Origin of the sequence: Kocuria sp. CPCC 205258 (genome assembly GCF_040981005.1) — a bacterium.
Classification (GTDB): domain Bacteria; phylum Actinomycetota; class Actinomycetes; order Actinomycetales; family Micrococcaceae; genus Kocuria; species Kocuria rosea.
In genome coordinates this window covers 1-228,598 of sequence record NZ_JAVKPS010000007.1, presented here as the reverse complement: position 1 = coordinate 228,598, position 228,598 = coordinate 1, and the positions used below count along the sequence as shown (strand labels likewise).

At 74.0% G+C, this 228,598-nt stretch carries 207 protein-coding genes, 6 tRNA genes, 1 other RNA gene and 1 pseudogene (1 of these 215 cut by a window edge); 157 read left to right on the top strand and 58 right to left on the bottom strand.

All coding sequences use genetic code 11. The features are described from left to right. The 10 genes from RF644_RS13565 to secA all read left to right on the top strand — a co-directional run. A protein-coding gene (locus RF644_RS13565) for a cysteine desulfurase family protein (protein WP_368796867.1) crosses the window boundary here: on the top strand, positions 1-968 show its 3' portion. It extends 238 nt beyond the left edge of the window; the window shows 968 of its 1,206 coding nt (coding positions 239-1,206); its start codon lies beyond the left edge, outside the window; the stop codon is at positions 966-968. 161 nt (positions 969-1,129) lie between these two features. Beyond that, positions 1,130-2,332 (top strand): tRNA 2-thiouridine(34) synthase MnmA, encoded by a 1,203-nt coding sequence (gene mnmA / locus RF644_RS13560; RefSeq protein WP_368796866.1) that lies wholly within the window; start codon positions 1,130-1,132, stop codon positions 2,330-2,332. 10 nt (positions 2,333-2,342) lie between these two features. Further along, positions 2,343-2,744 carry a chorismate mutase gene (locus RF644_RS13555; protein WP_017833621.1) on the top strand — a complete coding sequence of 134 codons (402 nt, stop codon included), beginning with the start codon at positions 2,343-2,345 and terminating at the stop codon, positions 2,742-2,744. Continuing rightward, entirely contained in the window at positions 2,741-3,793 is a 1,053-nt protein-coding gene (locus tag RF644_RS13550; protein ID WP_368796865.1) for a hypothetical protein, read from the top strand. Before RF644_RS13555 ends, RF644_RS13550 begins: the two co-directional genes overlap by 4 nt. 184 nt (positions 3,794-3,977) lie before the next feature. Beyond that, positions 3,978-4,661, top strand: coding sequence for an MtrAB system response regulator MtrA (gene mtrA / locus RF644_RS13545; protein ID WP_017833623.1), 684 nt, complete (start codon positions 3,978-3,980; stop codon positions 4,659-4,661). Further along, positions 4,658-6,412 carry an MtrAB system histidine kinase MtrB gene (mtrB, locus tag RF644_RS13540; RefSeq protein WP_368796864.1) on the top strand — a complete coding sequence of 585 codons (1,755 nt, stop codon included), beginning with the start codon at positions 4,658-4,660 and terminating at the stop codon, positions 6,410-6,412. The genes mtrA and mtrB overlap by 4 nt, the downstream gene beginning before the upstream one ends. Further along, on the top strand, positions 6,409-8,103 hold the full coding sequence (locus RF644_RS13535; RefSeq protein ID WP_368796862.1) for an LpqB family beta-propeller domain-containing protein: 1,695 nt from the start codon (positions 6,409-6,411) through the stop codon (positions 8,101-8,103). The genes mtrB and RF644_RS13535 overlap by 4 nt, the downstream gene beginning before the upstream one ends. 95 nt (positions 8,104-8,198) lie before the next feature. Beyond that, positions 8,199-8,993, top strand: a complete 795-nt coding sequence (locus RF644_RS13530; RefSeq protein WP_368796861.1) for a ComF family protein — start codon at positions 8,199-8,201, stop codon at positions 8,991-8,993. Between the two features lie 89 nt (positions 8,994-9,082). Further along, positions 9,083-9,769 (top strand): ribosome-associated translation inhibitor RaiA, encoded by a 687-nt coding sequence (gene raiA, locus RF644_RS13525; protein ID WP_017833627.1) that lies wholly within the window; start codon positions 9,083-9,085, stop codon positions 9,767-9,769. Between the two features lie 190 nt (positions 9,770-9,959). Continuing rightward, positions 9,960-12,674, top strand: coding sequence for a preprotein translocase subunit SecA (secA, locus tag RF644_RS13520; protein ID WP_133411292.1), 2,715 nt, complete (start codon positions 9,960-9,962; stop codon positions 12,672-12,674). Positions 12,675-12,760: 86 nt separating this feature from the next. Here the strand turns inward: secA and RF644_RS13515 are convergent, their stop codons facing one another. After that, the gene (locus RF644_RS13515; RefSeq protein ID WP_368796860.1) at positions 12,761-13,282 is read right to left on the bottom strand and encodes an Rv3235 family protein; all 522 of its coding nucleotides are present in this window, start codon (positions 13,280-13,282) and stop codon (positions 12,761-12,763) included. Positions 13,283-13,346: 64 nt separating this feature from the next. Then, complete coding sequence (locus RF644_RS13510) at positions 13,347-14,165, bottom strand: LysM peptidoglycan-binding domain-containing protein (protein ID WP_368796859.1); 819 nt, start codon at positions 14,163-14,165, stop codon at positions 13,347-13,349. Positions 14,166-14,375: 210 nt separating this feature from the next. Here RF644_RS13510 and RF644_RS13505 point away from each other — a divergent pair, with 210 nt between their 5' ends. After that, positions 14,376-14,939: a hypothetical protein gene (locus RF644_RS13505; RefSeq protein WP_368796858.1), complete on the top strand. Its 564-nt coding sequence runs from the start codon at positions 14,376-14,378 to the stop codon at positions 14,937-14,939. A gap of 27 nt (positions 14,940-14,966) precedes the next feature. Here the strand turns inward: RF644_RS13505 and RF644_RS13500 are convergent, their stop codons facing one another. Next, a complete protein-coding gene (locus RF644_RS13500) occupies positions 14,967-15,182 on the bottom strand; it encodes a helix-turn-helix domain-containing protein (protein WP_017833632.1) in 216 nt (71 codons plus the stop codon). A 240-nt stretch (positions 15,183-15,422) separates the two neighbouring features. Between RF644_RS13500 and RF644_RS13495 the strand changes: the two genes are divergently transcribed. Genes RF644_RS13495 through RF644_RS13485 form a run of 3 tightly spaced genes read left to right on the top strand, consistent with a single transcriptional unit; the run spans position 15,423 to position 19,062 of the window. Then, complete coding sequence (locus RF644_RS13495; RefSeq protein ID WP_368796857.1) at positions 15,423-16,076, top strand: SAF domain-containing protein; 654 nt, start codon at positions 15,423-15,425, stop codon at positions 16,074-16,076. After that, positions 16,076-17,458 carry a CpaE family protein gene (locus RF644_RS13490; RefSeq protein WP_368796873.1) on the top strand — a complete coding sequence of 461 codons (1,383 nt, stop codon included), beginning with the start codon at positions 16,076-16,078 and terminating at the stop codon, positions 17,456-17,458. Before RF644_RS13495 ends, RF644_RS13490 begins: the two co-directional genes overlap by 1 nt. Before the next feature lie 50 nt (positions 17,459-17,508). Then, positions 17,509-19,062 carry a sensor histidine kinase gene (locus tag RF644_RS13485; RefSeq protein ID WP_017833635.1) on the top strand — a complete coding sequence of 518 codons (1,554 nt, stop codon included), beginning with the start codon at positions 17,509-17,511 and terminating at the stop codon, positions 19,060-19,062. Positions 19,063-19,135: 73 nt separating this feature from the next. Here the strand turns inward: RF644_RS13485 and RF644_RS13480 are convergent, their stop codons facing one another. Next, positions 19,136-19,384: a WhiB family transcriptional regulator gene (locus RF644_RS13480; RefSeq protein ID WP_017833636.1), complete on the bottom strand. Its 249-nt coding sequence runs from the start codon at positions 19,382-19,384 to the stop codon at positions 19,136-19,138. A gap of 313 nt (positions 19,385-19,697) precedes the next feature. Here RF644_RS13480 and RF644_RS13475 point away from each other — a divergent pair, with 313 nt between their 5' ends. From RF644_RS13475 to RF644_RS13450, 6 genes are all read left to right on the top strand, one after another. After that, positions 19,698-20,096 carry a hypothetical protein gene (locus tag RF644_RS13475; protein WP_368796856.1) on the top strand — a complete coding sequence of 133 codons (399 nt, stop codon included), beginning with the start codon at positions 19,698-19,700 and terminating at the stop codon, positions 20,094-20,096. 157 nt (positions 20,097-20,253) lie between these two features. Beyond that, positions 20,254-21,432, top strand: coding sequence for a glycosyltransferase family 4 protein (locus tag RF644_RS13470; RefSeq protein WP_368796855.1), 1,179 nt, complete (start codon positions 20,254-20,256; stop codon positions 21,430-21,432). A gap of 104 nt (positions 21,433-21,536) precedes the next feature. After that, positions 21,537-22,724, top strand: a complete 1,188-nt coding sequence (gene glf / locus RF644_RS13465; RefSeq protein WP_133411283.1) for a UDP-galactopyranose mutase — start codon at positions 21,537-21,539, stop codon at positions 22,722-22,724. Continuing rightward, positions 22,721-24,724, top strand: a complete 2,004-nt coding sequence (locus tag RF644_RS13460; RefSeq protein WP_368796854.1) for a glycosyltransferase — start codon at positions 22,721-22,723, stop codon at positions 24,722-24,724. The genes glf and RF644_RS13460 overlap by 4 nt, the downstream gene beginning before the upstream one ends. Beyond that, the gene (locus RF644_RS13455) at positions 24,724-25,584 is read left to right on the top strand and encodes an ABC transporter permease (protein WP_368796853.1); all 861 of its coding nucleotides are present in this window, start codon (positions 24,724-24,726) and stop codon (positions 25,582-25,584) included. The genes RF644_RS13460 and RF644_RS13455 overlap by 1 nt, the downstream gene beginning before the upstream one ends. 2 nt (positions 25,585-25,586) lie before the next feature. After that, positions 25,587-26,354 carry an ABC transporter ATP-binding protein gene (locus tag RF644_RS13450; RefSeq protein ID WP_368796852.1) on the top strand — a complete coding sequence of 256 codons (768 nt, stop codon included), beginning with the start codon at positions 25,587-25,589 and terminating at the stop codon, positions 26,352-26,354. A gap of 106 nt (positions 26,355-26,460) precedes the next feature. Here RF644_RS13450 and RF644_RS13445 read toward each other — a convergent pair whose 3' ends face one another. After that, complete coding sequence (locus tag RF644_RS13445) at positions 26,461-28,512, bottom strand: DUF6541 family protein (RefSeq protein ID WP_368796851.1); 2,052 nt, start codon at positions 28,510-28,512, stop codon at positions 26,461-26,463. A gap of 143 nt (positions 28,513-28,655) precedes the next feature. Here RF644_RS13445 and RF644_RS13440 point away from each other — a divergent pair, with 143 nt between their 5' ends. Together RF644_RS13440 and RF644_RS13435 are read left to right on the top strand one after the other, a co-directional pair. Next, positions 28,656-29,321, top strand: a complete 666-nt coding sequence (locus RF644_RS13440; RefSeq protein WP_368796850.1) for a glycosyltransferase family 2 protein — start codon at positions 28,656-28,658, stop codon at positions 29,319-29,321. Between the two features lie 40 nt (positions 29,322-29,361). Then, a complete protein-coding gene (locus RF644_RS13435; protein ID WP_368796849.1) occupies positions 29,362-29,778 on the top strand; it encodes a DUF2304 domain-containing protein in 417 nt (138 codons plus the stop codon). Between the two features lie 16 nt (positions 29,779-29,794). Here the strand turns inward: RF644_RS13435 and RF644_RS13430 are convergent, their stop codons facing one another. Continuing rightward, positions 29,795-30,742: a glycerophosphodiester phosphodiesterase gene (locus RF644_RS13430; RefSeq protein WP_368796847.1), complete on the bottom strand. Its 948-nt coding sequence runs from the start codon at positions 30,740-30,742 to the stop codon at positions 29,795-29,797. Between the two features lie 340 nt (positions 30,743-31,082). On the opposite strand from RF644_RS13430, the gene RF644_RS13425 reads away from it, so the two are divergent. From RF644_RS13425 to RF644_RS13395, 7 genes are all read left to right on the top strand, one after another. Next, positions 31,083-32,345, top strand: coding sequence for a CpaF family protein (locus RF644_RS13425; protein ID WP_017833648.1), 1,263 nt, complete (start codon positions 31,083-31,085; stop codon positions 32,343-32,345). After that, positions 32,342-33,199 (top strand): type II secretion system F family protein, encoded by an 858-nt coding sequence (locus tag RF644_RS13420; protein WP_368796846.1) that lies wholly within the window; start codon positions 32,342-32,344, stop codon positions 33,197-33,199. The genes RF644_RS13425 and RF644_RS13420 overlap by 4 nt, the downstream gene beginning before the upstream one ends. Next, complete coding sequence (locus RF644_RS13415; RefSeq protein ID WP_133411275.1) at positions 33,196-34,140, top strand: type II secretion system F family protein; 945 nt, start codon at positions 33,196-33,198, stop codon at positions 34,138-34,140. The genes RF644_RS13420 and RF644_RS13415 overlap by 4 nt, the downstream gene beginning before the upstream one ends. 53 nt (positions 34,141-34,193) lie before the next feature. Further along, complete coding sequence (locus tag RF644_RS13410; RefSeq protein WP_368796845.1) at positions 34,194-34,418, top strand: hypothetical protein; 225 nt, start codon at positions 34,194-34,196, stop codon at positions 34,416-34,418. Between the two features lie 2 nt (positions 34,419-34,420). Continuing rightward, on the top strand, positions 34,421-34,828 hold the full coding sequence (locus tag RF644_RS13405) for a TadE family protein (protein WP_368796844.1): 408 nt from the start codon (positions 34,421-34,423) through the stop codon (positions 34,826-34,828). Between the two features lie 142 nt (positions 34,829-34,970). After that, on the top strand, positions 34,971-35,354 hold the full coding sequence (locus RF644_RS13400; RefSeq protein ID WP_368796842.1) for a hypothetical protein: 384 nt from the start codon (positions 34,971-34,973) through the stop codon (positions 35,352-35,354). Then, positions 35,351-35,896 carry a pilus assembly protein TadG-related protein gene (locus tag RF644_RS13395; protein ID WP_368796841.1) on the top strand — a complete coding sequence of 182 codons (546 nt, stop codon included), beginning with the start codon at positions 35,351-35,353 and terminating at the stop codon, positions 35,894-35,896. Before RF644_RS13400 ends, RF644_RS13395 begins: the two co-directional genes overlap by 4 nt. 19 nt (positions 35,897-35,915) lie before the next feature. On the opposite strand, the gene RF644_RS13390 is transcribed toward RF644_RS13395, so the two are convergent. From RF644_RS13390 to RF644_RS13380, 3 genes are all read right to left on the bottom strand, one after another. Continuing rightward, on the bottom strand, positions 35,916-38,195 hold the full coding sequence (locus RF644_RS13390; protein WP_368796839.1) for a DUF3376 domain-containing protein: 2,280 nt from the start codon (positions 38,193-38,195) through the stop codon (positions 35,916-35,918). A 104-nt stretch (positions 38,196-38,299) separates the two neighbouring features. Further along, positions 38,300-39,205 carry a glycerophosphodiester phosphodiesterase gene (locus RF644_RS13385; RefSeq protein ID WP_368796838.1) on the bottom strand — a complete coding sequence of 302 codons (906 nt, stop codon included), beginning with the start codon at positions 39,203-39,205 and terminating at the stop codon, positions 38,300-38,302. A gap of 159 nt (positions 39,206-39,364) precedes the next feature. Continuing rightward, the gene (locus tag RF644_RS13380) at positions 39,365-40,528 is read right to left on the bottom strand and encodes a glucose-1-phosphate adenylyltransferase family protein (RefSeq protein ID WP_368796837.1); all 1,164 of its coding nucleotides are present in this window, start codon (positions 40,526-40,528) and stop codon (positions 39,365-39,367) included. Between the two features lie 88 nt (positions 40,529-40,616). Between RF644_RS13380 and prfB the strand changes: the two genes are divergently transcribed. After that, positions 40,617-41,738 carry a peptide chain release factor 2 gene (gene prfB, locus RF644_RS13375; protein ID WP_017833658.1) on the top strand — a complete coding sequence of 374 codons (1,122 nt, stop codon included), beginning with the start codon at positions 40,617-40,619 and terminating at the stop codon, positions 41,736-41,738. Between the two features lie 77 nt (positions 41,739-41,815). Here the strand turns inward: prfB and RF644_RS13370 are convergent, their stop codons facing one another. Then, positions 41,816-43,051: a polysaccharide pyruvyl transferase family protein gene (locus RF644_RS13370; protein WP_290467888.1), complete on the bottom strand. Its 1,236-nt coding sequence runs from the start codon at positions 43,049-43,051 to the stop codon at positions 41,816-41,818. A 178-nt stretch (positions 43,052-43,229) separates the two neighbouring features. Between RF644_RS13370 and smpB the strand changes: the two genes are divergently transcribed. The 3 genes from smpB to RF644_RS13355 all read left to right on the top strand — a co-directional run bounded on the left by smpB (position 43,230) and on the right by RF644_RS13355 (position 45,164). Beyond that, the gene (gene smpB / locus RF644_RS13365; protein WP_017833660.1) at positions 43,230-43,706 is read left to right on the top strand and encodes an SsrA-binding protein SmpB; all 477 of its coding nucleotides are present in this window, start codon (positions 43,230-43,232) and stop codon (positions 43,704-43,706) included. 88 nt (positions 43,707-43,794) lie between these two features. After that, positions 43,795-44,189, top strand: a transfer-messenger RNA (tmRNA) gene (ssrA, locus tag RF644_RS13360). A gap of 162 nt (positions 44,190-44,351) precedes the next feature. After that, positions 44,352-45,164: a DUF4190 domain-containing protein gene (locus tag RF644_RS13355; RefSeq protein ID WP_368796836.1), complete on the top strand. Its 813-nt coding sequence runs from the start codon at positions 44,352-44,354 to the stop codon at positions 45,162-45,164. 81 nt (positions 45,165-45,245) lie between these two features. On the opposite strand, the gene hisN is transcribed toward RF644_RS13355, so the two are convergent. From hisN to RF644_RS13335, 4 genes are all read right to left on the bottom strand, one after another. Then, entirely contained in the window at positions 45,246-46,043 is a 798-nt protein-coding gene (hisN, locus tag RF644_RS13350; protein ID WP_017833662.1) for a histidinol-phosphatase, read from the bottom strand. 71 nt (positions 46,044-46,114) lie between these two features. Continuing rightward, positions 46,115-47,224, bottom strand: coding sequence for a ribosome small subunit-dependent GTPase A (locus tag RF644_RS13345; RefSeq protein ID WP_368796835.1), 1,110 nt, complete (start codon positions 47,222-47,224; stop codon positions 46,115-46,117). Next, positions 47,214-48,596, bottom strand: a complete 1,383-nt coding sequence (aroA, locus tag RF644_RS13340; protein WP_368796834.1) for a 3-phosphoshikimate 1-carboxyvinyltransferase — start codon at positions 48,594-48,596, stop codon at positions 47,214-47,216. Before aroA ends, RF644_RS13345 begins: the two co-directional genes overlap by 11 nt. Before the next feature lie 17 nt (positions 48,597-48,613). Beyond that, positions 48,614-49,153, bottom strand: a complete 540-nt coding sequence (locus RF644_RS13335; RefSeq protein WP_368796833.1) for a DoxX family membrane protein — start codon at positions 49,151-49,153, stop codon at positions 48,614-48,616. Positions 49,154-49,462: 309 nt separating this feature from the next. Here RF644_RS13335 and RF644_RS13330 point away from each other — a divergent pair, with 309 nt between their 5' ends. Both RF644_RS13330 and rsrA read left to right on the top strand, forming a co-directional pair. Continuing rightward, a complete protein-coding gene (locus RF644_RS13330; protein ID WP_035927301.1) occupies positions 49,463-50,131 on the top strand; it encodes a sigma-70 family RNA polymerase sigma factor in 669 nt (222 codons plus the stop codon). Positions 50,132-50,133: 2 nt separating this feature from the next. Then, on the top strand, positions 50,134-50,400 hold the full coding sequence (gene rsrA, locus RF644_RS13325) for a mycothiol system anti-sigma-R factor (protein ID WP_017833667.1): 267 nt from the start codon (positions 50,134-50,136) through the stop codon (positions 50,398-50,400). Positions 50,401-50,724: 324 nt separating this feature from the next. On the opposite strand, the gene RF644_RS13320 is transcribed toward rsrA, so the two are convergent. Together RF644_RS13320 and RF644_RS13315 are read right to left on the bottom strand one after the other, a co-directional pair. Next, on the bottom strand, positions 50,725-51,324 hold the full coding sequence (locus tag RF644_RS13320) for a GDSL-type esterase/lipase family protein (RefSeq protein ID WP_031283102.1): 600 nt from the start codon (positions 51,322-51,324) through the stop codon (positions 50,725-50,727). 134 nt (positions 51,325-51,458) lie between these two features. Further along, the gene (locus tag RF644_RS13315; RefSeq protein WP_368796832.1) at positions 51,459-55,304 is read right to left on the bottom strand and encodes a multifunctional oxoglutarate decarboxylase/oxoglutarate dehydrogenase thiamine pyrophosphate-binding subunit/dihydrolipoyllysine-residue succinyltransferase subunit; all 3,846 of its coding nucleotides are present in this window, start codon (positions 55,302-55,304) and stop codon (positions 51,459-51,461) included. 270 nt (positions 55,305-55,574) lie between these two features. Between RF644_RS13315 and RF644_RS13310 the strand changes: the two genes are divergently transcribed. From RF644_RS13310 to RF644_RS13300, 3 genes are all read left to right on the top strand, one after another. Then, positions 55,575-57,032: a GuaB1 family IMP dehydrogenase-related protein gene (locus RF644_RS13310; protein ID WP_017833670.1), complete on the top strand. Its 1,458-nt coding sequence runs from the start codon at positions 55,575-55,577 to the stop codon at positions 57,030-57,032. Positions 57,033-57,226: 194 nt separating this feature from the next. Further along, complete coding sequence (locus tag RF644_RS13305; RefSeq protein ID WP_133411262.1) at positions 57,227-58,588, top strand: hemolysin family protein; 1,362 nt, start codon at positions 57,227-57,229, stop codon at positions 58,586-58,588. Further along, the gene (locus RF644_RS13300) at positions 58,585-59,667 is read left to right on the top strand and encodes a hemolysin family protein (protein ID WP_133411261.1); all 1,083 of its coding nucleotides are present in this window, start codon (positions 58,585-58,587) and stop codon (positions 59,665-59,667) included. The genes RF644_RS13305 and RF644_RS13300 overlap by 4 nt, the downstream gene beginning before the upstream one ends. Before the next feature lie 73 nt (positions 59,668-59,740). Here RF644_RS13300 and RF644_RS13295 read toward each other — a convergent pair whose 3' ends face one another. Then, complete coding sequence (locus RF644_RS13295) at positions 59,741-60,697, bottom strand: diacylglycerol kinase family protein (protein WP_368796831.1); 957 nt, start codon at positions 60,695-60,697, stop codon at positions 59,741-59,743. Continuing rightward, entirely contained in the window at positions 60,690-61,121 is a 432-nt protein-coding gene (locus RF644_RS13290; RefSeq protein ID WP_017834399.1) for a Fur family transcriptional regulator, read from the bottom strand. Before RF644_RS13290 ends, RF644_RS13295 begins: the two co-directional genes overlap by 8 nt. 113 nt (positions 61,122-61,234) lie before the next feature. Here RF644_RS13290 and RF644_RS13285 point away from each other — a divergent pair, with 113 nt between their 5' ends. Beyond that, a complete protein-coding gene (locus RF644_RS13285) occupies positions 61,235-61,897 on the top strand; it encodes an MBL fold metallo-hydrolase (protein WP_017834400.1) in 663 nt (220 codons plus the stop codon). A gap of 57 nt (positions 61,898-61,954) precedes the next feature. Next, a complete protein-coding gene (locus RF644_RS13280; RefSeq protein WP_017834401.1) occupies positions 61,955-62,383 on the top strand; it encodes an HIT family protein in 429 nt (142 codons plus the stop codon). Positions 62,384-62,395: 12 nt separating this feature from the next. Here the strand turns inward: RF644_RS13280 and hrpA are convergent, their stop codons facing one another. Beyond that, positions 62,396-66,433 carry an ATP-dependent RNA helicase HrpA gene (gene hrpA, locus RF644_RS13275; protein WP_368796830.1) on the bottom strand — a complete coding sequence of 1,346 codons (4,038 nt, stop codon included), beginning with the start codon at positions 66,431-66,433 and terminating at the stop codon, positions 62,396-62,398. Positions 66,434-66,607: 174 nt separating this feature from the next. Here hrpA and RF644_RS13270 point away from each other — a divergent pair, with 174 nt between their 5' ends. The 5 genes from RF644_RS13270 (at position 66,608) to RF644_RS13250 (ending at position 71,480) form a co-directional block, all read left to right on the top strand. After that, the gene (locus RF644_RS13270; RefSeq protein ID WP_290467894.1) at positions 66,608-67,612 is read left to right on the top strand and encodes an ABC transporter substrate-binding protein; all 1,005 of its coding nucleotides are present in this window, start codon (positions 66,608-66,610) and stop codon (positions 67,610-67,612) included. Positions 67,613-67,763: 151 nt separating this feature from the next. Next, a complete protein-coding gene (locus tag RF644_RS13265) occupies positions 67,764-68,702 on the top strand; it encodes an ABC transporter permease (RefSeq protein WP_031283500.1) in 939 nt (312 codons plus the stop codon). 3 nt (positions 68,703-68,705) lie between these two features. Next, the gene (locus tag RF644_RS13260) at positions 68,706-69,533 is read left to right on the top strand and encodes an ABC transporter ATP-binding protein (protein ID WP_017834405.1); all 828 of its coding nucleotides are present in this window, start codon (positions 68,706-68,708) and stop codon (positions 69,531-69,533) included. Positions 69,534-69,673: 140 nt separating this feature from the next. Continuing rightward, entirely contained in the window at positions 69,674-70,045 is a 372-nt protein-coding gene (locus tag RF644_RS13255) for a hypothetical protein (RefSeq protein WP_017834406.1), read from the top strand. Positions 70,046-70,103: 58 nt separating this feature from the next. After that, positions 70,104-71,480 (top strand): APC family permease, encoded by a 1,377-nt coding sequence (locus RF644_RS13250; RefSeq protein WP_368796829.1) that lies wholly within the window; start codon positions 70,104-70,106, stop codon positions 71,478-71,480. Between the two features lie 61 nt (positions 71,481-71,541). Here the strand turns inward: RF644_RS13250 and RF644_RS13245 are convergent. Further along, a tRNA-Arg gene (locus RF644_RS13245) sits at positions 71,542-71,617 on the bottom strand. 105 nt (positions 71,618-71,722) lie between these two features. On the opposite strand from RF644_RS13245, the gene argS reads away from it, so the two are divergent. From argS to RF644_RS13200, 9 genes are all read left to right on the top strand, one after another. Further along, a complete protein-coding gene (gene argS / locus RF644_RS13240) occupies positions 71,723-73,393 on the top strand; it encodes an arginine--tRNA ligase (RefSeq protein WP_368796828.1) in 1,671 nt (556 codons plus the stop codon). Positions 73,394-73,397: 4 nt separating this feature from the next. Next, positions 73,398-74,846 (top strand): diaminopimelate decarboxylase, encoded by a 1,449-nt coding sequence (gene lysA / locus RF644_RS13235; protein WP_017834409.1) that lies wholly within the window; start codon positions 73,398-73,400, stop codon positions 74,844-74,846. Beyond that, on the top strand, positions 74,847-76,169 hold the full coding sequence (locus RF644_RS13230; protein ID WP_193365114.1) for a homoserine dehydrogenase: 1,323 nt from the start codon (positions 74,847-74,849) through the stop codon (positions 76,167-76,169). 124 nt (positions 76,170-76,293) lie between these two features. Beyond that, positions 76,294-77,403 (top strand): threonine synthase, encoded by a 1,110-nt coding sequence (gene thrC / locus RF644_RS13225; RefSeq protein WP_109243484.1) that lies wholly within the window; start codon positions 76,294-76,296, stop codon positions 77,401-77,403. A gap of 6 nt (positions 77,404-77,409) precedes the next feature. Continuing rightward, on the top strand, positions 77,410-78,360 hold the full coding sequence (thrB, locus tag RF644_RS13220; protein ID WP_368796827.1) for a homoserine kinase: 951 nt from the start codon (positions 77,410-77,412) through the stop codon (positions 78,358-78,360). Positions 78,361-78,685: 325 nt separating this feature from the next. Further along, a complete protein-coding gene (rho, locus tag RF644_RS13215) occupies positions 78,686-80,923 on the top strand; it encodes a transcription termination factor Rho (RefSeq protein WP_368796826.1) in 2,238 nt (745 codons plus the stop codon). A gap of 108 nt (positions 80,924-81,031) precedes the next feature. Further along, positions 81,032-82,114, top strand: a complete 1,083-nt coding sequence (gene prfA / locus RF644_RS13210) for a peptide chain release factor 1 (protein ID WP_095651910.1) — start codon at positions 81,032-81,034, stop codon at positions 82,112-82,114. 13 nt (positions 82,115-82,127) lie between these two features. Beyond that, positions 82,128-83,027 (top strand): peptide chain release factor N(5)-glutamine methyltransferase, encoded by a 900-nt coding sequence (prmC, locus tag RF644_RS13205; protein ID WP_095651911.1) that lies wholly within the window; start codon positions 82,128-82,130, stop codon positions 83,025-83,027. Further along, positions 83,024-84,067, top strand: a complete 1,044-nt coding sequence (locus RF644_RS13200; RefSeq protein ID WP_338418592.1) for an L-threonylcarbamoyladenylate synthase — start codon at positions 83,024-83,026, stop codon at positions 84,065-84,067. Before prmC ends, RF644_RS13200 begins: the two co-directional genes overlap by 4 nt. 49 nt (positions 84,068-84,116) lie before the next feature. On the opposite strand, the gene RF644_RS13195 is transcribed toward RF644_RS13200, so the two are convergent. Then, complete coding sequence (locus RF644_RS13195; protein ID WP_031283606.1) at positions 84,117-85,088, bottom strand: NAD(P)-dependent oxidoreductase; 972 nt, start codon at positions 85,086-85,088, stop codon at positions 84,117-84,119. A gap of 238 nt (positions 85,089-85,326) precedes the next feature. Between RF644_RS13195 and RF644_RS13190 the strand changes: the two genes are divergently transcribed. The 15 genes from RF644_RS13190 (at position 85,327) to murA (RF644_RS13120) (ending at position 99,530) form a co-directional block, all read left to right on the top strand. Next, positions 85,327-86,244 (top strand): glycosyltransferase, encoded by a 918-nt coding sequence (locus RF644_RS13190; RefSeq protein ID WP_095651708.1) that lies wholly within the window; start codon positions 85,327-85,329, stop codon positions 86,242-86,244. A gap of 4 nt (positions 86,245-86,248) precedes the next feature. Then, entirely contained in the window at positions 86,249-87,088 is an 840-nt protein-coding gene (locus RF644_RS13185) for a glycosyltransferase (protein ID WP_368796825.1), read from the top strand. 70 nt (positions 87,089-87,158) lie between these two features. Then, positions 87,159-89,087, top strand: coding sequence for a polysaccharide biosynthesis protein (locus tag RF644_RS13180; protein WP_368796824.1), 1,929 nt, complete (start codon positions 87,159-87,161; stop codon positions 89,085-89,087). After that, on the top strand, positions 89,084-90,196 hold the full coding sequence (locus tag RF644_RS13175) for a glycosyltransferase family 4 protein (RefSeq protein ID WP_368796823.1): 1,113 nt from the start codon (positions 89,084-89,086) through the stop codon (positions 90,194-90,196). Before RF644_RS13180 ends, RF644_RS13175 begins: the two co-directional genes overlap by 4 nt. Continuing rightward, positions 90,193-90,627, top strand: a complete 435-nt coding sequence (locus RF644_RS13170) for a hypothetical protein (protein WP_368796822.1) — start codon at positions 90,193-90,195, stop codon at positions 90,625-90,627. The genes RF644_RS13175 and RF644_RS13170 overlap by 4 nt, the downstream gene beginning before the upstream one ends. Beyond that, positions 90,624-91,013, top strand: coding sequence for a hypothetical protein (locus RF644_RS13165; protein WP_368796821.1), 390 nt, complete (start codon positions 90,624-90,626; stop codon positions 91,011-91,013). The genes RF644_RS13170 and RF644_RS13165 overlap by 4 nt, the downstream gene beginning before the upstream one ends. A gap of 33 nt (positions 91,014-91,046) precedes the next feature. Continuing rightward, entirely contained in the window at positions 91,047-91,841 is a 795-nt protein-coding gene (gene atpB / locus RF644_RS13160; protein WP_309057384.1) for a F0F1 ATP synthase subunit A, read from the top strand. A gap of 118 nt (positions 91,842-91,959) precedes the next feature. Beyond that, on the top strand, positions 91,960-92,163 hold the full coding sequence (gene atpE, locus RF644_RS13155) for an ATP synthase F0 subunit C (RefSeq protein WP_017833261.1): 204 nt from the start codon (positions 91,960-91,962) through the stop codon (positions 92,161-92,163). 47 nt (positions 92,164-92,210) lie between these two features. Continuing rightward, positions 92,211-92,762: a F0F1 ATP synthase subunit B gene (locus RF644_RS13150; RefSeq protein WP_133410898.1), complete on the top strand. Its 552-nt coding sequence runs from the start codon at positions 92,211-92,213 to the stop codon at positions 92,760-92,762. After that, a complete protein-coding gene (locus tag RF644_RS13145) occupies positions 92,762-93,574 on the top strand; it encodes a F0F1 ATP synthase subunit delta (protein WP_368796820.1) in 813 nt (270 codons plus the stop codon). The genes RF644_RS13150 and RF644_RS13145 overlap by 1 nt, the downstream gene beginning before the upstream one ends. 151 nt (positions 93,575-93,725) lie before the next feature. Continuing rightward, a complete protein-coding gene (gene atpA, locus RF644_RS13140; RefSeq protein ID WP_017833258.1) occupies positions 93,726-95,351 on the top strand; it encodes a F0F1 ATP synthase subunit alpha in 1,626 nt (541 codons plus the stop codon). A 60-nt stretch (positions 95,352-95,411) separates the two neighbouring features. Beyond that, positions 95,412-96,323 (top strand): F0F1 ATP synthase subunit gamma, encoded by a 912-nt coding sequence (locus RF644_RS13135; RefSeq protein WP_368796819.1) that lies wholly within the window; start codon positions 95,412-95,414, stop codon positions 96,321-96,323. 55 nt (positions 96,324-96,378) lie between these two features. Continuing rightward, a complete protein-coding gene (atpD, locus tag RF644_RS13130) occupies positions 96,379-97,845 on the top strand; it encodes a F0F1 ATP synthase subunit beta (protein ID WP_017833256.1) in 1,467 nt (488 codons plus the stop codon). A 2-nt stretch (positions 97,846-97,847) separates the two neighbouring features. Further along, complete coding sequence (locus RF644_RS13125) at positions 97,848-98,123, top strand: F0F1 ATP synthase subunit epsilon (RefSeq protein WP_031282932.1); 276 nt, start codon at positions 97,848-97,850, stop codon at positions 98,121-98,123. Between the two features lie 129 nt (positions 98,124-98,252). Next, a complete protein-coding gene (gene murA, locus RF644_RS13120; RefSeq protein WP_017833254.1) occupies positions 98,253-99,530 on the top strand; it encodes a UDP-N-acetylglucosamine 1-carboxyvinyltransferase in 1,278 nt (425 codons plus the stop codon). Between the two features lie 75 nt (positions 99,531-99,605). Here the strand turns inward: murA (RF644_RS13120) and RF644_RS13115 are convergent, their stop codons facing one another. Both RF644_RS13115 and nucS read right to left on the bottom strand, forming a co-directional pair. Next, complete coding sequence (locus tag RF644_RS13115) at positions 99,606-99,809, bottom strand: cold-shock protein (protein ID WP_017833253.1); 204 nt, start codon at positions 99,807-99,809, stop codon at positions 99,606-99,608. Between the two features lie 324 nt (positions 99,810-100,133). Next, on the bottom strand, positions 100,134-100,829 hold the full coding sequence (gene nucS / locus RF644_RS13110; RefSeq protein ID WP_031282930.1) for an endonuclease NucS: 696 nt from the start codon (positions 100,827-100,829) through the stop codon (positions 100,134-100,136). Positions 100,830-100,898: 69 nt separating this feature from the next. Here nucS and RF644_RS13105 point away from each other — a divergent pair, with 69 nt between their 5' ends. The 6 genes from RF644_RS13105 to RF644_RS13080 all read left to right on the top strand — a co-directional run bounded on the left by RF644_RS13105 (position 100,899) and on the right by RF644_RS13080 (position 107,419). Continuing rightward, on the top strand, positions 100,899-101,240 hold the full coding sequence (locus RF644_RS13105; RefSeq protein ID WP_017833251.1) for a hypothetical protein: 342 nt from the start codon (positions 100,899-100,901) through the stop codon (positions 101,238-101,240). A 239-nt stretch (positions 101,241-101,479) separates the two neighbouring features. Continuing rightward, entirely contained in the window at positions 101,480-102,442 is a 963-nt protein-coding gene (locus RF644_RS13100) for a tetratricopeptide repeat protein (protein ID WP_368796818.1), read from the top strand. Between the two features lie 165 nt (positions 102,443-102,607). Next, complete coding sequence (locus tag RF644_RS13095) at positions 102,608-103,465, top strand: ABC transporter ATP-binding protein (protein ID WP_035928856.1); 858 nt, start codon at positions 102,608-102,610, stop codon at positions 103,463-103,465. Beyond that, on the top strand, positions 103,447-105,102 hold the full coding sequence (locus tag RF644_RS13090; protein ID WP_368796817.1) for a hypothetical protein: 1,656 nt from the start codon (positions 103,447-103,449) through the stop codon (positions 105,100-105,102). Before RF644_RS13095 ends, RF644_RS13090 begins: the two co-directional genes overlap by 19 nt. 57 nt (positions 105,103-105,159) lie before the next feature. Then, positions 105,160-105,495: a DUF3039 domain-containing protein gene (locus RF644_RS13085; protein ID WP_035928859.1), complete on the top strand. Its 336-nt coding sequence runs from the start codon at positions 105,160-105,162 to the stop codon at positions 105,493-105,495. A gap of 121 nt (positions 105,496-105,616) precedes the next feature. Beyond that, a complete protein-coding gene (locus tag RF644_RS13080) occupies positions 105,617-107,419 on the top strand; it encodes a DEAD/DEAH box helicase (protein WP_368796816.1) in 1,803 nt (600 codons plus the stop codon). A gap of 55 nt (positions 107,420-107,474) precedes the next feature. On the opposite strand, the gene RF644_RS13075 is transcribed toward RF644_RS13080, so the two are convergent. Together RF644_RS13075 and RF644_RS13070 are read right to left on the bottom strand one after the other, a co-directional pair. Continuing rightward, the gene (locus RF644_RS13075) at positions 107,475-108,086 is read right to left on the bottom strand and encodes an isochorismatase family protein (RefSeq protein WP_176337596.1); all 612 of its coding nucleotides are present in this window, start codon (positions 108,084-108,086) and stop codon (positions 107,475-107,477) included. A 126-nt stretch (positions 108,087-108,212) separates the two neighbouring features. After that, positions 108,213-109,553 (bottom strand): nicotinate phosphoribosyltransferase, encoded by a 1,341-nt coding sequence (locus RF644_RS13070; protein WP_260987102.1) that lies wholly within the window; start codon positions 109,551-109,553, stop codon positions 108,213-108,215. 64 nt (positions 109,554-109,617) lie between these two features. Here RF644_RS13070 and clpS point away from each other — a divergent pair, with 64 nt between their 5' ends. From clpS to RF644_RS13030, 8 genes are all read left to right on the top strand, one after another. Beyond that, complete coding sequence (gene clpS / locus RF644_RS13065) at positions 109,618-109,956, top strand: ATP-dependent Clp protease adapter ClpS (RefSeq protein WP_017833243.1); 339 nt, start codon at positions 109,618-109,620, stop codon at positions 109,954-109,956. Further along, positions 109,956-110,516, top strand: coding sequence for a DUF2017 domain-containing protein (locus tag RF644_RS13060; RefSeq protein WP_017833242.1), 561 nt, complete (start codon positions 109,956-109,958; stop codon positions 110,514-110,516). The genes clpS and RF644_RS13060 overlap by 1 nt, the downstream gene beginning before the upstream one ends. A gap of 115 nt (positions 110,517-110,631) precedes the next feature. Beyond that, positions 110,632-111,576: a glutamate racemase gene (gene murI, locus RF644_RS13055; RefSeq protein ID WP_368796815.1), complete on the top strand. Its 945-nt coding sequence runs from the start codon at positions 110,632-110,634 to the stop codon at positions 111,574-111,576. A 60-nt stretch (positions 111,577-111,636) separates the two neighbouring features. Then, on the top strand, positions 111,637-112,464 hold the full coding sequence (locus RF644_RS13050) for an MBL fold metallo-hydrolase (RefSeq protein WP_017833240.1): 828 nt from the start codon (positions 111,637-111,639) through the stop codon (positions 112,462-112,464). Positions 112,465-112,520: 56 nt separating this feature from the next. Next, complete coding sequence (gene rph / locus RF644_RS13045; protein ID WP_035928869.1) at positions 112,521-113,306, top strand: ribonuclease PH; 786 nt, start codon at positions 112,521-112,523, stop codon at positions 113,304-113,306. Next, entirely contained in the window at positions 113,299-113,943 is a 645-nt protein-coding gene (gene rdgB / locus RF644_RS13040; protein ID WP_017833238.1) for an RdgB/HAM1 family non-canonical purine NTP pyrophosphatase, read from the top strand. The genes rph and rdgB overlap by 8 nt, the downstream gene beginning before the upstream one ends. A gap of 27 nt (positions 113,944-113,970) precedes the next feature. Next, the gene (locus tag RF644_RS13035; protein ID WP_017833237.1) at positions 113,971-114,843 is read left to right on the top strand and encodes a phosphotransferase family protein; all 873 of its coding nucleotides are present in this window, start codon (positions 113,971-113,973) and stop codon (positions 114,841-114,843) included. Positions 114,844-114,865: 22 nt separating this feature from the next. Then, positions 114,866-115,513 carry a 3'-5' exonuclease gene (locus RF644_RS13030; RefSeq protein ID WP_020380579.1) on the top strand — a complete coding sequence of 216 codons (648 nt, stop codon included), beginning with the start codon at positions 114,866-114,868 and terminating at the stop codon, positions 115,511-115,513. On the opposite strand, the gene RF644_RS13025 is transcribed toward RF644_RS13030, so the two are convergent. After that, the gene (locus RF644_RS13025) at positions 115,482-116,609 is read right to left on the bottom strand and encodes an ADP-ribosylglycohydrolase family protein (RefSeq protein ID WP_368796814.1); all 1,128 of its coding nucleotides are present in this window, start codon (positions 116,607-116,609) and stop codon (positions 115,482-115,484) included. The two genes, RF644_RS13030 and RF644_RS13025, sit on opposite strands and share 32 nt — an antisense overlap. A gap of 142 nt (positions 116,610-116,751) precedes the next feature. Between RF644_RS13025 and RF644_RS13020 the strand changes: the two genes are divergently transcribed. Beyond that, positions 116,752-117,684 (top strand): aquaporin, encoded by a 933-nt coding sequence (locus RF644_RS13020; protein ID WP_368796813.1) that lies wholly within the window; start codon positions 116,752-116,754, stop codon positions 117,682-117,684. A gap of 139 nt (positions 117,685-117,823) precedes the next feature. Continuing rightward, positions 117,824-119,131 carry a hypothetical protein gene (locus RF644_RS13015; RefSeq protein WP_368796812.1) on the top strand — a complete coding sequence of 436 codons (1,308 nt, stop codon included), beginning with the start codon at positions 117,824-117,826 and terminating at the stop codon, positions 119,129-119,131. Positions 119,132-119,225: 94 nt separating this feature from the next. On the opposite strand, the gene RF644_RS13010 is transcribed toward RF644_RS13015, so the two are convergent. From RF644_RS13010 to RF644_RS13000, 3 genes are all read right to left on the bottom strand, one after another. Beyond that, a complete protein-coding gene (locus RF644_RS13010) occupies positions 119,226-119,966 on the bottom strand; it encodes an MBL fold metallo-hydrolase (RefSeq protein WP_241482894.1) in 741 nt (246 codons plus the stop codon). Further along, positions 119,963-121,060 (bottom strand): S-(hydroxymethyl)mycothiol dehydrogenase, encoded by a 1,098-nt coding sequence (locus tag RF644_RS13005; protein WP_368796811.1) that lies wholly within the window; start codon positions 121,058-121,060, stop codon positions 119,963-119,965. Before RF644_RS13005 ends, RF644_RS13010 begins: the two co-directional genes overlap by 4 nt. A 176-nt stretch (positions 121,061-121,236) precedes the next feature. Beyond that, positions 121,237-122,364: a YihY/virulence factor BrkB family protein gene (locus tag RF644_RS13000; RefSeq protein ID WP_368796810.1), complete on the bottom strand. Its 1,128-nt coding sequence runs from the start codon at positions 122,362-122,364 to the stop codon at positions 121,237-121,239. Positions 122,365-122,536: 172 nt separating this feature from the next. Here RF644_RS13000 and RF644_RS12995 point away from each other — a divergent pair, with 172 nt between their 5' ends. After that, positions 122,537-123,361 carry a transglutaminase family protein gene (locus RF644_RS12995; RefSeq protein WP_368796809.1) on the top strand — a complete coding sequence of 275 codons (825 nt, stop codon included), beginning with the start codon at positions 122,537-122,539 and terminating at the stop codon, positions 123,359-123,361. Between the two features lie 18 nt (positions 123,362-123,379). On the opposite strand, the gene RF644_RS12990 is transcribed toward RF644_RS12995, so the two are convergent. The 6 genes from RF644_RS12990 to bcp form a co-directional block, all read right to left on the bottom strand. Next, complete coding sequence (locus RF644_RS12990; protein WP_017833225.1) at positions 123,380-123,814, bottom strand: MarR family winged helix-turn-helix transcriptional regulator; 435 nt, start codon at positions 123,812-123,814, stop codon at positions 123,380-123,382. 256 nt (positions 123,815-124,070) lie between these two features. Next, entirely contained in the window at positions 124,071-127,268 is a 3,198-nt protein-coding gene (locus RF644_RS12985; protein ID WP_368796808.1) for an efflux RND transporter permease subunit, read from the bottom strand. 210 nt (positions 127,269-127,478) lie between these two features. After that, positions 127,479-128,963 carry a malate:quinone oxidoreductase gene (locus tag RF644_RS12980; protein ID WP_368796807.1) on the bottom strand — a complete coding sequence of 495 codons (1,485 nt, stop codon included), beginning with the start codon at positions 128,961-128,963 and terminating at the stop codon, positions 127,479-127,481. A gap of 112 nt (positions 128,964-129,075) precedes the next feature. Next, complete coding sequence (locus tag RF644_RS12975) at positions 129,076-130,683, bottom strand: ABC transporter substrate-binding protein (protein WP_368796806.1); 1,608 nt, start codon at positions 130,681-130,683, stop codon at positions 129,076-129,078. Between the two features lie 78 nt (positions 130,684-130,761). Next, positions 130,762-130,845 (bottom strand) — tRNA-Leu (locus RF644_RS12970). 35 nt (positions 130,846-130,880) lie between these two features. Beyond that, positions 130,881-131,354, bottom strand: a complete 474-nt coding sequence (gene bcp / locus RF644_RS12965) for a thioredoxin-dependent thiol peroxidase (RefSeq protein WP_017833222.1) — start codon at positions 131,352-131,354, stop codon at positions 130,881-130,883. Between the two features lie 228 nt (positions 131,355-131,582). Between bcp and RF644_RS12960 the strand changes: the two genes are divergently transcribed. After that, entirely contained in the window at positions 131,583-132,119 is a 537-nt protein-coding gene (locus RF644_RS12960) for a MarR family winged helix-turn-helix transcriptional regulator (RefSeq protein WP_017833221.1), read from the top strand. A 210-nt stretch (positions 132,120-132,329) separates the two neighbouring features. Here RF644_RS12960 and RF644_RS12955 read toward each other — a convergent pair. After that, a tRNA-Lys gene (locus tag RF644_RS12955) sits at positions 132,330-132,405 on the bottom strand. 167 nt (positions 132,406-132,572) lie between these two features. On the opposite strand from RF644_RS12955, the gene RF644_RS12950 reads away from it, so the two are divergent. From RF644_RS12950 to RF644_RS12875, 16 genes are all read left to right on the top strand, one after another. Beyond that, positions 132,573-133,580, top strand: coding sequence for an NAD(P)-dependent oxidoreductase (locus tag RF644_RS12950; protein WP_368796805.1), 1,008 nt, complete (start codon positions 132,573-132,575; stop codon positions 133,578-133,580). Positions 133,581-133,867: 287 nt separating this feature from the next. Then, on the top strand, positions 133,868-135,760 hold the full coding sequence (locus RF644_RS12945; RefSeq protein ID WP_368796804.1) for an acetolactate synthase large subunit: 1,893 nt from the start codon (positions 133,868-133,870) through the stop codon (positions 135,758-135,760). Between the two features lie 3 nt (positions 135,761-135,763). Beyond that, a complete protein-coding gene (ilvN, locus tag RF644_RS12940; protein ID WP_017833218.1) occupies positions 135,764-136,273 on the top strand; it encodes an acetolactate synthase small subunit in 510 nt (169 codons plus the stop codon). A 103-nt stretch (positions 136,274-136,376) separates the two neighbouring features. Further along, positions 136,377-137,402: a ketol-acid reductoisomerase gene (gene ilvC, locus RF644_RS12935; protein ID WP_368796803.1), complete on the top strand. Its 1,026-nt coding sequence runs from the start codon at positions 136,377-136,379 to the stop codon at positions 137,400-137,402. A 163-nt stretch (positions 137,403-137,565) separates the two neighbouring features. Continuing rightward, on the top strand, positions 137,566-138,372 hold the full coding sequence (locus RF644_RS12930) for a CPBP family intramembrane glutamic endopeptidase (protein ID WP_368796802.1): 807 nt from the start codon (positions 137,566-137,568) through the stop codon (positions 138,370-138,372). A 73-nt stretch (positions 138,373-138,445) separates the two neighbouring features. After that, the gene (gene metG, locus RF644_RS12925) at positions 138,446-140,008 is read left to right on the top strand and encodes a methionine--tRNA ligase (RefSeq protein ID WP_368796800.1); all 1,563 of its coding nucleotides are present in this window, start codon (positions 138,446-138,448) and stop codon (positions 140,006-140,008) included. Positions 140,009-140,087: 79 nt separating this feature from the next. Next, positions 140,088-141,164, top strand: coding sequence for a 3-isopropylmalate dehydrogenase (locus tag RF644_RS12920; RefSeq protein ID WP_368796799.1), 1,077 nt, complete (start codon positions 140,088-140,090; stop codon positions 141,162-141,164). 98 nt (positions 141,165-141,262) lie between these two features. Further along, positions 141,263-142,372 (top strand): branched-chain amino acid aminotransferase, encoded by a 1,110-nt coding sequence (locus tag RF644_RS12915; RefSeq protein WP_368796798.1) that lies wholly within the window; start codon positions 141,263-141,265, stop codon positions 142,370-142,372. 70 nt (positions 142,373-142,442) lie between these two features. Continuing rightward, entirely contained in the window at positions 142,443-143,216 is a 774-nt protein-coding gene (locus tag RF644_RS12910; RefSeq protein WP_035928896.1) for a fumarylacetoacetate hydrolase family protein, read from the top strand. A gap of 109 nt (positions 143,217-143,325) precedes the next feature. Then, positions 143,326-144,840, top strand: coding sequence for a glutamate--tRNA ligase (gene gltX / locus RF644_RS12905; RefSeq protein ID WP_095651664.1), 1,515 nt, complete (start codon positions 143,326-143,328; stop codon positions 144,838-144,840). A gap of 130 nt (positions 144,841-144,970) precedes the next feature. Continuing rightward, positions 144,971-145,549, top strand: coding sequence for a cupin domain-containing protein (locus tag RF644_RS12900; protein ID WP_368796797.1), 579 nt, complete (start codon positions 144,971-144,973; stop codon positions 145,547-145,549). A gap of 88 nt (positions 145,550-145,637) precedes the next feature. Further along, positions 145,638-145,709: transfer RNA gene (locus tag RF644_RS12895), tRNA-Gln, on the top strand. A gap of 22 nt (positions 145,710-145,731) precedes the next feature. Continuing rightward, positions 145,732-145,807 (top strand) — tRNA-Glu (locus RF644_RS12890). Between the two features lie 151 nt (positions 145,808-145,958). Further along, positions 145,959-146,034, top strand: a tRNA-Glu gene (locus tag RF644_RS12885). Between the two features lie 198 nt (positions 146,035-146,232). Then, entirely contained in the window at positions 146,233-146,571 is a 339-nt protein-coding gene (locus RF644_RS12880; RefSeq protein ID WP_368796795.1) for a hypothetical protein, read from the top strand. 53 nt (positions 146,572-146,624) lie between these two features. Continuing rightward, entirely contained in the window at positions 146,625-147,593 is a 969-nt protein-coding gene (locus tag RF644_RS12875) for an NAD(P)/FAD-dependent oxidoreductase (protein WP_368796794.1), read from the top strand. A 171-nt stretch (positions 147,594-147,764) separates the two neighbouring features. On the opposite strand, the gene RF644_RS12870 is transcribed toward RF644_RS12875, so the two are convergent. The 3 genes from RF644_RS12870 to RF644_RS12860 all read right to left on the bottom strand — a co-directional run bounded on the left by RF644_RS12870 (position 147,765) and on the right by RF644_RS12860 (position 150,967). Then, positions 147,765-148,196 (bottom strand): OsmC family peroxiredoxin, encoded by a 432-nt coding sequence (locus RF644_RS12870; RefSeq protein ID WP_017833207.1) that lies wholly within the window; start codon positions 148,194-148,196, stop codon positions 147,765-147,767. A gap of 146 nt (positions 148,197-148,342) precedes the next feature. Then, positions 148,343-149,599, bottom strand: a complete 1,257-nt coding sequence (locus RF644_RS12865; protein WP_368796793.1) for a heparan-alpha-glucosaminide N-acetyltransferase domain-containing protein — start codon at positions 149,597-149,599, stop codon at positions 148,343-148,345. Positions 149,600-149,917: 318 nt separating this feature from the next. Further along, positions 149,918-150,967, bottom strand: coding sequence for a TerC family protein (locus RF644_RS12860; RefSeq protein WP_368796871.1), 1,050 nt, complete (start codon positions 150,965-150,967; stop codon positions 149,918-149,920). Between the two features lie 297 nt (positions 150,968-151,264). Here RF644_RS12860 and RF644_RS12855 point away from each other — a divergent pair, with 297 nt between their 5' ends. The 5 genes from RF644_RS12855 (at position 151,265) to RF644_RS12835 (ending at position 154,650) form a co-directional block, all read left to right on the top strand. Then, positions 151,265-152,419 (top strand): glutamate--cysteine ligase, encoded by a 1,155-nt coding sequence (locus RF644_RS12855; protein WP_368796792.1) that lies wholly within the window; start codon positions 151,265-151,267, stop codon positions 152,417-152,419. Beyond that, positions 152,416-153,195: an alpha/beta fold hydrolase gene (locus tag RF644_RS12850; protein WP_368796791.1), complete on the top strand. Its 780-nt coding sequence runs from the start codon at positions 152,416-152,418 to the stop codon at positions 153,193-153,195. Before RF644_RS12855 ends, RF644_RS12850 begins: the two co-directional genes overlap by 4 nt. Beyond that, complete coding sequence (locus RF644_RS12845) at positions 153,192-153,893, top strand: esterase/lipase family protein (RefSeq protein WP_368796790.1); 702 nt, start codon at positions 153,192-153,194, stop codon at positions 153,891-153,893. The genes RF644_RS12850 and RF644_RS12845 overlap by 4 nt, the downstream gene beginning before the upstream one ends. Before the next feature lie 158 nt (positions 153,894-154,051). Further along, the gene (locus tag RF644_RS12840) at positions 154,052-154,327 is read left to right on the top strand and encodes a hypothetical protein (protein WP_017833203.1); all 276 of its coding nucleotides are present in this window, start codon (positions 154,052-154,054) and stop codon (positions 154,325-154,327) included. A 128-nt stretch (positions 154,328-154,455) separates the two neighbouring features. Next, the gene (locus RF644_RS12835) at positions 154,456-154,650 is read left to right on the top strand and encodes a DUF2795 domain-containing protein (protein WP_368796789.1); all 195 of its coding nucleotides are present in this window, start codon (positions 154,456-154,458) and stop codon (positions 154,648-154,650) included. 55 nt (positions 154,651-154,705) lie between these two features. Here RF644_RS12835 and RF644_RS12830 read toward each other — a convergent pair whose 3' ends face one another. Together RF644_RS12830 and RF644_RS12825 are read right to left on the bottom strand one after the other, a co-directional pair. Further along, positions 154,706-155,257: a DUF421 domain-containing protein gene (locus RF644_RS12830; protein ID WP_368796788.1), complete on the bottom strand. Its 552-nt coding sequence runs from the start codon at positions 155,255-155,257 to the stop codon at positions 154,706-154,708. Between the two features lie 51 nt (positions 155,258-155,308). Continuing rightward, positions 155,309-156,556: a cation:proton antiporter gene (locus tag RF644_RS12825; RefSeq protein ID WP_368796787.1), complete on the bottom strand. Its 1,248-nt coding sequence runs from the start codon at positions 156,554-156,556 to the stop codon at positions 155,309-155,311. Positions 156,557-156,717: 161 nt separating this feature from the next. On the opposite strand from RF644_RS12825, the gene RF644_RS12820 reads away from it, so the two are divergent. The 4 genes from RF644_RS12820 (at position 156,718) to RF644_RS12805 (ending at position 162,084) form a co-directional block, all read left to right on the top strand. Beyond that, positions 156,718-157,593 (top strand): potassium channel family protein, encoded by an 876-nt coding sequence (locus RF644_RS12820; protein WP_368796786.1) that lies wholly within the window; start codon positions 156,718-156,720, stop codon positions 157,591-157,593. Positions 157,594-157,657: 64 nt separating this feature from the next. Next, positions 157,658-158,578 carry an NADP-dependent oxidoreductase gene (locus tag RF644_RS12815; RefSeq protein ID WP_368796785.1) on the top strand — a complete coding sequence of 307 codons (921 nt, stop codon included), beginning with the start codon at positions 157,658-157,660 and terminating at the stop codon, positions 158,576-158,578. 57 nt (positions 158,579-158,635) lie between these two features. Next, positions 158,636-160,399, top strand: a complete 1,764-nt coding sequence (locus tag RF644_RS12810) for a dynamin family protein (RefSeq protein WP_368796784.1) — start codon at positions 158,636-158,638, stop codon at positions 160,397-160,399. Beyond that, positions 160,396-162,084 carry a dynamin family protein gene (locus tag RF644_RS12805; protein ID WP_368796783.1) on the top strand — a complete coding sequence of 563 codons (1,689 nt, stop codon included), beginning with the start codon at positions 160,396-160,398 and terminating at the stop codon, positions 162,082-162,084. Before RF644_RS12810 ends, RF644_RS12805 begins: the two co-directional genes overlap by 4 nt. Before the next feature lie 69 nt (positions 162,085-162,153). On the opposite strand, the gene RF644_RS12800 is transcribed toward RF644_RS12805, so the two are convergent. After that, positions 162,154-162,966, bottom strand: a complete 813-nt coding sequence (locus RF644_RS12800) for an IclR family transcriptional regulator (RefSeq protein WP_255219483.1) — start codon at positions 162,964-162,966, stop codon at positions 162,154-162,156. A gap of 114 nt (positions 162,967-163,080) precedes the next feature. On the opposite strand from RF644_RS12800, the gene leuC reads away from it, so the two are divergent. From leuC to RF644_RS12770, 6 genes are all read left to right on the top strand, one after another. Continuing rightward, entirely contained in the window at positions 163,081-164,583 is a 1,503-nt protein-coding gene (leuC, locus tag RF644_RS12795) for a 3-isopropylmalate dehydratase large subunit (RefSeq protein ID WP_368796782.1), read from the top strand. Positions 164,584-164,615: 32 nt separating this feature from the next. Further along, positions 164,616-165,215 carry a 3-isopropylmalate dehydratase small subunit gene (leuD, locus tag RF644_RS12790; protein ID WP_368796781.1) on the top strand — a complete coding sequence of 200 codons (600 nt, stop codon included), beginning with the start codon at positions 164,616-164,618 and terminating at the stop codon, positions 165,213-165,215. Between the two features lie 172 nt (positions 165,216-165,387). Further along, positions 165,388-166,704: a UDP-N-acetylglucosamine 1-carboxyvinyltransferase gene (gene murA, locus RF644_RS12785; protein ID WP_095651676.1), complete on the top strand. Its 1,317-nt coding sequence runs from the start codon at positions 165,388-165,390 to the stop codon at positions 166,702-166,704. Positions 166,705-166,717: 13 nt separating this feature from the next. After that, complete coding sequence (locus tag RF644_RS12780; protein ID WP_368796779.1) at positions 166,718-167,455, top strand: lysophospholipid acyltransferase family protein; 738 nt, start codon at positions 166,718-166,720, stop codon at positions 167,453-167,455. Positions 167,456-167,463: 8 nt separating this feature from the next. After that, positions 167,464-168,585, top strand: a complete 1,122-nt coding sequence (locus RF644_RS12775; protein ID WP_095651678.1) for an NAD(P)H-dependent glycerol-3-phosphate dehydrogenase — start codon at positions 167,464-167,466, stop codon at positions 168,583-168,585. Further along, positions 168,582-169,700, top strand: a complete 1,119-nt coding sequence (locus RF644_RS12770; RefSeq protein WP_017833190.1) for a D-alanine--D-alanine ligase family protein — start codon at positions 168,582-168,584, stop codon at positions 169,698-169,700. The genes RF644_RS12775 and RF644_RS12770 overlap by 4 nt, the downstream gene beginning before the upstream one ends. Before the next feature lie 34 nt (positions 169,701-169,734). Here the strand turns inward: RF644_RS12770 and RF644_RS12765 are convergent, their stop codons facing one another. Together RF644_RS12765 and RF644_RS12760 are read right to left on the bottom strand one after the other, a co-directional pair. Beyond that, positions 169,735-170,337 (bottom strand): class F sortase, encoded by a 603-nt coding sequence (locus tag RF644_RS12765; RefSeq protein ID WP_368796778.1) that lies wholly within the window; start codon positions 170,335-170,337, stop codon positions 169,735-169,737. Positions 170,338-170,445: 108 nt separating this feature from the next. Next, positions 170,446-171,153 carry a hypothetical protein gene (locus RF644_RS12760; protein WP_368796777.1) on the bottom strand — a complete coding sequence of 236 codons (708 nt, stop codon included), beginning with the start codon at positions 171,151-171,153 and terminating at the stop codon, positions 170,446-170,448. 478 nt (positions 171,154-171,631) lie between these two features. On the opposite strand from RF644_RS12760, the gene RF644_RS12755 reads away from it, so the two are divergent. Then, the gene (locus tag RF644_RS12755; RefSeq protein ID WP_368796776.1) at positions 171,632-172,429 is read left to right on the top strand and encodes an ABC transporter ATP-binding protein; all 798 of its coding nucleotides are present in this window, start codon (positions 171,632-171,634) and stop codon (positions 172,427-172,429) included. Further along, positions 172,426-173,706, top strand: coding sequence for an ABC transporter permease (locus RF644_RS12750; RefSeq protein ID WP_368796775.1), 1,281 nt, complete (start codon positions 172,426-172,428; stop codon positions 173,704-173,706). Before RF644_RS12755 ends, RF644_RS12750 begins: the two co-directional genes overlap by 4 nt. A 31-nt stretch (positions 173,707-173,737) precedes the next feature. On the opposite strand, the gene RF644_RS12745 is transcribed toward RF644_RS12750, so the two are convergent. After that, entirely contained in the window at positions 173,738-174,043 is a 306-nt protein-coding gene (locus RF644_RS12745) for a DUF4193 domain-containing protein (RefSeq protein ID WP_368796774.1), read from the bottom strand. A 142-nt stretch (positions 174,044-174,185) separates the two neighbouring features. Beyond that, the gene (locus tag RF644_RS12740; protein ID WP_095651683.1) at positions 174,186-174,677 is read right to left on the bottom strand and encodes a DUF3515 family protein; all 492 of its coding nucleotides are present in this window, start codon (positions 174,675-174,677) and stop codon (positions 174,186-174,188) included. Between the two features lie 64 nt (positions 174,678-174,741). Between RF644_RS12740 and thiL the strand changes: the two genes are divergently transcribed. The 5 genes from thiL (at position 174,742) to RF644_RS12715 (ending at position 181,156) form a co-directional block, all read left to right on the top strand. After that, entirely contained in the window at positions 174,742-175,848 is a 1,107-nt protein-coding gene (thiL, locus tag RF644_RS12735) for a thiamine-phosphate kinase (protein WP_368796773.1), read from the top strand. Continuing rightward, positions 175,838-176,797 carry a DAK2 domain-containing protein gene (locus tag RF644_RS12730; RefSeq protein WP_306460801.1) on the top strand — a complete coding sequence of 320 codons (960 nt, stop codon included), beginning with the start codon at positions 175,838-175,840 and terminating at the stop codon, positions 176,795-176,797. The genes thiL and RF644_RS12730 overlap by 11 nt, the downstream gene beginning before the upstream one ends. 12 nt (positions 176,798-176,809) lie before the next feature. Continuing rightward, positions 176,810-179,107, top strand: a complete 2,298-nt coding sequence (locus RF644_RS12725; RefSeq protein WP_368796772.1) for an ATP-dependent DNA helicase RecG — start codon at positions 176,810-176,812, stop codon at positions 179,105-179,107. Between the two features lie 34 nt (positions 179,108-179,141). Next, positions 179,142-179,741, top strand: coding sequence for a 16S rRNA (guanine(966)-N(2))-methyltransferase RsmD (gene rsmD, locus RF644_RS12720; protein WP_368796771.1), 600 nt, complete (start codon positions 179,142-179,144; stop codon positions 179,739-179,741). Positions 179,742-179,830: 89 nt separating this feature from the next. Then, on the top strand, positions 179,831-181,156 hold the full coding sequence (locus RF644_RS12715) for a UDP-glucose/GDP-mannose dehydrogenase family protein (RefSeq protein WP_109243452.1): 1,326 nt from the start codon (positions 179,831-179,833) through the stop codon (positions 181,154-181,156). A gap of 96 nt (positions 181,157-181,252) precedes the next feature. Here RF644_RS12715 and RF644_RS12710 read toward each other — a convergent pair whose 3' ends face one another. Together RF644_RS12710 and RF644_RS12705 are read right to left on the bottom strand one after the other, a co-directional pair. Next, the gene (locus RF644_RS12710; protein ID WP_368796770.1) at positions 181,253-182,485 is read right to left on the bottom strand and encodes an aminotransferase class I/II-fold pyridoxal phosphate-dependent enzyme; all 1,233 of its coding nucleotides are present in this window, start codon (positions 182,483-182,485) and stop codon (positions 181,253-181,255) included. A gap of 10 nt (positions 182,486-182,495) precedes the next feature. After that, positions 182,496-183,842, bottom strand: a complete 1,347-nt coding sequence (locus RF644_RS12705; RefSeq protein WP_368796769.1) for a wax ester/triacylglycerol synthase domain-containing protein — start codon at positions 183,840-183,842, stop codon at positions 182,496-182,498. Positions 183,843-183,925: 83 nt separating this feature from the next. Between RF644_RS12705 and coaD the strand changes: the two genes are divergently transcribed. From coaD to RF644_RS12675, 6 genes are all read left to right on the top strand, one after another. Continuing rightward, on the top strand, positions 183,926-184,393 hold the full coding sequence (gene coaD / locus RF644_RS12700; RefSeq protein ID WP_368796768.1) for a pantetheine-phosphate adenylyltransferase: 468 nt from the start codon (positions 183,926-183,928) through the stop codon (positions 184,391-184,393). Positions 184,394-184,461: 68 nt separating this feature from the next. After that, positions 184,462-185,076: a DUF177 domain-containing protein gene (locus RF644_RS12695; protein ID WP_217905562.1), complete on the top strand. Its 615-nt coding sequence runs from the start codon at positions 184,462-184,464 to the stop codon at positions 185,074-185,076. Between the two features lie 2 nt (positions 185,077-185,078). Continuing rightward, positions 185,079-185,282 carry a 50S ribosomal protein L32 gene (gene rpmF / locus RF644_RS12690; protein ID WP_031282896.1) on the top strand — a complete coding sequence of 68 codons (204 nt, stop codon included), beginning with the start codon at positions 185,079-185,081 and terminating at the stop codon, positions 185,280-185,282. A 5-nt stretch (positions 185,283-185,287) separates the two neighbouring features. Further along, the gene (rnc, locus tag RF644_RS12685; protein WP_368796767.1) at positions 185,288-185,986 is read left to right on the top strand and encodes a ribonuclease III; all 699 of its coding nucleotides are present in this window, start codon (positions 185,288-185,290) and stop codon (positions 185,984-185,986) included. Next, positions 185,979-186,920, top strand: a complete 942-nt coding sequence (gene mutM / locus RF644_RS12680; protein ID WP_368796766.1) for a bifunctional DNA-formamidopyrimidine glycosylase/DNA-(apurinic or apyrimidinic site) lyase — start codon at positions 185,979-185,981, stop codon at positions 186,918-186,920. The genes rnc and mutM overlap by 8 nt, the downstream gene beginning before the upstream one ends. Positions 186,921-187,003: 83 nt before the next feature. After that, a complete protein-coding gene (locus RF644_RS12675) occupies positions 187,004-188,047 on the top strand; it encodes an NAD(P)-dependent alcohol dehydrogenase (RefSeq protein ID WP_368796765.1) in 1,044 nt (347 codons plus the stop codon). Positions 188,048-188,154: 107 nt separating this feature from the next. On the opposite strand, the gene RF644_RS12670 is transcribed toward RF644_RS12675, so the two are convergent. The 3 genes from RF644_RS12670 to RF644_RS12660 all read right to left on the bottom strand — a co-directional run bounded on the left by RF644_RS12670 (position 188,155) and on the right by RF644_RS12660 (position 193,174). Next, the gene (locus tag RF644_RS12670; protein WP_368796764.1) at positions 188,155-189,330 is read right to left on the bottom strand and encodes an NAD-dependent epimerase/dehydratase family protein; all 1,176 of its coding nucleotides are present in this window, start codon (positions 189,328-189,330) and stop codon (positions 188,155-188,157) included. Further along, positions 189,327-192,014, bottom strand: coding sequence for an alpha/beta fold hydrolase (locus RF644_RS12665; RefSeq protein ID WP_368796870.1), 2,688 nt, complete (start codon positions 192,012-192,014; stop codon positions 189,327-189,329). Before RF644_RS12665 ends, RF644_RS12670 begins: the two co-directional genes overlap by 4 nt. 134 nt (positions 192,015-192,148) lie before the next feature. Beyond that, positions 192,149-193,174, bottom strand: coding sequence for a 3-oxoacyl-ACP synthase III (locus tag RF644_RS12660; RefSeq protein ID WP_368796763.1), 1,026 nt, complete (start codon positions 193,172-193,174; stop codon positions 192,149-192,151). Positions 193,175-193,498: 324 nt separating this feature from the next. Between RF644_RS12660 and smc the strand changes: the two genes are divergently transcribed. After that, positions 193,499-197,188, top strand: coding sequence for a chromosome segregation protein SMC (gene smc, locus RF644_RS12655; protein ID WP_368796762.1), 3,690 nt, complete (start codon positions 193,499-193,501; stop codon positions 197,186-197,188). Between the two features lie 26 nt (positions 197,189-197,214). On the opposite strand, the gene RF644_RS12650 is transcribed toward smc, so the two are convergent. Beyond that, entirely contained in the window at positions 197,215-198,450 is a 1,236-nt protein-coding gene (locus RF644_RS12650; RefSeq protein WP_368796761.1) for an MFS transporter, read from the bottom strand. An 81-nt stretch (positions 198,451-198,531) separates the two neighbouring features. On the opposite strand from RF644_RS12650, the gene ftsY reads away from it, so the two are divergent. The 25 genes from ftsY (at position 198,532) to RF644_RS12525 (ending at position 222,237) form a co-directional block, all read left to right on the top strand. Then, entirely contained in the window at positions 198,532-199,677 is a 1,146-nt protein-coding gene (gene ftsY, locus RF644_RS12645; RefSeq protein WP_368796760.1) for a signal recognition particle-docking protein FtsY, read from the top strand. A 208-nt stretch (positions 199,678-199,885) separates the two neighbouring features. Further along, on the top strand, positions 199,886-201,199 hold the full coding sequence (locus RF644_RS12640; protein WP_368796759.1) for an ammonium transporter: 1,314 nt from the start codon (positions 199,886-199,888) through the stop codon (positions 201,197-201,199). Between the two features lie 51 nt (positions 201,200-201,250). Next, entirely contained in the window at positions 201,251-201,589 is a 339-nt protein-coding gene (locus RF644_RS12635; protein WP_017833766.1) for a P-II family nitrogen regulator, read from the top strand. A gap of 199 nt (positions 201,590-201,788) precedes the next feature. Beyond that, the gene (gene ffh, locus RF644_RS12630; RefSeq protein ID WP_144836312.1) at positions 201,789-203,372 is read left to right on the top strand and encodes a signal recognition particle protein; all 1,584 of its coding nucleotides are present in this window, start codon (positions 201,789-201,791) and stop codon (positions 203,370-203,372) included. A gap of 7 nt (positions 203,373-203,379) precedes the next feature. Next, the gene (locus RF644_RS12625) at positions 203,380-203,865 is read left to right on the top strand and encodes an NUDIX hydrolase (RefSeq protein ID WP_017833764.1); all 486 of its coding nucleotides are present in this window, start codon (positions 203,380-203,382) and stop codon (positions 203,863-203,865) included. A gap of 71 nt (positions 203,866-203,936) precedes the next feature. Continuing rightward, the gene (locus tag RF644_RS12620) at positions 203,937-205,244 is read left to right on the top strand and encodes a hypothetical protein (protein ID WP_368796758.1); all 1,308 of its coding nucleotides are present in this window, start codon (positions 203,937-203,939) and stop codon (positions 205,242-205,244) included. 65 nt (positions 205,245-205,309) lie between these two features. Then, positions 205,310-206,818: a sensor histidine kinase gene (locus RF644_RS12615; protein WP_368796757.1), complete on the top strand. Its 1,509-nt coding sequence runs from the start codon at positions 205,310-205,312 to the stop codon at positions 206,816-206,818. Beyond that, the gene (locus RF644_RS12610) at positions 206,815-207,504 is read left to right on the top strand and encodes a response regulator (RefSeq protein WP_368796756.1); all 690 of its coding nucleotides are present in this window, start codon (positions 206,815-206,817) and stop codon (positions 207,502-207,504) included. The genes RF644_RS12615 and RF644_RS12610 overlap by 4 nt, the downstream gene beginning before the upstream one ends. 160 nt (positions 207,505-207,664) lie before the next feature. Beyond that, positions 207,665-208,606 (top strand): ABC transporter ATP-binding protein, encoded by a 942-nt coding sequence (locus RF644_RS12605; protein ID WP_109222458.1) that lies wholly within the window; start codon positions 207,665-207,667, stop codon positions 208,604-208,606. Beyond that, on the top strand, positions 208,603-209,784 hold the full coding sequence (locus RF644_RS12600) for an ABC transporter permease (RefSeq protein WP_109222457.1): 1,182 nt from the start codon (positions 208,603-208,605) through the stop codon (positions 209,782-209,784). Before RF644_RS12605 ends, RF644_RS12600 begins: the two co-directional genes overlap by 4 nt. Before the next feature lie 181 nt (positions 209,785-209,965). Next, a complete protein-coding gene (gene rpsP / locus RF644_RS12595) occupies positions 209,966-210,400 on the top strand; it encodes a 30S ribosomal protein S16 (RefSeq protein WP_031283142.1) in 435 nt (144 codons plus the stop codon). A 2-nt stretch (positions 210,401-210,402) separates the two neighbouring features. Next, positions 210,403-210,645 carry an RNA-binding protein gene (locus RF644_RS12590; protein WP_017833757.1) on the top strand — a complete coding sequence of 81 codons (243 nt, stop codon included), beginning with the start codon at positions 210,403-210,405 and terminating at the stop codon, positions 210,643-210,645. Between the two features lie 139 nt (positions 210,646-210,784). Further along, complete coding sequence (gene rimM / locus RF644_RS12585) at positions 210,785-211,438, top strand: ribosome maturation factor RimM (RefSeq protein ID WP_368796755.1); 654 nt, start codon at positions 210,785-210,787, stop codon at positions 211,436-211,438. After that, positions 211,438-212,256, top strand: coding sequence for a tRNA (guanosine(37)-N1)-methyltransferase TrmD (gene trmD, locus RF644_RS12580; RefSeq protein WP_368796754.1), 819 nt, complete (start codon positions 211,438-211,440; stop codon positions 212,254-212,256). Before rimM ends, trmD begins: the two co-directional genes overlap by 1 nt. A 195-nt stretch (positions 212,257-212,451) precedes the next feature. Next, on the top strand, positions 212,452-212,856 hold the full coding sequence (gene rplS / locus RF644_RS12575) for a 50S ribosomal protein L19 (RefSeq protein ID WP_017833754.1): 405 nt from the start codon (positions 212,452-212,454) through the stop codon (positions 212,854-212,856). Between the two features lie 16 nt (positions 212,857-212,872). Beyond that, positions 212,873-213,553: a signal peptidase I gene (gene lepB / locus RF644_RS12570; protein ID WP_368796753.1), complete on the top strand. Its 681-nt coding sequence runs from the start codon at positions 212,873-212,875 to the stop codon at positions 213,551-213,553. 62 nt (positions 213,554-213,615) lie between these two features. Further along, the gene (gene lepB, locus RF644_RS12565) at positions 213,616-214,521 is read left to right on the top strand and encodes a signal peptidase I (RefSeq protein WP_368796752.1); all 906 of its coding nucleotides are present in this window, start codon (positions 213,616-213,618) and stop codon (positions 214,519-214,521) included. Next, positions 214,511-215,284 carry a ribonuclease HII gene (locus RF644_RS12560; protein ID WP_368796751.1) on the top strand — a complete coding sequence of 258 codons (774 nt, stop codon included), beginning with the start codon at positions 214,511-214,513 and terminating at the stop codon, positions 215,282-215,284. Before lepB (RF644_RS12565) ends, RF644_RS12560 begins: the two co-directional genes overlap by 11 nt. Next, positions 215,281-215,625, top strand: a complete 345-nt coding sequence (locus RF644_RS12555; RefSeq protein WP_144836305.1) for a DUF2469 domain-containing protein — start codon at positions 215,281-215,283, stop codon at positions 215,623-215,625. Before RF644_RS12560 ends, RF644_RS12555 begins: the two co-directional genes overlap by 4 nt. Positions 215,626-215,737: 112 nt before the next feature. Further along, complete coding sequence (locus RF644_RS12550) at positions 215,738-216,106, top strand: YraN family protein (protein ID WP_368796750.1); 369 nt, start codon at positions 215,738-215,740, stop codon at positions 216,104-216,106. A gap of 174 nt (positions 216,107-216,280) precedes the next feature. Beyond that, the gene (locus RF644_RS12545) at positions 216,281-217,453 is read left to right on the top strand and encodes a hypothetical protein (protein WP_368796748.1); all 1,173 of its coding nucleotides are present in this window, start codon (positions 216,281-216,283) and stop codon (positions 217,451-217,453) included. Positions 217,454-217,618: 165 nt separating this feature from the next. Beyond that, positions 217,619-219,190 carry a YifB family Mg chelatase-like AAA ATPase gene (locus RF644_RS12540; RefSeq protein ID WP_368796747.1) on the top strand — a complete coding sequence of 524 codons (1,572 nt, stop codon included), beginning with the start codon at positions 217,619-217,621 and terminating at the stop codon, positions 219,188-219,190. Between the two features lie 65 nt (positions 219,191-219,255). Further along, the gene (gene dprA, locus RF644_RS12535; protein ID WP_368796746.1) at positions 219,256-220,464 is read left to right on the top strand and encodes a DNA-processing protein DprA; all 1,209 of its coding nucleotides are present in this window, start codon (positions 219,256-219,258) and stop codon (positions 220,462-220,464) included. Positions 220,465-220,473: 9 nt separating this feature from the next. Beyond that, on the top strand, positions 220,474-221,424 hold the full coding sequence (locus tag RF644_RS12530) for a tyrosine recombinase XerC (RefSeq protein WP_368796745.1): 951 nt from the start codon (positions 220,474-220,476) through the stop codon (positions 221,422-221,424). 309 nt (positions 221,425-221,733) lie between these two features. Then, positions 221,734-222,237, top strand: coding sequence for a DUF3145 domain-containing protein (locus tag RF644_RS12525; protein WP_031283140.1), 504 nt, complete (start codon positions 221,734-221,736; stop codon positions 222,235-222,237). Between the two features lie 153 nt (positions 222,238-222,390). Here the strand turns inward: RF644_RS12525 and RF644_RS12520 are convergent, their stop codons facing one another. The 6 genes and pseudogenes from RF644_RS12520 to RF644_RS12495 all read right to left on the bottom strand — a co-directional run. Beyond that, positions 222,391-223,650: a beta-ketoacyl synthase gene (locus tag RF644_RS12520; RefSeq protein ID WP_017833743.1), complete on the bottom strand. Its 1,260-nt coding sequence runs from the start codon at positions 223,648-223,650 to the stop codon at positions 222,391-222,393. Positions 223,651-223,761: 111 nt separating this feature from the next. Further along, positions 223,762-224,007 carry an acyl carrier protein gene (locus RF644_RS12515; RefSeq protein ID WP_017833742.1) on the bottom strand — a complete coding sequence of 82 codons (246 nt, stop codon included), beginning with the start codon at positions 224,005-224,007 and terminating at the stop codon, positions 223,762-223,764. A gap of 208 nt (positions 224,008-224,215) precedes the next feature. Next, a complete protein-coding gene (locus tag RF644_RS12510; RefSeq protein ID WP_035929841.1) occupies positions 224,216-225,283 on the bottom strand; it encodes a beta-ketoacyl-ACP synthase III in 1,068 nt (355 codons plus the stop codon). A 111-nt stretch (positions 225,284-225,394) separates the two neighbouring features. Beyond that, positions 225,395-226,309, bottom strand: coding sequence for an ACP S-malonyltransferase (locus RF644_RS12505; protein ID WP_095650538.1), 915 nt, complete (start codon positions 226,307-226,309; stop codon positions 225,395-225,397). 78 nt (positions 226,310-226,387) lie between these two features. After that, on the bottom strand, positions 226,388-227,662 hold the full coding sequence (locus RF644_RS12500) for a PucR family transcriptional regulator (RefSeq protein ID WP_368796744.1): 1,275 nt from the start codon (positions 227,660-227,662) through the stop codon (positions 226,388-226,390). Between the two features lie 111 nt (positions 227,663-227,773). Beyond that, a pseudogene (locus tag RF644_RS12495) lies at positions 227,774-228,598 on the bottom strand (pyruvate dehydrogenase (acetyl-transferring), homodimeric type); the annotation flags it as partial.

Below are 228,598 nucleotides of genomic sequence, written 5' to 3'. Positions count from 1 at the left end.
TCCAGGGCCTGTACCGGCACCGGCGGGAGCAGGACCCCCGCCGCCGCCGCGTCCTCGTTTCCGCGGTGGAGCACGCCGCGGTGTCCGACACCGTCGAGTGGCTGGCCGCCCACGAGGGCGCCGAGGCCGTCTGGCTGCCCGTCGACGCGGCCGGCCGCGTGGACCCGGCCGCCGTGCGGGAGGAACTGGCCCGCAACCCGGGCGCCACCGCGCTGCTGGCGGTCATGTGGGCCAACAACGAGGTGGGCACCGTCCAGCCCGTCGCGGAGATCGCCGCCCTCGCGGAGGAGTTCGGGGTCCCCTTCCACTGCGACGCCGTGCAGGCCTTCGGCGCGCTGCCCGTCGACGCGCACCTGCCCGGGCTCACCACGCTGGCCGTCTCGGCCCACAAGGTGGGCGGACCGGTGGGCGCCGGGGCCCTCGTGGCCGGGCGCACGGTGGGGCTGGCGCCCGTCCAGCACGGGGGCGGGCAGGAGCGCACGGTGCGCTCCGGCACCCTCGACGCCGCCGCGCTCGCCGGCTTCGGGGTGGCGGCCCGCGAGGCCGCCGCGGAGCGGGAGACCGAGCAGGAGCGGCTCGCGGGCCTGCGCGACCGGCTGGTGGAGGGCGTGCGCCGGATCGTGCCGGACGCCGTGCTGCGCGGACCGGAGGACCGGGAGCACACGGGCGCCCGGCTGCCCGGCAACGCCCACTTCACCTTCCCCGGGTGCGAGGGCGACTCCCTCCTGTTCCTGCTGGACGGCGCCGGGATCGCCTCCTCCACCGGCTCGGCCTGCCACGCCGGGGTGCCGCGGGCGTCCTCCGTGCTGCTGGCCATGGGCCTGGACGAGGCCACCGCGCGCGGTGCGCAGCGCTTCAGCCTGGGCCGCACGAGCACGGGCGCCGACGTCGACGCCCTGCTCGCCGCGCTGCCCGAGGTCCACCGGCGGGCGCTGCGCGCCGGGCTCTCCGGCGCGGCGCCCGTCTGAGCCCGCGCCCGTCTGAGCCCGCGCCGGTCCGATCCCGCACCGGCGGGGACCCGGACCAGCGGGGCCCCAGGGACCCGCCCCGCCGCGGCCGGGGAATACCGGCCGGCCGCGCCCCGTTGACGACACGGACCACGACCCCGACCCCTGGAGACGATCTCACCGTGCGAGTACTGGCAGCCATGAGCGGCGGCGTCGACTCGGCCGTGGCGGCGGCCCGCGCCGTCGACGCCGGCCACGACGTGACGGGCGTGCACCTGGCCCTCTCGCGCACGCCCGGCACCCTGCGCACCGGCTCCCGGGGCTGCTGCACGATCGAGGACTCCCGGGACGCCTGGCGCGCCGCCGACGTCCTGGGCATCCCGTACTACGTGTGGGACTTCTCCGAGCGCTTCCAGGCCGACGTCGTCGACGACTTCGTCGCGGAGTACGCGGCCGGACGCACGCCCAACCCGTGCCTGCGGTGCAACGAGAAGATCAAGTTCGCAGCCCTGCTCGAGAAGGCCCTCGCCCTGGGCTTCGACGCCGTGTGCACCGGGCACTACGCCAAGGTGGTCGAGGACCCCGCCGGCGGCCGGGAGCTGCACCGCGCGGCGGACTGGGCGAAGGACCAGTCCTACGTCCTCGGCGTCCTCACGGCCGAGCAGCTGGAGCACGTGCTGCTCCCGCTGGCCGACACCCCGTCCAAGGCCGAGGTGCGGGCCGAGGCCGCCCGCCGCGGGCTGTCCGTGGCGAGCAAGCCCGACTCCCACGACATCTGCTTCATCCCCGACGGCGACACCCGCGGCTGGCTCGCGGAGCGCATCGAGATGACCGAGGGCGAGATCAAGGACGTCGAGGGCAACGTGGTCGGCACCCACCCCGGCGCCAACGCGTTCACGGTGGGCCAGCGCAAGGGCCTGCGCATCGGCACCCCGGCCCCCGACGGCAAGCCGCGCTTCGTCCTGGAGATCCGGCCGCGGACCAACGAGGTCGTCGTGGGCCCGCAGGCGATGCTGGCGGTTGACGAGCTGCGCGGGATCCGCCCCTCCTGGGCCGGGGCGCCCGTGCCCGAGGCGGCGCCACTCCTGCGGCCCGGGGCCGCGGCCGGGGCGGCGTCGGCCCCGTTCCCCGTCCTCGCCCAGGTCAGGGCGCACGGGGACCCCGTCCCCGCCCGGGCCCACCTCGAGCTCGTCGAGGGGGACGACGGCCCGCTGCCCGAGCTCGTGGTCCGGCTCGAGGAGCCGATGCGCGGCGTGGCCCCCGGACAGTCGGTCGTGCTCTACCAGGGCACCCGGGTCCTCGGCCAGGCCACGGTCGACCGCGCCCACTCGCTGGCCCGCCCCGACGTCCCGGGCGGTGCGGGCCGGCCCGATCCCGCCCGATAGACTGGCGGCCATGACCGCACCGCACCCCCACGCCTCCGCCGACGTCCGGGCTCACCAGGACTTCGACGCCACCGCGTCCTCGCTCCAGGAGCAGGCCGACCCCCGCGTGCTCGCCGAGCTGCAGTCCATCCGCGGCACCATCGACAACATCGACGCGGCCCTGGTGCACCTGCTCGCCGAGCGGTTCAAGGCGACCCAGCGCGTCGGCGTCCTCAAGGCGACCCACGGCCTGCCCGCCGGCGACCCGGACCGCGAGGCCGCCCAGATCGGCCGCCTCCGGGCGCTCGCGGCCTCCGCACAGCTCGACCCCGAGTTCGCGGAGAAGTTCCTGAACTTCATCATCAGCGAGGTCATCCGCCACCACGTGGCCCTCTCCGAGGACCACCGGCGGCAGGACGACGACCGCCCGTGACCCGCAGCGCCCCGCCCGGCCCCCGGCGCACCGACCCCGACGTCCCCGGCGTCGTGGGCACGGCCCTCGGCGCGATGCCGGGCACGGACGTCGTCGAGTCCGTCACGCTGCTGCGCGGCGAGCTCGGGGCCCCGCACATCTCGTTCCTGCCCATCCTGCCCGCCCGCGGTGCGGCCGCCGACCCCGTGGCCCGCACCGCCGCGGTGCTCGACGACCTGTACGCGGACCGGCAGCCCCACGGGCTGCGCGTCTCCGGGGTGCCCGGCAAGGACTCCCGGTCCGCCCGGGCGCTGCTGGCCGGTGACGTCAACGTGCTCGCCGACGTGATCGGCACCGAGAGCGGCCCCGACGACGCCCCGGTCAAGACCCAGCTCGTCGGCCCGCTCAGCCTCGCCGCCCGGCTCCACCTGCACGCGGGGGAGCGGGCGCTCAAGGACCACGGCGCCCGCCGCGACATCGCGGACTCCCTGGCCTCCGGCGTCCTGGAACACGTCCGGGCGGTGCGCGCCGCGGCCCCCGGCCGGGACGTCCTCGTCCAGCTGGACGAGCCCGAGCTCGCCCGGGTGCTCGCGGGCGGCCTGCCCACGATGAGCGGCTACCGGACCCTGCGGGCGGTCCCCGCCGCGGAGGCACGGCGCTCGCTCACCGCCGTCGTCGAGGCCTGCCGGTCGGCCGGCGCCGCCGGCGTCGCCCTGCGGTTGCCGCCCGGGGTCGACCCCCGGCTCGCCCGGGAGACCGGCGCGGAAGCCGTGCAGGTCCCGGCCCCCGCCGGCACCGTCCACGACTGGGAGCCGCTCGCCGCGCTCGTCGAGGACGGCATGCAGCTGTGGCTGGGCCTCGTCCCCGCGGCCGGCGGCACGGCCCGCGCCCTCGCCGCGGACGTGTGGTCCGTGTGGCGGGACCTCGGGCTGCCCGCCGCCGCCCTCGACCGGGTCCGGATCACACCGCGCGAGGAGCTCGACACCTTGGGCCCCGCCGAGCTGCGCGAGGTCCTCGCGCGGGTCACCGGAACCGCCTCCGCGCTGGCCCGGACCGCCGCCGACGCGTGAGCCCGTCCCACCCGGTGGACCGACACACTCCGCGCCGAGGTGCGGGGCGGGCCGCAATCGGCCACAATGCAGGTGGACCCCGGTCCACCACGACGCCCAGGACACCCTGGCCACGACGCCCCGGACGCCCCGGGCCACGGCGGCCCCCGCCCCGGCGGGCCCGCCCCACACCACCGGAGAGGCGATGAACGCGCGAATACTGGTCGTCGACGACGACGCCGCCCTGTCGGAGATGATCGGGATCGTCCTGACCGCGGAGGGCTTCGAGCCCGTCTTCTGCTACGACGGTGCCACCGCCGTGGACACCTTCCGGGCCGTGCGCCCGGACCTGCTGCTGCTCGACCTCATGCTTCCGGGCAAGGACGGCATCCAGGTCTGCCGCGAGATCCGCACGATCTCCGACGTCCCGGTCGTCATGCTCACCGCCAAGTCGGACACCGTCGACGTGGTCCGCGGCCTGGAGGCCGGGGCCGACGACTACGTGCCCAAGCCCTTCAAGCCCGCCGAGCTCGTGGCCCGGGTCAAGGCCCGGCTGCGCCCCGTGGAGCGCGCCAACTCGCAGGAGCTGCGGATCGGTGACCTGACCATCGACGTGAGCGGGCACAGCGTGCACCGCGGGGACCACGAGATCGGCCTCACCCCGCTCGAGTTCGACCTGCTCACCGCCCTGGCGCGCGCACCGCACCAGGTGTTCTCGCGCGAGATGCTGCTCCGCGACGTCTGGGGCTACCAGCACGCCGCCGACACGCGGCTCGTCAACGTCCACGTGCAGCGGCTGCGCTCCAAGATCGAGCGGGACCCGGAGAGCCCCGAGATCGTGGTCACCGTGCGCGGAGTCGGCTACAAGGCGGGCACGTCCGCCCGATGACCCCGCCGGACGCCGCCGCCTCCTCCCGGCGCCGCGGGCCGGCCGGCGCCGCGACCCGGCGGCTGCGGCTGGGGCGGCTCCTGCTGGCCCGCCGGTGGCGGCAGTCCCTGCAGTTCCGGGCCATCGCCGTGTCCCTCTCCCTGACCGCGCTGGCCTTCTTCGTCACGGGCAGCTTCCTCTCCCACCAGATCGCGGACCGGCTGTTCAACGAACGGCTGGACCAGGTCCTCGCCTCGGCCACCGCGGACTTCGAGCAGGTGCAGGCCAGCTTCGACGCCTCGGACGCCTCCGACCGGGACGAGCTGCAGGCGCTCGTGGCCTCGACCCTCGGCTCGCTCTCGGTCGACGGCGCGGAGACGGAGCGCTGGATCCTGCTCCCGATGGACTTCACGAGCGGACAGACCCTCATCCCGGCGCAGAGCCAGAGCCCCTGGATGACCTCGAGCACCGTGCCGCCGGAGCTGCAGGAGCGGCTCGCGGAGCAGGACGGGGTGTTCTGGCAGCCCGCCTCGGTCCGGGTCACGGAGAACGGGGAGGAGGCCCCCGTCATCGTCGTCGGCACGGTGGTGGACCTCTACCAGAACAGCCGCTACGGGCTCTACCTCGTCTACGACTTCTCCGAGCCGCAGCGCACCCTCGACGCGATGCACGCGGTGCTGCTGCTGTCGGTGGTCGTCCTGCTGCTGCTCGTGGGCGCGATCGTCTGGTACGTCACCCGGGAAGTGGTCCGCCCCGTGTCCAGCACCGCCCGCGTGGCCGAGCAGCTCGCGGACGGCGACCTGGGCGTGCGGATGCCCGTCAGCGGCTCGCACGAGGTCGCCCGTCTCGCCCGGTCCTTCAACCGCATGGCGGACAGCCTGCAGGACCAGATCACCCAGCTCGAGCAGCTCTCCTCGATGCAGCAGACCTTCGTCTCGGACGTCTCCCACGAGCTGCGCACCCCGCTGACCACGGTGCGGATGGCGGCCGAGGTGCTCTTCAACGCCCGCGAGGACTTCGACCCCGTCAACCGGCGCTCCGCCGAGCTGCTCTACCACCAGGTGGACCGCTTCGACGCCCTGCTGGCCGACCTGCTGGAGATCTCCCGCTTCGACGCCGGGGCGGCGCGGCTCGAGGTGGCCAGCGTCGAGCTGTTCTCGGTGGTGCACGACGTCGTGGAGGCCGCCGCCCCGCTCGCCGTCTCGTCCGGCTCCACGGTGCGGGTGCGCTCGGAGCTGTCCCGCTGCACCGTCCAGGGGGACCAGCGGCGGATCGAGCGGATCCTGCGCAACCTCGTGGTCAACGCCCTCGAGCACGGGGAGGGCCGGCCCATCGACATCGTCGTGGGGGCCTCCGAGGTGGCCGCGGCGGTGGCGGTGCGCGACCACGGCATCGGGATGACCGAGGAGGAGGCCGCCAAGGCGTTCAACCGCTTCTGGCGCGCCGACCCGGCCCGGGCCCGCACGACCGGCGGGACGGGGCTGGGCCTGGCGATCGCCACCGAGGACACGCGGCTGCACGGCGGGCGGCTCGACGTCTGGGGCGCCCCGGGGGAGGGCGCGTGCTTCCGGCTCACCCTGCCCCGGACCCGCGGGCGGCGGCTCGTGCCCGACGACGAGAGCCCGCTCGGGCTGCCGCCCGACGCCGACGCGTACCCGGAGACCGCGGTGGTGACGAGGACGGGGACCCTGGCCCTGGCCTCCGCCGCCGCGGCGGAGCCGGCGCCCCCCGCCGCGGCCCAGCCGACCGACGTCGAGGAGGACCGGTCATGAGCAGGACCCGGCGGCCGACCCGCACGGCAGCACTGGCCCTGGCCGCGGCCGTGGCGCTCGGCGGCTGCGGAGCCATTCCCCGGACGGGACCCGTGCACCGGCACGCGGAGCCCACCCGGTCCGCGGTCCAGCCGAGCTACGACGTCGAGCCGGCCGGCCCCCGCGAGGGCGCGACGCCGGAGCAGATCGTGCGGGGCTTCCTCGCGGCCGGGACCGGCGTGGCCGACGACTACTCCGTGGCCCGCGAGTACCTCACCCCCGAGCTCGCGGGCACCTGGCACCCCGACGCGCGCACCCTCGTGCACCGCGGCGACGCCGCGCCCGTGCCCCGGCTCGAGGACAACGAGTACCGGGTGAACCTCGAGGTGGACAGCGTGGTGGACGGCAGCGGCGTGATCGAGCGCAAGCCGGCGGGCGCCACCGAGGTGCTCGACTTCGACGTGGTCCAGGTGGACGGCCAGTGGCGGATCTCCGACGCCCCCGACGCCACGGCGCTCACCCCGGCCGACTTCGAGGACATCTTCGAGCCCCACCACCTCTACTTCGCGGACGAGGACCTGTCCAACGTGGTGGTCGACCCCCGCTGGTTCCCGGATCGGGTGCCCGTCTCGACGTCGATCGTGCGGGCCCTGCTCGGCGGCCCCGCGCCCTACCTCCGGGGGGCCGTGACCTCGGCGTTCCCGCCGGGCACCACGCTCGCCCGCTCGGCAGTGCCGGTGCGGGACGGCACCGCCACGGTGGAGCTCAGCGTGCCCGAGTTCGACCCGGCGAACATCGAGATCAACCGCCGGATGCACGACCAGCTCGCGCTGAGCCTCCGGTCGCTCACCGCGGTGAACGACGTGGAGCTGCTCGTCGAGGGGGCGCCCGTGGAGCTGGGCGCGGGGTGGACGGACGCCGCGCCCGTCCAGGACGTCACCGTCCCGTCCCGTCAGGTGGGGCTGCGCGAGGGCGACCTCGTGTTCTACCAGGGTGGCCAGACCGAGAACGTGGACGGGATCCCGCCGCTGGACGGCCACCACCCGTCCAGCCCCGCGATGGACGCCGCCGCGGAGCACTTCGCGTTCGTGGACACGGGCACCGGCTCGCTCGTGACCGTGGCCCGGGAGGAGGAGCCCGTGGAGCAGTTCAGCGGGACCGGCCTGACCCGCCCCAGCTTCGACGAGCACGGGTGGGTGTGGACCGGGGACTCCGCCGGGACCGTCCGGGCCGTGCGCGCCGCCCCGGGCGCCGGGGACCCGGTCCGCGTCGAGGCCTCGTGGCTCGCCGCTCGGACCGTGACCTCCCTGCGGGTCTCGCGCGGGGGCACCCGGGCGCTCGTCGTCACCGAGGACGAAGGGGTCTCCCAGATCTGGCTCACCGGTGTGGTGCGCGAGCCCGACGGCACGCCCCGCCGGCTCAACGAGCCGTTCCGGGTGGCCGCGGACGTGGAAGCGGACGCGGCCCTGTGGCTCAGCGACCGCGAGTTCGTCGCGGCCCCGCTCGGCGGCACCGGCTCCGTCCGGCCCCGCATCTACGACGTGTCCGGGCGCTTCCGCGAGCTGCCCGGCATCGAGGGCCTCACCGGCCTCAGCGGGGGCAACGGCACGTCCTCCGTCTACGCCGTGGCCGGCGGCACGCTGCACATGCTCACCGGCAACGCCTGGGCGCCGCAGAGCGAGGACGTCCTGGACACGGCGTTCGCCGGCTGACCACCCGCCGGGCCCGATCGCGGTCCACAGCCCCGGCCGTCCGGATCCTCGGCCGCACCCCGCCCGGGCCGGCCGGCGCGGGCCAGGATGGGCGCATGCCCGCGACACCGCCCACCGCCCGCGCCCTCGACCGGGCGGCCGCACGCGCCCTCGACCGGCTGGCCGAGGCCGCCGAGGTGCTCCTGCCCGTGGAGTGCGCCGTGTGCCGCGCCCCGGGCACCGCGCTGTGCCGCGCCTGCCGCCTGCTGCTGCGCCGGTCCTGCGCCCGCCCCTTCGAGGCGTCCTCGGCCGCGCCGCTGCTCGACCCGCCGCTGTCCGTCGTCGCCGCCGGCCGCTACGCCCACGGACTCGCCACCTGTCTGCTCGCGCTCAAGAGCACCGGGCGCACCGACCTGGTCCCCGTGCTCGCCGCCTGCCTGGCCACGGCCCTGCACGCGGCCGCCCCCGGCTGGCCGGCGGGGCCCGTGCTGCTCGTCCCGGTGCCCACCAGCCCCGCGGCCCTGCGGCGGCGCTGGTTCGACCCCGTGCGGCTGCTGCTCGAGGACTGCGCGCGCCGCGGCGCGCTCCCCGCCGGCGCGGTCGTCAGCCGCGGGCTGCGGCACCGGGCGGCCGGAGCCTCGCTGACCGGGCCGGCCCAGAAGCGGCTGGGCACCGCGGGCCGGCGGGCCCGCCCCGCGGGGTCCATGCGGGCCGCCGCGGCCCCCGGCGCCCGGTGCGTCGTCGTCGACGACGTGCTCACCACGGGGGCGACCCTCGGGGAGGCGGCCCGCGCGCTGCGGGCCGGCGGGGCCGAGGTGCCCGGGGCGGTGGTGCTCGCCGCCGTGCGGCCGCCGGCAGTTCCGCTCACCGCTGATCCGGGTCCGGCCCGGCCGGGTGAATATCCCGTGTGATTCAACTAACGTTGAGTCACGGGACGCAACAATCCTCCCGGGTGGGCGGCCCCATCCGCCCACGTCACCCCCGAGATTTGGAGGGCATCATGGAACTGAACGTCATGGGGCGCAACGTCGCCGTACCGGAGCGGTTCAAGGAGTACGCCGCCGAGAAGGTCGTCAAGTTCGAGGAGCTGGGCGAGAAGGTCCAGCGCATTGATGTCAAGGTCACCAAGGACCACGCGCTGCCCGGCCACCAGGGCATGGGCGTGGAGATCACGGTCTCCGGGCGCGGCCCCGTCCTGCGGGCCGAGGCGCGCGGCGACGACAAGTTCGCCGCCTTCGACGAGGCCTACAGCAAGCTCCTCGAGCGCCTTCGCCGGGCCCGCGACCGCCGCAAGGTGCACCGCGGCGCCCACCGTCCCACGGCCGTTCACGAGGCCACCGGCGCCCTGCCCGTGGTCCCCAGTTCCGGGCCCATCTACACCACCGCCGCGGAGCTCGCGACCGCCGAGCAGGAGGCGTTCGACCAGAGTGTGAGCCTCACCGACGCGGTCACCCCCGTCGAGATCCGGCGCAAGCGGTTCCCGGCCTCCGAGCTGAGCGTCGACGAGGCCGTCGACCACATGGAGCTCGTCGGCCACGACTTCTACCTCTTCGTCGACAAGGAGACCGGCGAGCCCTCCGCGGTCTACCGCCGCAAGGGCTGGAGCTACGGCGTCATCAGCCTCAGCGAGAACGGCGAGGAGTCCGAGGAGAGCGTCCGGGCCTATCAGCCCGAGCCCGCCGGCTGACCCCGCCCCCGTGACGGCGGGACCGTCCGGCTGGGTGCCGGCCGGGTCCCGCCCCGGAAGAGCCCGGTGGTCGCGGCCACCGGGCTCGTCCGCGCCCGGAAACCGGCACCGGCTCCCGTAGACTGGAGCGGGTGCCGGACACCCCCCCATCAGTCCCAGCACGGCAGTCGAACACGAGGAGCGTGTGCACGTGGCGTCATTCCTGGAGAAAGTCCTCAGGACCGGAGACAAGAAGGTCCTGACGAGGCTGCGGTCCTACACGACCGCCATCAACAGCCTCGAGGACGGCTTCCGGGAGCTCAGCGACGCGGAGCTGCGCGCCGAGACGGACGCGTTCCGCGCCCGGGTCGCCGACGGCGAGTCCCTGGACCGGCTGCTGCCCGAGGCCTTCGCCGTGGTCCGGGAGGCCGCGTCCCGCACCCTGGGCCAGCGCCACTACGACGTCCAGCTCATGGGCGGCGCCGCCCTGCACCTCGGGAACATCGCCGAGATGAAGACCGGCGAGGGCAAGACCCTCGTGGCGACGGCCCCCGCCTACCTCAACGCCCTCTCCGGCAAGGGTGTCCACGTCGTCACCGTGAACGACTACCTGGCCGAGTACCAGGCCAACCTCATGGGGCGCGTCTACCGGTTCCTGGGCATGGAGACCGGCGTGGTGCTGGCCAACCAGGACCCGGCGACCCGCCGCCAGCAGTATGTCGCCGACATCACGTACGGGACGAACAACGAGTTCGGCTTCGACTACCTCCGCGACAACATGGCGTGGAGCCCCGACGAACTCGTGCAGCGCGGCCACAGCTTCGCGATCGTCGACGAGGTGGACTCCATCCTCATCGACGAGGCCCGCACCCCGCTGATCATCTCCGGGCCCGCCTCCGGCGAGGCCAACCGGTGGTACACCGAGTTCGGCCGCCTCGTGCAGCGGCTCGACGCGGGCACCGACTACGAGGTGGACGAGAAGAAGCGCACCGTCGGCGTGCTCGAGTCCGGGATCGAGAAGGTCGAGGACTGGCTCGGCATCGACAATCTCTACGAGGCCCAGAACACCCCGCTCATCGGCTTCCTCAACAACGCCATCAAGGCCAAGGAGCTCTTCCGCGCCAACAAGGACTACGTGGTGCTCAAGGGCGAGGTCATGATCGTCGACGAGCACACCGGGCGCATCCTCGCCGGCCGACGCTACAACGAGGGCATGCACCAGGCCATCGAGGCGAAGGAGGGGGTCGAGATCAAGGCGGAGAACCAGACCCTCGCCACGGTCACCCTGCAGAACTACTTCCGCCTCTACGAGAAGCTCGCGGGCATGACCGGCACGGCCGAGACAGAGGCCGCGGAGTTCATGAACACCTACGGGCTGGGCGTCGTGTCCATCGAGACGCACCGCCCCCTCGTCCGCATCGACCGCCCCGACCTCGTCTACAAGAACGAGGTCGCGAAGTTCGCCGCGGTGGTCAAGGACATCGAGGAGCGGCACGCGAAGGGCCAGCCGGTCCTCGTGGGCACCGTGTCGGTCGAGAAGAGCGAGTACCTCTCCAAGCTGCTCGCCCAGCGCGGCGTCCGCCACGAGGTCCTCAACGCGAAGAACCACGCCCGGGAGGCCGCGATCGTCGCGCAGGCCGGCCGCAAGGGCGCGGTGACCGTGGCCACCAACATGGCCGGCCGCGGCACCGACATCATGCTCGGCGGCAACGCCGAGTTCAACGCCGTGGACCGGATGCGGGAGAAGGGCCTGGACCCGCAGCGGGACGCGGAGGAGTACGAGCGCGTGTGGCCGGACGTGGTGGCCGGCTGCGAGGAGGAGACCCGCGCCGAGCACCAGGAGGTGGTCGACGTCGGCGGTCTCTACGTCCTGGGCACGGAGCGCCACGAGTCGCGGCGCATCGACAACCAGCTGCGCGGGCGCTCCGGGCGGCAGGGGGACCCGGGCGAGTCCCGCTTCTACCTCTCCCTCGCGGACGACCTCATGCGGCTGTTCAACGCCGGTGCCGCCCAGCGGCTCATGGCGGGGGCGCCGGACGACACCGCGCTCGAGCACAAGATCGTCTCCCGCGCCATCGCCTCCGCGCAGAGCCAGGTCGAGGGGCGCAACGCCGAGCAGCGCAAGAACGTCCTCAAGTACGACGACGTCCTCAACCGCCAGCGCGAGGCGGTCTACCGCGACCGCCGCCGGGTCCTCGAAGGCGACGACCTCCAGGAGCAGATCGTCCAGTTCGTCGACGAGGTGGTCACCTCCACGGTCCAGGACCGCACGGCGGTCGGCCACCCCGAGGACTGGGACCTCGACGGCCTGTGGGAGTCCCTGCGCACCATCTACCCCGTGACCCTGTCGGTCGACGAGGTCGTGGAGGAGGCCGGGGGCCGCACGCGGCTCACGGCGGAGTTCCTGCGCGAACAGATCCTCTCGGACGCCCGCCTCGTCTACGACCAGCGGGAGGAGGAGGTGGGCGCGGAGGCCATGCGCAACCTGGAGCGGCGCGTGCTGCTGTCGGTCATCGGGCGCAAGTGGCCCGAGCACCTCTACGAGATGGACTACCTCAAGGAGGGCATCGGCCTGCGGGCGATGGCCCAGCGCGACCCGCTCGTGGAGTACCAGCGCGAGGGCTACGCGATGTTCCAGGAGATGATGGGCGCGATCCGCGAGGAGACGGTCTCGACCCTGTACCGGATGGAGATCCGCCGCCAGCGCGTGGGCGCCGACGGCGGACCCGTCGACCTGCAGATCCCGCGCCAACCCAGCTTCCTGCAGTACACCGCGCCCGCCGAGACCGGCGGCACGCAGACCCGCACGGAGCCCACCGCGGCGGGCCGCGACGAGGACGACGCGGACGCCGCCGCGGCCTCCGCCAACCGGGCCGGACGCCGGGCCCGCGCCCGGGCCGCCAGCGCAGAGTCCGCGGAGGGCTGAGCCCGCCGAGGACCGGGTCCGCCGGGGGTGAGCCCGTCGGGGGCTCAGCCTGCCGGGGTCGAATGCGCCGGGGCGGGGAGGCGGGGTCAGCCGACCTCGAGCTGCGTCACGCTCCAGCCCCGCCCCAGCCGCTCCACCCGCATGGCCACGGCCCGGCTGCGCCTCGGCTCGACCACCACCAGGGCCACCTCGTAGACCCCGCGCTCCACCCGGCAGACCCGGCACCTGCGCACGTGTGGGTTCCGGTGCAGCTCCTGCAGCGCGGCCTTGCCCTCGAACTGCTCCTGGAGCAGCCGGAGCATGTCGGCGCGCTGCTGGAAGCGCTCCACGATCTCCGGGGTGGTCCAGCGGCCCAGCTGTGCCGCCGGCCGGCTCCCGCCCAGCACCTCCACGGCCGCCTGGCCGATGGAACGGGCCAGGGCCGTCACCCGGCCCAGCTCGTCCTCGGCGTCGTGGCCCAGCACACGCGTGGCGCCCCACGTGTAGCCGCCGGGGGCCGTGGGCGGCGCCGGGCGCCCCCGGCGGGCGGGGGGCCCGGCCGCCGGCCGTCCGCGCTCGGGCGCGAGCGGACGGGCAACGGGGTCGGAACCGGCGGTTGGTGCGTTCATGACGGGCCTCCTGGGAACGGTGCTGCGGTGGGTCGATGGTGGGGTGCCGCGGAGCCGGGGCGGGTCAGGGCCCCCCGGCGCCGGGGACGACGAGCCGCTGACCCGGCAGGAGCCGGTGCGGCCCGTCCGGGAGCACCGGCCGGTTCAGCTCGTACCAGCGGGGCCATGCACGGGCGACCTGCTCGTCGGAGGCCTCCGGGCCCAGGTGGGCGGCTGCCAGGGACCACAGGGTGTCCCCGCGCACGACCGTGACGGCGCCGTCCACCGTGCGCTCCGCCACCGAGGGGCCGGTCCGCGGGAAGCAGGGATCCGGATCTGTCGACGGCGCGGGAGCTGACTCCCCGCCCGGGGCGGGCTCGCGGTCGGGGCCGGGCCGGGGTCCGGCACCGGGGGCGGGCGCCGGGCCCGGCGCCTCCGGGGCGGGGTTCGTCTCCTCCGGGGCGGACGTCGTCCCCTCCGCGGCGGGGGCCGGCTCCTGCGCGGACGCCCCGGCGCCCCAGAACGGGGAGGGAGCATCGACGGCGACCGCCGCCGGGGCCGCGAGCAGCTGCAGGCCCAGTGCCGTGGCCGCCGCGCGGCGCAGCAGGGCGGGGGAGCACCGCCCGCAGATTCCGGCCAGGCGCTCCCAGCGGTGGTGACCTGCCAGCACCGCGAGCACCGCCAGGGCGGTGGCCAGGATCCAGGCCGCCACCACGGCGCAGCCGAGCACGGCCGCCGCGAGCCCGATCAGCGTCCCGGTGTCCGGGCCCCCGCCGGTGCGGACGCCGCCCGCACCGGCCAGGGCGGCGCCGCAGGCCGCGGTGGCCGCACCCAGGGCGGGCACCAGGAGCACCGACCACAGCGGAGCGGACGCGGTGCTCGCGGATCCTGGGGTGCCGATCATCTAATCTCCCGGAAAGTGAGGTTTCATGTCATTTGACAGCATTTGTTGCTGTTTGACGTCGTGAAGCATTGCTAGCACTCCCTGGGTGCCGGTGTAAAGGTCTCAGCGGCCCGCGGTGGACATGACGTTCCTTGACGAGGGCAGGGCGGACGCCTACGTTGAGGCCCTGCGCGACCGGACGGCCCGGGAGCCGGAAGGGGAGGCCCTGCAGTGCGCTGGAAGCAGCTGTTCGCGGACCTGGAGGCGCAGCTGGCCTCCGCGCACCAGCAGGGCGTGGAGGAGGAGGCGGCGGAGCAGGCCCGCGCGGAGTACTCCCGGGTGCGCCTGACCGACCGGCTGCGCCTCCGGCAGGGCGAACCCGTTCGGGCCCTGCTCACCGGGGCCGTCCCGCTCGAGGGCCGGGTGCGCACGGTGGGCGCCGGCTGGGTCGTCCTCGAGGACCGGGGCACCGAGCACCTGGTGCCGCTGGGGGCTGTCCTGTGGTGGGAGTCCCTCGGCCGGGGGTGGGCGCCCGGTGACGACCCGCTGGCCCTGCGGCTCGGCCTGGGGCACGCGCTGCGCGCCCTGGCCCGGGCCAGGGCCGGGGTGCGGATCCGGCTCGCCGGCGGGGGACCGCTGGGCGAGCTCGAGGGGACGGTCGACCAGGTGGGCGCGGACTTCTTCGACCTGGCCCTGCACCCCGACGACGACTACCGCAGACGGGGCAGCGTGACCGCGCTGCGCGCCGTGCCGTTCCCCGCGCTGGTCTGCGTCTCCTCGCTCACGGCGGGGTGAGACGGTCGGCGGCGGCGTCCCGGTGGATCAGTCGAGCGCGCCCGAGCGCACCGCCTCCGCCGTCCGCTCGTAGCCGCGGGCGATGTACTCCTCCAGCTTGGCGGTCTCGACGCGCCACTGGCCGCGGCCGCCCACCTGGATGGCGGGCAGCTCCCCGCTGCGCACGAGAGCCCTCGCCTGCGTCGCCGAGATGTTGAGGATCTCGGCGACGTCCGCCAAGGTCAGGAAGCGCTGCTGCGCCATCCTCCGCCTCCTTGCTCGTGATTGCTCTCCCGTTCCAGTCTGCCACCGAAGAGACGCAACGGCTCCCCGTCCACATGCGGCGTCGCCACCGCCCGCCCCTGGCGGGCACGGGGGGCCGGGGCGCGCATCCTGTCCCCAGTTGTGCACCGACCGGTTCCCGGGGCACCACGGCCGCGGGCAGAATGTGGGCCACGAGCACGGTCCCCACGGCCGTGCGGGCAACGAGAGAGGCGGTCGCCGATGAGCGGCACGGTCAGGGGCACGGACACCCCGTCGGCCCGGTTCCGGAGACCGACCTGGCGGGACCCGAGGCTGCTCGCCGGGTTGCTGCTCGTGCTGCTCTCCGTCGCCGGGGTGACCGCCGTGGTCACCGCCACGAACCGCACGGACCCCTACCTGGCGGCCGCCCGGGACATCGAGGTCGGCCAGGACGTGACCGGGGAGGACCTGGTGGCCGTCGACGTCCGGCTGCAGGACGCGGCGGACCTCTACGTCCCGGCGGACGCGGCACCGGGGCCGGGCACGGTCGCGACGCAGCGGATCCCGGCGGGCCAGCTGCTGCCAGGGTCCGCGCTGGGCACCGCGGACCGGCTGGACCGCAAGCCGGTCGCCGTCCCGGTGGACCATCCGCTGCCCCAGGACGCCGGGGCGGGAACGCGCGTGGACGTCTGGGTCGCCGCCCAGAAGCCCTCCGGCCGCGGCCACGAGCCGGCCCGCCTGCTGCTCCCGGCGGCCGAGATCGCCGGCGTGCAGACGGAGCAGACCGCCCTCGGCGCGGGCCGCGGCACCGTGGTGCACGTCCTGGTCGAGGAGGACCCGATGGAGGAGCTCGTGGACGCGCTCGGCAACGACGCCCGCGTCACGCTCGTGTGGAATCCCGCGGGCGGCCGGTGATGGTCCTCCCGGTCATGGCCCTCGGGGTCTCCACCTGGCCCCTCGTCGACGGCATCGAACGGCTGCACGGACCGGTCACGGTGGTCCGCCGCTGCCTCGACCTCACGGAGCTGCTGGCCGCGGCGCGCGCCGGACTCGGCCGGGCCGCCCTCGTGGCGGAGGGTGCAGAGGACCTCACGGCGAGCCTGCTCGAGCAGATCCGGCTCGGCGGCGCGGCGCTGCTGGTGCTGGAGGGCCACGACCACCGCCGCCTCGCCGGTCTCGGTGCCGTGGTCGTCCCGGAGCGAGCGGCCCCCGAGGACGCCGCCCGCCTCGTCGAGGAGGCCGTCGCCGCCGCGTCGGGCGCACCGAGCGGGGTGGGCTACGCCGACGTCGTCGCGGCGGGCCGCGCCGACGGAACCGCCGCCGTGCCCGGCGCGCCCGCCCCCGCGGCCGGCGGGCACCCGCAGGAGGGGGAGGACGGCGACGGCGCCGAGTCCCCGGCTCCCCGGGGCGCCGGGCGGATCGTGGCGGTGTGGGGGCCCACCGGGGCACCGGGCCGGACCACGGTGGCCGTCAACCTCGCCGCGGAGCTCGCGCTCCTGGGGCAGGACACGGCACTCGTCGACGCGGACACCTACGGACCCTCGGTGGCCGCGGCCCTCGGGATGCTGGACGAGGCGGCGGGTCTCGCCCAGGCGTGCCGGCTCGCCGACCAGGGGCGGCTGGACGGGACGAACCTGCGGCGGACGGCCGCCGACGTGGCCGTCGCCGGGCGCACCGTCCGGGTGCTCACGGGGCTGACCCGTCAGGACCGCTGGCCGGAGCTGCGCTCGAGCGCCGTGGCGGCGGTGCTGGAGCGCTCGGTGCAGGAGTTCGGCACCACGGTGGTGGACTGCGGCTTCGCGCTGGAGGCCGACGAGGAGCTCACCGTCGACACCATGGCTCCCCGCCGGCACGCGGCGGCCCTCACGGTCCTGGAGCGCGCCGACGTGGTGGTGGCCGTGGGCGCCGCGGACACCATCGGCGTGCCGAGGCTGCTGAAGGCGTTGCCGGACGTCGCCGCGGCCGCGCCCGGGGCCCGGCTCGTCGTCGCCGTCAACAAGCTGCGCCGCTCGGCGGCGGGACGCTCACCCGAGCTGGGGGTCCAGGAGGCGTGGGCGCGGTTCGGCTCCGGCCCGGCGGTCGAGCTGTTCGTGCCGTGGGACCCGGAGACCTGCGACGAGGCGCTGCTGGCCGGGGCCGTCCTCGCGGAGACCGCGGCGGGATCCTCCGTGCGGGCCGCGCTCCGGGAGCTGGCCGGCCGGGTGCTCGCCGAGCCAGGGGAGGCGGGGGCGGACGAGGACCCGCTCGTGCGCGGTACTAGGCTGGGCGGCAGGATCGGGGCCTGGCTGCGGCGCTGATCGCGGGGGCGCCGTCCGGCCCCTCCCCACCTGCGACCACCGGAGGCGACGTGGCGTTCACGGAACCGCTCAGGGACACCAAGGACTTCGGGCCCGGGGACTACGAGTGGCTCCACCTGCTCGTGGGGGACTGGCAGCTCATCTCCGACCTCGCCTTCGGCGACCTGATCCTCAGCTTCCCGGCCGACTACATCCCGGCCGCGGGCAGCGGCAACGGGCGAGGCATGCCGGCCCCCGGTAGCTCGTTCCGGGTGCTCGCCCACGTGCGGCCGGCGACGGGTCCCACGGTCTTCCACAAGGACATGGTGGGCGAGCTGCTGCCCGACGAGCTGAGCGGGCCCCTGCGGGCCGCCTGGGTCGGCCGGCGGATCGAGCGGGTGCGCCCGTCGGGGGAGGGGGCCGGTGCCTCCGGCCCGGTCAAGGTGGTCCCGCTCGTGCGCAAGGGGCGGACGCTCGCCCTGCTGACCCTGCACGCCGGACGGGCACCGGGTCAGGTGGTCTCCCGGCAGGAGATCGTCTACCGCGAGACCGCCGACGCGCTGCTGCGGATGGCCAACGAGGGCCTGTGGCCGGACTTCTCCGCCCCGACGGGCTCGCGCCGCGGCGCGCCGCGCGTCGGGGACGGCGCGATCCGGCTCGACGCCGAGGACCGCGTGACCTACGTCTCGCCCAACGCGGAGTCGGCGCTGCGCCGACTGGGGATCGACGGGGAGCTGCTCGGGGAGCGACTCATGGACCTCGTGCCTCCCGTGCTGGTGCCGGGGGCGGACTCGGACGAGACCCTCGCCCCCGTGCTCAGCGGCCGGACGGCGTGGCGCAGCGAGGTGGAGGGCGCACGCGTGAGCGTGAACTTCCGCTCCGTCCCGCTGCGGGACCGGTCCGGACGGCTCGGCGCGGTGCTGCTCTGCCGGGACGTCACCGAGCTGCGCCGCCGGGACCTGGAGCTCGTCTCGAAGGACGCGACCGTGCGGGAGATCCACCACCGCGTCAAGAACAACCTGCAGACGGTCTCCGCGCTGCTGCGCCTGCAGGCCCGGCGGATGACCACGGACGAGGCGCGGCACGGGCTGGAGCAGGCCATGCGCCGGGTCGCGACCATCGCGATGGTGCACGAGACGCTCTCCCAGGGGTTCACGCAGAACGTGGACTTCGACGAGCTCATCGCCCGGCAGTTCCGGCTCGCGGCGGAGGTGGCCGCGCCCGAGCAGACGGTGCACACGCGGATCATCGGGGAGTTCGGGGAGCTGCCGACCCGCCTGGCCACCCCGCTGGCGCTCGTGATCAACGAGCTCGTCACGAACGCGGTCGAGCACGGCCTCGCCGGGCGGACCGGAACGGTCACCCTGGAGGCGTCCAGGGTGCAGGACGAGGACGGCGCCGGTCAGCTGCTCGAGGTGGTGGTGAGCGACGACGGCGCCGGGATGGGCGACGTGGTCATCGAGGAATCCGGGGTCGGCGCCTTCCGCAGGGCGGGCGGCGGCGAGGGGCTCGGGATGCAGATCGTGCGCACCCTCGTGGCGGGCGAGCTCGGGGGCTGGATCCGCTGGGAACCGCGGCAGGGCGGGGGCACCGAGGTGACGGTGTGCGCCCGCCTCGACGACTGATCCGGCGAGGGCCCGGGAAGCGGCGAGGACCGGGACCCCGCAGGGTTCCCGGTCCTCGGTGCGAGCGGAGCGCTCAGGAGGCGCGGCGGGCGCGGGCGGCGCGGCGCTTGAGGGCGCGGCGCTCGTCCTCGCTCATCCCGCCCCAGACGCCCGCGTCCTGGCCGGACTCGAGGGCCCACTGCAGACAGGTGTCCATCACCGGGCAGCTGCGGCACACGGCCTTCGCCTCCTCGATCTGCAGGAGAGCAGGTCCGGTGTTGCCCACGGGGAAGAACAGCTCGGGATCCTTCTCCAGGCATGCTGCGCGACTACGCCAATCCATGGTCAGCGATCGCTCCTTTCAAGGGTGGGTCCCGTCGGGGCAGGGCAGAAGGATCCTGCGGCGGCCGCGTCCGGGACAAGAGAAAAGGCCCATTCGCACGGGCCTTGTGAAGAACTGACGTCCACCTTCCCACGCCGGAGGGGTGCGGACAAGGGCTTTGGGTGGCGCGTCACAGCCCGGTCGGTGAGGCGTTGCTCACAGGACGCCCGGCCCCGGGCCGCCGCACGATCCGCACGGCGGGCCGCGCCGGCGGCGGGCGGACTAGGGTGGCGGGGAGCGCCGGGGCCCGCCGCCCGGCCGGAAGGAGAACCCCATGCCCACCCCCTCCCGGGACGCCCGGCCCCGCGCGGTCGCGGTCCTGACCGGCGTGGTGCTGCTCGAGGCACTGGTCCTCGCCGGGGCCGCCCTGCGGCTGGTCTGGTCCCTCCTGTTCGAGGAGCCCCTGACCGTGGGCGGAACGGTCTTCCTCGCGGCGGTCTTCGCCGGGGGCGCCCTGTGGCTGCTGCGCGTGGGCCGGGGCCTCTGGCGCGGCTTCCGGTGGCCCCGCGCGGCCGCGCTCGTGGTCCAGCTCTTCCTCCTGGTGCTCGCCTACCCCCTGCTCCGGTCGGGGCAGTGGGGGCCCGGGCTCGCGACGGCGGTGCCGGCCCTCGTCGTGCTCGTCCTGCTCTTCCGGCCGGGCGTGCTCGCGTGGACGAGCCGCACCGTCCGGTGAGCGGGTCCGCCCGGCCGGCCCCCGCGGCCCCGGGGCGCGCCCGCCCGGGACGGCCGGGCAGGACCAGTACAGTTGGAGCGCCCGTGGCCGACGTCGTCGTGCCCGGCCCCCGTCCGTTCCGTCCCCTCCCGTCGAGCAGCTCCGAACAGGTGGTCCCGTGACTCCCCGCCGCATCGTCATCGTCAGCCGCATCTTCGCCCCCGAGCCGGCCGCCGCGTCCTTCCGGCTGCGGGCCCTGGCCCGTGGCCTGACCGAGGCGGGGGCGGAGGTCACGGTCCTCACCACGCGTCCGCCCGCCGGGTCCGTCATCGAGCCGGAGCCCTACGACGTGCGCCGGTGGCCCGTCCTGCGCGACCGGTTCGACTACGTGCGCGGGATCGTCCAGTACCTCAGCTTCGACGTCCCCGTCCTCTTCCGGCTGCTGGCCACCCGGGCCGACCTCGTGGTCAGCGAACCGCCCCCCACCACGGGGATGGCCGTGCTCGTCTCCTCGCTCCTGCGGGGCCGTCCCTACGTCTGGTACGCCCCCGACATCTGGACCACCGCCGCCGAGAAGATGGAGGTCTCCGCGCCGGTGAAGCGAGCCATGCGCGTCATGGAGACCCTCGCGGCCCGGCGGGCCGCGGGCGTGCTCACCGTGTCCGAGGCCATGGGCCGCGAGCTGCAGTCCGTCACCGGCGTGGCCTGGGAGAAGGTGCTCGTGGCGGAGAACGGCATCGACACCGACGTCTTCCGCCCCGACGGACCGGTCGCCGAGCCCGGCGCCCCCTACTTCGTCTACGCCGGGTCGATGTCCGAGTGGCAGGGCGCCGACGTCTTCGTCCGCGCCATGCCCCGCGTCCTCGAGGCCCACCCCGACGCCCGCCTGCGCTTCTTCGGCAGGGGCTCCGACATCGACCGCGTCCAGGAGATCGCCGAGCGGCTCGCCCCGGGGAGCGTGCTCTTCGAGGGGCTGCGCCCCGCCGCCGAGACCGCGGAGTGGACCCGGGGGGCCGTCGCAGCCCTGGGCGCGGTGCTCCCGGGCATCGGCTACGACTTCACCAAGCCCACCAAGATCTACGCCGCCGCCGCGTGCGGGACGCCGGTCGTCTACGCGGGGGCGGGGGTCGCGGCCGAGCTCGTGCAGGACAACGGCCTGGGCGCGGCCGTCGACCACGACGCCGACGCGGTGGCCGAGGCCATGATCGCCGCCCTCGACCGCCGGCTCGACCCGGCGCTGGCCGAGGACAACGACCGGGAGCGCCGCCGCCGGGCCGCCTGGGCGGCCGAGAACGCCTCCCTGGCGGCCTCCGGTCGCCTCGCCGCCGAGTGGGTGCTCCAGGGCTTCCCCGACTGATCAGGTACTTTGGTACGCAGCGCACGCCCGGCGCGCCCGTGCCGCCCCCTCACCGGCCGGACGCCGGCCGGGCCCACCAGGACACCAACCCCAGGAGTTAGCCCGTGAACGCAGATCTCGTCGTCGTAGGGTCCGGCCTGTTCGGCCTGACCGTGGCCGAGAGGGCCGCCAACGAGCTGGGCCTCGACGTGGCCATCATCGACCGGCGGCCCCACATCGGTGGCAACGCCTACACGGAGAACGAGCCCCAGACCGGGATCGAGGTGCACCGCTACGGCGCCCACCTGTTCCACACCTCCAACGAGCGGGTCTGGGACTACGTGAACCGGTTCACCGACTTCACGGACTACGTGCACCGGGTCTACACGCGGCACCACGACGAGGTCTTCCCCATGCCGATCAACCTCGGCACGATCAACCAGTTCTTCCGCGCGGCGTACTCGCCGGCCGAGGCCCGGGCGCTGATCCAGGAGCAGGCCGGGGAGCTCGCGGGGACGGACCCGCAGAACCTCAACGACAAGGGCATCCAGCTCATCGGCCGGCCGCTCTACGAGGCGTTCATCAAGCACTACACGGGCAAGCAGTGGCAGACGGACCCCAAGGACCTGCCCGCCTCGATCATCAACCGGCTCCCCGTGCGCTACACCTACGACAACCGGTATTTCAACGACAAGTACGAGGGCCTGCCGGTGGACGGCTACACCGCGTGGCTCGAGCGCATGGCGGACCACCCCAAGATCGACGTCCGGCTGGACACCGACTTCTTCGACGAGGGCCACGACTACTCCCGCTCCGCCGTCTCCGGGCAGGTCCCGGTCGTCTACACGGGCCCCGTGGACCGGTACTTCGACTACGCCGAGGGCGACCTCTCGTGGCGGACCATCGACCTGGAGCAGGAGGTCCTGCCGATCGAGGACTTCCAGGGCGCCCCGGTGATCAACTACCCGGACCCCGACGTCCCCTTCACCCGGATCCTGGAGTTCCGCCACTTCTACCCGCAGCGGGACTACACCACGGACGCCACGGTGATCATGCGCGAGTTCTCCCGCTTCGCGGAGAAGGGCGACGAGCCGTACTACCCGGTCAACACCTCGGTGGACCGCGAGAAGCTGCTCAAGTACCGCGACCTCGCCCGCGGCGAGGACAAGGTCCTGTTCGGCGGCCGCCTCGGCACCTACAAGTACCTGGACATGCACATGGCCATCGGGGCCGCGCTGTCCATGGTCGACAACAAGCTCAAGCCCCACTTCACCGGCGGGGCCACCATCGAGAGCGGGGGAGTGGACGCGTGACCGCGACGACCCAGGACACCGAACGGACCGGCACCGAGGGCACCTCCTACCGGGTGCTGCAGGAGCTCGTCTTCCCGGCCAAGGACCGTTTCCCGACCCAGCCCCTCTACCTGGACTCCCGGGCGGACACGGGCACCGCCGCCCAGCAGGAGGACACGAAGGAGCAGCGGCCCCAGATCGTGGTCAACGTGGCCTCCGACGCCGGGGCCGCCAGCGGCGTGGCGATCCTCGGCCGCACCTCCGTGCGCGTGCCGGCCCGCAGCACCGTGTCCTTCGCCACGTACTTCAACGCGTTCCCGGCCAGCTACTGGCGGCACAACACCCACCTGCGCGAGGTCGTGCTGCGCGTGGGCACCACGGGCCGCGGCTCGGTGAACGTGCACAGCTCCAACGCGCGCGGCGAGTCCGTGCCCGTGTCGGTGCACGAGGTCTCCGGCGCCGAGCGGCTGACCGAGGTCGTGCTGCCGCTGAAGGCCTTCGCCGACGGCGGGTGGTACTGGTTCGACGCCACCGCGGCGGACCAGGAGCTCGAGGTCCTGGGCGCCCAGTGGCTGGGCGACGGCACGGGCACCACGGAGGGGTCCGTGACCCTCCAGATCACGACCATGAACAAGCCCTCCTACTGCCTCACCAACGCCCGCCTCCTGGACGAGCAGCGGGAGCACCTGCCGCAGGTCGCGCAGGTCGTGATCGTGGACCAGGGCAACCAGAAGGTCGTCGACGAGCCGGGCTTCAGCGAGGTCCAGGAGCGCTTCGGCGACCGGCTGCGCGTCATCGACCAGGGCAACTTGGGCGGGGCCGGCGGCTTCGCCCGCGGCATGTACGAGGCCGTGCGCGCCGACAGCACCTACGTGCTGCTCATGGACGACGACGTCGAGATCGAGCCCGAGGCCGTGCGCCGGATCAGCGTGTTCGCCGACTTCTGCAAGCGGCCCACGCTGGTCGGCGGGCACATGATCGACCTGCTCAACCCGACGAAGATCCACAACTTCGGCGAGGCCATGGACCCGTACAGCTTCCAGTACGGCCCCGCGGGCGAGGGCGTGGAGATCGGCCACGACTTCCGCCGCAGCAACCTGCGCAGCACCGCGTGGATGCACCGCCGCATCGAGGTGGACTACAACGCGTGGTGGATGTGCCTGATCCCCACGCAGGTCGTCCGCGAGATCGGCCTGGCGCTGCCCGTGTTCATCAAGTGGGACGACGTCGAGTACGGCATCCGCGCCAAGGCGGCCGGCTACCGCACCGTGTCCCTGCCCGGCGTGGCCGTGTGGCACCTGGCCTGGGCGGACAAGGACGACACCATCAGCTGGCAGGCGTACTTCCACAAGCGCAACCAGCTCGTGGCCGCCCTGCTGCACTCCCCGTTCGACCGCGGCGGCGAGGTGCTCGGGCGCAACGGGATCAAGGACCTGCGGCACCTGCTGTCCATGCAGTACTTCGCGGAGGAGGCCCGGGTCCTGGCACTGCGGGACGTCCTCGCCGGGCCCGAGGCCCTGCACGAGCTGCTGCCCCAGCGGATCCGCGACGTGCGCCGGATGATGACCCAGCACTCCGACGCCGTCTACGAGGCGGACCTCGACGCCTACCCCACGGTCGCGTCGGCGAAGCCCCTGCGGACCCGGCGGCTCTCCGCCCCGCACGGGCTGAAGGTGCTCACCTCCGCGACCACCGCCGTGGTGCGCCACCTCGCCGTGCGCCCGCAGGAGCAGGCCGAGCAGCACCCGCAGGTGCACCTGCCCTACCAGGACGCCCGGTGGTGGCGGCTCGCCCGCTACGACAGCGCCCTGGTCTCCGCCTCGGACGGCACCGGCTACACCTGGTACAAGCGCTCGCCCCGGGAGGCCCGCGCCCTGATGGCGGAGTCCCTGCGGCTGCACGCCCAGCTGGCCCTGCGCTGGCCGGAGCTGTCCCGCCGCTACCGGGCCGCCCTGCCGGAGGTCACCTCCATGGCGGCCTGGGAGGCGACCTTCCGCGAGCACTCGGAGATCGGCGCCTGATGCCGGCTGCCACGGTCGTCCGGAGGCCGTCCCCCGGGACGGGGCTGCCGGCGGTGTTCCGCCAGCGCTACCTGCTGAAGCTGCTGGTCGACAAGGAGCTGCAGATCCGCTACCGGGGCACGGTCCTCGGGCTGCTGTGGTCCTACGTCAAGCCGGGGATCCAATTCGTGGTCTTCTACGTGGCCCTGGGCATCTTCCTGGGCCTGGAGCGCGGGATGGAGAACTACGCCGTGTACCTGTTCTCCGGGATCATCCTGATCAACTTCTTCTCGGAGTCATTCGGCAACGCGGCGCGCTCGATCGTGGCCAACGCGAGCCTGATCAAGAAGATCTACCTGCCCCGGCAGATGTTCCCGGTGGCCTCCGTGTGGGTCGCCGGCGTGCACCTCATGCCGCAGCTGGTGGTCATGCTCCTGGCCGCCCTCGTCGTGGGCTGGTCGCCCACGTGGATCTCGCTGCTGGCCGTGCCCGCGGCGCTGCTGATCGTGGGTCTGCTGGGGGCCGGGCTGGGCATGCTCTTCGGCGCGGCGAACGTGTTCTTCCGCGACGCCGAGAACTTCGTGGATTTGATCGTCATGGTCAGCACGTGGTCCGCCCCGGTGCTCTACTCGTGGACGATGGTCCGGGATGTCCTGGGCCCGGTGTGGTTCGCCGGGTTCATGCTCAACCCCCTGACCGTGGCCGTGGAGCTCTCGCACGCGGCGTTCTGGCTGCCGACCACCACCCCCGGCGCCCACGAGGTGCCGCCCCACCTGTTCTCCCTCTGGACTCCGGTGGCGCTGCTGGTGGTCACGGTCGTCATGTTCCTGGGCGACCTGCTGTTCCGTCGCCTCGAGGGCCGATTCGCGCAGGAGCTGTGACGATGAGCACCGACCGCACCACCCCGCCGGCCGAGCCCGCCGTGGTGGCCGAGCACCTGGCCAAGGAGTTCTCGCTCCGCCACGCCCGTTCCCTCAAGGAGACGGTGATGTGGCTCGCGCGGGGGCGGCGCCAGGACATCTCCAACCGCTTCCGCGCCCTCGAGGACCTCAGCCTCAGCATCCGGCCGGGGGAGAGCGTGGCGCTCGTGGGACTCAACGGCTCCGGGAAGTCCACGTTCCTCAAGCTGGTCTCCGGCGTGATGAGCCCCGACGGGGGCTCGCTCGTGGTCAACGGGCGCGTGGCCGGGCTGATCGAGGTCGGCGCCGGCTTCCACCCCGACCTCACCGGCCGCGACAACGTGTACCTCAACGGCGCGATCCTCGGCATGTCCAAGGAGGACATCGACCGGAAGTTCGACCAGATCGTGGCGTTCTCCGAGATCGAGCAGTTCATCGACACCGAGGTGAAGTTCTACTCGTCCGGCATGTACCTGCGCCTGGCCTTCGCCGTGGCGGTGTTCACCGACCCGGACATCTTCATCATCGACGAGATCCTCTCGGTGGGCGACGAGCCCTTCCAGCGCAAGAGCCTGGGCCGGGTCAAGGAGCTCTCCGAGGAGGGCAAGACGCTGCTCGTCGTCAGCCACGACTTCGACGTGGTCCGCAAGGTCTGCGACCGCGGGGTGTGGATCGAGCGCGGCCGGGTCCGCAGCGACGGGCCCATCGACGAGGTGATCGAGCAGTTCCGCGCCGCGGAGAACGCCGGCTGACGATCCTTCCTGCCCGCGCCCCGCGGACGACGACGGGCCGCCCGGCTCCGCGAGGAACCGGGCGGCCCGTCGTCCGTCGCTGGACGGGGGTCCCGCCGCAGCAGGATCAGGCGCCGTCGCAGCCGACGATCTCATAGAGCGCGGCCTGCCCGTTGCGCTCGACCAGCACCAGGTTCAGGTCCACGGCCGGGTCCACGGCGTTGACCCCGGTGTAGGCGAGGGCGGACGGCTCGTCCGGGATGATGAACTGGGTCCCGAAGTCCAGGACGTAGCGGACGTCGAGCTCCTCGGCGGCCTCGCAGGCGGGACTGCCGGGGACGGCGGCGTCGATGCCCGTCACGATCTCCTGCACCTCCGGGCCGGGCGTCCCCACGTGGTACTGGGTGACGGGCCGCTCACCGACCGCGAACGCCAGGGAGCCGCCGTTCCACGGGTTGACGGCGATGACGTCCTCGGGGTCCGTGAGCTCGTCGAGGTCCTCCAGGAGCTCGTACTCGTCCCGGGTCAGCACGCTCTCGGCGCCCTCCCACGCGTAGTACTGCTTGCCCCACCGCGTGGCCTGGGTCAGGGACCCGACCTGGGAGTAGGGGACCACGAGGGCGAGCACCACGACGGCCGCGACGGGAAGGGCGGCGCGGGCGGCCCGGGGCCGGCCGGCGAACGAGGCTAGCGCCGTGGCGCCGGCCGCCAGGCCCTCCACCACGTGCGCGGTGCCGAGGGCGGCGAGGGGGACCGCGGTCAGCGGGAGGGTGGCCGCCAGGCGGTAGGAGTCCACGTACCATCCCCCGGTGAGCCACTCCCGCCACGGGCCCTCCTCCCCGCCGGCGGAGACCGCGTACAGGAGCACGAGCGACAGGTGCCCCAGCACGAGCCAGCGCAGCCGGCGGCGGCTGATCGCGGCGTAGACCCCCGCCGCGGTCAGCACCACGAGCACCCACGGGACGTCGTCGCGGCCGTTCGCCGTGAACATGACGGCCTCGCCCACGCCCCGGCCGAAGGACGTGAAGGGGTCCCACGCGCGGTCCGTGGTCAGGACGTTCCACAGGAGCAGCCACGTGGTGACCACGACGACCGCGACCGCCACGAGCCCGAGGGCGGGACCTCGGCGCCGGGCGCCCGCGGCCGCCCGCAGCCCGAGCCACCACGCCGTGGCCGCCAGGGGGACGGCGACCACGAGCAGGGCGAGGAACGCGTTGGGCTGGGAGACGAACAGCGCGCCGAGGGTGACCACCAGGCTGGCGGCAAGCCGGATCCGGCCGGCGGTGTCCGGGGTGCGCGCCGTCCGGTCCGCGGTCACCCCGGGGCCGAGCAGCCGCACGAGCAGACCGAGGGACACGGGGGCGAGCGCCAGGGCGAGGAGGTTGGGGAAGAGCGGCCCCCAGGCCATCAGGCCCAGCGGGAAGACGCTGAACCCGGCGGCGGCCGTGCCGGCGACCACGGCCGCCACGGGGGACGGGCCGACGAGGCAGCGGACCAGGAAGATGCACGAGGCGGGCCAGACGAGCCCGCCCACCGCGAGCAGCGTCAGGTTGTGGGCCACGAGCACGCTGTCGCCGGCCAGGGGCACCGCGAGGGACGCCAGCTGGTGCCACGCCGCGGGGTACAGCGCGATGGTGCTCTCCGGGCTGACCATCCGGTTCAGGGTCAGGGTCGAGCCGCTGCCGGTCTCGACGACGTAGCGGATGGCGTTGAGGTGGAAGATGTTGTCCCAGCGCTGGGCCATCGCCTCCGGGTGCCCGATCACGGACGCCATCCGGCGCACCAGCAGCACCGCCCCGATCGCCAGCCCGGCGGCCGCGCCCGCCGGGAAGAGCCAGCGGCCCGCGCCGCCGGAGCGCTCCGCCGGGTCGGCCGGGTCCGCCCCGGCGTCGTGCGGGCCGGGCGCGTGGCCGCCCCGGGGGAGGAGCCGGCCGACCAGCCACGCCAGCGCCGCCAGCACCACCGCGGCGGCCACCTGGGTGAGCGCGCCGTAGGGGATGCCCGCCAGGTCCAGGACCACGCCCGTGAGCCCGACGACGGCGACGCTGAAGACCGGTGCCGTCAGCAGGATCCGGCCCCCGCGCTGACCGAAGGCCCACAGCAGCGCCAGCCCCGGCAGCCACAGGAACGCCAGCAGGACCAGGAACGCCGGCAGATGGGGTCCCCACTCCGTCAGCACGTCGGTCCTGCGGGGCTCTGCCTGGCAGCGGGCACGGTCTTGTCCTCACGGTGGGGGGAAGGGTCGGGTCGATCATAGCGGCCTGCCCGCGTCCGGCCGCCGACCTGACGGGCGGGTCCGGCGAGCTGTGCGAGAATGTCCGGGTGAGTCGTTCGTGGATCGTCATGCCCGTGTACAACGAGGCGGCCGTCGTGGGAGAGGTGCTGAAGGAGCTCCGGAAGACCTTCCCGCACGTCGTCTGCGTCGACGACGGATCCTCCGACGACTCGGCCCGGATCTGCGCCGAGGCCGGCGCCGTCGTCGTCCAGCACCCCATCAACCTGGGGCAGGGAGCGGCGCTGCAGACCGGTTTCGAGTACGCCCTGCAGGACCCCGGCATGGACTGCGTGGTCACCTTCGACTCCGACGGCCAGCACCGCGTGACTGACGCGTGGGACATGGTCGAGCGGATCCGCTCGGGCGAGGCCGAGGTCGTGCTGGGCTCCCGCTTCCTCGACGGGCGCACCCGGATCTCCCCGCTCAAGCGGGTCGTGCTGCGCACCGCCGCGTTCTTCTCGAAGCTGTCCACCGGCATGGACCTCTCCGACGCCCACAACGGGCTGCGCGCCATCGACCGGGGGAGCCTGTCCCGGATCCGGCTGACCCAGAACCGGATGGCGCACGCCTCGGAGATCGTCGACCAGCTGGCCGACATCCGGCCCCGCTGGGTCGAGCATCCGGTGGAGATCGTCTACACGGACTACTCGAAGTCCAAGGGGCAGTCGCTGCTCAACGGCGTGAACATCCTCGCCGAGCTGTTCGTCAAGTAGTCCGCACCCAGTCCGCACCGTCGAAGGGAAGAGCCGTCCGATGATCTACGCCGTCCAGATCCTGCTGGTCCTGGCCGTGGGCTACGGCGCGCTCGCCCTGATCCGCGGCGGGGCCAACGCGAAGCACCAGGCGATCCGCCGCGTGGTGGGCCTGGCCTTCTTCATCTTCGCGGCGCTGTCCATCTTCTTCCCCGACCTGCTCACGGGCGTGGCCCACTTCTTCGGGATCGGACGCGGCACCGACCTCGTCCTGTACGGCTTCGTGGTGATCTTCATGATCACCCAGGCCACCTCCGCGCTGCGCAACCGCCAGCAGGAGGTCAACGTGACCCGGCTGGCCCGGCACATCGCCGTCGCCGAGGCGGAGCGGCCCTGGGCCCCGGCCCCGGAGCACGCCCAGCGCGCCTCGGTGCGGGACTTCGCCGAGACCTCGCCGGCGCAGCGCCCCGCAGCCTGACCGGCCCCGGCGCGGATCAGGCCTCCCGGAGCACCCGGGACAGCAGGTCCGGCCGGTCCGTCATGACGCCGTCCACACCCCACCCCAGCAGGCGGCGCATGTCGTCCTCCCGGTCGATGGTCCAGACGTCCACCCGCAGACCCGCCTGCTGGGCACTGCGCACGAGTCCGGGCGTGAGCACGCGCAGGCCAAGGAGCGAGTCCGGCGGCTGCAGGCCCTGGAACGGGAGTGTGTGGCGCTGGTGCCGACCCAGCAGGCACAGCAACCGGAAGGCCGCGAACTCCGTGGGGGAGGCCGCCGTGGGGACCGCCCCGCCCGAGACCTGGCGGAACCGCCGGATCGAGGCCGTGCGGTTCGTCGCGACGAGCGTGCGCTCCTGGGCACCCGCCGCCCGGACGGCCCGCCAGACGATCTCCTCGGCGCCGGCACGGTTGCCCTTGAGCTCGATCGCCACGGGGTGCTCGGGGAACGCCTCGTAGACCTCCGCGAGCGTGGGGACGTGCACCCCGCGCCCCCGCCACGGGAAGGTCCCGCCGTCGAGGGTGAACGCGTGCCCGGCGTCCAGGCTTTGGAGCTCCGGGGTGGACATCAGCGCGACGGCGCCGGTCCCGTCCGTGGTGCGGTCCACCGTGAGGTCGTGCATCAGCACGGCCGTGCCGTCGGCGGAGGCCTGCACGTCGAGCTCCAGCACCACGTCCCCGAGGGCCGCGGCGGCTCGGAACGCCTCGAGGGTGTTCTCCGGGGCGACCTCGGCGCCGCCCCGGTGCGCGAAGACGGCCGGCCAGTCCCGGGGCACGGCTGCCCTCGGGACCGGCGACGGGGCCACCAGGTGCCGGCCGAGGGCCGCTCCGGCCGCGCTCGTGAGCAGGTTCCCGGCGAAGGGGACGCCCGCGCGGAGCAGCGCCCGGAGACGAGCGGCGACGGCGGGGCGTGTGCCGTCCTGCTCGGTGGTCACATGGGTCACGGCGGTCCTTGCGATCGGGGGCAGCGCGTGCGGCACGGGCGGTGCCGTGACGCGGACGCCCGGTGGGGAGCGTGTTCGCCCGCCACCCTACGGCCAGGCGGCCCGGCCTGCACGCCCTCTCCGGACGTCGCCCTCGCCGACCTGGTTTCATGCGCCCGCATCCTGTGACACTTCATGTGTTTCCGGACGGGAACAACGTCGCAGGTCAGCGACGGCTGTCCACAGGAGCCCGGACGGGGGTTGTGGGGACGACATCGGATCGGCCTATGTTCCTGTGCATGCGCTCCGGGGGGAGCGCCGCCGGCGCGGATCCCGCGCCGGGGAACGCGCAGGGGGACGGATGACGGCACTGCTCTCCGAGGACGCGCTCGGGCTGGTCGAGGCCGAGGTGCGGGAGCTGATCCGGCGCCGGGGGCTGGACCCGGTGCTCGAGCTGGAGCGGACCCGGGAGCTGGTGGACGCCGCGGTGCGCGACTACGACCAGCGCTCGGCGCGCGGGGTGCTGCCGGCCCTGGCAGACCTGGACGCCGCCCGGCGGGTGCTGCTGGACCTGGTCGCCGGGTTCGGGCCGCTGCAGCCGCTGCTCGACGACCCGCGGATCGAGGAGATCTGGATCAACGGCCCCGCGGAGGTCTACGCCGCCCGCGGCGGGGAGTCCGAGCTGACGAGCCTCGTGCTGACCGAGGCCCAGATCCGCAACCTGGTGGAGCGGATGCTCAAGTCCTCGGGCCGGCGCCTGGACCTGTCCTCCCCGTTCGTGGACGCGGCGCTGCCGGACGGGTCCCGGCTGCACGTGGTGATCCCGGACGTGACGCGCCGGCACTGGGCCGTGAACATCCGCAAGTTCGTGGCCCGGGCCCGGCGCCTGGACGACCTCGTGGAGCTGGGCGCGCTGCCGCCGCGCGCCGCGCGCTTCCTCGACGCGGCCGTGGCCAGCGGGCTCAACATCCTCGTCTCCGGCGCCACGCAGGCGGGCAAGACCACGCTGCTGAACTGTCTGTGCGCCTCGATCGGCCCCCGGGAGCGGGTGGTGACGGTCGAGGAGATCTTCGAGCTGCAGGTCCCGCTGCGCGACGTCGTGGGGATGCAGTGCCGTCAGCCCAATCTCGAGGGCACGGGCGAGATCCCCCTGCGCCGGCTCGTCAAGGAGGCGCTGCGGATGCGCCCGGACCGGCTCGTGGTCGGGGAGGTCCGGGAGGCGGAGAGCCTGGACATGCTCATCGCGCTCAACAGCGGACTCCCGGGGATGTGCAGCCTGCACGCGAACTCCGCCCGGGACGCCGTGACCAAGATCTGCACCCTGCCGCTGCTGGCGGGGGAGAACATCAGCTCCGGGTTCGTGGTGCCCACGGTGGCCTCGTGCTTCGACCTCGTGGTGCACTGCCACCGGGACCGGCACGGCCGCCGCCGGGTGAGCGAGATCCTCGCGATCGGCAACCGGGTCGAGAACGGCGTGATCGAGACGTACCCGGTCTTCGCCGAGACGGACGGCGCCCTGCTGGCCGTGGCCGCCGAGGCGCCGGCGGCGTGGAAGTTCGAGCGGGCCGGGCACCGGGTGAGCGAGCTGCTGGCGGACGACGGCCCGGTCGGAGCAGCGCGGTGAGCGCGGCGCTGGGCGTGCTGCTGGGGGCGGGCGTGTTCCTGCTCTGGTGGTCCTGCTGGACCGAGGAGGCGCCGCGCGCGGCCGGCCCGCGCCGGCCCGGCCGGCTGCGCGAGCTGCTGCTGCGCGCGGACCTGGCCCGGGTCGGTCCGGCGGGACTGCTGGCCGCCTGCGCCGCGGCCGGGACGCTGAGCGGACTGCTCGTCGCCGCGGTCACCGGCGCGGCGGTCCTCGGCCTGTGCGCCGCCGTCCTGGGCGGATGGGTTCCCCTGGCGGTGGTCCAGCACCGGGCCCGGCGCCGGGCGGCCGCCCTGCGCGAGGTGTGGCCCGACGTGGTCGACCACCTGCGCTCGGCGATCCGGGCCGGGATGTCCCTGCCCGAGGCGCTGATCCAGCTGCAGTACCGCGGACCCGAGCCGGTGCGCCCGGCCTTCGCCCGGTTCGCCGCCGACTACCGCGCCTCGGGGCAGCTGCAGGGCGCGCTCACCCTGCTCAAGGACCGGCTGGCCGACCCCGTGGCCGACAACATCGTGGAGGCCCTGCGGGTGACCCGGGAGGTGGGCGGGACCGACCTCGGCCGGCTGCTCGGCACGCTGTCCGAGTTCCTGCGGGAGAACACCCGCACCCGCGGAGAGCTGGAGGCCCGGCAGTCCTGGACGGTCAACGCCGCCCGGCTGGCGGTGGCCGCACCGTGGATCGTGCTGGCGCTGATGGCCACCCAGCCCGCCGCGATCCGGGCCTACGACACCCCGGCCGGCGCCCTGGTGCTGATCGGCGGGCTGCTCGTCTCCACGATCGCCTACCGCCTCATGCTGCGGATCGGGGCGCTGCCCGAGCCCGAGCGGGTGCTGCGGTGAGTGCTTCCCCCGCCCTGCTGGTGCTCCTCGGCCTGGTGCACGCCGCCGGGCTGTGGCTGGTGCTCACCGGTGCCCGGGTCACCGGCCGGCCGTCCTTCGCGACCCGGATCGCCCCGCAGCTGCGCTCGGTGGAGGTCGAGTCGGCGCTGCTCGCGCGCCCCGGGCGCCGCTCCGCCCGGACACCCGGCCGGGCCGCAGCGGGGCTGGACCCGGTCGTGCGCGGGCTGGCCCACCGCGTGTTCCGGCACGCCGCCCCGTCGGCGGCCCTGGAGGGACGCCTGGTCCGGGCGGGCGTCAGCACCACGGCGGCGGACTTCCGCGCCGAGCAGCTCCTGTGCGCGACGGGGGGCCTGCTGCTGGGCGTCCTGCTCGGCGTGGCCGCCGAGGCGCGCTGGGGCACGGGCCCCGGCGGGGTGCTGCTGGCCGTGGGCGCGGCCACGGCCGCCGGGCACCTGCTGCGCGGGCACCTGCTGAGCCGGCGGATCCGGCTCCGCGAGGCCCGGATGCTGGCCGAGTTCCCCGCCGTCGCCGAGCTGATGGCGCTGTCGGTGGGCGCAGGGGAGAGCGCGGTGGGTTCGCTCGAGCGGGTGTGCCGGGTCGCCGAGGGAGAGCTCACGGCGGAGTTCCGCGCGGTGCTCGCACAGACCCGGTCCGGCGCCGGACTCGTGCACGCCCTCCAGGACTTCTCCGCGCGCACCCCGGTGGCGCCCATCGGGCGGTTCGTGGACGGCATCGTCGTGGCCATCGAGCGCGGCACGCCCCTGGCGGACGTGCTCCGGGCCCAGGCCCAGGACGTGCGGGACAACGACAAGCGCGAGCTGATGGAGGCCGCCGGGCGCAAGGAGATCGCCATGATGGTGCCCCTCGTGTTCTGCGTGCTGCCGCTGACGGTCGTGTTCGCCGTGTTCCCCGGGATCGCCGTGCTCGAGCTCGGCTTCTGACCTCTCATCCGGGCGGCCGGGGACCGGCAGCCCTCCAGGAAAGGACACACCCCATGACACACCTCCACCGGCTCGCCGCCCTGCTCGGCGTCCTCGCCATGGCCCTCGCCGCGCTGCGCGAGCGGCTCGCCGCCGATGATCCGGACCGCGGGGACGTCCCCGGCTGGGTGATGCTGACCCTGATGTCCGCAGTGCTCGTGGCCGGGCTGCTGCTGGTGGCGCAGCCGGCCTTGGAGGGGCTCTTCCAGGACGCGATGGCGCGCGTGAGCCAGAACTGAGGATGGACGAGGAGTGCGCCCGGCCGGGCGCCGGGCCCCCGGAGACGGACCGGGGCAGTGCGGTGGTCGAGTACGTGATGGTGGCCGGCCTCGTGGCGATGATCTTCGCGGCCACGCTGCAGCTGGCCCTGGCCCTGCACGTGCGCAACACGCTGATCGACGCCGCCGCGGCCGGCGCCCGGTACGGCACCCTGGCCGACCGCTCGCCCGAGGACGGGGTCGAGCGGACCCGCCGGATCGTCACCGGCGCCCTCGGCCCCCGGTACGCCCAGGACGTCGTCGCGACCACCGCGGCGGTGGGCGAGCTGCGGACCCTGGAGATCACGGTGGTCTCGCCCCTGCCCGTGGTGGCGCTGTTCGGTCCGCCCGACTCCCTGGAGGTGCGCGGCCATGCCGTCCTCGGCGACTGAAGCTCCTGCCTCCACCGGAGCAGCGGCATCGACGGCTACGGCTGCCTCGACCGGAGCGACCGGAGCGACCGGGGCGGCCCGTGCGGCCGGGCCGCCCGATGTGCTCGGGAGGACTGCGGGCGGTGACGAGGGCAGCGCGGTCGTGGAGTTCGTGGCGCTGGGCACGCTGCTGCTCGTCCCCGTGGTCTACTTCGTGCTCGCGGTGGCCCAGGTCCAGGCCGGGGCCTTCGGGGTGGTGGCCGCCGCGCAGCAGGCGTCCCAGGTGCTGGCCCGGGCCGAGCCCGGTGCGCTCTCGGACACCGGGCTGACCGCGGCGGCGCAGCTGGCGGCCGCGGACCAGGGCTTCGCCCCCGACCGGCTGGCGCTCCGCCTCGAGTGCTCCGACGGGGCCTGCGCGGAGCCCGGTGCGGTGGCCACGGTGCACGCCACCCTGGAGGTCCCGCTGCCGCTGGTGCCCGGGTTGACCGATCTGGACGTGGCCGTGCTGACGTCCTCGGCCACGGTCGTGATCGGCCGCTACGGATGAGCGGGCGGACCGCCGGCCCCGGCCCGCGCCGGGACAGGAGCCGGGACCAGAACCGGGACCACGCCCGGGACCAGAACCGGGACCACGACCGGGGCGCTGACCGGGGCGAGGACCGGGACGACGGCCAGGTCACGATCCTCGTCATCGGCTTCGCGGTCGTGCTGCTCCTGCTGACCATCGTGGTCATGGCCGTCACCGCGGTCTACGTGGGGGAGCGCAAGCTCCAGGTGCTGGCGGACAACGCCGCGCTCGCCGCGGCCGACACGTTCGTGGCGCTGGACCCGGGGGAGGGCGGCGCCCCACCGGCCACGGTCCTCGACGACGACGCCGTGGCGGGTGCCGCGGCCGCCTACCTCGACACGGTCCGCGCCTGGACCGACACCCCGGGCCTGGCCCTGGCCGCGCCCACGGGAAGCCCGGACGGGCGGACCGCGGAGGTGACGCTGTCCGCCGTCGTGCACCCGCCCGTGGTCAACCTGCTGGTGCCCGACGGCATCCCGATCTCCGCCACGAGCGACGCCCGCGCGCAACTGGGGCGGTGAACGATCTTCGGGGCGGTTCTCAGAGGTCGAGCAGCCGTTCGACCCGGCGGCGGACCATGCCACGGACCGGCCAGCCGTAGATGCGTGCGCTGCGCGCCAGGGCCCTGGTCCGCAAGGGTGCCGCCTTCCGCAGGTCCTTCGCCTTCCAGGTGGGATCGGCGAAGGCGCGGGCCACGTGCTGGGCACGAGCCGCGCCGGGTGAGGTGTCCGCCGCGAGCGTGACGGCCTGCCGCCACAGCAGCCGCGCGGCGCTCTGCCGCTCGGGCCGGCTCATGTGGCGCAGCAGGGACGCTCCGGTCGTGCCGTCGGCCTCGGCCACGGCGGCGCGCAGCAGGTCCTCGCTGCTGTCCTCGGCGGCGAGGATCGCCCGGGCCAGCTCCTCCTTGAGCGGCCGGGCCTCGTCCGGGTCCACCGACTCCAGCAGGTAGTCGCAGAGGGCGCTCGCCCCGTCGAGGCGACCCCACAGCCAGTCGGCGCAGCGTCCCTCGTCGCTGGCGAAGGCACCGAAGTGGGCCCACCGCTGCCCGTACAGCTTGCGCTCCAGCCAGTCGTCCTTCCCGGTGACCTCGCCGACGGACAGGATGGGGCGGGCCGCCGGGGTGATCTGCCGGTAGCGGAACGTGGGTTCGTCCGCCTCGGAGTTGGTGCTCCACGCGAGGACGGCGCTGGCCACCTCGACGGCCAGCGTGAAGTCGATGAGGGAGGCCGCGTCGACGTCCTCGAGCATGGGCAGGCGGGCGATGGCCTGCGCAGCGGCATGGACGGCCCCTCTGATGTCGGCGTCCATGGCGGGGGTGTAGAAGTCGTTCAACCGGTGCGCCCGTGCCGTGGCGGTCGTCGGGACGTCCGTTCGCAGGTGCGCCTCCAGCTGTTCCTCGAGCCGGGCGATGCGCCGCTGTGCCCGGTCGACCTCGCCGAAGGCGTGCTGCATCGCGCCGCCGAGGTCGCCCCTGTCCCGTGAGTAGGCCACCAGCGCCCGTCCCCACCAGCGCAGCAGGCGTTCCGCGGTCGCCAGTCCCCAACGCCACTGGTCCTCCGTGTAAGCGAGCCGGGTCGGGACCGGATGCAGGTCGTCCGGGTGGAGCTCGGTGGGCTCGGGAAGTGCGAAGCGAACGCCGGAGTCGAAGGAGCCGAGCCAGTGTTCCACGGCCTCGGCCCGGGAGAAGCGGTACGTCCTGAACCATTGGTCTGCGGCCAGCACGGCCTGTGACGTCTCGATGTAGGCGGCGGGGTCGGGAGAGCGCAGGAGCCGGACGACGGCGTCGTGCGGAGCCGAGACCGTGTAGCCCATGCGCCGGAACGCGTCGCGCAGGCCCTCGTAGTCCAGACGCTGGTCGGGTTCGCGGGTCGCGCTCACGACCCGGCCCAGGATCCGGGCGGCGGAGGGGCGCTCCTCCAGCGCCTTGGCGGGGCCGGAGACCCCCGGCGAGGGTGTGACGTACAGCAGCACCCGGTCGAACGGCGCCCCGACCGGCCGCTGCCGGAGGACGTCCATGAGCGGGCCGAACGGGGCGTTGTCGAGGACCCCGCCGTCGATGAGGAATGGCGTCCTCTCCGCCCCGGACGGCGAGATCAGGCAGCGGTGCAGCTCCTCCGTCTCGCCCACGGGCTCGAACGCCACCGGGAACGAGGCCGAGGCGCGGGACGCCAGGGCCAGGCACTCCCGCCGGTCGGCGAAGTCGTCCTTGACACGGCGTTCGTCGTCCGTGCGGCGTTCGAACCGGAAGACGCGACGACTGTCCACCATGGCCCCGTGTGCCTCGCCCTCGAGGTGGATCGGCACCGCCGGGGCGTCGAGGGCCGTCGCCGTCACGAGGAGCGTGCAGTCCTGGGACTCCGTCACGGCACCGTCTCCGGCCAGCCGGCCGATCAGGTTCTCGAGCTGGTCGTGGAAGAACGTCCCGTCGAGCATGGAGTTCATGGGCTGGGTGCCCCTGCCCGGGCGCTTCGGCGGCTCGCGCAGGAGCTGCCCCGGCCGCAGGGCCGCGAGATCGGACCAGGTGGACCTCATGTCCGGGAGGTCCTTGCCTCCGGCGATGGCCGCGGCGATCAGGGTGCCGTTGACTCCTCCCGCGCTGGTGCCCGCAACGGTGTCGACAACGGCAGTGCGGTCTGCGGCGGCGAGGACGTCCCGCCAGGCCTTCTGCACGGCCGCCTCGGCCGGACGTTCGGGTGGAGATGCGCCGGCAGACGCCAGCCGCAGCCGATTGAGCTCGTGCGTCACCCCGCCCATCCAGACGGCCAGGCTCACCCCGCCGTTGAGGACCAGGGCGAAGCGGGTCTCCCGCTGTGCGTTCATCGTGGTGTCTCTCTGCTCGTGCGACCGCGGACGGCGGACGCCGGGATGCGTGCTGTCCGGTCAGTCGCCGCTGAGCACCCCGGCCAGGACGTCAGGGCGGTCCGTCATGAGCCGTCGACGCCCCAGTCCAACAGCCGGCGCATGTCCGCCTCGGCGTTGATCGTCCAGACGTCGACCCTGAGCCCCGCCTCGTGGGCGCGTCGGACGAGGCGTGGGGTGACCACCCGGATGCCCTTGTAGACCTCCGGCGGCTGGAGCGCCTGGAACGGCGGGTCGTAGGCGCGGTGGAGGTGCAGGAAGCTGAGCAGCCAGAAGAGGGCGAACTCGTTCACGGTGGCCGCCGTCGGGACCACCCCGCCGGAGGCCTGCCGGAAGCGCCGGAGCGGGGGCGTGCGGTTCGTGGCCACGAGCGTGCGCGCCTGGGCGCCGGCGGCGTCGACGGTCCGCCACAGGGCCTCCGCCGAGCCGGGCCGCTCGTCCTTGAGCTCGATGACGACGGGCCGGTCGGGGTGCTGCCGGTAGACCGCCTCGAGCGTGGGGACGCGCACGCCGCGCCCTCGCCAAGGGTGGTCGGCCACGTCGTCCGAGGGGAATCGGTACCCGGCGTCCAGTCGCTGCAGGTCGGCGCGGCCCTTGTGGGCCACTGTCCCGGTGCCGTCGGTCGTCCGCTCCACCGTGGCGTCGTGAATCACGACGATCTCGCCGTCGGCGCACATCCGCGCGTCCAGTTCCAGGGTGACGTCCCCGAGGCCCACTGCTTCCCGGAAGCCCTCGAGGGTGTTCTCCGGCACCAGCGCGGCACCGCCCCGGTGGGCGATGTTGACCGGCCAGCCCGTCGGCGTTCGCGTCCTGGGCTGCTCGGACCCTTTGGCCCTGCGCAGCGTCAGCACCGTTCCGGCCACGCCCGCCAGCAGGCCCACCGCGAAGGGGACAGCACCCAGCCGGAACTCCCAGAGGTTGTCCGCGACGACGGAGCCGGGCCCGTCCTGCCTGATGAGTGCGTTGCTCATGGAGATTCCTCCCGCTCGGGACAGCACTCGTGCTCCGGGCGCTGCAGCGCTGCGGGCACCTGCATACGAGCAGAATGCGGGCGCCGCGTTACTGCGGCGTTACGGCGCGTCCGCGTGACGCAGGGCAGGACCGGGCGCAGGGGCACCGACGGCTGTGCGTCAGTAGCCGTACGGGAGGGCCGCGGAGCGGTCAAAGTCCTCCGTGGTGCGCACCTTCCCGTCCTCGCCGATCAGGGTGATGCCCTGCTCCGAGCCGCGGCGGCCGCCGCCGGTGATGTCGGCGCCCATGTCCGCCACGACGTTCACGAGGGTCACCCCCGGCCCCACCCGGACGCCGTCCAGCAGCACCGAGCTGCGCACCGCGGCGCCCTCCTCGACGACGACGCCGGGCCCGAGCACCGAGTGCTCCACCCCACCGCGCACGGTCGCGCCCGCGGCGACCATCGAGGCGCGCAGATCCGCGCTGCCGGCGATCCGGGCGGGCACGCGCTGCGGCTGGGCCGAGAGGATCGGCCAGCCGGGGTCGTCCAGGGCCACGCCGTCGCCGTCGAGCATTTGCAGGTGCGCGGTCCAGTAGGACTGCAGGGTGCCCAGGTCCATCCAGTACCCGTCCAGGCGGTGCTCCACCACCGTGCGGTGCGCCACGAACCACGGGACCAGGTCGTTGCCGTAGTCCTCGAGCCCGCCCTCCTGCTCGTGCACGAGGTCCAGGGCCTCCAGCAGCTTCTGCGCGTCGTAGAGGAACATCTCGGCCGCGACCAGCCGCCCCCGGGGCTCGTCCGGCTTGTAGTCGAAGCCGGTGACGCGGCCGCCGTCGTCGGTCTGCACCACGCCGTAGCGGGAGGGGTCCTCGTCGACCAGCGTGGTGACCACCGTCAGGTCGGCGCCCCGCTCGAGGTGGGTGTCGATCACGTCGAGGAAGTTCAGCGTGTAGAGGTGGTCGGCGCTGAGCACCAGGACCAGGTCCGGGGCGAAGTCGCGGATCAGGTCCTTCTGCCGGTAGAGCGAGTCCGCGTTGCCCTCGGCGAAGCCCTCGCCCTCGGTGCCCTGGTACGGGGGCAGGACCTGGAGCCCGCCGTGGGTGCGGTCGAGGTCCCAGGGGCGCCCGTTGGCCAGGTGCTGGTTGAGGCTGTGCGGGAGGAACTGCTCGACGACCCACACGTCCGAGAGGTGGGAGTGCACGAGGTTGGACAGGGCGACGTCGATGAGCCGGTAGGTGCCCGCCACGGGCAGGGCGGGCTTGACCTTCTTCTCGGTCAGGGCGCCGAGCCGGGAGCCCTTCCCGCCGGCGAGGACCAGGGCCAGCGTGCGAGGGATGCGCATCGTGCTTCCTTCCTCTCGGCACCATCCTGCCAGAGGGGCGCCGGGCCGGGCCGGGATGATTTGCCCCCATGGGATAATCTTGGCTTCCATGGCCTCCCTTGACTTCCCGGCAGAGATCTCCGCCCTCCGTTCCACGTTCGCGTCCATCGAGGCCGTGAGCGACGTCGACGCCATCAAGCGGGACATCGCCGAGCTCTCGCAGCAGGCGACCGCCCCGGACCTGTGGGACGACCAGGCCGCGGCGCAGAAGATCACCTCCAAGCTCTCCCACAAGCAGTCCGACCTCGAGCGGCTCGAGAAGCTGGGCGGCCGCATCGACGACATCGAGGTCATGGTGCAGCTGGCCGCCGAGGAGGACGACGCGGAGACCCTGGAGCTCGCCGTGGAGGAGCTCGCCGCGGTCAAGAAGGCGCTCTCCCGGCTGGAGGTCCAGACCCTGCTCTCGGGCGAGTACGACGAGCGCGAGGCCGTGGTGACCATCCGCTCCGGCGCCGGCGGCGTGGACGCCGCCGACTTCGCCGAGATGCTCATGCGCATGTACCTGCGCTGGGCGGAGCGCCACGGCTACCCGACCACCGTCCTGGACACCTCCTACGCGGAGGAGGCGGGCCTGAAGTCCGCGACCTTCGAGGTCAAGGCCCCCTACGCCTTCGGCACCCTGTCCGTCGAGGCCGGCACCCACCGGCTCGTCCGCATCTCCCCCTTCGACAACCAGGGGCGGCGCCAGACCTCGTTCGCGGCGGTGGAGGTCATCCCGCTCATCGAGCAGGACGACTCGATCGAGATCCCCGAGTCCGAGATCAAGGTGGACGTCTTCCGCTCCTCGGGCCCCGGCGGGCAGTCCGTGAACACCACGGACTCCGCCGTGCGGATGACCCACATCCCCACGGGCATCGTCGTGTCCATGCAGAACGAGAAGTCCCAGATCCAGAACCGCGCCGCCGCGCTGCGCGTGCTCCAGTCGCGGCTGCTCCTGCAGCGCCAGGAGGAGGAGAGCGCCAAGAAGAAGGAGCTGGCCGGGGACGTCAAGGCGTCCTGGGGCGACCAGATGCGCTCCTACGTCCTGAACCCGTACCAGATGGTCAAGGACCTGCGGACCAACCACGAGGAGGGCAACCCCTCCGCGATCTTCGACGGCGCGATCGACGGCTTCGTCGACGCCGGGATCCGCTGGCGCGCCGATCAGCGCCACGCCCCGGCCGACGCCTGAACTCCCGCGGGACCCCTGCCCGGGCCCCGGCCGGTCCCGCGACCGGCCGGGGCCCGGTGCCCTGGGAGGGCGGGCGCTCAGCGGCGCAGGAAGCGCGCCACCGTCCGTCCCGGCCGGGTGCGGGGCTCCGTCCCGGCGGGGCCGTCCTCGGGGGCCGCGGCCGCCGGGTAAAGCTCCTCCGCCTCCCGGAGCTTGGTACGGTGCAGCCGCGCGGCCGTGGCCGGGAAGGCGTGCGACCGGGCGGGCGCGGACGGCTCCGTGCCGCCGGTGGGCGTGACGGACCACCCCGTGCCGGCCTCGAGCAGAGACTGGTGCTTGACGCGGTAGTAGTCGGGGCTGACCTCCAGCGCGGTGCCCTCCGCGCCGCACGCGGCGGCGAGCAGGTGGAAGTGGAACCGCGAGGTGAGCCACGTCTGACCCGGCCGGGCCGGGAAGCCCTCCTGCCAGAGCCGCGTGAACGGCACGAAGTTCTCCTCGGGGACGAGGTCGGCGAGCCGGTCGAAGGCCGCGCGGTCCGCGCCGGGGATCGCCTCGAGGTAGCGCACGGTCCGGCCCGCCAGTGCCGGACCCGTCAGCGCGGCCCGCACGGCGGCGACGGCGCCGTCGAGGATCCCGGGCTCGGTCATGTCGCTCTGCAGGCACACCCACACGTCGCCGTCGTCCGTCCCCTCGGCGGGCGCGCCGGTGAAGCCCGCGAGGCCGGGCAGGCCGAGGAAGGCGTCGTCGGGGGCGCGGTCGGCGCGGGCGAGCTGGGCGCTGGGCGCGTCACGGACCGTGGCGTGGTCGAAGGCGCCGAGCGCGGCACGCAGGCCCTCGGCGTCGGTGGCGGGGGCCAGGCCCAGGCCGGTGGCGGCCAGCCGCGCCCCGGACACCTCGCGCAGCCGCAGCGCCGCCCGGAGCAGGCGCGCGTGGTGCGGCCAGATGGAGTTCAGGTACCCGCCCCCGAGGAAGTGCACGGAGCCCGCGCGCCGGGCGCCGAGCAGGCCGAGGTCGTAGCGCGGGGACCCCAGGTGCGTCACCACCCGGTCCACGTGGGCGTCCGCCGCGGCCGGGTCCATCCCGGTCGTCTCGAAGGCGAGCCGCCACAGGGTGTCGGTGGTCCGCAGACCCGGGTGCAGGCCGTCGAACAGGTGGGACGCCAGCCCCGGGTGGGGGCAGTCGAGCCACACCTCGGCGCCGGGCCGGGCGCGGGCGAGGAAGCGCAGCCACGAGGCGGCGATGAACTCGTCGCCGAAGTTCGGGTGACCGCTCGTGCCGACGAGGTACAGGACGTCCGCGGCGGGCGGGCGCTCGGTGGGGACTGGCTCCAGCATCCGCCCAGCCTACCGGGTGCGACGGGGGTGACCTGGGACGACGCTCCTGGGCGAGGCGCCGACGGGTCCGGGTGCCGGCCGTGGTCCCGCGCGAGGGCCGTGGCGTAGGATGGAGGATCTGCCGCGTGCCCCGGTGCGCGGCACGTTCCCGTCCGCACCGTCCCCAGGGAGGAGGCCCATGGCCAAGAAGGACACCGGTCGCCAGGTCGTCGCCAACAACAAGAAGGCCCGGCACGACTACCACATCCTCGACACCTACGAGGCGGGTCTCGCGCTCATGGGCACCGAGGTGAAGTCCCTGCGCATGGGGCGCGCCTCGCTCGTGGACGGGTTCTGCCAGTTCACCGACGGCGAGCTGTGGCTGGAGGGCGTCCACATCCCCGAGTACCTGCAGGGGTCGTGGACCAACCACTCCGCCCGCCGCCGCCGCAAGCTGCTCCTGCACCGCAGCGAGATGGACAAGATCCAGCAGAAGACGCGGGAGTCCGGCTTCACGATCGTGCCGCTGTCCCTCTACTTCGTGGACGGGAAGAAGGCCAAGGTCGAGATCGCCGTGGCCAAGGGCAAGCGGGAGTACGACAAGCGCCAGACCCTGCGGGAGCAGCAGGACAACCGCGAGGCCCAGCGGGCCATGCGCTACAAGAACCTGGGCTGAGCGTCCCGGGGCGAATGCTTGCGGTCGGCGGGTACCGCGCGGTAGAGTGGTGTATCCCGTTGCGGCGGGATGCTTGACAACAAAATACGGGGATGATCGGTTTCGACGATGTGAGTTGAGACAGGGGAAGCGGGTCGAGGACGCAGAGTTATCTCGTAAACGCTCTCTGTAAAACAATAGTTGCCAATTCTCAGAGCAACGTCGCCAAGTCTCAGAACGCCTTCGCCCTCGCGGCGTAAGCGCAACCAGACTACTTAGGTGACTGTCAGCCCGGGTTCGCCTTCGACCCGGGGTCTGGCATCAATCAGGAGGCCACTGCTCTAGCCGTTCGTCGCGGGCGTCTGGAGAACACTTTCGCGACTGAGTCCGTCGGCCACGTGTCTGCACGAGGGCCGGGACTGAGAAAACGCCACGCAGACTGCACCCGGAGAAGCCCTGACAATGCTGCATCGGACGGGGGTTCAATTCCCCCCATCTCCACGAGATCCCTGACCGGGGAGCGCCGCGAGGCGCTCCCCGGTTTTTTCGTGCCCGGATCGTTCCGGGGCAGGGCGGGCGCCGTGCCGCCGCCCGGGGAAGGGGCACGTCCCGGCGGGCCGTGTGACAAGCTGGTGGCGTACCGCAGACGACCGAAAGGGCAACGCCATGAGCCACAACGACAACACGCCAGACCCGAGCGGCACCGGTGCCGGCGGGTCGTCGAGCTCCGGTCGCCACGACCCGCCCGAGTACGGTCAGCGCGTCGAGGGAGCGCCTTCGGGACCCTCCTACGAGCCGCCGCGCTCCGGCCAGGGCGGCGCCGGCGACCCGTACGCCACGCCGCAGTACGGCCAGGGGCAGCAGGGCTACCAGAGCCAGTACGACCAGGGCCAGTACGGCGGCCAGGGCCACCAGGGCCAGGACTCCTACGGCCAGGGGCACCAGGGCTACCAGGACCAGTACCGCCAGGGCCAGTACGACCAGGGTCAGTACGGCCAGGGCCAGTACGGCGGCCAGGGCTACCAGGGCCAGGGCCAGTACGGCGAGGGCCAGTACGGCGGCCCGGGCTACCAGGGGCAGCAGGGCTACCAGGGGCAGTACGACATGAACCAGTACGGCGCGAGCCCGCGGCCCGCCGGCACGGGGCTGGGCATCGCCTCCCTGGTGCTGGGCATCGTGGCGCTGCTGACGTGCTGGTTCGTGCTCGGCATCGTCCCGGGCCTCGTGGGCCTGGTGCTGGGCATCGTGGCGCTGCGCAAGCTGGGCAGGACGCCCGGCGCGTCCAAGGCCCTGCCGATCATCGGCATCGTGCTCAGCGTCCTGGCGATCCTGGCGAGCATCCTCTTCCTGGTGCTCTTCGGGGCGCTGTTCGGCGAGTTCGGGCCGGCCATGGAGGCCTGCTCGCAGTTCTCCAATGACCAGGCGGCGTTCCAGCAGTGCATCGAGCGGGAGATGGGCTTCGCCGGCCAGGACCTCTGACCCCTGCCGGCGACGGACGCCGACTGACGACGACGGGGGCCCGCACCGGCCGGTGCGGGCCCCCGTCGTCGCGCGGGCGGGTCAGGAACCGGTGGCCAGCAGCCCCAGCACCTCGTCGTGGAGCAGACCGTTGGTGGCCAGCGCGTTGCCGCCGAAGGGCCCGGGCTCGCCCTCGAGGGACGTGAACCGGCCGCCGGCCTCCTCGACCACGGGCACCAGCGCGGCCATGTCGTGCAGGCTGAGCTCGGGCTCGCAGGCGATGTCCACGGCGCCCTCGGCGAGGAGGCAGTAGGACCAGAAGTCGCCGTAGGCCCGGGTCCGCCAGACCTCGTCGGTGAGCTCCAGGAAGCGCTCGCGCACCCCGCGGTCCCGCCACCCCGTGAGCGAGGAGTAGGACAGCGAGGCGTCGGACAGCCGCCCCACCTGGGAGACGTGGATCCGCTGGGCGTTGGCCAGGGACTTGCCGGTGAACGCGCCCGTGCCGGCCGCCGCCCACCAGCGGCGGCCGAGCGCCGGCGCGGAGACCACGCCGACCACCGGCCGGCCCTCGTCGACGAGGGCGATCAGGGTGGCCCACACCGGCACGCCGCGCACGAAGTTCTTGGTGCCGTCAATGGGGTCCACGACCCACTGCCGGGCGCCGCTGCCGGTGGCGCCGTACTCCTCGCCGATCACGGCGTCCCGGTTGCGCGCGCGCCCCAGCTGGGTGCGGATGAGCTGCTCGGCCTCGCGGTCGGCGTCCGTGACGGGGGTGAGGTCGGGCTTGGTCTCCACCGTGAGGTCCTGGGCCTTGAACCGGCGCATGGTCAGGCGGTCCACGGCGTCGGCCAGGATGTGGGCGAGGCGGAGGTCGTCGGTGTAGTTGCTGGGGCTGCGCATTGGTCCAACCTACCCCGAACCACGGTCCCGGGCCTGGTCGGGCGGGGGTGCCAGGCACCCCGCCCGGCGGCTCACTGGACGCCGAGCTCCTTGTCCTCGCGGGACTCCCCGGGGCGCTCCCCGGCCCCGAGCAGCCGGCGCAGGGAGACCAGCCGGGACTCGCCCGCCTCCCCGGCGCGGCCCTGCGCCACCCAGGCGTCCAGGGCGCAGCCGGGGGACGTCCCCGTGTGCCGGCAGCCCTTGGGGCACTCGGCGATCGCCTCGGCGAGCTCGTCGAAGGACTCCACGATCCGGTCGTGGTCCACGTGCGCCAGGCCGAACGAGCGGATGCCGGGGGTGTCGATGATCCAGGACCCGGGGGAGGCGTCCTCGATCTTCAGGGCGAGGGCCGACGACGACGTGTGCCGGCCCCGTCCGGTCACCGCGTTCACCCCGCCCGTGGCCCGGTCGGCGCCCGTGAGGGCGTTGACGAGGGTGGACTTGCCCACGCCGGAGTGGCCCAGCAGCACGGAGACGTGGCCGTCGAGACGCTCGCGCAGGGCCTCGACGAGCGCCGGGTCGAGGGGCAGCGTGGTCCCGTCGTCGCCGGCCGGGACGTCGCGGGCGGGGCCGGAGACGAGCACGGGCAGCTCGAGCGCCGTGTAGTGGGAGATCAGCTCGGCGGGGTCCCGCAGGTCGGTCTTGGTGATGCACAGCAGCGGTTCGATGCCGGCGTCGTAGGCGGCCACGAGGGAGCGGTCGATGAACCCGGTGCGGGGCTCGGGGTTGGCGGCGGCCACGACGACCACGAGCTGGTCGGCGTTGGCCACCACGACCCGCTCGACCGGGTCGGTGTCGTCCGCGCTGCGGCGCAGGACGGTGGAGCGCTCCTCGATCCGCACGAGGCGGGCCAGGCTGTCCGGGGCGCCGCTGACGTCGCCGACGAGGCCCACGAGGTCGCCCGCGACCACAGGCCGGCGGCGCAGCTCCCGGGCGCGCACGGCCACGACCAGCCGCTCCCCGGGGGTGTCCTCCTCGAGGATCGCGGTATAGCGGCCGCGGTCCACGGTGACGATGCGGCCGGTGACGGCGTCCTCGTGCGCCGGGCGCTCCTTGGTGCGCGGACGGGAGCCGGTCTTGCTGGGACGGACGCGCACGTCCGACTCGTCCCAGTCACGCCGGACGGAGTCCCTACGCGTCACGGCTCGTGCCCGTGAGCTCCGCCCACAGCCGGGGGAACTCGGGGAGGGTCTTGGCGGTGGTCGCGATGTTCTCGACCCGGACGTCCGGGACCACGAGGCCGATCACGGCGCCGGCGGTGGCCATCCGGTGATCCTCGTAGCTGTGGAACGTCCCGCCGTGCAGGGGGGCCGGCCGGATCAGCAGCCCGTCCGCGGTCTCCTCGGCGTCGCCGCCGAGCCGGTTGATCTCCGTGACGAGCGCGGCGAGCCGGTCGGTCTCGTGGCCGCGCAGGTGGGCGATGCCGCGCAGCCGCGAGGGCGTGCCGGCGACCGCGCACACGGCCGCGACGGTGGGCGCGAGCTCCCCGGCCTCGCCGAGGTCGAGGTCGACCCCGGTCACCGCGTCCGGGCCCCTGACGGTGAAGGTCCCGTCCGTGAGCTCCACCGCCGCGCCGAAGGCCGGAAGGATGTGCTTCCAGTGGTCGCCGCCCTGGGTGGTGCGGTCGGGCCAGCGGGGCACCGAGACCCGTCCGCCGGTCACCACGGCCGCGGCCAGGAAGGGGCCGGCGTTGGAGAGGTCCTGCTCGATGGTCACGTCGAAGGCCCGCACCGGCCCGGGGACGACCCGCCACTCGTCGGGCACGGAGTCGTCCACGGAGACGCCGAGACCGCGCAGCACCTCGACGGTCATCTCGACGTGCGGCATGGACGGCACACCGCGCCCCGAGCCGTCGGCGCTGCGGTGGCGCAGCACGAGCCCGTCGTCGAACCGGGCGCCCGCGAGCAGCAGGGCCGAGACGAACTGGCTCGAGCCGGTGGCGTCGATCTCCAGCTCCCCGCCGCGCACGCCGCCGGTGCCGTGCACGGTGAAGGGCAGCCGGCCCCGGCCGTCGTCCTCGACCCGCAGGCCGAGCGCACGCAGGGCGTCGATCACCGGCCCCATGGGGCGCACCCGGGCGCCCGGGTCGCCGTCGAAGGTGACGGGACGCCGTGCGAGGGCGGCGACCGGCGGCACGAAGCGCATCACGGTCCCGGCCAGCCCGCACTCGACCGTGACCGGCTCGGCGGCGTCCCACGGGGCGGGCTCGACGAGCAGGTCGGGGCCGAAGCCGCCGTCCCCGGCCACCTCCTCGACGCGCGCCCCGAGGGCCCGCAGGGCCTCGACCATCAGCCGCGAGTCCCGGGAGTGCAGGGGCGAGCGCAGCCGGCACGGACCGTCCGCCAGAGCGGCGAGCAGCAGGTACCGGTTGGTGAGGGACTTCGAGCCCGGCACCGTCAGCTCGGCGACGACGGGACGGGGCCCGACGAACGGAGCCGGCCACAGCTCGTGCTGCGGGGCCGGCTCCGCGGCGTCGGGACGGGCTGCGGGGGCGGAGGACTCCGGCGGCATCACGACAGGGGGACCGGGGCCTAGCCCTGCTTGACGGCGTGCTGGAGGGCCTTCTCGGCCTTGGCCACCTGCTTCTGGGTGTCCTTGCCCAGCTTGGAGGCGTTCTTGCGGACGTCCCCGGCGAGGTGCTCGGCACGCCACAGCAGGGACGGGTTGCCCTCGGTGTCCACGGCGGCGAGCATGACGGCGCCCACCAGGGAGGAGTTCTTGAAGGCGGTGGAGCGGCGGGCGGCCTTCTGCTCCGGGGTGCCCGCCTCCGCGGCGCGGTAGTCGGCGTAGGCGTTGAGCGCGGTGGTGGTGACGAGCACGCCGGCCGAGAGGCGGGGCAGCTTGCCCAGCCCGAAGAGCACGGCGGCGCCGAGCTGCGCCGCGGCCAGGCCCTGGGCCACCACGGCGTGGTTCTGCAGCGCGGGTCCGGCCTGGGGGAAGGCCTTCGTGGCGGCGGAGATCGCCGGGGCGAGGTGCTGGGCGGCCTGGGACGAGTTGCGGAAGCTCTCCACCCCGTTGGCGACGTAACCGGTGGCCAGCAGCGGGCGGGCGATGCGACGGACGATGCTCATGGGTTCCTCCTCGGCGGCAGACGGTACCGCGGGGCTGTGTCGGGCGGGTCTGGATCGGCGGACGGCGCCGCTCGTCCCATCCTAGCCACGGGGACCGCGCCCGGGGCGAGCACGGGCCGGGCGCGGTGGGAATAGGTGCGACGGTGACACCCGTTGTGCAGGACAGCGGCCGCCCCGTCCGGGGCAGGTCACCGGCACAGGTTTTCGAAGGGACCCGCACGGCGGGGGAGAGGAGCAGTCATCACCGCCCCCACGAGCGTTCTCGAGCCTGCCCCGGCCCGCGCGCGCGTCCCCGTAGACTGGTCCGTGATGAACGAGCAGAACCAGCAGGGGGCCGCCCCCCAGCGCACCGAGCCGCCCGTCGACGTCGAGACCGAGTCCCCCGAGGACCGGAAGGCGCGCTTCGAGCAGGACGCCATGGAGTACGTGGACCAGCTCTACGCCGCCGCCCTGCGCATGGCTCGCAACCCGGCCGACGCCGAGGACCTCGTGCAGGAGGCCTACACGAAGGCGTTCTCCGCGTTCCACCAGTACAAGCCCGGCACGAACCTCAAGGCGTGGCTGTACCGCATCCTCACGAACACGTACATCAACCTCTACCGCAAGCGGCAGCGCGAGCCGCTGCAGGCGAACACCGACACCGTTGAGGACTGGCAGCTGCACCGCGCCGAGTCCCACACGTCCTCGGGGCTGCGCTCCGCGGAGGTGGAGGCGCTGGACCACCTGCCGGACAGCGACGTCAAGCGCGCCCTGCAGGAGCTGCCCGAGGAGTTCCGGCTGGCGGTGTACTTCTCCGACGTGGAGGGCTTCGCCTACAAGGAGATCTCCGAGATCATGGACACGCCGATCGGGACGGTGATGTCCCGCCTGCACCGCGGGCGGAAGCTGCTGCGCGAGAAGCTCGCCGACTACGCCGCCGAGCGCGGCTTCGACACGTCCAGGGTGACCGGCGACAAGAAGAAGGAAAAGGACAAGTAGACATGGCCGACTGCGAGAGCCTCGGATGCTGCACGGACGAGAGGATCCGCCTGATCTACGAGTACCTCGACGGGGTGCTCCCGGCGGACGACCTCGACGAGATCCACGGCCACCTCCTCGAGTGCCCTGAGTGCGCCCGCGAGTACGACCTGGAGTGCGTGATCCGCTCCGTGGTCCGGCGGTCCTGCGCGGAGACCGCGCCCGCCGACCTGCGGGTCTCGATCCTCGCCCGGCTGCACGGGGCGCGCCAGGATCCGCCCGCCGCCTGAGCGCGGCGCCCCGGCTCCCGCACGGCAGGACCCCGGGCACACGGAAGGGCCCCGGCCCGCGTCAGCGGTCCGGGGCCCTTCCGTCACGGCGTCGCCGGGGTCCGGGAAGGACCTCAGGCGTTGGGGCGCTTGCCGTGGTTGGCGCCGCCCTTGCGGCGGTCCTTGCGCTTGCGTCCGCGCTTGCTCATGCGAGCCTCCTGTCTGTCCGCGGTCGCCCGCGGCGGATCGTGGGTGTCGGCGTCCGTTCCCGCGTGGTCTGGTGATGTCAGCGGCGGCCGGACGAGGCACTGCCCGCCATTCTCTCACACGCGGGACGGGCCGGGCTCACCGGGGCTCGGGCAGGTCCAGCCAGTCGTACCAGCCGCGGTGCAGCACGAGCCACGCCATCAGCCCGTAGCCCGCCTGGCCGGGGTGTCCGTGGTTGGCCGCGAGGTCCTTGCGCCACTGCTCGTGGTGCTGCAGCGGGTTGAACGTGTCCACGTAGACGTGGTTGCGCCGGGTCGTGACGTCCGCGTAGGCGGCCGAGAGGTCCGCGATCCGGCGGTTGCGCTCGGCGTCCATCGTGGGCGGGGGGCCGACCACGAGGACCCGCACGTTGTGCTGGGAGGCGGTGTCGATGATGTTGGCCATGTTCAGCCGGGAGCGCGCGCTCGTGATGGACAGGTCGATGTCCAGGGTGGAGGGCGCGATGACCAGGCGGTTGTCGTGACCGGGGGAGAAGCGGCGGGCCGCCTCCTCGAACCAGCGCTCGTTGAGCGACTCGCTGCCCTCGCCGGGCGCCGCCAGGTTGTAGGCGGACACGGGGGCCACGTGGTGCGGGGTCCGGGCCATGACCCGCCCGAACCAGCCGAGGCCCCGGGGGTCGCCCTCGCCGGCCAGCAGCTCGTCACCGACTGCGACAATTCTGATCCTTCGTTGCTCCACGTCGTTCTTTCTGGTCGGGGGTGCGGGATGTCGGGGGGACGAGCGGCGCCGGCCCGTGGGCACGGGCCGGCGCCGGACTCGCTGGGGACGTGCGGGAGGGCAGGGGCACGGGCCCCCGCCCTCCCGGGACGGGCTCAGTCGCGCTCGAAGGCCGTCTGCACCAGGGTCTCGAGCTCGGCCGCGTGGCGCTTGGCCGAGCCGTTGGCCGGGGACGCGGACGCGGGACGGGAGGCGAGCCGGACCGGCCGGTCGAGCTGCGGCAGGAGGTTGACCGCCATGAACGGCCAGGCGCCCTGGTTGGCGGGCTCGTCCTGCGCCCACGTGAGGCGGGCCTCGGGGTACTTGCCGAGCTCCTCCCGGATCTCCGCGAGGGGCAGCGGGTACAGCTGCTCCACGCGCACGATCGCCGTCCTCCGGTCCTTGCGCTCCTCGCGGGCCGCGGCGAGGTCGTAGTAGAGCCGGCCGGAGACCAGCACCACGTCGGTGACCTCGGCGGCCTCGAGCCCCGCCTGGTCGCCGATCACCGGGCGGAACGCGCCGGAGGTGAACTCCTCGATCGGGGAGGCCGCCGCCTTGAGGCGCAGCAGCTGCTTCGGCGTGGCCACCACCAGCGGCTTGCGCGGGCGGCTGTAGGCCTGCCGGCGCAGCAGGTGGAAGTGGTTCGACGGCGTCGAGGGGTTGGCCACGACCATGTTCTTCTCGGCGCACAGCGTCAGGAAGCGCTCGATCCGGGCCGAGGAGTGGTCCGGGCCCTGCCCCTCGAAGCCGTGCGGCAGGAGCATGACCAGCGACGAGCGCTGGCCCCACTTCTGCTCCGCGGAGGAGACGAACTCGTCCAGGATGATCTGGGCGCCGTTGACGAAGTCGCCGAACTGGGCCTCCCACACGGTCAGGGCGTCCGGGCGCTCCACCGAGTAGCCGTACTCGAAGCCCAGCACGCCGTACTCGGACAGCAGCGAGTTGTAGATCGCCAGCTGCGCCTGGTTCCCGGAGAGGTGGTTGAGCGGGGTCCACTCCGCGCCGGTGCCGGAGTCGTAGAACACGGCGTGGCGCTGCGTGAACGTGCCGCGCCGGACGTCCTGGCCGCTCATCCGGACCGGGATGCCCTCCATCATGAGGGAGCCGAAGGCCATGAGCTCGCCCATGCCCCAGTCCACGCCGCCCTCGCGGGTCATCGCCTCGCGGCGCTCGAGGAGCTTGCGCAGCTTCTTGTGCACGGCGAAGTCCTCGGGGACCTCCACGTGCACCGCGCCGATCCGCTGGGCGGCCTCGGTCGAGATGGCCGTGGTGCGGGGGATCGAGACCCCGGAGTCCGCCTGCTGGGCGGAGGGCCGCTCGATGTTCGAGATCGCGGCGGAGTCCCCGGTGACCAGCGGGATCGAGGACGTCTGCGCCTCGTGCGTCTCGGCGAAGACCCGCTCCAGGCGCTCCTGGTAGTCCTTCAGCGCCCGGTCGGCCTCCTCCTGGGTGATGTCGCCGCGGCCCACGAGGTTCTCGGTGTAGATCTTGCGGGTCGAGCGCTTCTCCTCGATGAGGTTGTACATCAGCGGCTGGGTCATCGAGGGGTCGTCGCCCTCGTTGTGGCCGCGGCGCCGGTAGCACACGAGGTCGATGATGACGTCCTTGTGGAACGTCTGCCGGTACGCGAACGCCATCTGGCCCACGTGCGTGACGGCCTCGGGGTCGTCGGCGTTGACGTGGAAGATCGGCGCCTGGAGTCCCTTGGCGATGTCCGTCGCGTAGGTGGTGGACCGGGCCGCGGCAGGCGCGGTGGTGAAGCCCACCTGGTTGTTCACGACCACGTGGACGGTGCCGCCCACGGTGTAGCCGGGCAGCAGCGCCATCTGCAGGACCTCGGCCACCACGCCCTGACCCGCGAAGGCCGCGTCGCCGTGCACCTGGATCGGCAGCACCGGGAACGTGCCGTCGCCCTCGGGCCCGGCGCCCAGGACGTCGGTCTTGGCTCGGGCGATGCCCTCGATGACCGGGTCGGCGGCCTCGAGGTGGGACGGGTTCGCGGCGAGGTAGACCTGGGTCTCGTTGCCGTTGTCGGAGGTGAAGGAGCCCTCCGTGCCGAGGTGGTACTTCACGTCGCCGGAGCCCTCGGTGGTGCGCGGGTCCTGGCTGCCCTCGAACTCGCGGAAGACCTGGGCGTAGGACTTGCCGGCGATGTTGGTGAGCACGTTGAGCCGGCCGCGGTGGGCCATGGCGATGCCGACGCCCGCGAGCCCGGCGTCGGCGGCGTCGGAGATGATCTCGTCCAGCAGCGGGATCAGGGACTCGCCGCCCTCGAGGGAGAAGCGCTTCTGGCCCACGTACTTGGTCTGCAGGAACGTCTCGAACGCCTCGGCGGCGTTGAGCCGGCCCAGGATGCGGAACTGCTCCTCGCGGCTGGGCTTCTGGTAGCCGTGCTCGAGCTGGTCCTGGAACCACTCGCGCTCCTCCGGCTCCTGCAGGTGCATGTACTCCACGCCGAGGGTGCGGCAGTAGGCGTCCCGCAGCCGGCCCAGGATGGTGCGCAGGCTGAGCACGTCCGCGCCGCCGAAGCCGCCGGTGGGCCACTCGCGCTCCAGGTCCCACAGGGACAGCCCGTAGGTGCGGATGTCGAGGTCCGGGTGCTTGCGCATCACGTACTCGAGCGGGTTGGTGTCCGCCATGAGGTGGCCGCGGACCCGGTACGCGTGGATGAGCTGCTGGATCCGGGCGACCTTGTTGACCTGGATCTCGGGGTTGACCTGGTTGTCCACGGCCCAGCGCACGGGCTCGTAGGGGATCCGCAGGGCCTCGAAGATCTCGTCGTAGAAGTCGTCCCCGCCCAGCAGGTAGGACTCGATGAGGCGCAGGAACTCGCCGGAGCCCGCGCCCTGGATGACGCGGTGGTCGTAGGTCGAGGTCAGGGTGATGATCTTCGAGACCGCGTGCCGCGCGATGGTCTTGGGGGAGGAGCCCCGGTACTCGGCGGGGTGGTCGAGCGCGCCCACGCCGACGATGCACGCCTGGCCCTTGGACAGCCGCGGCACGGAGTGGACGGTGCCGATGCCGCCCGGGTTGGTCAGGGACACCGTGGTGCCCTGGTAGTCCTCCATGGTCAGCTCGTTGGCGCGCGCACGGCGGACGACGTCCTCGTACGCGTTCCAGAACTGCATGAAGGACATGGCCTCGGCGCCCTTGATGTTCGGCACCACGAGGTTGCGGGAGCCGTCCTTGTTCGGGATGTCGATGGCGATGCCGAAGTTGACGTGGGCGGGGTGCACCGCCACGGGCTTGCCGTCCTGCTCGTCGTAGACGACGTTCTGGGACGGGTAGTTGGCCAGCGCCTTGATCACGGCGTAGCCGATCAGGTGCGTGAAGGACACCTTGCCGCCGCGGTTGCGGGAGAGGTGGCTGTTGATCACGATCCGGTTGTCGATCAGCAGCTTCGCCGGGACGGCGCGGACCGTGGTGGCGGTGGGGACGGTGAGGGACGCGTCCATGTTGGCGGCCACGGCCTTCGCCGGCCCGCGCAGCTTGACGACCTTGTCCTCGGCCGGCGCGTCGTGGTTGGGCGCCGTGGCGCGGGCGCGGGCGGGCTGGGCCGGAATGGGCTTCTTGGCGTCCGAGGCCTCGGTCTCACCCTGGTCGGTCTCGGGCCGGCCCTCGGCCTTGGCACCGGACCTGGTGGGCGCGGGCGGCGTGGCGGGCTTCGCCGCCGGGGAGGGGGAGGTGCGGGCGGCGGTGCGCTGGGCCGCGGGCGGCTGGGGGGCGGCGGCGGCCTTGGGCTGCGCGGGGGCGGCCGCCGGGGCCGCCTTCGGCGCCGGGGCCTGCGCGGCGCCCGCCGGCTCCGCGGCGGTGCTGCTGTCCGCGCCCATCGACTCGAAGATCGGCCACCACTTCTCGTCCACCGAGTTCTTGTCCGTCCGGTACTTCTCGAACAGTTCGTCGACGAGCCACTCGTTACCTGCGAATTCTTCAGGGATGGGGTGCTGTGGCTGATGTGGCACGGGGAATACGCCTCTTCCATGGTTGATCGCGTGGAGGCCGTCTGCCCGGTCTCCACAGTGTCGGTCCCGGCAGCGTCCGGACCCGCCGCCGGTGTTCCTCGCCGGCCGTCTCCCGTGACAGCCGGCGGCGTCCGCCTCCGGAACCTGCCGGACGGTCGTCGACCGGGCGCGGCCGTACCTCCGGCGAGTCTAGTGATCCGCGCGGCGGCATGGCTAGTCCGCGGCCCCGCCCCGGGGCGCGTGTCGCGGGCCCCGGCTAGACTGGCGCGCGTGCGATTTCTCAACACCCCCACGTCCGACCTGACCTACAGCGACGTCTTCCTCGTCCCCTCGAGCTCCCGGGTCACCTCCCGGTTCGACGTCGACCTCACCCCGCGCGACGGCACGGGCGCCACCGTGCCGCTGGTGGCCGCGAACATGACCGCCGTGACCGGGCGCCGGATGGTCGAGACGCTGGCCCGCCGCGGCGGTCTGGGCATCCTGCCGCAGGACATCCCGCTCGACGTCATCGCGGACGTCACGTCCTGGGTCAAGGAGCGCTCGCCGCGCTTCGAGACCCCCGTGGTCCTCGGGGACGAGGACACCGTCCACGACGCCCTGGGCATCATGCACAAGCGGCCCCACGGCGCCGTGGTGGTGTGCGGTCCGGGGCGGGCCTACCGCGGGGTGGTGCTCGCGGCCGACTGCGCCGAGGTGGACCGCTTCACCCAGCTCGGCTCGATCATGCGCACCGACGCCCCGGTGTTCACCCTGGCGGAGGTCCGGGCCGGGTCCGGCGACGACGTCCTCGCCGCCGCCTACGACCGGCTCGCGCAGACCCGCGCCCACGTGGCGCCGGTGCTCGACGGCGACACGGTGGTGGGCGTGCTGACCCGCAAGGGCACGGTCCGCTCCACGATCTACACCCCCGCCCTGGACGGCGCGGGCCGGCTCCGGGTGGGCGCCGCCGTGGGCATCAACGGGGACGTCCGGGGCAAGGCCCGGGCGCTGCTCGACGCGGGCGTGGACGTGCTCGTGGTGGACACCGCCCACGGCCACCAGCGCAAGATGGTGGAGGCCCTCGAGCTGGTCCGCGCGGCGGCCCCCGACGTGCCCGTCGTGGCGGGCAACGTGGTCACCGCCGACGGCGTCCAGGACCTCGTCGACGCCGGCGCGGACATCGTGAAGGTCGGCGTGGGCCCCGGTGCGATGTGCACCACCCGGATGATGACCGCCGTGGGCCGGCCGCAGTTCTCCGCCGTGCTCGAGTGCGCCGAGGCCGCCGCCGGGCTGGGCCGGCACGTCTGGGCGGACGGCGGCGTGAAGCACCCCCGGGACGTCGCTCTTGCCCTGGCGGCCGGGGCCAGCCAGGTCATGGTGGGCTCCTGGTTCGCCGGCACCCACGAGGGCCCGGGCGAGCTGAACGTGGACGCCGACGGCCGCATGTACAAGGAGAGCTTCGGCATGGCCTCGACCCGCGCCGTGCGCGAGCGGACCCGCGGCGAGGGCGCCTTCGCCCGCGCCCGCAAGGGACTCTTCGAGGAGGGCATCTCCAGCTCCAAGATGTACCTCGACCCCGAGCGCCCCGGCGTGGAGGACCTCGTGGACCAGATCACCGCGGGCGTGCGCAGCTCCATGACCTACGCGGGCGCCACGACCCTCGAGCAGTTCGCGGCCCGGGCCGTGGTCGGCATCCAGTCCGCGTCCGGCTACGAGGAGGGCAGGGCGCGCCCCGTCAGCTGGTCCTGAACCGGCGCCGGAGGGCTCCCGCTCCGGTACTCTGGAGCTCTCATGGACTCGTTCAGTAGTTGCCGGCCCGGCCGCGGCGCCCCCCGCCGCGGCCCCCGAGCCGGCTCGCCCACCGTCCCCCGCTCCGCCCCCGGCCGCCCGGCCGCCGACCGCCCCGTCCCCGCCCGGCGGGCCGCCGCGGGAGGCCGCTCCTGATGGAATGGCTGCTCCTGGCGGCGGGCCTGCTCCTCATCCTCGGCACGGGCTTCTTCGTGGCCGTGGAGTTCTCCCTCGTGGCCCTCGACCAGACCACGGTCCGCCGGGCGATCGCCGAGGGCGACCGCGCGGCGGAACCGCTGCTGAAGTGCCTCAAGTCCCTGTCCACGCAGCTCTCCAGCTGCCAGCTGGGGATCACGCTGACCACCCTGCTCACCGGCTACACCCTGGACCTGTCGCTCCAGTCCTTCCTGCGGGAACCGATCGCCGAGCTCACCGGTCTGTCCGTGGCGGCCGCCGGGGGAGCGACCCTGGCGCTGTCGATGCTCATCTCCACGCTGCTGTCCATGCTGCTGGGCGAGCTCGTGCCCAAGAACTGGGCCATCGCGGAGGCGTTCCGGGTGGGGCGGCTGGTCGCCCGTCCCCAGCTCGTGTTCACCGCGGTGTTCAAGCCGTTCGTCGTGACCCTCAACGGCGTGGCCAACCGGGTCCTGCACCTGTTCGGGATGGAGGCCAAGGAGGAGCTCTCGGGCGCGCGCTCGCCGGAGGAGCTGTCCTCGATGGTCCGCCGCTCCGCGAAGATGGGCACCCTGGACGCCGGCACCGCCGCGTTCGTCGCGAAGACCCTCACCTTCGCCGAGCGCACGGCCGCGGACGTCATGACGCCCCGGATCCGCGTGCAGATGCTCGACTCCCACGAGTCCGTCGCGGACGTCGTGGCCGTCGCCTCCCGCACCGGGCACTCCCGGTTCCCCGTGATGGACGACTCCCCGGACGACGTCCGCGGGGTGGTCCACGTCAAGAAGGCCGTGGCCGTGCCGTCGGAGCGCCGCGCCGCCCTCGAGTGCGGGGCGATCATGGAGGACGTCCTGCGCGTGCCCGAGACCGTCCATCTCGACTCCCTGCTCGTGCAGCTGCGCTCCGGCGGGCTCCAGATGGCCGTCGTCGTCGACGAGTGGGGCGGCACCGCCGGCGTCGTGACCCTCGAGGACCTCGTGGAGGAGGTGGTCGGGGAGGTCTCCGACGAGCACGACCGGCTCAGCCTCGGCGCCCTGCAGTCCGCGGCGGGCGAGTGGTACTTCCCCGGGCTGATGCGCCCCGACGAGGTCTCCGAGCAGATCACCGAGCTCGACATCGAGGACGGTCCCGCCTACGAGACCATGGGCGGGTTCATGATGGACCGGCTCGGGCAGGTCCCGAAGCCCGGGGACGTGGTCCCCGTCCAGGGCGGCGTGCTCGAGGTCGCCCGGATGGAGGGGCGCCGCGTGGACCGCATCCGGTTCGTCCCCGCACCGGCCGAGCCCGAGGACGCCCCCGCAGGGGCCCGCGAGAGCGGCGCACGAGAGGAGGACGCACGATGAGCGACTGGGCAGGCCTCGCGTGGCTCGTGGTGCTCCTGGCGGGCAACGCCTTCTTCGTGGGCGGCGAGTTCGCCGTCATGTCCGCGCGGCGCAGCCAGATCGAGCCGCTGGCCGAGGAGGGCAACAAGCGGGCCCGGACCGCGCTGTACGCGATGGAGCACGTGTCCCTCATGCTGGCCTGCTGCCAGCTGGGCATCACCGTGTGCTCGCTGCTGATCCTCAACATCTCCGAGCCGGCGCTGCACCACATCGTCTCCGGCCCGCTGGTCCACCTGGGCGTGCCGGCCGAGGTCGCCGACGTCAGCGGGTTCCTCACGGCCCTGCTCGTGGTCACCTTCCTGCACGTGGTGTTCGGCGAGATGGTGCCGAAGAACATGTCGGTGTCCGCCGCGGACCGCGCCGTGCTGCTGCTGGCGCCCCCGCTCGTGTTCGTCTCCCGCATGGTCAAGCCGGTGATCGCCACGCTGAACTGGGCGGCGAACCACGTCCTGAAGCTCATGGGCATCGAGCCGAAGGACGAGGTCTCCTCGACCTTCACCCTGGACGAGCTCCAGTCCATCGTGGCGGAGTCCACGAAGGAGGGCACGGTGGCGGACCAGACGGGCCTGCTCTCCGGCGCGCTCGAGTTCTCGTCCAAGCGCACCGCCGACGTGATGGTGCCGCTGCACCAGCTCGTCACGCTGCCCGAGGACGCCTCCGCGGCGGACGTCGAGAAGGCGGTGGCCCGCACGGGCTTCTCCCGCTTCGCCCTCACGGAGGACGACGGCGAGCTCAACGGCTACCTGCACATCAAGGACGTGCTCTCGATCCCGGAGAGCCGCTACAACGAGCCGGTGCCGGTGACCCGGGTGCGCTCGCTGGCGAACCTGCGTCCCGGCATCGAGATCGACGACGCGCTGGCGGCGATGCAGCGCACGGGCTCGCACCTGGCGCGCGTGGTCGACGCCGGCGGGCAGACCCTGGGCGTGCTGTTCCTCGAGGACGTCATCGAGGAGCTGGTGGGCGAGATCCGGGACACCACCCAGGACCGGCGGCAGCGCCGCGGGGACCGGGTGGACACCTCGGAGCCGCCGCGCTGAACGGCCGGCGCCCGCCGCGGGGACTCCCGCGGCGGGCGGCGCCGGGCGCCCGCCGCGGCGACCGGGTCCCGGCTCAGGCCAGGACGCGGACCGCCGCGGGGAGCACGTCCACGCGCACGGGCAGCGGGCCGAGGCGCTCCCCGTCCGCGTAGACGGTGACGTCCGGGGCGTCCACGGCCACGGCGCGGACCCGTTCGATCCGCACGCTCTCCAGCGCCACGTGGCGGCCCGAGAACAGCCGGGGGAACAGGAGCAGGAACCGGGCCCGGCCCAGGGGCGCCACGGTGAACAGCTCCAGCAGCCCGTCGTCCGCCCGGGCGTCGGGCACGATCCGCAGGCCGCCCCCGATCGACGACGTGTTGGCGACGTTCAGCAGGACCCCGTCCCGGCGCTCCGTGCGGCGCCGGCCGCCGGCGTCCTCGATCTCGAGCCGGTAGTGGACGGTGCGCAGCCGCGCGATCTCCACCAGGACGGCCAGCAGGTAGCGGGAGGAGCCGGCCGGGCGCAGCCACCGGTTGGCCCGCTCGTTGACCACGGCGTCGAAGCCCGCGCACAGGGCGGTCGCGAAGCAGGACGTGCGGCCGTCCGCGAAGCGCACCCGGCCCACGTCGAGGCGGCGGGCCCGGGGGTCGTCGAGCCGGCGCAGGATCCGCCCGGCCGCGGCCACCGGGTCCCGGAGCGGCACGCGCAGGTGGCGGGCCAGGTCGTTGCCGGTCCCGCACGGCACCACGCCCAGCGGGACGTCGACGCCCTGCGCGGCGAGCTCCACGAGCACACCGAGGCCAGCCTGGACCATCCCGTCCCCGCCCACGACCACGAGCGCCCGGGTGGTGAGGGCGTGCGCCCGCAGCCGGTCGCGCACCAGCCCCACCAGGGTGCCGAGGTCCGCGGCGGAGAGCACCACGGCCCCGTCGCCGCCGGTCCGCAGGAGCTCCGCGGCCCGGTGGGCGTCCTCGAGGGCCCGGCCGCGGCCGGCGCACGGGTTGACCGCCAGGACGAAGACGCCGCGGGACGGGCCCGGCTCAGCCATCGGCCCGCCGCGCCGCGCAGGCGGCGCACAGGCCGGTGATCTCGACCGTGTGGTCCACCTCGGTGAAGCCGTGGGCGGCGGCGGTGCGCCCGGCCCACTCCTCGACCGCGGGGGCCTCGAGCTCCACGGCGGCGCCGCAGCGGCGGCACACCAGGTGGTGGTGGTGGTGCTCGGCGGCGCAGCGGCGGTAGATCGCCTCGCCGTCGTCGCTGCGCAGGACGTCCAGCTCCCCGAGCTCGGACATCGACTGCAGGATCCGGTAGGTCGTGGCCAGGGAGACGGAGTCGCCGCGCTCCCGCAGCAGGGCGTGCAGGTCCTGCGTGGAGATGAAGTCCTCCAGGGACGCGAGCGCCCGCGCGACGGCGCGGCGCTGCCGGGTGTTGCGGACCTCTCCGGCGCTCCCCCCGCTGGTTCTCACGCTCACGCCTCGTCCTCTCGTCGCTGGTGCCCGGGCCGGGCACCAGCTTAACAAGGACCGCGCGGAACGTGCCCCGCCGGCCGGTGGGACCCGGGAGGACCCGGGGTTAGGGTGGGCCCATGGAGCTCATCAAGTACACCCACTCGTGCGTGCGGCTCGAGAACGAGGGCAGGGTCCTGGTGATCGACCCGGGCAAGTTCTCCGGTCGGGAGGAGCTGGCGGAGGCCCTCGACGGGGCCGACGTCCTGCTCGTCACGCACGAGCACCCGGACCACCTCGACCCCGAGCCGGTGCACGCGCACCTCCGGGCGCACCCGGAGGTGCAGGTGTACGCCCCGGCCCCGGTGGCCGCGGGGCTCCGGGAGGCCCTGGGGGAGGGCCACGCGATCCACGACGCCGAGCCCGAGACCGTGCTGGAGCTCGAGGGCTTCACCGTGCGGACGTTCGGCGGCCAGCACGCGCTGATCCACACCCTCATCCGCACCGTGGACAACATCGGCTACCTGGTCGAGGACACGGTCTACCACCCCGGCGACTCGCTGGTGGTCCCGCACGGGCTCTCCGCCCCCGTGCTGCTGGCGCCGATCCACGCGCCGTGGAACAAGCTGGCGGAGGTCGTCGACTTCGTGGTGTCGGTGCGCCCCGAGCGGGTCTTCCAGATCCACGACGGCCTGCTCTCCGACAACGGCCTCGGCGTGATCGAGGGCCAGCTCACCTCGTTCGCGGCCAAGTACGGGGCCGAGTACCGCCACCTCGCCGTCGGCGAGCGCGTCGCCCTGTAGCCGCGGGACCGCCCGGCCCGCCGACCGCACCCGACCCACCACTGAAAGGGAGCACCTGTGAGCACCGTCTTCACGAAGATCATCGAGGGGGAGATCCCTGGCCGTTTCGTCTGGCAGGACGAGCGCTGCGTCGGCTTCCTGTCGATCGACCCGCTCGCGCAGGGCCACACGCTCGTGGTCCCGCGCGAGGAGCACGACCACTGGGTCGACCTGCCGGAGGACCTGGCGGCGCACCTGATGGTGGTCTCCCAGCGCATCGGGCGGGCCATCGACGCCGTCTGGCGGCCGGCGCGGGTGGGCCAGATGATCCAGGGCTTCGAGGTCCCGCACACCCACGTGCACGTGTGGCCGGCGGAGACGGTCGAGCAGTTCCAGTTCGTCAACGTGCTCCGGGACCCGGACCCCGCCTGGATGGACGAGGCCGCGGAGCGGATCCGGGCCGCCCTCGTCGAGGCCGGGCACGGGTCCGCCGTGCCGCAGGCCTGACCGGCCGCCGGGTCAGGCCCGGGCGGCCCCGAGGGCGTCCTTGAGGGCCTTGCGGATCCGCTTCTCCGAGACGGTGTGGGCGGTGCCCAGCTCCTGGGCGAACAGCGAGACCCGCAGCTCCTCGATCATCCAGGCCACCCGGCGCAGCTCGTCCGGCACCGGGGCGTGCGGCGGCAGGGCGTCCAGCGCGGCGTCGTAGTCGTCCTCGAGCTTCTGCACGGCGAGCATCCCGACCGTGTCCCGCTGCAGGTGGCCGGCGAGCTTCTCGAGCCGCACCTCCATCGCCCGCACGTAGCGGGGCAGGTGCTGGAGCTGGTCGTAGCCGGTGGCGGCGACGAAGCCCGGGTGCACGAGGTGCTCGAGCTGGGCCTTGACGTCGTTGAGCGAGTTCACCGCGGCGAGCGAGGACGACCGCTTGAGCTGCTTGCGGATCCGGGCGGCCCCGGAGAGCACCTGCTCCACGAGCGCGGTGACCTGGAAGACGGTGTCGATGAGCTCGGCCCGCACGTGCTCGTGCAGCGCGTCGAACTCCGCCCGGGTGAAGGGGGGCTCGGGCGGCGTGAGCTTGTCGATGGCCGCGACCGTGCAGTCCGCGATGAGCTCGGTCACCGACCCGTGCGGGTTCTGCGTGAAGACCAGCTTCTCCCGGTTGTTGAGGTGCTCCAGCACGTACCGCTCGGGGGAGGGGATGCGCAGCTGCAGCAGCGTGATCACCCCGCGGCGCTGGGCGGCCCGCTGCTCGGCGGCGGAGGACAGGATGCGCACGGCCACCGTGGCCTCCCGGCCGGCGTGCCGGCTCCCCGCGGCCCGGGGACGCTCGGGGACGAGCGCCGGCCACCCGGTGATCCGCTGGCCCGCCACCGTCGTCTCCACGCTGCGTGGCAGGTCCTCCTCGGGCCACGCCGTCAGCCCCGAGCGCTCGAGCGCCGGCGGGGCCGGCGCCGCGTCCGGGGGCCGGGGCGCGGGGGAGCGCGGGCCCTGCCGGGCGGGGCCGCCGGCCGGGGCGCCGGGGGCCGCGCCGGGCACCGCGCCCAGGGACTCGGCCAGGGCGGCACGGATCTCGTCGTGCAGCTCCGCCCGGAGCGCCTCGAGGTCCTCGCCCTCGCCCAGCACCCGGTTGCGGCGGTCCCGCACCTCGAAGCGCATCCGCAGGTGGGCCGGGACGGCCTCCCAGTTCCAGGAGCCCGGCGGGACCACGTGGCCCTTGAGCCGGCGCAGGACCAGCTCCAGGGACGGCGCGAGGGCGTCGACGGCGGGGTCGAAGTCGGTGTCGAGCATCGCCACCGCCTGGCGGGCGACGTCGGGGGCGGGCACGAAGTTGCGGCGCACGGCCTTCGGCAGGGACTTGATGAGCGCGGTGACGAGCTCGGTGCGGAACCCGGGGATCTGCCACCGGAACTGCTCCGGCTCCAGCTGGTTGAGGAACAGCACGGGCACGCGCACGGTCACGCCGTCCGCCTGGTCGGAGCCCGGGGCGAACTCGTAGGCGAGGTCCAGCACCAGCTCCCCGTCCCGGGTGCGCCGGACCCACTGGCGCGGGTAGAGCGACTCGTCGTAGCCGCCGGCCTCCTCGGCGATCAGGTCCTCGGGGTCCAGGTCCAGGAGGTGCTCGTCCTGCTGGCGGGCCTTCTTCCACCATGCGTCGAAGTGCCGTGCCGAGACCACGGACTCGGGGATCCGGGCGTCGTAGAACGCGAACAGGGCCTCGTCGTCGATCCGCAGGTCCTTGCGGCGCAGCCGGTTCTCGAGCTCCTCGACCTCGGCCAGGCGCTTGCGGTTGCGCGCCCAGAACCGGTGCCGGGTCTGCCAGTCGCCCTCCACGAGGGCGTGGCGGAGGAACAGCTCCCGCGCCAGGGCGGGGTCCACCCGCCAGAAGTTGATCCGGCGCTGGGCCACGACGGGCACGCCGTAGAGGGTGACCTTCTCGTAGGCCATCACGGATCCCTGCGCGCGGGACCAGTGGGGCTCCGAGACGCTGCGCTTGACCAGATGCGGGGCCAGCTCCTCGGCCCACAGCGGGTCGATCGCGGCGTTGACGCGGGCCCACAGCCGGGAGGTCTCCACGAGCTCGGCGGACATGACCCAGTCGGGGGACTTCTTGAACAGGTTGGAGCCCGGGAAGACGGCGAACCGCGAGCCGCGGGCGCCCTGGTACTCCCGCTTGCGCTCGTCCTTGAGCCCGATGTGGCTGAGCAGCCCCGCCAGCAGCGAGACGTGGATCTCCCGCTCCTTCCCGGAAGGGTCCACTTCGCGGCCCTTGCCGACCCGGATGCCGACCTGCTGGCCCATCTGGCGCAGCTGGGCGTAGAGGTCCTGCCACTCCCGGATGCGCAGGAAGTTCAGGTGCTCCCGCCGGCACAGCTTCCGGAACTGCGTCGAGGAGAGCTCCTCCTGCTGCTCCTGCACGTAGCGCCACAGCAGCAGCCAGCTCGTGAAGTCGGAGTTCTCGTCGAAGAACCGCTTGTGCAGCTCGTCCGCCTGCTGCCGCTTCTCCAGGGGGCGCTCGCGGGGGTCCTGGACGGTCAGCGCCGCCGCGAGGACCATGACCTCCCGGGCGCAGCCCCGCCGGTCCGCCTCCACGATCATCCGGCCCAGCCGCGGGTCCACCGGCAGCTGCGCGAGCTGCCGGCCCACCGGGGTGAGGGGCCCGCCGCGGGCGTCGTCGTCCCGCCCGCCCCGCGGGGACGCGCCCCGCGGCTCCTTGAGGGCGCCCAGCTCCCGGAGCAGGGCCACGCCGTCCTTGACGGCCCGGGACTCCGGCGGCTCCACGAAGGGGAAGCGCTCGATGTCCCCGGGCTCCTTGACGACCCCCACCGAGGTCATCTGCAGGATCACGGCCGCCAGGGACGTGCGCAGGATCTCGGGGTCGGTGAACTCCGGGCGGGAGAGGTAGTCCTCCTCCGAGTACAGCCGGATGCAGATGCCGTCCGAGACGCGCCCGCAGCGCCCCGCCCGCTGGTTCGCCGAGGCCTGGGAGATCCGCTCGATCGGGAGGCGCTGCACCTTGGTCCGCGCCGAGTAGCGCGAGATGCGGGCCGTGCCCGGGTCGATCACGTACTTGATGCCGGGGACGGTCAGCGACGTCTCGGCCACGTTGGTGGCCAGCACGATCCGGCGGCGGCCCGACGGCGCGAACACCCGGTGCTGCTCCGCCATGGACAGCCGGCCGAACAGGGGCAGGATCTCGGCGTCGGCCAGGCCCCGGACCCGTTTCAGGGTGCCCTGCAGCGCCTCCTGGGCGTCGCGGATCTCCCGCTCGCCGGCGAAGAAGATCAGGATGTCCCCGGGCGGCTCCGCGGAGAGCTCCTCGACGGCGTCGCACACGGCGTCGATCGGGTCCCGGTCCTCGTCCTCCAGCCCGTCGCCGGCGTCCTCGGCGTCCTGGCCGCCGTCCCCGGAGCGCGGCTGGGCCAGCGGGCGCCAGCGGATCTCCACCGGGTACGTGCGGCCCGAGACCTCGATGACCGGGGCCCGCCCCGGATCTTCGCCCTCGGCCGCCTCCGGCGCGAAGTGCCGGGCGAAGCGCTCGGGGTCGATCGTGGCCGAGGTGATGATCACCTTCAGGTCCGGGCGCCGGGGCAGGATCCGCCGGAGGTAGCCCAGCAGGAAGTCGATGTTGAGGGAGCGCTCGTGGGCCTCGTCGATGATGATCGCCGAGTACTTCTGCAGCAGGCGGTCGTGCTGGATCTCGGCGAGCAGGATGCCGTCCGTCATCAGCTTGACCCGCGAGTCCGCGCCCACCTCGGAGGTGAAGCGCACCTGGTAGCCGACCGTGCCGCCGATCTTCTCGCCGAGCTCCGAGGAGATCCGCTCCGCGACCGAGCGCGCGGCGATCCGCCGCGGCTGGGTGTGGCCGATCAGGCCGCGCTCGCCCAGGCCGAGCTCGAGGCACATCTTGGGGATCTGGGTCGTCTTGCCGGACCCGGTCTCGCCGGCGATCACGACCACCTGGTGCGCGGCGATCGCGCCCATGATGTCCTCGCGGCGCGCGGAGACCGGGAGGTTCTCGGGGTAGACGATGGTTCGGGGGCTGCTCAGGGATGCTGACATGACCCCCCGATCCTACCGGGGACGCGGGCCGCGGAGGGCCCGGTCCCGGTGGACGATCGGGCACCGCCGACACGCCGTCGGAGCCGTTATGTCACCACTTGTGAGCTGCCTCTCATTTTGTGACCGAACGGAAGGTAATATCGCTGACACCACTCGTTCCCGAAAGGACCCACCATGAAGCGACTGTTCCCGATGACGGCGGCCCTCGCCTCCACCGCCCTGCTGCTCACGGCCTGCGGCGGCTCCGACACCGAGCCCGCCGGCGGCGGGGGCGGCGGCGAGGCCGCCGAGGAGGCCACCGTCGGGATCAGCCAGTTCGTGGAGCACCCCTCGCTCGACTCCGCCCGGGAGGGCTTCCTCGCCGCGCTCGAGGACGGCGGCTACACGGAGGGGGAGAACCTCACCGTCGACCTCCAGAACGCCTCCGGGGACCAGGGCACCTCCACCAGCATCGCCTCCAACATGGCGTCCTCAGACGCGGACCTCGTCCTGGCGATCGCGACGCCGTCCGCCCAGGGCCTGGCCCAGTCGGTCACCGACCGCCCGGTGCTGTTCACGGCCGTCACCGACCCGGTCGAGGCCGGGCTGGTCGACTCCCTCGAGAGCCCGGGCGGCAACGTCACCGGGACCACCGACATGAACCCGGTCGCCGAGCAGATCGCGCTGATCAAGCAGCTCGACCCGGCGGCGGAGTCCGTGGGCATCATCTACAGCTCGGGCGAGACCAACTCCCAGGTCCAGGTGGACCTCGCGAAGGAGGCCGCCGCGGAGGAGGGGCTGGAGGTCGTCGAGAAGTCCGTGACCAACACCTCCGAGGTGGCCCAGGCCGCCGAGTCCCTGGACACCGACGCCATCTACGTGCCCACCGACAACAAGGTGGTCTCCGGCCTCGAGGCCGTGATCTCCGCCGCCGAGTCCAAGAAGATCCCCCTGATCGCCGGCGAGGGCGACTCCGTGGAGCGCGGCGCCCTCATCACCCAGGGCCTGGACTACGAGCAGCTCGGCCGCCAGACCGGCGAGATGGCCGTGCGCATCCTCAAGGAGGGCGGGGACCCCGCCTCCATGCCCGTCGAGTCCCAGGAGGACACGCAGCTGATCATCAACCTGCAGGCCGCCGAGCGGATGGGCGTGGAGGTCCCCCAGGAGCTCCAGGACTCCGCCGACCAGGTCATCGAGTAGTCCCGGGCGGCCGGGACGGCGCCGGCGTCCGGAGACCCCGGACGCCGGCCCGCCCGGCCCCCGCCCCCGCGGCACCCCTCCGACGGAGGACGCGCCCGCCCGATCGGCGGACGGCCCCCGTCTCCCACCAACCAGAACGGATCCAGCAGAAGTGATAGCCGGTATCGAACTCGGACTGCTCTACGCGGTCATGGCGCTGGGCGTCTACCTCACGTTCCGGGTGCTCGACTTCCCCGACCTGACGGTCGACCAGTCCTTCACCACGGGCGCCGCCACCACGGCGATGATCATCCTCGGCGGCGGCAGCCCCTGGCTCGCCACCGCCGCCGGTTTCCTGACCGGTGCGCTCGCCGGGCTCATCACGGGCCTGCTCCACACCAAGGCCCACATCAACGGGCTGCTCGCGGGCATCCTCACCATGACCGCGCTCTACTCCATCAACCTGCGCGTCATGGACGGACGCGCGAACCTGTCGCTGCTGCGCGAGGACACGGTCTTCACCCCGCTCGCCGAGATGGGCGTGCAGGGGACGTGGATCGGCATCGCCCTGTTCCTGCTCGGGGTGGCCGTGGTCAAGGTCCTCCTCGACTGGTTCCTCTACACGGACGCCGGCCTCGCCATGCAGGCCACCGGCGACAACCCGGAGATGATCCGCTCCTTCGGCGTGAACACGGACCACCAGAAGATGCTGGGCCTGTGCCTGTCCAACGGGCTCGTGGGCCTCGCCGGGTCCCTCGTGGCCCAGTACCAGGGCTTCGCCGACATCGGCATGGGCATCGGCCTCATCGTCGTCGGCCTCGCCTCCGTGATCCTCGGCCAGGGTCTCTTCGGCTCGCGCACGGTGGTGATGGCGACCCTCGCCGTCGTCCTCGGCTCGGTCGTCTACCGTCTGGTCATCACCGTGGCCCTGCAGGCGGGCCTCAACCCGTCCGACATGAAGCTGATCTCCGCGGTCCTCGTGGTGGCCGCGCTCGTGGTGCCCCAGCTGCAGTTCTTCCGGCGCCGCAGGGAGCGGCACCTGGCGAGCGAGGCGGCGCGGCTCGTCGACGACCTCACCGACACCCCCGCGACCACGAAGGCAGGTGCCTGAGCCGTGCTCACCATCGACAACGTCCACAAGACGTTCTTCGCCGGGACCGTCAACGAGCGGCGCGCCCTCGCCGGCGTCTCGCTGACCCTGGCGGAGGGCGACTTCCTCACCGTCATCGGCTCCAACGGCGCCGGCAAGTCGACGATCCTCAACGCCATCTCGGGGAGCCTGATCCCGGACACCGGCACGGTGCGGGTCGACGACACCGACGTCACCCGGCTGCCCGAGCACAAGCGCGCCCGGTACCTGTCCCGCGTGTTCCAGGACCCCATGAAGGGCTCCTCGCCCACCATGACGGTCGAGCAGAACATGGCGATCGCGTACCAGCGGGGCAAGTCCCGCGGGCTCGCCCCGGGGCTCACGAGCGCCCGCCGCCAGCTCTTCCGCGACAAGCTGGCCAGCCTCGAGCTGGGCCTGGAGAACCGGCTGGGCGCCAAGGTGGGCCTGCTCTCCGGCGGCCAGCGGCAGGCGCTGTCCCTGCTCATGGCGACGTTCTCCGAGCCGCGCATCCTGCTCCTCGACGAGCACACGGCGGCCCTCGACCCGCAGCGCGCGGACCTCGTGTCCCGGCTCACCGCGGACATCGTGGCCGAGCAGCACCTCACCACGGTGATGGTCACGCACAACATGGACCAGGCCCTGCGCCTGGGCAACCGGCTCATCATGATGCACGAGGGCCGGATCCTCTTCGAGCTCGACGCCGCGCAGAAGCAGTCGATGACGGTGCCCGGCCTGCTCGAGCAGTTCCGCCGGCTACAGCCGGGGGCGGGGCAGGAGGCGTTCGACGACGCTACGCTGTTCGAGAGCGTCAAGACCGAGGACGGTTCCTGACCGGACGGCACCGGCCGCCGGTCCACGACCGGCGCGGACGAGGACGGGGCGGGCCGGGCACGGCCCGCCCCGTCGCGCGTCGCCGGGCGGTCCGCCCGGCAGAGCCCAGCAGCACGTCCAGCAGCCAGGAGAGCAGCCCCGTGAGCCAGACCCCCGACCCGCACCACGCCCGCCGACGCACCGGGGGGTGGCTGCTGGCCGTGGGCGTGGTGGCCCTGTTCGTCTCCACGTTCACCGTGCCCGAGGCCATCCACCACCTGGCGCGCGTCTCGGCGGAGGACGGGACTGGCCTGAGCGGGCGCGCGGTGGTGGTCGTCGTGGTGGGCGCCGTGACCCTGCTCGGCGGAGGGGCCCTGGCGATCGCCGGGTTCAACTGGCGCCGCTCGGCGGGGGAGGGTCCCAGCCAGGAGGACCGACTGCTCGACGAGCAGTTCGGCGACGGGCCCGTGCGCCCCTACGACCCGGACGAGTTCCGCGGCCCGGGGCGCCGGGACCCCGGCGCCCGCGACTGACGGGCCCGCGACCGGGGCCCCGGCCTCCTGCGCCGGGCGGTCGGCCTAGACTCGTCCCATGCTCAATCAGCCTGCTGACGGCCCGGGCCTCAAGAAGCACATCACCGGGCCCCTCCTGTTCCTGTTCATCCTCGGCGACGTCCTCGGCGCCGGGGTCTACGCCCTCGTGGGCGTCATCGCGGGGGAGGTGGGCGGCGTCACCTGGGCGCCGATGCTCGTGGCGCTGCTGCTGGCCCTGCTGACGGCCGCGTCCTACGCCGAGCTCGTCACCAAGTATCCGCGGGCGGGCGGGGCGGCGGTCTTCGCCCACCGCGCCTTCCGCGTCCCGGTCGTCCCCTACCTCGTGGGCTTCTGCATGCTCACCGCCGGCGTGGTCAGCGCGTCCGCGCTGGCCCTGGCCTTCAGCGGGGACTATCTCGCGGTCTTCGTGGACGTGCCCCCGGCTGCCGGGGCCATCGTGTTCCTCGTCGCCATCGCCCTGCTCAACGCGCGCGGGATCAAGGAGTCGCTGCGCGCCAACGTCGTCATGACGGCGCTCGAGGTCTCGGGGCTGGTCCTGGTCGTCGTGGCCGTCGCCGTGATGCTCGGCGGCGGGGGCGGCGACGTCGGGCGCGCGGTGCGCTTCGGCGAGGACGTCGATCCGCTGCTGGGCGTGCTGGGCGCCGCACTGCTCGCGTACTACTCCTTCGTGGGCTTCGAGACCTCGGCCAACATGGCCGAGGAGGTCCGCGACGTGTCGCGGGTCTACCCCCGGGCCCTGTTCGGGTCCCTCCTGGTGGCCGGGGCGATGTACGTGCTGGTCGGCACGGCGGCGTCGGTGGCCCTGCCGGCCGACCGGCTGGAGTCCTCGAGCGCCCCGCTGCTGGACGTGGTCACGGCCACCGGGGTCCCGGTGCCCGGCTGGCTGTTCAGCCTCCTCGCCCTGGTCGCGGTGGCCAACGGGGCCCTGCTGACCATGATCATGGCCAGCCGCCTCACCTACGGCATGGCCGTGCAGGGACTCTTCCCCGCCGTGCTGGGCCGGGTCCTGCCGGGCCGCGGCACCCCGTGGGTGGCCATCGTCGTCACGACCCTCGCCGCGCTGGCGCTGACCCTCACCGGTGGGGTGGCCGTGCTGGCGGAGACGGTGGTGCTGCTGCTGCTCATCGTCTTCATCAGCACGAACGTCGCCGTCCTCGTGCTGCGCCGGGAGGCGGTCGAGCACCGGCACTTCCGCGCCTGGACGCCCCTGCCGGTGCTCGCCGTCCTGTCCTGCCTCGTGCTGCTGACCCAGCTGGAGGCCGGGGTGTGGGCACGCGGTGGGATCGTCCTCGCCGTGGGCGTGCTGCTCTACGCCGTCGCCCGGGTCCGCGGCGGGCAGCCTGTCCGGTACCGGCGGGCCGAGGAGGCGGGGGACCGGGGAGCCGGCACCGGCCGACCCGCGGAGCGCCGCTGACCGGCCCGGGCCGGGCACGACGAAGGCCCCGGACCGAGTGGTCCGGGGCCTTCGTCCCGAGTGGTGCCCGCGGTAGGATTCGAACCTACGGCCTTCTGCTCCGGAGGCAGACGCTCTATCCCCTGAGCTACGCGGGCCTTTCACCGCCGCAGCGATGAACCTCGACGATACTAGCAGGTTTCGCGGGGTGCTCGTGGACCACCCGGCGCGGGCGCTCCACGGCGCCCGGTTACACTGGTCCGGTGACTCCAGAACAACTTTCTCTCGCCGTATCCGCATGCCTGCAGGACGCCGTGGCCCGGGGCGACCTCGCCCTCGCCGACGGCGCTCCGCTGCCGGAGGTGCGGATCGAGCGACCGAAGAACCGGGAGCACGGGGACTGGGCGACCAACGTCGCCATGCAGCTGGCCAAGAAGGTGGGGCGCGCCCCGCGCGACGTCGCCGCCGTGGTCCGGGACCGCCTCCAGGGCACCGTGGGCGTGGCCGCCGTGGACGTCGCCGGGCCGGGCTTCCTCAACATCACCCTGGACGCCGCCGCCGCCGGGGAGATCGCCCGCACCGTCGTGGAGCAGGGCGAGGCCTTCGGCCGGGCTCGGTCGCTGGCCGGGACGTCCGTCAACCTGGAGTTCGTCTCCGCGAACCCCACCGGCCCCGTCCACCTGGGCGGCACCCGCTGGGCCGCGGTCGGCGACTCCCTCGCCCGCGTGCTCGAGGCGCAGGGCGCGGACGTGGTGCGCGAGTACTACTTCAACGACGCCGGCGCGCAGATCGACCGCTTCGCCCGCTCCCTGCTGGCCCGCGCCCAGGGCGAGCCCGCCCCCGAGGACGGCTACGGCGGGGAGTACATCACCGACATCGCCGCGCGCATCGTCGCCGAGAACCCCGGCGTCCTCGACTCCGGGGACCCCCAGGAGGCGTTCCGCGCCGCGGGCGTCGAGCTGATGTTCGCCGAGATCAAGTCCTCGCTGCACGACTTCGGCGTGGACTTCGACGTGTACTTCCACGAGCAGTCCCTGTTCGACCAGGGCGCCGTGGAGAAGCTCCTCGAGCAGCTCAAGACCTCCGGCGCCCTCTACTTCGCGGACGGCGCCTGGTGGCTGCGCTCGAGCGCCTACGGCGACGACAAGGACCGGGTGGTCATCAAGTCCGACGGCCAGGCCGCCTACATCGCCGGGGACATCGCCTACTTCAAGGACAAGCGGGACCGCGGCGCGGACCTGTGCATCTACATGCTCGGCGCCGACCACCACGGCTACGTGGCCCGGCTCAAGGCCGCCGCCGCCGCCCTGGGCGACGCCCCGGACCGGGTCGAGGTCCTCATCGGCCAGATGGTCAACCTCGTCAAGGACGGGGTGCCCGTGCGGATGTCCAAGCGCGCCGGCAACGTGGTGACCATGGAGGACCTCGTGGAGGCCGTCGGCGTCGACGCCGCCCGGTACTCGCTGACCCGTTTCTCCGTGGACTCCAACATCGACATCGACCTGGGCCTGCTGACCCGGCGCTCCAACGAGAACCCGGTGTTCTACGTCCAGTACGCCCACGCCCGCACGTGCGCGGTGGGGCGCAACGCCGAGGCGGCGGGCGTCGCCCGCACGGACGAGCAGGGGCAGGCCGTCTTCGACGCCTCGCTGCTCGACCACCCGATGGAGGGCGAGCTGCTGGCCGCCCTCGGCCAGTACCCGTCGGTGCTCGCCCAGGCCGCCGAGTTCCGCGAGCCGCACCGCGTGGCGCGCCACCTCGAGGTGCTCGCCGGCACCTACCACCGCTGGTACGACGCCTGCCGCGTGGCGCCGCAGGGCGAGGACGAGGTCACCGACCTGCACCGCACCCGCCTGTGGCTCAACGACGCCGCACGCCAGGTCCTGGCCAACGGCCTGGGCGTGCTCGGCGTGTCCGCGCCGGAGAGGATGTGATCGCATGACCGCCGACCCGACCACCCGCACCGGGGGCTCCCCCCTGGCGCCTGCCTGGCTCAGCGTCCCCGAGGACCTCGACGCCCTCGACCCCGTCATCTGGCCCGAGGCGTTCCGCCGCGGCGAGGACGGCGTGCTGGCCGTCTCGGGGATCCCCGTCCCGGAGCTCGCCGAGCGCTACGGCACGCCCTCCTACGTCTACTCCGAGGACACCTTCCGGGCGCGCGCCCGCGAGTTCCGCGCTGCCTTCACCGAGGCGTTCGCTCGGATCGGGGCCGAGGTCTCCGTCTACTACGCCGGCAAGTCCTTCCTGACCACCGAGGTGGTGCGCTGGCTGCGCGAGGAGGGCCTCAACGTGGACACCGCCTCGGGCGGGGAGCTGGCCGTCGCCCTGCGCGGCGGCATGGAGCCCGCCCGGATCGCCCTGCACGGCAACAACAAATCCGCCGCCGAGATCACCCGCGCCCTCGACCACGGCCTCGGCCGGATCGTCGTGGACTCCCTCGCCGAGATCGAGCTCGTGGCCCACCTGGCGCGCACCCTCGGCGTCGTCGCCCCCGTCCTGATCCGGGTCACCCCCGGCGTGCACGCGTCCACGCACGAGTTCATCGCCACCGCCCACGAGGACCAGAAGTTCGGCCTGTCCCTCGCCCCGCCCGAGGGCGGCGGGGACAGCCCCGCGATGCAGGCCGTCGCCGCGTGCGTCCTGGAGCCCGAGCTCGACCTGCGCGGGATCCACTGCCACATCGGCTCCCAGATCTTCGACGCCGACGGCTTCGGGATGGCCGCGGAGCGGGTGCTCGCCTTCATGGCCGCCGCCGACGAGCGCTTCGGCCTGACCCTCCCGGAGCTCGACCTGGGCGGCGGCTACGGCATCGCCTACACCGAGGCCGACACCCCCCGCCCGGCCCGCGAGATCGCCGAGGCGCTCGCGGACCAGGTGGCCACCACGGCCCGGTCCCTGCGGATGGCGGTCCCGCACCTGTCCATCGAGCCCGGCCGGGCGATCTCCGGGCCGGCCGCATGCACCCTCTACACCGTGGGCACCCTGAAGACCGTCACCGCGGAGTCCGGCGCGCAGCGCCGGTACGTCTCCGTGGACGGCGGAATGAGCGACAACGCCCGGCCCGTGCTCTACGGGGCCGACTACACGGCCGTGCTCGCGAACCGCCGCGCCGAGGGGGCCCCCGTGCTCTCCCGGGTGGTGGGCAAGCACTGCGAGTCCGGGGACATCGTGGTCCGGGACGTCTACCTGCCCGAGGACCTCGCCCCCGGGGACGTCCTGGCCGTGCCCGCCACCGGCGCCTACTGCTGGGCCCTGTCCAGCAACTACAACTGGATCGCCCGTCCACCGGTCGTCGCCGTGCGCGCCGCCGGCGACCGGCCGGAGGCCCGGCTCATCGTGCGGGGCGAGACCGAAGAAGACCTGTTCGCCCGCGACCTGGGAGCCTGATTGACCGCCTCGACCCCTGAGACCACCCGCCCGCCCTCGGCCGTGAAGGTCGCCCTGCTCGGTGCCGGCAACGTCGGCGCCGAGGTGGCCCGGACCCTGCTCGACCACGGCCCCGAGTTCGCCGCCCGCGTGGGCGCGCCCGTGGAGCTCATCGGCATCGCCGTGCGCGACCTCGCCGCCCGGCGGACGGTCGAGCTGCCCGAGGAGCTGCTCACGACCGACGCCGAGGCCCTCGTCGACGCCGCGGACGTGGTCATCGAGCTGACCGGCGGCATCGAGCCGGCCCGCAGCCGCATCCTGCGGGCCCTGCACGCCGGCAAGCCGGTGATCTCGGGCAACAAGGCCCTCATCGCCCGGCACGGCCGCCAGCTCCAGGACGCGGCCGACGCCGCCGGCGTGCCCCTGTCCTACGAGGCCGCCGTGGCCGGGGCGATCCCCATCGTGCGCCCCATGCAGGACTCCCTCGCGGGGGACCGGGTGGACCGCGTGCTCGGCATCATGAACGGCACCACGAACTACATCCTCGACCAGATGGACACCACCGGCGCGCAGTTCGACGACGCGCTCGCAGAGGCGCAGAAGCTCGGCTACGCCGAGGCGGACCCCACCGCCGACGTGGAGGGCCACGACGCCGCGGCGAAGGCCGCGATCCTCGCGTCCCTGGCCTTCCACTCGACCTTCACCATCGACGACGTGTACTGCCGCGGCATCACCGGGGTCACCGCCGCGGACGTCGCCGCCGCCCGCGAGGCCGGCTACGTCATCAAGCTCCTGGCGGTGTGCGAGCGCTGCCCGGGCGGGGTGAACCTGCGGGTCACCCCGACCATGATCCCGCGGGAGCACCCGCTGGCCGGCGTGCACGGCGCCTACAACGCCGTGTTCGTCGAAGCCGCGAACGCCGGGTCCCTCATGTTCTACGGCGCAGGCGCCGGCGGCGCCGCCACCGCCTCGGCCGTGCTGGGCGACTTCGTCTCGGCCGCGCGCCGGCTCGTGCTCGGCGGCCCGGCCCAGGGCGCGGACCCCCACGCCCAGCTCGCCGCCGCGCCGATGGACGACGTCCGCACGAGCTTCTCGATCACCCTGACGGTCCAGGACCGGCTCGGCGTCCTGGCGCGGATCGCCCAGGTCTTCGCCGACCACGGCGTGTCGATCTTCACGATGCAGCAGACGGACCACCCGCACGGCGACCCGCAGCTCTCGGAGATCCGGCTCGTGACCCACCGGGGCGCGAACAAGGACCTCGTGGCCACGGTGGACGCCCTGCGCGAGCTGCCCTTCGTCGAGGAGGTCGCCGGCGTGATCCGTGTGGAGCACGCCGACTGATCCGCCCGGCGGTGCCGCCTGCGGGCGGCACCGCACCCGGAGGGGGTGCCGCCGCACGCCCCCCGCGAGCACCCCGCACGAGCACCCCCCCGCACCACCGAGTCCACAGGAAGAGATCCAGCACATGGCACACGTCTGGCAGGGCGTCATCAACGAGTACCGGGACCGGCTGCCGGTCTCCGGCTCCACCGAGGTCATCACGATGGGGGAGGGCGGTACGCCGCTGATCCGGGCGCGCGCCCTCTCGGAGCTCACCGGCAACACCGTCTGGCTGAAGTTCGAGGGCATGAACCCGACCGGCTCGTTCAAGGACCGGGGCATGACCATGGCGATCACGAAGGCCAAGGAGGAGGGCGCCGAGGCCGTCGTGTGCGCCTCGACCGGCAACACCTCCGCCTCCGCCGCGGCCTACGCCAAGCAGGCCGGGCTCACGTGCGCGGTGCTCGTGCCGGAGGGGCGGATCGCCATGGGCAAGCTCTCCCAGGCCGTGGCGCACGGCGCGGACATCATCCAGGTGGACGGCAACTTCGACAACTGCCTCGACGTGGCCCGCAAGCTCTCCGAGTCCTACCCCGTGTTCCTCGTCAACTCCGTGAACCCGTACCGGATCGAGGGCCAGAAGACCGGGGCGTTCGAGGTGGTCGACACCCTCGGCGACGCCCCGGACCTGCACATCCTGCCGGTCGGCAACGCCGGCAACATCACCGCGTACTGGAAGGGCTACCAGGAGTACGCCCGGCCCTACGCCTCCGCCACGGCGGGGGAGCTGCCGGCCGTCTCGACGAAGCTGCCCGTGATGTGGGGCTTCCAGGCCGAGGGCGCGGCCCCGCTGGTCCTCGGTCACCCCGTCACGGAGCCCGAGACCATCGCGACCGCCATCCGGATCGGCAACCCCGCCTCCTGGGACTCGGCGATCGCCGCCCGCGACGAGTCCGGCGGGCTCATCGGCTCCGTCTCGGACGACGAGATCCTGACCGCCCACCGGTGGCTCTCGGCCAAGGAGGGCGTGTTCGTCGAGCCGGGCTCCGCCGCGGGCGTGGCCGGCCTGCTCCAGAAGCACGCCGCGGGGGAGGCCCCCACGGGGCAGACGGTGGTCATCACCGTGACCGGCCACGGTCTCAAGGACCCGCAGTGGGCGATCAAGGCCGCCGAGCGGGAGGACCCCTCGCTGGCCGAGCCCACGCGCGTGCCCTTCGACGTGGTCGCCGTCGCCGCCGCGCTGGGCCTGGAGTAGTCCCGGATGTTCGAGATCGGCCAGCGGGTGGCGGTGAGCGTCCCCGGCTCCACCGGCAACGTGGGCCCGGGCTACGACAGCCTGGGCCTGGCCCTGGGCCACTACGACGACCTCGCCGTCACCGTGACCGGCGGCGGCCTGGAGTTCGAGCTGCACGGGGAGGGCTCCGCGTCCGTGCCCCGGTCCGCGGAGCACCTGGTGGTCCGCGCCATGCGGGCCGCCTTCCGGGCCGCGGGCGTCGAGGAGCTGCCGGGGCTGCGGCTCGAGGCGACCAACCGGATCCCGCACGGCCGCGGGATGGGCTCGAGCGCCTCGGCCGTGGTGGCCGGCGTGCTCGCGGCGAACGCGCTGCTGCCCGCTGAGCGCGCCCTCGACGACCGGCGACTGCTCCAGGTCGCCGCCGCGATGGAGGGCCATCCGGACAACGTGGCCCCCTCCCTCTTCGGGGGGCTCGTGATCTCGTGGACCGACGCGGACGGCTACCGCAGCGCTCCCGTGACCGTCCACGAGGACGTCGTGCCGGTGGTGGCGATCCCCGACTTCGAGGTCCCCACCCGCCTCGCCCGCACCCTGCTGCCCGCGACCGTCCCGCACCACGACGCCGCGGTCAACGCCGGGCGGACGGCCCTGCTCGTCGAAGCCCTCACGCGGCGACCCGAGCTGCTGCTGCCCGCCACCGAGGACCGGCTGCACCAGCCGTACCGGGCCTCGGCCATGCCCCCCAGCGCCCGGCTGATGGCCGCGCTGCGGGCCCGCGGGCTGCCGGCCATGATCTCCGGGGCCGGGCCGACCGTCCTGGTCCTCGCCGGGGACCGGGACCAGGCGCAGGAGACGGAGCAGGCCCTCGCGGAGCTCGCCGCCCCCGGGGCCGATTCCGTCTCCTGGCGTGTCCTCCGTCTGCGCGTCGACGGTCAGGGTGCTAAGCTGGAGAGGCACCCGCAGCAGATCCAGGGGTAGGAGACCGCGCCCGGCGCGGCGAGGACAGCGGGCATCATGAGGGGCAGCGCCCCGGTCGGATGCCCCGGGGTCCTCGGCTCCACCGCCTCAGATCCTCCGGTGATCCCCCGCCGGCACCGGCTTCTTCGATGCCGTCGGCGCCCCGGCCCGCACCGACACGGACCGGAGCGCACCATGATCTCCGGGTGACACCTTGTTCGCCCAGGCTGCCGCGCCCTGAAGTGCGCCCCGCCGCAGGCGGCCCGCGATCGCGGCCCGCCGGGAACCATCCACGGTCCTGGACTCTGAGATCCATGGGCCCCCCACCGAGGGAGAAGGACACTTCGTGACCGAGACCACCGACCTTTCCACAGGTACGGAAGAGACCACCACCAGCGACCCCCGGAACGCGGGACTGTCCGCGCTCAAGCTGGCCCAGCTGCAGGCGCTCGCCTCCCAGCTCGGGATCACCGGCGCCCGCCGGATGCGCAAGAGCCTGCTGGTCGACGCGATCGCCGCCCACCAGCGCGGCGGCGCCGTCGCCGACCGGGACCAGGCCGTCGAGCAGAAGATCGCGCAGACGGTCGAGAAGACCGCCGACGGCGGCGCCGACCAGGGCGCCGCCCCGGCCGCCGCCACGACCGGCGAGGACTCCTCCGCCGCGCAGGGCGCCGACGGCGGCCAGCCGCAGCGGCGCTCGCGCTCCCGCCGCGCCACGAGCACCGGTGTGGTGTCCGTCCCCGCGCAGCAGGGCTCCGAGCAGCAGGACGCCGCCCAGCAGACCGCGGCGCAGGGCGCCACCGAGCAGCAGCCGGCCGACCAGCCCGCTCCCGCCGAGGACTCCTCCGGCGCCGAGGGCGAGGGCGGCCGCAACCGCAACCGCAGCCGCCGCAACCGCAACCGCGACGACAACGGCCAGGGCAACGGCGGCCAGGACTCCGGGCAGGAGACCGACGAGGCGCGCTCCTCCGCCGAGGGCCGTGACGACGACCAGCCGAAGCAGGACCGGAGCCGCAACCAGAACCGCGGCCAGGACAACCGGGGCCAGGACAACCGCCAGGACAAGGGTGGCCAGGACCGGGGCGACGGCCGCGGCCGGCGCGACGGCCGGTCCGAGGGCGGGAAGTCCCAGGACGGCAAGGGCCAGGACAACCGGCAGGACAAGGGCGGCCAGGACAACCGCCAGGACAGCCGCCAGGACAAGGGCGGCCAGGACAACCGGCAGGACAAGGGCGGTCAGGACAACCGGGGTCAGGACAACCGTCAGGACGACGGCGGCAGCCGCCGCAGCCGTCGCAACCGCAACCGCAACGACCGCGACCGGGACCGCAGCGACCGCAACGACCGCGCCGAGCGCAACGAGCGGCGCAACCGCCGCGGGCGCAGCACCGGCCCCGAGGTCGACGACACGGAGTTCACCGAGGACGACGTCCTGCTGCCCGTCGCCGGCATCCTGGACGTGCTCGACAACTACGCGTTCGTGCGCACCTCCGGCTACCTCCCCGGCCCGAACGACGTCTACGTCAGCCTCGCCCAGGTCAAGAAGCACAACCTGCGCAAGGGCGACGCCGTGGTCGGCGCCATCCGCGCCCCCCGCGACGGCGAGCAGCAGAACGCCACGCGGCAGAAGTTCAACGCGCTGGTCCAGCTCACCACGGTCAACGGCAAGAAGACCGAGGAGAACAAGGACCGCGTGGACTTCGGGAAGCTGATCCCGCTGTACCCGCAGGAGCGCCTGCGCCTCGAGACGGAGCCCAAGAAGATCGGGCCCCGCGTCGTCGACCTCGTCGCCCCCATCGGCAAGGGCCAGCGCGGGCTGATCGTCTCCCCGCCGAAGGCCGGCAAGACGCTGATGCTGCAGGCGATCGCCAACGCGATCACCACGAACAACCCCGAGGTCCACCTCATGATGGTGCTCGTCGACGAGCGCCCCGAGGAGGTCACGGACATGCAGCGCACGGTCAAGGGCGAGGTCATCGCCTCGACCTTCGACCGCCCGGCGGACGACCACACCACGGTCGCCGAGCTCGCGATCGAGCGCGCCAAGCGGCTCGTGGAGATGGGCATGGACGTGGTGGTCCTCCTGGACTCCATGACCCGCCTGGGCCGTGCCTACAACCTCTCGGCCCCCGCCTCCGGCCGCATCCTCTCCGGCGGCGTGGACTCCGCGGCGCTGTACCCGCCGAAGAAGTTCTTCGGGGCGGCCCGCAACATCGAGAACGGCGGCTCGCTCACGATCCTCGCGACCGCCCTCGTGGAGACCGGGTCCAAGATGGACGAGGTCATCTTCGAGGAGTTCAAGGGCACCGGCAACATGGAGCTGCGCCTGTCCCGCTCGCTCGCGGACAAGCGGATCTACCCGGCCGTGGACGTCAACTCCTCGGGCACCCGCCGCGAGGAGAACCTCCTCTCCCCGGACGAGATCAAGATCATGTGGAAGCTGCGCCGCGTCCTCTCCGGGCTCGACCAGCAGCAGGCCCTCGAGCTGCTCACGAACAAGCTGCGGGACACCCAGTCCAACACCGAGTTCCTGCTCCAGGTGCAGAAGACCACGCTGTCGGCCCGCGCCGAGAGCGACCGCTAGCACGCCCCCGCCGCCGCGGCCCCGACCGGTTCGACCGGACGGGGCCGCGGCGGCGTCGTCGTGCCCACCACCGCCCGACCCTCTCCGCCGCCTCCGAAGGAGCGCCCCATGCCGGATCCCATCCAGTCCCTGCTCGACGAGCACGCCGAGCTGCAGCGCCAGCTCGCCGACCCCGCCGTGCACGCGGAGCAGGGCAGGGCGCGCAAGCTCGGGCGCCGCTACGCCGAGCTCAACGGCATCGTCGAGGCCCACCACCGGGTGCACCGCCTCGAGGAGGACCTGGGGGCGGCGCGCGAGCTCGCCGCCGAGGAGCCCGAGTTCGCGGAGGAGATCCCGGCCCTCGAGGAGCAGCTCGCGGCGGCCCGCGAGAAGCTGCGCCGGCTGCTCGTCCCGCGCGACCCCGACGACGGGCGCAACGTGATCCTCGAGGTCAAGGCGGGGGAGGGCGGCGACGAGTCCGCGCTCTTCGCCGGGGACCTGCTGCGCATGTACCTCAAGTACGCGGAGTCCCGCGGCTGGAAGACCGAGTTCATCTCGACCAACGACTCCGACCTGGGCGGCTACAAGGACGTGCAGGTCGCGATCAAGTCGAACGCCACGGACCCCGCCGAGGGCGTGTGGGCGCGGCTGAAGTACGAGGGCGGGGTGCACCGCGTCCAGCGCGTGCCCGTCACCGAGTCGCAGGGCCGGATCCACACCTCCGCCGCGGCGGTGCTCGTCTTCCCGGAGGTCGACGAGCCCGAGGAGGTCGAGATCAGCCAGAACGACCTGAAGATCGACGTCTACCGCTCCTCCGGGCCCGGCGGCCAGTCCGTGAACACCACGGACTCCGCGGTCCGCATCACCCACCTGCCCACCGGCATCGTGGTGGCGATGCAGAACGAGAAGTCGCAGCTGCAGAACCGCGAGGCCGCGATGCGGGTGCTGCGCGCCCGCATCCTGGCCCACCAGCAGGAGCAGATCGACGCGGACAACGCCGCGCAGCGCCGCTCCCAGGTCCGGACCATGGACCGGTCCGAGCGGATCCGCACCTACAACTTTCCCGAGAACCGGATCAACGACCACCGCACCGGGTACAAGGCGTACAACCTCGACCACGTCATGGCGGGGGACCTCGAGCCGGTCGTGCGCTCGGCCATCGAGATGGACGAGCAGGCCCAGCTCGAGGCCATCGGCCAGCAGGACGGCTGAGCGGGGCCCCGGGATGACGAGGTCACTGGGCCAGGCGGTGCGCTGGGCGGAGCAGGTGCTCGCCGAGGCGGGGATCGACTCCGCGCGCACCGACGCGCTGCTGCTCGCCGGCCACCTCACCGGGCTGTCCCGGGGGGAGGTCGAGGCGAGAGCCATCATCGGCGGGGACGAGCCCGCGGGGTACGCGGAGCTCGTGGCCGAGCGCGCCCGCCGGATCCCGCTGCAGCACCTCACGGGCGTCGCCCACTTCCGCTACCTGACGCTGGCGGTCGGGCCCGGGGTGTTCGTGCCCCGGCCCGAGACGGAGACCGTGGTGCAGGCCGTGGTCGACGAGCTGCGCGAGCAGCTGGCCGCGGGCGTGCACCGCCCGCACGTGGTGGACCTGGGCACGGGCTCCGGGGCGATCGCCGCCTCGGTGGCCCACGAGGTGCCGCAGGCCCGCGTGCACGCCGTGGAGCTCTCCGGGACCGCCCACGCCTGGGCGGCCGAGAACCTGCGCGGGACGCGCGCGGAGCTCGTCCGGGGCGACCTGCGCACCGCGTTCCCGGAGCTCGAGGGACGCTGCGACGTGGTGGTCTCCAATCCGCCGTACATCCCCGCGGACGCGGTCCCGCGCGAGCCGGAGGCCCGGGAGCACGACCCCGACCTCGCCCTGTACGGGGGCGGGGAGGACGGGCTCGACCTCCCGCGGGCGGCCCTGGCCTCGGCCCTGCGGCTGCTGCGCCCCGGGGGGTTCTTCGTCATGGAGCACGCCGAGGTGCAGGCCCGCGCCGTGGCGCACGCCTTCCGCGCCGCGGGCCTCGAGGACGTCGAGGGCCACCAGGACCTGACGGGCCGGGACCGGGCCACGGCCGGCCGGACGCCCGTTCAGGGCCGCGCCCGCACGACCGGAATGGGAGAATGGACGCCGTGAACTCCACCGTCTACGACTGCAGCAGCATCGCCCAGCGCACCGCCGGGCTCAAGCACGCCGCGCGCGCCCTCGCGGCCGACGCGTGCGTGGTCCTGCCCACCGACACCGTCTACGGGATCGGGGCCAACGCGTTCTCCGCCCGGGGCGTCGCGACCCTGCTCGCCGCCAAGGGCCGGTCCCGGGCCATGCCCCCGCCCGTGCTCATCGCCCACGCCGGGGTGCTCGACGGCCTGGCCGACGAGGTCTCCGACGACGCCCGCGCGCTGGCCCGGGCCTTCTGGCCCGGCGGTCTGACCCTGATCTTCCACTCCCACCCCTCGCTGGGCTGGGACCTGGGGGAGACCCACGGGACCGTGGCCCTGCGGGTGCCCGACGACGAGCTCGCCCAGGCGCTGCTCATCGAGAGCGGCCCGCTGGCCGTGTCCTCGGCCAACCGCACCGGCCACCCGGCCGCGTCGACGGCCGGGGCCGCGGTGGACATGCTCGGGGACTCCGTGGAGCTCTACCTGGACGGCGGCCCGCGGCCCGTCGGCGGACCGGCCGACCGGGACCCGGTCCCCTCCACGATCGTGGACTGCACGGGGGAGACCCCGCTGCTGGTGCGCCACGGCACCGTGAGCCTGGCCCGGCTGCGCTCGGTGGTGCCCTCGGTGGTGCCGGCGGACGGCGACGAGGAGCTCGACAGCGCCCCCGCCCCGGGTGCGGGTCCCGCGGAGCCCGGCGCCGGCCGCCCGGCGGCCTCGGGATCGCACGCCGTGAGCGAGCCCGATCCGGAGGCCGTGCCGCCCGCGGCGGAGCCCGCCGACCCGGAGGGCGCGGCCGCACCCGCGGACCGGCAGCCCCCGGTGCCCGGGCCGGCGCGGGCCGCGACGGCGCAGGGCCTGGCCGCCGCGCTCGTGGCGCGCTCCGCGGCGGGCGCGCGCCCGGCCGTGGACCAGGACCGCACCCGCGTCCAGCGGCCCGGGGCGCCGGGGCAGCCGCGGCCGCTGCCGGTCGAGGAGGCCGCCCGGCTCGTGGCGCGCGGCAGCGGCGAGGCCTGAGCACCGTCCCGGGAGCCGCCCGGCGCGGCCCCGAGCAGCTCTGCTGGGCTCAGCCCCGGCCGGCGGCCAGGTGCGCCTGGCGCAGGACCTCGCTGATCCGCGGCTCGGGGACCGCGTCGTGCTCCTCCGCCCAGCCGCGCACCTGGCGCTGACCGAACCAGGTGACCTCGAGCCGGCGGAACACGCCGTGCCACCGGTGCCCGGCCAGGGCCGAGACCGCGAACCCGGCGTCCACGACGAGCCGGCACAGCAGCACGGGGAGGTGGCGCGGCTCCCGGCGGCCCGCGTCCCGCAGGATGGAGCCGGTCGTGGCGCCCTCCCAGGGCTGCAGCACGACCGGCGGCAGCGCCTCCCCGTGGCGTCCGACCCGGGAGACGAACTCGGCCAGGGCGTGCACGGACGTCACCGGGGTGGGCGCGCCGCCGTCGCCGGCCACCGAGCTCAGCGGTGAGGACGCGAAACGGGCCAGCCGCGCGGTGGTGCGCCGGCCGGAGCCCTGCACCGAGGTCGCGCGCAGCACCGTGATCGCGGGCGCCCCGTCCTCGCCCGCCCAGTCGCGGCGCAGCTTCAGGAGCGCGCTCTCGCCGAGGGCCTTGGAGAAGGAGTAGGGGGAGAACGGTCGGACCGTGGGCGTCTCGTCGAGGACGTCGACGTCGCCCTGGACGGCCGCGGAGCTGACGTGCACGATCCGGCGCACGCTCGTGCGGCGCGCCGCGAGCGCCACGAGCACCGGCAACAGCGCGTTCGCCCCCACGAGGGACTCCTCGTGCGTCTGGTCCGGGGCCGCCAGGCCCGCCGCGTTGACGACCACGTGGGCACCGGCGAAGGACTCGGCGAGGTAGTCGATGACGGACTCGAGCCGGCCGGCCTGCTGGAGCAGGTGGTGGACCGTGCGCGCCCCGGACCCCAGCCGCGGCGCGGAGACCGGGACCACCGTCTGGCCGTCCGCCTGCAGCCGGGCCACGGTCGCGGAACCCACGAACCCCGTCGCTCCCAGGACTGCCCACGTCGTCGATGTCACGGTGCTTCCTCTCTGCCGGTCGCTTCCGGTCGCCGTCGTCCGGGCCCGGATTCCTGCGCTCATCGTACAGACCGGCCCACCGCCGGGGCGGGGCGACGCGGCCCGCCGGCCCGGCCGCCCGGGCACCGCTTGCTAGACTCGGCACGTTCCGGCGCCCGCCCGCGGCACCGTGCCGGACCCCGCACCCGTTCCCGCACTGCCCGTCACCGCACAGCCCGTCACCCCCTGGAGGAGCCGCATGCCGTCCGACCCCACGCCCACCCCCACGGTGGCGGTGGCCTGCGTGACCCAGGACCGGCACGAGGACGTCCTCGCGCTCGTCGCCGCGCTGCGGGAGCAGACGGTGCCCGTCGCCTCCCTGTGCCTCGTCGACGCGGGGCGCGAGGCGCTGCCGCGGGAGGTGCTCGAGGAGGCGATCGGCGGCCGGTTCGCGCTCGAGCTCGTGCGCTCCCTCGCCAACCTGGGCGGGGCCGGCGGGTTCTCCCTCGCGATCCTGACCGCGCTCGCCACCGGTGCCGACCGGGTGTGGCTCATGGACGACGACGCCCACCCGGAGGGCCCCGACTGCCTCGAGATCCTCCTGCAGGAGGCCGCGCGGCGGGAGCTGTCGGTCGTCTCCCCGCTCGTCGTGGCACCCCAGGACCACGGCGCTCTGGCCTTCTCCTACCGCCTCGAGGGGCGGATGACCCACTCCCGGGCGGACCTGGAGCCGCTCGGCTTCCTGCCCGGCTACGCCACCTTCTTCAACGGCGCCCTGATGGCCGAGCACGTCTTCTTCACGGTCGGGTTGCCGGACCTCAAGCTCTTCCTGCGCGGCGACGAGGTCGACTTCCTGGTGCGGCTGCGCCGCTCCGGGCTGCCCTTCGGCACCACCACCCGCACCGCCGTGGCGCACCCGCCGGGCTGGGACGAGGAGCACGTCGTGGTCCCCGGCCGGCTCAAGGTCGTGGTGCCCGGGACGGAGTTCAAGCGCGAGCACTTCTTCCGCAACCGGGGCTGGACCACGTGGCGGTACAAGCGGGTCGTCCAGCTCGGGGCCGACCTCGTCGGCTACCCCCTCTTCTACCTCCGCCGGCGGGACGTGCGCGGTCTCGCGTCCTGGGCGAGCCGCTACGCCGGCGGGATGCGCGGCCGCGGCTTCGGCGGGCCGCGGTGACCCCGTGAGCCCGCACCCCGCGCTCGAGTTCTCCGTGCTCATGCCCGTCTACCGCGCCGACACCGCGGAGCGGGTGCGCCGGGCGGCCGAGTCGGCCACCGTCGAGCAGCGGCGCCGGCCCGCCGAGCTCGTCGTCGTGCGGGACGGCCCCGTCCCCGCGGCGCTGGAGGCCGAGCTGGACCGCCTGGTGCGCGAGCTCCCCGTGCCCGTGGTGCGGGTCGACCTGGAGCGCAACGAGGGCCTCACCGCGGCGCTCACCGCCGGTCTGGACCGGTGCCGGCACGACGTGGTGGCCCGCGCCGACGCCGACGACGTCTCCTACCCCCGCCGCTTCGCGGTGCAGCTGCCCGTGATCGAGGCCGGGGCCGACCTGGTGGGCTCGTCGATGCACGAGATCGGCGACGACGAGCGGACCCCGATCGCCCTGCGCCGCGCCCCGGTGGGGGAGCGGGACATCCTCTCCGTCTCCCGGCGCCGCAACCCCGTGAGCCACCCGACGGTGGTGTTCCGGCGCTCGGCGGTGCGGGCGGCCGGCGGCTACGAGCACGTGCCCCTGGCCGAGGACTACTGGCTGTGGGTGCGGATGCTGCGCGCGGGCGCCGACGTGCGCAACGTGGCCGAACCGCTGGTCGGCTACCGGGTCTCGGCGGGCTCCTACGAGCGGCGCGGCGGGTGGCGCGTGCTCCGCGCGGAGCTCGCCCTCCAGGCCCGCCTGCGCGGGATCGGCCACGTCGGTTTCCTACAATGGGTGCGCAACGTGGTGGTGCGCGGCGGCTACCGGTTCGTCCCCACCCGGCTCCGGGAGCTCGCCTACCGGGCCATGGTCGGCGCACCCCGCCGCTGACCGTCCCGCACCGGCACCCTCCCCGCCCGGCCCCCCGGCTCCGGCACCGACCACGAAAGGAACTTTTGCGATGAGTGGTTCGCCCGAGCGCACCGCCGGCACGGCGGTGCCCCCCGGGGGTCCCGCCGCGGGGTTCCCGCCCCGCGGCGCCCCGCAGGACAGGCCCGTGGCGTGGCTGTGGATCCAGATGCTGCTGGACTCCGTCGCCTGGGTCGTGGCCCTCGTGCTCGCCCTGGTGCTGCGCTACGAGATGGAGCTCCAGTTCATCAGCGCCCCCGGGCTGCTGCTGGTGTCCCTCGTGGCCGTGGCCGCCCAGCTCGTCGTCGGCTTCTCCTTCGCCCTGTACAAGGGGCGGTACTCCTTCGGCAGCTTCGACGAGGCCAAGCTCCTCGTGGTGGTCACCCTCATCGTCACGGCCGTGGTCCAGGTGCTGCTCCTCGTGGTGGGCACGAGCATCGGCATCCCGCGCTCCACCGCCCTCATCGCGTTCCCCTTCGCGTGCCTGTTCATGGCCGCCTTCCGCTACCTCAAGCGGATGTACCAGGAGGCCTCCGCCCGTCCGGGCGCCTCCGCCCAGCACGTGGTGGTCTACGGCGCCGGCTACCTCGGGACCTTCCTCATCCAGCGGATGATGCAGGACCCGCACTCGGAGTTCCTGCCCGTGGCCCTGCTCGACGACGACCCCGCCAAGAAGCACCTGCGGATCTCCTCCGTGCCCGTGCTCGGCACCCTGCACGACCTCCGCGACGTCATGGCCCGCACCCGCGCCTCGGTGCTGATCGTGGCGATGTCCGGCGCGGACCCCCGGATCATGCACCGGGTCGCGGACGCCGTGGCCGGCACCGGGATCCGGGTCATGACCATGCCCCCGCTCGGCGAGGTGCTCACCGCCAAGCACCAGGGCGCGGACTTCCGGGACATCAGCATGGAGGACCTCATCGGCCGCCGCCCCGTCGACATCGACGTCGAGGAGATCGCCGGCTACGTGAAGGGCCGCCGCGTCCTGGTGACCGGCGCCGGCGGCTCCATCGGCTCCGAGCTGTGCCGCCAGCTCGTCGGCTTCGAGCCCGCCGAGCTGATCATGGTGGACCGCGACGAGTCCGCGCTGCAGGGCACCCAGATCTCCATCACGGGGCGCGGCCTGCTCGACGGCCGCGACACCGTCCTCGCCGACATCCGCGACCCGGAGTCGGTCGGGACGATCTTCCGCGACCGCCGCCCCCAGGTGGTCTTCCACGCGGCCGCCCTCAAGCACGTTTCCCTGCTCGAGCAGTACCCGGACGAGGCGTGGAAGACCAACGTCGTCGGCACCCTCAACGTGCTGCAGGCCGCGGAGGAGGCGGAGGTCGAGGTCTTCGTCAACATCTCGACCGACAAGGCCGCCAACCCCACCACGGCCCTGGGCCACTCCAAGCGCGTCGCCGAGAAGCTCACGGCGTGGATGGCGGACCGCACCGGGCGCCGGTACGTCTCGGTGCGCTTCGGCAACGTCTTCGGCTCCCGGGGCTCGATGCTCCCCCTCTTCACCGAGCAGATCCGGCAGGGCGGCCCGATCACGGTGACGCACGCGGAGGCCACCCGCTACTTCATGACCATCCCGGAGGCCTGCCAGCTCGTGATCCAGGCGGGGGCGATCGCCCGCGGCGGCGAGGTGCTGATCCTGGACATGGGCGAGCCCGTGCGGATCATGGACATCGCCGAGCGGCTGCGCGTGATGAGCGGGCGCGAGGACATCGAGATCGAGATCACCGGGCTGCGCCCGGGGGAGAAGCTGCACGAGGACCTCATCGGCCTCGGCGAGAAGGACGAGCGGCCCTTCCACCCCAAGATCTCCCACGCGCGCGCCGACCGCCTCGACCCCGCCCAGCTGGACCGGCACACCTGGAAGGTGCGCGGCGGCATGGTCTACACGGGCACGATCCCCGTCGTCAGACCGTCCACGCAGCCGCCGCCCACGTCGGTCCAGCGCCCGCGCAGTTCCTCGGGGCGGGCGTCGTGAGCCCGGCCCCGGTCGTGCTGCTCCCCGCCGGGCTCGACCTCACCGACCCGGGCGCCGCCCCCGACCCGGAGGAGCTGCGCCGGCTCGGGGAGCTCGTCCTCACGGTCGGTGTCCCTGCCCTCGTGCTCAGCCTCCTGCTGCCCCTGGCCGTCAAGCCGCTGCTCGCCCGGTGGGGCGTGCTCGACGTCCCCAACGAGCGCTCCTCCCACCACCGCACGGTCGTGCGGGGCATGGGCCTGGCCGTGGCCCTCGCCGTGCTCGCCGCCTACGGCTCCGCCCTGCTCACCGGCGCGATCGAGGTCGACCGCTCCGTCGCGCTCGTGGTCCTGGCCGTGACCGGGCTGTTCGCCGCCCTCGGCTGGGCCGAGGACTACCGGGGCGTGTCCGTGCGGGCGCGCCTGGCCGCGCAGCTGGGCATCGGCCTGGCCGCCACGGCCGTCCTGGTCGCGGTGCTCGGCACCTCCGCCTGGTGGCTGCCCGTGGGCACCCTCGCGATCGCCGCCTACGTGAACATGGCCAACTTCATGGACGGGATCAACGGCATCTCGGGGCTGCACGGCCTCGCCGCGGGGCTGCTGTACGCCTGGGCCGGCGCCTCCAACGACCTGCCGTGGATGATCGCCGCCGGCCTGGCCGTGGCGGGCGGCTTCGCCGGGTTCCTGCCCTGGAACCTCGGCCGCGGCACCGTGTTCCTCGGCGACGTGGGCTCCTACCTGCTGGGCGGCTCGCTGGCCGGCATCGCGGTCGCGGCCTTCCTCTCCGGCGTCTACGTCGAGTACCTCCTGCCTCCGCTCGCGGTCTACGTGGCCGACACCTCCGTGACCCTGCTCCGCCGCGTCCGCGCGGGGGAGGCCTGGTACCGGCCGCACCGCCAGCACGTCTACCAGCAGCTCACCGACGTGGGCCTGTCCCACACGGGCTCCGCGCTCGTCGTCACGGCCGCGACCATCCTCGTCAGCGTCGCCTCGGTCGTGGGCCTGCGCACGGGGCCCGTCGCCACGGCCGTGGCCGGCGCGTTCGTGCTGGCGGTGCTCGCGCTCTACCTGGTGCTGCCCGCGCTGCTCGGGCGCCGTGCGGGCGTCCGCTCCCGAACGGGGACCCGCCCGTGAGCGCGGCCCTGCTCAGCGTCCTGCTCGGCGCGGGGCTGATCGCCGCGAGCCACCTGGTGACCGTACTCGTGGCGCGGGCCACCGCCGGGACGGACGGGCCGGTCGCCGCCCCCGTGCTCGCCGCGACGTACGTGCTGAAGGTGCTCCTGCTCGGCTGGGTCCTGCTCACCGTGCCGGCCCCCGGCTGGCTGGTCCCGGGCTGGGTCGCGGCCGGGGTGCTGGCCGCGCTCGTCGTCTCGCTGGCGCTCGCGGCCCGCGCCGGCGCCCGCGACACCCGCACCGCCCTGGGACCGGTGCTGGAGGCCCGGCGGCGGGCGGCGGCCGAGCACCCGGACGGCCCGGGCGCACCCGGCCCCGCCGGCGACGGCACGCACGACGGCAGGACCCCGGACGAGAGGAAGCAGGACGACCATGAGCACGGACGACCATGAGCGCGGATGACCGCGACGACCCGGCCCGCCCGGACGGGACGCCCCCGCCGGAGGAGGGCCCCGGGGCCCCGCAGGACGGGCCCGCGGAGCGCCCCGGACTGCGCACCGCGGGGGAGCTCGTGGAGGGCGGAGGGCTCTCCGGAGGCCTCACGACACTCCTCTACGTGGTGATCGGGATGGGGTTCTGGAGTTTGGTAGGGTGGGGGGCGGATCGCGTGCTGGGAACCCGGTGGATCGTGGTCCTGGGAGCGTGCATCGGCGCCGCGTCCGGGATCTACGTCGTGTACCTCCACATGCAGGAGGGACTCCGTCGGAGTCCGTCCTCCGACGGTGCAGATCCTCACAACCCGCACCAGTCCGGCCCGGACTCGGCGCCCCGACCGTGACCACCGGCCAGAGCACTGCAGAAAGGACCCGCATTGAACGCCGCCCTCATCAGGCTCCCCGCCACCGGAGGATTCACCGCCCCGACCGTCGACGAGATGCACCTGCCCTACTTCTTCGAGGTGGGCTCCTTCGGCTTCGGCAAGCAGATGGTGCTGGTCCTCCTGTCGGTCGTCCTGATCGCCGGCTTCTTCATGTGGGCCATCCGCCGCAACGCGCTCGTCCCGTCGAAGTCCCAGTACCTCGCCGAGAGCGGCTACGGGTTCGTGCGCAACCACCTCGGCCGGGACATCATCGGTGAGAAGGAGTTCCGCCCCTACGTCCCGCTGCTGTTCACGTTCTTCTTCTTCATCCTGGTGAACAACCTCTTCGGCTCCATCCCGGTGCTGCAGCTGCCGACGCTCTCCCACGCCGGCTCCGCCTACGCCCTCGCCGGGATCGCCTACGTCACCTGGGTGTTCATGGGCATCAAGCGCCACGGCCTCGGCGGGTTCATGAGCAAGATGACCATGCCGCCGGACGTCCCGAAGGCCCTGTACGTCTTCCTCATCCCGATCGAGTTCCTCTCGAACCTGATCATCCGCCCCGTCACGCACGCCCTGCGTGTGTTCGCCACGATGTTCGCCGGCCACCTCGCCCTGATGGTCGCGGCCTCGATGACCGCCTACCTCATCACCAACGGCGGCCTGCTCAGCATCGTCTCCGTGGGCTCCACGGTGCTCGGCGTGTTCATCTACTTCCTGGAGATCCTGATCCAGGTCCTCCAGGCCTACATCTTCACCCTCCTCTTCGCCGTGTACGTCCAGGGCGCCCTGCAAGAGGGCCACTGACACCGGTGGAAGAAGCGGTCCGGCCCCGGCCGGACCCCCGCAGTCCATCCCCGAAATGTTCAGAGCCGACACGGCTACGACGCCCGGCCCCCGGGCACCTAGAAAGGAAATACCCCTCATGACTGGTTCGCTCAGTGCTATCGGTTACGGTCTGGCTGCCATCGGCGGCGGCATCGGCGTGGGTCTGATCTTCGCCGCGTACATGCAGTCCGTCGCCCGCCAGCCGGAGTCGCAGCGCGTGCTCCAGCCGATGCTGTTCTTCGGCTTCGCCGTGGTCGAGGCGCTCGCGATTCTGGGCTTCGTGCTCGCGTTCATCGCCTGAGTGGCGCATCCCGTACAAGTCCTTCCTAGAGAACAGGAATCGCGCACATGACACTCTTGCTGGCAGCCGAGGAAGGGGCGAACCCCCTCGTCCCCAACCTGTGGGAAGTGGCGATCACCCTCATCGGGTTCCTGATCCTGCTCTTCCTCGTCGTCAAGTTCGTCGTGCCGGCGTTCGAGCGGGTCTACCGTGAGCGCACCGAGGCCATCGAAGGTGGCCTGGCCAAGGCGAAGGCCGCGCAGGCCGAGGCCGCCGCCGCCCGCGACGAGTACAACCAGCAGCTCGAGAGCGCGCGCCTGGAAGCTCAGAAGATCCGCGAGGAGGCCCGCCTCGAGGGGGAGAAGATCCTCGCGGACTTCAAGGACCGGGCGAACGCCGAGTCGGCGCGCATCACCGAGAACGCCCACCGCACCATCGAGGCGGAGCGCTCGGCGGCCGTGGTCTCCCTGCGCAACGAGGTGGGCGCCCTGGCGACCACGCTCGCGGCGAAGATCGTGGGCGAGTCCCTCGACGACGACGCCCGGTCCAACCGGGTGGTCGACCGTTTCCTCGCCGACCTCGAGCAGGAGCAGGAGCGGAACGCAGGTGCGGCGCGGTAATGGCAGACGCAACGAACGAATTCACCCAGCAGAGCGCTCGTGAGGTCGAGCGCTGGGCCGGCTCCGCCAGCCCCGCGCTCGCCCGTGAGCTGTTCGCCGTGCTCGCCATCCTCGACGAGAACGGCGCCCTGCGGCGTGCGCTGGCCGACCCCTCCTACGAGGGGCCGCGGCGCGAGCAGGTCGTGCGCCGGATCTTCGCCGACAAGGTCTCCCCGGACGCCGTGGAGATCGTCGCGCACCTCGCCGGTCGGCGCTGGAGCGACGACCGCGAGTTCGCCGACGCCCTCGAGCACGCCGGGGTGTCCCTCACCGCGGCGTCCGCCGAGAACCGCGCCGGACTCCAGGGCCTCGAGCAGGTCGTTGACCAGCTGATCGCGTTCAAGGGGGTGCTGGACGGCTCGCACGAGCTGCAGCGCGCCCTCAGCGACCAGCGCGCCGGGGTCGAGGCCAAGACGCGACTGGCGCACCGGCTGACCCCGGGCGCCTCGGACGAGGCACTGCTCCTCGTGGAGCAGGCCGTGCTCTCGCCGCGCGGAGCCCTGGTCGGCCGTCTGGTCGAGCGCTTCGCGGAGGAGGTGGCGGCCCGCCGGCAGCGGTGGATCGCGCACGTGACCACGTCGCGACCGCTGACCGAGGACCAGCGCGGCCGGCTGCAGCAGCAGCTGAACACGCTGTACGGCAAGGACCTCAAGCTCACCGTGGACGTCGATCCGGCGCTGCTCGGCGGGCTCAAGGTGCAGGTCGGCGAGGAGGTCATCGACGGTTCCGTCGCGGCCCGGCTCGACGAGCTGCGCCAGCGGATCGGCGCCTGAGCGCCGGGGGCGCCCACGACGCCGCCGCGGGCGGGCGCCCCACCGGCCGAACGGCAGCAGCCGGTGGACCAGCGCAGCGTTCCGCCACAGATTTGGACTCACGGTCACCGCTGACGGCAGTGATCACGAACTAGGAGAGCAGGGACAGGACATGTCCGAAGTCACCATCAATGCCGACGACGTCCGTAGCGCGCTGAGCGAATTCGCCGCGTCCTACGAGCCCGGCACCGCAGAACGAACCGAGGTCGGCCGCGTCAGCAGCGCCTCCGACGGCATCGCGCGGGTCGAAGGCCTGCCCTCGGTCATGGCCAACGAGCTGCTGCGCTTCGAGAACGGCGTCCTCGGCCTCGCGCAGAACCTCGACACCCGCGACATCGGCGTCGTGATCCTCGGCGACTTCCGCGGCATCGAGGAGGGCCAGGAGGTCCAGCGGACCGGGGAGGTCCTCTCCGTGCCCGTGGGCGACGCCTTCCTCGGCCGCGTGGTCGACCCGCTGGGCACGCCCATCGACGACCTCGGCCCCATCGAGGCCGAGGGCCGCCGCGCCCTCGAGACCCAGGCGCCCGGCGTGACCATGCGCAAGTCGGTCCACGAGCCCCTGCAGACCGGCATCAAGGCCATCGACGCGATGATCCCGATCGGCCGCGGCCAGCGCCAGCTCCTCATCGGCGACCGGCAGACGGGCAAGACGGCCATCGCCGTGGACGCCATCCTGAACCAGCGCGCCAACTGGGAGTCCGGCGACGTCAACAAGCAGGTGCGCTGCATCTACGTGGCCGTGGGCCAGAAGGCGTCCACCATCGCCGGCGTGCGCCAGACCCTCGAGGACAACGGGGCCCTGGAGTACACGACCATCGTGGCGGCCCCCGCCTCCGAGGCCGCGGGCATCAAGTACCTCGCCCCCTACGCCGGCTCGGCCATCGGCCAGCACTGGATGTACGGCGGCAAGCACGTCCTCATCGTCTTCGACGACCTGTCCAAGCAGGCCGAGGCCTACCGTGCGGTCTCGCTGCTGCTGCGCCGCCCGCCGGGACGCGAGGCCTACCCGGGCGACGTGTTCTACCTGCACTCCCGCCTCCTCGAGCGCTGCGCCAAGCTCTCCGACGAGCTGGGCGCCGGGTCGATGACCGGGCTGCCGATGATCGAGACGAAGGCCAACGACGTCTCGGCGTTCATCCCCACCAACGTCATCTCCATCACCGACGGCCAGATCTTCCTGCAGTCGGACCTGTTCAACGCCAACCAGCGACCGGCCGTGGACGTGGGCATCTCGGTGTCCCGCGTCGGCGGCGCCGCGCAGGTCAAGGCCATGAAGAAGGTCTCCGGCACGCTGAAGCTCGAGCTGGCGTCCTACCGCTCGATGCAGGCCTTCGCGATGTTCGCCTCCGACCTGGACCCCGCGTCCCGGCAGCAGCTGACCCGCGGCGCCCGGCTGATGGAGCTGCTGAAGCAGAAGCAGTACACCCCGTATCCGGTCGAGGACCAGGTCGTGTCCATCTGGGCCGGCACCAACGGCCACCTCGACGAGGTGGAGGTCGCCGACGTGCTCGACTTCGAGCAGGCCCTGCTGGAGCACGTGCGCCGCACCACCAACGTGATGGACTCCATCGTCGGCTCCGGCAAGCTCGAGGACGACGCCGTCGCCGCGCTGGAGACGGCCGTCGCCGAGGTCAAGCGGGACTTCCGGGGCACCAAGCACGGGATCGAGCCGGGCCACGAGGAGCACGAGCCCCTCGACGCGTCAGCGGTCGACCAGGAACGGATCGTCAGGAAGTAACCGGTCGGTCCGGTGCGCCGCCGCGGCGGCGCACCGGACACGGTGACGAAAGGAAGTCACATGGGAGCGCAGATTCGGGTCTACCGGAACAAGATCGCGTCGACCAAGTCCATGAAGAAGATCTTCAAGGCCATGGAGATGATCGCGACCTCGCGCATCAACAAGTCCCGACAGGGTCTGCAGGCGGCGCGTCCCTACGCGAACGCGCTGACCCGGGCGGTCTCACAGGTCGCCACCCAGCACAACGTCTCCCATGCCCTGACCACGAGGGCCGACGAGGTGCGCCGGTCGGCCGTGGTGATCATGACCTCGGACCGCGGTCTGGCCGGGTCCTACTCGTCCAACGTGCTCAAGGAGGCCGAGGGCCTGCTGGAGCTGCTGCACGGGGAGGGCAAGGAGACCAAGGTCTACCTGATCGGCCGCAAGGCCCAGGCGTACTTCGACTTCCGCAGCCGTCCGTACGAGCGGAACTGGACCGGGGACACGGACAACGCCCGGCCGGACCGCGCGCGGGAGCTGCGCAAGGTGCTGATCGAGGACCTGGAGACCGCGTACGAGGACGGCGGCGTCGACGAGATCCACCTCGTCTACACGTCGTTCCAGTCGATGGTCGTCCAGGAGCCCCGGGTGCTCCGGCTGCTGCCGCTCGAGGTCGTGGACGCCAACGCGCTGACCGACGAGGTCGCCCAGGAGTTCGAGGAGCTGGAGGAGCCCGACAGCACCTTCGAGTTCGAGCCGAACCCCGAGGAGTTCCTCGACGCCGTCCTGCCGCGATACATCGACGCCCGACTCTTCGCGAGCCTGGCGCACGCCGCCACCAGCGAGCTCGCGGCCCGGCAGCGGGCGATGAAGGCGGCCGGCGACAACGCCGACGACCTCATCAAAAAGTACACGCGCCTGATGAACAACGCCCGCCAGGCCGAGATCACCACTGAGCTCACCGAGATCGTGAGCGGCGCCGAGGCCCTGTGACGGGCCGTCCCGGCGATCCAGCAAGTGTCCACCACGAACAAGTGAAGTGAGAGATATGACTGCCACCATCAGCGAACAGGCCGGGCAGCCGGTCTCGGGCGGTGCCACGGGACGCATCGCCCGGGTCATCGGGCCGGTCGTCGACGTCGAGTTCCCCGAGCACGCCGTGCCCGGCATCTACAACGCCCTGACCGCCCAGTACGAGCTCAACGGCGAGAAGCGGACGATCACGTTCGAGACCGCCCAGCACCTGGGCGACAACATGGTCCGCGCGATCGCCCTGCAGCAGACCGACGGCCTGGTGCGCGGCACCGAGGTCAAGGACTCCGGCGAGCCGATCTCCGTGCCCGTGGGCGACGTGGTCAAGGGCCACATCTTCAACGTCCTCGGTGAGGCCCTCGACGTCGAGACGTCCTCCCTGGAGATCACCGAGCGCTGGCCGATCCACCGCAAGGCGCCGTCCTTCGCGGAGCTCGAGGGCTCCACGGAGATGATGGAGACCGGCATCAAGTCGATCGACCTGCTGACCCCCTACATCAAGGGCGGCAAGATCGGCCTGTTCGGCGGCGCCGGCGTGGGCAAGACCGTGCTCATCCAGGAGATGATCACGCGTGTGGCCCGCAACTTCGGCGGCACCTCGGTCTTCGCCGGCGTGGGCGAGCGCACCCGTGAGGGCAACGACCTCTGGGTCGAGATGGAGGAGGCGGGCGTCCTCAAGGACACCGCCCTCGTGTTCGGCCAGATGGACGAGCCGCCGGGAACGCGTCTGCGCGTGGCCCTGACCGGGCTCACGATGGCGGAGTACTTCCGCGACGTGCAGAACCAGGACGTGCTGCTCTTCGTCGACAACATCTTCCGCTTCACCCAGGCCGGCTCGGAGGTGTCGACCCTGCTGGGCCGCATCCCCTCCGCCGTGGGCTACCAGCCGACGCTGGCGGACGAGATGGGCGTGCTCCAGGAGCGCATCACCTCGACCCGCGGCCACTCGATCACCTCGATGCAGGCGATCTACGTGCCCGCCGACGACTACACCGACCCGGCCCCGGCCACGACGTTCGCCCACCTGGACGCGACCACCGAGCTCTCCCGCGACATCGCCTCCCGCGGTCTGTACCCGGCGATCGACCCGCTGACCTCGACCTCGCGCATCCTCGACCCGCAGATCGTGGGCCAGGAGCACTACGACGTCGCGATCCGCGTCCGGTCGATCCTGCAGGAGAACAAGGAGCTGCAGGACATCATCGCGATCCTCGGCGTCGAGGAGCTCTCCGAGGAGCAGAAGGTCGTCGTCTCGCGCGCGCGCCGCATCGAGCAGTTCCTCTCCCAGAACACCTACACCGCCAAGCAGTTCACCGGTGTCGAGGGCTCCACGGTCCCGCTCGCCGAGACCATCGAGGCGTTCGGGAAGATCTGCGAGGGCGAGTTCGACCACGTGCCGGAGCAGGCGTTCTACAACGTCGGCGGTCTCGACGACGTCATGCAGCAGTGGGAGCAGATCAAGAAGCGGACCGGTGGCAAGTAGCCATGGCTGAGATGATCGTCGAAATCGTCTCCCTCGAGCAGGCCGTGTGGACCGGCACCGCCCGGATGGTGCGGGTCCGCACGTCCGAGGGCGACATCGGTATCCTGCCCGGCCACGAGGCCGTGGCCGGCATCCTCAAGCCCGGCGACTTCGCGGTGGACCCCGTGGACGGCTCCCGGCTCGAGGGCACGATCGACGCCGGCTTCGTGTTCGTCGACAACGACCGGGTGACGATCGTGGCGGACAACGTGGAGCTGCCCGGCGCCGCCGCCGCCTGATCCCGCCCGTCCGCGCGGGGCCCCGCCCCGCGCGCCCAGCACAGTCGCGGCCTCCGCACCACCGGTGCGGAGGCCGCGGCCGTACCCGGGGCCCCGCAGGGACCCCGGCGAGACCGCCCAGGAGAGTGGATGGAAGAGAAGATCGTCGTGCACGGACCCACCGCGGTCAACGGCACCCTGCGCGTCTCCGGCGCGAAGAACAGCGTGCTGAAGCTGATGGCGGCGACCCTGCTGGCCGAGGGCGAGTCGACCATCACGAACGTCCCCGAGATCCACGACGTCACGATCATGGCGGAGCTGCTGCGCCGGCTCGGCTGCGGGGTGGTCTACGAGCGCGCCGAGAAGACCGTCCGCATCGACGTCCCGGCGGTCCTGCACCACCAGGCGGACTACGACCTGGTGCGGGCGATGCGCGCGTCGATCTCCGTGCTCGGTCCGCTGGTCGCCCGGTGCCACGTGGCCGAGGTCGCCCTGCCCGGCGGGGACGCCATCGGCTCCCGCGGCCTGGACATGCACCGGGCGGGCCTCGAGGCCATGGGCGCGGTGCTGCAGATCGAGCGCGGCTACCTCGTGGCGTCCGTGCCCCGCAGCCTGCGCGGGACGCACTTCCGCCTGGACTACCCCTCCGTGGGCGCCACGGAGAACCTCATGATGGCGGGGACGCTGGCCGAGGGCACCACCGTCATCGACAACGCGGCCCGCGAGCCGGAGATCGTGGACATCGGGCGGATGCTGCAGGCGATGGGCGCCCGGATCGAGGGGCTCGGCACGAGCACCGTGACGGTCGCCGGGGTGGCGTCCCTGCGCCCGGTGGAGCACCGGACGGTGCCCGACCGGATCGTGGCGGGCACCTGGGCGTTCGCCGCGGCGGTGACCGGGGGGACGGTGGAGATCGAGGGCGCGGAGCCCGGCCACCTGACCGTGGTGCTGGACAAGCTGCGCTCCGCGGGCTGCCGCGTGGACACGGACGGGGGCCGCTTCGTGGTCGCCGGACCGCGGCGACCGCGCGCGATCAACGTGTCCACGCTGCCGTACCCGGGCTTCCCCACCGATCTGCAGCCGTTCGTGGTGGCCCTCAACGCGGTGGCCGAGGGCTCCGGCATGGTCACGGAGAACGTCTTCGAGGCCCGCTGGGGCTTCACGGCCGAGCTCGAACGGCTGGGCGCGAGCGTGCGCCTCGACGGCCACCACGCCCTGGTGGCGGGGATGCCGGTGCTCTCCGGGGCGCCGGTGGAAGCCATGGACATCCGGGCGGGCGCGGCCCTCGTCATCGCGGGCATGGCCGCCGTCGGCACCACCGACGTGAGCGGCGTCCAGCACGTCGACCGCGGCTACGAGCACTTCGTGGAGCAGCTCGGGGCCGCGGGGGCCGCCGTCGAACGGCACCTGGTCGGCACCGCGTATTGAGCACGCTGGCACGACGGAGCCCCGCGCCCGGGACGGGTGCGGGGCTCCGTGCTCAGCCGGTGCGCGGGAAGCGGATCAGATGAGCGTGACGCCGGTGGCCTGCGGGCCCTTCTGGCCCTGGCCGATCTCGAACTCGACGCGCTGGTTCTCCTCGAGGGTGCGGAAGCCGCCCGACTGGATCTCCGAGTAGTGGACGAAGACGTCCGAGTCGGAGTCGTCGGGGGTGATGAAGCCGAAGCCCTTTTCGGCGTTGAACCACTTGACGGTGCCCTGGGCCATGAAGATCTCTCCTTGCGAGATGGTGCGAAACGTGTGCACAGGTCGTGCACGGAAGGGCGGTACCACGAGATGAGCCGAGGGCCGCGGTCTCCGTTCCCGAAGGAGGGGGACCAGGGCCAGGGTCGAACGTCACGCTCGCTTACCCGTTCTGCGAGCATGCAAAACATGGAACGAAGAACACGTTCAGCTTCACACACTCCCCGGGGGCGGTCAACGTTGTTCGCCTGCTGATCATCGCGTGTTGCGGGCTGTTCGCCGAGCGCGTGACCCCGGCGGCGCCCGGCGCGGACCCGGGCCCGCGCCGGTGGGCCCGGCGGAGTGGGCTCAGAAGAGGCGCGAGCCGCTGTCGTCGAGCCCGCGCATCTCGTCGTAGTCGAGGGTCAGGCACGCGATGCCCCGGTCCTCGGCGAGCACCCGGGCCTGGGGCCGGATGAGCTGGGCGGCGTACACCCCGCGCACGGGCGCCAGGAGGGGGTCCCGGTTGAGCAGCTCGAGGTACCGGGTGAGCTGCTCGACGCCGTCGATGTCGCCGCGGCGCTTGAGCTCGACCGCCACGGTGGCGCCGGCGGCGTCGCGGGCCAGGATGTCCACGGGCCCGATCGCGGTGGGGTACTCGCGCCGGACCAGGGTGTGCCCCGAGCCCAGGCGGTGGATCTGCTCGGCGAGCAGTCGCTGCAGGTCCGCCTCGACGCCGTCCTTCACCAGCCCGGGGTCGGTGCCCAGCTCGTGGGAGACGTCCTCGTGGATCTCGAACACCTGGATGACGAGGCGGTCGTCGCTCTTGGCGGCCTGGACGGTCCACGTCTGCAGGACGCCCTCGGCCGCGAGCTCGGCCTCCGGCTCGCCGACGTGCAGGCGGGCGGGCGGGCTCATCCAGTTCAGGGGTTTGTAGCTGCCGCCGTCCGAGTGGACGAGCACGGAGCCGTCCGCCTTCACGAGGAGAAGACGCCGGGCGGCGGGCAGGTGGGCGCGCAGACGCCCTTCGTAGTCGACGGAGCAATCGGCAATGACGAGACGCACGCGGACCAGCCTAGCGCTCCGCGGGACCCGGCCCGGACCCGGAGGCCCCCGCTGTGAGACGATGGCGCCGTGCCACGCTCCAACCACTCCTCCCGACGCCGCCACGGCGGCCCCGGCAGCGGCCCGCGCGCGAGCAAGTGGCAGCGCGGCGCCGCCCAGGAGCCGTGGTCGGTCGAACGCGTCCTGGAGCCGGCGCCCACGGTGGAGCGCTCGGCGGACGGGGACTGGCTGGTCCGCCACGTCCGGCCCGCCAACGCCGTCAAGACCTACACCTGTCCCGGCTGCGGCCGCTCGATCCCGCCGGGGATCGCGCACCTGGTCGTCTGGCAGCAGGACTCCCTGCTGGGGGCGCGCAGCGCCTTCGAGGACCGCCGCCACTGGCACGAGCGCTGCTGGCGCACCCGCCGCTGAGCCCGGCCCCGCCCGGCGCGTCCGCCGTCACGGCGTCACGCCGGGAGCGGACACGCGGGCGCACCGGTGGCCGAGCCGCCCCCGGCGGCCGATAATCGTGGAAGACCCGCGGCGCCCGCCGGGCGCCGTCCCGCCGCCGGCCGCCGCCCCGGACCGGCGGACCGGACCACCGATCCCGCCCCGACACCGACGGCCCAGCGGACCGCCGTGCCCGTCGACGAGCCCTCAGGAGACGCCCCGTGAACGAGTTCCAGCACCAGCAGCCCCGCCGCACCGCCGAGACCGCTCCGCCGCCGCAGGAGACCCCGCTCCCGTCGTCGGTGCGGGGCGCGGTGGACCTGGGCGCCGTGCCCGCCGCCGGGCCGGGCGGGCCGCCCGCGGGGGAGGGCCGGCCGGGCGGGTACCGCCGGGAGGTGACGGCGGCGGACTTCCAGGAGGTCGCCGAGCTCTCCACCCGGGTCCCCGTGGTCTTCGCCCTCTGGGCCCGCTTCAGCGAGCAGTCCGTGGCGTTCACCGACACCCTGGAGCAGGTCGTGGACCGCTACCGGGGACGGCTCCTGCTGGCCTCCGTGGACGCCGAGGCGGTCCCCGAGATCGCGCAGATGTTCCAGGCGCAGTCCGTGCCCACCGTGGTGGCGCTGCTCGGCGGGCGGCCCGTCCCGCTGTTCAACTCCACGGTCCCGGCCGAGCAGGTGACCCAGCTGCTGGACGAGCTGCTCGCGCTCGCCGAGCAGAACGGGATCACGGGCACCGTGGAGCCCGTCCGTCCCGACGACGAGCCGGAGCCCCTGCCCCCGCTGCACCAGGAGGCCGTGGACGCCCTCGAGGCCGGGGACGTCGACGCCGCCGAGGCCGCCTACCGGAAGGCGATCGCCGAGAACCCTGGGGACCGGGAGGCGAAGCTCGCCCTCGCCCAGGTGCACCTGCTCCAGCGGGTGCTGCCGCTGGACGCCGCGACGGTCCGCGCCGAGGCCGCCGCCGCCCCGGAGGACGTGGCGGCGCAGCTGGCCGTCGCCGACCTCGACGTCTCGGGCGGCCACGTGGAGGACGCCTTCCGGCGGCTGCTGGACCTGGTGCGGCGCACCGCCGGGGAGGAGCGGGACGCCGTCCGGCTGCGCCTGCTCGAGCTCTTCGACGTGGTGGGCGCCGAGGACCCGCGCACGGTGACCGCCCGGGGCGCCCTGATGCGCGCCCTGTTCTGAGCCCCCGCCCCTGACGCCCCCCTGACCGCCCCGCCCGCACGGCCACCGTCCGCCGGCGCGCGGCGCGTCCTCCGCCGCACGGTGGAGCGCACCCCGCGCGCCGGCGGGGCGGGCTCCGCCGCGCGCCGGAGGCGCGCCCGGTCCCCGCCTGCCTACGCTGGGGGCATGAGCCACCAGCACCTCCCGCAGGCCGCCCCGGAACGGACCGGCGCCCCCGCGCCGGACACCCCGGCGCCCCCGTCCGGCGGGCCGCCGGCGCTGAGCGTGCGCGGGCTCGTCCGGGTCTTCGGCCGCCCCGGCACCCCCGAGGCCAAGGTCGCCGTGGACCGCGTGGACCTCGACGTCCCCCGCGGCTCCTTCTTCGGCCTCGTGGGACGCAACGGCGCCGGCAAGACCACGATGCTGTCCATGGCGACCGGACTCCTCCGCCCCACGGCGGGCAGCGCCCGCGTGGCCGGTGTCGACGTCTGGGCCGAGCCCCGGCGGGCCAAGCAGCTCATGGGCGTGCTGCCGGACGGCCTGCACCTGTTCGACCGGCTCACCGGACGCCAGCTCGTCACCTACGCCGGCCTGCTGCGCGGCATGGACCGGGACGTCGTGGCCGAGCGCACCGACGACCTGCTGCGCGCCATGGACCTCACGGCCGACGCCGGGACCCAGGTCCAGGACTACTCCGCCGGCATGACCAAGAAGATCGCGCTGGCCGGCGCCCTCATCCACGCCCCGAGCCTGCTCGTCCTCGACGAGCCGTTCGAGTCGGTCGACCCCGTCTCGGCGGCGAACATCCGCGAGATCCTGCACGGCTTCGTGTCCGCCGGCGGGACCGTGGTCGTCTCCAGCCACGTCATGGACCTCGTGCAGCGGATGTGTGACCACGTCGCCGTGATGGACCGCGGCCGGGTGCTGGCCGCCGGGACGGTCGACGCGGTCCGGGCCGGGGCCACGCTCGAGGACCGGTTCGTCGAACTGGTCGGCGGGCGCCGGGAGACGGGGGAGGGCCTGCCGTGGCTGCGCCCGGAGTGAGCCCGGAGCTCGCCCCGGCCCCGGAAGGCCTCGCCCCCGCCCGGGCGGGCACCGCCGCCCTGGCCGGGCGCCTCGTGGGCCTCAAGGCGAGGATCCTCGTCAACACCCTCACCCGCAGCACCTGGGTGCTCGTGGGCACCGTGCTGGGCGCCGCCTACTTCGTGTTCCTGCTGGGCCTGGCCGTGGTCGCGCTGTTCCTGCTGGGCCGTCAGGACCTGTCCCTGGTGCGCACCGTGCTCGTGCTGGCCGGGTCGGCGGCCGTGCTGGCCTGGTGGCTGCTGCCCATCCTCGCGGCGCGGGCCGACGCCACGCTGGACCCGGCCCGCCTCGCCCTCCTGCCCCTGTCCGTGGGCCAGGTGCAGTGGGGCCAGGCCCTCGGCGCGGTCGTCGGCGTGCCGGGTGCGCTCACCGTCGTGGCGCTCCTCGCCACAGTGAGCTCCTGGCGCTCGTCCGCGGCCGCGCTGCTCGCGGCCCTCCTGTGCGTGCCGCTCGCGCTGGCCCTCGTGGTCACCGGATCCCGCTGCGTCACCGCCCTCGCCGTCGGTCTCGGCCGCCGCCGGCGCCTCACGGAGCTGGTCTCGCTGGCCGCGCTCGTGGCCCTGGTGCTGCTCGGCCCGATCCTCACCGGCCTGCTGAGCGGGCTGGAGCGGCTGTGGGACCGGCTGCCGCAGTACGCCGGCGTGCTCGCGTGGACGCCGGTCGGAGCCGTCTGGGCGGTCCCGGCCGACGTCGCCGCCGGCCGGTGGGGCTCCGCCGCCGCCCGGCTGGCCGTCACGGTCCTGACCGTCGTCGTCCTCGTCCTCGTCTGGCGGGTCGCGCAGGAGCGGGCCCTCACCAGCACGGCCGGCGGGCGGACCGCGGCCCCGCGCGAAGGGGCCGCCGGAGCGGGGCTCCTCGACCTCGCGCCCCGGCGCCCGTGGGCGGCCGTCGCGGCCCGGTGCCTGGTCTACTGGGTCAGGGACCCCCGCTACTCGGCCGGTCTGCTCGTCATCCCGGCCCTCGCCGTGCTCATGTGGTTCTCCCGGGACCCGGACGGAGGCGGCGTCTTCCTCTACGCCCTGGGCCCGATGATCGCGGCGCTGCTCGCGTACCAGATCTCGGGCGACGTGTCCTACGACAACACCGCCCTGCACCTGCACGTCCTCACCGGTGTGCGGGGCGTCCACGACCGCGCGGGCCGGGTGCTCGCGCTGCTCGTGATCGCCGTGCCGCTCACGGCGGCCGGGCTGCTGCTGCCGTTCGCGGTCGAGGGCCGGTGGCAGCTGCTGCCCGGGGTCGCGGGCACCGCGCTGCTGGCGCTGCTGGGCGGGGCGGGCCTGTCCTCGGTGATGTCCGCCCGGTACACCTACCCCGTGGCCCCGCCGGGCGCGTCCCCGCTGAAGACGCCGCAGGGCTTCACCGTCCTGAACGTCCTCGTCCAGTTCGTGGCACTGGGGCTGATCCTCGTCCTCGTGCTGCCGGCCGCCGTCCCCCTCCTCGTGCAGGTCTTCACCGGCGACCCCGTGTGGGGCTGGGCGGGGCTGGCCGCCGGGGCGGTGCTCGGCCCGCTGCTGTGCTGGGGCGGGATCGTCCTCGGCGGGCGCTGGTACGACCGGCGGGCCCCCGAGCTGCTCCAGGAGGTCGCCCAGTTCCGCTGAGCGGGACGGGCGCTCCCGGCGCACGGGGGCCGGCGGGGACGGGGTAAACTGGCGCCCATGCATGTCTCAGCGGCGACCACCGGCACCCCGACGAACGGCCCGGACGACACCCCGTACGGTGCCGATCCGGCGCAGCCGGCCGGGGGCACCTCGACGATCGAGCGCGAGGAGACCAGGGAGCTCCAGGAGCCGGGCGACCACGAGCGCTTCGCGCACTACGTGCGCAAGGAGAAGATCATGGAGTCCGCCCTCTCCGGCGAGCCCGTGATCGCCCTGTGCGGCAAGGTCTGGGTCCCCGGCCGCGACCCGCAGCGGTTCCCGGTGTGCCCGACCTGCAAGGAGATCTACGACGGACTCCGCCCCCCGAACGACCAGGGCGACGACCAGGGCTGAGCACCCCCGGCCGAGCAAGCGCCCGCCGCCGGCGGGCGCTTTTGCGTGGCCCGCCGCCGCGCCCCCGTCATCCACCGCGGCCACGAGGCCGCGGCACCACGAGCGAAAGGACGTCGCCAGAGTGTCCCAGGACGACCAGCTCTCCCTGTTCGGCGCAGCCGCCGCCGACCTCCCCCCGGCCTATCCGGACCGCGCCGCGTGGGGCACGGCCCCCAAGCTGCGCGCCTGGCAGGCGGAGGCGCTGCAGCGCTACTTCGAGGCACAGCCCCGGGACTACATGGCCGTCGCGACCCCCGGGGCCGGCAAGACGACCTTCGCGCTGCGCGTGGCCAAGGAGCTCTTCGACCGCGGGACCGTCAACCGGATCACGGTGGTGACACCCACGGACCACCTCAAGCGGCAGTGGGCGGACGCCGCCGCCCGCGTGGGCCTGGCGATCGACCCGAACTTCAAGAACGCGGACGGCTCCCACGGCCGGGACTACCTGGGCGCCGCCGTGACCTACTCGCAGGTGGCCATGAAGCCGCTCCTGCACCGGGCCCGCACCGAGGCGGGCCGGACCCTGGTGATCATGGACGAGATCCACCACGCCGGGGACTCCCTGACGTGGGGCGACGGGCTCCAGGAGGCCTTCGACCCCGCCGCCCGCCGGCTCGCCCTGACCGGCACCCCCTTCCGCTCGGACACCGCGCCGATCCCGTTCGTGCGCTACCTGGAGGACGGGGACGGCATCCGCCGCTCGAGCGCCGACTACACCTACGGCTACGGCGACGCGCTCAAGGACCACGTGGTCCGGCCCGTGATCTTCCTCGCCTACTCGGGGCAGATGCGCTGGCGCACCAGCGCGGGGGAGGAGATGGCCGCGGAGCTCGGCGAGGGCTTCACGAAGGACATCACCGCCCACGCGTGGCGCACGGCGCTCGACCCGAACGGGCAGTGGATCCCGTCGGTGCTCCAGGCCGCGGACCAGCGGCTCACGGAGGTGCGGCGCACCGTGCCGGACGCCGGGGCGATGGTCATCGCGACCGACCACCAGGACGCGAAGGCCTACGCCGCGCAGCTGCGCCGGATCACCGGGGAGAACCCCACCGTGGTCCTCTCCGACGACAAGGGCGCCTCGGACCGGATCGACGAGTTCTCCGCCGGGGACAGCCGCTGGATGGTGGCCGTGCGGATGGTCTCCGAGGGCGTCGACGTCCCCCGGCTCGCCGTGGGCGTCTACGCGACGTCCACGTCCACGCCGCTGTTCTTCGCCCAGGCGGTCGGCCGCTTCGTGCGCGCCCGCAAGCGCGGGGAGACGGCCTCCGTGTTCCTGCCGTCCGTGCCGGCGCTGATGCAGCTCGCCAACGAGATGGAGGCCGAGCGGGACCACGCCCTCGACAAGCCCGCCGCGGAGGAGACCGGCCTGCCGACCGACCCCCTCGAGGAGGGCTGGGACGACGACCTGCTCGAGGAGGCCAACCGGGAGGAGAAGGCGTCCGCGGCCCTCGCCCAGGGCCGGTTCGAGGCCATCGGCTCGGACGCGTCCTTCCACGGGGTCCTCTTCGACGGCGGCGCCTTCGGCGGCGGCGTGGCGGTGGGCTCGGAGGAGGAAGCGGACTTCCTCGGCATCCCGGGACTGCTCGAGGCCGACCAGGTCTCGGCGCTGCTGCGGGAGCGGCAGTCCCAGCACGCCCGGCGGCGCCCCGGCGCCGCCCGCGCCCCGGAGCAGCCGGCGGTGCCCGACCACCGGCGGCTCAAGGAGCTGCGCGCCACCCTGTCCAAGAGCGTCTCGGCCTGGGCGTCCCGCACCGGCACCCCGCACGGCATGGTCCACAACGAGCTGCGCCGGGTGTGCGGAGGACCCGCGGTGGCGCAGGCCAACGAGGCGCAGCTCCAGGCGCGGGTGAAGAAGCTGCAGGACTGGTTCATCGGGCGCAAGTGAGCCGCGCCCGGGACGCGGACCGCCCGGGACGGGGCGGTCCGCTGCCGGGCACGGGTCAGGACCGGACGACCTCGACCCCCGCCTCGGCCATCTCCCGCAGGGCGCGCTCCGTGGACTCCGCGGCGACGCCCGCGGTGAGCTCCACCAGCACCCGGGTGTCGTAGCCGGCCTCGACGGCGTCCAGGGCGGTCGCCCGCACGCAGTGGTCGGTCGCCAGGCCCACGATGTCCACGGCCTCGATCTCGTGCTCCCGCAGCCAGTCGTCGAGGCTCACGTCCGGCTCGTCGTCGACGTCCTCGTCGTCGCCCATCGGCACGTCCGCGTCCGGGGCGAGCAGCCCCTCGAAACCGGAGTAGGCGGCGTCGTGCTCGCCCTTGCGGAACCACGCCTGGATCCAGTCCGTGTCCAGGTCCGGGTGGGAGCGGGCCCCGCGGGACTCGGCGACGCAGTGCACCGGCCAGGACCGCACGTAGTCCGGCTCGTCGGAGAAGTGCGCCCCGGGGTCGACGTGCCAGTCCTGGGTGGCCGCGACGGCCGCGTAGTCCCCGTGGTGGTCCTCCAGGTGCTCGGACACGGCGGCGGCCACCGCCGCGCCTCCGGCGACGGGCAGCGAGCCGCCCTCGCAGAAGTCGTTCTGCACGTCGACGACGATCAGTGCGGTCCTCATGGTGTTCCTCCCTCTGTTCGGTGCTTCACGCTCGTGCCTCTCGCCCGGTGCTTCTCGCCCGGTGGTGCTCCTCCGGCGGGTGCCGCCGGGCGGATCCCGCCCGGCGCGCGTCGCCCGGACGGCCGCTCAGGCCGGGGCCTCGGGCCCCAGGACGGTCGGGATCACGGGGTCGCCCTCGCTGAGCCGCCGGGCAGAGCGGGGCAGCTCCGCCACGGACGCCGCGTGCCGCTCCCGGGCCCGGCGGACCCCCTCCGGGCCCGTCCAGCCGTCCAGCAGCTCGCCGCGGCGGACGAAGTCCTCCAGCAGCGGCCGGTCGTCGCCGTCGTCGTCGGGCAGCCGGCCGATGCCGACCATCTCGTGGGTCGCCGTGCCCCGTTCGTCCCGGCGCCGCAGGGCGTGCTTGCGCCCGCCCACGGACACCTTGCCCTTCGCGGCCTTCGCCACGGGCCGCAGCTCGCCCGAGGAGTCCTCGCGGGCCACCAGCTTGTAGACCATCGACGACGTCGGCGCGCCGGAACCGGTGACCACGCGGGTGCCCACGCCGAACGCGTCGACGGGCGCGGCGTTCAGGGCCGCGATCGCGTACTCGTCCAGGTCCGAGGTGACGGTGATGCGGGTGTCCGGGTTGCCGAGCTCGTCGAGGAGCCCGCGCACCCAGGCGGCCTGGGTCACGAGGTCGCCCGAGTCCAGGCGCACGCCGCCCAGCCCGGGACCCGCGAGCTCCACGGCCTTGCGCACCGCGGTCTCGACGTCGTAGGTGTCGACGAGCAGGGTGGTGTCCCGGCCCATGGACTGGAGCTGGGCGCGGAAGGCGTCCTCCTCCGTGTCGTGCAGGAGCGTGAAGGAGTGGGCGGCCGTCCCGACCGTCCGGATCCCGTAGCGGTGCCCGGCCTCGAGGTTCGACGTCGAGTCGAAGCCGCCGATGACCGCCGCCCGCGCGGCCGCGACGGCGGCCTCCTCGTGGGCGCGCCGGGAGCCCATCTCGATGCACGGGCGCCCCGCCGCGGCACCCACCATGCGGGAGGCGGCCGAGGCCACCGCGCTGTCGTAGTTGAGCACCGACAGGAAGTACGTCTCGAGCACGCACGCCTCGGCGAAGGTGGCCTCGACCACGAGCAGCGGCGACGAGGGGAAGTACGCCTCGCCCTCGGCGTAGCCGGAGATCGAGCCGGTGAAGCGGAAGTCGGCGAGGTAGTCCAGGGTGGCGCGGTTGACCACGCCGGTGTCCGCCAGGAAGCGCAGCTGCTCGTCGCCGAAGCGGAAGCTCCCGAGCCCCTCGAGGAGGCGCCCCGTGCCCGCCACCACGCCGTAGCGCCGCCCAGCGGGCAGCCGCCGGGCGAAGACCTCGAACACGCTGCGCCGCTGCGCGGTGCCGGCGTGCAGGGCGGCCTGCAGCATGGTCAGCTCGTAGTGGTCGGTCATCAGGGACGTGGGCGGCGGGGCCCACCGGTGGCTGCGCTGGTTCACGGGCACCACTCTAGCGACGCCGCCGGTGCGCCCCGCCTCCGGCACTCGCTACGATGGACGGACCATGCACTGCGCTACTCCCGCCGCCGCCCGCCCCGCGGCCACCGCCACCCCGGAGACCGGCACCCGGCCCACCGGCGCGACGTCCGTGGCCACGGAGACCGAGACCCCGTGGAACGTGGTCGTGTGGGACGACCCCGTCAACCTCATGAGCTACGTCACCTACGTGTTCCGCTCCTACTTCGGCTACCCGGAGGAGAAGGCCCGCTCCCTGATGCTGGAGGTCCACCACCACGGGCGCTCCGTGGTGGCCAGCGGCTCCCTCGAGGAGGCCGAGACCCACACGGCGGCGATGCACGGCTTCGGGCTGTGGGCCACCTTCGAGCAGGCGGGGGGCCACTGATGGCGCAGGGCTTCCGGTCCACCCGCCGGGGCATCACCGCCCGCTTCGAGGAGCCCGAGAAGGAGCTGCTCCAGAAGCTGTTCGCGGACGTCGCCCAGGCGCTCGCCCCCGAGCAGCCGGCCTCGGAGGACTCCCTCGAGCGGATGCTCGGCGTGTCCGGGGACGCCACCGTCCCCGACGACTCCGCGCTGCGGCGGCTGCTGCCCGACGGGAGCCTGGACCCCGAGCGCGCCGCCGAGTTCCGCCGGTACACGGAGCGGGGGCTGCGGGAGACCAAGCGCGGCGTGCTGCAGCAGGCGGCCCTCGCGCTGGAGGCCCAGCCCGTGCGGCTGGACCCCGCCCAGGCGCAGGCCTTCGGGCAGGCCCTCAACGACGTGCGGCTGGTGCTGGCGGACCGGCTCGGGATCCGCAGCGAGGCCGACGCCGAGCGCGTGGGTCGCTACGACGACTGGTCCGCGATCGAGGACGTCGAGACGTACATGTCGCTCCTGTACAACTTCGTCTCGTGGCTGCAGGAGACCCTCATGGAGGCCCTCCTCCACGACTTGCCCCGGGACTGACCGGGCACGACACCGCGGCGGGCCCCCGCCCCGGCCGGGGGTGACGCGGCTCACGGCGGCACGGCCGCGGCGCGGTTTGGGACGGCGGCACGCCCGGGACTACGCTCTTGACGATATGCAGGATGACGACGTCTTCGGGGCCGGCGGCCGGACCGCCCGGCGCCCCAACCCCGGTTCACCCATCGGCGTGTTCGACTCCGGGGTGGGCGGTCTCACCGTGGCCCGCGCCATCATCGACCAGCTGCCCCACGAGGAGATCGTGTACGTGGGGGACACCGCCCACGGGCCCTACGGGCCGCTGCCGATCGCCGAGGTCCGGGCGCACGCCCTGCGGATCATGGACGAGCTCGTCGACTCGGGTGTCAAGCTGCTCGTGATCGCCTGCAACACGGCGTCCGCGGCGGTCCTGCGCGACGCCCGGGAGCGCTACACCCGGGTCTACGGGATCCCGGTGGTCGAGGTCATCCAGCCGGCGGTGCGCCGGGCGGTCGCCTCGACCCGCAACGGCCGGATCGGCGTCATCGGCACGGAGGCGACGGTCGGTTCCCGCGCCTACGACGACACGTTCGCCGCCGCCCCCCACCTGCGGATCGACTCGGTGGCCTGCCCCGCGTTCGTCGACTACGTGGAGGCGGGCGTCACCACGGGGCCCGGCCTGCTGGCCACGGCCCAGGCCTACCTGGACCCGCTGCGCGAGGCCGACGTGGACACGCTGGTGCTGGGCTGCACCCACTACCCCCTGCTCACCGGCGTGATCTCCTACGTCATGGGCGACGCCGTCACGCTGGTCTCCAGCGCGGAGGAGACCGCCAAGGACGTCTACCGGGCGCTCGTCGGCCACGGGCTCGAGCGCGAGCCGGGGGTGCCGGGCGGGCCCGCCCGGCACGAGTTCCTCGCCACGGGGGACGCCGCGTCCTTCGAGGTCCTCGCCCGGCGCTTCCTGGGGCCGGAGGTCGCCCGCGTCCGGCACACCAGCTCCGTGGCGGAGCAGTACCCCACGGGCTCGCTCGCGCGGATCACCCCGGAGATGATCGGGGGAACGGGCCCGTCCGCGCCCTGAGCAGCTCCGCGGCCGGTGCGGCCGCCGTCCCACCGGCACCTCCTGGAAGGCACACGCTCCATGAAACTCACCATCATCGGATGCACCGGCTCCTTCGCGGGGCCGAACTCCCCGGCCTCCTGCTACCTCGTCAGCGGCGAGGACGCCGAGGGACGGACCTGGCGCATCCTGCTGGACATGGGCAACGGCGCCCTCGGGGTGCTGCAGCGCCACATCGACCTGCACGACATCGACGCCGTGCTCGTCAGCCACCTGCACCCCGACCACTGCATCGACCTGGCCGGGCTGCACGTGGCGATCAAGTGGGACCCGCGCGGCTGGGGCCGACCCCCGATCCCGCTGTGGGCGCCCACCGGCCTCCACGAGTACCTCAGCAGCACCCACGGGCTCCCCACGGAGCCCGGGATGCACGGGGAGTTCGACTTCCACACCTGGGTCCCGGAGGAGCCCGTGCGGGTGGGGCCGTTCGCGATCACGCCCTTCCGGGTGGAGCACCCCACGCCCGAGCCCTACGCCCTGCGCATCGACTACGACGGCGTCATGGGCCCCAGCACCCTGGCCTACTCGGGGGACACCGACGCGTGCGAGGGGCTCGTGCGCGCCGCGCGGGACGCCGACGTCTTCCTGTGCGAGGCCGCCTACCACGAGGGCCGCGACGACGCGCTGCGCGGCATCCACCTGACCGGCCGGCGCGCGGCGGAGGCCGCCCGGGACGCCGGGGCCCGCCAGCTGCTGCTGACGCACCTGCCGGTGTGGAACTCCCCGACGCGGGCTGTGGAGGAGGCGCAGGAGGTCTTCGCGGGCCCCATCGGGGTGGCCGAGCCCGCCTACACCTACCGGATCGTCCGCCGGGGGAGCGGCCGTCCCGCGGCCGCCGTCGGGCCGTGAGCCCCGCCGCCGGCGGCCGGGCCGGGCGGTCGGTGCCGCGGGGTAAGGTGGACCACATGGATTCCCCCGTCGACCAGACCGCACCGGCCCTCTCGACCTCGGGGGTGACCCGGTCGGACGGCCGTTCGCCCGGTGAGCTGCGGCCCATCACGATCACCCGCGGCTGGTCCCAGCAGGCGGAGGGCTCCGCCCTCATCGAGTTCGGCAGCACCCGGGTGCTGTGCACCGCGTCCGTGACCGAGGGCGTCCCGCGCTGGCTCAAGGGGGAGGGCCGCGGCTGGGTGACCGCCGAGTACGCGATGCTCCCGCGGGCCACGTCCACCCGGTCCGCCCGCGAGTCCGTGAAGGGCAAGATCGGCGGGCGCACCCACGAGATCTCCCGGCTCATCGGCCGCTCACTGCGCTCGGTCATCGACCTCTCCGCCCTCGGCGAGAACACCGTGGTCCTCGACTGCGACGTCCTCCAGGCCGACGGCGGCACCCGCACCGCGGCCATCACCGGCGCCTATGTGGCCCTCGCCGAGGCGATCGGGTGGGCCCGGGCCGAGGGGCTCGTCGCCCGTCGCGCGCAGCCGCTCACCGACACGGTGGCCGCCGTGTCCGTGGGCATCATCGACGGCGTGCCGATGCTGGACCTCCCGTACGTCGAGGACGTGCGGGCCGAGACCGACATGAACGTGGTGGTCACCGGGTCCGGCGACTTCGTGGAGGTGCAGGGCACCGCCGAGGGCGCCCCCTTCGACCGCGCCGAGCTGGACGCCCTGCTCGACCTCGCGCTGGCCGGCTGCGCCCAGCTCACCCAGATCCAGGTCGAGACCCTGCGCGAGGCCGGCGATGGGTGACCACCACGGCGCCCGGGTGGTGCTCGCCACGCACAACCGGGGCAAGCTCGCCGAGCTGCGGGACCTGCTCGCGGCCGCGCTGCCCGGAGCCGACGTCGAGCGGCTGGTCGTGGACGCCGCCGCGGCCGGGGCCCCCGACGTCGTCGAGGACGGCACCACCTTCGAGGCCAACGCCCTGCTCAAGGCCCGCGCCGCCGCCGCCGCGACCGGGCTGATCGCCGTGGCCGACGACTCCGGCCTGGCCGTCGACGTGCTGGGCGGGGCCCCCGGGATCTTCTCCGCGCGCTGGTCCGGCCGGCACGGCGACGACGCCGCGAACCTGCGGCTGCTGCTCGCCCAGCTCTCCGACGTCCCCGACGTCCACCGCGGCGCGCAGTTCGTGTGCGCCGCCGCGCTCGTCACCCCGGACGGCCGCGAGCACGTGGAGACCGGGACGCTGCGCGGCGCCCTGCTGCGGGAGCCCGTGGGGGACGGCGGCTTCGGCTACGACCCCGTGCTGCGCCCCGACGGGTCCGACCGGACCTGCGCCGAGCTCACGCGCGCGGAGAAGAACGCCATCAGCCACCGCGGGCGCGCGATGCGGGCCCTGCTCCCGCACCTGCTGACCGCCCTCGACCCCGCCGCCGTCCCCGACTGACCCACGCCCGAACCGAGGAAGTTGACCATGCCCTGGTCGCAGCTCCACCACCTGCCGTTCGCCGGCGCCGTCGAGGCCGTGCTGCGTGAAGCCGGCATGAGCGCCGACCCCGGCCAGTGGGAGGTCCACGCCGGCGGGTCCGCCCACGTGGTGGTGAACGTGGGTCACGTGATCTCCGTGCGGATCGCCAAGAACGCCACGGTCTGCGAGCACGTCCAGCGCCGCACGGAGGTGCTGCGGAGGCTGCCCCGCTTCTCGTTCGCGACCCCGCGGCCGCTCACCGGAGTGGTGGTCTCCCACGGCTACACCGGGGTGGGCCTGACCTGGCTGCCCGGGCACCCGCACCCGCCCGGGCACGGCGACCCGGCCGTGCTGCACCGGGTGCTGACCGAGCTGGCCGAGGTCGACACCTCGGGCTTCGCACGGTACCTCGACCGTCCCGGCCAGCACTGGGGCGGCCACCGGCGGCGGCACGTGCTGCTCGACGAGGTCATCCCGCGGCTGCTGCCCCGCAACCAGGAGGCCGCGCGGCGGGCCGTCGCCGAGCTCGCGGCGCTGCCGACCGTGGCACCGACCCTGGTGCACGGGGACCTCATGGGGCACAACATGCTGTGGGACGGGGACGGGGACGAGCTCACGGGCATCATCGACTGGGACCACGCCTGCCTGTCCGACCCCGCGCACGACGCCGCGTCCCTCGGGCTGTGGTATGGCTGGGACACCCTGCGCGCCGCCGTCTCGGAGACCGTCTACGAGCGGGCCCGGCTGCACGCGCGCACGTTCCCGCTGCAGGCGGTCGCCTACGCGCTGCACCACGACCTCGACACCGCCCAGGTCAACCAGTCCATCGCCCGGGCCGACGACTGGATCGAGACCAACCTGCGCGGTGTCTCCGCCTGAGCGGGCGCAGTAGGCTGTTCCGGTGCCTCGTCCCGCTTCCCCCGACACGACCACCGACCGGCCCGCCGCGGATCCGTCGTCCCTCTCCTTCACCGCCATCGACTTCGAGACCGCGAACCGCTTCATCGGCTCGCCGTGCGCCGTGGGCCTCGTGCGGGTCCGCGGCGGACGGGTGGTGGCGGAGCGCTCCGCCTACATGCGCCCGCCGCGCACCCGCGCGGACTTCGACCCCGGGAACACGCGCATCCACGGGATCACCGAGCATACGGTGGCGGGCCACCCCGGCTTCGCCGAGCTGTGGCCGCGGATCGAGGACTGGATCCTGGCCGAGGACCCCGACGAGCTCGTGGTGGCGCACAACGCGGCCTTCGACATGGGCGTGATCCGCGCCGCGTGCGCGGAGACGGACACGCGGCACGCCCCGCTGGCGTACGCGTGCAGCCTGGCGCTGGCCCGGCGCGGCTACGACCTGCCGTCCTACGCGCTGCCCCGGGCGGCCGAGGCCGCCGGGGTGCCGCTGCGCCGCCACCACGACGCCCTCGAGGACGCCCGGGCCTGCGCGGGGATCGTGGTGGACCTGGTCCACCGGGCCGGTGCGGGCACCGTCCGGGAGCTGCTCGCCGGCGCGGGACTGAACGTCAAGCGGCTGGCGGCGCCCCCACTTCCCTGAGCCAGCGCTCGGCCGTCTCCGACACCACGTCCCCGGCGTCCAGCCGGGCGCGCCACTCCGGCGGCAGCGCGGCCGTCCCGAGGGCCGCGCCCGTCACCGCGCCGGCGATCGCCCCCGCCGCGACCGGGTGGTCGGTGTCGGCGGTGGCCAGCTCCACCGCGCGGCGGAACACGGCCTGCGGGTCCCCGGCGCCCGGGGCCTCGGCCTCCGCGCGCAGGGCCGCGCCGAGGCCGCCCGCCAGGGTCTCCGGGGCGGCCCCGCCCGCGCCGAGCAGCCGGTCGAGCGCCGCGGGGTCGGGGTCCTCCCGCATGGCGACGCGCACGGCGTCCTCGAGCCGGGCGAGGGTCTCGGCCACCGGGCGCGTGAGGTTCCCGGCGGTCTCGCGGGCGGCGGCCACGGCGGCCGCGACCGGCCGCGGCAGGCCCTCCCGGCGGGCGCGCACGGCGGCGTGGACCACGAAGCCCTGGACGGCCGCCGCGGTCTGCGCCTCGGGGTGCCCGTGGGTCAGGGCGGCGCCGTTGATGGCCAGGGGCGCGAGCGTGCGCCAGCCGACGTGGGGGAGCAGGCCGAACGGCGAGGAGCGCAGCACCGGTCCGGCGCCCTTGGCCTCCGGCTGCAGGGGGCGTTCGACCTCGCCCATCCGGCCGGAGCGGAGGGCCGCCAGCACCGTTCCGTCCGGCTCCCGCACGGCGTGCAGGATCTCGTGCTCGTCGATCGGGCGGGGCAGGGGCCGCGGCGCCTCGGCCGGGTGGCGCTCGCCCTGGGTCCCCAGCCAGCGCAGGTAGGCCAGCCACAGGCACGCGGTCTCGTCGGCGCCGTGGCCCTGGTTCGCCCACTCGACGACCTCCTGCAGGGCGTCCAGGGTGTAGAGGGTCAGCTGGGTGGCGTCGGAGATCCGCAGCACCGCGGTGCCTTCGGCGGCCTCGGCGGGGGCGTCCGCGCCGGCCGCCGCGGAGCGGGAGCGCGGACCGGAGCTCGCGCGGCCGCCCAGCGCGTCCCCGAGGGCTCCGCCCAGCAGGGCGGCGCGCACGGAGTCGGCGTACTCGGGCCAGGCGGGGTCGAGGCCGGCGTCGGGCGAGAGCAGGGGTGCGGGCATGCGGTCAGTGTAGTCGGCAGCCGACACGGCCCGGGGCGGGTTCAACCGCCCTTCAGGTCACTGTGGTTGCATGGCACGGGCGCCCGGCGCCCCGCCGGCACGGCACCCCCACCGTGCCGCCCCGATCCCTGAGGAGAGCTCCATGAGTCACCACGTTCCCGGCACCACCGCGCGCCCCGGCGCCGACGCGGCCGACAGCACCGCCCACGACGGCGCCGCCCCCGGCACGGCGGGCCTCGCGGCGCCCGTGCCCGTCGCCGCGCGCAAGGACACCGTGCCCGCCGGCGCCCCGGAGGCCGCGTCCGCGCCGGCCCAATGGGCCGCCGAGTTCGCCGGGACGGCGCTGCTGGTCTTCGCCGGGCTGGGCACGGGCATGTTCGCCACCGAGGTCATCGACTCCGCGCTCGGCTTCGGGCTCGGCCTGGTCGCCGCGATCGTCGCCTTCGGGCACGTCTCCGGGGGGCACTTCAACCCCGCGGTGACGCTCGCCGCGGTCGTGGCCGGGCGCACGCCCGCGCGGGCCGCGATCGGCTACGTGGTGGCCCAGGTGCTCGGCGCCCTGGCCGCGGCCGGCGTGCTGTGGGCGGTGCTCATCAGCCTGCTCGACTCCTCGACCACCGCGCAGGTCCTCGGCGCGGTCTCCAACGGCTTCGGGGAGAACTCCACCTCCCAGGCCGGGTGGACCACCGTGCTGCTCGTCGAGTTCGTGGCGACCGCCCTGTTCGCCCTCGTGGTCCTGGGCTCCACCGCGCCGCGGGCCAACGCAATGCTCGCCCCCGTGGCCATCGGTGCGGCCCTCGCGTTCCTGCTCACGATCACCGCGCCGTTCGACGGCGGGTCGCTGAACCCCGCCCGCTCGACCGGCGCCGCCGTGGTCGCCGGCGCCGGCCACCTGGGCCAGCTGTGGCTGTTCTGGGTGGCCCCGCTGCTCGGCGGCCTCGTGGCCGGTCTGGTCCACCGCTCGGCGACGCTCTCCCGGCCGCGCCGCGGCGCCGGGGCGCCCGCCGCGGAGGAGGACGCCCCGGCCGCGGAGGCGACGCCCGCCGCGTCCGCCGCGCCGGTCCGGGAGCGGTGAGCCCGCGGCCCTGCCGGGTCCGGCAGGGCCGCCGGGTCCTCCGCCCGCCGCGGGGGGCCGTCGCTTTCCGTCATCCTCCGGGCGGCGGGGCTAGGCTGGTCCGTGCCCGGCCGCCGTCGGGAGGATGCGGAGGTACCTCGTGAGCAGTGCGCGCGCCGCCGAGCCCCTCGGGGGTTTCAGCACGGCCGCCCGCTCGCCCCTGGCCGACTCCCGGGAGCTCGCCGCCGTCAGCGGCGCGCTGTACCCCGTGCTGACCCTGCTCGTGCGGCTGCCCCAGACCATGGTGCCTCTCGGCGTGCTGACCACGGTGGCGCTGATCTCCGGGTCCCCGGCCCTGGGCGCCTTCTGCGCCGCCGCCGTGACGTTCGGCTCGGCGGTGTGCGGGCTGGCCATGGGCGCGGCCGCCTCGTGGCGCCGGCGCCAGCTCGGCCTGGTGCTGCTCACCCTCGTGAACCCGCTGGTGGTGTGGTGGCTCGTGCGCCGGCTCCCGGACCTCGCCGCCGACCCCGGGGCGGCCCCCGCCCAGCTGGTGCTCCCGTGCCTGCTCGCCGGGCTCGTGCTGCCGCAGATGGGCGTGGCGTGCCGGCTGCGCTGGTGGTCCCTGCTGCGCCGGGACTCCCGGGAGGACCTCTTCGACACCGCGCTGCGCCACGAGAGCGTCATGGACTCGCTGGCCACCGTCCTGGCGGCCGCGGTGACCGGGCTCGTGGCCGTGACCCTCGGGCCGGTGGCCGTGCTGGTGCTCGCGGCCACCCTGACCCTCGTGGGCACCACCGTGTTCCTGCTGCACTGCTCGGCCCGCCTGCCGCGGGGGCTCATCCACTTCCTGCCGCCCGTCGCGGCCGCACCGAACCGGGCGGCCCGCAATCGCCGCCGCCGGGCGCGGCAGCTCCGGCTGCTCCCCGTGCTGGGGATGGGGGCGCTGGGGGCCCTCGTGGGGTCGACCCTGGGAGCGGTCCTCGTCTTCGCGACCGCCGTGGACGCGGTGGTCTCGGTCAGCTGGCTGTACGCGGTCTCGGGGTTCACCTCGGCGCTGGCCGCGGTGGCCGCGTCCGCCCGCACCGAGGAGCTGCGGCTGTGGAACCGCTGGGTGGCGGCGGCCGCCGGGGCCGTGCTCGCCGCGATGCTCCTGACCATCCCGGACGACTCCGCGGGGATGGTGGTCGTGCTGGCGCTGGCCGGGCTGACCACCGGACCGTGCCTGGTGGCGGTCTACGAGATCGCCCGGCTCGTGGCCCCGAGCTCCCGGGTCACGGCCCTGACCACCGTCATGACCGCGGTGATGAGCGTGGGCCTGACCGGGGGGCTCGCCCTGTCCGGGTGGTGGGGGGAGTCCTGGGGCTACCGGAGCGCCGCACTGGTGCCGGTGCTCTCCGCGGCGGTCCTGCTGGCCACGGCCCTGACCTTCGTGCACCGCTGGCGGCGCATCGGTCCCGTGGACCTCTGAGCCCACCGGACCCGGGACCGTACCGGCCGGGGGCACCGCCGTCCCGGGCCACCCGCCGGGCCCGGAGGCCGCGGCGGGTGGCCCGGGGGCGCGGTCAGTGGCCCCGGTCGATCCACTCCTGCAGGTGCGGGGCCTCCGCGCCGATCGTGGTGGTGTCGCCGTGGCCGGTGAGCACCTCCGTGGACTCGGGCAGCGTCAGCAGCCGCTCGCGGATGGAGTCCACGATCGTGGGGAAGTCCGACCAGGACCGGCCGGTGGCGCCGGGGCCGCCCTGGAAGAGGGTGTCCCCGGAGAACAGCACCCCGCCCTCGCCCAGTCCCGGCGCCCAGAAGCACACGGACCCGGGGGAGTGGCCCGGGGTGTGCAGCGCGGTGAGGGTCGTCCCCGCCACGGTGAACTCGTCCCCGTCGGCGATCGCCGCGTCGAAGGGCGTCTTCGGGTAGACCTGCTCCCACAGCACCGTGTCCTCCGGGTGCAGGTGGATCGTCCCGCCCACCTGCCCGGCCACCTCCTTGACGGAGCGGATGTGGTCGTCGTGGGCGTGGGTGAGCAGGACCGCGGTCACCGTGCGCCCGGCGACGGCCTCCACCACCGCGGCGGGATCGTGGGCCGGGTCGATCACCACGCACTCGTCGTCGTCGCCCACGATCCACACGTTGTTCTCGACGTCCCAGGTCCCGCCGTCGAGGGAGAACGTCCCGGAAGTGACCAGCCGGTCGATGCGGGCCCGGCCGGCGCCCTCGGCGGGCCGCACCGGGACGGCGCCGCGGTCGGCGGGGTGGGCGCGCTCCCGGTCGGGCAGGGCCTCGCCGTCGTGGCCGTCGACGGCGCTCATCGGTCGAGCTCCACGACGGAGCGCAGCACCTTGCCGGCGGTCATCCGCTCGAAGGCGGGCTCGACGTCCTCGATCCCGATCCGTTCGGTGACGAAGCCGTCGAGGTCCAGCCGGCCCAGCCGGTACTGGTCCACGAGCATCGGGAAGTCCCGGTTCGGCAGGGTGTCGCCGTACCAGGCGGACTTGATGGACCCGCCGCGGCCGAAGACCTCGTCCAGCGGGATCTCCCAGGTGGTGCCGGGGGCGGGCACGCCCACCAGGACCAGCCGTCCGGCGAGATCGCGGGCCTCGAAGGCCTGCTGGAAGGTCGCGGCGACGCCCACGGCGTCGACCACGACGTCGGCGCCGTGCCCGCCCGTGAGCTCCTGGATCGCCGCGACGGGGTCCTGCTCCTTCGAGTTCACCGTGTGGGTGGCGCCGAAAGTCTGCGCCGTGGCGAGCTTCTCGTCGTCGAGGTCCACGGCGATGATCGTGGTGGCCCCGGCGAGCTGGGCCCCGGCGATCGCCGCGGTGCCGACGCCGCCGCAGCCGATCACGGCCACGGACTCCCCGCGCCGGACGTTCGCGGTGTTGAGGACGGCGCCGATGCCGGCCATCACCCCGCAGCCGAGCAGCCCGACCGCGGCGTACTGGTGGTCCTCGAGCTCGCCCTCGATCTTGGTGCACTGCCCGGCCGCGACCAGGGTCTTCTCGGCGAACGCCCCGATGCCCAGGGCGGGGGAGAGCTCCGTGCCGTCGGCGAGCGTCATCTTCTGGGTGGCGTTGTGGGTGGCGAAGCAGTACCAGGGCTCGCCCCTGCGGCAGGCCCGGCACTCCCCGCACACGGCGCGCCAGTTGAGGATGACCTTGTCCCCGACGGCGACCTCGGTGACGCCCTCGCCGACCGCGGCGACCACGCCGGAGGCCTCGTGGCCGAGCAGGTAGGGGTAGTCGTCGCCCACGGCCCCGACCTTGTAGTGCAGGTCGGTCTGGCAGACCCCGCAGGTGAGGACGTCCACGAGCGCCTCCCCGGGCCCGGGGTCCGGGACGAGGATCGTCTCGAGGGTGGCTGGTGCGTTCTTCGCCGTGACGACGACGGCTCTGACCTCGTGCATGAGTGGGACCTTCCTGCGGACGACGTGACGGTTCCGGTCCGGAACACCGCTCCCCAGTCTAGGGAAGGACGCCGGGGGCGCGCGGTGCGGCGCCGGAGCGCGGCGGCCGCGGCCCGGGCACGACGAAGCGGCGGACCCGTGGATCAGCACCACGGGCCCGCCGCTGGGGTCGGCCGTCAGCTCCTGCCGGAGGCCTTGCCGGCGTTTTTCCCGGAGCCGTCCGAGGAGTCGTCCGAGGAGTAGTCGAGGTGCTCGTGCTCGAGGCGCAGCTTCCGGCCCTGGTCCACGAGCTTCTCCTCCTTCTTGTCCTTCTTGTCGACCTGGCGGGTGTCGCGCGGCGGGAGCTGGATGGTCTCCTCGGCCTTGATCCCGCCCTGCAGCTGGCGGCCGCGCTCCACCTCGGCGTCGATCTCCGCGCCCAAAAGCAGCACGTTGTTGATGATCCACAGACCGAGCAGCAGGACGATGACGGAGCCGATGATGCCGTAGGTGGCGTTGTAGGACGCGAAGTTGCTCACGTACCAGGTGAAGGCCAGCGCGGCCACGGCCGCCACGACGAGGGCGACGATCGAGCCCATGCTGATCCAGCGGAACTTGGGCTGCTGGACGTTGGGGGTGAAGTAGTAGAGCACCGCGATGAGCAGGACGGCGAGGATCACGACGACCGGCCACTTGGCGATGTTCCACACCGTCACGGCCGTGGTGCCGAGCCCCACGAGGTCGCCCACCCACTGGGCGATGCCGCCGGAGATCAGCACCATGAGCATGATGAGCACCACGATGAGGACCAGCATCAGCGTGACGAGGAGGTTCATGGGCCGCAGCTTCCAGATGGGCCGGCCCTCCTCGACCTCGTAGATGCGGTTCATGGCCCGGCCGAAGGCCCCCGTGTAGCCGGAGGCGGTCCACAGCGCGCCGACGATGCCGACGACCAGGGCGAGCCCGGCGCCGGTGCCGGAGGTGAGGTTGTTGATGGGATCCTCGAGCAGGGTCACGAGCTCGGGCGGGGCCGCGCCCTCGAGGAACCCGGTGATCGCCTGGGTGGTGGCCTGCCCCTGGCCGAACACGCCGAGCAGGGACACGATGGCGAGCAGCGCGGGGAAGAGGGAGAGCACCGCGAAGTACGTCAGGGACGCGGCGAGGTCGGTGCAGTCGTCCTTGGAGAACTCGGAGAGCGCGCGTTTGACGACGTAGCCCCACGAGGGCTTGCTGATCTCGGTGGGACTGTCCGGCTTGCGGGGGTCCTCGGGATCCGGTGCGGTGCGCTCCTTGGAGCGGCTGTCCTGGGTGGTGTCCTGGGCCATGCTGCGTCCTTCGCGGTCGGCCGCCGGGTGCAGCGCGCGGGCTCCGGCCGGCGGCGGGGCGTGTGGGGGATGTCTCGTGGATCAGTGTACTGATGAATCGCCCCCGTGGGCGACAATGGAACGGACGGGCCGCCGGTCCGTCCGCACATTCCCCCCGACCAGGAGGCCCTTCGTGCCCACCACCCGGCGCACCGTTTCCGCAGAGGTCGACTTCGCGTCGGAGACCGACCACCTGGCGGTGTTCTCCCTCGCCGCCGCCCGCCCCGGCGGAGGCGCCCGCCCCGGCGAGCACCTGAGCCTGCGCGTGGACGGGACCGAGGTCGCGCTCGAGGAGGCGGAGGACCTGCACGGCACGCGGCTGCACCTGGCCCGGGTGCCGGGCGGCACGCAGTGCACGGTGTCCTATGCCCTGGAGCTGGACGGCCCGGCGGGGTCACCGCCTCCGGCGGAGCCGGTCGACTTCGTCCGCTACACCCGGCCCAGCCGGTTCTGCCCCTTCGACGAGATGGCCGGCACCCCCGACGCCCTCTTCCCCGGGGCCCGCGGCGGCGGCTACGAGACGCTCCAGCGGGTGCGGGACTGGGTGCACGAGCGCCTGGACTACGTGGTCGGCTCCTCGACGGCCACCGACACCGCGGTGCACACGTTCCTCACCCGGCAGGGCGTGTGCCGGGACTACGCCCACCTGCTCATCACCCTGCTGCGGGGACTCGGGGTGCCGGCGCGGCTCGCGTCGGTCTACGCGCCCGGGCTGTCCCCCATGGACTTCCACGCGGTGGTCGAGGCCTGGCACGACGGCGCCTGGTACGTCCTCGACGCCACCGGGCTCGCCCCGCGCACGGAGTTCGTGCGCATCGCCACGGGCGCCGACGCCTCCGAGACGGCGTTCCTGACCACGCTCCAGGGGGAGATCACGCTGGGCGGGATGCGGGTGTCCGCGGAGTCCTCCGTCCCCGGCCGCGAGGACCCGGGAGCCAGGGTCGTCCTCCCGCTGTAGTGCCGCGGGGAGCCCGGCTCAGAGCTCGTTGACGGCTTCCCGCAGGCGGTCGGCGAGCCGGGTCAGGATGCGCAGCTCCTCCGGGTCCAGGCCCGCGGACATCAGCTCGTGCACGTGCACCCGGAACTGCTCGGCGATCTGCACCTGCATCTGCCGGCCCCGGTCGGTCAGCCGGATCCGCAGCCCCCGCAGGTCCTGCGGGTCCTGCCAGCGGTGCACCAGCCCCTTGAGCTCGAGACGCTCCAGCATCCGGCTGAGGCTCGACTGGGTGAGCAGCACGTACTCGTTGAGCTCGTTGAGCCTCATGCCGGCCTCGTCGGAGCGGGAGAGGTTGAAGAGGACGTCGTACTCGCGGGCGGAGAGCTCCGCGAACTCGGGTTGGCGCTGGAGACGCCGCATGACCGTCACCTGGGCCCTGAAGAGGGCCTCCCAGGCGTCGGCGCTGTTCTGCACACGATCTGTTTCTCTGCGGGTCACAGGATAATGCTACGACCCGGTTACATCGGTGCGCCGGGCCCCGGTGTCCCCCCTTTCGGGGGATGCCTCCCGGGGGCTCCCCGCACGCCGCCCGCTCCACAGCACCGAATACCCCTGTGACCAGCGGTGATGATACCTTCTGCACCTTGCGGACGGGGAGTGACCGGGGTGCGCCCGCGAGTGTTTTCAGAAGCAAACGTCCACGAAAGAGCGCACGGTGACGAGTGTCACGTCACCTTCCGCGGGCGCCGCGCCCCGGGGCCGCGGCCAGCGCCGTGATCCGCTCCTCCCGGCGCCGGAGCCGTGCCTCCTTGCGCGCCTCCACGAGCCGGTACAGCACCGGCACGAGCACCAGGGTCAGCAGGGTCGAGGAGATCAGCCCGCCGATCACCACGACCGCCAGCGGCTGGGAGATGAAGCTGCCCTGCCCCGTGATCCCCAGCGCCATGGGCGTCATCGCCAGGATGGTCGCCAGGGCCGTCATCACGATGGGGCGCAGCCGGCGGGTCGCACCCTTCTCGATGGCCTCCTCCAGGTCCATGCGGTGCTCCCGGCCCCGGTACTGGTTGATGAGGTCGATCAGCACGACCGCGTTGGTCACCACGATGCCCACGAGCATCAGCACGCCCACCAGCGAGGCGAGGCCCAGCGGCACCCCGGAGGCCAGCAGCGCGAGCACCGCGCCCGTCGCCGCGAAGGGGATCGAGACCAGCAGGACCAGCGGCTGGACGAGGGACTTGAAGGTCGCCACGAGCACCACGTAGACGATCGCGATCGCGGCGAGCACGGCGAGGCCCAGCTGCCGGAACGTGGTCTCCTGCTCCGTGGCGGCCCCGCCCAGCTCGGCCGCCGCGCCCTGCGGCAGGTCCAGGCCCGCGAGCGCGTCCCGGACCTCCCCGCTCGTGGCACCGAGGTCGTCGCCGCCCGGGGTGACGGCCACGGTGGCGGTGCGCTGGTCGTTGCTCGAGGTGATGGTCTCGACCGTGAGCGCCTCCTCGACCTCGGCCAGCTCGTCGAGGCGGACGGTCCCGCCCGCGGCCGGCACCGGCAGGGCCCGCAGCGCCTCGAGGTCCTCGACGGCGCGGCCCTCGCCGATCGTCACCGCCACCGAGTCGGCGTCCAGGTCGATGGACCCGGCGGGGAGGGGGTTCACGGTGCCGGCGAGCGCCCCCGTGACCTGCTCCTCGCTCAGGCCGCGGGCGGCGGCGGCCGCCCGGTCGACCGTGACCACGACGGTGGGCTGGGTGGCGGCCAGGTTGCTCGTGACCTGCCCCGCGGAGTCGAGCCCCCGCATGGCCCGCACCACGGCGCCGTCGGCCTCCGCCAGCGTCGCCTGGTCCGTGGCGGTGACGGAGATCTCGACGTCGTTGCTCGTGAAGCCCTGGGCGCCCCGCACCGAGAACTCGCCGGCGCCGTCCAGCCGGTCCAGGCGCTCGCCGACGGTGCGGCGCAGCCGCTCCTGGTCGACCGCGGCGTCCGTCGTCACGGAGAACGTGGCGCTGTTGGTGCCGCTGCCCGGCAGGAACGCGGAGAAGCCGCCGCCGGGGCCCATGGTGACCTGGACGTCCTCGATGCCGTCGGTCCAGTCGAGCACCTCCTCGGCGCGGCCCGCCTGCTCGGAGGTCACCGCGAGCGCGGTGCCGGGCGGCAGGTCCTGCTCGATCGTCATGGTGTTCTGGCCCGTGTCCCCGAGCAGGTTGGTGGGCAGCACCGGCAGCAGGGCGGCCGTGCCGCCGAGGATCAGAACGCTCACCCCGAGGGTGGCCCACGGGTGGCGCTGCGTGCCGCGCAGGACCGGCAGGTAGCCCTGGGCCAGCCGGGGCGGCGTCCCGGCCGCGGGGCCGGGCGGGGGACCGGCCGTGCCGTCGGCCCAGGGGGCGGGGCGCCCCGCCGGCACCCGGCGGGCCCGCCGCGCGAGGCGGGGGTCCCGGAGGAACCAGAACGCCAGCACGGGCACGATGGTCAGGGACACCACGAGCGAGGACAGCAGCGCGATGGTGGTGGTCAGGGCGAAGGGCCGGAACAGCTCGCCGGTCACGTCCCCCACGAACGCGATGGGCACGAACACCGCGACCGTGATGAGGGTGGAGGCGGTGATCGCCCCCGCGACCTCGCGCACGGCGGTGAGGATGGCCCGGCGCTTCGCGTTGGCGGGGTCGGTGCTCAGGTCGACCGTCCCGTAGTGGCGCTTGATGTTCTCGATCACCACGATCGAGTCGTCCACGACCCGCCCCACGGACAGGGTGATGGCCGCGAGGGTCAGGAGGTTCAGTGAGTACCCCAGGGCGTTGATCCCGATGAACGTGGCGAGCAGGGACAGCGGGATGGAGATCGCGGTGACCAGGGTCGAGCGCAGCGACGCCAGGAACACCAGGATGACGAGCACGGCGAACGCGAGCCCCAGGAGGCCCTCGACCGTGAGGTCCTCGATCGACTGCTCGATGTAGGGGGCCTGGTCGAAGACCGCGGTGATCTCGGCGCCGTTGCCGAGGTCCTCCTCGAGCTCGGGGATCATCCCGCCGACCGCCTGGGAGATCCCGACCGTGTCCCCGTCCGGGGTCTTGGTGACGGACAGGGCGAGCGTCGGGGCCCCGTTGGTGCGGGTGATCGAGGTCTGCTCCTGCTCGGCGAGCTCCACGGCGGCCACGGCGCCCACCGTGGTGGGCTCGGCGCCGTCGGGCGCGTCCTCGGGGAGGGGCAGCGGGACGTTCTCCACGGCCTCGAGGGAGTCGAGCGGGGAGCCGGCCTGGACGGGCAGGGTCGTGGCCCCGTCGTCCACGGTGCCCACGGGCACCAGCCCGCCGCTCTCCTCCAGCGCGGTGCGGATGTCCGCGGGCGTGGCGCCCGCCCGGGCGAGGTCGGCGCGGTCCGGCAGGATCGAGACGACCTGCTCGGGGGCGCCGCTGACCTCGGCGGAGCGCACGCCCTCGATCCGCTGCAGGTCCGGGACCGTGAGCCGCTCCAGGTCGGCGGCGAGCGGGCTGAGGTCCTCGTCGGAGGACACGGCCAGGAAGACGATGGGGAAGTCGGCGACGGAGCCGGCGAACGCGGTGGGCTCGACGTCGTCGGGCAGCTGGGTGCGCACGTTGGAGATCGCCCGCTCCACCTGGTTGCGGGCCCGGTCCAGGTCCGTGCCGTACTCGAAGCCGAGCCGGATCTCGGACAGCCCGCTGCGCGAGGTGGAGGTCGAGCTCTCGAGGCCCTCCACGATGTTGAGCGCCCGCTCCAGGGGTCGGCCCACCTGCTCGTCGACGACCTCCGCGGACGCGCCGGGCATCGCCGAGACCACGCTGATGGCGGGGATCTCCAGGGACGGGATGAGCTCCTGCTTCATGGAGCGCATGCTGAGCACCCCGAAGAGGGCGACGAACAGCGTGATGAGCACGATCAGGGCGCGGTTGGCCATCGACGCGCGGGCGAGGAGAAACACTCGTGCTCCTTGTGGAGGGATGGGCGAGGGCGTCCCGGCCGGGCCGGGACGCACGCCCCTCAGCGTACCGCCGCCTGCCGACAGGTCGCCCGGGCCTCCCGGGCCGGGGGTCCGGGGCGGACCGGACGACGACGAGGCCCCGGACCGACCGGTCCGGGGCCTCGTCGCGCGGGCACCGCGGCGTGCGGCGCGGTGCCCGTCGGGGCGGTGTCAGTTGATGCCGAGCACCTGGGCGGTGCGGCCCATGACCTCGTCCGCGAGCTGCGGGTTGTCGTTGAGCTTCGCGCCGTAGGAGGGGATGAGCTCCTTGATCCGCGGCTCCCACCCGGACATCCGCGCCGGGAAGGACTTCGCCAGGAGGTTGAGCATGATGGGCACCGCGGTGGACGCGCCCGGGGAGGCCCCCAGCAGGCCGGCGATGGAGCCGTCCGCGGCGGTGATCAGCTCGGTCCCGAACTGGAGCACGCCGCCCTTCTGCTTGTCCCGCTTCATGACCTGCACGCGCTGGCCGGCCTCGATCAGCTCCCACTGCGAGCCGTCGGCGGTCGGGTAGAACTGCTGCAGCGCCTCGACCCGCTGGCTCTTGGACTTGGCCAGCTCGCTCAGCAGGTACTTCACGAGATCCAGGTTGGCCAGGCCCGCGCGGGTCATCGGGTAGAGGTTGTGCGGGCGCACGGACAGGGGCAGGTCCAGGTAGGACCCCTGCTTCAGGAAGTTGGGCTTGAACCCGCCGTAGGGGCCGAACAGCAGCGCGCGCCGCCCGTGCTCGTAGCGGGTGTCCAGGTGCGGGACGGACATGGGCGGGGCGCCCACGGAGGCCTGGCCGTAGACCTTGGCGTTGTGCTGGGCCGCCACGTCCTCGTCGGAGTTGCGCAGCCACAGGCCGGAGACCGGGAACCCGCCGTAGCCCTTGGCCTCCCGGATGCCGGACTTCTGCAGCAGCGGCAGGGCGCCGCCGCCGGCGCCCACGAACACGAACTTCGCGCGCACGAGCCGGTCGCCCTCGGTGTTGAGGCGGTTCTTGACCCTCGCCACCCAGGTGCCGTCGCCCTGCCGGTCGAGGTCCGTGACCTGCTGGCCGTAGCGCACCTCCCCGCCCCGGGCCTGCAGGTGGGCGACCTGCTGCCGGGTCAGCTCGCCGAAGTCGACGTCGGTGCCCTCGGGGGACCAGGAGGCCGCCACGCGACCCGCCCCGCGGCCGTGCATGGTCAGCGGCGCCCACTCCGCGATCTTCTCGCGGTCCTCGGTGTACTCCATGCGCTCGAAGAGCTTGTTCGGCTGCAGGGCCTCCCAGCGGCGGCGCAGGTAGTCGCTGTGCGCGTCGCCGAAGACGAGGGACATGTGCGGCACCGGGTTGATGAAGGAGCCGGGCTCGCGCAGCTTGCCCTCGGACACGAGGGAGGCCCAGAACTGGCGGGAGAGCTGGAACTGCTCGTTGATGCCGAGCGACTTCTCCGGGCTCACGGACCCGTCGGCGGCCTGGGGCGCGTAGTTGAGCTCGCAGAGCGCGGAGTGGCCGGTGCCGGCGTTGTTCCAGACGTTGGAGCTCTCCGCGCCCACCTGGTCGAGGCGCTCGAGCATCGTGATGTCCCACTGCGGCTCGAGCTCCTTGAGGAACACGCCGAGGGTGGCGCTCATGATGCCTCCGCCGATCAGGAGGACGTCGGTCGATTCCGTTGTCTGAGGTGATGTCACAGTCGATGCTCCCGTTGAACGCCCGGCGCTGCGCCGGTGAATGGTCGGGATCAGACTATCGCCACGCCCGGACGAACCCCGAATGCGGCCGGGCGCGCGCCGGGGCCGGTGATCAGGGCGCGGCGCCGAGGTCCACCCGGTTGAAGACCTCGTTGCCGGTGGAGCTCAGGGGGAAGGACGTCACGGAGTCCCCGACGGCGACCGCGGAGATCGGGTGGGCGAGCGGGACGGCGGGCAGCAGCCGCGAGACGCGGTTGTTGATCGACACGTACGCGCTCGAGCGGTCCTCGCCGTCGGGGAGCGCCGCCGCGCGGTTGACGGCGCCGAACAGTGACACGGCGTCCACGCCGAACTCCCCGCGGGGGGCGCCGAAGAGGGCGGCCGTGAAGTAGTCCGGGTCGCGGTAGCCGCCGTTGAGGCCGAGCAGGTGCAGGGCGTGGTCGCCCTCCGGGTCCTGGATCTGCTGCACGTAGCCGTCAGACCAGGCCACCGGGACGGGCTCGATCACGAACCCCGCCCGCACGAGCTGGGCCGCGATGTCGGCGTAGATCTTCTCGGGCTCCTGCATGTAGGTGCGGGAGGTGCCGCGGGGGTAGTAGAACCGCAGCGGCTCGCCGGCGTAGGAGGACGCCGCCAGCAGCTCGCGCGCCCGCTGCGGGTTGTAGGACGGGACCTGCAGGTCGGTCCCGTCCATCGCGAAGCGGGCGGGCAGGAACTGGTTCGCCACCCGAGTGCCGTCGGGGTAGTGCTCGCGCACGATCGCGCCGCGGTCCACGGCGGCGGCGATCGCCTCCCGCACCTCGGGGTCGTCCAGGGGCTCCACGTCCTGGTTGATGCCGAGGTAGGACACGGAGTACGGGTCGCGCTGGAGGACCTGCACGCCCTCGCGCGCGAGCGGGGCGAAGGAGTCCAGGCCCACCTGGTCGTAGCCGTCCACCTGGCCGAGGCGCAGCGCCACGTAGCGCAGCTCCGGCTCGGCGATCGTGCGGAACTCGAGCCGGCCGATGTCCCCGAGCTCGCCCCAGTAGTCGGGGTTCGCGACCAGCACCACGTTCGTCCCGTCCCCCGACTCGTAGCGGAAGGGGCCGGTGCCCACGGGGTGCGTCTCGTGCGTGCCGGCCGCCAGGGCCGCGGGGGACGCGATCCCGAACGCGGGCTGCGTCAGCGCCCGGAGCAGGGGCGTGTGCGGCGCGGTCAGCGAGAGCTCCACCGTGGACTCCGACGCCGCGGCGCACCCCGCGTAGAGGGGGTCGATGCCGGGGGCGCCGGTGCGCAGGACCGTGGCGAAGGGGGTCCGTGCCCCGTCGGCGGCGAGGGCCTCCCAGCGCTCGAAGTTCGCGCACACCGCCGCCGCGTCCAGGGCGGTGCCGTCGTGGAAGCGCACGTCCCGGCGCAGGTCGAAGATGTAGGTGAGCCCGTCCTCGGAGGTCTCCCATGACCGCGCCAGGGCCGGCACCGCCTCGCCCGTGGAGGGGTCGGCGGAGACGAGACCCTCGAGCATCTGGGCCCCGATCCGGGACGTCTCCAGGATGTTGACCGTGGCCGGGTCCAGGGTGGGGGCGGCGGCGGCGTTGGCGAACACGAACTCCCCGCTCGGCACGGACCGGGAGGCGGTGGGGGTGCCGGGTCCCTCGCCCGCAGGGGCGCACCCGCCGAGGGCGAGGAGCCCCGCGACGAGCGCGAGCGCGGCCGCGGTGCGGGGGGTTCGCCTGGGCGCCATGGGTCCTTCGCCGCCTCACCGGATCGGTCGTGGGTGTCGTCGTGGGCCGGCCCCGGGGCGTGCCCGGGGACGGCGGGGTGCGCGAGGCGGGACTCGAACCCGCACGCCGGTCAGGGCACAGGAACCTAAATCCTGCGTGTCTGCCAGTTCCACCACTCGCGCCGAAGGGCCCGTCCGGGCCCCCGCCCATCCTAGCCTCAGCCCTCCAGGCCGAGGTCGCGGCGCAGCTTCGCCACGTGGCCCGCGGCGCGCACGTTGTACTGCGCGAGCTCCACCTCGCCCTCAGGCCCGACCACCACGGTGGAGCGCACCAGGCCCTCGTAGGTCTTGCCGTAGTTCTTCTTCTCGCCCCAGGCGCCGTACGCCTCGGCGACCCGGTGGTCCGGGTCGGAGAGCAGCGGGAAGGTGAGGGACTCGGCCTCGGCGAACCGCGCGAGGGCCTCCGGGGAGTCCGGGGAGATGCCGAGCACGGCGAACCCGTCCGCGGCGAAGCGCTCCAGACTGTCGCGGAAGTCGCACGCCTGCGTGGTGCAGCCGGGGGTCGAGGCCTTCGGGTAGAAGTAGACGACCACCCGCCGCCCGCGGTGGTCGGCGAGGGAGACGGTCCCGCCCCGGGCGTCGGGCAGGGAGAAGTCGGGGGCCGGGCTGCCGGGTTCGAGACGTGCTGCCATGGGGATGTTCCTCCGTCGGGTCGGTGGTGCCGTCCGGGCCGGGCCCGGGCGTGGGTCCGGTGCCGCAGGACGGCCCCGGACCACGAACACTACCGGCGCGCGTCCCGGTGGTCCCGGCGGTCCCGGGGGAGCGCTCAGGACCGCCGCGGATCCGCCCGCGGAGAAATGCTCGTCAGTTTGCTTAGCATGGTGCTGTATTCCGTGGTGGAGGTCGGTAGACTGCTTTGCATGCCTTTCACCACTCAATGGCCGACCAACCGACTGCTCTCCACCGCGGCCCGGCTCGTGGAGCACGCGTGGAACGAGCGCCTGGCCACGCTCGGGGTGACCCACGCGGGCGTCATGGCGCTGGACGTGCTGAAGACGGCGGGGAGCATGACGCAGGCCCAGCTGGCGCACCGCGTCCGGGTGCAGGCCCAGACCATGGGCAAGACGCTGCACCGGCTCGAGCTGCACGGCCACGTCAACCGGTCCAAGAACGTCCACGACCGCCGCAGCCATCTCGTGTCGATCACCCCGGAGGGCCTGCGCATCCTCGAGGCCGCCACTCAGCTCGAGGACGAGCTGGTCGACCACGGGCTGCTCACGGACGAGAACCTGCGCCGCACGCTGGCCGACATCATCACCACGCTCGGCGGCGCCCGCTGGAAGCTGCGGGTCCAGCCGGACGGGACCGTCACGGACGCCGGGTCCGCCGACGCGACCACGCCCGAGCAGTCGCGCGACATCGCCGAGGCCGGCACGGCGGGGGACACCGCGTCCTGAGACGGCCGCGGCCCGCGGTCACGGCACGGGGCGAGTCGGCACGGGGGTCGAGGACGACTTCCGCACGAGGGCGCGCGAGGTCGCCGGACGGCGGCCTCCGGCGGGAGCACCCGGGGCACGACGACCCCGGGTTTTTTCGTGCCCGCGGCCCGTCCCACCCCGGGGACGACGAAGGACCCCACCGCGGTGCTCCGCGGTGGGGTCCTCCTGTGGTGCGCCCCCTCGGACTCGAACCGAGAACCCATTGATTAAGAGTCAATTGCTCTGCCAATTGAGCTAGAGGCGCTGGTGGTGCGGCAAGAACACTAGCACGATCCTGGCCCGGGGGCCGAATCGCGCCGGCCGGCTTCCGCCGGGTCCCGCCTCGCAACGAGAAAGTACTCTACCAGCTCGTCCCACCTTGTCCATTCCGCCGCCGCCGTCCGGACGGCGGCGGCGGATAGCATGGCGGTCATGCCCTCCGCACAGACCCCCGCGCCGTCCGCCCCGTCCGTCCCGCTCTCCGAGCTCCGCGTGGTCTCCCTGCCGGAGCAGGAGCTCGTGGACCACCTGAGCGTCCGCGTCCCGGGCTTCCGCTACGTCCTGTGGGACATGGCCGGGGACCCGGTCGGGGCCCGCGCCGACGAGATCGACGTGGCGGTGGCTCCGTACTTCACCGGCCGCTGGGTGGGGGCCCTGCCCGCCGCGACCCGCCTGCGGCTCGTGCAGCTGCAGAGCACCGGCTTCGACGGCGTGCCGGAGGCCATCGGGCCCGACCTCGCGCTCTCGACGGCGGGCTGGGTGCACGCCGCCGGGACCGCCGAGCTGGCCCTGGGGCTGATGATCGCCGCCCAGCGGGAGCTCGACCGTGCCGTCCTGCAGCAGCGCGACGGGATCTGGCGCCGCTTCGAGACTCGCACCCTGGCCGACAGCCGCGTCCTGGTGCTGGGCGTGGGCGAGATCGGCTCCGCCGTGGTCGACCGGCTGCTCCCCTTCGAGGTCGAGGTCACGAGGGTGGCCTCCCGGGCCCGCACCGACGAGCGCGGCCCCGTGCACGGCATCGACGAGCTGCCGGCCCTGCTGCCCGACGCCGACGTGCTCGTGGTGGCACTGCCCGCGAGCCCGGCGACCGACGGCCTCGTCGACGCCCGCGTGCTGTCCCTGCTGCCCGACGACGCCCTGGTGGTCAACGTGGGCCGCGGCCGGGTGGTCGACACCCCCGCGCTGACCGCGGAGGTCGTCTCCGGGCGGCTCCGCTGCGCCCTCGACGTCGTCGAGCCCGAGCCCTTCCCCGGCGACCACCCGCTGTTCCGTGCCCCCGGGGCGATCCTCACCCCGCACACCGGTGGTTCCTGCACGTCCTACCAGCCGCGCGTGCGGCGGCTGCTGCGGACCCAGCTCGAGCGCATCGCCGCGGGGGAGCGGCCCCTGTTCCTGCAGCAGGAGGGGCGGCTGGACGTCCCGGCGGAGGCGGAGGAGTGATCCGGACGTGCCGTGTCTCACATCGTGGGACACGGAGTCCGAAGATTGACACGTTCGGCCGGGCGGCAGAGCATGGGAGCATGCAACTCAGCCACGGTGTCGTCCAGCTCACGGTACGCGTCCTCGTCGGATGCGGGGCCTGAGCCGACGACCGGTCGAGCGCACGGGCCCTGTCGCACCTCCCGGTGCCGCGAGGGCCTTTTTTCTTGCCCGGCGCCCACGGCGGAGCGACAGTCGAGCCGGAACAGCAGCACCAGCCCAGAAGGCCAGACCAGAAGGACAGTGACATGAGCAAGGGACAGCCGATCAGCCCAGCGCTGATGGCCACCAAGCGCGCGGAGACCGCCGCTGACCACCGGCCCCCGGGGGCCCCGGAGAAGTCCGTCCCCGCCGTCCCGTCCGTCATGGGCCCGGGCAGCACGGTGGCCCCCACGGAGATGACCGGCTCCCAGGCCGTCATCCGGGCGCTGGAGGAGCTCGGCGTCACCGACGTCTTCGGCCTCCCCGGCGGCGCGATCCTGCCGACCTACGACCCGCTCCTGGACTCGGACCGGATCAACCACATCCTGGTCCGCCACGAGCAGGGCGCCGGCCACGCCGCCGAGGGCTACGCCCTCGCCTCGGGCCGCGTGGGCGTCTGCATCGCAACCTCCGGCCCCGGCGCCACGAACCTCGTCACCGCCCTCGCCGACGCGCACATGGACTCCATCCCCATGGTCGCGATCACCGGGCAGGTCTCGTCCAAGGTGATCGGCTCCGACGCCTTCCAGGAGGCGGACATCGTGGGGATGACGATGCCGGTCACCAAGCACTCCTACCTGGTGACGCACGCCGAGGACATCCCGCGGGTGCTCGCCGAGGCGTTCCACCTGGCCTCGACCGGGCGCCCGGGACCGGTGCTCGTGGACATCGCCAAGGACGCCCAGCAGGACACCATGACGTTCTCCTGGCCGCCCCGGATGGACCTGCCCGGCTACCGGCCCGTGACGCGCGGGCACGCCAAGCAGATCCGGGAGGCCGCCAAGCTCATCGCGGCGGCCCAGCGGCCCGTGCTCTACGTGGGCGGCGGGACGGTGCGCGCCGACGCGGCCGCCGAGCTCATGGAGCTGGCCGAGCTGACCGGCGCCCCCGTGGTGACCACGCTGACCGCCCGGGGCGTGTTCCCGGACTCCCACGAGCAGAACCTGGGGATGCCAGGGATGCACGGCACCGTCCCGGCGGTGTACTCGATGCAGCAGGCCGACCTGCTGGTGACCCTCGGCGCGCGCTTCGACGACCGCGTCACGGGCCACCTGGAGACCTTCGCCCCCACGGCCAAGATCATCCACGCGGACATCGACCCCGCCGAGATCTCCAAGAACCGCACCGCCGACGTCCCGATCGTCGGCGACGTCAGGGAGATCCTGCCGGACCTCGTGACCGCCGTGCGCCAGGAGTTCGAGCGCAGCGGCAGCCCCGACCTCTCCTCGTGGTGGACCGCGCTCAGCAGCCTGCAGGCCACCTACCCGCTGGGCTACCCCAAGCCGGCGGACGGGCTGGGCTCGCCGCAGCACGTCATCGAGCGGATCTCCGCCCTGACCGGCCCGGAGGCGGTCTACGTCTCCGGCGTGGGCCAGCACCAGATGTGGAGCTCCCACTTCGTCCGGTACGAGCGGCCCCGGCAGTGGCTGAACTCGGCCGGACTGGGGACCATGGGCTTCGCCGTGCCCGCCGCGATGGGCGCCAAGGTCTCCCAGCCCGACCGCGTGGTCTGGGCGATCGACGGCGACGGCTGCTTCCAGATGACCAACCAGGAGCTCGCCACCTGCACGATCAACAAGATCCCGATCAAGGTGGCGGTGATCAACAACTCCTCGCTGGGCATGGTGCGCCAGTGGCAGACCCTGTTCTACGACGGCCGGTACTCCAACACCGACCTGAACACGGGCCACGACAGCATCATGGTGCCGGACTTCGTCAAGCTCGCCGACGCCTACGGGTGCGCCGCCCTGCGCTGCACCCGGGACGAGGACGTGGACGACGTCATCCGGCAGGCCCTCGAGATCAACGACCGCCCCGTGGTGATCGACTTCGTGGTCTCCGCCGACGCGATGGTGTGGCCGATGGTGCCCACCGGCGTGTCCAACGACCAGATCCAGATCGCCCGCAACATGACCCCCGACTGGGACGAGGAGGACTGACCCGTGAGCCGACACACCCTCTCCGTGCTGGTCGAGGACAAGCCGGGCGTGCTGACCCGGGTGGCCGGACTGTTCGCGCGCCGCGCCTTCAACATCGACTCGCTCGCCGTGGGACCCACGGAGCTCGACGGCGTCTCCCGCATCACCGTGGTGGTGGACGCCGAGGGCGAGCTGCTCGAACAGGTCACCAAGCAGCTGAACAAGCTCATCAACGTGATCAAGATCGTCGAGCTCACCCCCGACTCGTCGGTGCAGCGGGACCACATCATGGTCAAGGTCCGCGCCGACGCCGCGACGCGTCTGCAGGTCACCCAAGCCGCGGACCTGTTCCGGGCCACCGTTGTCGACGTCTCCACCGAGTCGCTCGTCATCGAGGCCACCGGCGCCCCGGAGAAGCTCCGGGCGCTGCTGGACATCCTGGAGCCCTTCGGCGTCCGGGAGATCGTCCGGGCCGGTACGCTGGCCCTCGGACGTGGTCCCAAGTCGATGAGCGACCGCGCCCTGCGCCACTGACGCCCCCGGGCGGCGGTGGACGCGGGCGCCGGCCCACAGACACCCCAACCACCTCGCGGCGGTGCCCCCGCCGCGCCCACCCATGCTTCAAGGAGACAATCCCATGGCAGAGATCTTCTACGACGACGACGCCGACCTCTCGATCATCCAGGACCGCTCCGTGGCCGTCATCGGCTACGGCTCGCAGGGCCACGCCCACGCGCTGAACCTGCGCGACTCCGGCGTGGACGTGCGCATCGGCCTCGCCGAGGGCTCGCGCTCCCGGGCCAAGGCCGAGGCCGAGGGCCTGCGGGTGCTCACCGTCGCGGACGCCGTCAAGGAAGCCGACGTCATCATGATCCTGACGCCGGACCAGGTCCAGCGCCACGTCTACGCCGAGTCGATCGCCCCGAACCTGGAGCAGGGCGACGCCATCTTCTTCGCCCACGGGTTCAACATCCGCTACGGCTACATCGAGGCCCCCGCGGGCGTCGACGTCGTCATGGTCGCCCCGAAGGGCCCGGGCCACACCGTGCGCCGCGAGTTCGACGCCGGCCGCGCCGTGCCCGCCCTCGTGGCCGTGGAGAAGGACGCCTCCGGCAAGGCCCTCGAGCTGGGCCTGTCCTACGCCAAGGGCATCGGCGGCACCCGTGCGGGCGTCATCAAGACGACCTTCACCGAGGAGACCGAGTCCGACCTCTTCGGCGAGCAGGCGGTCCTGTGCGGCGGCATGTCCCACCTGGTCCAGTACGGCTTCGAGACCCTGACCGAGGCCGGCTACCAGCCCGAGATCGCCTACTTCGAGGTCCTGCACGAGCTCAAGCTCATCGTGGACCTCATGGTCGAGGGCGGCATCGCCAAGCAGCGCTGGTCCATCTCGGACACCGCCGAGTACGGCGACTACGTCTCCGGTCCCCGGGTGATCAGCCCCACGGTCAAGGAGAACATGAAGGCCGTGCTGGCCGACATCCAGGACGGCACCTTCGCCAAGCGCTTCATCGAGGACCAGGACAACGGGGGCGCCGAGTTCAAGAAGCTGCGCGAGAAGGAGGAGTCCCACCCGATCGAGGTCACCGGCCGGGAGCTGCGCAAGCTCTTCGCGTGGACCTCGCCGGACGCCGACTACGTCGAGGGCACCGCGGCCCGCTGATCCGCACCCGCCCCCACCGCCGCGCGCGGTGCGGGGGCACCGGCCGAGGGGCCGCGTCCGCACGTCATGCGCCGAGCATTCCGTGCGGACGCGGCCCCTCGCCGCGTCCGGCGTCCTACCCTGGGGGCGGAGCCGGTCGCCGCGATCCCGGGGGGTGGTCCGCATGACGAACATCGGAGCACGGGCACAGCAGCCCGGGCCGGGCCTGCGGGGGCGGGTCGCCCGGCACCAGCTGCCGGCCTTCTTCGTCCTGACGTACGCGTGGTCCTGGACGTGCTGGGCGCCCCTGCTGCTCGGGGCGGGCGGCACGCCGCTGCTCCTGCTCGGCGGCCTCGGCCCGTTCGTGGCGGCGTGGGCCCTCACGTGGCTGGCGGGGGAGCCGGTGCGGGACTGGGCCCGGGCGATCGTGCGGTGGCGGGTCCCGGCCCGCTGGTGGGCCCGGGCGCTGGGGCTGCCCGCGCTGCTGTACGCCGTCGTCAACGCCCTGCTCGCGGCGCTGGGCCGGGAGGTCGACTGGTCCCTGGCCCTCGAGCGGGCCCCCGCCTACCTGGCGACCTTCGTCTTCGTGGCGGTGCTCGGGGGCGGCCTGGAGGAACCCGGCTGGCGCGGCTTCGCGCTGCCCCGGCTGCAGGAGCGGCTGGGCCCGCTCAGGGCGACCGCGCTGCTCGGTCTGCTGTGGGGGGTGTGGCACGTCCCGCTCTACGGGCCGCTGGGCTTCGCGGTGCCGTTCGTCCTCGCGTTCCTCTACACGCCGCTGTACAACCGCACGGGCAGCGTGCTGCTGTGCGTGCTGCTGCACGCGAGCTTCACGCCGGCCCAGGACCACCTCGTCCTGCTGGCCGCGGAGCCGGTGCACACCGGGCTGCTGGACACCGTGGACCTCGTCCTGTTCGGCACCTACGCCGGGGCCGCGCTGCTCGTCGTGGCCCTCACCCGCGGGCGTCTGGGCGCGGGGCGCCCCCGGCGGTGAGCCGACCCGGCCGGGCCCCGAGCGCCGGCCGCCCCGGGCGCGCACGACCCCCGCGGTCGGTAGAGTGGAGGCCGTGACTTCCTCCCACCGCACCCCGTACTACATCACCACGGCCATCGCGTACCCCAACGGCACCCCGCACATCGGGCACGCCTACGAGGTCATCGCGACCGACGTCATGGCCCGGTTCAAGCGGCTGGACGGCTACGACGTCCGCTTCCTGACCGGCACCGACGAGCACGGCCAGAAGATGCAGCAGACCGCGGAGAAGGAGGGCCTCACGGCCCGCGAGCTCGCGGACCGCAACTCGGCGCGCTTCCGCGAGATGGACGACGCCCTGAACATCTCCTACGACCGCTTCATCCGCACCACGGACGCCGACCACTACGCGGCGTCGGCGGCCCTCTGGCGCCGGATGGAGGAGGCCGGGGACATCTACCTCGGCAAGTACGCCGGCTGGTACTCCGTGCGCGACGAGGCGTTCTACGGCGAGGACGAGACCGAGCTCCGCGCGGACGGCGTGCGGTGCTCGACGGGCACCGGCACGGAGGTCACCTGGACCGAGGAGGAGTCCTACTTCTTCCGCCTCTCCGCCTACCAGGACCGGCTGCTGGAGCTCTACGAGCGGGAGGGCTTCGTCCACCCCGAGACCCGGCGCAACGAGATCGCGTCCTTCGTGCGCTCGGGCCTGGAGGACCTCTCCATCTCCCGCACCACCTTCGACTGGGGCGTGCCCGTGCCCGGCAACCCGGACCACGTGATGTACGTGTGGGTGGACGCCCTCACCAACTACCTCACCGGCGTGGGCTTCCCGGACACCGCGTCCGAGACGTTCCAGCGGTACTGGCCCGCCGACGCCCACGTGATCGGCAAGGACATCGCCCGCTTCCACGCCGTGTACTGGCCGGCGTTCCTGATGTCCGCCGGCCTGCCCCTGCCCCGGCGCGTCTTCGCCCACGGCTTCCTGTTCAACCAGGGCGAGAAGATGTCCAAGTCCGTGGGCAACGTCATCGACCCGCACGCCCTCGTGGCCGAGTACGGCCTCGACCCGCTGCGCTTCTTCCTGCTGCGCGAGGTGCCGTTCGGCCAGGACGGCAGCTACTCGCACGACGGGATCAAGAACCGCATCAACTCCGACCTCGCCAACGACCTCGGCAACCTCGCCCAGCGCTCGCTGTCGATGGTCGCCAAGAACTGCGAGGGCCGGGTCCCCGCGCCGGGGGAGCTCACCCCCGAGGACCGGGCCATGCTCGCCGCCGCCGCCGGGCTCTGCGCGCCGGTGCGCGCCGAGTTCGACGAGCAGCAGTTCCACCGGGCGCTCGAGCGGATCTGGCGGGTGGTCGCCGAGGCCAACCGGTACTTCACCGCCATGGAGCCCTGGAAGCTGCGCAAGACCGACGCCGGGCGGATGGCCACCGTGCTGTGGGTGACGCTCGAGGTGGTGCGCGTGGTCGGCATCCTGGTCCAGCCGGTGGTGCCGGACGCCGCCGCCCGGCTGCTCGACGTGCTCGGCCAGGCCGAGGGCGACGCCCGCCTGTTCACCGCCCTGGACACGCCCCTCGTGGCCGGCACGGAGCTGCCCCCGCCCGCGCCGGTGTTCCCGCGCTACGAGGAGCCCGCCGCACTCCAGTCCTGAGCGGCACCCAGCTGTCCATCATGCGAGACGTCCGTCCACACCGTGGTCGGACGGGTCGGTCGGCTCCTATCCTGGGGCCATGAGCCAGCCGACGCCCGCAGCCACCCCCGCCCACCTGAAGATCGCCCTCGTCCCCGGTGACGGCATCGGCCCCGAGGTCGTGGCCGAGGCGGTGAAGGTCCTCGACGCGGTGACCGCCGCGGTCGGCGTCACGGTGGAGAGGACGGAGTTCGGCCTCGGCGCGCAGCACTGGCTGGACACGGGGGAGACCCTCACGGACCGGACGCTGGACGAGCTGCGGACCCACGACGCCATCCTGTTCGGCGCGGTCGGCGCCGCCCCCGGGGACCGGCGGGTCCCGTCCGGGATCATCGAGCGCGACGTGCTGCTGAAGATGCGCTTCAGCCTCGACCACTTCGTCAACCTCCGCCCGTCCAAGCTCTTCCCGGGCACCACCAGCCCGCTCTCCCACCCCGGGGACATCGACTTCGTGGTGGTGCGCGAGGGCACCGAGGGCCCGTACGCCGGCAACGGCGGGGTGCTGCGCGGCGGCACCGACGCCGAGATCGCCACCGAGGTCTCGCTCAACACCGCCTACGGCGTGCGCCGCCTCGTGCGCTACGCCTTCGAGCTCGCCGCCGGGCGGGAGCGCAAGCGGCTGACCCTCGTCCACAAGCACAACGTGCTCGTCAACGCGGGCCGTCTCTACGCGCGCCTCGTCGAGGAGATCGGCGCCGAGTTCCCCGACGTCGCCGTCGACTACCTGCACGTGGACGCGGCCACGATCTTCCTCACGACCGACCCGGCGCGCTTCGACGTCATCGTCACCGACAACCTCTTCGGGGACATCCTCACCGACCTCGCCGGCGCGGTGACGGGCGGCATCGGACTGGCCCCGGCCGGCAACATCAACGCGGACCGCACGGCGCCCTCGATGTTCGAGCCCGTGCACGGCTCCGCACCGGACATCGCGGGGCAGCAGAAGGCGAACCCCGTGGCGGCGATCCTCGCCACCGCCATGATGCTGGAGCACCTCGGCCACTCCGGGCCGGCGGCCCGGATCGAGGCCGCCGTGCAGCAGGACCTCGCGGCCCACGGCAACGAGTCCCGCACCACCACCCAGGTGGGCGACGGCGTGCTCGCCGCCCTCGCCTGAGCCGATCCGGCCGTGCTCCGGGGATAGGCTGGGGCACGGAACCAACAGCTGAGCCCCGCGTGCCGGTCGCCACGGGGTCGACCTCGCAGGGAGACGCAGTGACCACACAGCCCACCACCTTCGCCCACCACCTCAGCCAGGACCCGGTCCCGGAGGAGGTCCGGGCGGCCATCCTCGCCGAGCCGGGCTTCGGCACGAACTTCACGGACCACATGGTGAAGATCGACTGGTTCGGGGACGTCGAGAAGGGCACGGGCCGCTGGAGCGACCCGCGGGTCGAGCCGTACGGTCCGCTGGTGCTGGACCCCGCCGCGGCCGTGCTGCACTACGGCCAGGAGATCTTCGAGGGGCTCAAGGCCTACCGGCACGCGGACGGCTCCGTGTGGACGTTCCGGGCCGAGGCCAACGCCGCCCGGCTCAACCGGTCGGCCCGCCGGCTGGCGCTGCCGGAGCTGCCCGAGCAGCTGTTCCTGGACTCGCTGCGCGAGCTCGTGTCGGTGGACGAGCAGTGGGTGCCCGACGGGGACGGGGAGTCCCTGTACCTGCGCCCGTTCATGATCGCCACGGAGGCGTTCCTGGGCGTGCGCCCGTCCCGCCAGGTGCTGTACTCCGTGATCGCCTCCCCGGCCGGCAACTACTTCGGCGGCCCGGTGAAGCCCGTGGACATCTGGCTCTCCCGCGAATGGGCCCGGGCCGGCCGCGGCGGCACGGGAGCGGCCAAGTGCGGCGGCAACTACGCCGCCTCCCTGATCGCCCAGATGGAGGGCGACGCCCACGGGTGCCAGCAGGTGATGTTCCTGGACCGAGACCGCGGCGACGCCGTCGAGGAGCTGGGCGGCATGAACGTGTTCTTCGTCTACGACGACGGCCGCCTGGTGACCCCCGAGCTCACCGGCACGATCCTCGAGGGCGTCACCCGCCGCTCGATCATCCAGCTCGCGAAGGACCGCGGGATGACCGTCGAGGAGCGCCGCTTCACCCTCGACGAGTGGCGCGAGGGCTGGCAGGCCGGGACCATCACCGAGGCGTTCGCGTGCGGGACCGCCGCCGTCATCACCCCCATCGGCCGGCTCGTCTCCACCGAGGAGACCATCGGCGACGAGGGCGCCCGGCCCGGCGAGGTCACCATGGACATCCGTCGGCAGCTCCTGGAGATCCAGACGGGCCGCGCGGAGGACCCGCACGGCTGGCTGACCCGCCTGGTCTGAGCCCCGCGCGGCCCCGGTGGCGCCACCGGGGCCGCGCGGCCGCCCGCGGACCGTGGGATAGCCTGGTCCCATGCGAATTGCCAGGTTCACGGTCGACAGCGAGATCCACTTCGGCGCGGTGCAGGGCGCCGCCGGCGAGGAGACGGTCACCGTCCTCGCGGGCGACCCCTTCTACACCGGGATCAACCCCACCCAGCAGCGCCACGACATCGCCGACGTCCGCCTCCTCGCCCCCGTGATCCCGCGCTCCAAGATCGTGTGCGTCGGCCGCAACTACGCCGACCACGCCGCGGAGCTGGGCAACGAGCTGCCCACCTCGCCGATGCTGTTCTTCAAGCCCAACACGTCCGTCGCCGGTCCCGGCGACCCCGTGACCCTGCCCGCGTGGACCGAGCAGGTCTCCTACGAGGCCGAGCTCGCCGTCGTCATCGGGCGGATGTGCAAGGACGTCCCCGTGGAGCGCGTGCCCGAGGTGGTCTTCGGCTACACCGCCGCCAACGACCTCACCGGCCGCGACGTGCAGAAGACCGACGGGCAGTGGGCGCGCGCCAAGGGCTTCGACGGGGCCTGCCCGCTCGGGCCCTGGATCGAGACGGACCTCGACACCTCCGCCCTCGCCGTGCGCAGCCGCGTCAACGGCGAGACCAAGCAGGACGGCAACACCCGGGACATGGTCTTCGACGTCCCGTTCCTCGTCTCCTACGTCTCCCAGGCGTTCACGCTCCTGCCCGGCGACGTCATCCTCACGGGCACGCCCGCCGGCGTCGGTATCGTCGACGAGGGCGACCGGATCGAGGTGGAGGTCGAGGGCATCGGCGTCCTGCCGACCGTCCTGCGCCGCTGACCCGCACCGCCGGCCGGCGCCGGTCCGCACCGCCGACCCGTGCGGGCACCGCGGCGCCCCGCACCACCGCACGACCCCGCCCAGACCCCGACCGATCCACGAAAGAGCCATGACCGACACGCCCGCCACCCCGGCCACCGCCTCGACCACCTCCTCGCCCGTGCGCGTGCGCTTCTGCCCGTCCCCGACGGGCACCCCGCACGTGGGGCTGATCCGCACCGCGCTGTTCAACTGGGCCCACGCCCGCCACACCGGCGGCACCATGGTCTTCCGCGTCGAGGACACCGACACCCTGCGCGACTCGGAGGAGAGCTACCAGCAGCTGCTCGAGGCGCTCGCGTGGCTGGGGATCGACTGGGACGAGGGCGTCGAGACCGGCGGTCCGCACGCCCCGTACCGGCAGTCGCAGCGCCTGGACGTCTACCGCGACGTGGCCGCCCGGCTCCGGGAGCACGGGGCGGTCTACGAGGCGTACTCCACCCCGGAGGAGGTCGAGGCCCGGCACCGGGCGGCCGGCCGCGACCCCAAGCTCGGCTACGACAACTTCGACCGCGACCTCACCGAGGAGCAGATCGCGGCGTACCGGGCGGAGGGCCGGGAGCCCGTGCTGCGGCTGCGGATGCCGGACGAGGACATCGTGGTCCACGACATGATCCGCGGCGAGATCGTCTTCCGGGCCGGCTCCATCCCGGACTACGTGGTGGTGCGCGCCAACGGCCAGCCGCTGTACACGCTGACCAACCCCGTGGACGACGCCCTCATGGAGATCACCCACGTGCTGCGCGGCGAGGACCTGCTCTCCTCGACACCGCGCCAGATCGCGCTGTTCCGCGTCCTGGTCGAGATCGGCTTCGCGAAGTACGTGCCCGAGTACGGCCACCTGCCCTACGTCATGGGCGAGGGCAACAAGAAGCTGTCCAAGCGCGACCCCGAGTCCAGCCTCTTCCACCTCAGGGACAGCGGCTTCGTCCCCGAGGGCCTGCTCAACTACCTGGCCCTGCTGGGCTGGTCCCTGTCCGCGGACGAGGACGTCTTCACCGTGGAGCAGCTCGTGGAGCACTTCGACGTCCACGACGTCCTGGCGAACCCCGCGCGCTTCGACCTCAAGAAGGCCACCGCGATCAACGGCACCCACGTCCGCAGGCTCGCCCCCGAGGACTTCCGCGACCGGCTCGTCCCCTACCTGCAGGCCGGCGGCGTGCTGGGGGACACCCTGGACGAGCGCCAGCGGGACATCCTCGACCGGGCCGCCCCGCTGGTCCAGGAGCGGATGAACCTGCTCGGCGAGGCCCCCGAGCTGCTGTCCTTCCTCTTCGCCGCCGACGACGAGATCGAGGTCGCCGACGACGCCCGCAAGCAGCTCAAGGACTCCGCCGGGGACGTCCTGCGGGCCGCGCTCGCCGCCCTGGAGCCGCTCGAGGACTGGAGCGCCGCCGCCCTCGAGACCGCGCTCCGCGAGGCCATCGTGGACGGGCTGGGCATCAAGCCGCGACTGGCCTTCGGCCCCGTCCGCACCGCCGTCTCGGGCCGGCGGATCTCGCCGCCCCTGTTCGAGTCCCTCGAGATCCTCGGCAAGGACTCCTCCCTGACCCGCCTGCGCGCCCTCGCCGCCCAGCTCGGCTGAGCGCCCTCCCCGCCGACGACGACGGCCCGGCCCGCCCTCCGCGGAAGGCGGGCCGGGCCGTCGTCGTCGTGGACGTCATCTGCACACACCCGGGCGCTCCGGCGTAGCCTGGGACACGGGGGCGATCAGCATGGACCGGACGGACGACCAGATCGAGGCGATGCGCGCGGGACGCCCGCGGCACCGCAATCCCGTGCAGCGGGACACCATCACGTGGTTGCGCACCGGCGCGGAGACCGGGGGCGAGCACGCCCTGCTGCACGTCGAGGTGGAGGCCGGGGGAGAGGTGCTCGCCCACTACCACCGCCAGTTCGGGATGCGCGTGCGGGTCCTCGAGGGCGTGCTGCGGGTCCAGGTCGGCCACGTCGTGCGGGACCTCGGGGCGGGCGGCGAGGTCGAGGTGCCCCCGGAGCACCTGTTCCGCTGGAAGAACCCGAGTGGGTCGCCGGCCCGCTTCGTGGTCGAGGTGCGGCCCGCCCACGAGGGCTTCGAGAAGGGCCTGGTGGCCCTGTACGGGCTCGCCCGGGACGGGCGCACCCGCCGGGACGGCCGGCCGCGGAGCCTGCTCCGCACGGCGCTGCTCATCCAGTGGACCGACATCAACCTCCCGGGGCTCTACCGCTGGCTGGGGCCGGTCGTCCGGGCGCTGGCGGGCATCGCCCGCCGCCGGGGGATCGACGGGGAGCTCGAGGACCGCTACTGCCGTTGAGCCCGATTTGCCGCCCCGCCGGAAGGCCGGTATAGTTCTTTTGCGTTGCGCCGGTCGCCGCGGGAAACCGCCGGACCGGGGACGACAGTGGGATATGGTGTAATTGGCAACACTACGGTTTCTGGTACCGTCATTCTAGGTTCGAGTCCTGGTATCCCAGCGCTGCTCCATCGGATCAGTACGGCCCCATCGTATAGCGGCCTAGTACGCCGCCCTCTCACGGCGGTAACGCGGGTTCGAATCCCGCTGGGGTCACCACCGCAGAACACCCCCGGACCACACGGTCCGGGGGTGTTCTCGTGTCCGGGGTGCGCTGCGCTGCCGGAACAGGGCCGGCGTCCGGAACAGGGCCCGGGACCTGGTACAGTGTACGAGGCCGGTCGCGGGAAACCGCGGACCGGATCGGTGCGGCCCCATCGTATAGCGGCCTAGTACGCCGCCCTCTCACGGCGGTAACGCGGGTTCGAATCCCGCTGGGGTCACCACGGAAGACGTCCCCCGGACCACACGGTCCGGGGGACGTCGTCGTTCCAGCCCAGCGCCCGGGGAGTGCCGGCAGGTGAGGCCGCGCCGAACTCGGCGCCGAGCACTAAGCACCCTTACGTTGTGGTGGTCGGACTGCTACCGTGGCAGGACCGTCGCCGCCGACGTCCGGATCGGCGGCCATGAGCCGAGGAGCAGACGTGAACGACATCTCCCAGCACGACGACCTCCCGCTGCCCGACTACGACCACCTCCCCGTGGGCGTGCTCGGCTCGAAGATCTCGGGCCTCGACGAGCGCGGGGTGCAGCAGCTGCTGGACTACGAACGGGCGCATGCCGACCGGCTGCCCGTGGTGCAGGTCCTGGAGCGACGGATCGAGGCGCTGCGGCAGGGGGCCGAGCCCAGCGGCGCGGTGCCCGAGGCCGCGCCGGAGGTGTCCGGGACCAGCGGCGGTTCGCCCGTCTCGCCGGAGACCGCCGGGCCTCCGATCAACCCACCGTCCCAGGGCACGCCCTTCAACCCGGCCCAGCCCCGCTGACCCTGCGCGGGTCCGGCACGGGCTGGGCGCACGGCGGGGGAGAGGAGCGCACCGTGAACGAGAGCTACGACGTGGTCGTCGTCGGTGGGGGGCCCGCGGGCCTCGCCGGGGCGCTGTGCCTGGCCCGCGCCCGGCGCACGGTCCTCGTGGTGGACGCCGGGGCCCCGCGCAACGACCCCGCGGAGCACGTGCACAACTACCTCGGCCGCGACGGCGACGCCCCGGGCGCGCTGCTCGCGGACGGGCGTGCCGAGGTCACCGGCTACGGAGCGGACGTCGTCGACGGCACAGTGGTCTCCGCCCGTCCCGCCGGGGACGACGGCCACGGCGTCCGGTTCCTGCTGGCGCTCGAGGACGGCCGGTCGGTGCGGGCGCGCCGCGTGCTGATCACCACCGGACTGACCGACGAGCTGCCGGACGTCCCGGGCGTGGCGCAGCGGTGGGGCCGCGACGTCGTCCACTGCCCCTACTGCCACGGCTGGGAGTGGCGGGACGAGCCGCTGGCGGTGCTGGGCACCGGCCCCCTGGGCGCGCAGCAGGCGCAGCTGTTCCGGCAGTGGAGCCGCGACATCACCTTCGTGCAGCACACCGCCCCGGCGCCGGACGACGAGGAGCGCGAGCACCTGGCGGCCCTCGGCATCGCGTGCGTGGCGGGCGAGGTGCGGCGCGTGGAGGTGTCGGGGGACCGGATCACCGGTCTGCGGCTGGTCGCCGGCGAGCTCGTGCCGTGCCGGGCCGTGGTCGTGGTGCCGCGCTTCACGGTCCGCTCCGCCCTCATCGACTCCCTCGGCCTGCGCACGGCCCAGGTGGCGGAGAAGGGCCATGCCGTCGGCACGTACGTGCCCTCGGCGCCCACAGGCGGCACGGACGTGCCGGGGGTCTACGTGGCGGGCAACGTCACGGACCTCCACGCCCAGGTCCTCGCCGCGGCGGCGGCCGGGCTCACGACCGCCACGGCCGTCAACGCCGACCTGCAGGCCGAGGACCTCGGCCGGGCGCTCGCCGAACGCGACCGCGCCTGACGTCACGGGTCCGGCCGGCCGGGGGCGGATCCACGAGGAGCAGGAGCGGACGCGCGCGACCTGCCACGCCCTCGCCGGCCGGGCCGCCGTCCGCCGCCGTCACCGACACGCCGGACGCGGCCGGCCCCGCCGGCCCGGGCACTGCCCGGGCCGGCGGGGCCGGGCACCGGATCAGGCCAGCGAGGCGTCCAGGGTGATGTCCACGGACAGGGCCTGGGAGACCGGGCAGCCGGCCTTGGCCTCCTCGGCGATGCGCGCGAAGTCCTCCGCGGAGATGTTCTCCACCTGCGCCACCACGGTCAGCTCGACCCCCTTGATGCCCTCGCCCGCCACGAAGGTCACCTCGGCCGAGGAGTCCAGCCGGGTGGGCGGGGTCTCGTTCTGGGCGAGCATGTTGGAGAACGCCATGGCGTAGCAGGTGGCGTGCGCGGAGGCCAGGAGCTCCTCGGGGCTCGTCTTGGCGCCGGCGCCGCTCTCCGCGCGGGTGTCCCAGTCCACGTCGAAGGGGCCCAGGCCCGAGCCGGTCAGGCTGGTGGTGCCCGAGCCGTTGAAGAGATCGCCGGTCCAGACGGTGCTGGCCTTGCTGATGACGGGTTTCGGCATGGTTCCTCCTGAGGTCCACGGCAGGCGGGCGCTCCGACTGCCGGCGCCGGGCGGCGCTGCTGTCACGCTAACGGATCCGTGCGGCCCGCGAGCGGCCGGGGCCGTGTTTCAGCCGTCGGCGCGTGTCCGGCCGGCGGAGGCACGTGCTACCCCAGGGGCCTCCTGGGGGTCTCCGAGCCGCGGGGCGTCCCCCGATCCGCGACGGCACGGGTGGTCGCGTGCGCGGCCGCGGACACGAGCCGTTCCAGCGGACCCCGTCCGAAGGCGTGCCGCCAGGCGAGCGCCACGAGCGCCGAGACGAGGAGGCAGGCGGCGAACCAGAGCAGCGGGCTGCTGTAGTGGACCTCGGTGGCCAGCAGGACCAGCTGTCCCGTGTACAGGGACAGGGTCATGGCCCCCATGGCCGTGAGCGGCAGCAGCCACTTGCCGAACTCGCGGCCGGCGAGCAGGAAGGCGCCGAGCACGGCCGTGCTCACTCCGAGGCTCCAGGCCACCGAGAGGAGCGTGTTGGTGTGCGGGGCGGAGAGCGCCTGCCACCACAGCGAGGACGTCGGCAGGGGCCCGTCGGCGCCGAAGACGACGAGGTGGTCCAGGTCCGCCCGGGTGAGGGAGACGATGCTGTAGAGCAGGACGTTGTAGCCGTCCATGCCGTAGAGGAGCACCCAGGAGACGAGCTTGGCGAGGGCCGCGAGGCCGAGTCCCGCGGCCAGGAGGCGGCTCTGCAGACGCAGGCTCTTGAGGTTGAGGCGGCCGAGGGCGAGCCCGGCGAGCAGGTACGCCATGTACGTCACGGCCGGGTACGTGCCGGTCAGCGTCAGCTGCCAGAAGAGCGCGACCGGTTCGGTGACGAGGTGGGCGAACGTCGGGTTGGCGGCGCTGTGCTCGGGCACCACGTCGCCCAGCCAGTGGATCAGGAGGGGCCCGAGGAGCAGGAACGCGCCCGAGCACAGGAGCAGGGTCCGTGCCCGCAGCCCCAGGAAGGGCAGCGCGAGCAGGAAGAAGAGCCCGTAGTGGACCAGGATGCCGACGGCCGGCGGGTCCGCCGGCATCAGGTACCCGACGGTCAGCCCGATCACCATGATCAGCAGCGCGCGCACCGCGATCCCCGCGCGGGCGGCGGTCAGGTCCCGGCCCCTGCGGGGTCTGCGCGCTCCGGTGGAGAAGGCGAGGCCGACCCCGGCGAGCAGCGCGAACAGCGCCGCGGAGTCCCCGGCGAACAGCAGCCAGGACAGCGTCGGCCGGTCGTTGTCGGGATAGGACTGCGGCAGGAAGTGGACCGCCGTCAGCCCCACGAGAGCCAGTCCCCGGGCGGCGTCCACGGCGACCAGGCGCCCGGCCGACCGGCGGGGGTCGAGCCCGCCGGTGGCCTCCGCGGCCCGGTCTCTCGTGGGGTGGTCGTTCATGGGTCCCGCCGTCCTGTTCCTCATCCCCGGCCCCACGGTGGGTCGCGCTCAGGATGTCGTGTGCACTGCCGCCAATCTTCGCATCCAGGCCGTCGGTCGCGGCAACGTTGCGCCGGAAGGCTCAGGAGGCCTCGCGCAGCGCCGGCCCCGGCGGCGGCGTGGAGGGCCTGCTGGTTCGCGCGGGTCAGGGGACCGGTCACGCTGACCCGGACGAACCGGCCGTCGGGGTCCGCCTCGACGAGGACGGAGAGCTTGCGGTGCACGGGGCCGGCTCCTTCACGGGCCGGCGACCCTCCCACGGGGCGCGGTCCGCGCCCCTCAGGGGCCGCTCCGGCCGTCCTCGCCCCGGTCGGCGGAGGCGGCCCGGGAGGGCCGCAGGGGCTGGAGCGCCGCGAGCTCGGCGGGGGTCGCGGTCCGGAACGGCGGGGCCTCCGGGCACTGCGGCGCCCGCCGCCCCTGCCCACGGGTGGCCCGCAGACTCGTGCCGACCGACACGACCAGGACGGCCGTGATCACCGCGAGGGAGACCCCCGTGGGGATGTCGACCACGTCGACCTTGAGCGCCATCTTCACCCCCACCCACACCAGGACCAGGGCCAGCCCGGCGCGCAGGTGCACGAAACGGTGCATCAGGTCCGCGAGCAGGAAGTACATGGCCCGCAGCCCCAGCACGGCGAAGGCGTTGGCGGTGAAGACGATGTAGACCTCGTCGGTGACCGCGAAGACGGCCGGGATCGAGTCGACGGCGAAGACCACGTCGGTGGCCTCGACCAGCACCAGCACCGCCAGCAGCGGCGTGGCCCGCAGCGCCCCGCCGACGCGCACCACGAGCCGCTGCCCGTAGAAGACCTCGGTCATCGGCACGCAGCGGCGGAAGACCCGCAGCACCGCCGACCGATCCGGGTCAAGACGCGCCTCCCGCTGCCGGAGCATCCGCCACCCGGTGCAGAGCAGGAACGCGGCGAAGAGGTAGAGCACTCCCTCGAAGGCGTGGATCAGCGCCGCGCCCGCGGCGATGAAGGCGCCGCGCAGCACCAGCGCCCCGAAGACGCCCAGGAACAGCACCTGGTGCTGGTAGGCGCGGGGGACGGCGAAGTACGTGAGCAGGACCGCCCAGATGAACACGTTGTCCACGGAGAGCGACTTCTCGATCAGGTACCCGGCGAAGTACTGCTGGCCGGCCTGCGACCCGAAGACGGCCCAGACCACCACCCCGAAGCCCGTCCCGCAGGCCACCCACACCGCCGTCCACACCGCGGCCTCGCGCAGCCCGATCGCGTGCGGGCGCCGGTGGGCGAGCAGGTCCACGGCCAGCAGGACCACGATGCCGCCGATCACCGCGGCCCACCCCCAGAACGGGACGTCCATCGCCACCAGCCACCCTCCGGTTCCCGACCGGAGGTCTCTCCCGGCCCGTTCCGGGCCCGCGCGCCGGATCCTGCGGGGGACCGTCGTGACGACGCTGCGCGGGGGGATACTCCCCTCCTGGCCCCTCCAGCGAACCCCGCCCCGCCCTCCGCGTCAAGAGGCGTGGCGAGCCCCCGCAGCGGCGCTGCGCGGGTCCCCGGTGCTACGCTCCGCAGTGAGCCGGGGGATCCGCCCGGCGACGACGGCGGGGCCTCCCGCCCCGCCCGTCCGCACCGCTCCAGCCCCTTCCGGATGGTGGTGATCACCGTTTTCCCGCACCCGTCCCCCGCAGCGACCACCGGCCCCACTCGCACCTTCGGCGTGGAGGAGGAGCTGCTCCTCGTGGACGCCGTGACGCTGGAGCCCGCCCCCGTCGGCCCGGCCGCCGTGGACGCGCACGCCGCCGGCGTCCGCTCCTCCCCGGCGACGGCACCGGCGCACCAGGTCACCACCGAGCTGCAGCAGGAGCAGATCGAGGTCGCGAGTCCTCCGCTGACCGGTCTCGCGGAGCAGATCGCCGCAATCCGTCAGGGGCGCCGCCTGGCAGACGCCGCCGCCCGCGCGGTGGGTGCCCGCGCCGTCGCCCTCGCCTCACCGGTCACGGCGGGTGCCCCGCACCTCGTGCCCGCACCGCGCTTCCGGTGGCTCCAGGAGCGCTTCGGGCTGGTGGCCGCCGAGCAGCTGACCTGCGGCCTCCACGTCCACGTGGGCGTCGGCAACCGCGAGGAGGGCGTGGCCGTGCTGGACCGCATCCGGGTGTGGCTGCCCGCCCTGCTCGCCCTGAGCGGCAACTCCCCGTTCTGGTACGGCCGGGAGAGCGGCTTCAGCAGCTACCGCTACCAGGCCTGGGTCCGCTGGCCCACCTCCGGCCCCACGGAGGTCTTCGGCTCGGTCGAGGAGCACGACCGGCAGCGCGAGGCCCTGCTGCGCTCCGGGGTGCCCCTCGACCTCGGCATGATCTACTTCGACGCCCGGCTCTCGGCCCGCTACCCCACCGTGGAGATCCGGATCACCGACATGTGCCTGGACGCGGAGCACGCCGGGGTGCTGGCCGCCCTCGGCCGGGCGCTGGTCGAGACGGCCGCCCGCCAGTGGCGGGCGGGCCTCCCCGCGCCGCCGGTGAGCGCGGCGCAGCTGCGGACCTGGTCCTGGCAGGCCAGCAGGGACGGCGTCGAGGGGCCGTTGATCAGCCCGGCCTCCGGCGCGCCCGCCCCGGCCGCGGACGTCGTGGCGGAGCTGCTCGCCGTCGTGCGCCCCGTGCTCGCCGAGTGGGACGAGGCCGCGCAGGTGGAGTCCGTGGTGGCCGGCGTCCTGCGGGACGGCTCCGGCGCCCGGCGGCAGCTGGCGGCCCACGCCGCGCGGCGGGACCCGCTCGACGTCGTGCGCCTGGCGCTCGAGGCGACCCACCGGTGAGGGCGCGGGGGCACCCGGGGCTCGAGCGGCGGCGCGTCGTCGCCGGCACCCACGCGGTCGACGTGCGGGGGACCTTCGACCGCGCGCGGCCCCCGGTGGTCCTCGTGCACGGCATCGGCATGTCGGGCCGGTACTTCCTGCGGCTCGCTGACGCGCTCGCGGCCACGCACGACGTCTACGCCGTCGACCTGCCGGGCTACGGGTCCTCACCGCGCCCCGCCCGGCCCCTGTCGGTGCCCGAGCTCGGCCGCGTGGTTGCGGGGGCCGTCGAGGCGCTGGGGCTGCGGGCTCCCGTGGTCGTGGGGCACTCCATGGGCTGCCAGGTCGTCGTGGACGCCGTCAGGGACCACCCCGGGCTGTGCGCCGGCTACGTGCTGGTGGGACCGACCGTCGACCCCACCGCGCGCAGTCTGCTCGGCCAGGGGTGGCGGCTGCTGCGGGACACCCTGCGCGAGCCCCTGCGCACCAACGCCGTGGTCGTCCGCGACTACCTCCGGATGGGCCCGCTCCGCTATCTGCGCACGACCCGGCACATGCTCCGCGACCGGATCGAGGAGGACATCCGGGGCTGCACGCCCCCCGGGCTGGTGGTGCGCGGGTCCCGGGACCCCATCGCCCGGCGGGACTGGTCCCGCCGGCTGGCCCGGGCGGCCCCCGACGCCCGCTTCCTGGAGATCCCCGGGGCCCCGCACAACGTCCAGCACACCGACCCCCGGGAGCTCGCCGCCGCGTGCGCGCCCTTCCTCGCCGCCTGCCGTCCCGGGAGCCCGGTGTGATCCCGCGGCTGGGCGCGGCGGCCGCGAATCTCGCGGCCTGGGCCCGCGACTACGCCTACGCGGTCCGGTGGCAGGCCGCGGGCGTCCTCGGCCGGTGGGAGCCCGCCCACTACCGGGGCCCGGGAGAGCCGGGGCGGACTCCGGTCGTGCTGATCCCCGGGATCTACGAGTCGTGGACGTTCATGCTCCCGGTGGCCGGGCTGCTGCGGGAGCACGGCCACGACGTCCACGTGGTGGAGGACCTGAGGTTCAACACCGGGACCATCGAGGACATGGCGGCGCTGGTCGACGAGCACATCCGCCGGGAGGGGATCGAGCGCTGCGTGCTGGTGGCGCACAGCAAGGGCGGGCTGATCGGCAAGCACCTCCTGGCCCACCACAACGAGAGCACCGTGATCCAGGGGCTCGTGGCCGTCAACACCCCCTTCGCGGGCTCCGAGCTCGCCCGGCTCCTGCCCCTCCCGACGATCCGGGTGTTCCTGCCCCACTCCCCGGAGCTCACCGCGCTGACCACCCGCCGGGAGGTCAACCGGCACATCGTCTCCGTCTACGGCCTGTTCGACCCCCACATCCCGGGCGGCAGCCACCTGGAAGGGGCGCGCAACGTCCAGCTCGGCACGCGCGGTCACTTCCTGCCACTCAGCGACCCGCGCGTGCACGAGGCGATCCTCGAGGGGATCGGCACGTTCACCCGCTGACCCCGCCTGCGCCCGGTGGGCCCGGCGGCCGCCGACCCGTCCCGACCGGACCGCCCCGGCGTCGGAGGCGACTGCTACTCTTCGGCCACCGAGCGCGCCCCGGACGGCGCGCCGCCGGAGACAGCAACGACGGACGACGCCGGAGGGACGGTGGGACCGTGGGCGAACTGGGACTGACCCCCTTCCAGGGCTGGGAGGTGATGTCCTGGGCCCTGCTGGCCGCCGCCGCCGTGTGGACCGTGGCCCGGGGCGTCCGGTGGCTCGTGGGACGCTACGGGCAGAACACCCGCTGGGGCCGCAGGTCGCGCACCCGGCTCGGCCTGCGGCGGGCCCGTGACGGCCTGCTGGAGCGCCACGCCGCCGGAGAGCTCACCGAGGACGAGTACCGGGAGCGGCTGCGGCTGCTCGAGCAGGAGGGCCGCTCCGGCTCGTGAGCGCTGCGGCTGGTGGTCGCCCCGGCGGACGGGCGGGGCTGACGAACGGCAAGCAGGCTGACAGACTGGGGGCGTCCGTGTTCCGCCGCACCGGCGGGACGAGACCCGGCGACGACAAGGAGACTCCCATGTCCGACAAGCCCAACCCCATCGAGCTGCAGAAGCACCTCAGCGGCCTGGACTACCCGGTCGGCAAGGACGCGATCGTGCGGAAGGCGCAGGACTCCGGTGCGGACGACTCCGTCCTCGACGCACTCCGGAACCTCCCCGACCGGCAGTACGAGAAGCCCACGCACGTGACCGAGGCGGTCTTCGGCGAGTAGGCCGTCCGGCCCGCCACCGCGAGCGGCCCCTGTGGCCGGCGCCCGGGCCCCGGGCTCACTCGCCCGGGCCGGTGCCCTCCCTGCGTCCGGAAGGGCGGTCGTGGCCGCGGACGTCCTCCAGCGCCGATCCGTCGCCGTGCGCGTCGGCGGTGATGACGCTCAGCGTGCCGTTCGTCTCGAGCACGACCGCCCTGACCCGGGAGAGGTCCCCGGTGCCCTGCATGCGCACCGCCTGACGGATCTCCGACTCCGTGAGCCGGTTGCGGCGCAGCGCCTCGCCCCGGATCCGGCCGTCGGCCAGCAGCAGGACGGGGTCCGAGGTGAAGAAGCGCCGGGCCCTCGGACGGCGCGCCGAGACGAGGGCCACGAGCATCTGGAGAGCCGCGAGCAGGGCCAGGGCGGTGGCGCCCTCGGCCCAGGAGACGTCCGTGCTGAGGAAGATGGTGGCGAGGGTCGAGCCGAGGGCGACCGTGACCACGAAGTCGAAGACGTTGAGCTGGGCGAGGGTGCGCTTGCCGGACAGGCGCAGGATCGCCACCATCGTGGTGTAGGAGGCGGCTCCGACGAGCAGGATCCGGAGGATGTCGGCCCAGGAGTCAAACCACACGGCGGGCCTCCCGGTCCGTGATGAGGGGTCCGGGACAGGGGTGCTGCGGGCTCATGCGGGGGTCTCCTCCTCCTGTTTGCGCTCCGGCTCCCGGTGCTGGAGCCACGCGCTCAGCGGTGCGGTGGACAGCCCGTGGACGAGCACGGACAGGGTGACGGCCAGGGTGGTGTGGACGAAGATCTCGTGGTTGCCGGTGTGCCGTTCGGCCAGCGTCGCGTAGAACAGGGCGGAGACGCCGATGGGTCCGAACCAGCTCAGGACGAGCGTCTCGGCGCGGTCGTGCACGCCCCGCAGCAGCGGCCGGAGCGCCCACAGGGCGACGAAGCGGCGCAGCAGTAGCGCCGCGCCGAGGACCAGGGGAGCACCCCAGCCCAGTTCCGCCCACTCACCGACCGGCAGCGCCAGGCCGAGCAGGATGAACACCGGCAGCAGGAACAGCCGGGCCACGGCGTCCTGGACCTTGTCCTCCTGCGCCTCGTCCCGCTGGGGGATCACCTGCCCGAAGACCGCGACGCCCACGAAGACGGCCAGCAGGGCGTCGGTGCCCAGCAGCTTGCCGGTCCCGAGCAGCACGAGTGCCAGCGGCACCACGAAGGCCAGGTAGGAGCTCTCCTCCATGAGCCCGTGCCGGCGGACGACGACGAACAGCCTGCCCAGCAGGAAGCCCACCAGCGCCCCGAACACCGCCGCGCCGAGCACCTCCCACAGCAGGACGGTGGTCAGCAGCTCGTGCCACGCCCGGTCCGGCTCGGTCAGCAGCAGCACCGGGAGGAGGACGAAGAGGTAGGCCAGTCCGTCGTTGAGCCCGCTCTCGGCCGAGAGATTGTGCCGGACCCGCTCGGGAATCCGCTCCTCGGCCAGGGAACCCGTGACGATCGGGGTGGTGACCACGGGGTCGGTCGGGGTGATGATCGCGCCCAGCAGCAGCGCCACCAGGAACGGCACACCCAGCGCCGCCCACAGCACGCCGGTGGCCACGACGAGCATCAGGGCCATGCCCAGCCCGATGACCACGGCGATCCAGCGGGCGTCGCTGCGCCAGTAGCCGTGCGGCAGGCGCAGGGCGACCCCGGCCAGGCCCACCGCCAGGGTGATCCGCGCCGCCTGCTCCAGCAGCGTTCCCGGGGGCAGGCCGAAGTCCTCGATCCGCACGAGGTCCAGCGCGTAGGGGCCGATCAGCGCGCCGGAGGCGAGGGCGAGCACCGGGCCGGGAAGACCGGCCCGCTGCAGCAGCGTCGAGAACGCCGAGATCAGCAGGACGACGCCCGCGAACAGTGCCAGTACGAGGTTGATGTCCATGGGCGTCCTTCCGTCGCATCGGGCTCACGGCGCCGCCCGGGGCGCCGCGTGCTCCTACCGTAACCCTGCTGATGGTCGCACGGCCAAGGGCGGTGCCGAGAGGGAGCCGCCGGGTAGGGTCGCAGGGGAAGGACACCGGCGGACGGGAACGGAGCGACGACGTGGACGTGCTGCTGACGCTGCTGGGGACCACGGTGATCGTGCTCGGCCTGCGGGACATGTACCACAGCCTGCTGCACCCCAGCGGCACGGGCGCCATCGGCGGGAGGGTGCAGGCCGCCGTCTGGTGGGTCTCCCGGCGCACCGGGCACCGCTTCGGCTCGGCCGTGGGCCCGGGCTCGATGATCACGGTGGTGCTCCTGTGGGTGCTCCTGCAGGGCCTCGGCTGGGCCCTGATCTACCTGCCGCACGTCCCCGAGGGCTTCACGTACTCGCCGGGGGTGGACCCCGCCGCCTACCCGGATCTCCTCGAGGCGTTCTACCTCTCGTTCGTCACCCTGGCGACGCTCGGGTTCGGGGACGTCGTGGCCACCGGCCCCTGGCTCCGGCTCGCCACCCCGCTCGAGGCGCTGACCGGGTTCGCCCTGCTCACGGCGGCACTGACGTGGTTCACGCAGATCTATCCGCCGCTGTCCCGCCGCCGGGCCCTCGCGCTCGAGCTGACGTCCCTCGCCGAGGTGGACTACGCGGACGGCATCGCGGAGGAGGACCCGGTCACGGCGGCCCGGGTGCTGGACGGCCTGGCCGCGGAGGTGGCCAAGGCGCGGATCGACTTCACCCAGCACGGCGAGACGTACTACTTCCAGGAGGAGGACCCGGACCTCTCCCTGGCCCGGCAGCTGGCCTATGCCCTCGAGCTGCGCGACCGGGCCGCCGCGTCCTCCGCGCCGCGGGTGCGCACCGGCGCCCGGCGGCTGGGGCTGGCCCTCGAGCAGCTCGCGCACCAGCTGCGGGAGAACTCCGGGTGCGCAGGGGAGACGCCCGCGGACGTCTTCGCCGCCTACGCCGAGGACCACGGGCGGGACCTGCGCCGCTGAGCCGGCGGTCCCCGCGGAACATTCCCCGGGGAACAATCCCCGGGGACCACCGGTTGCGCGGAGCATGAAGGCATTGACGTACGCCCGCTACGGCGGTCCTGAAGTCCTCGAGCTCACCGACCTCCCCGAGCCCAAGGTCCCCCCGGGCTGGGTGCTCCTGAAGGTGCGCAGCGCCGCGATCAACCCCGTGGACTGGAAGATCATGGCCGGCGGCCTCGATCCGCTGATGGAGGTCCAGTTCCCGGTGGTGCCCGGCTGGGACGTGTCCGGGGTCGTGGAGGCCGTCGGCATCGACGTCCCGGAGTGGACCCCGGGCGACGAGGTGATCTCCTACGCCCGCACGGACTGGGTGCACGGCGGGACGATGGCCGAGTACGTCGCCCTGCCCGCACGCCTGCTCGCGCCGAAGCCGGCCTCCGTGGACTGGGACCGGGCGGCCGCGCTGCCGCTGGCCGGGCTCACGGCCTACCAGGTCCTCGGCCGCCTGGAGGTGGCCGCGGGAGACACCGTGCTCGTGCACAACGCCTCCGGGGGCGTGGGCGGCTACGCCGTCCAGCTCGCCGCGGCCCGGGGCGCCCGCGTGATCGGCACGGCGTCGGAGGCCAACCACGAGTACCTGCGCGGTCTCGGCGCGGAGCCCGTGGCCTACGGGGACGGGCTGTCCGAGCGGGTCCGGGAGCTGGCTCCGGACGGCGTGGACGTCGTGGTCGACCTCGTGGGCGGGGTCGTGGAGCAGACGCTCGCCGTCCTGAAGGACGGGGGGCGGCACGCCTCCGTGGCCGACGACGCGGTCGAGGCCCACGGCGGGACATGGATGTGGGTGCGTCCCTCCGCCGAGGACCTCACCGAGCTGGGCCGGCTGGTGGACCGGGGCGCGCTGCGGATCGAGCTCGCCCGCAGCGTGCCCCTGGCCGAGGGCGTGGAGGCCTACCGGCTCAGCCAGGAGGGCCACGTCCGCGGCAAGATCGCCGTCCGGATGGCGTGAGCCCCCGGCGACCCGCGCCGCGTAGGTGCACAGCAGGCTGACTGGCACAATGTCCCTGTGACCGACCAGACAGAGATCCTGAGCGCCCTCGAGGACGCGCGGGCGCTGCTCGCGGCGTCGACCCTCCCGCTGTCCACGACCGACGTGCTGCGCGAGCGCGAGGACATCGACCGTGCCGTCGCCCAGCTCGACGACTACGTGCTGCCCCGGGTGCGCTCCCTCGACGCGCCGCTGCTCGCGGTGGTCGGCGGCTCCACGGGCGCCGGCAAGTCGACCCTGGTCAACGCGGTCGTGGGGCACCCCGTGACCCGGTCCGGGGCCATCCGCCCGACCACCCGGCAGCCCATCCTGATCCACCACCCGCGCGACGCCGAGGCGTTCTCGACCCAGCGGGTGCTCCCGCACCTGAGCCGGATCCACGCGCGGAAGGTCATCCCCGCCGGCTCGACCGCCGCGGACACCGCCTCCCCGTCCGCGCTGCCCGGCACCGCGGACGGCCAGGCCCTCGTGCTGCTCGCCGAGCCGCGGATCCCCGAGGGCGTCGCCCTGCTCGACGCCCCGGACGTCGACTCGATCTCCGACGAGAACCGCCGGCTCGCGGGGCAGCTGCTGGCCGCCGCCGACCTGTGGCTGTTCGTGACCACCGCGAACCGCTATGCCGACGCCGTGCCGTGGCGGCTGCTCGTCGAGGCCGCCCAGCGGGACATCACGGTGGCCGTGGTCCTCGACCGGGTCCCGCACGGGCTCGAGGCCGAGATCGAGGACGACCTCCGGCGGATGCTCGCCGAGCAGGGCCTCGGGGACGCCCCGGTGTTCACCGTCCCGGAGTCACCGCTCAACGAGATGGGCATGCTCCCGCCCCACGTCGTCGCCCCCGTGGTGGACTTCCTGGCCGAACTGGGGCACAACGCCGCCTCCCGCTCGGAGATCGCCCGCCGGACCCTCGGCGGCGCGGTCCGCTCCATCGCCGAGCGCACCGGCGCGGCCGGGACGGCGGTGCTCTCCCAGCACCGCGTCGAGGCGCAGCTGCGCCACGACGTGGACCGCGCCTTCGACGAGGCGCTCGCCGCCGTCATCGAGTCGACCCGGGACGGCACCCTGCTGCGCGGCGAGGTCCTCGCCCGCTGGCAGGACTTCGTGGGCACCGGCGAGTTCTTCCGCAACCTCGAGGCCGGGATCGGCCGGATGCGGGACCGGCTCACCGCCTTCTTCAGCGGGAGGCCGGCACCCGAGGTCCAGGTCGAGGAGGCCATCGAGACCGGTCTGCAGACCGTGATCGTGGAGGAGGCCGCGCGCGCCTCCGAGACCGCGGAGCGCCGCTGGCTGGACGAGCCCGCGGGCCGGGTCCTGCTCGGCGGGTCCGACCTCGGCTCGCTGCCCCCGGACTTCCGCGAGCGCACGGCCGAGCAGGTGCGCGCCTGGCAGGGCGACCTCATGGAGCTGATCCAGCGCGAGGGCGCGGACAAGCGGACCAGGGCGCGGGCCATGTCGCTGGGCGTGAACGCGCTCACCGTGATCCTCATGATCGGCGTGTTCTCCATGACGGGCGGGCTCACCGGGCTGGAGGTCGGCATCGCCGGCGGCTCCGGCGTGGTGGGCACCAAGCTGCTCGAGGCGGTCTTCGGGGAGGACGCCGTGCGGCGGATGGCCGAGGACGCCCGCAAGAACCTCGAGTCCCGGATCCACACGGTCATGGACCAGCAGGCGTCCGTGTTCCTGCGGCGCCTCGACGTCCTGGACGGGCACCCGGAGGCCGACGAGCTCGTGGCCGTGGCCGAGCGCATCCGCGCCGCGGGGCGGACGCTGGGGGAGAGCGCATGAGCCCCGCCCGGCAGGCGGCGCCGACCCTCTCCGAACGGCTCACCGCGCTCGCGCGCGCCACGGAGCTGGCCTCCGGCCGGCTCGACGACGAGGCCGTGGCGGCGTCCCGCACCGTCCTGGACCGCGCCGCCGAGCGGCGCTCCCTGTCCGCCGACCACACCGTGGTGGGCTTCTTCGGGGCGACCGGGTCCGGGAAGTCCACCCTGTTCAACGCGGTGGTGGGACGGGACATCGCCCGGGCCGCCGCCCGCCGCCCCACCACCGCCGAGCCGCTGGCCGCCGTCTGGGGGGAGCCGGGCAGCGAGGCCCTGCTGGACTGGCTCGGTGTCACCCAGCGCCACCACGTCGACACGCCCCTGCCCACCGGGCACGCGGACGCCGGCCGGTGGACGCGCGTCAAGGAGCGGATCACGGGCGCGCCCGCCGCGGAGGCGCCCGGCGGTCTGATCCTGCTCGACCTGCCGGACTTCGACTCCGTGAGCCTGCACCACCGCACCATCGTGCAGCGTCTCGTCGGCATGGTCGACGTCGTGGTGTGGGTCGTGGACCCGCAGAAGTACGCCGACGCGGTCATCCACCAGGAGTTCATCGCGCCGCTGGCCCGGCACGGGGCCGTGACCATGGTGGTGATGAACCAGGTGGACCGGCTGCCGGCCGCCGAGGTCCCCGCCGTGATGGCCTCCCTCGAGGAGCTCGTGGCCCAGGACGGGCTGCCCACCACGGGGCTGTCGAAGCCGGTGGCCGTCTCCGCGGTGACGGGGGAGGGCGTCGAGGCCCTCCGCGCGCGGATCCGCCAGGTGGCCGACACCAGGGCGGCGGCCGGCGCCCGGCTCGACGCCGACGTGGACGACGCCGCCGCGCTGCTCGCCGAGGCCTCCGGGGACGGGGAGCCTGCCGGGATCACCGAGCCGGCGCAGGAGCGGCTCACCGACGGGCTGGCGCAGGCCGCCAACGTGCCCGGGATCGCCCGGGCCGCCGGGAGGTCCTACGCCCTGCACGCGGCGGGGCACACGGGGTGGATCCCCACCCGGTGGCTGCTGAGGTTCCGCAAGGACCCGATGCGGCGGCTGAACCTCGACCGGGGCGGGACCGTGAACCCCGAGGTCAACCGCACGTCCCTGCCGCCCATGGGCGCCGCCCAGCGGGCTGCGGCCGACTCCGCGGTGCGCACCTTCGCCCACGACGCCGCGGACGGGGCCGCCGAACCGTGGACCCGGTCGGTCCGGCAGGCCGCGCGCACCCACGAGCAGAGGCTGCCGGACGCGATCGACCAGGCGGTCGCCCGCACCGACTTCCGGGCCGGGCGGAACTCCTGGTGGTGGCTCGTCCTCGACGTCGTCCAGTGGCTCGCGATGCTCGCGGTGGTCGCGGGTCTGCTGTGGCTCCTGGGCCTGTTCCCGCTCGAGTGGTTCCAGATCCCCGTCCCGCCGCCCCCGTACGTCGAGGGCTTCCCGTTGCCCGTGCCCACGCTGCTCGTCCTCGCCGGGGTGGTGCTCGGGATCTTCACGGCCCTGACCGGCCGGATCCTCGCCGGCTTCGGCGCCCGTATGCGGGAGCGCTCGGTGCGGCGCCGGCTGCGCGAGTCGGTGGCCGAGGCCGCCCGGCGCACCGTCGTCGACCCCGTGCGGGCGGAGCTCGAGGCCTTCGCCGCCTTCCGGAGGGCGCTGGCCGTCCTGCGCGGCTGAGCGCGGCGGCCGCGGAGCGTCCCCCGCCGCACGGCGGGGGACGGCGGGGCGGGGGCCGCCGGCGCCCGGCTACTGGGTGGTGGCGCGGACCGCCTCCGTGAGCTGGCGCGCGGCCTGCACCACGACCTCGGCGTGCAGCCGGCCCGGCTGGCGGGTGAGCCGTTCGATCGGCCCGGAGATCGACACCGCGGCGATCACCCGGCCCGAGGGCCCGCGCACCGGGGCCGAGACGGAGGCGATGCCCGGTTCGCGCTCGCCCAGCGACTGCGCCCACCCCCGGCGGCGCACCCCGGCCAGCACGGTCGCGGAGAACCGCGCGTGGCGCAGGCCCTCGAGCAGGCGGTCGTGGTCCTCCCACGCGACGAGCACCTGCGCGGCGGAGCCCGCCTTCATCGACAGCTGCGTGCCCACCGGGATCGTGTCCCGCAGCCCGATCGGCCGCTCGGCGGAGGCCACGCACACGCGCCAGTCGCCCTGCCGGCGGAAGATCTGCGCGGACTCCCCGGTGGCGTCCCGCAGATTCATCAGGACGGGGCCGGCGGCCGCGATCAGGCGGTCCTCGCCGGCCGCGGACGCCAGCTCCACGAGCCGGGAGCCGAGCACGAACCGGCCCTGGATGTCCCGTCCCACGAACCGGTGGTGGGCCAGTGCCACGGCCAGCCGGTGCACGGTGGGCCGGGCGAGGCCCGTGGCACTCACCAGCTGGGCCAGCGTCGCCGGCCCCGCCTCGAGGGCGTCCAGGATCATCGCGGCCTTGTCGACCACCCCCACCCCGCTGGGCGCGGTGGTCGCGGTCAGCGCGAGCGACTCCCCGGTGCCCTGCCCGCCCAGCGGCGTGCCGAGCGGGGCGCCGGACGGGTCCATGTGTCCAGATGTGTCCATGCACTGATACTGACGTCTCAGAATGTGAGAAGCAAGCTCGAAAGCTGGCCCGTCGCGAGCCGGGCGCCGACCATGGAGGAAACACGTTGCACAGGCAGCACGGAAGGATCCGCCATGCCGGAATACCAGTCCTCGACCCCCTCCACGACCTCCGCCGCGCCCTCCGGGCCCCGGGGAGGGCGCACCCTCGCCGAGAAGGTCTGGGCGGACCACCTCGTGCGCCAGGGCGAGGACGGGCGGCCGGACCTGCTCTACATCGACCTCCACCTGCTCCACGAGGTCACCTCGCCGCAGGCCTTCGAGGGGCTGCGCCTGGCGGGCCGCCCGCTGCGCCGGCCCGAGCTCACGATCGCCACCGAGGACCACAACACGCCCACGCAGGACATCTTCTCCCGCATCGCCGACGACACGTCCCGCAAGCAGATCGAGACCCTGCGGGCCAACTGCGCCGAGTTCGGCGTGCGCCTGCACCCGCTCGGGGACGCCGAGCAGGGCATCGTGCACGTGGTGGGCCCCCAGCTGGGCCTCACCCAGCCCGGGATGACCGTGGTCTGCGGCGACTCCCACACCTCCACCCACGGCGCGTTCGGCGCCCTGGCCTTCGGCATCGGCACCTCCGAGGTCGAGCACGTGATGGCCACCCAGACGCTGCCGCTCGCCCCGTTCCGGACCATGGCCATCAACGTCGAGGGCACGCTGCGCCCGGGGGTGTCCGCCAAGGACATCATCCTGGCCGTGATCGCCAAGATCGGCACCGGCGGCGGACAGGGCTACGTCCTGGAGTACCGGGGCTCGGCCATCCGCGCCCTGTCCATGGAGGCCCGGATGACCATCTGCAACATGTCGATCGAGGCCGGTGCCCGCGCGGGCATGATCGCCCCCGACGACACCACGTTCGACTACGTCCAGGGCCGCCCGCACGCGCCGCAGGGCGCCGACTGGGACGCGGCCGTCGAGTACTGGCGGACCCTGCGCACCGACGAGGACGCCGTCTTCGACGCCGAGGTCTTCCTCGACGCGGACGAGCTCGAGCCGTTCGTCACCTGGGGCACCAACCCCGGCCAGGGCGTCCCCCTGTCCCAGGCCGTCCCCGACCCCGAGGACATCGGGGACGAGAACGACAAGGCAAACGCCCGCCGGGCCCTCGAGTACATGGGCCTGGCCGCCGGCACCCCGATGAAGGAGATCCCGGTGGACACCGTCTTCCTGGGCTCCTGCACCAACTCCCGGATCGAGGACCTGCGGGCGGCGGCGGAGATCGTCAAGGGCCGCGCCAAGGCGCAGAACGTCCGGATGATGGTGGTGCCGGGCTCGGCCAAGGTGCGGCTGCAGGCCGAGGCCGAGGGCCTGGACCGGGTGTTCAAGGACTTCGGCGCGGACTGGCGCTTCGCGGGCTGCTCGATGTGCCTGGGCATGAACCCGGACCAGCTCGCCCCCGGCGAGCGGTGCGCCTCGACGTCGAACCGCAACTTCGAGGGCCGGCAGGGCAAGGGCGGGCGCACCCACCTCGTCTCCCCCGTGGTGGCCGCCGCCACCGCGGTGCGCGGCACGCTGTCCTCCCCGTCCGACCTCGAGCCCGCCGGCGCCCCCACGGACCTCGCGTCCGCCGGCGCCTGAGCCCTCGACCCGTAGCCCAGAAAGGCCCTGCCATGGAGAAGTTCACCACCCACCGGGGTGTCGGCGTCCCGCTGCGCCAGTCCAACGTGGACACCGACCAGATCATCCCGGCCGTCTACCTCAAGCGGATCACCAAGACCGGCTTCGAGGACGCCCTGTTCGCCGCCTGGCGCAAGAACGAGGACTTCGTGCTCAACCGGGAGCCGTACCGGCACGGCTCCGTGCTGGTGGCCGGGCCCGACTTCGGCACCGGCTCCTCCCGGGAGCACGCGGTGTGGGCGCTGCGCGACTACGGCTTCCAGGCCGTCATCTCCTCCCGGTTCGCGGACATCTTCCGCGGCAACTCGGGCAAGCAGGGGCTGCTGGCCGCACAGGTCGACCAGGCGGACGTCGAGCTGCTGTGGAAGCTGATCGAGGAGCACCCCGGCACCGAGATCGAGGTCGACCTCGAGTCCCGCACGGTGACGTGCGACACGGTGACGGTGCCGTTCACGATCGACGACTACACGCGCTGGCGCCTCATGGAGGGCCTCGACGACATCGGCCTCACCCTCCAGCGCGAGGAGGACATCGCCGCGTTCGAGGCGGGCCGACCCGCCTTCAAGCCGACCACGATGCCCGCCCGCACCTGACCCCGTCACGCCCGGCACGGCCCGGCGGAGCCTCCCACGGCCCGCCGGGCCGTCGTGCTGTCCCGGACACGCACGACGCCCGCCCCTGTGCGGGGGCCCGCGCCGGGGAACCTACACTGTACGGGTGCCGCTCCCGCTCGGGGGTGGCCCGGCAACAGCAGATCGGAAGGTCATGAGCAGCGCACTGCACATCACGGGCGGAATCCCCCTGTCCGGGCAGGTCACCGTGCGAGGTGCCAAGAACCTCGTCCCCAAGGCCATGGTGGCCGCCCTCCTGGGCTCCACACCGTCCGTCCTGGAGAACGTGCCCCAGATCAAGGACGTCCAGGTCGTCACCAACCTGCTGGCGCTGCACGGGGTCGACGTGGGGCGCGAGGACGGCCGGCTGTCCCTGGACCCCTGCAACGTCACCACGGCGCGGCACGCCGACATCGACGCCCACGCCGGGGACTCGCGGATCCCGATCCTGCTGTGCGGGCCCCTGCTGCACGCCATCGGCGAGGCGTTCATCCCCGACCTCGGCGGGTGCAAGATCGGCGACCGGCCCATCAACTACCACCTCGACGTGCTGCGCCACTTCGGCGCCCGTGTCGAGAAGCTGGAGTCCGGGATCCGGATGAGCGCCCCGCACGGCCTGCACGGCGCCAAGGTCGAGCTGCCCTACCCCTCGGTCGGCGCGACCGAGCAGGTGCTGCTCACCGCCACCCGGGCCGACGGCCACACCGAGCTGCGCGGCGCCGCCACCGAGCCCGAGATCATGGACCTCATCGCGATCCTGCAGAAGATGGGCGCCATCATCACCGTCCAGACCGACCGGGTGATCCGCATCGAGGGCGTCCCCGAGCTCACCGGCTACCGGCACCGGGCCATGCCGGACCGCATCGAGGCCGCCTCCTGGGGCTCCGCCGCGCTGGCCACCGGCGGCGACATCTTCGTGGCCGGGGCCCGGCAGTCCGACATGATGACCTTCCTCAACACGTTCCGCAAGATCGGCGGGGGCCTCGACATCCGGGAGGAGGGCATCCGCTTCTACCACCCCGGCGGGGACCTCAACCCGCTCATCGTGGAGACCGACGTCCACCCCGGCTTCATGACCGACTGGCAGCAGCCGCTCGTGGTCGCCCTGACCCAGGCCACGGGCGTGTCCATCGTGCACGAGACCGTCTACGAGAACCGCTTCGGCTTCACCGCCGCCCTCAACCGGATGGGGGCCACGATCCAGCTGCACCGCGAGTGCCTGGGCTCCGTGCCGTGCCGCTTCGGCCAGCGCAACTTCGTGCACTCGGCCGTGATCTCCGGGCCCACCCCGCTGCAGGCCTCCGAGATCAACATCCCCGACCTCCGCGGCGGCTTCTCCCACCTCATCGCGGCGATGGCCGCCGAGGGCACGTCCCACGTCACCGGCGTGGAGCTCATCGAGCGCGGCTACGAGCACTTCACCGACAAGCTGACGGGGCTCGGGGCGTCCTTCGAGCTCGACGGCGAGTGAGCCGGGCCCGCCGATGAGCCGCACCTCGAACCGCCGCCTGTTCCGCGTGCTCGCGGGCGTCGTCAAGCCGGCCTACCGGCTGGCGGCCCGGCTGCGCTGGACGGGGGAGGAGCACCTGCCCGCCGAGGGCGGGTTCATCGTGGTGCCCAACCACCTCACCGAGCTCGACCCCCTGACGGTCGCGATCACGCTCTACGACAACGGGATCATGCCGCGGTTCCTGGCGAAGGAGTCCCTGTTCCGCGCCCCCGGGGTGGGGACGGTGCTCCGGGCCACCGGCCAGGTCCCCGTGCTGCGCGGCACGGCCGACGCCGCGGCGGCGCTCACGGCCGCCCGCGCCGAGCTCGCCTCCGGCGGTGCCGTGGTGATCTACCCCGAGGGCACCCTCACCCGGGACCCGGACCGGTGGCCGATGACCGGGCACACGGGCGCCGCGCGCCTGGCCCTCGCGACCGGGGCCCCGGTGGTCCCGGTGGCGCACTGGGGGGACCAGGAGGTCCTCGACCACGACCGCTCCACCGGCCGGCGCACGGTCAGCCTGTTCCCCCGGAAGGACGTGCGCGTGCGGATCGGCCCGCCCGTGGACCTCACCCCGTGGCGGGACGACGTCCCCGACCTGACCCATCCGGTGGGCCGCCACGCGGCGCGGCTCGAGGACGCCACCGACGCCGTCATGCGCGCCGTGACCCGGGAGCTCGCGGTGCTGCGCGGCACGGACGCGCCGGCGGCCCTCTGGGACCGGCGCCGGTGAGGCCGCCCGTGACGCCCCCCGAGACCGCCGCGGCCCCTGCCGGCGGCCTGCCCGCCGCCGGGCCGCGGAGGATCGCCGTGCTGGGCGCCGGGTCCTGGGGCACGACCTTCGCCAAGATCCTCGCCGACAGCGCCCGCGAGTCCGCCCACGCCCGGGCCGAGCCGATCGGGCGGACCGTGGCCCTCTGGGGACGCAGCGCCCCCGCGATGGACCACACCGCGCGCACCCGCGTCAACGACCGCTACGTGCCCGGCATCCGGCTGCCCGAGCGCCTGGAGATCACCGCCGACCTTGCCGCCGCGGTGCGCGGCGCGGACCTCGTGGTCCTCGCCGTGCCCGCCCAGTCCCTGCGCGCCCAGCTGACCGCCGTGGCCGGGCACCTCGAGCGCGACGCCGTGGTGCTGTCCCTCGCCAAGGGTCTCGAGCGGGACACGGGCCTGCGGATGAGCGAGGTCGTCGCCGAGGAGCTGGGACGGGCCACCGGGCTGGGCCCCCGGCACTGGCGGGCGCGCACGTGCGTGCTGTCCGGGCCCAACCTGGCCATGGAGATCGCCGAGGAGCAGCCCACGGCCTCCGTCGTGGCGGCCCCCGCCACGGACCTGGCCACCTGGGTGGCCCACGCCTGCCGGACCCGCTACTTCCGCCCCTACACGAACACGGACGTGGTGGGCACCGAGATCGGCGGCGTCGTCAAGAACGTCATCGCCCTCGGGGTGGGCATCGCCGACGGCCGCCACTTCGGGGAGAACTCGAAGGCCTCCATCATCACCCGCGGGCTCGCCGAGACGACCCGGCTCGCGCTCGCCCTCGGCGGGAGGCTGGAGACCCTCTCCGGCCTCGCCGGACTGGGCGACCTCGTGGCCACCTGCTCCTCCCCGCTGTCCCGCAACCGCACCGCGGGCCGGCTCCTCGGCCTGGGCCTCACCCCGGCGGAGGTCCAGGAGGAGATGACCCAGACCGCCGAGGGCATCAAGTCCGCCCCCGCCGTGCTCGCCCTGGCCCGCCGCCACGGCGTGGACATGCCCATCACCGAGGCCGTCGTGGCCATCCTCCGCGAGGAGATCACCATCGACGACGTGGCCCCGCTCCTGCTGGGCCGCGAGATCAAATCCGAAGGGACCGCCCCATGACCCCCCGCCCCTGCGTCGCCGTGCTGTTCGGCGGACGCTCCAGCGAGCACTCCATCTCCCTCATCACCGCCCTCGGGGTCCTGCGCGCCATCGACCGGGACAAGTGGGACGTGGTGACCGTCGGCATCGCCACCTCCGGCGAGTGGTTCCTCTGCCCGCAGGAGGAGCTGGAGGCGCTGCTGGACGCGAACCCGATCGCCGAGCTGCCCGTGGGCGACGAGCTCGTGAGCCTGCCGCTGAAGGTCGGGGAGAGCGAGCTCATCGTGCGCCAGGACGGTCCCTGCGGGCAGACCGTCAGCCGGGACCGGCACATCGACGTGGTGCTGCCCCTGCTGCACGGGCCCTTCGGCGAGGACGGCACCCTGCAGGGTCTGCTCGAGCTCGCCGACCTGCGCTACGTGGGCTGCGGGGTCACGGCCTCCGCGGTGGGGATGGACAAGCACTTCATGAAGCTCGCCTTCGAGGCGGCGGGCCTGGCGGTGGGCCCCTACACCGTGGTGACCGACCGGCAGTGGGCCGTGGACCCCCAGGACGTGCGCGAGCGCATCGCCGCGCTGGGCTTCCCCGTGTTCGTCAAGCCCGCCCGGGCGGGATCCTCCTTCGGCATCACGAAGGTGGAGCGCGCCGAGGATCTGGACGCCGCGATCGAGACCGCCCGCGAGCACGACCGCAAGCTGGTGGTCGAGGCGGGGATCGTGGGGCGGGAGATCGAGTGCGCCGTCCTCCAGGGCCGCGGGACCGCCGCCGCCCGGACCTCCATGCCCGGCGAGATCGAGATCGTCGACGAGCACGCGTTCTACGACTTCGAGGCGAAGTACGTCTCCCAGGCCTCCGCCAGACTCAGCTGCCCAGCGGACCTGCCGCAGGAGGCGATCGGGACGATCCGCCGCAGCGCCGTGACCGCGTTCGAGGCGCTGGACGGGGAGGGCCTGTGCCGGGCCGACTTCTTCTACACCCCCGACGGGCGGGTGGTCATCAACGAGATCAACACGATGCCCGGGTTCACGCCGATCTCGATGTACCCCCGGATGTGGGCCGCCTCCGGGCTCGACTACGCCGAGCTGATCGACGAGCTCCTGGGCCTCGCCCTGGAACGGCCGGTCGGGCTGCGCTGAGCCGCGGCACGCCACCGGGGGCGGAGCCCCCGGCTCACGCAGCGGGCGACGCGGTGACGACGACGTTCTTGCCGATCGCGTCCTGGGTGTAGCAGCTGATCAGCACGATGCGGTTCGGGACGATCCGCCAGATCTCGCTGTCCTTCAGCGTGTCCTTCTCGTAGGTGGTCACCGAGTCCACCACGTAGTCGAGGGTCCCGTCCACGGTCTCGACCTCGAGCTCCTCCCCGACCAGGGCCGGGTCGCTCAGCTTGTTGAAGGGCAGCTCCACCTTGTCGTAGCTGTGCCCCGCGATGTACGTGGTGTTGGTCGACCCCTCGCCGGGCATCCCGTACGGCGTGAGCCGGTAGCCGCTGTAGGTCTGCGGCGGCACGAGCGAGCCGCCCTCGAGGTCCTCGTCGGTCGGGTCGTAGGGGAGCACGTCGGCGTCGAAGCCGACCGCGTCGATGCTCAGGCGCACCGGCGACGCCGCGGCAGGCACGTGCCCCAGGAGGTGCTGGGCGAGGAACCACTGGTTCATGAGCGCCACCCACAGCACGGCGGCGCACAGCGTCACCACCGCCGCCCGCCGGGCCAGGGGATCCCTCTCCTCGGCCGGGACGGGGCGCGGCGGTCCCGCCACGGTGCTCGTTGCCATGCTGTGCTGTCCTCCTCCGACGTGACCTGTTCTCCGACCCGGCGCGTTCCGCCGGGGTCGGTGCCGTGCCGGCGCCGCCCCGCGGGCGCCACCGGCACGGCACGCGGCTCAGGCGCCGCTGCGCCCGAGCCTCCGGGCCCGGTACGCGAGCGCACCGGGAAGGGCCACTGCCGCCGCGAGCAGCGCCGTGAGCAGGCCGGCGCCGGCCGCCTGCCCCATCGGTGCCGCGGTGAGGCGGGTGTCCACGTTGAGCCCCGGGTTCGCGGCCCCGGCGATGGCCTCCTGGGGCGCGAGCTCCGGGACCACCTCCTGCTGGACCGCGGCTGCGGCCGGCGCGGCGGGTGCCGCGTCGGACAGCGCCGGTGCCTCCGGCGCCACGTCGGCGACGAACGGAGCCGGCGCCGGCGCCTCCGCCGGTGCGGGCAGGACCTCCTCGGCGGCCGGCACGTCCACGGGCGCGGCAGCCGGGACGTCCACGGGCGCGGCGACCGGGACGTCCGCGAGGGCCGCGGCCGGCAGCTCGGGCGCCGCCACGTCGGCGACGACCGGTGCGGGCTCGGCGACCGGGACCTCCGCCGGTGCGGGCGGAGCCGCCTCGGCGACCAGGACCTCGGCGACCGGGACGTCCGCGGGCACCGCGGCCGGCAGCTCCGCCACGGCACCGGCCACCTCGGTGGATGCGGCCGCGCCCGGTGGGGCGTCGACCGGCGGGGCGTCGCCAGGTGCCGCGACGGCCGCCGGGACGCCCAGGAACAGGCCCCCCACCAGCACGGTCGCCGAGGCACCGGCAACAGCCAGTCTTCTCGTAGTTGTCATGTCGATGCGTCTCCTGTACTCCGTAGTCGGCCCGGGCCCACCCCAGGACCGCCAGCGCGCCGCACGGCCCCACCGGGGTCCTTGCCGCGCCCCCGCGCGGACGGACCCCCGTCACGTCGTGCCGCTCGTCGTTCGGCGCGGACGGGGCGTGCGCCCGTCCCGCGGAGCCGGAACCCCCTGCCGAAGAACAGCTGTGCTGTTAACTATCGTCCACATCCCGGCATTAGCAAGGGTGAACTGTTACGTGACGGGAGGAGTCCCGGCCTTCGGCACCGGACCCGGCGAGCGCCGCCGGCCCCCTCGTGACCGGTCCGCCGGGGGTCCTCTGCGGCCGTCCCGGTCCGTGCGGGTGAGGGGACAGCACTAGTGGGGACACGGATCGGGTCGCCGCCACCATTCGCTTGCGCACATGATGGGGGAGGGACGTGGTCCCGCGGCGGCCGTCCGGGGGGACGGGCGCCCCGACAGGGGGAATTCGATGACGTCCGCGGTGCTCGAGGCCGAGAACCTGGTCAAGATCTACGGCCGGGGGGACACCCGTTTCGCCGCGCTGCGGGGCGTGGACCTGCGCATCGGGCACGGGGAGTCCGTCGCCGTCGTCGGGAAGTCCGGCTCGGGCAAGTCGACCCTGATGCACCTGCTCGCGCTGCTCGACGCGCCCACCCGCGGCACGGTGTCCCTGGACGGCAGGCCGGCGGCGTCGATGACGGCCCGTGAGCTCAACGAGACGCGCAACGCCGCGTTCGGGTTCGTGTTCCAGCAGTTCTACCTGACCCCGGACCAGACGGTCCTGGACAACGTGGTGCTGCCGCTGCGCATCGCCGGGGTCCGCCCCGGGGCGCGCCGGCGCCGCGCCCTGGACGTGCTGGAGCGCCTGGACGTGGCGGAGAAGGCCTCCAGCCGTGCCGCCGACCTGTCGGGCGGGCAGAAGCAGCGGGTCGCGATCGCCCGGGCCCTGGTCAACGACCCCTCCGTGATCTTCGCCGACGAGCCCACGGGCAACCTCGACTCGGCCACCGGCGCGGTGGTCCAGGACCTCCTGCTCGAGCTCCACCGGGAGCGCGGCATCACCCTCGTCGTCGTCACCCACGACGAGGACCTCGCCCGGCGCTGCGGACGCCAGGTGCACCTGCACGACGGTCTCGTCGTGGACGCCCCCGCACCCCGGCAGGCCCCCGCCGCCGGGACGCACGACGCAGGAGGGGACGATGCCGGAGGGGACGACGCCGCCGCGGACGACGAGGTCGTCGTCGGAGCGGTCGGAGGTGCCCGGTGAGGTGGTCCGACCTGCTGGCCTCGGCGGTCGCCAACACCGCGCGCGCCAGGATCCGCGCCACCCTGACCGTGCTCGCCGTCTTCATCGGTGCGTTCGCCCTGACCCTCACCTCCGGCATGGGCACCGGGGTGAACCGGTACATCGACGACACCGTGGCGGCGTTCGGCGACGCCGACGCGCTCTACGTCCAGAAGTCGCAGCCCCTCATCGAGCTGTCCTCGACCTCGGGCCCGCGGGAGTACGACCCCGACACCACCCGGATCCGGACGGGGTTCGGCGTGTCCTTCGAAGGGCTGACCCCCGAGGACATCGAGGTCATCGAGGACCTGGACGGGGTGCGCTCCGTGAAGCCGATGTACTCCGTGGCCCCCACCTACCTGGAGGCCGCCGACGGCAGCCGGTTCCAGCTCTCCCCGGGGATCCCCGTCGACGCCGTGGGCCTGCAGATGGTGGCCGGCGGAGCGCCCACCGCGGGCCGGGACGAGATCGCGGTCCCCGACAGCTGGATCGCCGACCTGGGCTTCTCCTCCGCGCAGGAGGCCGTCGGGGGCCGCGTCGACGTGGTCATGACCAACATGGCGGAGCAGGACCGGGCGTTCCCCGCCACGATCTCCGGGGTGACGCAGGCCAGTCTCGTCGGGACCTCCCTGAACCCCATCCCGTCGGACACGTTCAACGAGCGGCTCTACGACTACCAGGTCAGCGGCGTCCCGGAGGAGGTCCCGGAGAGCTTCGCGATGGCCACGGTCACGGTCGAGGACATGGCCCTGGCCCCCGGGATCCAGGCGCGGCTGGAGGAGCAGGACATGCTCGGGCTCACCGTGGAGGACCAGCTCGGCATGTTCCGCGCCGTCATCAACGCCATCGTGTGGATCCTCAACGCCTGCGCCGTCATCGCGCTCGTGGCCGCCGGGCTCGGCATCGTCAACACCCTGCTGATGTCGGTCCAGGAGCGGACCCGGGAGATCGGCCTGATGAAGGCCATGGGGATGAGCGGGGGCAGGGTCTTCGGCCTGTTCTCCCTCGAGGCCGTCTTCATCGGGTTCCTCGGGGCGGTCGTCGGCGCCGTCACGGGCGTCGTCGGCGGCTCGGCCCTGAGCGGGGCGCTGGCCGACGGGTTCCTGTCCGGGCTGCCGGGGCTGTCGCTGTTCGCGTTCGAGTCGTGGCGGGTGGCCCTGATCGTGCTCTCGGTCATGGGGATCGCGTTCCTGGCCGGGACGATCCCCGCCGTCCGGGCCGCGCGGAAGGACCCCATCGCCTCCCTGCGCCACGAGTGAGCGGGCGGGCCCGGGGCGGGTGCCGCGGCCGTCAGCCCTCGCACTCGATGCAGTACCGGGCGCCGTCCTGATCGCGGGCGAGCTGGCTGCGGTGGCGGACCAGGAAGCAGGACATGCAGGTGAACTCGTCGTCCTGCTCGGGCACCACCTGGATGAGCAGCTCCTCCTGGGACAGGTCCGCCCCCGGCAGGTCGATGCCCTCCGCCGTGTCCGAGTCGTCGACGTCGATCGCCGGGCTCTGCGCGGTGGCGCTGCGCTGCGCCTGGATCACCTCGAGGGACTCGTTGGCGGGCTCGTCCTCGGGCTTGACGCGGGGCTCGTCGTAATCGGTGGCCACGGATGTGCCTCCTTCTGGCGTGGTGGTGGGGCGCGGTGCGCTCGCGTGCGTGTCCACGCCACAACCGGGCGGGGCACGGGCCTATTCCCGAGCCCCCGGGACGTCCTGGGGGAGGGGGCGGACCCCTCCGTCCGGCCCCGGCTCAGAGGCCCTCCACGGTGTCCTGGAGGTCCAGGCACCGGCGCTCGGCGGGGATCTGCTCCACCGCGGAGCCCAGCTCGACCAGCAGGGTGGAGGAGGCCACGGCGGTGCTGTCGAAGACCACCTCGACGGCCGGGTCCCGGCCGTAGGTCGTGGCGGTCCAGGTGCTCCCGTCCTCGTCCTGGCGGATCAGCCAGTCGACGTCGTTGACGGAGGAGCAGGCGTCCGTGGTGGGCCCGGGCGGGGTCACGCCGCACCGCACGACCGCCGCCGTGGGCTCGCCGTAGGCCGTGGTGGCCTGGCTGGTGGTCTCGCGCCTCTCGTGCTCGCCGACGGTCTCCGGCATGGCCAGCATCGCCGGGGCGCACCCCGGGTCGGCGGCGTTCTCGGCGGGGTCCACGGTGACGGCGGGGGAGCACCCCGCGAGGACCGCCACCAGGGCTCCCGCCCCCAGCAGGGCGCGGGCGGATCGGGACAGGGAGGGCGAGGGCATGCCCCCAGCGTAATCCTCGGGGGCGCCCGTTCCCGCGTCCGGGGCCGTCGTTAGGATGAGCGCCATGACCCGACCCCCAGCGGAGCCGTCCCCCGTGCCCGACGCCCCGCCCGGTCCGGGGCCCACCGTCGGGGAGCTCTCCGAGGCCGAGCTGCTGGCCCGGGTGCTCCCGCTGCTCCTGCGCCCCGCGGCCCCCCGCCCCGGAGCGGACCTGGTGCTGCTCGGCCCCGGCGACGACTGCGCCGTGGTCGCGGCCCCGGACGGGCGGTACGTGATCACCACGGACACCCAGGTGCAGGACCAGGACTTCCGGCTCGCCTGGACCGGCGGCGCGGTCACCACGGGCTACGACACCGGGGTGAAGTGCGCGGCGCAGAACCTCGCCGACGTCGCCGCGATGGGCGCCGTCCCGTCGGCCGCCGTCGTCTCGCTCACCCTGCCGCCGGGCACGCCCGTGTCCTGGCCCGAGGACTTCGCCCGCGGCCTCGTGGCCGGGTTCGAGGCCATGGGCGCGGACCGCTGCGCCGTGGTCGGCGGGGACCTGGGCGCCGGCCGGGAGCTGTCGGTCACCGCCACGGTGACGGGCGACCTCGAGGGCCGGGACCCGGTGCGCCGCTCCGGAGCGGGCGAGGGCGGCACGGTGGCGCTCGCCGGGACCACGGGACGGGCGGCCGCGGGCGTGGCGCTGCTCGAGGACGGCCGCTACCGGCCCGGCCGGGACGCGCTCCTGGACGGGCTCGCGGCGGCGCAGCTGCGGCCGTGCGCCCCGGTGACCGCCGGCCCCGCGGCCGCCCACGCCGGCGCCACCGCGATGATCGACCTCTCCGACGGCCTGCTCCGCGACGCCGGGCGGGTCGCGGCCGCCAGCGGCGTCGTCGTCGACCTCGACGGCGCGGCCGTGGCCGGCCTCGCCGAGCCCCTGCGCCCGGCCGCCCGGCTGCTCGGCGCGGACCCCCGCGACTGGGTGCTGACCGGGGGCGAGGACCACGGGCTGCTCGCCGTCTTCCCCCGGGGCGTGCCGCTGCCCGGGATGTTCCGTGCGATAGGCTCGTGTGCGCCCGCGCCCCCCGCGCACGACGACACCCTCCCCCGGGTGCTGCTCGACGGACGAGCGCCGCACCTCGCTCTCGGGCACCCGGTCGGCGAAGGATGGGATCACTTTGAACCATAGGATCGGATCGAACGCGGCCGTCATGCGGCGGTGGCTCGACCTGGCCCACCGTGATCTCGTGCGCCACAGCCCCGTCCTGAACGCCCTCAACGTCTTCCCGGTCGCGGACGCCGACACCGGGACCAACCTCGCGACCACCGTGCGCGCCGCCGCCGAGGCCGCCGCCGTGCTCGAGACCGGCGACGTCGGGGAGCTGCTCTCCCTCGCCGGCCAGGCCGCCCTCGAGGAGGCCCGCGGCAACTCGGGCACCCTGTTCTCCGTCTTCCTCACGGCCGTGGGCCGCTCCCTCGAGGGGAGCACCAGGATGAGCGCCGAGTCCGTCCGGCTGGCCCTGCACGCCGGCCACGTGCGCGCCTGGAGCGTCCTGACGGACCCCGTGGACGGGACCATGCTCTCCGTCCTGGAGGCCGCCGCCGCCGTGCCCGTGCCGCAGGGCGTGGAGGACGGGTCCAACCAGCAGCTCAAGGAGTTCCTGGCCGGCGTCAGCACCGCCGCCCGCGCCGCGGTCCTCGTCACGCCGGACCAGCTCGAGATCCTGCGCGAGACCGGCACGGTCGACGCCGGCGCCCTGGGCATGCTCGTGGTCTTCGACGCCCTGGCCCGCACCGTGGGCGGCGACGACGCCGGCGACGAGAACGCCCTCGACGCGCTGATCGACGCCGCCGCGGCCCGGGCCGCCGGCGCCGGGGACGCCCCGCACACCGTGCACGGCGGCGTGGAGGTGATGTGCACCGTGGAGCTCACCCCGCTGGACGCCGCGGAGCTGCGCCACGAGCTCAGCGAGGTGGGCACCAGCGTGATCATGAGCGCGGTGACCGAGACGGGGGACGGCTACCGCTGGCGCGTGCACGTCCACGTGCCGCGGCCAGAGGACGCCCTCACGGTGATCGGCGCCCGCGGCAAGGCCGTGAACCTCACGGTGACCTCCCTCTCGGAGGCGGACGGATGAGGCACCCCTGAGATGACCCCGACCCACGGCGGCGGGGCGTTCCCCGACCCGGTCTCCGAGCTCGACCAGCCGCTGGCCCGGCTGCTGGGGCGGACCACGGCCGACCAGCTGGCCCGGCAGCTCTCGGTGTCCACGATCGGGCAGCTGCTCGACCACTTCCCCCGCCGGTACATGCCGCGGGGCGAGCTCACCCCGTTCTCGGAGCTGCGCATCGACCAGCAGGTCACCATCGTGGCCGAGGTCGTGCACGCCTCCACCCGCCAGATGCGCTCGCGGCGCGGGTCCATCACGGACGTGGTGATCACGGACCGCGTCTCCTCCGACCCGCAGCGGCTCTTCGCGGACGGCGACCCGGGCCCCGGCCGGACGATGCGGCTGAGCTTCTTCAACGCCTGGACCGCCGCCAGGGACCTGCCCCCCGGAACGCACGCCCTGTTCTCCGGGAAGGTCGGGCTGTACAACGGCGGCGTGACCATGACGAACCCGCACTACGCGATCCTCGACCCGGACGCCCCGGAGGCCGGGGAGACCGCCGAGGAGCGCGCCGGCCGGCCCATCCCGATCTACCCGGCCACGGCCAAGCTGACCACGGACAAGATCGCCCGCGCCGTGCACTCCCTGTTGCCCGTCGTGGACTTCGGGGCCGTCCCGGACCCGCTGCCGGACGGGATCCGGGAGCGGGAGGGTCTCATGGGGCTCGAGGAGGCGTACTGGCAGGTCCACCGTCCGAGGGACACCCGGGCCCACGGGGAGGCGCGCCGCCGGTTCCGCTACCAGGAGGCGTTCCTGCTCCAGTGCGCCCTGGCCCGCCGCCGCGCCGAGCTCGCCGCCCACCCCACCACCGCTCGCCCGGGCGTCCCCACGGGGGTGCTCGCCCGCTTCGACGCCGGGCTGCCCTTCGTGCTCACCGCCGGGCAGCGGACCGTGGGGGAGCAACTCGCCGCGGAGCTCGCGGGCACCCGCCCCATGAACCGGCTGCTCCAGGGCGACGTCGGCTCGGGCAAGACGCTCGTGGCCCTGCGCGCGATGCTGCAGGTCGTGGACTCCGGCGCGCAGGCCGCGTTGCTGGCCCCCACCGAGGTGCTCGCCGCCCAGCACCACGGTTCCGTGGTCCGCTCCCTGGGCCCGCTGGCGCAGGCCGGCCTGCTCGGCGGGGACCCGGACGGCACCCAGGTCGTGCTGCTCACGGGGTCCATGGGCGCCGCGGCGCGCAAGCGGGCCCTGCTGCGGATCGCGTCGGGGGAGGCCGGGATCGTCATCGGCACCCACGCCCTGCTCTCCGAGGTCGTCCAGTTCGCCGACCTCGGACTGGTCGTGGTGGACGAACAGCACCGCTTCGGCGTCGAGCAGCGCGACCGGCTGCGGGACAAGGCCGGGCGGCCCCCGCACCTGCTGGTGATGACCGCGACCCCCATCCCGCGCACCGTGGCGATGACCGTCTTCGGCGACCTGGACGTCTCCGTCCTCGACGAGCTCCCGGCCGGCCGGCAGCCGATCGCCACCCACACCGTGGGTCTCGTGGAGCACCCGGGCTGGGAGCGGCGCCTGTGGCGGCGCGCCCGGGAGGAGATCGACGCGGGCCGCCAGGTCTACGTGGTCGCGCCCAAGATCGGCGACGACGACGAGCCCCCGCCCCACGCCTCCCTCGCGGAGTCCGCCCTCGCGGCGGCCTCCGAGGACGAGGAGTCCGAGGCGACGATGGCGTCCGTCACCTGGCTCGCCGAGCTCGTGGCCGCCGAGCCCGTCCTGGCCGGCGTGCGCGCCGAGGTGCTGCACGGCCGGCTCGACACGGACCGGAAGTCCCGCCTCATGGAGGAGTTCGCGGCCGGGGACGTGCAGCTGCTCGTGTGCACCACCGTGGTCGAGGTCGGCGTGGACGTGCCCAACGCCACGCTGATGATCATCGTCGACGCCGACCGGTTCGGCATCTCCCAGCTGCACCAGCTGCGCGGCCGGATCGGGCGCGGCGGGCACGCCGGGACCTGCCTGCTCGTCACCCGGCGCCCCGCCGAGCACCCGTCACGGGAGCGGATCGAGGTGGTGGCCGGGTCCACGGACGGCTTCGAGCTGGCCCGGGCGGACCTCGAGCTGCGCCGCGAGGGCGACATCCTCGGTGCCGCGCAGTCCGGCGGCCGCTCCACCCTGCGCCTGCTGCGGGCCCTCGACGACGCCGAGCTCATCGAGCGCGCCCGCCGGGACGCCGTGACGATCCTGGGCGAGGACCCCCAGCTGCTGGAGCACCCCGAGCTGGCCGAGGCCATCGAGCGCTACCTCGACCCGGACGCCGAGGCGTTCCTGGACCGGGGCTGAGCCACGTGCCGCCGGGCACCCGAGAGGAGCACCCATGAGCAGGATCATCGCCGGGGCCGCCGGGGGGCTGCGCCTGCAGTCCGTGCCGGGCCGGGACACCCGGCCCACCACCGACCGGGTCAAGGAGTCCCTCTTCGCGCGGCTCGAGGCGTGGGGCATGCTCCGGGACGCCAGGGTCCTCGACCTCTTCGCGGGCTCCGGGGCCCTCGGCTGCGAGGCCGCGAGCCGCGGCGCGGCCGCCGTGACCCTCGTGGAGCGGCACGCGGGCGCGGCGCGGGTCTGCCGCGCCAACGCCGCGACGGTCCACCGGGCCCTCGGGCGCGACGACGTCGTCACGGTCCGGCACGGGGCGGTGGGCGGCTACCTCGCGGATCCCGCCGAGGGGCCGTGGGACCTCGTGCTGGCCGACCCGCCCTACCCCCTGCCGGAGGCGGAGCTCGCCGCGGTCCTCGCCCCGCTGGTGGGCCGGCTGCGGGAGGGCGGGGTGCTCGTGGTCGAGCGCTCCACCCGGTCCCCGGAGCCCGGCTGGCCGGCCGGGCTGCGCCGCTTCGAGCAGAAGCGGCACGGGGAGACCACCGTGTGGTTCGCCGAGACGGACGTCACATCGCCTGCGTCCCCCGGCGCGCCGGACTGACACCTGCGCCGCTGGGCGCACGCCCTTTGACAAGATTCGACAGGCAGCATCGAGCCCGGGTCAGCGCCCGGGAGGAACGGAGGACGTCCATGAGGATCACGGTTCTGGGAACGGGCTACCTGGGGGCCACGCACGCCGCGTCGATGGCGGAGATGGGCTTCGAGGTGCTGGGGCTGGACGTGGACCCCGAGAAGGTCGACGCCCTGTCCCGCGGCGAGCTGCCCTTCCACGAGCCGGGCCTGGGCGAGCTGCTGCGCAAGCACGTGGGCACCGGCCGGCTGCGCTTCACCACGAGCTACGAGGAGGCCGGCGCCTTCGGCGACGTCCACTTCGTCGGGGTCGGCACCCCGCAGCGGGCCGGGAGCTTCGCGGCGGACATGCGCTACGTCGACGCCGCGGTCGGCTCCATCGCCGCGGCCGCCACGAAGGACTGCGTGATCGCCGGCAAGTCCACGGTCCCCGTGGGCTCCGCCCGCCGCCTGGCGGACCTGGCGAAGGCCTCGGCGCGGGAGGGCGTGGACGTGTCCCTGGTGTGGAACCCCGAGTTCCTGCGCGAGGGCTACGCCGTGGAGGACACCCTGGCCCCGGACCGGATGGTGCTGGGCTCCGAGGACCCGGCCGCCGAGGCCGTGATGCGCCGGGTCTACGCCCGGCAGCTGGAGGCCGGCGTCCCGCTGATCGTCACCGACTTCGAGACCGCCGAGCTCGTCAAGGTCGCGGCCAACGCCTTCCTGGCCACCAAGATCTCCTTCATCAACGCCCTGTCCGAGCTCACCGAGGCGGTCGGCGGGGACATCCGCACCCTGGCCGACGCGATCGGCCTCGACGAGCGGATCGGGCGCAAGTTCCTCAACGCCGGCGTGGGCTTCGGCGGCGGCTGCCTGCCGAAGGACATCCGCGCCCTGCGCGCCAGGGCCGCGGAGCTCGGGGTGGAGCAGTCGGTGCGCTTCCTCGCGGAGGTCGACGACATCAACGTCCGCCGCCGCGGCCACACGGTGGAGACGGTCACCCAGATGCTGGGCGGGACCGTGGTGGGCCGGCAGGTCGCCGTGCTCGGGGCGGCCTTCAAGCCGGACTCCGACGACGTGCGCGACTCCCCGGCCCTGGACATCGCCGCCCGGCTGCACTCGATCGGCGCCGAGGTGGCCGTCTACGACCCCAAGGCCAACGCCAACGCCGCCAAGCGCTATCCGCGCCTGGACTACGTGGACTCCCTCGAGGCCGCCGTCACCGGGGCCGAGGTCGTGGTGCTGCTGACCGAGTGGGCCGAGTTCAAGGCGATGACCCCGGAGCAGCTCGACCCGCTGGTGGCCGTCCCGCAGATCCTCGACGGCCGCAACGTGCTCGACCCCGACCGCTGGACCGCGGCCGGCTTCACCTACCGGGCCCTGGGCCGCCGGGCGAGCGCCGTCTGAGCCGCGGCGCGCGGGGCGGCGTCCCGCGCGCCGGTTCCCCACCGCCGGGGAGCCGGCACGAGGGCGGGCGGCGAGCTCCCCGCCGTGCGGACCGGCTCAACCGGCCAGCTGCCGCCCGGCCCGCTCCAGGACGTCCAGGCGCTTGCCGAACGAAAAGCGCATCCAGGACGCGTAGAGCTCCCGGTGCTCCGCGGAGGCGAGGGCCGGCACGGGCACGCCCACCACACCGGCCCGCTCGGCCAGCACCGGCGCCAGGTGCGCGGCGTTCTTGACCCCGTACCGCTCGCACAGGCCGCGGACGTCCGCCACGACGAAGAACGTGCCCTGCGGCTCGAACGGCTCGGCGCCCGCCGCGGCCAGGCCCCGCACGAGCACGTCGCGACGCCGCCGGAAGTCCTCCGTGAGGCGGTCGTAGAACCCGTCCGGCAGGCCCAGGGCGGTGGCCGCCCCGATCTGCAGCGGCGTGGCGGCGCTGTGCGTGAGATAGGCCTTCGTGGCGCGCACCGGGCCCACGAGGTGCGCCGGCCCGCTGACCCAGCCCACTCGCCAGCCCGTGACCGAGAAGGACTTGCCCACGGAGGAGACGGTGAGGGTCCGTTCGAAGGCCCCCGGCAGCGCGGCGAGCGGCCGGTGCCCGCCGGCGTAGCGCAGGTGCTCGTAGACCTCGTCGGTCACCACCACGCAGTCGTGCTCGGCGGCGAGTCCGGCCACGCGGGCCAGGACGGCGTCGTCGAACACCGTCCCGGTCGGGTTGTGCGGGTCGTTGAGGATGACCATGCGGGTGCGGGGCCCGAAGGCCGCGGCGAGGCGGTCGAGGTCGGGGGAGAAGCGCGGCGGCTCGAGGGGGACCGTGACCAGCCGCGCGCCGGCGAACTCCACCACCGCGCCGTAGAGGTCGTAGTGCGGCTCGAACACGACCACCTCGTCCCCGGGCCGCAGGAACGCGAGCAGGCTCGCGGCCAGCCCCTCGGACGCGCCCACGGTCACGACCACCCCGGAGGCCGGGTCCAGGTCGATCCCGTAGAACCGGTGCTGGTGCGCCGCGACGGCCTCCTGCAGCAGCGGCAGACCCGCCACCGGCGAGTACTGGTTGCCGCCGCCGTGCAGCGCGGCCGCCGCGGCGTCGAGCATCTCCCGCGGACCGTCGACGTCCGGGAAGCCCTGGCCCAGGTTGATCGCGCCCGTGCGCGCGGCCAGCCGCGACATCTCCTCGAAGACGGTCCCGGTGAGCTCTCCGGTGCCGGTCAGCAGACCGCCCCCGCGGGCCATCCGCTCCCACGGGGGGCCGGACGTGTGCGTGGACGGGACGGCGGCGTCGGTGGCATCCATGGCCGCCAGTCTAGGGTCCCGCGGCGGCTCCGGGCGGCGGCCCGGCGCCGAGCCGCACGAGGGTCTCGGCCAGCCCCTCGACGAACACCGGGAGGTCCGGCACCACGTCGGCGTCGGCCACCACGTCGATGCCCAGGGTCCCCGCGTAGGAGACGACGCCCACGGCGAGGGCCAGGTTGCCCTGCACGGCGCCGAGCTGGAACAGCTCGAGCACCGGCGCCCCCGCGAAGAGCAGGGGCGCCGCGGGGCCGCGCACGTTGCTGAGCAGCACGTTGACGAGCCGCTGCCGGTCCATGACCCGGACCATCCAGCGCTGGGCCAGGCGGCCGCCCGGCCGGTACGGCGGACGGGTCCGCTGCCGGGAGGTGGTGGCCGCGATCCGCTGCAGCGCGGCCACCGGGTCGGGCTCGTCGACGGGCACGGCCACGACGCGCACACCGGCCCGGTTGCCGCCGGCGGGGTCCCCCGCGGCGCGCACGGAGGCGGCCACCGACACCTTCAGCTGCGGCACGCCGGCCAGCTCGCCGCGCGCGGCCAGCAGCCGCCGGGCGCCGCCCGCCACGGCGGTGAGCAGCACGTCGTTGACCGTCCCGCCGTGCCGGTGGGCCAGCTCCCGGACTACCGCCAGGTCGGCGCGCACCAGCACGGCCCGGCGGTGCGGGCCCACGGGCCGGTTGAGGGACAGCGCCGGGGCGCGGCCCTCCGCGAGCGCGCCGCGGACCTGGGCCGCGGCGCCGAACAGGCGGGCAGCGGCGCGGGCCGGAGCGCGGGCCGTGGCAGAGACGGGCGGCGGGCCGCCGCCCGTCCCCGGGCGACCCGGCGCGTCCGGGGCGCGCGGGGCGCCGCCGGGCGCAGGATCGAACAGGGGCGCGAGCAGGGTCAGCGCCGCGAGACCGTCGGCGAGCACGTGGTGCCACCGGATCAGCAGGCCGACCCGGTCGCCGGCGAGGCCGGGGAGCAGCCACAGCTCCCACAGGGGCCGGTCCCGGGACAGCGGGACGGCGGCGATCCCGGCGCACACCCGGAGCAGGCTCTCCTCGTCCCCGGGCGGCGGCACCGGACGGCTGCGCACGTGCCGGGAGACGTCGAAGACCGGGTCGTCGAGCCACACGGGGCGTCCGCCCCCGGGGCGGGCGAGCAGCCGGCGCAGCGGCCGGACGTCCCGGGTGCGCCGCTCGACGTGCTCCCGGACCTCCGCCAGCCGGACGCGCCCGCCGGCATCGAGCAGGGGACCGGCCTCCAGGAGGGCCAGGGCCGCGACGTGCATGGGCACCCCGCGCCGCTCTACGCGCAGGTTGGCCTCGTCCAGGGCGCTGATCCGCTCCCCGGTCCGCGCCCGGCGGCACTGCATGCCCATGTCGGTGCTCCGCTCTGGCCGGAGGACTCCCTCGTCCACCACGGTACGCCGCCCCGGCACGGAGCGCCCCTAGGATGGCACCCATGCACCGAGCGATCTGCCCCGGCTCCTTCGACCCCCTGCACAACGGCCACTTGGAGATCGTCGCGCGCGCCGCGGCGCTCTTCGACGAGGTCGTCGTCGCGGTCTCCACCAACCCGCACAAGCGCTACCGGTTCGACGCGGACCGGCGGCTGGCCCTGGTGGCGGAGAGCCTCGCGGACGTCGCCGGCGTCGTCGTGGAGCCCATGGGCGCAGGCCTGCTCGCGGAGTACGCGGCGCAGCGGGGGGCGGTGGCCCTGGTCAAGGGGCTGCGCTCGGGCGAGGACTTCGAGTACGAGGTGCCGATGGCCACGATGAACCGCCACCTCACAGGGGTGGAGACGGTCTTCCTGCCCGGCGACCCCCGGTTCCTGCACCTGTCCTCGACCCTCGTGAAGGAGGTCCAGGGCCTCGGCGGCGACGTCTCCGGGTTCGTGCCGGCGCCCGTGCTGCGGGCCCTGCAGAGCTGAGCGGGCGCGCCCCGTCCCGGCGCGCCCGGACCCGGCCCGTTTGAGAACGCGCGGGGCGGCACGCTAACATGGTCTGTCGGTCAGAATTTCACCAGGAGTCAGTCATCAGTCGCGAGAACAGTTCGCCCCTCACCATCGGTGTCCGGGACCTCGAGCACCGCCCGGGGACGATGCGACGCCTGGAAGAAGTTGTGCCCGCGCCGGAGAACTTCGGCAACGCACTCATCGGCGCCCCGGAGGGCTCGGACATCGACCTGGACCTCCGGCTGGAATCCGTCCACGACGGGATCCTGGTGTCCGGCACGGCCGCCGTGGCCATCCACGGCGAGTGCAGCCGGTGCCTCGACCCGATCGACTACGATCTGGACGTCGACGTGCAGGAGCTCTACGTCTTCGACCCCGCCGCCGACGGCGGGGAGGACTCCGAGGACGACCAGATGTATGAAGTTCAGGACGAGACCATCGACCTCGAGCCCATGCTTCGGGACGCAGTGATCACGCAGCTGCCGTTCCAACCGGTGTGCCGGGAGGACTGCCAGGGGTTGTGCGCCCAGTGCGGCGCGCGCCTGGAGGACGACCCGGGACACCACCACGAGGTGCTCGATCCTCGCTGGAGCGCCCTGTCGGGGCTGCTCGAGCAGGACACCTCGACCCAGACGACCGAACCGAGAGAAGAGAGATAGCCGTGGCTGTTCCGAAGCGGAAAATGTCCCGTGCCAACACCCGTGCACGCCGTTCGCAGTGGAAGGCGACCGCGCCCAAGCTGGTCAAGACCGTCGAGAACGGCAAGGTCACCTACAGCCTGCCGCACCAGGCGAAGGTCGTGACCGACTCCGCCGGCACCGCGCTGTTCCTGGAGTACAAGGGCCGCAAGGTGGCCGACGCCTGACCACGGTGACCTCCACCGCGACACCTCAGGACCTGCTGGAGCGTCTCGGCGTCGACATCGACGCCGGGACGCTTCGTCTTGCCCTGACCCACCGCTCCTACGCGTACGAGCACGAGGGACAGGGCCACAACGAGCGGCTCGAGTTCCTCGGGGACTCCGTGCTGGGTCTCGCGGTCACCGACGAGATCTTCCACCGCTACCCCGACGACTCCGAGGGCAACCTCGCGAAGATCCGCTCGGCCGTGGTCAGCACCCGCACGCTCGCCGACCTCGCCCGGTCCCTGGACGTGGGGCCCCACATCCGCCTGGGCAAGGGCGAGGTGCGCACCAACGGGCACGAGAAGGCCTCGATCCTCGCCGACACCATGGAGGCGCTGATCGGCGCCGTGTACGTCAGCACCGGCCTCGACGCGGCCCGGGCCTTCGTGCTGCGGCTCGTGGTGCCCCTGCTCGAGGACGGCTTCGTGATGAGCGAGGGCCGGGACTGGAAGACCGAGATCCAGGAGCTCGCGGCGGCCCGCGCCCTGGGCCCCGTGCGCTACGCCGTGGAGGGCACCGGCCCCGACCACGACCGCCGCTACGAGGCGCACGTGCTCGTCGGCGGTCAGGACCACGGCACGGGCACCGGCACCACCAAGAAGGAGGCCGAGCGCTCCGCCGCGGCGCAGGCCTACGCGACCCTGGTCGCCCGCCGCGGTGCCTGAGCTGCCCGAGGTCGAGGTGGTCCGCCGCGGGGTGGAGCGCTGGGTGGTCGGCCGCCGGATCGAGTCCGTGCAGGTCCTGGACCCCCGCTCGGTGCGCCGCCACGAGCCCGGCCCCGTCTCCTTCGGGCACGAGCTCGACGGCGCGGTCGTGGCCGACGCGGTGCGCCGCGGCAAGTTCCTGTGGCTGCCGCTGACCGGGGCGGACGGCGCCCCGCCGCAGGAGGCGCTGCTTGTGCACCTGGGGATGAGCGGGCAGCTGCTGGTCAAGGACTCCGGGCTGCCCGACGAGAAGCACCTGAAGGTGCGGCTGGGCCTGTCCGAGCGCCCCGGCACCCCGGCGGAGCTGCGCTTCGTGGACCAGCGGATCTTCGGCGGCATGCTCCTCGACCGGCTCGTCCCCACCGACGACGGCGCCCCGGGCGGCCGTTCGGCCACGGGCGTCCCGCTGGTGCCCGCCCGGGCCGCCCACATCGCCCGGGACCCGCTGGACCCTGCCTTCGACGCGGAGCGCCTCCACGACCGGCTGCGCCGGCGCCGGACCGGGCTCAAGCGCGCGCTGCTGGACCAGGCGCTGGTCTCCGGGATCGGCAACATCTACGCGGACGAGGCCCTGTGGCAGACGCGCCTGCACTGGGCGCGGCCCACCGACACGCTCCGGCGCCCCGAGACGCTGCGTCTCGTCGCGGCCGTCCGCGAGGTCATGGACCGCGCGCTGGCGGCCGGCGGGACGAGCTTCGACTCCCTCTACGTCAACGTCAACGGCGAGTCCGGCTACTTCGCCCGCTCCCTCTCCGCCTACGGCCGCGCCTCCCTGCCCTGCCCGCGCTGCGCGGAGGAGGGGCGGAGCACCCTGATCGTGCGGGAGCAGTTCATGAACCGCTCCTCCTATCGCTGCCCGGTCTGCCAGCGCACGCCCCGCAACGCCCGGTTCTGAGACCGGGCACCCCGGGGACCCTTCCGCCGCACCCGTACTTCTGGACCCATACTTCTGTCCCCACACCCTCCGAGGAGCACCTCTTGCGCACCGTCAACGCCTACGCCGCCCCGTCCGCCGGCGCCCCGCTGGTCCCGACCACTCTCGAGCGCCGGGACCTCGGCGCCCACGACGTCCTCATCGAGATCAAGTACGCCGGGATCTGCCACTCCGACCTGCACACCGTTCAGGGGGACTGGGGCCCCCAGCAGTACCCGCTGACTCCCGGGCACGAGATCGCCGGGATCGTCACCGAGGTCGGCGCCGACGTCACCCGCCACGCGGTCGGCGACCGGGTCGGGGTCGGGTGCATGGTGAACTCCTGCGGCGAGTGCGCCAACTGCCGTGCCGGCGACGAGCAGTACTGCCTCGACGGCGCCGTGATGACCTACGGCGCCGAGGACCGCGACGGCACCGTCACCCAGGGCGGGTACTCCACCCACGTGGTGGTCACCGAGGACTTCGTGCTGCGCATCCCGGAGGGCATCGAGCTCGACGTCGCCGCGCCCCTGCTGTGCGCCGGCATCACCACCTTCTCCCCGCTGAACCACTGGAAGGCCGGCCCCGGCAAGAAGGTCGCCGTCGTGGGTCTGGGCGGGCTGGGCCACCTGGGCGTGAAGATCGCCCACGCCATGGGTGCGGAGGTGACGGTGCTTTCCCAGTCGCTGCGCAAGAAGGAGGCCGGGCTGGCCCTGGGCGCCGACGCCTACTACGCCACGAGCGACCCGCAGACGTTCGAGGAGCTGGCCGGGACCTTCGACCTGGTCCTCAACACGGTCAGCGCGAAGATCGACCTCGACGCCCACCTGTCGCTGCTCGACGTCAACGGGGCCATGGTCAACGTCGGCGCCCCGGCGGAGCCGCTGGACGTCAACGTGTTCTCGCTGCTGGCCAACCGCCGCACCTTCGCCGGGTCCATGATCGGCGGCATCGGCGAGACCCAGGAGATGCTCGACTTCTGCGCCGAGCACGGGGTGGGCGCCGAGATCGAGGTCATCTCGGCCGAGCAGATCAACGAGGCCTACGAGCGGGTGCAGAACTCGGACGTGCGCTACCGGTTCGTGATCGACACCGCCACGCTGGTCTGATCCCGGGCCCCGCGCACCCCCGAGGCGGCCGCACGTGCGGCCGCCCCGGGGGTGCGCCGCTCGGGCGGCGGACCGCCGACCGGCCCGCCGCCCGACGCGGCGGGGGATCAGCGGGCGGCGGTGGACCCCGTGGCGGGCATCGGGGCGTCGTGGGCGCCCAGGGGGTGGGTCCGGTAGTACTCGGCCAGCCGCGCCATGCCCTCCTCGACCGTCACGGACGGTGTCCAGTCGAGCACCTCGCGGGTGCTCTGCTGCTCGAACCAGTGGGCCGTGGACATCTGCTCGGCCAGGAAGGCCGTCATCGGCGGCTCGTCCGCCCCCGGGCGGACCGCCCACACCTTCTCGATGACCGTGCCCGCGAGGCGGGCCAGGACGCCGGGGACCCTGCGCGTGGGCGGCTCCACGCCGGCCGCCCGGCAGAAGCCCGCCACGAGCTCGCCCACGGTGCGGGGTTGGCCGTTCGTGACCACCAGCGCCCGTCCGTGCGCCCACTCGATCCGCTCCAGCGCCCGCACGACCGCCTCGGCCGCGTTGTCCACGTAGGTGGTGTCGATCAGGGCCGCCCCGTGGTCCAGCAGCGGCAGCCGCCCCTTCGCGGCGCGGTCGACGATCCGCTCGACGAGCTGGGTGTCCCCGGGGCCCCACACGATGTGCGGGCGCACGGCCGTGACGCGCAGCCCGCGGCCGTCGGCATCGAGCGCGAGCAGCTCGGCCGCGGCCTTGGACCGGGCGTAGTTGCCGCGGGCGTGCACGGGGTCGGCCGCCCGGGCGGGCTCGCCCACGATGGAGTCGCCCGTGTGGGCGACCGACGGCGAGGAGACGAACACCACGTTGTCCACGCCCGCCCGCCGCGCGGTCTCCAGGACCACGCGGGTGCCGGTGACGTTGGTCAGCACGAACTCGTCCCAGTCCCCGGCGAAGGAGACCTTGGCGGCGAGGTGCACGACGTCGTCGACGCCCTCCATGGCCCGCGCCACGGCGTCCGGGTCCGTGACCGAGCCCAGGACCTCCTCGACGTTCGGCTGGTCGGCCAGCGGCGCATGCCGGCGCTGGAGCAGCCGGACCGTCCAGTGGCGGGCGGCGAGCAGCCGCGCCACGTGCTCCCCGAGCATCCCGGAGGCGCCGGTGACGAGCACCGTCCGCCCGTCGCCGGTCAGCTCCTGCCGCCCGCGCTCCACCTCGTGGCTGCCGGTGCCGGCCGGCGGGGCGCCCTCCGTCACGGAGGCGTCGTAGGCGGGGACCTTGTCGTCGTGCGTGCCGTCCTGGCGGTGCTTGCCGTTCACGGGTTCCTGATCCTTCCTCCGGCCAGGGCGTGCTCCGCCCATCCGGCCAGCAGGGCTCGGTCGATCTTGGAGTTGTGCCGGATGTCGGTCGGGTGCTCGGGGACCACGAGCACGGCCGCGAGGTCCAGGCCCGTGGCCTGGCGCACGGCGGCGCGCACGGCGCCGGAGAGCAGCGGGTCGGCGGGACCCGGGCGCGGGGCCGCCGGGACGGTCTCCACGACGGCCACGGGCACCTGCGTGCCCGCCGGGCCGACCCCGACGACGGCGGCGCGGCCGACGCCGGGCACGGTCCGGGCCGCGTGCTCCGCGGCGACCGGCGTCAGCACGCCGCCGGCGGAGACGATGACGTGGGCGAGGCGGCCCTCGACCCACAGCCGCCCGGCGGCGTCGAAGTGCCCGACGTCCCCGGTGCGGTGCCAGCCGGGCAGCTGGGTGCTGAGGTGCTCCGTGTGCCAGAGCCGGTCGTAGCGGTCCTTGACGTGCGGGGCGCGGGCGACGATCTCACCGGTGACCCCGGGCTCGGTGGTGATCCCGTCGTCGGGGACGCCGTCCGGGCCCAGGGCGGTGACCCCCAGCTCGGCGCCGTGCACGGCGGTGCCCACGCACACGCCGTTGCCGGCGCCGGCCACGGCGGATCCCGCGCTGTCCAGGCCGGCCTGCCGGATGGTCCCGAGGGTCACGTCCGTGAGGGGCAGCCCCTCGGTCATGCCGTAGGGGGTGTGCAGCGTCGCCGCGGGCACGAGTTCCTGCAGCTGCTCCAGGAGCGGCTCCGGGAGGGGGGCCCCGGCCGAGAGCACCAGCTCCACGAGCTCGAGCGCCCGCCGCTGCCCCTCGTCGAGCTCGTGCCGGGTCGCGAGGACGTTGGCGATCGCCGCGGGGGAGAGGAACACCGCGGTGGCCTGGATGGCCGAGGCGGCGTCGGCCAGGGCGCGGGCGGTGAGGGTCTTCGGCGCGGTCACGTCCATGTCCGGGGTCACGGACGTGGTGCCCATGGCGGGCCCCAGCAGCGCGAAGGGCGCGAAGCCCGCCACGAGCCCCGTGCCGGCGGTGAGCCCGTACGTGCCGCGCACGGCGTCCCGCATGGCGGAGAGCTGGCGGTGGGTGTAGACGACGCCCTTGGCCGGGCCCGTGGACCCGGAGGTGAACAGCACCGCGGCGTCCGCGTCCGGGTCCGGCGCGGGCAGGTCGGCGCGCGGGGCCGAGTCCAGCAGCGCGGGGACGTCGTGCGCCACTCCGAGGGCCCGGCGGGACACGGGGTCGAGGGCCTCGAGCGAGATCCGGGTGCCCGGCCAGCCGAGGGCCCGGCCGGCGACGAGCGCCCTGCGGATGCCCACGAGCCAGGCGGGGGCGGCCCCCCGCAGCGCCCGGGTGAGGCCCTTGGGACCGAGGCCGGAGTCCGCCACGACGACGACGGCGCCGACGCGCAGGCACGCGTAGAGCAGCGCGGTGAGGTCGGAGCCCGGCGGCACCATGAGGCTCACTCGGTCCCCGGGGCGCACCCCGATGCCGGTGAGCCCGGCGGCGAGGCGGTCCACGCGGTCGGCGAGCTCCGCCCAGCTCAGGCTCGCCCGCACCGGGGCCGCGTGCGCCCCCGCGCCCGCGTCCCCGGAGGCGGGGGCCATGTCCACGACGGCGAGGCCGAGGTCGGCCCGCCGCGCGTCGAGCTCCGCGGGGAAGGGGACGTGCTCGCCGCGGGAGACGGCGCGCCGCTGCAGGTGCAGCTCGCGGCGGCCGGGGCCGGGGCCGAAGCGGTCCGCGAGCCAGGCCAGCACCGGCGTCGCGATGTCCCGGTCCTCGGGCAGCAGATGCAGGGCTCCCTCGTAGCGGTGGACGTCGGCGTGCGGCATGCGGCGCACGAGGTCCTGCAGGTAGCGCTCCTGGAACACGGGGTCGCCGATGCCCCACAGCAGCAGGGCGGGGACCTCGCGGGCGGCCACGCCGGCGGCGATCTGCTCGTAGCGGGCGTGCGAGGGGTGGTCCGGGGCGGCCGGGATGTCGGCCACGAAGTTGCGGATCGCCTCCCGACGGGCGCGCGTGGCGTAGGGCGCCCGGTAGGCCGCCCGCACCTCGCGGGACAGGGACGGCTCCGCCAGTGCCAGGGCCACGTCGAGGAAGCTCGTGGTCCGCTCGGTGAGCAGCCCGTGCGCGGCCGGGGCCAGCGCCAGCCGCAGCGAGGCGGGGATCCGCTCGGCGTTGTCGTGGTGGACGGCGGTGTTGGTGAGGATCGTGGCGCGGTGGACGTCCTGGTGCTCCAGGGCCCAGCCGGAGGACACGAGCCCGCCCCAGTCGTGGGCGAGGGTCACCACGGGGGCCTCGCTCGCGTCCAGGCCGAGCTCGGCCGTGAGGTCGCCCAGGTCGCGGACCCGGTCGTCGAGACGGCGGAAGAGCCCGGTCCGCTCGGAGAACCCCATGTCGAGCTGGTCCACGGCGATCACCCGCCAGGGGTTCGCGGGGTCCGTCCCGGCCGCCAGCACGTCGCGCCACAGGTAGGACCAGGTGGGGTTGCCGTGCACGGCGAGGACCGTGCCCCGCGGGGTGAGCCCGGCGGCCTCCAGAGAGGCCGCGTTGTCGAGGACGTGCCAGCGGCGCCGCCGGCCGGGGACCGGCTCCACGGGAGCCGTCGAGGCCACCGTGACCGTGCGGGACCACGCCGGGTCCACCCCGGGCAGGGGCACTTCCGTCATGGGCAGCCGCGCCGCGTCCGGCCCTCCGGGCTGCTGAATCGTGGACGGTCGTGTGCGTGCCATGGTCGTGGGGCTCCTCGAGGGTGCGTCTCGTGCGGGGTGTCTCGGGCGGGCGCGGCGTCAGCGCCGGCGGTTCACCAGTCGATCTCCATGTAGGTCGCGTTGAGCCCGGAGCCCACGCCGAGCAGCAGCACGCGCTCGTCGGGCCGGAGCCGCTCGGCCTCCAGGGCGAGGGTCATCGGCAGCGCGGCGGCCGCGACGTTGCCCCAGAACGGGAAAGTCAGGGGGAACTTCTCCGGGTCGATCCCGACGTCCTGGAACAGCTTGTTGGTGTGGGACATGGAGACCTGGTGGCCGATGTAGCGGTCCATGCCCGCCCAGTCCCAGCCGTCCTCGTGCGCGTCGTGCCACGCGTCCGCGAGCAGCCCCACGCCGTGCTTGAGCAGCCCCGTGGCGTCGGTGTACATGCCGTCGAAGCCCCCGATGCACAGCCCGTGGTGCTCGGTCGCGGACCGGGTCACGGACCCCGCGATGCGGTGTCCCTCCGGGTGCCGGTCGGCGGGGCCGACCACGGCGGCGGCCGCGCCGCAGCCGAGGGTCAGGGTGGCGAACTCGCGCACCACGTCCGCCCGGGTCACGTCCGGGCCCTGCAGCCGCTCGTACGTCTCGCGGTGCCAGGGGGTCGGGTCCTCGCCGGCGACGACGACGGCGTAGTCGATCGCGCCCGCGTCGATCATCGTGGACGCGATCGTGAGCCCGTTGACGAAGCCCAGGCACGCGTTGGTGACGTCGAAGTTCAGGGCGGAGGGGGCCAGGCCGAGCCGGTGGTGCACGGACACCGAGACCGCGGGCTCGTAGCCGTCGCGGGTCACCGAGGCGTTGATCAGGAGCCCCACCTGGTCCGGGTGCACGCCCGCGCGGGCGAGGGCCGCCTCGCCCGCCTCCACGGCGCCGTCGGTGAAGTGGCGCCCGGGGGCCCAGACGCGCCGCTCGTTGACGCCCGCGAGCCGCTCGAGCAGGCCCTTCGGCATCTTCAGCCGGGCGAACGTGTCCGCCAGGACCTCGTCGGCGTGGGACGAGGGCACCACCTCGTCGGCCTCGACCTTGGTGATGGCCAGGAGGGCGGCGTTGCGGTGACGGATCGAGGAATTACCGGTCAAGGTCTCTGGCTTTCGTTAGGGTCTCGCCGACGCCCCGGCCCGCCCACGGAGGGCGCGGTCGCGGGGAGGGCAGGTCGTGCTGGTCGCGGCCAGTCTACCGGCCGGTTCCGCGGCGCCGGCCGGGACCCGGTCGTTTCTCTGTAGGCTGATCATCTTCTCCGCTCCTCGTCTCCGCTCCTCGTCTCCGCCCGCGCCCGCTCCGGGCGGGTCGGCGCTCCCTCCGGGGCGCGGTGCCCGGCCGGCGGCCGCGGGGCCGTCGGGGCGCGCGAGTACAGTGGTGGCGACCCCCTGCCCGCCACGCCCACCCCAGGAGACCGGACACCCGTGCACCTGAAGACCCTGACCGTGCGGGGGTTCAAGTCCTTCGCCTCGGCCACCACCTTCGAGTTCGAGCCCGGGGTCACCGCCGTCGTCGGCCCCAACGGCTCGGGCAAGTCCAACGTGGTGGACGCCCTGGCGTGGGTCATGGGGGAGCAGGGCGCGAAGTCCCTGCGCGGCGGGAAGATGGAGGACGTCATCTTCGCCGGCACCGCCGGCCGGGCCCCGCTCGGCCGGGCCCACGTGTCGCTGACCATCGACAACGCCGACGGCGCGCTGCCCATCGAGTACTCCGAGGTCACGATCTCGCGCACGCTCTTCCGCTCGGGGGGCTCCGAGTACGCGATCAACGGCCGGCCGTGCCGGCTGCTCGACATCCAGGAGCTGCTCTCCGACTCCGGGCTCGGTCGGGAGATGCACGTCATCGTGGGCCAGGGCCAGCTCGACCGCATCCTGCACGCCACCCCGGAGGAGCGCCGCGGCTTCGTCGAGGAGGCGTCCGGGGTCCTCAAGCACCGGCGCCGCAAGGAGCGGACGCTGCGCAAGCTCGAGGCGATGCAGGCCAACCTCGACCGGCTCGAGGACCTCACCGCCGAGATCCGCCGCCAGCTCACCCCGCTGGGCCGGCAGGCCAGGACGGCCCGGCGCGCCCAGCGGATCCAGCACGACGTCCGCGACGCCCGCGCCCGGCTGCTGGCCGACGACCTCGTGCAGGCCCGCACGAGCCTCGCCGTCGACGAGGACGCCGAGCGCCGGCTGCGCGCCGAGCGCGCCGAGGCCGAGCAGGCCCTCGACACCGGCCGCGCCCGGCAGGCCGACGTCGAGGCCCGCGCCGCCGAGGCGACCCCCGCCCTGAACGCCGCGCGGGACACGTGGTACCAGCTCACCGCCGTGCAGGAGCGCTACCGGTCCCTCGCCTCGCTCGCCGCCGAGCGGCGCCGGCTGCTCGGGTCCGCCGCCGAGCCCGCGGACCCGGGGCGGGACCCGGACCGGCTCGACGCCCAGGCGGCCCGCACCCGCGAGGAGCAGCACCAGCTCCTCGAGCAGGTCGAGGACGCCGTCGACGCCCTCGCCGAGGCCATCCAGGAGCGCGAGGACGCGGAGGCCGCGGCGCGCGACCAGGACGGCGTGGTCACCGGCCTGCTCCGGGCGGCCGCCGACCGCCGGGAGGGCACGGCCCGGCTCACCGGCGCGGTCGCGGCGGCCCGCTCCCGGGTCGAGGCGGCCGAGAACGAGCTCTCCCGCCTGCACACCACCCACGCGGACGCCGGGCGGCGCCGGGTGCAGGCCGGCACCGAGGCGGACAGCCTGGCGCTCGCGGCCCAGGACGCGGCCGGCGCCGCCGAACGGGCCCGCGCCCGCCACGAGCAGGACGCCGAGGCCGCCGCCGGGGCCCGCGCCGCCGCCCGGGAGGCCGAGGCCGCGGCCCAGGAGCTGCTGCGCGCCCACGACGCCCAGCGCGCTCGCGCCGAGACCCTGCGCGCCGCCCTGCGCCAGCCCGACGGCTCCGCGGCGGTCCTCGACGGGCACGCCGACGCCGTGCTCGGCGCCGTCGTCGACCTCGTCGACGTCGAGCCCGGCTGGGAGCGGGCGGTCACCGCCGCCATGGGCCCCTTCGCCGAGGCCCTCGCCGTGCGCTCCCACGGCGCGGCCGTCTCCGTCTTCGAGTCCCTGCGCGCCGACGGCGTGGGCCGGGTGCACCTGCTGGTGGCCGCCGGCGCCCCGGACCGGTCCGGCCCCGCCCCGGCGCTCCCCGACCGTCCCGGGGTCCGGCCCGCCGCCGCCGTGCTGCGGGACGGCGAGGGCGCCGGCCCGGACGACGACGACGCGCGGCGCGGAGCGGCCGCCGTCCGGGCCCTGCTGGCCGCGACCGTGCTCACGGAGGACGCCGCCACGGCCGCCCGGATCGTGGCCGACCGGCCCGAGCTGACGGCCGTCACCCGGGGCGGCGACGTGTTCACGGGCAGCAGCGCCTGGGGCGGCGCCGCGGAGGCGGCCGGCACGCTCGAGACCCGCGCCGCGGCCGAGGCCGCCGAGGCGGAGCGGGCCGAGCTCGCCGCGGCCCTCGACCGGGCGCGGGCCGCCTCCGGCGCGGCGGCCGCGGCGCGGGACGCCGCCCGCCGGGCCGCCGAGGAGACCGCGGGGCTGCTGCGCGCCGCCGAGCGCACGGCGGACCGGGCCGCGTCCGAGCTCTCCCGGGTCCGGGCCGTGCTGGACTCGGCCGAGGCGGAGACCCGGCGCTACGACGAGCAGGTCGCGGCCGCGCGGGAGCATCTGGCCCGGGAGCAGGAGCGGCTGCGCGAGGCCGCCGAGCGGCTCGGGGCCGCCGAGGAGCACGGCGAGGAGGACACCGAGACCGTCCAGCTCGAGGCCGCCGCCCGCCGCGACGAGCTGCACCGGGCCGCCACGACGGCCCGCACCGCGGAGACGGAGGCCCGGCTCGCCCTGCGCTCCCTCGAGGAGCAGGCCCGGGCCCTCGGCAACCGGGCCGCGTCCCAGGAGCGGGCCGCCGCCGCCGAGCGCCGGGCGCGGGAGGAGGCGGAGCGGCGGGCCCGGCGCCGCCGGATCCAGGCCCGCAACGCCGAGGCGGTGCTCGCCGGCGCCGAGCAGCTGCTCGAGCTCGTGGCGGCGTCCGCGGCGGTCGCCGCCGCGGAGCGGGACCGGGCCGAGGCCGTCCGCGCCGGGCTGGACGCGGAGCTGACGGACCTGCGCGCCGCCAACGACCGGCTCGCCGCGCGGCTCGCCGGGCTCACCGACTCCGTGCACCGGGACGAGCTGGCCCGCACCCAGCAGCGCGCCCGGATCCAGGCCCTGGAGGACCGCTCCCTCGAGGAGCTGGGGCTCACCCCGGACGCGCTCGTGGAGCACTACGGACCGCACCTGCTGATCCCCGACCCCGACCTCGACCCCGGCGCCGACTCCGACCGCGGCCCCGGGGCTGCCCAGGACGACGTGCCGGCGGCGGCCGAGGACGGCCAGGACGCCCTGTTCGGCGTCGCGTCCGGCGACCTGGCCGGGGCCGCGGGGGGCGCCCCCTACGTGCGCGCCCAGCAGGAGGCGCGGCTGCGCCGGGCCGAGAAGGAGCTCGCCTCCCTGGGGCGGGTGAACCCGCTGGCGCTGGAGGAGTTCGCCGCCCTCGAGGAGCGCCACCGCTTCCTGGCCGAGCAGCTCGAGGACCTCAAGCGCTCGCGGCAGGACCTGCGCAGCATCATCCGCGACGTCGACGAGCACGTGGAGCGCGTCTTCGCGGAGGCCTACGCCGACACCGCCCGGGAGTTCGAGGGCGTCTTCGCCACCCTGTTCCCGGGCGGGGAGGGCCGGCTGCGCCTGACCGACCCCACGGACATGCTCAGCACCGGGATCGACGTCGAGGCGCGCCCGGCCGGCAAGAAGGTCAAGCGGCTGTCCCTGCTCTCCGGCGGGGAGCGGTCGCTGACGGCGATCGCGCTGCTCGTGGCGATCTTCAAGGCCCGCCCCTCGCCCTTCTACGTCATGGACGAGGTCGAGGCGGCTCTCGACGACCGCAACCTCGGGCGGCTGCTGAGCATCTTCCGCCAGCTGCAGGAGACCTCGCAGCTGATCATCATCACCCACCAGAAGCGGACCATGGAGATCGCCGACGCCCTCTACGGGGTCGCGATGCGCGGGGACGGCGTGACCACCGTGATCGGGCAGCGGCTCGCCGAGCTGCGCTGAGCCCGCCGTGCTCCCGCCCGGGGCCGCTACTGCCCGGCGCCGCGCACGGGCGGGGTCTCGGGCCGCTCCATCGTGTCCCGCACCGGCAGCCAGGCCCCGGCGGCCAGCAGCATGATCGCCCCGGAGACCCCGAAGGCCCAGCCGAAGCCCGCGGCGTCGGCCAGCGCACCGGCCACCACGGGGCCGAGGATCTGCCCGGCGTCGGCGCTCATCTGGAAGCGGGCCAGCACCGGTCCGCCGGCCCGGTCCGGTCCGATGACGTCGGCCACGGTCGCCTGCTGGCCCGGGTTCAGGGTCCCGGAGCCCATACCGGCCACGAGCGAGAGGACCACGAACCACGGGACGTCCTGGACCAGGCCCAGCCCCATGGTCGCGACCCCGTTGAGCACCAGGCCCGAGAGCACGAGCGGCCTGCGCCCGAACCGGTCCGTGAGCCGGCCGGTGACCGGGAGGGTCATCGCGTTGCCCGCGGCGTAGACCGCCAGGGCCAGGCCGGCCACGGCCGGGCCGGCCCCCAGCACGGCCACCGCGAACAGCGGCACGAGGGCCACCCGGATCCCGTGGGCGGTCCACCCGTTGGCGAAGCTGGAGACCAGGGCGGAGCGGTAGGCCCCTACCCGGCGCGCCTCGGCCACGGTCATCACCGGCTGGTTCCGGCGATCCCCGCCGGCGCCGAGCACCTCGTCCTTGAGCCGGAAGTGCACCACGGCCACGGCCACCAGCAACGACACCGCGTAGATCAGGAACGGCGCCTGCATGCCGAAGCCGGCGAGCAGGCCGCCGACCACGGGGCCGAGCACCCCGCCCACCAGGAACGCGGAGGCGTAGTAGCCCGAGACGCGCCCGCGCATCCGCGGCGGGGCCAGCCGCACGATCAGCCCCATCGCCGAGATCGTGAACATCACCGAGCCGATCCCGCCGAGACCCCGGAACAGCAGCAGCTGCCAGTAGGTCTGGGCGAAGGCGGTGGCCGCGGAGGACAGCGCGACGATGAGCACGCCGGTCACGTAGGTCGGGCGCTCGCCGATCCGGTTCAGGATCCGCCCGCCCGCCGGCGCGAAGAGGAGGCGGGCCACGGCGAAGACGCTGACCACGGCCGAGGCCGCGGCCACCCCGACCCCGAAGGTCGTGGCGAACTGGGGGAGCACCGGGGCCACGATGCCGTAGCCGATCGCGATGACGAAGGCGGCGGCGATGAGCACCGTGATCTGCTGGGGAACGCGGTCGCGCTCGGGCGCGGCGGCGGCGGGCTGGACAGGCACCCGTCGAGTCTAGGACCCCGGGCGGCGGCCCGGCCCCGCGGCCCCGGCCGAGGGACCGGGCGGTGTGAGAAGCTGGGCGACGTGGATTCGATACCCGTTCTCGCATACGTGCTCATCGCCGTCGTGGTCCTCGGTCTGCTCGGGCTGGTCCTGCTGCGGGGGCCCAAGGCGCCCCGCGGCGGCTACCCCTCCACCCGGGACCCCGACGACCTCGAGGGCGGCCCCGTCGCGGCCCCCGGCGACCTGGAACCCGGCACCGCCTCCGTCCCGCCCGCCGACACCCGGCCGGCCCTCGACCGCCCCGAGTCCGCCGCGTCCCGGATGGCGCGGCTGCGCGGGCGGCTGGCCAGGTCCAACAACGTCTTCGGCAAGGGCCTGCTGGCCCTGCTCTCGCGCGACCGCATCGACCAGGACGTGTGGGACGAGATCGAGGAGACGCTGCTGCTCGCCGACCTCGGCACCGACTCGTCCATGGCCCTCGTCGAGGCCCTCCAGCGCCGGGTCAAGGTCGAGGGCACCAACGACCCCGCCCACGTGAAGGCCATGCTCCGGGAGGAGCTCCTCGCGCTGGTCGACCCGTCGATGGACCGGTCCCTGGCCGTGGAGCGCAAGGGGCCGGTCCCCGCCGTCGTCCTCGTGGTGGGCGTCAACGGCGTGGGCAAGACCACCACCGTGGGCAAGCTCGCGCGCGTGCTCGTCGCCGAGGAGAAGGACGTGGTGCTCGGCGCCGCGGACACCTTCCGCGCCGCGGCCGCCGACCAGCTCTCCACCTGGGGCGCCCGCGTGGGCGTGCCCACCGTGCGCTCGCACGTCGAGGGCGCCGACCCCGCCTCGGTGGCCTACGACGCCGTGACCGCCGGCATCGAGCACGAGGTGGACGTCGTGATGATCGACACCGCCGGCCGGCTCCAGAACAAGGCGGGGCTGATGGACCAGCTCGGGAAGATCAAGCGGGTCGTGGAGAAGGCCGCCGCCGTCGACGAGGTGCTGCTCGTCATCGACGCGACCACCGGGCAGAACGGCATGACCCAGGCGCGGGTCTTCGCCGAGGTGGTCGACGTCACCGGCATCGTCCTCACCAAGCTGGACGGCACCGCCAAGGGCGGCATCGTGGTCGCCATCCAGAAGAGCCTCGGGGTGCCGGTCAAGCTCATCGGCCTCGGCGAGGGACCCGACGACCTCGCGCCCTTCGAGCCCGAGAGCTTCGTGGACGCCCTGCTCGACTGATCCGTCCCCCTTTTCCCCCACACGCCCGCCGCAGTTCACGTGCTCGTAACCATTGCGGCGGGCGTGAAACATGCTCGCAACCCCGCACGGCGGCGGGCGAAACATCTCTCTCGGACACTCGACAGTGAACGGTGAGCACCGGACGGCCCCTCGGGGAACGGGCCAGTGGCACCGGTGACCTGACAACCTGCAGAGAGAGGTGCACATCGTGGAAATCACAGCTGGACACGTGTGGACGATCGTCGCGGCCGCCCTGGTCTTCTTCATGACCCCGGGGCTGGCCCTGTTCTACGGAGGGATGACCCGCGCCAAGGGCGTCCTGAACATGATGATGATGAGCTTCATCTCCATCGCCATCGTCTCCATCGTCTGGGTCCTGTGGGGGTACTCCATGAGCGGCGGGGACCCATTGCTGGGCGGGCTCACGGGCAGCCCCGTGCCGTCCTTCGCCCTGGCCGACATCATGGGCACCGAGGACCTCCTCGGCGCCGCCTACGGCGGGACCTTCGCCATCATCACCGTCGCCCTGATCTCCGGAGCCATCGCCGACCGGGCCCGCTTCGGCGCCTGGGCCGTGTTCGTGCCCGTCTGGGCCACGCTCGTCTACGCCCCCCTGGCCTACATGGTCTGGGGCGGCGGGCTGCTCACCGAGGACGGCGCCGTGGGCTCCGCGATCGGCGAGGCCATCGACTTCGCCGGCGGCCTCGTGGTGCACATCAACGCCGGCGTGGCCGCGCTGATCCTCATCCTGATCGTCGGCGCCCGCCAGGGCTTCGGCAAGGACCCGAGCCAGCGCCCCCACAACCTGCCGCTCGTCATGCTCGGCGCCGCGATCCTGTGGTTCGGCTGGTTCGCCTTCAACGCCGGTGCCGCCGGCACCGCCGAGCAGGCCGGGCTCATCTGGATCAACACCCTCGTGGCCCCGTCCGCCGCGATGCTCGGCTGGCTGCTCACCGAGCGCATCCGCGACAAGCACGCCACGTCCCTGGGCGCCGCGTCCGGCGTCGTGGCGGGGCTCGTGGCCATCACCCCGGCCTGCGCCAACGTCTCCCCGGTCTGGGCGATCGGGATCGGCTTCATCGCCGGCATCTGCTCCGCCCTCGCCGTGGGCCTCAAGTACCGGATGGGCATGGACGACTCCCTGGACGTCATCGGCGTGCACCTGGTCTCCGGCATCGTCGGCACCGTGGCCCTGGGCTTCGTGGCGCTGCCCTCCGAGGGCACCGCGGGCCTGTTCTACGGCGGCGGCTTCGGCCTGCTGCTCACCCAGGTCGTGGCGGTGCTCGTCTCGGTGGTCTACTGCGCGGTGCTGACCTTCGTCATCGCCTTCGTGATCGACAAGACCATCGGCTTCCGGATCACGGAGCGGGACGAGATCGACGGCATCGACATCACCCAGCACGCCGAGTCCGGCTACGCCCTGGCCGGGGACGCCACGGGCTCCTTCAGCCCCGGCCGGCACGCCGCGGGCGAGGACGCCTCGTCCTTCGAGCCGGGCCGCTCCGAGCCGGTGCACAGCTGAGCCGTGCGGCGACCGCCGGCGCATTCCCTCCTCACGAAAGGCATCCCTTCCATGAAACTCGTCACCGCGATCGTGCGCCCCGAGAAGTTCAAGGACATCAAGTCCGCCCTCGAGTCCTACGGCGTCCAGGGCATGACGGTCCAGAACGTGCACGGCTACGGGCAGCAGCGCGGGCACACCGAGGTCTACCGCGGCGCGGAGTACACGGTGGACCTGCTCGAGAAGGTCCGGGTCGAGATCCTCGTGGACAACCACCAGGCCACGGACATCGTCGACGTCATCGTCTCCTCCGCGAACACCGGCCGCGCCGGTGACGGGAAGGTGTGGGTCACCGACGTGCACCAGGCCGTGCGCGTGCGCACCGGCGAGCGCGACGAGACGGCGCTCTGACCCCACCCGTCCCGACGGCCGGCCCCCTCCACCGGGAGGGGGCCGGCCGTCGTCGTCCCCGCACGGCGACGGGGCGGGCCCCGCGCCGCCCGGAGTTGCTAACCTTGGACACTGACCCGCCACACCGGGCCGGGCCGCGGCCCGCGGCGCAGACCGCGGGGCACCGGCCGCCTCCCTCGACGAAAGCAGCTTTCGACCCGTGTTCAATTCACTGTCCGACCGGTTGACCGCCACCTTCAAGAACCTCAAAGGCAAGGGACGCCTGACCGAGGCGGACGTCGACGCCACCGTGCGGGAGATCCGCCGCGCCCTGCTCGACGCCGACGTCGCCGTGCCGGTCGTGCGGGAGTTCACCGCCGCGGTCAAGGAGCGCGCCCTCGGGCTCGAGGTCTCCGAGGCGCTGAACCCCGGCCAGCAGGTCGTGAAGATCGTCAACGAGGAGCTGCAGAACATCCTCGGCGGCCAGACCCGCCGGATCCGGATGGCCAAGACCGGGCCCACGATCATCATGCTCGCCGGCCTCCAGGGCGCCGGCAAGACCACCCTGGCCGGCAAGCTCGGCAAGTGGCTCAAGGGCCAGGGCCACCGCCCCCTGCTCGTGGCCTCGGACCTCCAGCGGCCCAACGCGGTCACCCAGCTCAAGGTCGTGGGCGAGCGCGCCGGCGTGCCGGTCTTCGCCCCGCACCCGGGCACCACCTCGGAGTTCGACGACCCCACGGGCGACCCCGTGCAGGTCGCCCGGGACGGCGTGGCCCAGGCCCGCGCGCGGCTGCACGACGTGGTCATCGTGGACACCGCCGGCCGCCTCGGCATCGACGAGGCCCTCATGGACCAGGCCCGCGACATCCGCGACGCCGTCCGGCCCGACGAGGTGCTCTTCGTCATCGACGCCATGATCGGCCAGGACGCCGTGAACACGGCCCAGGCCTTCAACGAGGGCGTCGACTTCACCGGCGTGGTCCTGTCCAAGCTCGACGGCGACGCCCGCGGCGGCGCCGCGCTGTCCGTGGCCTCCGTGACCGGCAAGCCCATCATGTTCGCCTCCACCGGGGAGAACGTCGACGACTTCGAGCAGTTCCACCCGGACCGCATGGCGTCCCGCATCCTCGACATGGGCGACGTCCTCACGCTGATCGAGCAGGCCGAGAAGCAGTGGGACCGCGACGAGGCCGAGAAGATGGCCCGGAAGTTCACCGACCAGGAGGACTTCACCTTCGAGGACTTCCTCGCGCAGATGCAGCAGCTGCGCAAGATGGGGTCGATGAAGAAGATGCTCATGATGATGCCGGGCGCCGCCGGTATGCGTGAGCAGCTCGAGAACTTCGACGAGCGCGAGATCGACCGCGTCGAGGCCATCGTCCGGTCCATGACCCCGCACGAGCGGGTCGCGCCCAAGATCATCAACGGCTCCCGGCGCGCCCGCATCGCGAAGGGCTCGGGCGTCACCGTCTCCGAGGTGAACCAGCTCATGGAGCGCTTCGCCCAGGCGCAGAAGATGATGAAGCGCCTGGCCCAGGGCAAGGGCGTGCCCGGCATGCCCGCCGGCATCCCCGGCATGCCCGGTGCGGGCGGCGGCCCGAAGAAGGGCAAGGGCAAGGGCTCCGCGAAGAAGGGCGGGTCCCGCTCCGGCAACCCCGCCAAGCGGGCGCAGGAGAACGCGGCCCTCGAGCAGCAGCGCAAGCAGAAGGCGCCCGCCGGATCGGCGTTCGGCGCGGCACCGGGGCAGCCGGACCCCGCGGACCTGAACCTGCCCAAGGGCTTCGAGAAGTTCCTGGGGCAGTGATCGCGCCGTGAGCTCCTACCTGTCCGAGACCGAGCTGAAGCAGTTCGTCGACTCGCTGCCCACCCGCCGCCTCGCCGCGGAGGCCCTCATCCGGGACCCCGAGGGCCGCGTGCTCCTCGTGGAGCCCAACTACAAGTCCGACTGGACCGTGCCCGGAGGCACCGTCGAGGCGGGGGAGGACCCCCGCACCGGGTGCTTCCGCGAGGTCGTCGAGGAGGTCGGCCTGCACCTGCCCGAGGGCCGGCTCCTCGTCGTCCACCACGGGGTGGCGATGGGCCTGTGGGGGGACTCGGTCTCCTTCGTCTACGACGGCGGCGTCATCGGCGCCGACACGCCCATCACGATCCAGGAGGAGGAGCTGCTCAGCCACCGCTGGACGGCGCCGGAGGACCTGGACCGGTACCTGCGGCCCGGACTGGCCCGCCGCCTGCGGGCGGGCCTGGCCGCCCTCGAGGACGGCACCACGGCCGAGCTCGTCGACGGGCCGCGCTGAGCGCCCCGGGGCCACCGGGCGCACGCCCCGGGCCCCCGGCCCGGCCTCGTCGACGGCGTAGCATGGACGCCATGACCTCACTCCCCGCCGACGACATCGCATCCCCCACCTCCGCGTGGGACCTGGTCCCGGCCACGGTGCTGTGCGCGACGGAGGACACCGCGTCCGACGGACCCGGGCCGCGCCCCACCTGCGAGGGGATGCGCAAGGTCATCGCCCACCACCGCCTGATCAGCGCCTACGCCGAGGGCCCCCGGGCCACGCAGCTGATGTTCCTCGCCGACGCCGAGGGCCGGCTGGCGCAGGGGGCCGAGGACGGCTCCGTGCAGCCCGGCTGCACCCTCGACGAGCTCTCCGAGACCTTCGTGCGGATGACCGGCCAGCAGCTCCAGCCCGAGCACCCGGGGCTGCGCCGGGTGCTGCTCGTGCACCTGGACGCCCCCGAGCTGCCCGTGCTGGCGGCCCTGTCCGGCACCGGCTTCACCGCCGTGTCCCGGCACGGCTGGTCCGTGGTGGTCTTCGACGCCGAGGTCGACTTCTGGGCCGTGCGCACCGGTCTCGCCGAGACCGCCGTGGCGCTGTCCTCGGACGGGGCCACCCGCTCCTTCGAGGTCCTGCTCGCGGGGGAGGACCCGGCGTCCGTCACCGACCTCGAGGCGGCCGACGCCGTGTGCGCCCTCGAGTGGGGCCCCGACTGGCTCCCCGTGGGCGGCGTGTCCGTCGAGGCCGAGCAGACGCCGGCCGCCCGGTTCGAGCGCGACCTCGTCCGGCTGTGCTCCGGCGGCACCTCGGACCTGCAGATCGAGTCCGTGGCCTCCGTCTTCGACCTGGACCCGGCCGAGACCAACCGGCTGCGCAACTACGTGCTGGGGGAGTCCACCGACCTGGTCCTGGAGTCCGTCCTGCAGCTGCTGGGCCTGCCCGTGCTCGCCGCCAAGGTCGTCGAGGGCCACCGGGAGCTCACGGCCACCGAGGGCGCCGAGCACTACGAGCCCACGGGCGTGGGCTCGGCCCTGCTGCGGGGGATGACCACCGAGCCCACCGGCGACGGGCTGTTCGCGCGGTACCAGCGGGCCCTCGTCCGCCGCCCGGAGCTGCTGCTGGCCGTCGCCGGCACCGAGACGGCCGTCGGGGTGGGGCTCGCCGGCGCGGCCCGGCGCGGCGGGGCCGGGGCGCGCGTGCTCGGCACCCTCTCCGCGGCGCTGCTCGCGGACGCCGCCGCGGAGAGCGTCTACTACGCCGCCCTGCGCGGCGCGCGCCGCCGGCGGAACGAGGAGCGGCCCGCGGCCCCCGGGCCCGCCGCCCAGCTCCCCGAGCCCTCCGCAGCCCCCGGCTCGCGAGCACGCCTGCGCCGCTTCTTCGGCCTGCACCGCGGCTGAGCGCCCCCGCAGGATCCCCCGCGGGGCGGAAGTCGCGCGCCGCCGCCGCGGGCTACCGTGGGGGCGTGCACACCCGACCCACCACCGACCCGGACACCGCCCCGGACGCGGGACCGGACCCGGCCCCCGTCCGGCGCGCTCCGCTCGCGGTGCGCGTCACCGCCTGGCTGAACGACCCCGAGGACCCGTTCTGGTCCCGGCCCGCGCCCACGGCGGCCCAGCGGCGCAACGACGTGCTGGCCGCCCTGGGCTTCCTGCTCGTCACCCTCCTCGCCTCCGTGCTGCTGCACAGCTACGCGGGGCTCGCCGAGGGGGACGAGCCCTGGCGCTTCTACCTCAGCACCGTGCTCATCGTGGTGCCCCTCGCCGTGCGCCGTCGCTACCCGCTGCCGGTCGTGGTCGCGTCCTCCGCCCTGTTCCTGGGCCTGACCTACGCGAGCCCCACGGCCGCCATGACGCTGCCCTTCCAGGGCGCCTACTTCGCGGCCCTCTACGCCGCCGTCGCCTGGTCGCGCGACCGCCAGGCCCTGTGGGTCGCCATGTCGGTGGTCGTGGGCACCATGGGGCTGTGGCTGCTCGGCGCCTTCACCATCACCAACGCCTACGCGGACTTCCTCTCCGGTCTGGGCGAGGTCGACGGGCCGCTGCCCCAGCTGCCGTCCTACGCGGTGTACACCCTGATCGTGAACGCCGTGTACTTCGGCGGGGCGGTGCTGGCCGGGCGTGCGTCCTGGCGGGCCGCGCTGCAGCAGCACCGCCTCGCGGCCCAGGCGCAGCGGATCCGGGAGCAGTCCGCCGAGATCGCCCGCCGCGCCGTCGTCGACGAACGGCTGCGCATCGCCAGGGAGCTGCACGACGTCGTCGCCCACCACGTGTCCGTCATCGGCATCCAGGCGGGGGCCGCGCGCAAGGTCCTGGACCGTGACCCCGCCGCCGCCACCACCGCCCTGCGCACGATCGAGACGTCCAGCCGGACCGCCGTGGGAGAGATGCGCCAGCTGCTCGGCGTGCTCCGCGCCGAGGGCGAGGAGGGCGCCCCGGGCCCCGGCGGAGGCGCCCCCGACGCCGCGCGCCGGCCGGACCCCGGCCTCGCCGACATCGCCGCCCTCGCCCGCCGGCACGCGGACAACGGGCTCGCGGTGGACGTCCGCACCGTCGAGGCCGTCCCGGGTGACCTGGACAGGATCCCGCCGGCCCTCGGCCTGTCCGTCTTCCGGTGCGCCCAGGAGTCCCTGTCCAACGTCATCCGCCACTCCACGGCCGGCACCGCGTCCGTCACCCTGCGCACCGGCCGCGGCCCGGAGGGGCAGCCGTGGTTCGAGCTCGAGGTCCTCGACGACGGCTCGCCCCGCCGCGGCACCGCCGGCACCGGGTTCGGCCTCCAGGGGCTGCGCGAGCGCGTCCGTCTGCACGGCGGCGAGGCGGAGATCGGGCCGCGCTCCGGCCGGCCCGGCTGGCGGGTCCGCACCCGCTGCCCCCTGCCCCCCGGCGGCACCGGGGAAGCCGCCCCGGACGCGGCCGCCGGCGCCGCCTCCGGCGCCCCGGACAGGATTCTGCGAGGATCGGAGGCATGATCCGTGTCCTGCTCGCCGACGACCACGCCCTCGTGCGCTCCGGCTTCGCCATGGTCCTGTCCGTGGAGGACGACATCGAGGTCGTGGCCCAGGCCTCCGACGGCGCGCAGGCCGTCGCCGCCGCCCGCGGCGGGGCCGTGGACGTGGCCCTGCTCGACGTGCAGATGCCGGTCATGGACGGCATCGAGGCCACCCGCCGGATCGTCGGGACCGGGTGCGCGAAGGTCGTGATCGTCACCACGTTCGACCGCGAGGACTACCTCTTCGACGCGCTCGCCGCCGGGGCCAGCGGGTTCCTGCTGAAGAACGCCGACCCGGACGACCTCGTGGAGGCCGTGCGCGCCGTGGCCGGAGGCCACGCGTTGCTCGCCCCCGAGGCCACGCTGCGCGTCATCCGGGCCCTGACCGCGGACGCCCCGGCACCCGCCCCCGAGGCCGTTCCCGCGCCGGCCGACCCCCTGCCGTCCGACCCCGCCCGGCGCCGGGTCGTCGAGTCCCTCACCGAGCGGGAGCACGAGGTGCTGCTGCTGGTCTCGGACGGGCTGTCCAACGCGGAGATCGCCCAGCGGCTGTTCCTCGGGCCCGCCACCGTCAAGACGCACGTGTCCAACATCCTCGCCAAGACCGGCTCCCGGGACCGGGTGCAGGCCGTCGTCTTCGCCCACCGGGCGGGCCTCGTCGACTGAGCGGGCTCCGCCCCGGGACGGAGGCCGCCGGCCGCGGTCCGCTCCCCGGGGCACCCGCACTCCGCCCGGGTGGGGATCCGCCGGGGTCCCCGCGTTCGTAGGCTGACCACGAGCCGCCCGGCACCCACCGGGAGGACGCACCCCGAGAGGACCCGGGCCCATGAGCACCAGCACCACCCCCGCCGCGACCACGACCCGCTTCCGGAGCCGCCCCGAGGGGCACGTCCTGGAGGCGCGGGGCCTGAGCCGGTCCTTCGGGGGCCGCACCGTGGTCGAGGACGTCTCCTTCCGGGTCGAGCCCGGCCGGATGACCGGCTTCGTCGGCGCCAACGGCGCGGGCAAGACCACGACCATGCGGATGCTGATGGGCGTGCTGCGCGTCTCCGCCGGCGAGGTCCTGTGGGACGGCCGTCCCGCCACCGCGGCGGACCGGGCCCGCTTCGGGTACATGCCCGAGGAGCGGGGGCTCTACCCCAAGCAGCCGGTGCTCGACCAGCTCGGCTACCTCGGCCGGCTCCACGGCATGGACCGCCGGGACGCCCTCGCGGAGGCCGGGCGGCTGCTGGAGCGCTTCGGCCTGGCCGAGCGCGGGAAGGACAGGCTGGAGTCCCTCTCCCTCGGCAACCAGCAGCGGGTGCAGGTCGCCGCCGCGCTCCTGCACGGGCCCGCCGCCCTGGTGCTGGACGAGCCGTTCTCCGGCCTGGACCCCGTGGCGGTGGACTCCATGGTCGAGCTGCTGCGCGAGCACACGGCCCAGGGCGTGCCCGTGCTCTTCTCGAGCCACCAGCTCGATCTCGTCGACCGGCTCTGCGACTCCCTGGTCGTCCTCTCCGGCGGCCGGGTCCTGGCCTCCGGCACGGCCGAGGACCTGCGCCGCACCGGTCCCCGCCGGCACCGGCTGCGCTGCGAGCAGGACGCCGGCTGGGTGCGGGACCTGCCGGGCGTGCGCGTCGTCGACGTCGACGGACCGGCCGCGGTGCTCGAGCTCGAGGACGCCGCCGCCCGCCGCCGCGTCCTCGAGACCGCCGTGCCCCGCGGGCTCCTGGAGTTCGCCGAGATCGTGCCCTCCCTGTCCGACGTCTACCGGGAGGTCACCCGATGAGCGCCCGCCCGCCCGCAGCCCGCCCCTGGTGGATCGTCACGTCCCGCGAGATCTCCGTCAAGCTGCGGGACCGGTCCTTCCTGCTCTCCACGGTGGTCACGGTGCTCCTCGTGGCCGCCTCGATCGCCGCCTCCGCCCTGTTCGGAGGCCGGGCCGCCGACCACGTCCTGGCGACCGCGGCGCCCGACGCGGCGCCCGTCGCGGCGCGGGCCGCGCAGGAGCTGGCCGAGCGCGGTGAGGACACCCTCACCGTGCACTCCGCCCACTCCCCGGACGCGGCCCGCGAGGCGGTGGCCGACGGGACCGCCGACGCCGCGCTCCTGCGGGACCTCGACGGGTGGACGGTGGTCGGCCAGGACGACGTCGACCCCGCCCTCGCCCGGGTCCTCGAGGACGCGGTGGCCGCGGAGACGCTGGCGGCCGGCGCCCGGGCCGCCGGGACGACCGCCGAGGAGCTGACCGCGGGTGCCGAGGTGCGCACCGAGCTGCTGTCCGGCGGCCAGGACCGCGGCCCCGCACGGCTCGTGGTGGGCTTCGTCTTCGCGTTCCTGTTCTACCTGGCCGCCATCCTCTTCGGCATGGCCATCGCCAACTCCGTGCTCGAGGAGAAGCAGAACCGGGTCGTGGAGATCCTGGCCACCGCCGTCCCCGTCCGGCAGCTGCTCTACGGCAAGGTGCTCGGCAACTCCCTGCTCGCGTTCGGTCAGATCGGGCTCTACGCCGCCGTCGGCCTCGTCGGCGTCAACGTCACGGGCGCCGCCGCGGACGTCGGCTGGATCCTCGCCGCGTCCGGCTGGTTCGTGGCCTTCTTCGTGGCGGGCTTCGCCGCGCAGGCCTCCGTATGGGCGGTCCTCGGCTCCCTGGCCTCCCGCTCCGAGGACCTGCAGACGAACACCGGGCCGATCATGACGGTGCTCATCGGAGCCCTCTTCGTGGGCCTCTACGCCGAGGGCGCGTGGCTCACGGCCGCGTCCTTCGTCCCGGTCGTCTCCTCGGTGGCGATGCCCATCCGGATGCTGGACGGCGGCGTCGCCTGGTGGCAGCCCGTGCTGTCCCTCGCGCTGGCCCTCGCCGCGGCCTGGGTGCTGCTGCGCCTCGGGGAGCGGATCTACCAGCGCGCCGTGTTCCAGGGCGGACGCTCCCTCACATGGCGGGAGGCCGCACGCCTCGAGCAGTGAGCGGGCAGCGCGCCGCGGGAGGCCGGACTTGACGGCGTCTGGCATACTGGACGGGTACTCGATGCGTGCGGTCCCTCTCGCCGCACGTTTCTCGTGTCCACAGAACCCCTGTGACCGGCCCGCCCCACGGGAGCGAGACCAGGGCGTTCACCTCATCCAAGAACCAGGAGAGTCCACACCAGTGGCTGTTAAGATCCGTCTCAAGCGCATGGGCAAGATGCGCGATCCCCGTTACCGCGTCGTCGTCGTCGACTCCCGCAAGAAGCGCGACGGCCGCGTCATCGAGGAGATCGGCAAGTACCACCCGACCGAGCACCCCTCCTACATCGAGGTCGTCTCGGACCGGGCCCAGTACTGGCTCGGCGTCGGCGCCCAGCCGTCCGAGGCCGTCGCCGCCATCCTGAAGGTGACCGGCGACTGGCAGCGGTTCAAGGGCGAGGAGGGCGCCGAGGGCACCCTCCGGACGCGCGAGCCCAAGGCCGAGTTCGTCGCCCCCGACAAGGGCTCCGTGATCGTCCCCGAGGCGATCACCCCGAAGGGCGAGAAGGCCGAGCCGGCCGCCCCCGGTGCCGAGTCCGACGACGCCCCCGCGGCTGACGCCGAGAAGGCCGAGTAGTCATGCTCGCCGACGCGTTGGAGCACCTGGTCCGCGGGATCGTGGACAGCCCCGATGACGTCGACGTCCGTGTCAAGAGCGGGCGCCGGTCGGAGACCCTCGAGGTCCGGGTGCACCCGGACGACCTCGGGCGGGTCATCGGCCGCCAGGGCCGCACGGCCAAGGCGCTGCGCACCGTCGTGGGCGCACTCGCCGAGGACGGCCCGGTCCGGATCGACGTCGTCGACACCGACCGCACCCGCTGAGGCGCGCACCGGGCGCCCCGGCGTCCGGTCCCGCCGCCCGCACGGTCCCCGCATCCGCACCGGATGCGGGGACCGTCGGCTTTTCCCCGTCACCGCACCCCTCCCCGCGGCCACCCGGCCGCCGACCCCCAGGAGATCCATGAAGGTCCAGGTCGCCCGCGTCGGCAAGCCCCACGGCATCCGGGGGGAGGTCACCGTGCAGCTGTTCACCGACGCCCCGGAGGAGCGCTTCGCCCCCGGCGCCCGGCTGCTGCTCGAGCCGTCCGTCCCGCTCGCCCCCGAGGGCGTGGTCACCGTGCGCGGGGCGCGCTGGAACAAGGCCGTGCTCGTGGTGGCCCTGGAGGAGGTCCCCGACCGCAACGGGGCCGAGACCCTGCGCGGAGCCCACCTCTACGCCGAGGCGCTGGAGGAGGACCCCGAGTCCGACGAGTGGTACGAGCACGAGCTGGTCGACCTCGAGGTGCGCACCGGCCCCGAGGACGGGTCGGGCCCGCGGATCGGCGTGGTCACCGGGCTGCGCACCCTGCCCGTCCAGGACCTGCTGGAGATCGAGCTCGACGAGGGGCGGCGTGAGGCCGTGCTCCCCTTCGTCGAGGAGATCGTCCCGGTCGTCGACCCCGAGGGGGGCTTCGTCGTGGTGACCCCTCCGCCGGGGCTGCTCGAGCTCGGCCTCGACGACGGGAAGCCCGACGAGGGGAACGACGACGACGGGAACGGCGACGCCGTGAACCCCGGCGACGGGAACTCCGGCGGCGGGGACCCCACGGACGGGGCGCCGGAGGGCGGGCGCTGATGCGCATCGACGTCGTCAGCATCTTCCCCGAGTACCTCTCCGCCCTGGACCTCTCCCTGATCGGCAAGGCCCGGCAGCAGGGCCTCCTCGAACTGACCGTGACGGACCTGCGCGAGTTCACGACCGACCGGCACCGCACCGTGGACGACACCCCCTACGGCGGCGGGGCCGGCATGGTGATGAAGCCGGAGCCGTGGGCCGCGGCGCTCGGCGCCGTCCTCGGCGGCGGACCCGCGCCGGCGGGGGAGCGGCCGGTGCTGGTCGTGCCCTCCCCGGCCGGTGAGGTCTTCACCCAGGCCACCGCCCGCGAGCTGGCCCTGCGGGAGCACCTCGTCTTCGCGTGCGGGCGCTACGAGGGCATCGACGAGCGCGTGGTGGACTGGTCCCGCGAGCACTTCGAGGTCCGCCCCATGAGCCTCGGCGACTACGTCCTCAACGGCGGGGAGGTCGCCGTGCTGGCCATGGTCGAGGCGATCGGGCGCCTCGTGCCCGGCGTGGTCGGCAACCCCGAGTCCCTCGTGGAGGAGTCCCACGCCGAGGGCCTGCTCGAGTACCCCGTCTACACCAAGCCCGCGCTGTGGCGGGACCGGCCGGTCCCCGAGGTCCTGCTCTCCGGCCACCACGGCCGGATCGCCCGCTGGCGGCGGGACCGCCAGCTGCAGCGCACCGCCGCCCGCCGCCCCGACCTCGTCGCGTCCCTCGACCCCGCCGGCCTGGACCGCGCGGACCGCGCCGTCCTGGCCGAGGCCGGGTGGGTCGTCTCGGGCGGACACGTGGTGCGCGCCGGGGACGGCGCCTCCGGGGAACCTGTGGCATAATGTTCAGCTGTGTGTCTGCTGGGCACGCCCCTGCCGCAGGGGGATGAGCGACCAACAGCCGGACACCCGGGACCCCGAACAGGGCTCCCGTCACCACGTCTTGCGGATCCCGCACCCGGACCGGGCACCGCCCCGCCACCACGGATCCGTGCCGACCCACGTGAGCGACCTGCGGCGTTCACCAGGAGAGTCACCATGAACATTCTCGACCAGCTCGACGCCAAGTCGCTGCGCAGCGACGTCCCCGACTTCCGTCCGGGCGACACCCTCAACGTGCACGTCAACATCGTCGAGGGCAGCCGCTCCCGCGTCCAGGTCTTCAAGGGCTTCGTCCTCGGCCGCCAGGGCGCCGGCGTGCACGAGACCTTCACCGTCCGCAAGGTCTCCTTCGGCGTGGGCGTGGAGCGCACCTTCCCGGTGCACTCCCCGGTCATCGAGAAGATCGAGGTTGTCACCCGCGGTGACGTCCGCCGCGCGAAGCTCTACTACATGCGCGACCGCCACGGCAAGGCCGCCCGCATCCGCGAGAAGCGCGACAACACCACGGCCAAGTCCTCGAAGTCCGGCAAGGCCGTCAAGTCCGGCAAGTCCGGCAAGTAGGACAGCGCGCGCTTCGGTGTCCACCGGAACCCGCGCACGGGACCCCCGCGCCACCGGGTCCCACGCCGTTCGGCGAGAACGCCAGCTCCGTGCTCGGGGCTGGCGTTCCGTCGTCCTCGCCCTCCTGGCGGCCGTGCTGGTCACCGGCCTGCTGCGCGCCTTCGTGCTGGACGTCTACTGGATCGGGTCGGACTCGATGCAGCCCACGGTCGAACCGGGGGACCGGGTGCTCGTGGGCAAGCTCGTCGACGAGGGCGATCTCGAACGGGGCGACCTCGTGGTCTTCGACGGGCGGGGCAGCTTCGCCCCGCTGCACAGCGACGACCCGTGGCCCGCGCAGGTCCTGCAGACCCTCGGCCGGTGGAGCGGGCTCACCGGCTCGGACAGCGTGTACCTCAAGCGGGTCGTCGGCACCCCCGGGGACACCGTCGCCTGCTGCGGTCCCTCCGGCCGCCTCGAGGTCGACGGCGAGGAGATCGTCGAGGACTACGTCCTCGACGGGGACCGGCCCAGCGAGGTCGAGTTCACCGCGGTGGTCCCGGAGGGCAGGCTCTGGCTGATGGGCGACCACCGGTCGGTGTCGGTGGACTCGCGCAGTCTGCTCGGCGCGCCCGGTGGCGGACTGGTCCGAGCGGATAAGGTCATCGGAGAACCCATTGCTGTTCTGTGGCCCCGGGAACGGGCCGGGCAGCTCTGACGCGATCCGCACGGATCCGGATCCGGACGCCCACAGGCGTCCGCCCAGGAAGGACGAGAGCAGTGGCCGACAGGACCCAGCCCGCCGGCGACGGCGTGCCCCAGGAGAACCACGGCGTCCCCGGTGACGCCGCCGTTCCCGTCCCGGCAGCGCCTACCGCCGACGCGGAGCGCGCCACCGCACCCCTCGACGGCGCCGAGGACGGGCCGGACCAGGCGTCGTCGCGCCGCGCGGGGCGGCGCTCCTCCGCCCGGAGCTCCCGCAAGAAGCGCCCCGACACCTTCTGGGGCTCGGCGCGGGAGATCCTCCTCGTGCTGGTCTGGGCCGTGCTCATCGCCTTCGTCGTGAAGACCCTGCTGGTGCGGGGGTTCTACATCCCCTCCGGCTCGATGGAGAACACCCTCCAGCTCAACGACCGCATCTTCGTCAACGTGCTCGAGCCCACCTTCGGCCCGCTCGAGCGCGGGGACATCGTGGTCTTCGAGGACGCCAAGGGCTGGCTGCCGGCCCAGCCCGACAGCGGGGGCGGGCCGACCGACGCCGTCTACGACGCCCTGGCCTTCGTCGGCGTGCTGCCCGATCGCACCGACCAGCACCTCATCAAGCGCGTCATCGGGGTCGGGGGCGACACCGTGGCGTGCTGCGACGCCTCGGGGCGGGTCACGGTCAACGGGGAGGCCCTCGAGGAGCAGGACGCGTACCTCCACCCCGGGTCCGCGCCCTCGGAGCTCGAGTTCGAGGTCGAGGTCCCCGAGAACCACTACTTCGTGCTGGGCGACCACCGGGACGCGTCCGCCGACGCCCGGGTGCACCTGGCCGAGATCGCGGACAACGGCGCGTTCATCAGCCACGACGACGTCGTCGGGACCGCGTTCGTCATCGCCTGGCCGCTCGACCGGTTCCAGCTGCTGCAGAACCCGGACGAGGTCTTCGCGGACGTCGCCGACCGGTCCGCCGGTGGCTCCTGAGCCCCGGCCGGGCCGGCGCGCGGCGCCGCCCCGGGGCGGGGCCCCGGGGCTCGTCGTCGAGCGGTCCCTGCAGGAGCCGGACGGGCGCCTCGTCGGCGGGATGGACGAGGTGGGCCGCGGGGCCCTCGCCGGACCCGTCACCGCCGGGCTGGTCGTCCTGCGACCCGGGACCGGGCGCGGGGTCCCCGGGCTGCGGGACAGCAAGCTGCTCACCCCTGCACGGCGAGAGTCGCTCGTCCCCCGCATCCTCGCCTGGTGCACGGCCGCCGGCGTCGGCCACGCCTCGCCGCAGGAGATCGACGGACTCGGGCTGACGGCCGCGCTGCGCCTGGCCGGACACCGGGCGATCGCGGCCGCGGCGCGGCGGGGGACGCCGCCCGACGTCGTGCTCCTCGACGGCGCGCACGACTGGCTCTCGGAGCCCGGCGCCGGGACGCTCTTCGGCGACCCCCCGCCCGCGGCGGACGACCTCCCGGTGCACGGGTGGGAAGGACAGGTCGTGACCCGCGTCAAGGCCGACCTGACGTGCGCATCCGTCGCCGCCGCCAGCGTGCTCGCGAAGGTCGAGCGGGACCGGGTCATGGGCGAGCTCTCCGCGGGCTGGCCGCAGTACGGTTGGGACAGCAACAAGGGCTACGGCGCCGTCCGGCACCGCCGCGCCCTCGAGGAGCACGGGACCACGCCGCACCACCGGCTCAGCTGGCGGCTCACGCAGGCACCGCCCGCGGCCGCGCCGAGCACGATCGGAGACGGGACGACATGAGCGCCGAAGAACTCGAGAACTTCGAGACGGACCTCGAGCTGCAGCTGTACCGCGAGTACCGGGACGTCGCCGGGCTCTTCCAGTTCGTGGTGGAGACGGACCGCCGCTTCTACCTGGCCAACTCGGTCCGGGTCGAGCCGGTCGAGACGAAGAACGGGCTGTACTTCGACGTGGAGCTCAAGGACGCGTGGGTGTGGGACGTCTACCGCTCCGCCCGCTTCGTGAAGCACGTGCACGTCATGAGCTTCAAGGACGTCAACGTGGAGGAACTCGCCCACGCGGACCCCTTCGCGGTGCCGGGCGCCGCCGGGCCCGTGCCGGAGGGGCCCGCGACCTCCTGATCCGCCCTGCACACGGCCCCTGGGGCCCCTCGGCGGGAGACCGGCGGGGCGCATGATGAGGGCACCCGACCGGCCGCCGCCGGGACGGCGCCGCCGAGCAGGGAGGTGTCCCGTGTCCGAGGGACTGGGCGCGCGCGGCGAGCTGCTGGCGGCCGCCCACCTCGAGGCGCGGGGGTACTGCGTTCTGGAGCGCAACTGGCGCGCACGGCCCTCCCGGGACGGACTGCGGGGGGAGGCCGACCTCGTCGCGGAGCACGAGGGCTGCGTGGTCGTCGTCGAGGTGAAGACCCGCTCGAGCCTGCGGTACGGGCATCCGTTCGAGTCCATTACGCGGCAGAAGATCGTCCGTCTGCACCGCCTGGCGGCCGCCTGGGCGCGGGCCCACGACCGCGACCCCCGGGTGGTCAGGGTCGATGCCGTTGCAATTACTTTCGCACACGGCGGAGGGCCGGAGATCGAGGTCCTGCGGCAGATCCAATGAGACGCGGCGCGCCCGGGCCCGCGTGACATGCCTCGTGCGACGTGCCAATGTTGAACCGTCGATGACCGGGAGTAACGACGGAGGTGTGCTGTGGTCGCTGCGGGACCGCTCGCCGCTCCACGACGCGCTGCGGCTCTCGCGGCGGCTGTCGCGCTGACCGCCACCGGGTGCGGCGTGCTGAAGGCCCCGGAGCCCGACGCGATCGCGCAGCCGGGCACCGTGACCACCGCGCCCAGCGGTCTCAGCCCGGGCCCGTACGCCCTCACCACCGACGAGGGCGCGGTCATCACCTTCGACCTGCCCACCGTGCCGGCCCCCGACGACGACGTCGAGCAGCTGCGGCGGGACCTGAACGTGGAGCCGGTGGTCTACGTGGAGCTGCACATCGACAACACCGAGGGCACCCGCACCGTCCAGATCGACGACCTCAAGGTGATTAGCCACGAGGGCGGGCAGTTCCCGTTCGAGCCGGTCGCCGAGGTCCTCTCCGACTGGGACCCCAACCGCTCCGGGGAGGGCGGCTTCTGGGGCGCTGACGGCTCCCCCCTCGACCCGCAGGAGGGCGCCCGGCTCGACGCCCGCACGCACGAGCTGATCGCCCAGTACACCGGTGCCGTCCCGGTCGGCGCCACGGGCCGGGAGCTCATGGTCGGCGACTTCGAGAGGCTGCCGAAGACCTTCGACGACATCGAGCTGTCCCCGTACCCCAACGACCGGTCACAGGACCCTGCCCCGGTCGGGCACGGGCCCGAGCAGCGCCAGTACCGGGCCGGGGTGCCGAAGCCGGCGCCCCGGGAGCGGATCGAGGCGGAACCGGCGCCGGCACCGGCGGCACCCGAACCCGCCCGTCCCGCCGCGCAGCCGCCTCGCGTGCCTGCCGCGCCGGTGCCGGCCGAACCCGCACCGGCCCCCGAGCCCGAGCCGGCGGCGCCGCAGCCGCCGGTGGAACCGGCGAACCCCCAGCAGCCGGTGGACCCGGTGATCCCTCCCGTCGTCCCTCCCGTGGAGCCGACGCCGGAGCCCACGCCGCCGCCCGTTCCCCCGGTCACCCCACCGCCGGAGGAGACGATGCCTCCCGCCGAGAACCCCGACAGGGGCGAGGTCCCCACCCCGGGGCCCACCGCCGGCGCGTCGGCCTCGCCCTCGCCGAGCACCTCCAGGCGCTGGAACTGGCCCCCGCGCCCGGAACCCACGCCGACGCCCGCGCCGTCGGCCTCGACCACCACCCCGTTGCCGGCTCCGTCCCCCACGGCGACGCCCACCCCCACGGCCTCCACGGGCGCTCCGTCACCGGCCGCGACGCCCGGGCCGTTACCCTCGCTCCCCGGCGGGGCCGAACTGGCCTGAGCCGCGGGACTTGTCCACCGTCGGGCGGGCGGCACCGCCGCGCTCCGCCGGCACGGCGCAGTCTGGGGACCAGGAGGTTCCCATGCACCGTCGTCGTTCCCTTACGTTCCCCGTCCCCGGGCACTGCCCCCGGGATCCCGTCGCGCCCGCCACCGGGGTGTGCTGATGGGCTTCGCACGGACCTGGGCGGTGGCCCTGATCGGGCTCGACGGGTCGATGGTGGAGGTCGAGGCGGACATCGGGCAGACCCTGCCCGCCTTCTCCATCGTGGGGCTTCCGGACGCCGCGCTCAACGAGGCGAGGGAACGGCTGCGGGCGGCGGCGCGCAACAGCGGGATGCCCCTGAGCCCTCGCAAGCTCACGGTCAACCTGACCCCCGCGACGCTGCCCAAGCGGGGATCCCTCTTCGACCTCGCCATCGTGATGAGCGCCCTGCAGGCCGCCGGTGACGTGCCCGCGACCGGGCGGACCGTCTTCCTGGCCGAACTGGGCCTGGACGGGGCGCTGCGGCCGGTGCGCGGCATCCTGCCGGCGGTCATGGCCGCCGTGCGCGCCGGGCACGATCGGATCGTCGTCCCGGCGGCCAACGCGGCGGAGGCGGGGCTGGTCCCCGGCGCACGGGTGGAGGGCTTCAGCTGCCTCGCCGACGTGCTCGCCGGCGCCGGCGCCGATCCCGCCGGTCTGTGCCGGCCGGCACCTGCCGGGTCCGTCCCCGGTGGGGCAGCGCCGGGCCTGCCCGGGACGGAGGGCGCGGCGACCCACCCCGCAGCCCGCGCCGCACCGGATCTCGCCGACGTCGCCGGGCAGGCCGACGGGCGCCTGGCCCTGGAGATCGCCGCCGCCGGCGGGCACCACCTGCTCATGGTGGGCCCACCAGGATCCGGCAAGACGATGCTCGCCGAGCGGCTCCCGGGCCTGCTGCCGGACCTCGAGGACGACGCCGCGATGGAGGTGACGGCTGTCCACTCGCTCAACGGGGCCGCCGGGCGGTGCACCGCCCTGATCCGGCGCCCTCCGTTCGAGGCGCCGCACCACACCGCCTCGGCGGCCGCCCTGTTCGGGGGCGGGTCCGGGATCCCGCGCCCGGGTGCCGCCTCCCGGGCGCACCGCGGCGTCCTGTTCCTCGACGAGGCCCCCGAGTTCGACCGCGGGGTCGTCGACGCACTGCGCCAGCCCCTCGAGAACGGCCGGGTCGTGATCGACCGGTCCACGGCCTCGGCGGTCTATCCGGCCCGCTTCCAGCTGGTGCTCGCGGCGAACCCCTGCCCGTGCGGGCAGGCCGGGGGCCGCGGCGCCGACTGCACGTGCACCCCACGGATGCGCCGCAGCTACTTCGGCAAGCTGAGCGGTCCGCTGCTGGACCGGGTGGACCTGCAGATCGCGGTGCCGAAGGTCTCCTACGGCGAGCTCGCCGCCGGGGCGGGACAGGGGGAGAGCACGGCGGAGGTCGCCGTGCGCGTGGCCCGGGCGCGGGCGGCCCAGGCGGAGCGTCTGCGCGGCCTCGGGCTGCGCACGAACGCCGAGCTCGGGGGCAGCCTCCTGCACGGCGCCCTGCGTCCCCCGCGCCCGGTCACCGCCCCGCTGGAGCGGGCCATGGACCGGGGCTCGCTGACCGCCCGAGGGCACCAGCGGGTGCTCCGGGTCGCCTGGACGCTGGCCGATCTGGAGGGCCGGGGCGTCCCGGTGCTCGACGACGTCGACACCGCGCTGTACTTCCGCTCCCTCGTCCCGGCCTGAGCGCCGCCGCATCCGCCCCGTCCCGTCCCGTCCAGTCCGACCCGTCCGCGACAGGAAGGCCCGCCATGCACTCCGCCCCGCCCGGCACACGCTCCGGCCACGACCCGCTGCTGCTGGCCCGCGCCGGGCTGTCCCGGCTCGTGGAGCCGACCGACGCCACCGCCATGCTGCTGCTGGCGGCGCTCGGACCGGTCGCCGCGCTCGAGATCGCCACGGGGACGCGCCCCATCGGCGCCGGGGAGCACCCGGCGTTCGTGCGGGCGGCCGCCGAGGCCGGGTACGGTCCCCGGCAGGTCGACCTCCGGCGCGCCCTGGCCCGCTGGGCCCCCCGGGCGGCGGACCTCGACCCCTCCGCCGACCTGGGGATCGCCGCCCGGGCGGGAGCGTGGTTCGCGATCCCCGAGGACCCCGACTGGCCCGCGGCGCTGGCCGACCTGGGCCTGTTCCAGCCGGTGGGCCTGTGGGGCCGCGGCGACCGGCGGCTCCTCGGCTTCCCCGCCGCCCGCTCCGTCGCCGTCGTCGGCTCCCGGGACTGCTCGACCTACGGCCGGCAGGTCGCCCTGGACATCGCCGGCGCCCTGGCCGCCCGCGGCTGGACGGTGGTCTCCGGCGGTGCCCACGGCATCGACCAGGCCGCCCACTCGGCCGCGCTGGCCACCGGCACCGCGCACCCGCCCACGGTGTCGGTCATGGCGTGCGGGATCGACCGCCTCTATCCTCCGGGCAACCACGAGCTGCTCCACCGGGTCGAGGCCGCCGGGCTGCTGCTGGCCGAGGCCGCCCCCGGGTGCACGCCCAGCCGCTACCGCTTCCTCCAGCGCAACCGGATCATCGCCGCCCTCTCCGCCGGCACGGTGGTGGTCGAGGCCCGGTGGCGGTCCGGAGCGCAGAACACGGCCCACCACGCGGACGGGCTCAGCCGCCCGGTGGGCGCGGTGCCCGGCAGCGTCCACGCCGGCACCTCCGCCGGCTGCCACCGGCTGGTGCGGGAGGGCACCGCCGTCCTGGTCACGGACGTCGACGAGGTGCTCGAGCTCGTCCAGCCCCTCGGGACGGCGCCGGTGCCCGACCGCCCCGCCCCGGCCTCCGTCGTCGACGGGCTCTCGGACCGGGACCGCGTGCTCCTCGACGCGCTGCCACTGAGGGTGCGCAGCCGCCCGGACCACCTCTCCCGCGTCGCCGGCCTGTCCGTCCGCGAGGTGCTGGGCGGGCTGCGCCGGCTCGAGGAGCGCGGCCTGGCGGAGGGGGCGGGGGAGGGGTGGCGCCGCCGCTAGAATCGCCGCATGACCTCCGACGCCGCCCCGCTGCCCACGGCCGTGGTCCGGGCCCTGGAGCGGTACACGGACCACCTGGTGCACGAGCTGGCGCGCAGTCCCCGCACCGTGGACGCCTACACGGGCGACCTCCGCGCCCTCTTCACCTGGCTGCACGCCCGGTACGGGATCGCCGCGCCGGCCGCCGTGGACCTGGAGATGCTCCGGGCCTGGCTGGCCGCCCGGCACGCCGAGGGGGCGGGACGCTCGTCCATGGCCCGCTGGACGGCGTCGGTCCGCGGGTTCTTCGGCTGGGCCGCCGGCACCGGCCTGGTGGGCGCCGATCCCAGCCTGCGGCTCGTCGCCCCGCGCCGCCGGCGCCACCTCCCGGACGTCGTGCCCGCCGACGGGATGCGCGAGCTGCTGGACGATCTCGCGGCCCGCTCCACCGAGCCCGGAACCGCGGGGGCAGAGGGCGCGCTCGTCGCCCGGGACCGCGCCCTCCTCGAGCTGCTCTACGCCACGGGTGCGCGGGTGGGCGAGCTCACGGGTGCCGACGTCGACGACGTCGACCGCTCCCGCCGCGTCCTCACGGTGATCGGCAAGGGCGACAAGCAGCGCACGGTGCCCTTCGGCCGCCCCGCCGACGACGCGCTGCAGCTCTGGCTGGCCCGCCGGCCCGTGCTGGCCGCGGCGGGCAGCGGGCCGGCGCTGTTCCTCGGGTCCCGGGGCGGCCGGATCGACGCCCGACAGGTCCGGCGCGTCGTGGAGCGGGAGCTCGGCACCGTCCCCGACACCGCCGCCCGGGGTCCGCACGCCCTGCGCCACTCGGCGGCCACGCACCTCGTGGACGGCGGCGCCGACCTGCGCACGGTGCAGGAGCTGCTGGGGCACGCCTCCGTGGCGACCACCCAGATCTACACGCACGTCTCCGTGGACCGCCTGGGAACCGTCTACCGACAGGCCCACCCCCGGGCCTGACGTGCGCCGGGGCGGAGGATCGCGGAGCAACACGGCGTCCCGGGTTGACGCCCGTGGAATGTTTGCAGTTGAATGAGTGACGTATTGTACTCGACGTTCCGGACACGGCAACACGCTCGGAGCCGGCCGGAACGACGGGTGCGGCACCCGGGCGACCGGACGCCGCGTGGGCCTCGAATCCCCGCGGCGGGACGCGAGCCCGGACAACAGCATCGTCCGGTCGCGGCACGCTCGCCGCGGCCCGACGGGTGGGACCGCTTCCGTGCAGGGCGTTGGGGAAGACGTACCTACACGACGGAGGAACAGGTCATGTCTGCACCCACCACGCGCGGAGTGCTCTACGTGCACTCGGCTCCGCGAGCGCTGTGCCCGCACATCCAGTGGGCGCTGGAGTCGGTCGCGCGCCAGCGCACGGAGCTCGAGTGGACCCAGCAGAACGCCGAGCCCGGTTCCGTGCGCGCCGAGCTGGAGTGGTCCGGACCCGCGGGGACCGGTGCCCTCCTCGCCTCGGCGCTGCGCACGATGGGCCGCCTCCGGTTCGAGGTCACCGAGAACCCGTGCCGCGGCCACGACGGCGCCCGCTGGTCCTTCACCCCCGACCTCGGGATCTTCCACGCGACCACGGACGCCGCCGGCAACATCATGGTCTCCGAGGACCGGATCCGCTACGCCTACGAGACGGCGGCCGGCAACCCGCTGCTCGTCATCAACGAGCTCTCCCTCGCCCTGGGGGAGGCCTGGGACGAGGAGCTCGAGCCCTTCCGGCACGCCGCGGAGGGCGCCCCGGTGCGCTGGCTGCACCGCGTCGGCTGAGCCCCCGCGGCCCCGCCCCGCCTCCGGGGGCACGGGGCCCGCAGCGCGCAAGAGGGCCGTCCCGCGATCAGCGGGACGGCCCTCCTGCGTGCGTCCGAACAGTCCGCGCCCGGACGTGCTGCGCCCGACGCTGCGGGCGCGGCGGGCGCGCGCTCAGACGGTGCGGAACGCGGCGACCGCGTTGTGGCCGCCGAAGCCGAAGGAGTTGGACACGGCCACGAAGTCCCCGGAGGGAAGGTCGCGGGCGTCGGTGACGACGTCGAGATCGATCTCCGGGTCCTGGTTCTCCAGGTTGATGGTGCAGGGCGCGGTGCGGTGGTGGACGGCCAGCACGGTGAGCACGGCCTCGACGGCGCCCGAGCCGCCCAGGATGTGGCCCGTCATCGACTTGGTCGCCGAGACGCACATGTCGTCCACCGCCGAGCCGAACGCCCGGCGCAGGGCGCCGGCCTCGGGGGCGTCGCCCTTGGGCGTGGAGGTCGCGTGGGCGTTGACGTGCTTGACGTCGGCCGGACCGAACTCACCGGTCTCCATGGCCTCCGCGAGGGCGCGGGCCGCCCCGCGGCCCTCCTCGTCGGGCGCGGTGATGTGGTAGGCGTCCGAGGTGAGGCCGGCGCCGGCGAGCTCGGCGTAGATCCGTGCGCCGCGGGCGCGGGCGTGCTCCTCCGACTCGAGGACCACGGCACCGGCGCCCTCGCCCATCACGAACCCGTCGCGGGCCGTGTCGTAGGGGCGGGAGGCGCGCTCCGGCTCGTCGTTGCGCTTCGACAGCGCCTGCATGGAGGCGAACGCCGCGATGGTCACGGGGTGGATCGCGGACTCGGCGCCGCCCACCACCACGAGGTCCGCCTTGCCGGAGCGGATGAGGTTCATGCCCTGGTAGAAGGCTTCCGTGCCGGAGGCGCACGCGGAGACGGGTGTGATGGACGCGGCCCGGGCCTTGAGATCCATGCCGACGGCCGCCGCGTTGCCGTTGGGCATCAGCATGGGGACGGTGAGGGGCATGACGCGCCGGGCGCCGCGCTTCTGGAGGGTGTCGTAGGCGTCCAGCAGGGTCCAGACCCCGCCGATGCCGGTGCCGAAGGCCACGGCGAAGCGGTCCGGGTCGACCTCCTCGGAGGTCTCTGCGTTGTTGCCGGAGAAGCCGGCGTCGGCCCACGCCTCGCGGGCGGCGATGACGGACAGCTGCCCGGAGGGGTCCAGACGCTTGGCCTCGACCCGGGAGAGCACCTCGCTGGCGGGGGTCGAGACGGGCGCGGCGATCCGCACGCCCAGATCGTAGGTGTCCACCCAGTCGTGCTCGATGGCTCTGACACCGGAGACGCCCGTGGTGGCGCTGCGCCACAGCTCGGGGACGGTGCCACCGATCGGGGTGGTGGCACCGAGACCGGTGACGACTACTTTGCGGGTCATGACTGCACTTCCTCGTGTCCTGGGGTGATGCGGCGGGCGGCCCGCCCGGTCGCGGGTCGGTGCGGCGCGGCGGATCCTGCGGTCCGCCGCGCCCCGCACCGACCGGCCGGATCAGGCCTGGGCGTTGTCGATGAAGTTGACGGCGTCCTCGACGGTCTTGAGGTTCTTGACCTCTTCGTCGGGGATGGTCACGTCGAACTTCTCCTCGGCGTTGACCACGATGGTCATCATCGAGATGGAGTCGATGTCGAGGTCCTCGGTGAAGGACTTGTCCAGCTGGACGGCCTCGGTCTCGAGGCCGGTCTCCTCGTTGACGATCTCGGCCAGGCCGGTCAGGATTTCCTCTTTGCTCGCCATGGTGGCTTCCTTTCTCTGCGGCTGCCGGAGCAGCCGGTGGTGACGTGCGCCCCGGGCAGGTGCCGGGTGCATCTGTCCCGGTCGGGCCGTGGGCCCGGACCGGGGGACATCGGGTGTGCGGTTCAACCCTACGACGACTCGCAGGGCCCCGCGGCGGCACCGACACGTGGGCCGGACCCCGGGGGCCCGGTCCGCGTGCCGGCGGCGGTCAGGGGAGGACGACGACCTGCGCCCCGTAGACGAGGCCGGCGCCGAAGCCGATCTGCAGCGCCAGCTTCCCGGACAGCTCCGGGTGCTCGGCGAGCAGGCGGTGCGTGGCGAGGGGCACGGACGCGGCGGACGTGTTGCCGGAGTCGGCGATGTCCCGGGCGATGACCACGGACTCGGGGAGCTTGAGCGTCTTGGCCATCTGGTCGATGATCCGCATGTTCGCCTGGTGGGGGATGAAGGCACTCAGGTCCTCGGGCCGCACCCCGGCCACGTCCATGGCCTCCTGCGCGCGCTTGGCGACCTCCCACGAGGCCCAGCGGAAGACCGTCTGCCCGTCCTGGCGCAGGGTCGGCCAGAGGGTGGCGTCCTCGCGCACCGCGCCGGTCTCCGGGTCGAGGAGGTCGGGGGACTGGGCCCGCTCGCGCCCCTGCTCCACCGCCCGGATGTCGGTGAGCGGGTGGGTCATCCGGATGGCGTCCCACTTGGAGCCGTCGGAGCCCCACACGGACGGGCCGATGCCGGGGGTGTCGGAGGGGCCGATGACCACGGCGCCCGCGCCGTCGCCGAGCAGGAAGGAGATGGAGCGCTCGGTATTGTCGATGACGTCGGAGAGCTTCTCCACGCCGATGACCAGCACGTAGTCGGCCGCGCCCGAGCGGACGAGCGCGTCGGCCTGGGCGACGCCGTAGCAGTAGCCGGCGCAGGCCGCCGAGATGTCGAAGGCCGGTGCCGGGGTGGCGCCCAGGCGGTCCGCCAGGGCCGCGGCGGCGGACGGGGTGAGGTAGGGGAAGGAGATCGTGGAGACGATGACCGCCCCGAGCTGCGAGGCCTCGATGCCGGCCGCGGCCAGCGCCTCGCGGGCGGCGTGCTCGGACATGTCGAGGACGCTCACATCCTCGGCGGCGCGGTGCCGGGTCCTGATGCCGGTGCGCTGCTGGATCCACTCGTCCGAGGACTCGATCCACTGGCAGACGTCGTCGTTGGTCACCACCACGTCCGGGCGGTAGACGCCCAGGCCGAGGATCCGGGAGTGCGCGTTGGTCTGTTGCTGCTTCAGGGTCACCACAGGGGTCGTTGCTCCTTCGTGCGGCCGGGCGGGACGGACGGGCCGGCTGGGCGGGGCGGAACGGCTGCTCCGGCCTCGGGACGGGCGGCGCACGAGGTGCGCGCGCGGACGTCAGTCAAGAATACTCCTGGCCTGCTCCAGCTCCGCCGCGGAGTTCACGGCCAGGGCCGGGACGCCCTTCATGCCCCGCTTGGCCAGGCCGACGAGGGTGCCCGCCGGCGGGAGCTCGACGAGCTGCTCGACGCCGCGCTCCAGGAGCGTCCGCGTGCACAGGTCCCAGCGCACGGGCCGGCAGACCTGGGCCACGAGCGACTCGAGGTTGGCGGCGCCGCCGCTCACGGGCTCGCCGTCGGCGTTGGAGAGCAGCGGGTGCACGGGGTCGGCGGGCGAGAGCCGGGGGACCAGCTCGTGCAGGGGCTCCAGGGCCGGGGCCATGTGCTCGGTGTGGAAGGCGCCGGCCACCTTGAGGGGGATCACCCGGGCGCGGGCCGGCGGGGCCGCGGCGAGGGCGGCCAGCTGCTCGAGGGTGCCGGCGGCCACGGTCTGCCCGCCCCCGTTGGCGTTGGCGGGCGTCAGGCCCGCGGCCTCGATGGCGGCGAGGACCTCGTCCTCCTTGCCGCCGAGCACGGCGCTCATGCCAGTGGGGACGGCGGCAGCCGCCCGGGCCATGGCGTTGGCCCGGGTGCGCACGAAGGCCATGGCGTCGGCCTCGGTGAGGGCGCCGGCCAGGGCGGAGGCGGTGATCTCACCCACCGAGTGCCCCGCGAAGACCAGGTCGTCCCGGCCGGGGCCGATCCGGTCGCCGAGCAGCCGGCCCGCGACGAGGCCCGCGGCCACGATCAGGGGCTGGGCCACCGCGGTGTCCTTGATGGTGTCCTCGTCGGCCTCGGTGCCGTAGTGCACGAGGTCGAGTCCTGCGGCCTCGCCCAGCTCCTCGAGGTGGGCGCGGACGCCGTCGAGGGCGAGCCATTCGGTGAGGAAGCCGGGTTTCTGGGAGCCCTGTCCGGGGCAGACGATCGCGATCACCGCTACAGCTTCGCAAGGATGGGCCCCCGCGCGGTGGCCCGGAGGCCACCAAGCCCGGCGGCGGTGTTTGTAGGGATGCTACAAGACGGGTCCCACGGCGGGGGCGGAGGTGTCGATGGGGGCGCACGAGTCCGCGAGCCGGCCCGCCACGAGGGCGCAGTGCAGCACGAACGCGTCGCGGGGGACCAGGGGGTCCCAGCCGGTGAGGTCGCTGATCCGGCGCAGCCGGTAGCGCACCGTGTTGGCGTGCACGAACAGCTCCCGGGCGGTGGCCTCGAGGGAGTGGCCGACGGAGACGTAGGCGGACAGGGTCTCCACGAGCCCGGTCGCGGAGCGCGTCAGCGGGCGGTAGACCGACTCGACCATCGCCGCGCGCGCGCTCTCGTCCCCGGCCATGGCCCGCTCCGGCCACAGGTCCTCGGAGTGCACCGGGCGGGGCGCCGCAGGCCAGGCCGGCGCCACGGACAGGGCGGCGTGGGCGAGCCGGGCGGCGCGTCCCGCCGCGAAGACCGTGGGGGACTCCGGGCCGTAGGCCACCGGTCCCGGCCCGAACGCGGCGGCGAGCTTCTCGAGGGCGAGGTCCCGGTCGGACAGCCCTCCGAGGATGAGCACGAGCCGGTCGCCCTGGATGGAGACGAGGGAGTCCTGCGCGTGGCGGCCGGCGAGCCTGCGCAGCCGGGCCACGGTGGACGGGCCGGCGCCCTCGGGCGCGGAGCCCGTGAGCACGGTGACCGGGCCCGTCGAGGTCCAGCCCAGGGCCGCGACGCGGGAGCGCAGCGCGTCGGAGTGCTCCCCCCGGAGGATCCCGTCGACCACGAGGGACTCCAGCCGGGCGTCCCACGACCCGCGGTTCTCGGCGGCGCGGGCGTAGACGTCCGCGGCGGCGAAGGCGATCTCCCGCGAGTAGCGCAGCACGGCCTCCCGCAGCGCGGCCTCGTCGTGGTGCTTGGCGAGCTCCGGGACCTTCTCCTCCACGACGTCCACGACGATCCGCAGCAGCTGCAGGGCGTGCTGGAGGGAGATGGAGCGGGTCAGGTCCGTGGGGGCGCCCCGGAAGACCTGGGTGAGCACCCACAGGGGCTCCTCCGGGTCCTCGTACCAGCGCACGAACGAGGAGATGCCCCGCTGGGCCACGAGGCCCAGCTCGGAGCGCTCGTCGGCGCGCAGCTCCTCGAACCAGCCGAGGTCCGTCTCGAGCCGACGGGTCGCGACCGTGGAGATCGCGCCCAGGTTGGCCTTGAGGTTCTCGAGCGTCCTGGGGTGGGGAGGGGCGACGGGACGGTGCCGGTCGGTGGACCGTCTGCGCGAGGGGCGCAGCCAGCGCGTCGTGGTGTTCCCGTCCTGTCCAGCCATGCCTCCGAGCTTAGAGCACCGGATCGCCGCCCCGGGCCCGGGGACGACGACGGCGCCCCGCCCACCCGGACGCGGGTGGGCGGGGCGCCGTGGTGCACCGGAGGGCTCGGCTCAGGCGTCGCCGCCCGCGTTGCCGGAGGTGCCGGCGGTGACGTCCTTGAGCGAGTACTTCTCGATCGCCTCGCCGGGAGCGCGCCAGTCGACCTCGCCGCGCTTGGCGAGCATCTCCAGGGCACGGACCACCATCGAGTGGGAGTCGATCTTGAAGAACCGGCGGGCGCCGGCGCGGGTGTCCGAGAAGCCGAAGCTGTCGGCGCCCAGGGACGCGAACTCGTTCGGGACGAACTGGCGGATCTTGTCCGGCAGGTCCGCGCTGAAGTCCGAGACGGCCACGACCGGGCCCGTGGCCCCGGCCAGCTGCTGGGCCACGAACGGGGTCCGCGTCCCGTCGCCGGGGTTGAGGAACGCCTCCTTCTCGGCCGCCAGGCCGTCGCGGCGCAGCTCGACCCACGAGGTCACCGACCACACGTCGGCGGAGACGCCCCAGTCCTCGGCGAGCAGCTTCTGCGCCTCGAGCGCCCACGGCACGGCCACGCCGGAGGCGAGCAGCTGCGCCCGGGGCCCCTCGTTCTCGGCGGGCTTGAGCAGGTAGATGCCCTTGAGGATGCCCTCGACGTCGACGTCCTCCGGCTCGGCCGGCTGCTGGTACGGCTCGTTGTAGACCGTCACGTAGTACATGACGTTGTGGTCCTCGTCGCCCGTGCCGTACATGTGCTCGAGGCCGCGCCGGACGATGTGGGCGATCTCGTAGCCGTACGCGGGGTCGTAGTGGATGACCGCCGGGTTGGTCGCGGCCAGCAGCGGCGAGTGGCCGTCGGCGTGCTGGAGGCCCTCGCCGGTGAGCGTGGTGCGCCCGGCGGTGGCCCCGATGATGAA

Excerpts from the sequence above, each read along its gene's own strand:
- RF644_RS13555 (WP_017833621.1), top strand. The coding sequence starts at position 2,343 with ATGACCGCACCGCACCCCCACGCCTCCGCCGACGTCCGGGCTCACCAG.
- mtrA (WP_017833623.1), top strand. The coding sequence starts at position 3,978 with ATGAACGCGCGAATACTGGTCGTCGACGACGACGCCGCCCTGTCGGAG.
- mtrB (WP_368796864.1), top strand. The coding sequence starts at position 4,658 with ATGACCCCGCCGGACGCCGCCGCCTCCTCCCGGCGCCGCGGGCCGGCC.
- RF644_RS13535 (WP_368796862.1), top strand. The coding sequence starts at position 6,409 with ATGAGCAGGACCCGGCGGCCGACCCGCACGGCAGCACTGGCCCTGGCC.
- RF644_RS13530 (WP_368796861.1), top strand. The coding sequence starts at position 8,199 with ATGCCCGCGACACCGCCCACCGCCCGCGCCCTCGACCGGGCGGCCGCA.
- raiA (WP_017833627.1), top strand. The coding sequence starts at position 9,083 with ATGGAACTGAACGTCATGGGGCGCAACGTCGCCGTACCGGAGCGGTTC.
- RF644_RS13515 (WP_368796860.1), bottom strand. The coding sequence starts at position 13,282 with ATGAACGCACCAACCGCCGGTTCCGACCCCGTTGCCCGTCCGCTCGCG.
- RF644_RS13510 (WP_368796859.1), bottom strand. The coding sequence starts at position 14,165 with ATGATCGGCACCCCAGGATCCGCGAGCACCGCGTCCGCTCCGCTGTGG.
- RF644_RS13500 (WP_017833632.1), bottom strand. The coding sequence starts at position 15,182 with ATGGCGCAGCAGCGCTTCCTGACCTTGGCGGACGTCGCCGAGATCCTC.
- RF644_RS13495 (WP_368796857.1), top strand. The coding sequence starts at position 15,423 with ATGAGCGGCACGGTCAGGGGCACGGACACCCCGTCGGCCCGGTTCCGG.
- RF644_RS13490 (WP_368796873.1), top strand. The coding sequence starts at position 16,076 with ATGGTCCTCCCGGTCATGGCCCTCGGGGTCTCCACCTGGCCCCTCGTC.
- RF644_RS13480 (WP_017833636.1), bottom strand. The coding sequence starts at position 19,384 with ATGGATTGGCGTAGTCGCGCAGCATGCCTGGAGAAGGATCCCGAGCTG.
- RF644_RS13475 (WP_368796856.1), top strand. The coding sequence starts at position 19,698 with ATGCCCACCCCCTCCCGGGACGCCCGGCCCCGCGCGGTCGCGGTCCTG.
- RF644_RS13455 (WP_368796853.1), top strand. The coding sequence starts at position 24,724 with ATGCCGGCTGCCACGGTCGTCCGGAGGCCGTCCCCCGGGACGGGGCTG.
- RF644_RS13450 (WP_368796852.1), top strand. The coding sequence starts at position 25,587 with ATGAGCACCGACCGCACCACCCCGCCGGCCGAGCCCGCCGTGGTGGCC.
- RF644_RS13435 (WP_368796849.1), top strand. The coding sequence starts at position 29,362 with ATGATCTACGCCGTCCAGATCCTGCTGGTCCTGGCCGTGGGCTACGGC.
- RF644_RS13425 (WP_017833648.1), top strand. The coding sequence starts at position 31,083 with ATGACGGCACTGCTCTCCGAGGACGCGCTCGGGCTGGTCGAGGCCGAG.
- RF644_RS13410 (WP_368796845.1), top strand. The coding sequence starts at position 34,194 with ATGACACACCTCCACCGGCTCGCCGCCCTGCTCGGCGTCCTCGCCATG.
- RF644_RS13405 (WP_368796844.1), top strand. The coding sequence starts at position 34,421 with ATGGACGAGGAGTGCGCCCGGCCGGGCGCCGGGCCCCCGGAGACGGAC.
- RF644_RS13395 (WP_368796841.1), top strand. The coding sequence starts at position 35,351 with ATGAGCGGGCGGACCGCCGGCCCCGGCCCGCGCCGGGACAGGAGCCGG.
- RF644_RS13390 (WP_368796839.1), bottom strand. The coding sequence starts at position 38,195 with ATGAACGCACAGCGGGAGACCCGCTTCGCCCTGGTCCTCAACGGCGGG.
- RF644_RS13385 (WP_368796838.1), bottom strand. The coding sequence starts at position 39,205 with ATGAGCAACGCACTCATCAGGCAGGACGGGCCCGGCTCCGTCGTCGCG.
- RF644_RS13380 (WP_368796837.1), bottom strand. The coding sequence starts at position 40,528 with ATGCGCATCCCTCGCACGCTGGCCCTGGTCCTCGCCGGCGGGAAGGGC.
- prfB (WP_017833658.1), top strand. The coding sequence starts at position 40,617 with ATGGCCTCCCTTGACTTCCCGGCAGAGATCTCCGCCCTCCGTTCCACG.
- RF644_RS13370 (WP_290467888.1), bottom strand. The coding sequence starts at position 43,051 with ATGCTGGAGCCAGTCCCCACCGAGCGCCCGCCCGCCGCGGACGTCCTG.
- smpB (WP_017833660.1), top strand. The coding sequence starts at position 43,230 with ATGGCCAAGAAGGACACCGGTCGCCAGGTCGTCGCCAACAACAAGAAG.
- RF644_RS13355 (WP_368796836.1), top strand. The coding sequence starts at position 44,352 with ATGAGCCACAACGACAACACGCCAGACCCGAGCGGCACCGGTGCCGGC.
- hisN (WP_017833662.1), bottom strand. The coding sequence starts at position 46,043 with ATGCGCAGCCCCAGCAACTACACCGACGACCTCCGCCTCGCCCACATC.
- RF644_RS13335 (WP_368796833.1), bottom strand. The coding sequence starts at position 49,153 with ATGAGCATCGTCCGTCGCATCGCCCGCCCGCTGCTGGCCACCGGTTAC.
- RF644_RS13330 (WP_035927301.1), top strand. The coding sequence starts at position 49,463 with ATGAACGAGCAGAACCAGCAGGGGGCCGCCCCCCAGCGCACCGAGCCG.
- rsrA (WP_017833667.1), top strand. The coding sequence starts at position 50,134 with ATGGCCGACTGCGAGAGCCTCGGATGCTGCACGGACGAGAGGATCCGC.
- RF644_RS13305 (WP_133411262.1), top strand. The coding sequence starts at position 57,227 with ATGGAATGGCTGCTCCTGGCGGCGGGCCTGCTCCTCATCCTCGGCACG.
- RF644_RS13300 (WP_133411261.1), top strand. The coding sequence starts at position 58,585 with ATGAGCGACTGGGCAGGCCTCGCGTGGCTCGTGGTGCTCCTGGCGGGC.
- RF644_RS13295 (WP_368796831.1), bottom strand. The coding sequence starts at position 60,697 with ATGGCTGAGCCGGGCCCGTCCCGCGGCGTCTTCGTCCTGGCGGTCAAC.
- RF644_RS13285 (WP_017834400.1), top strand. The coding sequence starts at position 61,235 with ATGGAGCTCATCAAGTACACCCACTCGTGCGTGCGGCTCGAGAACGAG.
- hrpA (WP_368796830.1), bottom strand. The coding sequence starts at position 66,433 with ATGTCAGCATCCCTGAGCAGCCCCCGAACCATCGTCTACCCCGAGAAC.
- RF644_RS13270 (WP_290467894.1), top strand. The coding sequence starts at position 66,608 with ATGAAGCGACTGTTCCCGATGACGGCGGCCCTCGCCTCCACCGCCCTG.
- RF644_RS13250 (WP_368796829.1), top strand. The coding sequence starts at position 70,104 with ATGCTCAATCAGCCTGCTGACGGCCCGGGCCTCAAGAAGCACATCACC.
- lysA (WP_017834409.1), top strand. The coding sequence starts at position 73,398 with ATGACCGCCGACCCGACCACCCGCACCGGGGGCTCCCCCCTGGCGCCT.
- thrC (WP_109243484.1), top strand. The coding sequence starts at position 76,294 with ATGGCACACGTCTGGCAGGGCGTCATCAACGAGTACCGGGACCGGCTG.
- thrB (WP_368796827.1), top strand. The coding sequence starts at position 77,410 with ATGTTCGAGATCGGCCAGCGGGTGGCGGTGAGCGTCCCCGGCTCCACC.
- prfA (WP_095651910.1), top strand. The coding sequence starts at position 81,032 with ATGCCGGATCCCATCCAGTCCCTGCTCGACGAGCACGCCGAGCTGCAG.
- prmC (WP_095651911.1), top strand. The coding sequence starts at position 82,128 with ATGACGAGGTCACTGGGCCAGGCGGTGCGCTGGGCGGAGCAGGTGCTC.
- RF644_RS13190 (WP_095651708.1), top strand. The coding sequence starts at position 85,327 with ATGCCGTCCGACCCCACGCCCACCCCCACGGTGGCGGTGGCCTGCGTG.
- RF644_RS13180 (WP_368796824.1), top strand. The coding sequence starts at position 87,159 with ATGAGTGGTTCGCCCGAGCGCACCGCCGGCACGGCGGTGCCCCCCGGG.
- RF644_RS13165 (WP_368796821.1), top strand. The coding sequence starts at position 90,624 with ATGAGCGCGGATGACCGCGACGACCCGGCCCGCCCGGACGGGACGCCC.
- atpE (WP_017833261.1), top strand. The coding sequence starts at position 91,960 with ATGACTGGTTCGCTCAGTGCTATCGGTTACGGTCTGGCTGCCATCGGC.
- RF644_RS13150 (WP_133410898.1), top strand. The coding sequence starts at position 92,211 with ATGACACTCTTGCTGGCAGCCGAGGAAGGGGCGAACCCCCTCGTCCCC.
- RF644_RS13145 (WP_368796820.1), top strand. The coding sequence starts at position 92,762 with ATGGCAGACGCAACGAACGAATTCACCCAGCAGAGCGCTCGTGAGGTC.
- atpA (WP_017833258.1), top strand. The coding sequence starts at position 93,726 with ATGTCCGAAGTCACCATCAATGCCGACGACGTCCGTAGCGCGCTGAGC.
- RF644_RS13135 (WP_368796819.1), top strand. The coding sequence starts at position 95,412 with ATGGGAGCGCAGATTCGGGTCTACCGGAACAAGATCGCGTCGACCAAG.
- atpD (WP_017833256.1), top strand. The coding sequence starts at position 96,379 with ATGACTGCCACCATCAGCGAACAGGCCGGGCAGCCGGTCTCGGGCGGT.
- RF644_RS13125 (WP_031282932.1), top strand. The coding sequence starts at position 97,848 with ATGGCTGAGATGATCGTCGAAATCGTCTCCCTCGAGCAGGCCGTGTGG.
- murA (WP_017833254.1), top strand. The coding sequence starts at position 98,253 with ATGGAAGAGAAGATCGTCGTGCACGGACCCACCGCGGTCAACGGCACC.
- RF644_RS13115 (WP_017833253.1), bottom strand. The coding sequence starts at position 99,809 with ATGGCCCAGGGCACCGTCAAGTGGTTCAACGCCGAAAAGGGCTTCGGC.
- RF644_RS13095 (WP_035928856.1), top strand. The coding sequence starts at position 102,608 with ATGAGCCACCAGCACCTCCCGCAGGCCGCCCCGGAACGGACCGGCGCC.
- RF644_RS13085 (WP_035928859.1), top strand. The coding sequence starts at position 105,160 with ATGCATGTCTCAGCGGCGACCACCGGCACCCCGACGAACGGCCCGGAC.
- RF644_RS13075 (WP_176337596.1), bottom strand. The coding sequence starts at position 108,086 with ATGAGGACCGCACTGATCGTCGTCGACGTGCAGAACGACTTCTGCGAG.
- clpS (WP_017833243.1), top strand. The coding sequence starts at position 109,618 with ATGCACTGCGCTACTCCCGCCGCCGCCCGCCCCGCGGCCACCGCCACC.
- RF644_RS13060 (WP_017833242.1), top strand. The coding sequence starts at position 109,956 with ATGGCGCAGGGCTTCCGGTCCACCCGCCGGGGCATCACCGCCCGCTTC.
- murI (WP_368796815.1), top strand. The coding sequence starts at position 110,632 with ATGCAGGATGACGACGTCTTCGGGGCCGGCGGCCGGACCGCCCGGCGC.
- RF644_RS13050 (WP_017833240.1), top strand. The coding sequence starts at position 111,637 with ATGAAACTCACCATCATCGGATGCACCGGCTCCTTCGCGGGGCCGAAC.
- rph (WP_035928869.1), top strand. The coding sequence starts at position 112,521 with ATGGATTCCCCCGTCGACCAGACCGCACCGGCCCTCTCGACCTCGGGG.
- rdgB (WP_017833238.1), top strand. The coding sequence starts at position 113,299 with ATGGGTGACCACCACGGCGCCCGGGTGGTGCTCGCCACGCACAACCGG.
- RF644_RS13035 (WP_017833237.1), top strand. The coding sequence starts at position 113,971 with ATGCCCTGGTCGCAGCTCCACCACCTGCCGTTCGCCGGCGCCGTCGAG.
- RF644_RS13025 (WP_368796814.1), bottom strand. The coding sequence starts at position 116,609 with ATGCCCGCACCCCTGCTCTCGCCCGACGCCGGCCTCGACCCCGCCTGG.
- RF644_RS13020 (WP_368796813.1), top strand. The coding sequence starts at position 116,752 with ATGAGTCACCACGTTCCCGGCACCACCGCGCGCCCCGGCGCCGACGCG.
- RF644_RS13010 (WP_241482894.1), bottom strand. The coding sequence starts at position 119,966 with ATGAGCGCCGTCGACGGCCACGACGGCGAGGCCCTGCCCGACCGGGAG.
- RF644_RS13005 (WP_368796811.1), bottom strand. The coding sequence starts at position 121,060 with ATGCACGAGGTCAGAGCCGTCGTCGTCACGGCGAAGAACGCACCAGCC.
- RF644_RS13000 (WP_368796810.1), bottom strand. The coding sequence starts at position 122,364 with ATGGCCCAGGACACCACCCAGGACAGCCGCTCCAAGGAGCGCACCGCA.
- RF644_RS12975 (WP_368796806.1), bottom strand. The coding sequence starts at position 130,683 with ATGGCGCCCAGGCGAACCCCCCGCACCGCGGCCGCGCTCGCGCTCGTC.
- bcp (WP_017833222.1), bottom strand. The coding sequence starts at position 131,354 with ATGGCAGCACGTCTCGAACCCGGCAGCCCGGCCCCCGACTTCTCCCTG.
- RF644_RS12960 (WP_017833221.1), top strand. The coding sequence starts at position 131,583 with ATGCCTTTCACCACTCAATGGCCGACCAACCGACTGCTCTCCACCGCG.
- RF644_RS12950 (WP_368796805.1), top strand. The coding sequence starts at position 132,573 with ATGCCCTCCGCACAGACCCCCGCGCCGTCCGCCCCGTCCGTCCCGCTC.
- RF644_RS12945 (WP_368796804.1), top strand. The coding sequence starts at position 133,868 with ATGAGCAAGGGACAGCCGATCAGCCCAGCGCTGATGGCCACCAAGCGC.
- ilvC (WP_368796803.1), top strand. The coding sequence starts at position 136,377 with ATGGCAGAGATCTTCTACGACGACGACGCCGACCTCTCGATCATCCAG.
- RF644_RS12930 (WP_368796802.1), top strand. The coding sequence starts at position 137,566 with ATGACGAACATCGGAGCACGGGCACAGCAGCCCGGGCCGGGCCTGCGG.
- RF644_RS12920 (WP_368796799.1), top strand. The coding sequence starts at position 140,088 with ATGAGCCAGCCGACGCCCGCAGCCACCCCCGCCCACCTGAAGATCGCC.
- RF644_RS12910 (WP_035928896.1), top strand. The coding sequence starts at position 142,443 with ATGCGAATTGCCAGGTTCACGGTCGACAGCGAGATCCACTTCGGCGCG.
- gltX (WP_095651664.1), top strand. The coding sequence starts at position 143,326 with ATGACCGACACGCCCGCCACCCCGGCCACCGCCTCGACCACCTCCTCG.
- RF644_RS12900 (WP_368796797.1), top strand. The coding sequence starts at position 144,971 with ATGGACCGGACGGACGACCAGATCGAGGCGATGCGCGCGGGACGCCCG.
- RF644_RS12870 (WP_017833207.1), bottom strand. The coding sequence starts at position 148,196 with ATGCCGAAACCCGTCATCAGCAAGGCCAGCACCGTCTGGACCGGCGAT.
- RF644_RS12865 (WP_368796793.1), bottom strand. The coding sequence starts at position 149,599 with ATGAACGACCACCCCACGAGAGACCGGGCCGCGGAGGCCACCGGCGGG.
- RF644_RS12860 (WP_368796871.1), bottom strand. The coding sequence starts at position 150,967 with ATGGACGTCCCGTTCTGGGGGTGGGCCGCGGTGATCGGCGGCATCGTG.
- RF644_RS12835 (WP_368796789.1), top strand. The coding sequence starts at position 154,456 with ATGTCCGACAAGCCCAACCCCATCGAGCTGCAGAAGCACCTCAGCGGC.
- RF644_RS12825 (WP_368796787.1), bottom strand. The coding sequence starts at position 156,556 with ATGGACATCAACCTCGTACTGGCACTGTTCGCGGGCGTCGTCCTGCTG.
- RF644_RS12815 (WP_368796785.1), top strand. The coding sequence starts at position 157,658 with ATGAAGGCATTGACGTACGCCCGCTACGGCGGTCCTGAAGTCCTCGAG.
- RF644_RS12805 (WP_368796783.1), top strand. The coding sequence starts at position 160,396 with ATGAGCCCCGCCCGGCAGGCGGCGCCGACCCTCTCCGAACGGCTCACC.
- RF644_RS12800 (WP_255219483.1), bottom strand. The coding sequence starts at position 162,966 with ATGGACACATCTGGACACATGGACCCGTCCGGCGCCCCGCTCGGCACG.
- leuC (WP_368796782.1), top strand. The coding sequence starts at position 163,081 with ATGCCGGAATACCAGTCCTCGACCCCCTCCACGACCTCCGCCGCGCCC.
- leuD (WP_368796781.1), top strand. The coding sequence starts at position 164,616 with ATGGAGAAGTTCACCACCCACCGGGGTGTCGGCGTCCCGCTGCGCCAG.
- murA (WP_095651676.1), top strand. The coding sequence starts at position 165,388 with ATGAGCAGCGCACTGCACATCACGGGCGGAATCCCCCTGTCCGGGCAG.
- RF644_RS12780 (WP_368796779.1), top strand. The coding sequence starts at position 166,718 with ATGAGCCGCACCTCGAACCGCCGCCTGTTCCGCGTGCTCGCGGGCGTC.
- RF644_RS12770 (WP_017833190.1), top strand. The coding sequence starts at position 168,582 with ATGACCCCCCGCCCCTGCGTCGCCGTGCTGTTCGGCGGACGCTCCAGC.
- RF644_RS12765 (WP_368796778.1), bottom strand. The coding sequence starts at position 170,337 with ATGGCAACGAGCACCGTGGCGGGACCGCCGCGCCCCGTCCCGGCCGAG.
- RF644_RS12760 (WP_368796777.1), bottom strand. The coding sequence starts at position 171,153 with ATGACAACTACGAGAAGACTGGCTGTTGCCGGTGCCTCGGCGACCGTG.
- RF644_RS12755 (WP_368796776.1), top strand. The coding sequence starts at position 171,632 with ATGACGTCCGCGGTGCTCGAGGCCGAGAACCTGGTCAAGATCTACGGC.
- RF644_RS12740 (WP_095651683.1), bottom strand. The coding sequence starts at position 174,677 with ATGCCCTCGCCCTCCCTGTCCCGATCCGCCCGCGCCCTGCTGGGGGCG.
- thiL (WP_368796773.1), top strand. The coding sequence starts at position 174,742 with ATGACCCGACCCCCAGCGGAGCCGTCCCCCGTGCCCGACGCCCCGCCC.
- RF644_RS12725 (WP_368796772.1), top strand. The coding sequence starts at position 176,810 with ATGACCCCGACCCACGGCGGCGGGGCGTTCCCCGACCCGGTCTCCGAG.
- rsmD (WP_368796771.1), top strand. The coding sequence starts at position 179,142 with ATGAGCAGGATCATCGCCGGGGCCGCCGGGGGGCTGCGCCTGCAGTCC.
- RF644_RS12715 (WP_109243452.1), top strand. The coding sequence starts at position 179,831 with ATGAGGATCACGGTTCTGGGAACGGGCTACCTGGGGGCCACGCACGCC.
- RF644_RS12710 (WP_368796770.1), bottom strand. The coding sequence starts at position 182,485 with ATGGATGCCACCGACGCCGCCGTCCCGTCCACGCACACGTCCGGCCCC.
- RF644_RS12705 (WP_368796769.1), bottom strand. The coding sequence starts at position 183,842 with ATGGGCATGCAGTGCCGCCGGGCGCGGACCGGGGAGCGGATCAGCGCC.
- coaD (WP_368796768.1), top strand. The coding sequence starts at position 183,926 with ATGCACCGAGCGATCTGCCCCGGCTCCTTCGACCCCCTGCACAACGGC.
- RF644_RS12695 (WP_217905562.1), top strand. The coding sequence starts at position 184,462 with ATGGTCTGTCGGTCAGAATTTCACCAGGAGTCAGTCATCAGTCGCGAG.
- RF644_RS12665 (WP_368796870.1), bottom strand. The coding sequence starts at position 192,014 with ATGACGGAAGTGCCCCTGCCCGGGGTGGACCCGGCGTGGTCCCGCACG.
- RF644_RS12635 (WP_017833766.1), top strand. The coding sequence starts at position 201,251 with ATGAAACTCGTCACCGCGATCGTGCGCCCCGAGAAGTTCAAGGACATC.
- RF644_RS12620 (WP_368796758.1), top strand. The coding sequence starts at position 203,937 with ATGACCTCACTCCCCGCCGACGACATCGCATCCCCCACCTCCGCGTGG.
- RF644_RS12610 (WP_368796756.1), top strand. The coding sequence starts at position 206,815 with ATGATCCGTGTCCTGCTCGCCGACGACCACGCCCTCGTGCGCTCCGGC.
- RF644_RS12605 (WP_109222458.1), top strand. The coding sequence starts at position 207,665 with ATGAGCACCAGCACCACCCCCGCCGCGACCACGACCCGCTTCCGGAGC.
- RF644_RS12600 (WP_109222457.1), top strand. The coding sequence starts at position 208,603 with ATGAGCGCCCGCCCGCCCGCAGCCCGCCCCTGGTGGATCGTCACGTCC.
- RF644_RS12590 (WP_017833757.1), top strand. The coding sequence starts at position 210,403 with ATGCTCGCCGACGCGTTGGAGCACCTGGTCCGCGGGATCGTGGACAGC.
- rimM (WP_368796755.1), top strand. The coding sequence starts at position 210,785 with ATGAAGGTCCAGGTCGCCCGCGTCGGCAAGCCCCACGGCATCCGGGGG.
- trmD (WP_368796754.1), top strand. The coding sequence starts at position 211,438 with ATGCGCATCGACGTCGTCAGCATCTTCCCCGAGTACCTCTCCGCCCTG.
- rplS (WP_017833754.1), top strand. The coding sequence starts at position 212,452 with ATGAACATTCTCGACCAGCTCGACGCCAAGTCGCTGCGCAGCGACGTC.
- RF644_RS12555 (WP_144836305.1), top strand. The coding sequence starts at position 215,281 with ATGAGCGCCGAAGAACTCGAGAACTTCGAGACGGACCTCGAGCTGCAG.
- RF644_RS12540 (WP_368796747.1), top strand. The coding sequence starts at position 217,619 with ATGGGCTTCGCACGGACCTGGGCGGTGGCCCTGATCGGGCTCGACGGG.
- dprA (WP_368796746.1), top strand. The coding sequence starts at position 219,256 with ATGCACTCCGCCCCGCCCGGCACACGCTCCGGCCACGACCCGCTGCTG.
- RF644_RS12530 (WP_368796745.1), top strand. The coding sequence starts at position 220,474 with ATGACCTCCGACGCCGCCCCGCTGCCCACGGCCGTGGTCCGGGCCCTG.
- RF644_RS12525 (WP_031283140.1), top strand. The coding sequence starts at position 221,734 with ATGTCTGCACCCACCACGCGCGGAGTGCTCTACGTGCACTCGGCTCCG.
- RF644_RS12520 (WP_017833743.1), bottom strand. The coding sequence starts at position 223,650 with ATGACCCGCAAAGTAGTCGTCACCGGTCTCGGTGCCACCACCCCGATC.
- RF644_RS12515 (WP_017833742.1), bottom strand. The coding sequence starts at position 224,007 with ATGGCGAGCAAAGAGGAAATCCTGACCGGCCTGGCCGAGATCGTCAAC.
- RF644_RS12500 (WP_368796744.1), bottom strand. The coding sequence starts at position 227,662 with ATGGCTGGACAGGACGGGAACACCACGACGCGCTGGCTGCGCCCCTCG.